Genomic DNA, 230,686 nt, shown 5'->3' with positions numbered 1-230,686 from the left:
ACCTAGTACCGAGTACCCAATCCCCGATACCCAGTACCCAGTCCCTAATCAATAAATTTAAAATCTAAAAGCTAAAGTCTAAAATTATCTAATGTTGTTAAAAAGGTCACGTTCCTGGCTTCCCCAGCTACGTTGGAAATACTGGTTAAAACCTTGGCAACAAGTAGACTGGTTGTTATTTTGTTTGCCAATCAGCTTAACCATATTTGGCGGTATCATGATCCGCAGTACGGAATTAAATCAAGGACTCACTGATTGGTGGTGGCACTGGCTGATTGGTGGAATTGGTTGTGCGATCGCGCTCATTTTAGCCCGCATCCGTTATGAAAATATGCTGCGATGGCACTGGGTTACCTACACTCTGATCAACATCAGCCTAATTGCAGTCATGCTGATCGGTCATAGTGCTAAAGGCGCACAAAGGTGGATTGGCTTCTTCGGTTTTAACGTTCAACCCTCAGAATTTGCCAAAATCGGGATAATTATCACCCTCGCAGCTTTATTACACAAGCGCACAGCTTCTAGCCTTGATAGTGTTTTCCGGGCTTTAGCAATCACTGCTGTTCCTTGGGGATTAGTCTTTTTGCAGCCAGACTTAGCAACTTCACTAGTATTTGGGGCGATCGTCTTGGGGATGTTGTATTGGGCAAATGCTAATCCCGGCTGGTTAATATTGCTGATTTCTCCAATTGTTGCTGCAATTTTATTTAGCATACCTTGGCCATTTGCGATCGCTTTCTCACAAGACCTAACTTTCGGTCCTTTGGGGTTAGTTTGGTCAATCGCTATGGGCATTGTTGGTTGGTGGACTCTCCCCTGGCGGCGATTTGGTCTTGGCACCATTGGGGCATGGGGTTTAAATATGTTGGGTGGAGAATTAGGACTTTTTGCTTGGAAGTATTTACTCAAAGATTATCAAAAAGACCGACTCACGTCATTTATCAACCCCAATGCCGATCCCCTCGGTTCTGCCTATCACCAAATCCAATCTCGGATTGCTATTGGTGCTGGTGAGTGGTGGGGATGGGGACTTTTTAAAGGCCCAATGACTCAGTTAAATTTTGTTCCTGAACAGCATACAGATTTTATTTTCTCTGCTGTCGGTGAAGAATTTGGTTTTATTGGGTGTTTACTCGTTTTACTGGTCTTTGGCTTACTTTGTCTGCGCCTATTGCATATTGCCCAAACTGCTAAAGACAACTTTGGCTCACTGTTAGCTATTGGTGTCTTATCTATGATTGTATTCCAGATGATAGTTAACATTGGTATGAATGTAGGTTTAGCCCCAGTAGCAGGCATTCCTCTTCCTTGGATGAGTTATGGGCGTTCTGCGATGTTGACAAATTTCATTGCCTTGGGAGTAGTAGAATCGGTGGCGAACTTTCGACAAAAACAGAAGTATTGGTCATAGTCAACAGTCATGATCATTGATAATTGACAAGCAACAAAGCACAAATTACCAATGACAAATCACTAGTCACAAGTATTAAGCTATTAACAGGAACGCTAGAAGGTACACATTATGATCCTGCCAGGAGCAACTGTTCGCGTCAAAAATCCGACAGATATCTATTATCGTTATGAAGGACTCGTGCAACGGGTTAGTGATGGCAAGGTTGCCGTACTGTTTGAAGGTGGTAACTGGGACAAACTAGTTTCCTTTCGCCTTTCGGAACTAGAAGTTGTAGAAACCACAGCAGGACGTAAAAAAGCAAAATAAATTAGTTCTTTGTCACTTGTCATTTGTCATTTGTTCTTTGCTAATGACTAATGACCAATGACTAGTGACTAATGATCCATAACTACTATGCGCCTCCCCCTACCACAATTTGATAGAGGCGATCGCCATCCTAACCACTTTGCAGAGGTGATCGAAACTTCTACTTGTGAATTTTTAGCCCAGTGCTTGGAACCAGAAGATTTAAGCTTTCCTCCCATGCCTCCCTTCGGTAGTTGGGTTTATTCTGTAGATGAAGAGTCTGGCAATCAAGTGTATGCTGTAGTGCATTATGCAACCACTATGCCCGTAGATTCCGTACACCGACCAGTCGCTCTGGGGTTATCTTTGCAGGAGTTGCGAGAGGAACAACCCCAAATTTTTGCTATGCTCAAAACTGAGTTTCGTGCAGTCATTGTGGGGTTTAAAACGGCTTCTGGGACTCAAGGTTTGAATAATAGGATGTACCAATATCTACCCCCTCGCCCTCCACAAATCCATCAACCAGTTTATCGCTGCGAACCAGAAGCGATCGTGAAATTCACTGAAGAGTTTGATTTTTTACGGACACTACTTTGTGTTAACAGTGCACCAGTAGAGTCTTTGACAGCAGCAGCTATTCGCGAGGTATATCAGTTGCGTAAAGCTGATCGACAATGGCTAACAAAAGCTGGAAGAACTCTAAGTGTGTTGCTCAAAGATGACTACGATCGCTTACGGTTTATTTTGAGTCAAATCCACCCATAGGTAGTTGCTTGCTCGTGGATGTTCGTTAGTGTAAGTAAAATTTTGGAATTAAACCAGCATTTAGAGAATCGCAGCCTCACTGTTAACCCTCCAAGCCCTACCTATGGAACTGATATCACAAGTTCTGATTATTGAACCTAGTACCCGTGTTTTTGTCCAAGAACCCATTATTCCCTTTGCCATTCTCTTATTGGTTATTTTAGTTGTACCAATTCTGTTTGAGCGGCTACGAATACCGGGATTAGTAGGTTTAGTGTTATCAGGGGTAGTTTTTGGCCCTTCTGGATGGCATATATTTCATATCAATTCACCAATATTAAACCTGTTAGCAAATATTGGATTAATCTACTTAATGTTTGTAGCAGGTTTAGAAATTAACCTAGAGCAATTTCGCCATCAGCAGAAATGGCAAGCTTTAGGTTTTAGTAGCTTGACTTTTGGTGTACCTTTGGTGGTAGGCATTTTAATTGGCCGGAGCTTTGAGTTTGACTGGATTGCTGCGACCATAATTGGCTCTACTCTAGCTTCCTACACTCTTTTGGCATATCCCTTAATTAATCGTCTTGGAGTAATCAACAACGAGGCAGTTAGTGTAGTCGTTAGAGCTACTGTTTTTACTAATCTAGGTGCATTACTGGTATTAGCTTTATGTTTAGCAGTTAATACCAAAAACCTGGACTTTTGGCAGATCATTCCTTCACTGAATTCATTAGCTATTTACACATTCATCGTTTTAGTTGGTTGTAATTGGGCAGGTAAAGAATTTTTGCGGCGATCGGGAGAAGATGAGGGCAATCAGTTTTTGTTCGTGCTGCTTTCTGTGTTTTTCGCAGTCATAAGTGCGCAATTATTTGGGGTAGAAAGAATTTTTGGAGCATTTTTAGCAGGTTTAGCTGTAAATGAAGTTGTCGGTGAAGGGCCGATTAAAGAAAAATTAGTCTTTGCTGGTAGCGTGCTGTTCATTCCTATTTTCTTTGTTTACCTTGGCTTGCTCATTCACCTGCCCAGCTTGATTAATAGCATCGCTACACTTGAGTTAACTGTTTTAGTTGTTGTGGGTTTAATAGCTAGTAAATTTATCGCGGCTTTACTGACAAAACTGATTTACCACTACAACTGGCAAGAAATGTTAACTATGTGGTCGCTGTCACTGCCTCAGGTTGGCGTGACATTGGCTGCAACTTTAGTAGGGTATCAGAGTGGGTTGCTATCAGAAATGGTCTTAGACAGCGCCATTATACTCATGGTGGTTACATCAACTTTAGGGCCATTCATGACTAGTCAGTTTGCTGTTAGTTTGCCTTCTTCACCAACTCAACAACAACCTGCACTAGTACTACCCGAAAATGATTCTGAAAAAATAGACAAAAACCCCTTTACTATTATCGTACCAGTTTACAATCCCCAGACACAGCAGTACTTAATTGAGATGGCGGCATTATTAGCATATCAAGCTAATGGCAGAATTATGCCTTTAGCTATTGCCACTGCCGCAGCTCACATGGATGCACCCCAATTAGAAACGTCTTTGCAAAAGAGTGAAAAATTACTCACAAAAGCTACAGCACTAAGTCGAGTCTTGGGTGTAAAAGCAGAGCCACTATTACGGATCGATGATGCTTTTGCACAAGGAATTAGCAGAGCAGCACGCGAACACAAGGCGAATTTAATTGTTATGGGTTGGGGTAAACGCACTGGGTTAAGAGCGCGGTTATTCGGTAACGTCATTGATGGCGTTCTTTGGGCATCTCACTGTCCAGTCGCAGTCACACGTCTGGTGGACTCACCAAAAAAAATACAGCGTATCTTAGTGCCAGTGGAAAATATCATCGCACCAACATTACAACCCGTACAATTTGCTCAAATTCTGGCAGAAGCAAATCAAGCACAAGTGACTGTGTTAAATGTGTGTGATCGCCGTACTAGTTCTAGCAAAATATCATGGAGGCGATCGCAACTGTCTTTACTGGTGTCAAAATTAACTTTGCCTAATCCACCAGAAATTCAAATCATCGCTCATGAAAATGTTGCCCAAGCAATTTTGCAAGCAGCACGATTATATGATTTAGTTGTACTGCCTTTTGTACGTAATCGTACTAGTCCGGGTGGATTAGCTATTAGTGATGTTACAACTCAGTTAGCTAGTCAACTGACCTGCTCTATTGTCATGCTTGGAGAACCACAACACAGTTCATCTACAGCTTTATTAACAGGTATATCTAACTCTACAGCAGTTGTTTAAAAGACGGTAGATAGATGGCTTTAGAGCTAATTTGTTAATTACTGAACTACGTCTCCACTAGCTTAAGCTTTTGAGTGATTTCACGAGAAAAGTATTAGGAATTTTCCTAGCCGCAAAGATTTCTAGAAATTTTAGAAATTTTTACTCGTACAAAATTTCGTCGATATGTGTGAAACTGTGATTGGTAAATTGATTAGTAGCAAAATGTTGAGAATTAACATTATTATTTATTCAAATTAAAAAGATTGATTGAAGAATTTTAATCTTTTTAAAGATTGAGTAAAAATTTATGTAAATCTTAATATTTGCAAAAGATATTTGATAACTTTCTTAAATAATTGTTTAATTATTGAAAAATTACGTATAAACAACAAAACTTGTCTAAGAAAAATTATTGACTAATATTGACTAATATCTAGTTATCTCAATAATAATACATATGCTGTTTTTTATACCTTTAGTGGTGAATCTAAGCACAAGTCCTAGTTCTGGCTAAAAATATCTGCAACTACCAAGGAAACTATGAGAATTTTGGTGACGGGCGGTGCCGGCTTTATTGGTTCCCATCTGATCGACCGACTAATCAATGACGGACATGAAATAATTTGCTTAGACAATTTTTATACGGGTCATAAGCGAAATATTTTGAAATGGTTGGATCATCCTTATTTTGAGTTAATCCGCCATGATATTACTGAACCAATTCGGTTAGAGGTCGATCAAATTTACCATTTAGCTTGTCCTGCATCTCCAGTACATTACCAGTACAACCCTGTTAAAACTGTCAAAACCAACGTGATGGGAACCTTAAATATGTTGGGGTTAGCAAAGCGTGTTAAGGCTCGCTTCCTGTTGGCTTCAACTAGTGAAGTTTATGGTGATCCAGAAGTTCATCCCCAAAGTGAAGAGTACAGAGGTAGTGTCAATCCCATTGGACTTCGTTCATGCTACGACGAAGGCAAACGTATTGCTGAGACATTGGCATTTGATTATTACAGGCAAAATAAAGTTGATATTAGAGTTGCTCGCATTTTTAACACTTACGGGCCTCGGATGCTAGAAAATGATGGTCGGGTAGTAAGCAACTTTGTCGTGCAAGCATTACGAGGTATTCCTCTGACAGTATATGGTGATGGATCGCAAACCCGTAGCTTTTGCTATGTATCAGACCTTGTGGATGGACTGATACGGCTGATGAATGGAGAATATATTGGGCCAGTAAATTTAGGAAATCCTGACGAATACACAATTCTCGAATTAGCTCAGGCTGTGCAAAACCTGATTAATCCAGATGCACAAATTAAGTATGAGCCACTGCCAGCAGACGATCCGCGCCGCCGTCGTCCCGATATTACTAAAGCGAAAACATGGTTAAATTGGAAACCTACCGTTCCTTTACAAGAGGGGTTAAAACTGACTGTAGAAGATTTCCGCGATCGCATAATGAACACTCAAACCTCAAAAATCAATAGTTAAAAATACTCATGCAACAGTTAAACTAACTCATAACTTTTAGCTGTAGACTGCTGGAAACTTCTTTTTAAAACTTAACCCCAACAAAGCAAGGAATTGAGAAAAATGCGTGTTTGCGTTATTGGTACTGGTTACGTGGGCTTGGTGACGGGTGCGTGCTTGGCTCACATCGGACATGATGTTATTTGTGTAGATAACAACGAAGAAAAAGTAAAGTTGATGAAGGCTGGGCAGTCACCGATTTTTGAACCGGGACTCTCGGAAATTATGCAAGCTGCTATTCAAGGTGGGAAAATCGAATTTACGACCGATCTCGGTGCAGGAGTTAGTCATGGTGATATTCTCTTTATTGCTGTAGGAACACCACCACTACCCACAGGTGAAAGTGATACCCGTTATGTCGAAGCGGTTGCCCGTGGAATTGGTGCCAATTTGAACGGTGGCTATAAAGTGATCGTCAATAAATCGACGGTACCAATTGGTTCAGGTGACTGGGTGCGGATGATTGTTCTAGATGGCATCGCCGAACGGCAAAAAACTTTAGTAGCCGTTGGCGGTGGGCGTACTGAAGAAAAACTGCCTGAAATTACAGCTCAGTTTGATGTAGTCAGCAACCCAGAGTTTTTACGTGAAGGTTCGGCAGTTTACGATACTTTCAATCCCGATCGCATTGTTTTAGGTGGTAATAGTTCTCGAGCTGTTGCCATGATGCAAGAACTATATGCTCCAATTGTCGAGCGTAAATATGCCCAAGACCAGTCTCTACCACCAGTACCCGTGTTGGTAACAGATCTGAGTTCGGCAGAAATGATTAAATATGCTGCTAACGCCTTTTTAGCAACCAAGATTAGCTTTATTAATGAAGTTGCCAACATTTGCGATCGCGTTGGTGCGGATGTTACTCAGGTAGCTAAAGGTATCGGTTTAGACTCTCGAATTGGCAACAAATTCTTAAACGCTGGGATCGGCTGGGGTGGTTCCTGCTTCCCCAAAGATGTGGCTGCACTGATTCACACTGCCGATGACTACGGTTATGAAGCACAGCTACTGAAATCTGCTGTCTGTGTTAACCAACGCCAACGCTTGATTGCTGTGGAAAAGCTCCAACAAGCATTGAAAATCCTCAAAGGAAAGACAGTTGGATTACTTGGTTTAACCTTCAAGCCTGACACCGATGATATGCGTGATGCTCCAGCACTCAATCTCATTGAGCAACTTAACAGACTAGGAGCCAAAGTTAAGGCATACGATCCGATTGTGTCCCAATCTGGTTTGCGTGATGGTTTGACAGGTGTATTAGTAGAAACCGATCCCGAAAGACTTGCTGATGGTTGTGATGCTTTGGTATTAGTTACCGAGTGGCAGCAGTTCAACAATCTTGACTATGCCCAGATGGCAAAATTGATGAGTCACCCTGTCATGATTGATGGTCGTAACTTCCTCGATCCTGAAAAAATGGTGAGAGCTGGCTTCCAATACATAGGCGTGGGTAGATAAAAATTCAAACTCCACAAACCCTCGTTACCAGGTTCAACCTGGTAACGAGAAATAGAGCCTCTGGCTCTCTCATCATTTTCAGGACAAATTAAAAACCGCCTGAATATGCTTTAAGCAAAAGCACAACAAGCGGTTGTCTACAACCTAATAAAATCAAAGAAATAAAAGAGTCTATTATTGAGATACACCAGAAGCAGCAAGTTCTGCTAAACGTTCCTGCTGATCTTGAGAGATACAAGCTTGAATAACTGACTCTAAATCCCCTTCTAGAATGGTATTGAGCGAATAGTTTTGACCAAGGCGGTGGTCGGTAACCCGGTTGTCTTTATAGTTGTAGGTGCGAATTTTTTCAGAACGCGCTCCTGTACCAACCTGCGATCGCCGCATGGAAGTTACTGCTTCTTGTTGTTCGCGTAACTTCATTTCATACAACTTTGCCCGCAAGATCTGCATCGCCCGTTCTTTGTTTTGCAACTGGCTGCGTTCTTCGGTACAGAAAATCCGAATTCCAGTGGGTTTGTGCATCAAGTCAACTGCTGTTTCCACCTTGTTGACGTTTTGTCCACCAGCACCACCAGAACGAGCTGTAGTCATTTCAATATCTTTAGGGTCAATATGAATTTCCACGTCATCTACTTCTGGCATAATCGCCACTGTAGCAGTAGAAGTGTGAACCCTTCCTCCAGCTTCTGTAACTGGTACGCGCTGTACGCGATGGACTCCCGCTTCAAATTTGAGCTTGCTGTAAACGTTGTCTCCCTGAATTTCCAAAATTGCTTCTTTGAAGCCACCCATTTCGGCGAGAGATTCACTCACCAGCTTAACTCGCCAACCTTGAGTATCGGCATAGCGGGAATACATTCGGACTAAATCGCCAGCCCAGATACTAGCTTCATCACCCCCAGTACCTGCACGAATTTCCAACATGATGTTTTTATCATCATTTGGATCGCGCGGTAATAATAAGATTTTCAGGCGAGTTTCCAGATTTTCGATTTTTTCTTCTAATTCCTGAACTTCCATCGCTGCCATTTCTTGCAGTTCTGGATCGCCTTGAGATTCTTTGAGGACTTGACGCGCCCCTACTAATTCTTCTTGAGCTGTTTTCCAAATTTCATAGGTGTTGACTACTTCTTCCAAAGAAGAACGTGACTTTGCCACTTTCTGATACTCATCTGGATTTTTGGCAGTATCGGGATCGGCAAGACGACGAGTCAATTCGTTAAAAGTTTGTTCAACAGATTTAAGTTTCTCCAGTAAATACTGTTCAGCCATAACGAGTGCGATCGCTCCTTAAAAAATAACAAGTTGGCTCAAGCCTTAATGACAAGCGACCCAGCAGATGCAGGGTCGTCGTAAAATGAGGCTGCCAACCCGCTACTTTTTGTTTTTGCCGCCAGAAGCTCGATCGTTCGTCATGCCGTATTTACGACGGAAGCGTTCAACGCGACCTTCGGTGTCAATTATCTTCTGAGTACCAGTGTAAAATGGGTGGTTTCCAGACCAAACATCTACGTGCAGTTCTGGCTTTGTTGAGCCTACGGTCATTACAACTTGACCGTTGCAGTAAACTTTAGCCTCTGGATACCATTCAGGATGAATTCCAGGTTTAGCCATTGTTTTTTTGTTTGTGATTTTATTACGATTATAACTTTTAGCCTTGAGCCTAATTAATGGCAACAAATAGTTAGCCACTAGCTAAACACAATCCAAAATTGCTTAACGCTTGGAGTACTGAGGTGCTTTGCGGGCTTTGTGCAAACCGTACTTTTTCCGTTCTTTTGCCCGTGGATCGCGGGTAAGATAGCCTTCGGTTTTCAAAGGCGAGCGGTTTTCTGGATCGAGTTGACAAAGAGCGCGAGCTACTCCCAGACGAATTGCATCTGATTGTCCGGTTAAGCCGCCACCTTCGGCTTTGACCAAAATATCATATTCATTTTCCAGCCCCAGAGTTTCTAGAGGAGCTTTAATAATTCCCAGGTAATTGGGATTGAACTGGAAATACAAATCACCAGGTTTACCATTGACGTTTAGCTGACCGCTACCTGGAATTAGGCGTACACGTGCTATGGCGGACTTACGACGACCAGTACCCCAGTACATGGCACGACCGCCAGTATTATCTATTGCTTGCATTAATCTTGTTCTCCTGGAATAGTACTAATTTTTAGTTCTTGAGGTTTTTGAGCTTGATGAGGGTGAGTTGGGCCAGCATAGACTTTAAGCTTGGTAAATAACTGGCGTCCTAGACTATTTTTGGGCAGCATACCTTTTACAGCATGCTCAATAATCCGTTCTGGTAAGCGAGCTTGTAGCTTGGCAAAAGTTTCTGTTTTCATGCCACCGGGACGACCGGAATGACGACGATACAGCTTTTGGCTACGTTTTTTGCCTGTTACAGCTACTTTTTCTGCATTGATGACAATTACAAAGTCGCCTGTATCCATATGGGGCGTATATTCAGGTTTATTTTTCCCCCGCAGCACCATCGCAATTTCGCTAGCCAAACGGCCAAGACGCTGATCGGTGGCATCTATAACGTACCAATCATGTTTGAGGGAATTACCAGGAGGAAGGTATGTTTTGTTCAGTGTCATTTGTCATTTGTCCTTTGTCATCTGTCTTTTATTATTGTCATTTGTCTAGTAGTCATTTGTCTTTTGTCATGACTAATGATGACTAATGACATAGAGAGGCTGTGTATCAAACCAGACCTCTTTTGGAAAGGGAAAATCTGGATAGCCTACTCGCAAAAGGCATAGACCGTGAGAAGGCGCAGCATATTTCACCTCTTCTCGACGTTCATATTTCCAGAGGTCGGTAAAGTTAGCTAGCGATCGCTGCCCAGAACCTACCTGTACTAGCATTCCCACCAACAGCCGCACCATACCATACAAAAATCCATCTGCCTGAATTTCAATATGAATAAATGGATCGCTACGATAACACTCTACTGCTTGCACCTCTACCCAAGAATGCTTGCGACTTGAGTTAGCTCGATGAAATGCTCCCAGGTGATGGCGTCCAACCAGGGGTTTCAATGCTGCTTGCATCAATAATTCATCTAAAGGTGCATGATAGTAATGCCAACAAAAGGCTTTAGTGAACAAGTTCGGTCGTTGGTCAGTGTATATGGTATAGCGATATCGGCGATATGCTGCACTAAAACGAGCGTGCCAACTTTGACTCACAGCTGCTGATGCCCGAATCAATATATCTTTAGGCAAGTAGCTGTTTAAAATTGTTGCCCATTTATGAGCTGGTATTACACTGTTGGTGTCAAAATGAGCCACTTGAGCGGCGGCGTGAACTCCAGCATCAGTACGTCCCGCACCATGTAAGGTCACTGGATAGCCAAGGATGTTCGCCAGTGCTGTTTCTATTTCTTCTTGCACCGTGCGGTGTTGTAGTTGTCGTTGCCAGCCATGAAAATGAGTGCCCAGGTATTGGATTACCAGGGCGACTCGCTGGGTTGGTGTAGGCTGGTAGCTCTCTAACATACAATCGGCTAAAGGTTAAAGTTTGAAGTAAAGAAGTAAAGAAGTATGAAAGATGATCCTTCTGCCTTCTGCCTTCTGCCTTCTGCCTTCTTAAACCAGTTCAATTATTGCCATTTCGGCGTTATCTCCGCGACGACGCACGGTATGCAAAATCCGAGTATAACCACCTTGACGGTTACCATAACGACTAGCAGCTTGATCAAACAGAGCATGAACTAGTTGTTTATCATACAAATAACCGATCGCCTGACGACGTGCTGCTAAGGAGCCGTCTTTTGCCAAGGTAATCATTTTGTCTACTTCTGCCCGTACCACCTTGGCTCTGGTTAGAGTCGTGGTGATCCGACCATGACGAATCAACTGTGTAGTCAGCGATCGCAATAAGGCACGACGCTGGTCGGCAGGTTTACTGAGTTTTTTGACTCGACAACGATGACGCATAACTATGAACCATTAACGATAATACTTACTTAAGATGGCTGCTAATTGTTAATTGTTAGTTACTATTAACCATTAGCTATTAACCTCCATGCTTAGAAGACCTTTCGGTTGGCAAAGTAATACCTAAGCGTCGCTGCAAGGCTTCAACTACTTCTTCAGCCGACTTCTGACCAAAGTTTTTAATTTCTAAAAGGTCTTCTTGGGTATAATCCAACAAGTCCGCTACAGAATTAACTTGTGCTCGCTTCAGACAGTTATAAGCACGTACTGAAAGCTGTAACTCTTCGATTGGAATTTGAGCAGTGGGGTCGTCTGGGATATCAGAATCTGTATCTGTCTGTCTGATATCGATGTCTTTTAAGGGGTTAAATAAGTCTACTAAGATTCCAGCTGCCGAGGAAAGAGCTTCTTGAGGGGTAATACTGCCATTTGTCCATATTTCTAACAACAGCCTATCTTTGGGCAACCCACTATCACTACGAGTTTCTTCAACACTGTAGTTAACTTTTCTGACTGGCATAAACACCGAGTCAATTTGGAGAAAGTCCAAAGATGTGGCTTCTTCACGACCTCGCTCTATAGTGCGATAACCCTTACCTTTCTCAATCCGAAATTCCATTTCCAGCTTTCCACCATCAGCCAGGGTAGCTATATACTGGGTCGGATCCATTACTTCTACTTCACTTGGCAAATCAAAATGTGCCGAAGTGACGGTGGCTGGCCCAGTCACAAGTAAGCGACCTATTTGTGGTTGAGCGGAATAGCTTTTGAGGATAACTTCCTTCATCCTCATCATAATTTCCAAAACATCTTCCCTCACGCCCGGAACAGTAGCAAACTCATGTGTAACACCCGCGATTCGTACTGCTGTTACTGCTGTCCCCTCTAAGTTTGACAATAAAATCCGTCTGAGGGCATTGCCGACGGTAGTTCCTTGTCCCCGCTCCAGAGGTTCCAAAATAAATTTGCTGTAGTGGCTCCGACTTTCTTCTGTATTAGACTCTACACATTCAATTTGAAATTGCGCCACGGAGTAGCCTCCCTTGTTGTAAGGTCTTGCTGGTAGGCAATATTATTGCCTACAGATAATTTTTGCCCTGTGCTTGAGGTCTATCAAACTGCAATTTTCCAATGACGGTAGAGTTTGAAGTCCTGAAGAACTTAATGGGCGCTACTATTATGTTTTAGGTTTTCCGAAGTTTAGCAGCCCTTCGTGCAATGGCAACTGGCGCACTTCGGACGGCCACTATACGTGTGAGGGAAACAGGCAAGTTTAACAGTCATCAATAAATTTTCAGTAATCATTTGCTGTAGCCTGCGGCAAGCCGCTCGCTGCACATCTACATTGTTTACTGTTAACTGTTCACTGATTGCCTCTATTGCCCAACAGTCTTATGTCTATACTCGACGGCGTTTGGGCGGGCGACAGCCATTGTGGGGAATTGGGGTAATATCCCGAATTAATGTTATCTCTAGTCCTGCTCCTTGTAGCGCCCGGATTGCGGTTTCTCGACCTGCTCCTGGACCGCTTACCATTACCTCTATTTGGCGCATTCCCTGATCGATTGCTCGACGTGCTGCACTTTCAGCAGCAGTTTGGGCTGCAAAAGGAGTTCCTTTTTTTGCACCCTTGAAGCCGCTAGAGCCAGCACTAGCCCAAGAGATCACATCTCCGTTTTGATCGGTAATGGTGACGATGCTATTGTTGAAAGTAGATTGAATGTAAGCAATACCGTTAGGTACATTGCGTTTCTGTTTTTTGCTCCCAGTTTTTTTACTCGGTTGTCGCGCCATAGTGGTGTAACTAAATGAAGGTAAAACTTGCCTTTAGCAAGCATGAAAGAAGAATTATTTCGTTGGTGCTTTTTTCTTACCAGCCACTGTCTGCCTTCTACCGCGTCTGGTTCTGGCGTTGGTGCGAGTCCTTTGTCCTCTTACTGGTAGGCCTAAGCGATGGCGACGTCCTCTGTAGGTGCCAATGTCAACTAGACGCTTGATGTTCATCCCTTCCAAGCGTCTTAAGTCGCCTTCCACTTGATAGTTACTTTCTATTTCTGCCCGCAGGGCTGCTACATCGGCATCGCTGAGATCTTTTACACGAGTGTCTGGATTCACACCTGTAGTTGCTAAAATCTCTTTCGACCTTGATAAACCAATTCCGTAAATGTAAGTTAGACCAATTTCAACACGCTTGTCGCGTGGAAGGTCTACTCCGGCAATACGTGCCACAACTATTTTCTCCCTATGTTCTCAAGCTTTTTTGTTGGTTTGAACAGTGATTTTGTGCTTCACTCAATACCAAGCGCTATAACTGTAGTATTGCTTTAGCCTTGACGTTGTTTGTGCTTCGGATTAACACAAATCACCATGACGCGACCCCGGCGTCGGATCACGTTACATTTTTCACACATTTTCTTGACTGAGGCTCTGACTTTCATACTTTCCTAATTGATTACAAATAGTGAATTATAGCATTTTTCAAGAAATTATTCAGTTAAATGGTAGAAGGGAAACTAACAGATTTGGTTGTATGGTATAGTATTCTACATACACTTACTTTTTCCGAAATCTATAGGAGATTAAACCTAACTCATTTACTGACTCTTTCACCCTATTTCCTTATGCTTGCCAGCTAACATTCTTAGGTAAGTTTCTTTACAAGCTATGGAAGCCAAGACATTAACACTTGTGTGAACTAAAGCCGTTGGAACTTGTGATTTAGTAACAATCGAGGCATCGTTTTGTTCAACTTGAAAGCTATCATTTGGTAAAATTTCGGTGATTATACCTTCAATCTGAACCTTGTGTTGTTTATTCAAGCATCTGTTAACCTCCGATAAAATTATTACTTCTAAATTATTTTTTGCGTAGTCGATAAGTGATTCGACCCTTTGTCAGGTCGTAGGGAGTCAGTTCAACTTTGACGCGATCGCCAGGTAAAATCTTGATATAGTTGCGACGGATTTTACCAGAAATGTGAGCGAGAACGTTAAAGCCATTGTCGAGATCAACGCGAAACATCGCATTGGGCAATGACTCAGTCACAGTGCCTTCCATTTCAATTAAATCTTGCTTAGACAATTTGTTTGTTCCTCAACTCAACTATTGTTGCCGCTTGCAGCTAATTTTAGTCTGCAATTGCACATAATACGGAAAATATATCAACAGTTTATTAATATATCTTATCTAAAATTCTTGACACTATCTGGAATGAGAGTGGGTGAGAGTAGGATAGGATACAGTTTCCTAATCCCACTCTATATAGGTGCTTGTAAAACTAGGAAGCGTTTACCTGCTTTTTAATTTCGGTAGAAACTTCTTCAAGGGACTGATTACCATTGACACTCAGGAGTTGATGACGGTTACGGTAAAAATCAATCAAGGGGGCTGTCTCAGAGCGGTAGACTTCTAGGCGGCGACGAATCACCTCTTCTGAATCATCTTTGCGTCCACGTTGCAGCAAACGACCGACTACAACCTCATCTGGAACATCCAAATTAACTACCTTTTCTCCACGTTGAGCTAACTTTTGCAGCAATTCTTCTAAAAAAGCTGCTTGTTTCACTGTGCGGGGAAAACCATCAAGAATCCAACCTGAATTAGTATCACCTTGCTGGAGACGTTCCTCCACCATATCTTGTACAAGTTGATCGGGAACTAATTCTCCTCTATCCATGTAGCTTTGAGCTTTAATCCCAAGAGGAGTTTGTTCTTTTAACGCTTGGCGCAAGATATCACCCGTAGAAATATGGGGGATGTTCCAGTACTCAGCTAATTTTTTAGCTTGAGTTCCTTTGCCGGCTCCAGGTGGCCCCAAGAAGATTAATCGCGTCACTATTGTTTCACCATTCCTTCATAGCGCTGAGAAATCACGTAAGTTTGGATTTGTTTTGCTGTATCAATTGCCACACCAACTAGAATTAGCAAAGAAGTAGCACCTAATCCTCTGAAGGTTGGTACTCCTAAAGCTCTTTCTACGGCGGTGGGGATAATAGCAACCAAACCCAAAAAGATAGCACCCAAAAAAGTTAGTCGATTTAAAACGCGCTCTATATATTCGCTCGTGGCTTTACCCGGACGAATACCAGGAATACTAGAACCCATTTTTTTGAGGTTTTGCGCTATGTCAACAGGGTTTACAATCAAAGATGAATAGAAATAACTAAAGAATACAATCGAAATGAGGTAAACTAGCGCGTAAGCCCAAGATTGAGAACCGCCAGGACTTAAATAAGTATTGATAATGTTGGCGATTTCTGGATTTCTAGTAAAGTTGGCAATCAACAGTGGCAAACTAAGAATTGCAGCAGCAAAAATAATTGGCATCACTCCACCTTGATTTAAACGTAAGGGGAGATAGCTACGCTGCTCGGCGAAAATACGCCGACCAACTTGACGGCGAGCAGAAATAATCGGAATACGGCGAATAGCTTCTTGAACAAATACAATACCGACAATTGTCGCTAGGAAGACAAGGACAAGTACAATCACTGGCCCAACTCTTTCCCTCACTATTTCTTGGCCGCTACCTTGAATGTAAGCAATGGTATCACTAAGAGACTTCGGTAGTGTTGCCACGATGTTGACAAAAATCAACAAAGATGCACCATTCCCAATTCCCCTCTCTGTAATTACTTCCGACGCCCACATTACGAACATCGAGCCAGCCACTAGAGCTACTGCTGTTTCAACTACAAAAAATGGACTGAAGTTATAGGCAAAAGGTCTGAGCCAGAATCCTGCCAAGAAAACACTTTGAAGAATCGCCCAACCCAAAGCTACATAGCGTGTAATTTGGGAAATTTTCCGCCTTCCTGCTTCACCTTCATTTTTCTGCAAATTTTCTAAAGATGGAATGGCAGCAGTAAGTAATTGGATAATAATAGAGGCATTAATGAAAGGCAAAATACCCAGGGCAAAGACTCCCAAAGCCGACAGTCCGCCTCCAGAAAAAATATCCAAAAAGCTGAAGATTTGGTTATTACTACTAACAGCAGCAGCAAACTGCTCCCGATTAATTCCTGGTATGGGTATGTGTATGCCCATACGAATCAAAATCAGAATACCAACGGTGACAAGCAGCCGACCTCTCAGCCCAGCTGCTTGTGCCATTTGCATAAAAGTTTCTTGAGCTGTTGGGGGTTTATCTCGACTGATCATAGAGGGCTACCTTAAGATAGTGAAGCAGGCGCTGGCTAGAGTAGGCGTACGCTTAGGTGTGCTCCCAGTTGGCTCACTCTAAAACTTCACAACTCCCACCAGCTGCCTCAATTTTGCTACGAGCTGTACCTGTGAAAGCTGCCGCCTTAACTTTGAGCGGAACGCTCAATTCCCCATCACCCAAAATTTTCAATGGACCTTTGACAGCAGTGAGAATACCTGCTTCTTTTAGAGAGGTCAATGTTACTTCTGCATTTGCTGGGAGGGAGGCTAGCTTCTCTACATTAATCGTAGTGTAATTTTTACGATTAACTAGAGGAAAGCCCTTCAACTTTGGGATGCGGCGGTATAATGGCTGTTGACCACCTTCAAAACCAGGCCTGGTGCCGCCACCAGATCTAGCTTTTTGACCACGCATACCTTTACCGGCACTAGCACCCTGACCAGCAGATACACCACGACCTAGACGACGAGGTCGTTTTTTTGAGCCTTTTTGAGGACGAACATCGTTTAATCTCATAATCAAAGCTTTTCGTAAGAGAATAATTTTAGTTTGCTAATAGCTAACAGCTAATGGCACATAACAATTAGCAATTAGCATTTAGCTATTAAATGTAAAGATTTTCTACAGAAACACCCCTGTCTTCAGCAACTTCTGAGAAAGTCCGCAGGGTGGTAAGGGCATTGATTGCAGCTCTTGCGTTGTTGAGAGGGTTATTAGAGCCGAGTTGTTTAGCTAAGATATTACGAATGCCTGCCAACTCCAGCACAGTACGAACAGCACCACCGGCAATTACACCAGTCCCAGGAGCGGCTGGACGCATCATTACCTTTGCACCGCCACCCATGCCATTAATGGGGTGGGGAATAGAGTTGGATTTAGTAATAGGGATGTCAATTAAGTGTTTTTTGCCGTCGGCTACACCTTTTTTCACGGCACCAATTACATCCGAGGCTTTACCTACTCCCACACCAACTTGACCGCGCTCATTACCGACGACCACGATCGCGCGGAAGCTAAGTTTCTTACCTCCTTTTACTACTTTACTGACTCGGCGGATCTGAATAACCCGCTCTTGCCAGTTAGTTTCTTCTTTTTTTGCGCGGTTAGCTTTACGACGATTTGTTGCCATGTTTCGATAGTCCTTTGTCCTTTGTCATTTGTCACTTGTCCTTTGCCATTCGTCATTTATTGCTAATGACTACTAACTAATGACCAATGACTAGTGTTTAGAAATCTAACCCAGCCTCACGTGCTGCTTCAGCTAGTGCTTTGACTCGACCATGATAAAGATTGCCACCGCGATCAAAGACTACTTTTGAGATGCCTTTTTCTAGTGATCGTTGAGCTATCAATTTACCAACTTCGGTAGAAGCTTGACAGTTTTTACCTGAGCCGAGTTTGGATTTCAATTCAGGTTCAACAGAAGAGGCTGCCACTAAAGTATGATGACTAGTATCATCAATTACTTGAGCATAAATATGCTGGTGTGAACGAAACACTGCTAACCGTGGACGTTCCGTAGAACCGTTTACTTTGCCGCGTATGCGCCGATGGCGACGCTGTCTTGATTCTATACGAGTAAGCTTCATATTTATTTCTTACCACCTTTACCAGTCTTACCAGCTTTGCGTCTAACTGCTTCGCCGGAGTAACGAATACCTTTGCCTTTGTAGGGTTCTGGTGGACGAACGGCACGAATTTTGGCTGCCGTGTTGCCTACCACTTCTTTGTCATAGCCGCTGACAATAACATTGGTGTTATTTTCAACTGCAAAGTTAACTCCTTCTGGTGGTGCAATCTGCACTTGATGGCTATAACCCATATTTAAAACGAGGGTACGACCTTGGACTTGAGCCCGGTAACCAACTCCTTGAATCTCCAAACGTCGTTCAAAGCCTTTGGAAACTCCTTCAACCATATTGGCAACCAAGGTACGGGACAATCCGTGCATTTGCCTTGAGGTGCGTGAATCATCTCGACGGCTAACCGTCAAGATTTCCCCTTCTTGGGAAACTATTACATGATTGGGAAGCTCGCGAGAAAGCTCACCTTTTGGCCCTTTGACACTAACTTTGGTGCCATCAACTGTCACTTGCACTTTTGCAGGGACTGTGATTGGGCGTTTACCAATTCGAGACATAACCTTTTGTCCTTTGTTGTTTGTCGTTTGTTATTTGTCTTTTGTCTTTAGCTAATTACAAATGACAAATGACTAAATGACTACCAGACGTAGCAAAGTACTTCGCCACCCAAATTCTGACGCCGTGCTTCCCGATCGGTCATGATGCCACTGGAAGTCGAAATAATGGCAATGCCAATACCACCTAATACCCGTGGTAATTCCTTTTTGTTGGAGTAAACACGCAAGCCTGGTTTGCTGATTCGCTTGAGGGCAGTAATAATTGGTTGGCGATTTTTACCCTTATACTTAAGGGAAATCACCAAGTTACGTTTTACTCCTTCGCCTGATTCTTCGTATTCACCAATGAATCCTTCTTCTCGAAGGACTTTGGCTATACTACGGGTCATTTTTGTGGATGGCACTTGTGTAGTTTGATGCCTCGCTAAATTAGCATTGCGGAGGCGCGTCAACATATCAGCAATAGTGTCGTTTGTTGCCATCGTTTCCTCTATAAATGAATTTATTGATCCCGAAAGGGCATTCCCATTTCTTTTAGTAAGGCGCGACCTTCTTCGTCAGTGTTAGCTGTAGTGATGATGGAAATATCCATCCCTCGGATTTGGTCAATACTGTCGTACTCGACTTCTGGAAAAATCAACTGCTCTCTGACGCCAAGAGTATAGTTACCACGACCGTCAAAGCTCTTGGGGCTGACACCACGAAAGTCACGAATTCTCGGTAAAGACAAGTTGATTAAACGGTCGAGAAAAGCATACATCCGATCGCCTCTAAGGGTGACCATGATCCCAACAGGCATACCTTGACGAATTTTAAAGCCTGCGATCGCTTTTTTTGCCCGCGTTACTACGGGTTTTTGACCGGTGATCAAGGCAATTTCACTTAAAGACGCTTCCAGAGCTTTAGCATTTTGCGCTGCTTCCCCCAAACCCCTGTTCACAGTCACTTTCACCAACTTTGGTACTTGATGAATATTGGTGAATTCAAACTGTTGCATCAGTTTAGGGACAATCGTTTCTTGGTATAAACTTTTTAGTCGTGTTGCCATAGTTTTTGTCCTAGTTACCCCTGGGCTTGGTCAGGGAAAAATTATTTGTTAGTTGTTAATTGTTAATTGCTAATTGTTAATTGTTCTATTAACTATTAACCATTAACCATTAACCACTTTCTATTTATCGACAATTTCTCCAGTTTTCTTGAGCATCCGAACCTTTTTGCCTTCAGCAGTGAAGGTATAACAGATGCGACTAGCAACGTTTTGCTTATTGGAGTAAAGCATGACGTTGGAACTGTGAATTGGATATTCTTGGGTGACAATTCGTCCCGATTCGCCTTCAGCTTGGGGTTTGACGTGCTTAGTCTTGATGTTGACACCTTTGACAACGACTTTACTTTCTTGGGGAAGTGCTTTGATGACTTCACCAACTTTGCCTTTGTCTTTACCGGCAATCACCTGCACAGTATCCCCAGTTTTGACGTGCATTTTGTAAAATTTGGGCTTCTCCTTCTTGCTTGGCATTAGAGCACCTCCGGAGCCAGAGAAACAATTTTAGTAAAGTTTTTGTCGCGCAATTCTCGTGCAACTGGCCCAAAGACCCTTGTTCCTCTGGGGTTGCCATCTTTGTTGATGATAACTGCGGCATTATCGTCAAAACGAATACTCATACCGCTATCCCGCTTGATATTGTGACGGGTGCGGACGATCACTGCTTCTACGACATCAGATTTTTTTACAGCCATGTTGGGCTGTGCGTCTTTGACAACAGCGATAATTCTATCGCCGACGTGACCGTAGCGACGGTTACCTGCCCCAAGGACGCGGATACACATAAGTTTACGAGCTCCGCTGTTGTCTGCAACATTAAGATAAGACTGGGGTTGAATCACAATTACTCTCCTTGGTTTTGTTAATTGCTAATTGTTAATTTTTCATTGTGATTAACCATTAGCTCTTAAGCTATTAGCTATTAACCTTTAGCTATTTTTTGTGGTGAGGATTTCTGTGACTTGCCAGCGCTTAGTCCTGCTCAGGGGTCTAGTTTCTTGAATGCGAACGCGATCGCCTATCTTGCAGCGATTCTCTTCGTCATGAGCTTTATAACGCCGGGTTTTCACCACAATTTTGCCGTACTTGGGATGGGGAGCGCGATTTTCAACGGCGACTACCACCGTTTTTTGCATTTTGTCGCTCACTACCAAGCCAACTCTTTCTTTTACTGCCATACTTTCTTACTCTTGTTCTTTAGCAGGTTGACTTGTTGCCCGCTTGCGCTCTGCTTCTACCGTCATTAATTGGGCAAGGCGGTGTCGGGCGTGTCGAAACTGATGAGGTTTTTCTAATTGTCTTGTCGCTTTTTGCAATCGCAACTGAAATAACTGCTTTTTGACAGCAAGAATTTCCTCTGCCAATTGTTCGTCAGTTAATTCTCTTGCTTCTGAAATTTTGGGAAGAGGCATAACCTACTCCTGCGTCTCCTGTTCAGAGCGTGAAATGAACTTAGTTTTAATCGGCAGCTTATAAGCAGCCAAGCGCATGGCTTCACGGGCAGTAGCTTCTGGTACACCCGCGATCTCAAATAATATTCGTCCTGGCTTTACTACTGCTACCCAGTATTCAGGCGAACCTTTACCGGAACCCATCCGGGTTTCAGCAGCACGCATTGTTACAGGCTTATCTGGAAAAATGCGAATCCAGATTTTACCACCTCTACGGATGTAACGGGTCATTGCCCGACGAGAGGCTTCTATTTGGCGGGCGGTGATCCAAGCAGGTTCTTGAGCTTGGAGGGCAAAATCACCAAAGTTCAGGGAGTTGCCTGCGGTGGCAAGACCTTTCATTCGTCCGCGTTGCTGTTTGCGGAATTTTGTTCTTCTAGGACTTAGCATGATTAGGTACTAGGGACTAGTGATTGGGGATTAGGGATTGGGGATTAGGAATGAATTTGGAGCAGGGATTGGAAACTTGCATTTTGCCCAGTCACCAGTACCTAATCCCCAGTTCCTTTTTTATCCTTCATTTGAGCGGTCTTCAAATTGCTGACGACGGCGCTGTTGTTGACGACGACGTGGTTCGCGCTCCCGTGTTGTTGCTGGAGGAGGCGTTTCTTCTTGTCCGGGAATAATTTCTCCCTTAAATACCCAAACCTTGATACCGAGAATACCGTAGACAGTTTTTGCCGTACAGTAAGCGTAATCAATATCGGCTCGTAAAGTATGTAGAGGTACTCTACCTTCACGAGTCCACTCAGTCCGAGCAATTTCTGCGCCGTTCAAACGACCACTAACTTGCACTTTGATGCCTTGTACTCCAGCCCGTTGAGCGCGCTGGATGGCTTGCCTTACTACTCGTCGGAAGGAAACCCGGCGTTCTAGCTGTTGAGCGATATACTCAGCAATTAAGTAGGCATCAGCATCAACGCGTTGCACTTCAACGACGTTGATCCGAATTTGACGATGGCTACCCAACAGTTGTTGAAGTCCATTTCGTAATGCTTCGATGCCTTGTCCACCTCGACCTACAACCACACCAGGTCGAGCTGTGCGTACTTCGAGATCGATTTGATCTGCTTTACGCTCAACCCGCACTTCAGAAATGCCAGCGTTGTTTTGAGCGTATCTGCCCAGCTTTTCTTCAATAAAATTACGAAGTTTGTGGTCTTCTTGTAAAAGTTCTGGATAACGGCTTGGGTCGGCAAACCAACGAGATTGGTGTTCTTGGGTAATTCCCAAGCGAAAACCAACTGGATGTATCTTCTGTCCCACGAATGCTTCCTCTAAAAATTTCTTTTTGTACGCAATTATCTTCGTGTAGATGTGTTTTGTTTGTTTATTGAGCTGCTGCTCCCGGAGCTACAGCCACAGTGATATGACACGTTGGTTTGCGGATTTGGTACGCACGTCCCTGTGCTCTTGGCTGGAAGCGTTTTAGGACTGGGCCTTGATCTGCATAAGCTTTAGTGATAACCAGTTCAGCACGATCTAGTCCGGCATTATGCTCGGCATTAGCAGCAGCACTTCTGATCAGCGTTAGGACTGGTTCACAGGCTCGATAGGGCATGAATTCCAGAATAATCAGTGCTTCTCGATATGAACGTCCGCGAATTTGGTCAAGTACTCGCCGTACTTTGTAGGGAGACATACGTACATAACGGGCGATCGCCTTTACTTCATTAGTAGTATCATTAGCCATAGTTTTCTCCTGTGTAGGGACTAGAGACTAGGGATTAGGGACTAGGAAAATTACTAGACTCTAGCCTAAGCCTCCCTAACTCCTTTTATCTCCCTGCTTTTTTATCCTTGGCGTGACCTCTAAAGGTGCGTGTAGGAGCAAACTCGCCCAGTTTGTGTCCTACCATTTGGTCGCTCACGAAAACGGGTACGTGCTGACGTCCGTTGTGAACTGCGATGGTGTGACCTACCATTTCAGGCAGAATTGTCGAAGCTCGCGACCAAGTTTTGATAACTTCTTTTTTGTTACTGGCGTTGAGCTTTTCTATTTTACTCAACAGGTGATCCGCAACGAAGGGACCTTTTTTAAGAGAACGACCCATAAGTGTAGGAATTGGTAATTAGTGATTGATAAAAGCTAGTTGCTAATAGCTGATAGCTATTAGCTATTAACATTAACTTTCACGACCGCCACGACCCCGTTTAGAAGATTTGCGGCGACGACGCACAATCAACTTGCTACTTGGTTTTTTGGGTTTGCGAGTCTTCATACCCAATGCTGGTTTACCCCAAGGTGTGACAGGGCCGGATCTACCAATAGGTGCTCGTCCTTCACCACCACCGTGGGGGTGGTCAACTGGGTTCATGACGCTACCTCTAACATGAGGACGGCGTCCTTTCCAACGAGTTCTACCTGCTTTACCCAAGCTCAAGTTTCTGGCATCTAGGTTACCCACTTGTCCAATGGTGGCATAACACTCCCGCCTTACCATCCGGACTTCTCCTGAAGGCAATTTCAAGCTCACGTAGTTACCTTCTTTGGCTACTACTTGAGCACTTGCTCCGGCAGAGCGAACGATTTGACCACCTTTGCCTGCAGTTAACTCCACATTGTGAACATTTGTACCCAAGGGGATGTTAGCCAGTGGTAAGGCATTCCCATTTTCAATGGGAGAATTTGGGCCAGCAATCACTGTTGTGCCAACTTTTAAGCCGTTGGGCTGAAGGATGTAACGCTTCTCGCCGTCTTGATAATGCAAAAGAGCAATGCGTGCGTTACGGTTGGGATCGTATTCAATTGCCGCGACTTTGGCGGGAATATTACGCTTATCGCGTTTAAAGTCGATGAGCCGGTAAAGTTTCTTGTGTCCGCCACCCCGGAAACGACTGGTAATACGCCCTTGGTTATTTCGACCTTTGCGACGATGTTTATATACAGTTAAAGATTTTTCCGGCTCGGTCTTGGTAATTTCTGCAAAGTCGGAAATTGTGACTTGGCGAGTACTGGGGGTATAAGGGCGATAAGAACGAGTACCCATCTTGTTTTAAACCTCTGGGAATAGAACTTGTCTAATCTTCTCTTCATCCCTAGCCGCCACTGTGACAATGGCTCGCTTGTATTGGGGTTTATAACCAATAAATCGACCAACGCGCTTTTTTTTACGAGGTAGATTTGTGGTATTCACCTGTGTGACTTTAACGTCAAACAGACTTTCTATTGCCGCTTTGATTTCTGGCTTTGTCGCTTTTGGAGTGACTTCAAAAGTATATTTGTTCTGCTCCATCAGCATGGTTGCCCGTTCGGTAACGATGGGGCGACGTATTAAATCAGGAAGTTTGCGGGGGTCAAACTTAGTCACTGTAGACCTCCTGAATTTTTTCTAGGGCTGATGCTGTAACTACGATCTTGTCAGCGTGCAGCAAATCGTAAACATTGAGCTGATCAGCAGCAATTAGCTTTAAATTCTCAATATTGCGGGCTGACAAGTATACGTTTTCGCTCCGCTCAGACATTATTAATAAAGTTTTTTGTTCTGGTTCGGAACCCCAACGAGCGATCGCCGACACTAATTCTTTTGTCTTAGGACGTGCTAGCTGTTCGCTAAAATCTTCTACCACAATCAAGTCATCAACACGACTGCTAAAAGCCGTTCGCAGTGCCAGACGCCGTTCTTTGCGGTTCATTTTCAGGTTATATTCCCTGGGTTTTGGCCCAAAGATGACACCACCACCACGCCACAATGGTGAGCGAATAGAACCCGCACGCGCCCGACCGGTACCTTTTTGCCGCCAAGGTTTACGACCGCCGCCTCTGACTTCAGAACGGGTTTTCGTACTAGCATTTCCTTGGCGAGCGTTGGTCAATTGTCTAACCAAGGCTCGATGCACAACATGAGCCGCTGTTTCTTCTTTGGCAACCCGCAACTCAAAGCTTTTCTGCCCGACTTGCTCTCCTTGCCAATTTTTGACTACACATTCAACCATTTTCGTGTCCTTTGTTCTTTGTCATTTGTCCTTGGTAGTTTTTCTCTACTAATGGCCAATGACTAAATGACTACTTACCAACTTTCTTCGCAGGCACAATATTTAGTAAGGTTCCTGGTTTGCCAGGAACGGCTCCCTTGATTAGTAATATGTTGCGTTCCGGGTCTACTCGCACCACAGTCAGTTTACGAACTGTGACACGGCTACCTCCCAAACGACCCGGCGCCCGCTTACCTGGATAGACACGACCGGGTGTTGTCCCAGCACCTGTAGAACCAGGTGCTCTGTGATTTTTAGAACCGTGCGACATAGGCCCACGACCGAAGTTGTTGCGTTTTTGATTACCAGCAAAACCACGACCAATACTATTGCCTATGACATCTACAATCTGACCTGCGCTAAAAATATCTGCCTTAATTTCTTGACCTAGTGAATAATCGCCAGAATTATCTATGCGATATTCGTGCAAGTGACGTAATGCTGGAGCAGATGATTTAGCTAAGTGACCTAATAGCGGTTTATTTAGCGCTTTTGGCTTTACTTCACCATAGCCGATTTGAATGGCAAAGTAACCGTCGGTCTGTTTTGTTTTGACTTGGGTAACTGTACATGGCCCTGCTTGGATAACGGTGACAGGAATAGCTACTCCTTCATCGCTAAAGACTTGGGTCATGCCCAGTTTCGTGCCGAGAATACCTACAGACACAGTTACTGGCTCCTTTTTACTTGTTTCCTTGGAAATTGGATTCTTCAGAAAGCTGGTATAGGCGTCTTTAAGACGATTTACCGCTTACTACGGTACCTCCTAACGAAGTCAGGAACAGCCTAGGTAATGGGCTTCCAACTTCTGGGTTTTTCACCAAGCGTCCGTACTATTTGGTGAATCCATAATTGAGTTTCACTCATTCCTCACCAGAACAGCCAAAAATTCCTTCTTATTCAGAAGGAGTCATTTTTGGATTTTGTGCAAGGCTTTAAGAGCTTTGCGCTTTGTGCAGCAATACTTTGTTACTTAAGCAATTGCTCTGGCACTTCTGGTTGTAGTAGGACTTAGGCAGCGACTTGCCCAGTATCCATTGACTAAGACTAATGCAATGCTATAAACCAACATTACTGCTTAGTTTCTACTTGTTTCCTTAAACTATACGCTTAAGGGCTTACCTGTTTTTCTCAGGGCTGAGAGAGTGAACGTTTTTGACTGCTCAGGGCTGGCTTGAGTTTATAACTCACTCTGCCCTCTTAAGTTAACCTTAAGGCTTATATAGTCTACCAGCCTATTGTCCACTATAGCTAGCCATTTTGGTTTGGAATTTAGCTAAGGACAACAGGATTGCACACTAAATAATTGGCCACAATCCAGTAGTATAGATCAAATATTTATTTTTGTCTAGAAAAATTTTACATTTATATTTTCAGTAGAGAAGCAGCAAGAGGGGAGTAGGGGAGGTGGGGACACGGAGACATGGGGAAGGGGAGAGTAATAAACCACTAACCAATTGACTAAATGACTAATGTGTTGATGAGGCTAATTTAGCTTATAAGTTAATTGTGTAACTTAATGTAACAGCAAACGGTAAATAATAGAAGTATCTAGGTGGGATAGGACAAAAATCTATGGCACTAATTACCACTGGTAACACTTTAATTCGCGATCTGGAAAAACATGGCGCTCTTGGTGTATACGTACCTCTAGAAGGAGGGTTTGAAGGTCGGTATAGACGGCGACTGCGTGCGGCTGGCTATGTCACTCTGCACATGACTGCTAAGGGACTGGGAGATGTTTCTGCCTATCTCACAGGGGTTCATGGTGTTAGACCTCCGCATCTTGGCAAAAAAAGTACTGCTAGTGGAGCGGCAGTAGGTTACGTATATTACGTACCCCCCATTGTCAATTATCAGCTCGAACAGCTACCACCTAAATCAAAGGGACTAGTGTTGTGGATCATTGAAGGGCATATTCTTTCTGATGAGGAAGTTGAGTATTTAGCTAATTTGCCCAAACTAGAACCACGAGTCAAAGTGGTGATTGAGAGGGGTGGCGATCGCGCTTTCCGGTGGATGCCACTGGAAAAGACTCTGTTAGCTAGTTAATCATTGGTCATTAGTCTTTTGTCATTGCTGTTTTCGTAATGACAAAGGACTATTGGCTTTAGTGCATTAGCTCTCCTACTAATCAAAATTGGTAGCGGATTTCTCCCCTAATTGTATTATCGATAACGTTTTCTAGCCCGATCACTGTCTCATAATCAATTGCACCTGTAAAATTTTCCGAAAACACTATCTGCGCTCCTGTAGCTAATTTAAAGTAATTGCGATCGGGTTCATTTGTTTTTGCACGCATGGGTATACCGGGTTGGGTAACGAGTTCCGTAGTGACATTGCGGCTGTTTTCAGCAAATTGATGTTCGTAACTGGCGCGAACATTGGGTATGACGGTGCCAATCCCAGTTCTTAATACTAATGCTGCTTGAGTACCGATGCTTAAGATAAATGACTCTGCTTGTTGATCGTCTACTTTCATATTTAAGCTGCCAGCTTCTTTTTCTGTGTAGCTGTCAATGCTGACGCGATCATATCGCAAACCAACAGTTGGTCCATAGGAAACACTGCCCGATTTAGCAATATAACCACTATTTAAATTAACGGAAAACTGCCTGCCTTCAGTGTTAGCAGTCGCTCTACGATTGTTGAAGTTGATTGTACGTTTTATATCAAATTCATTACCACCATAGCTAATTGCAGCGTTGCTGTAAAAGTTTTTTTGGGCATAGTTACTATACACAGATATGGCATAACTATTTACTTCAATATCACCCTTATTTTTACGCAATTCATTATCATTATTTACAACGCCTAATGCAGTTCCCACAGAAAGTTGATCTGTAATATAATAATCAAAGCCTGCTGTCACACCTGAAGTTGTAGAATTATAATCTATATTTTGATTATTAGAATTTTTATTAGCAAAATTAACGTCACCGTTGAGGAAAACAGCTAAACGGTTTGCTGATGGTTTGACAGAAGTATTTCGTAATGCCAGAAGACGAGCATCAATTAGCTGTACTTGTCTTTTAGCAACATTTAAGGCAATGTCTGCTTGGGGAAGAATATCTTGAGGCGCATTTAGCACCGCAACTGTATATTCTGCTATCAGTTGATGCCCGCGAGCTGTAGGATGAATCCCATCCCAAAACAAATATTGATCTGGATTTGAACAAAGTGTACCTACAGCTTGATTAAAACAACGCTCTGTGACATTTGTGTAACCATACTTCGCAGGTTCAGCTAATATTTCATTAACTAAGGCATTAACATCTAAAGGAATAATATTAACGTTACGGTTTTTTGCTATCTCTTGGAGGGCAAGATTTAAGTTGTTGTTATGACTGTTGGTTAGGGCGGTAGTAGTGGAAGCAGTTAAGAGCGATCGCTCTTGAGGAGTTTTACCCAAGTCTGGCAAGTTAGGCACGATAATATTGCGAGCGCCTTTATTAATGAGTGTTCTGACTGCATTAGATAAGTTGTTTACTACCACTTGCGTGTCGGTTGCTCTTTTTTCTGTTGGCTCAATTAAATAATCGTTAGCGCCTGCCCATAAGATAAAAAGAGCATCGGAACTAGGTTTTCCGGGTATGGAAGTAAAGCTGTCAAGTTGATCTGGCAAAGATGGCAGTGGTATTTTTAGTGTTTCACTCAGAGCATTATTATTACCTGATGTAGAACCACCGATCGCAAAGTTATTAGTAGCATTAGCATCTAATTTTAAATCAGAACTTAGTATTTCTACCCAAACTGGGCCGTTAGAGAAACGCCCCCGAAAGTAGGGAGGACTTAGTGGAAATATGCCTCCTGTTAATCTAAACAAGTTGCCATTATCGGATAGACTATCACCAAAGATAAAAAGCTGATTGTAATCATCTGCTAAGGCTTTAAAAGGGATAAGGGCTGGGATTAAAGAAAGTGCAATGCTTATATTTTTTACTGTAATTTTTGTCATATAGATTTGCATAATTTTGTCTGTAATTGTAATGAAGATAAAATCATAATGCCAAGTTTAATTTATGAAAGTTATGCAAAAAATCATGTTTTTTCTATAGAAATAGATGTGATTAATTTCATGACTTTAGCAGGTAGATATCATTTGCTACATTAGAATCTACCGCTTGATTTCTGTTAGAGAATTGAAAGATAACAACTTATCTGACTAAGACTTGATAAAATGAAAAGTTAAAATGTTAAAAATCAAACAAAGCTGATGTCATATTTGAATATGACATAGACTAATAAATATATATTCAGCTTGAGAAACTAGATAGGAAATTTATAAAGTAAACATAAACCATAGTTAGCGAATATTAGAGAGTTGAGATATATAGAACTCATACTTATTTTTGAAAAACACTTAGGGTGTGTGATCGCAGAGCGTAACGCACCGTTTTCAAGGGTTGGGTGCGTTAGTCTAAAGTCTTGACACGGCACTACAAATACTTAATTTTTTTCAGTCATCAAACTGGATTCCTATATCTGCGGTTTTGTTTGGCAGTTGGTAGTAGGAGTGTATTTATTTATAGATTCTTCACTTGAGAGGAGTTGCCCGGAAAACTTATGCATACAGCAGTTGTGTATTTAGATGTACATGGGTAAAAATATTGCTTCCAAAAAAAAATAGAGAAATGCTGACAGAGTGATTTGGAGAGCTACTGGGCTAATAGCGATCGCATACGTGGGGATTGTGACTCAATCCAGAGGATTTTCTACCCCCGCCACACCTGCCACGAGTGCGATCGCACTTTCTTCCCTATAATTACGTCTAATCCAGCAAAGACAGCATAATTTGCAGCAACTACACAAACAATGGTTAAAAAATAAAGTTGCAGGCAATTGCACCCAATAATAGGCATACTGAATATAAGGACAGCGATTAAACCCACTTGCTGTCTAGAGATAAAGTTGATGAAATAAAAATGAGACGTAAATCCACTGGTAGAACAGCTACTACTTCTAAATCTCCTATTTTTCAATCTCCAATGTTCAACCTCACCACACTCGCCATTTTGGGAGGGGTGTTTGTTTTAGGCATTGGCATTGGTATTGCTTTTAGCTCTACAGCTACATTTACACCATCCAATGTGGCTTCCCGCGAATTTATTGACACCAAAGCACCAAACCCCGAAACTTGCGTGCAATTTGGAGCTAGCGCTATGGTTATGGACACCAGATTGTTCGTAACACTTAACCCCTTCAATGTTTATGTTTCTCAACCTACAATGCGTCCAGGATGTGTTTTGCGTACTAATAACTGGGCGATTTTAGAGCAACGCAAGCTAGTGACAAATGAACAAGTGAGAGAATGCAAAAACCGTTTGAATACCTTTGGTTATACAGGCGATTTGGGTGAAAAACCAGATATTAACTGTATATACCAGAACGATGCTGCTAAAAACTTTTTTGTCAATGAACCAGGAGCCGTTGCCCCGTCGATAGAAACGGAAAGATTCTAATCATGAGTTATGAATCATGAGTCAATAGTCAATAATAGTTTATTTTGATTTTTGATTTATCTTCTTTGATAGAACAGTACAAGCCTCCAGATTTATCCGTAGAGCCAATCCAAAATCTAAATAAAATGAGTTTGAACTAACTGCTAACTTTACTTAGTTGGGCTAGGTAGAGGTTGCCCAAATTCAATAATTTTAGAACCAGGATCAATGTGCCGATTTTTAGGAGCGGTTGGCACTGGTAAATTAGGAGTTGGAAAAAAAGGAATATTGTTCAAATTACCGGGCTGATTTGGGAAAATCGGTGGCGGAAGAACAGAGTTAGGTGTTTGAGAAGAACTATTAGGAACTAGAGGTGGTACAGTAACCAAGGGTTGTTGTGAGGAGTTATTTGTCGGTGGTGGTGGATAGTATAAATTTGGGTTTGGTGTTGTGTTATTAGAAGGTGATAGTGGGTTATATTTACCTGAATTTGGTGTGGAGTTAGTCGAAGCTGGTGAGTTGTATAAACCCGGAGTGGGGGATGAGCTACTAGGTGGAGGTGGAGACTTTTCAGGTATTAAAGATGTACTATTTCCTACTGGAAATGGACGTAAAATCCAACGTGTAGGATTTTGGCGAGATAATGCTTTTAGTTGTATGTGGTTGGGATTGAAAATAGTACCGGGTGCTAAGTCGATTACAATACGAGTTATATCTGTGTCAAATTGAGAAACACGGATGCTTGTTATAGCTCCTGAGTAGTTTTTTTGAGTAGAAACATAACCTAATTTAGTAGTTGGTAAATCAACAACAATGCGAGGAGGCTGGGAGAGATAAAAGAAGTGTGGTTGTGAAGGTGCTGATAGGCTAATTTCCAACTGGGCTACTTTTGGATCAAAGCGCCAATCTTCCAATTTGGCAATTGATTCGGCAGTACTAATGCCAGCATCAAGGGTAAAGATTGTATAAAAGGCAAATAAGTTTATCTGAAATAAATACTTGCTCCAGCACTGACAAAATAATTTATTCTTGAATTGCTTTGCCATGAGATTATCCTTTACTGGTTAAGTCAATTGAGTTTGTTTTTAATGGCTGTTTGATTACTGAGATTTTTCCCGATATTGTTGTAATGTGGCAGTAAATTTGACTGCTTTAGGAAAATTACCAACAATGATTTGACCTGTGAAATTTTCTTGAGTAACTAGTTGCATATATAGACGAATTGGGCTACGAGAATTCTTCTTTTGCTTGGTATTTGCTTGTGTTTCTATATTTGCGTTATTACAAAGTACAGAATCAGAAACTTGCCCAGATAAACTTGCTGTTGAATTTTGATATTTGCCTGTGAGATATTGGTTAGCTTGACTTACAGCAGAAAGTTTTTCAGTACTAGTGTTTGCTGATGATAAAAACCCGTTTAAATAAATTCCCGATTGATAAAGATTCAATAATATTGGATTTGATTGGTTGCAAGGGGATAATTTTTCTGTCAACACTATACGATAATGACCGTTAATTTGGGGAGGAGCCTGAAGATTTTTTTCTCCATAGGTAGTTACAGTTTTAAATAAAAGCAAAACTGAACCGATCGCTATACTGTAAAAGCTTAAAGATTTAAAGTTGAAATGATGCATATAGTAATCCGATTTGATTACTGAATTACTCGTAGAGAGGCTTGGGGGAACAGGAATCGGGGATTGGGAATTGGGTATTTAATTTGGGCAAGCGTGAATCGGGAATTGGGTATTGCCCATTGCCCTAGCCCCTAAGCCCTTATCTAATTTGTAACTTCCGACTTTATTTCAGCAAGCACTGAGGCGAGATGAGAAGTAACTTGGCTATAACGGCGAGTGATGAGCAGGGAAGAGCGGCACTGAATTGCTAGTTCATCTGTGTATCTTCCTAGCGTTTGACGTTCTATACCCCAAGCACGACTTGTACCTGCAATGGTGAGACCGGCGTTTTGTGAGGCTGCAACGACGGCTTGGATTGGCTCTGTAGCTGCAACGGTGATAAAGTCAATGCGATCGCTAATCCTGCCAGGCATTTGCTCGATTAAAGAACGAAACTCATAACTCAATTCATCTTTGACTTGATGCTCTGATACTACCTGTAAAATTTGTAAGTGACTAGTATCACGATTTACTAATAATCTTAGAGCAAGTATCAAAGCTAAATCATCGTGAATATTGGCAGAATAAGGAACTAGCAAACTTTCTAACCGCTCTTCTCCTCTGTCTATAAACACCGCAACATCGACAGGTACACTGGTTAAAATTTGACCAACTCGTCCACCTAAACGATTGTTACTAAAAGCAGGGCGATGCCAGCCGACGATAATTAAATCAGCTTGTTCAAGTGCGGCAATTTGAGCAGTTTCCCGTGCAACGTTATTAGACACGCGAATGATGGGATGCACATAGGAACGAACTGTTGGTGGTTCTAAGCGTTGAATCAACTCTTCTAAATGTTGGCGACGCTGTTGAATTAATCTATCTGCTTCAACGGGGGTACTCTCAAAGGCATAATCTTCCTCTAGTTCGATCAAGCTGAGGGGGTTAACAGTGGCGGGATGTATATTGTTAATTGCGATCGCTGTTGCTAGTTGCACCAAACCTTTTTGAGTGTCAGGATTGGCGATTGGCACTAAAATTCGGTAAGGACGACTAAAATTATCTCCACTAACAGTAGTTTCTACAACTGTCTCTACTTCAGATTCTGCTTCTACTACATCTAATTTGATCAGCTTTTTCGGATAAGTCCACTCTAGTAGTGGCGATGTCATAAATGTCGTTACCAACGCCATAATTACCAACATGGTGAAGAGCAAGGGCGAAATTACTCCTAACTCCAAACCAATGTTAAGGACTATTAGCTCAGTCAAGCCACGAGTATTCATTAGCCAACCAAGGGCAGAAGCTTCTCGCTTTTCAATGCCACTAACTCTGGCTGCTACATAGGTGCCGATATATTTACCCGCGATCGCCACTGCAAGTACTAATACACACAAAATCCATAATTCAGGGCGATTGAGCAAGCCAATTTCTGTCCGCAACCCACTGTAAGCAAAAAATACTGGTAGCAGGAATATTAAGACAAAATCTTCGGTTTTTGTTGCCAATTCTCTCACCAAACCTGCATTCTTAGGCATAATTGCCCCTAGTAAAAATGCCCCAAAGATTAGGTGAATGCCAATTAGTTCGGTGATCAGCGCCGAAGCAATTACGCCAATATAAATTAAGGCGAGAACAAAATGATTGAGGCGTCCGGTGCGACGATAGTAGGTAGCCAGGCGAGACAGAAAAATTCGTCCTAGTGTCACCATTACGCCTATGTATACCAAACTCTCTGCAATTGTAGGAAAAGCACTAGCAATAGTTCCGGTACGTGCTACAGCGATCGCCACTGCTAATATGCACCAAGCAGTCAGATCATCCACAGCAGCACAAGTTAGCGCTAAAGTACCTAATCGCGTTCTCTGCAAGTTGTTCTCGGTAATAATTCGTGCCAGTACAGGAAAAGCAGTAATCGACATTGCTGCTCCCAAAAAAAGGGCGAAGGCTGTAAACGACACACTAGCATTAGAAAGTAAAGGATAAATTAGTACTGCTAGCAGAGTTCCTAAGGAAAACGGTACTAAAATACTGACATGGGAAGTCAAAATTGCTATTTCTAAATTGCCACTAATGTATTTAGGATTTAGTTCCAATCCAATCAAAAACATAAAAAAGATTAGCCCTACCTGAGATAAAACATTCAGGAAGGGGGCTGTTTGGGCTGGAAACAAAGTTGCTGCTAGCCCTGGAGCAATTAAGCCAAAAAAAGAAGGGCCAAGCATAATTCCAGCTACAATTTCACCAATGACGAGCGGTTGGTTAATCCACCGGAATGCCAATCCTACTAGCCGAGACAGCCCAATAACAATTAGCACCTCTATCAAAACGAGAACAACTGTGTGCATAGTTTCCTCACAAGCGACTATCCGGTGTTCCTAAGATGATTCTTTAAATCGCTTGAATATGTCAACTGTTGTAGCTCATTTAGCTTTTTTTCGCAGTTGATGAGAATATTAATTCTTGTTAAGCAGGAGACGGAAGGCAATAGGTAAAAGACTGTTTTCGTAAGCTGTCTACAAGTGGCATTTTACATTTAATTATGTCCACCTACTTAAGCAAACTATACTGACAAAGATATTTCATCTGCTGATACCAAATTGGTATAGAAAGTCTTTTAATCCAAAATCACGCCACTTGCTACAACGGAGGGAACCTCCGCAACGCAGTGGCTCCAAAATCTAAAATTAGTATTAATTGCCTGCAACTTTTTTGCCAAAATAATTTGTCACTAAAGGGCCAATCAAACAGGTAATTAAAATATAAAAAATGATGGCATTAAATAAACCCTCATTTAGCAATCCTACCTGTTTGCCATACAGAGCTACTACCAATACTAAAGCTGCGCGAGACATTGTTAAGCCTAAGATTGTCATTATCTCTGCAAAGGAGTAGCGAAAGAAAAGCCCAGCAATCCAAGCTGCGAGAAATTTACCGCCTACTGCTCCTGTTACCACAATCAGGGCAAGTCCTAAATTTTCTGGATGAGTAAATAAAATTCGTGGGTTAGATAAAATCCCTACGGAGATTAAAAATGCAGGAATAAATAGGCTGTTACCGACAAATTCAACCCGTTCCATTAAAGTTTTTTCATTCTTAATCAGAGGATTCAAAGATAATCCAGCTATAAAGGCTCCAACAATAGAATCAACACCTAGTAAGAGTGCAGCACTTGCTGTTAAAAATAGGCAACCGAGAATGAAGATAAATTGATTGCTCAGAGATGGTACTGATTGATTGAAAAGAAAACGCTGTCCAAATTTAGGTATACCCCAAAGACAGATTAGCACTAGTAACGGTAACAGAATTAGTAACTTAATCCACAAAAGAATTCCGACGCTACCACCTGCGATCGCTTGTACAATTGATAAACCACTGAGGGTGAGAATTGATGTAACGATTGTGCCGCCAATAGCAACTGCAACAGCTTCTTTTTGCACGATTCCTAAAACCGTCACGATTGGATAAGAAACCAAAGTATGAGGAGAATAGAGAATTCCTAAAAGTGCGCTGCCTAAAAAGCTCGTTGTCAGCCCATGACCGGATACAATGCCTATTGTTAAGGGTAGACCAAATGTGAGTAACCCAAAAATTAGCGATCGCACTCCCACTTGTCTAAATTTACTTAAATCCATTTGTAAGCCTGCTAACAACATAATATACAGCAGACCTATTTTTTCTAACAGAATTAATTGACTGTCTCGCGCTAAGATTCCTAGAACATTGGAACCTAAGATAGCACCTAATATAATTAGTACAACTAAAGGTGGCAGACGCAGTAGTTTGGCGATTAGGGGTGCTGTGGCGATCGCTAACAATAAAATACAAAAAATATAAACTGGATCAGTTAATGGTAATGGGGTGCCGGAAGCAGTATTAACAGCGAATAATGATGATAACAAAGTTAAACTCTCAAAAATAAAAGCTAAATTTAGACTTCACAAGTCATAATCGTTATTTCAACCTTGGGATTTGATTTTTCATGATTTTTTACAATATTCCGATACCCTACAAGGGTACGGCTATACAAACATAGACGCCGGAGGCAGGCTAATTAAACCAACTTTTTCTAGCCCCTTGCTCCCTCTCTGCCTGTCTTAATTTCCTTCTGACTTGAAAGAGCAGGGGGAGATGGGGAGGTTGAGGAAGTTGGGGGGAGAGAAACACTTTCATGCAAGCAAGGCTTATGAAACTTGTTTCATCGGGACTGCCTTCTTAACTAACGCTGAAGCAAGCTGATGCGTGTGAGAGCATTTTGATAATCTTTTGTTTTTCCTTGCTCCTGATACAGTTGGGCAGCTTTTTGATAATCTGCGATCGCGCTTTGTTTTTCTCCTAACTGAGAGCGAACGATACCCCTGTTGTAATAGGCATTGGCTTTATTGGGATTAATGCTGATTGCTTTGGTATAGTCGTCTATGGCTGCTTGTTTGTCTCCACTGTCTTGGTGAGCTAAACCTCTGTTGTAGTAGGCAGATTCATAGTTAGGATTAATACGTATTGCCTGCGTGTAATCTTCTATAGCTGCTTGTTTGTTTCCTCTTTCTTGATAAACTAGACCACGGTTGTAATAAGCAAGATAATAGTTAGGGTTAATACGTATTGCCTCATTGTAATCTTCTAGAGCTGCTTGTTTATTACCTAGCTCTGAGCGTGCATTACCTCGATTGTTATAGGCTGCGGCATACTTGGGATTGAGCCGAATTGCTTGATTGTAATCTTCAATTGCTGTACGTTGATTTCCTAAATCTTGGTAAGCAAAACCACGTTTGAAGTAAGCATCAACGAGACTAATGGTACCCCAATCACTATTGGCTTCAATGGCTCGTGTGTAATCTTCAATTGCTGCTTGTTTGTTGCCCAAGTCAAAGCGGACATTACCTCGACTGTAATAGGCTAGAGAATAGTTAGAATTGATACTAATTGCTTGATTGTAATCATCTATAGCTGCTTGTTTGTTGCCCAAGTCCAAGCGGACATGACCTCGATTAATATAGGCAGCAGTATAGTTTGGATTGAGCCGAATTGCTTGGTTATAGTCATCTATAGCTGCTTGTTTCTCGCTTAAGTCATAGTAACGAACATATCCACGGCTATAGTAAGCTTGATCGAAGTTAGAATCAGCTTGAATTGCCTGAGTATAATCTTCAACCGATGCCTGTTTATCTCCTAATTGATAGTGGGCATGACCTCGTTTGTGATAAGCTTCAGCATACTTGCGATTAACTATGTCGATTCGGTTGAACGTGAGCGTAAATTCACCGCCTTCACGTCCAATACGCAGTGTTACTGGAGTACCATTCTTGCCACTTTGAATTTGCTTAGTTGCTTCTTCTACAGTGATATTTTTGGTCGAATTGCCATCAATTGTCAGAATTTGATCGCCTGCTTTGATTCCTGCCTGTGCTGCTGGAGAGTTTTCTTGGACACTGAGAATAGTTAGTGCTTTGCTTTGTGGATCGATTTGCCACTGCACACCAATACCAGCAACTTTTTTAACTAAATAGCGTAGTGCTTGGGTGTAATCCTCAATCGCTTTTTTTGACTCCTTTAGCTGATAGTAAGCATTACCCCGATATAAATAAGCTTCGCCATTGCTGGGATTACTTTGAATAACTTTGTCGAAATCAGCGATCGCTGACTTCCAGTCTTGTTTTTCAACCTTTTCTACACCTTCCTTGAATAATTTTTCAGTTTGGCTGGAAACAGAGTTGAGATATGCAAGACTTCCTAATCCCCCTAACCCCAAAACTAAGATTGCACTACCGATTATTAACTTGAATTTTCGAGGTGGAGGCGGAGGTGGCAAAGTAGTTTGCCGTGCTGATAATTTTTGTAAGTCTTGCAGTACTTCATCTACAGATTGATAGCGATCCATCCAGTGCGATCGCACCATCTTGTCTAAAATTTTTCTCAATTCAGGATTTATCTTTACCAATCCATGCCAAATAACTTCACCTGTACGCGGATCTGAGAGTAATTCTGTTGGTGCTACTCCAGTCAATGCTTGAATTGCTGTTATTCCTACGGCGTATATATCACTATTAAACTGTGGTTGACCTCTGAGTTGTTCATCGGGCATATAACCAGGAGTACCAATTACCTGAGTGAAGCTTGTCTGCCCTTGAGCATTAACTACTTGAGTCCGAACTTGTTTAACTGCTCCAAAATCAATTAGAACTATCTTTCTATCTTTGTGCCGTCGCATCAAATTATTGGGTTTGATGTCACGGTGAATCACCTGGCATTTGTGTACATAGCTTAGTACCTCTAGAACATCCTTAACAATCAAGGTAACTTCGGTTTCTGATAATTTCTGATTAGACAGTATTTCTGTATTTAGAGGATAGCCTTCTACTAATTCCTGTACTAAATAAAATTCGTTATTCTCTTGAAAGTAATCCAGTAGATCGGGTATCTGATCGTGTTGACCCAATTTTTCTAGAGTTCTTGCCTCTGATTCAAAGAGCTTTTTTGCTTCTTGCAGTGTGTATGGGTCATTACTTCCTGGTTGTAAGTGCTTAACTACACACTGACGACCCATTCTTCGGATATCTTTAGCAAGGTAAGTTGCGCCAAAAAACCCCCGTCCCAAAGGCTGAATAATCTCGTAGCGCTTGTCTAATACACTTCCTTGCATTTGATTTACCTAGTATAATCGCGCTTTCTTCTCCCTCAATAATTTGATTTGATGGAGATATATTTACTACTTGAAGGACATAATACCTAAAGGAAATACTAGAAACTGTGTCTTTTTATTAAACTTTTAATTTATTTTTTGATTTCTGATTAAATCATGTTGTTGATGAAAATCAAACTATTTTTATTACTTTTTAAAATAATTACATTGGCTAGAGTTGGGTGCTATAAGAGGTTGTTGAACAGTAGTTGACTGTGAGTTTTGCCACTTATTGATCCCCCAACCCCCTTAAAAAGGGGGAACCAGAATCAAAGTTCCCGTTTGGGGGATTTAGGGAGAGCTAAAACTTTTTGTTACCGACAAGATAACTTTTAAAACATCCTCTAAACTTGCCACAATCAAGGTATTGCTCGACCACAGCATATGTTCATGAGCGCCAAATCTCTTTCAGTGGCGTTGCTTTTAAAATATAGAATGACAGCGATAAGAATCTCACAATCGCTCTATGAATCAGGAATTGCCCCAATTCATCAATCATATTGTTTCAAGTTTGGGTTCCATTGAGGGAATTACAGCGATCGCACTGGGTGGTTCACGGGCAAGGGGCAACTACACTCACAAGTCAGATGTGGATTTGGGGATTTATTACAATCCAGAAAACCCACCCGATTTAATTGCTCTCAATCGTCTTGCCTGTGAGCTTGATGATCAGCATCGGGAAAATTTGATTACTGCGATTGGTGAATGGGGAAAGTGGATTAACGGCGGCGGTTGGCTACAGGTAGAAGGTGTAGGTGTAGATTTTCTCTATCGTGATTTGGCAAAGGTCAATCGTGTTATTGATGATTGCCATATAGGACGCATTACTATTGATTATCAACCAGGACATCCTCATGGCTTTGTGTCCTCTATTTATATGGGGGAAATTGCTATTTGTCAGGCGCTTTACGATCCTGATGGAGTTTTAGAAGCTTTGAAGACAAAAACAAAGCCCTATCCAGTTGGGCTGAAAAAGGCAACTATTGATACTTTCGCCTGGGAAATAAGTTTCTCGCTGTTGGTTGCAAAAAAGGCGATCGCACGCAATGATGTTGTTTACGCAGCAGGTTGTTGTTTCCGTAGTGTGGCGTGTATTAATCAGGTTCTATTTGCACTTAATGAAGATTACCTGTTGAATGAAAAGGGGGCGACGGCTGTCGCAGGTAGGTTTGCTATTTGCCCGCAAGACTATCAAAAACGGGTTGAGCGAGCGTTTGCACTTTTAACTACCGATGCAAAATCAATAGCTGAGGCGATTGCGATGATTGAGGCGATCGAGGATGATTTGAGTCAATGGTATGGAAATCGGCGATTAGCGATGTAATTTTTATTGCCATTTTCTATTAGTTGCTATGGGAAGTCCCACTTAAATGTTAGTGGTAATTAAATTCTCATGCTCTCAACCTTTTACCTTCTATTTACAACCACTGTCCGCCACGAAAACGCCACTTGGGAAATATAATCCGCATTAGACTTTGCGAAGCAACAAAAACCGCTAACCACACAATGCTATAATGCACCACTACCCAGAAAATAGGTAGTTCTTCTTTGGGAAGAGGAATTGGCAAAAAGCCAAAAATTGCTACTCCACAAACTACAAATATAAATTCCCAAATCCCAGCTAATAGTTGATAAATTGCTGGCCAGTCTCTATCCCATCGATTCTTTTGCAACCGATCATAACATACATCCCAGACTATGCCAAAAATAGCGACATAGCCGAGTATCCAAAAATAAACACTGCCAGGAGGGGAACTAACTAAACCTAATGCAAAGGGTATGGATACTACTACACCTACAGTTATAAGCAGTAATAATCGAGTTTGCCAGCGACCAAATAATGTGGGTGTCATAGAGCAAGTCAAAAACAAAAAGTCAAAAGATGATGCTTAATGGGAATAGGACTTGTGTTGAAAAGTTTCCAGTGCTTCCCAATTGGTAACATCTTCTAACAAAGCTTGATAGCCTAGTGTATTCGGGTGAAGACCGTCATTACTCAAACGCCTTAACCGCCAATTTTCTCCTCGTTCCATCCATTTTTGAAAAATATCGAGATAGGGAATTCCGTGTTTTTGGCAAGCAAGTCGAGTCGCTTCTTTGTAACGAAACTGATCGGCGTGATTGTAATAGAAGCAATCGAGGAATGGCATTTTTGCTTCGTCAACTGGTACCATACCTACAAATAGCACTGGACACAGTTGCTGTGCTTGTTCTAGCAGAGAAGAGATTTCGACATCAAAAATGGCAAAGTCTGTGTAATTGCGTCCATTCTCACGACCTAGCCGCGCAGAGTCGTTCACACCGACTGAGAGAATTATTAAATCGGGAACTTGATTGCGGAGTTCGCCCCGATGGCGAAATTCAACTTCTAGTCTTTGGGCGACTTGCTGGACGCGATCGCCCCTGACACCCAAATTATAAAGGACATGACCGGCGCGATCGGGCGACATCCACTGCCGCCGCAGTCGCTCCACCCAGCCGCCCCCTTCCGGATCGCCAAATCCGTATATTAAACTGTCCCCCAGTGCGACAATCTTTAAAGGCTGAGTTTCGGTTGGTCTTGTAGACAGTTGCATTGAGGTAGGTACTGAAAATGTCTGCATATTAAACAAACAGTATTTTATTTATTTACAAAATTCTATACATTTCTACACCATAAACAAGTATATTTTCCAGCTCCATGCTACAGATATTGGGGAAATAGGGGATTGGGGATTGGGGATCGGGTACTGGGTACTGGGGATTGGGAAGAAGAGGACAAGGTGACAAGGTGACTTGGGGACAAGGAGATGAGGGAGGTGAGGAAGGTAAGGAAGTAATAAGAGTAAATTCTTCCCCATTTTCCCTATCTCCCCCATCTTTCCTCCCCCCTCTAGTCCCTAATCCCCGATCCATAGTCACCTCTTAAGGAGATTGATTCAATACCCACTTTAGCCACTGTCTGAAGGAATTTACAGGATCTAAGCGATGCAGTTTAGGCGCACGGGCAATAGCAAGACTATCCACAGCACAAAGAGCGGCATATTGCAAGCCCAAAAAGCTATCAACTGCTGCATAGGGGCCACCAAAGGTAATCGTTCCCGCAGCATACGTTTTAGCTTTGTCATTCCGCATTTCTACTAACTCAAAATCGTTTGCAACTGCTAAACGCTGCATGGGATTGAGTGGTAGATTGTAATGTTCAACTAAATCCTTTAGTAAAGGGCTTTCCTTTACTTTGGCATCTAAGCCTGTGGCATCAATAATAAAGTCAACAGCAGGAAGTTGAATTTCGCCAAAGTCTTTGTCTTGAATGTAAGTGATGATATGCTGCCTGGCATCCTGTTCTACTCTTGTCACCACGGCAAATTGAATTTTATACCAACCTTCTGCGATTCCAGTTTCCGTAATGCGTTGCCAGTCTAGGCGATCGGCGGTAGTAGTTCCTCCCCAGACTTTATTTGATATTAATTCTTTACGTACATCTGGAGGTGATTTTTCTAGCATTTCTCGCAATTCTCCACCCCAACAAGCTTTTGGCCAGTTAAATGGTTGCAATTCGATGTGATGCTTGACTGAACGTTGAGAACTGCCGTATTTGTTGCCTTGGGGTTTAGGCGATCGCATTAAGTGCAAAACAGAAATATTGGGATTCTTCTGTCGTACCTCATAAACGCGCTGCAAAATCCGAGAAGCAACTATTCCCCGTCCTTGTATCAAAATTCTGCCACCTTGGCGTTCTAATTGCTCGTAGACATGATTGTGTTCTTCGTAGGCATTTACAACCGACTTAAAGTCTTCGTATTTGTCCCGATAAACTTGCAAATGGGGAAGAAACTGAAGTGCTGGATAACCAGTAGCTAAGTGTAAATAACGACATACCAAAAAAGCATGATTGCCACGTCCGCGTGAATAGGCTAGACAATACCTGCCATCATCGGTTTTACGAATAGCCAATACTCGCCCGAAGCGATACATTTTATCCCAGCCGATGCGCTTTGCCTCCCGGTCTATAGAATCAAATACATTACCAGAACGGGGCGTATAAGTTTCGATAAAGGTAGGTTCAGCAAAAACTTGCCATAGATGCCTCACAGAATTATTGAGCCTGCCTTTAGTAAAGTCGTGCCAAGCTTCTCGCAAAGCATAACTAGGCCAGCCCCAAATATTATCAGGACAAGAGTCAGAATTAGAGCGTAATCTTTCGTGTAAAGGAATCTGGGAATTTTGACATAGAAGCTTATAACGGGCGTATGGCTCTTTATCTATACCTAATGCGATAATTTTGTCAATAGAGACACCACTTATTCTCAGTAAATCTATCCAAACAAAACTACCTAATCCAGCCCCAACTCCGAGATATTCTGTTTCCTCTACTGGTAAGCCTGTAGCATGAAGTGCTTGTACAGAAATTTGTTGTTGTTGAAACACCGGAGGCGGGAAATTGCTACTCACTGGTGTCACAGGTTGCTGTGGAGGTAAGGTGGGGTCTGGGAGGTTGGTATTGGGGTTGAATTGAATAGTAGAATTTCTGCTAGGAGCTTGTGGAGGTGGGCTGGGTGTAGTAGGAACTGCAAAGTTGACAGAAATTACATAAAGGCCTATTTGTAAAAGATCCCCACTATTCAGAATGGCTCGTGTTTGACGTTGACCATTCACGTAAATGCCATTAACACTACCTTGATCATTTGCCACTAATTGACCTTGTTCCCACTCAATTAAGGCATGAAAACGGGAAACTTGGTCATGGTTGAGCACCATCCGGGTAACTGGTTGCCCCCGATGTTCAGCTGGCATTCTGGCAAATTCTCTACCGAATGCAATTGGTGCTCTCAACCTTGGTTCTCGTTGTTCTCCGGTGACTGGTTCTTGCCAAAATAATTGAATTTCTATAGAACCACTATTCATAATTTTTTGAAATTATAAAAATTGTTATCCAGATCATAAATGAGAGACAAGAAGCTCAAAGAAAAAAGTCACGAAAATGCTTAAAAAATACCACAATAACAGCTTTGTGATTATATTTTGATGAATTATTTTCTTCCATAAGTAGGGGAACATAATTAAATTTAAAATGTAAATTTCTGGACAGTAGATGGAAACAGTCTTTTACCTTCTACCATCTGCCATCTGCCTTCTACTTATTACCTTATAATTAATAATTTGTTGGTGGAACTAAAACGCTTTGTGCATCTTGCAAAGAATGACCACAGTGGTGACAACCTAACAACAAGTCATTGTAGGAAGAAATTTTCTGGCATTTAGGACACTGCAACCCATAAATTCCTTGTGGTGGTGTTGGAGGTATGGGTAGATGATATCCCGGATTTACTTGGGGTTGTGGTTTTGCTATTGGCGTTACTGGTTGGGGTGGCGTCAAAATTGTCGGTGGAACGCTGCTAGCAGAGGGGATCGAAATAGCGATCACCTTGAGTTGTTGTTGCCCTAAATAGATTGTGCTACCTTCACCTAAAGGCATTTCACCTTGAGTCAATTTATGTCCATCTATTAAGGGGGGGTTTTGTTCTCGTAAATTTCTAATTAAGAAGCGTTGCTGCTGAGAATTGAAAAAGATTTCTATATGCAAACCTGAAACGGTAGGGTTGCTCAAAACAATATCGCACCTGAGTGGATCGCGACCTATACGGATGGTACCAAGATTTTTACTTGGCTGGTGTTCGTGAATTTTCTGAGTTTTGGCTTGTCCAGCATCATACCATTGTAAAGTGAGTGCATTCATCGTTCCAACCCCCTCATTCTTAATTTAGCTACAACTTCTCCCTGTGCGATTCCTAACATGATTAGGTAGGTGCAAGCAACTATTTACAAAATATTTAAATGAATCCACAGTAAATTGCTAACAAGCCTGTGGAAGAAGTTGAGCTAGCTATAAAGTTATTGTGCAGATTTGGGATGTTGGTACGCTAAATTTAACACCTTTTCTGTGTTTATATTAGATTTTTAAGTTGTATAGACAAATAGGTAGGGTTGTTGTGCAGCTAAAATCAATGTCAATTACATATTTTCTAACTCAATTCCTTTGGTTTCCCTAATAAAGAACCAAACGAAAAAGATTGAGATTGCCGCAGCAGTTGTATAAAGACCGTAAGCAGTACCTAGCCCGAAATATTGCAATATAGGAGGAAATGTAGTGGAAACAATGAAATTCGCAACCCATTGCATTGCCGCAGCAAGTGAAAGTGCAGCAGCTCGAATCTTATTATTAAACATTTCTCCCAACAGTACCCAAACCACTGGCCCCCAGGAAAAACCGAAGCAAAACACATAAAGGTTAGCTGCAATGAGAGCTACAATACCCGCACTTGTGGTGAGAGTGGGGTTGCCCGCAGCATCTAGTTGAGCGGTTCCAAAAATAGAAGCCATCGTTCCCAAGGTTACAGTCATGCCAATTGACCCTAATATGAGCAAGGGCTTGCGACCAAATTTATCTACGAAGGCGATCGCAATCAGCGTAGTAATAATGTTAACGGCTCCTGTAATTACCGTGATCGTCAAGGAATTTTTTTCTGAAAATCCGACTGCGCGCCACAAAATGCTGCTGTAGTAGAAGATTACATTAATACCAACAAATTGTTGGAATACAGATAAGCCGATGCCGATCCAAACAATAGGCAGAAGTCTACCACTTCTGCTTAAGAGATCGGAAAATTTAGGCTGGCGCTCTCGCAGCACTGTTTGACGAATTTCTTCGATTTTTGCCAGGACATTACCCCCTAGAATCTTGGTCAGAACGTTAGCAGCTTCTGGCTCTCGTCCTTGGGCAACCAAGTACCGGGGTGATTCAGGAATTGTCAAAGCTGCCATCCCGTAAAGCACGGCTGGAGGAATTTCTGTCCAAAACATCCAGCGCCAAGCAGCTATTCCGAACAAAAATGGCAACTCAGCTGAACCTGCTGATACAGCAATAAAGTAGTCAGATAGCAGGGCAATGAAAATACCCACTACAATTGCTAGTTGCTGGAGAGAACCTAACCTGCCTCGCAAATGACTGGGAGAGCACTCGGCAATGTAAGCTGGGGCAATTACGCTAGCAGCACCAACTCCTAACCCACCCAAGATCCGCCAAAAGATAAAATCCCAAATAGTAATGGCAATCCCGGAACCAATGGCACTAATGGTAAACAATACCGAAGCTACCACCATTGCTTTAACTCGACCATAGCGATCGGCAATTTTGCCTGCATAGAAGGCTCCGACAGCCGATCCTAGTAACGCCAGAGACACCGCAAGTCCAGTCTGTACACTACTGGCATTAAAAGCTTTGGAAAGAGCTGCAACCGCGCCGTTGATTACGGCAGTGTCAAAACCGAACAAAAAGCCGCCGAGAGCAGCAGCACCAGCTATCAAGATGACATAATACGTATTGGCTTTACGACGAGTAGTAGTGGAAGACATAGTTTGTATGTGTTACTAGAGTGTTTGTTAGACTGGGTTGAAAAGATGGCAGAAGGCAGAAAGGATAAAAATTGTCATGTCTTCGTTGTGTGATTTATTACATGACCGTCTAGCTTGCAAATAGACGCACCGGACGTGGGGAAGCAACTTTTTTCGTGAATGGCTGGGTGGAAACTGAGATCGGATTTGCGATCGCTCTGGATTTAGAAATCGAAGGTTGTGCGAACCAAGCCTACATATTGCGGATCGTTTCTGCTGTCGTTTTCTGGGTGAAGAATTACCCAAAAACCAGGAGTCACGGAAATATTGTCATTCAGTCGCCAGCGATAAAATGCTTCTATGTGGTAAGCATTGTCTCTTTCTGAACGCACCTCACTACTGGATACGCGCGGCGGTATACCAAAGAGAATTCCTGGTAGGTTGCCTCTACCTCCCACATCCGGAAACGACATACCAATCGCTCCATACCAAGCGTTGGCATTGTCACCATTATTTACAAACAGTGCATCTGTTCCATTTCTGCCATTAGAAATATCGCTCAAGCCAGAGTTTTCGGCATTTGCCCAGATATATCCACCCCAGGCGTGGATTTGGAAGTTTTCAGAGAAACGATAGTATCCTTGTGCGCCCACGATGTTGCTAGAAGTAGCAATGTTGTTGCCAAAGGGAGAAATTGACAAGTTGCTACCCGTTCCACCTGTGAGATCGACTTTGCCACCAGGGCTATAGCCATGAGAATAGGCGATACCAACTGCTCCTTGCTTGCCGTAATACACCAAGTGCGCTAAGGCGTTGTAGCCACCATCAAATAACCCATTTTTTTCAGATGGAAAATTGGGATTAATTACCAAATAGCCCAGGGTGAGAACTAGTTCATCAGCAAGCTTCCAGTTAACGGCTGCACCGCCACCGCCTCGTCGAAATAGGGGACTGTATTCTCCAAATAGTGAGGGAACGCCGTTACCGTCATCAGCAATAGTGGCAGGAGTTACGGTATCCGTAATGTCTGTGTAGCCAATACCTGTGGGGCCGACGACAAAGGAAACGGAATCACTAACCGGAAAGTAGTAACGGATGTGGGGAATACTGAGGTTGTTATCAATGTTGGTGTCAAAGTTTAGCCGCGTCATTCCGGTACCCGTTACCGATGCAATTTGGCTTCTACCATCGGAATTCAAGAAATTGCCGAATTCTAGACGGACTCGCAATAAATCTTTGCCTGTGAAGCTACTCTCTAAGTTGAGACGACCTCGATTAGCAAAGTAGGTTGCGGAGCGATCATGATCGTCAGCCACGGCATTACCAAAGGTGTCGCTAATCGCAGTAATAATTTGAGCGTTCAGCTTAGTAGTAGTAGAAAATTGTTGTGCTTCTAGAGTTGATGCGCGTGCTTCCAGGCTATCTACTTGCCCGCGCAAGGTTTCCAGTTCTGCTGCAAACTCTTCTTGCAACCTTTGCAGTACTGCCAAGTCTTCTTGATTAAGCAGTTCGCTGGTACGTGCAGCAATTAACTCATTGATCCTGTTAAGGCAAGCATTTAAACCAGCCGCAAACTCATAACGGCTGAGAGCACGGTTGCCGCGATAGGTAGAGTTAGGATAACCCGCAATACAACCGTAGCGTTCGACAAGCGATTGCAGTGCCTGAAATGACCAATCGGTTGGTTTGACATCACTAAGCTCGGAAACAGAGGTTACCTGTCCCTGCAAGCTGCTCAGGTTAACATCTGCATCCTCCAAAGGTGCAGCCGAAACTGCTGGACATATTAATAAAAGGAGCGGAAAACTGTATAAAAATTTTTTAAACATAGGGTTTAGCAGGGGTGTTGCTAAATTTTGGATATGAAATACAAAAATTTAGCATTCTCATACTACTTCTCAAAAAATGGCTGCAAATGTCATTTGCTTGTAGTAAACACAAAGCGTGCTTACTACAAAATGATTTTTCAACGTCTGGTACGTCTGCGGAGCCGATCAATCATTACCGCCACAATAATTACTAGTCCTTTGACGACTAGTTGCCAGAAGTAAGACATATTCAAGAGGGTTAAACCATTGTTGAGAACAGCAATGATTAATGCACCCAGAAGGGTTCCCCCGATAGTACCAATCCCACCTGTGAAGCTGGTTCCACCCAGAATTACAGCAGCGATCGCATCCAATTCATAGCCTTGACCTAACATTCCAGTGGCACTATAAAGACGGCTGGCACTCATAATTCCTGCCAAACCTGCCAGCAAGCCACTGACGCCATAGACAAATAGCAACACGCGATCAACTTTGATGCCAGTCAGTCGTGCTGCCCGCTCGTTACCACCAACAGCGTAGATTTGTACTCCCAAGACTGTCTGCCGGAGGACAAACCAACTCGCTGCAACAGTCAGAAGTGCAATGATTACTAACCACGGCAAAGGGCCTAAATAACTATTGCCTATCCAAGCAAAGTTCAAGTTACGGTTGATGACCGTTGTACCATTGGCAACTAAAAAGGCAACACCCCTTAAGGCAGTCAATGAACCCAATGTGACAATAAAAGGCGGTACATCTAAAAAGGTGATAAGAGCGCCGTTAACTAACCCCAAAGCTAATCCTGTTAGCAACCCAGCAAGTACAGCCGCCCAACCTAAACCAGGCAGAAGCGACACCAGCACTGCAACTACGGCAGAAACAGCTAATATCGACCCCACTGAAAGGTCTATACCTCCGGTCAGAATTACAAATGTCATCCCTGTTGCTAGCACAATATTAATTGATGCCTGCCGCAATATATTGATGGCATTACCTGGTGTCAGGAAGTTGGGGCTAAGTAACGCAAACATGATGCAAATTAGCACCAGGATTGGCAGAATTCCTGCAATCTGAAGTAAATTGTTAATTGATTGACGCTGACGTGACTTGGGATGCTCTCCTGGTCTATTGTTGACAGGTCTTAAGGTTTGACTCATGATGCTAGTACCTCCGATGCTCCTGTGGCATAGTGCATGATGTTTTCTTGGGTAATTTCTTTGTCAGGGCTGCCGTCAAGTTCGCCCACCAGTTGCCCTTCTCGCATCACCAAGACGCGATCGCTCATCCCTACAACTTCCGGTAGTTCGCTGGAAACCATGAGAATAGCCACACCTTGTGCTGCTAAATCACTCATGATTCGGTAAATTTCGCTTTTGGCACCGATATCTACACCGCGTGTCGGCTCATCTAACATCAATACTCTTGGCTTAATGGCTAGCCAACGTGCTAGCAGTAGCTTCTGCTGATTGCCACCAGAAAGATCCACTGCTCTAATTTCCAAATTCGCAAGCCTGATATTAAAGTTTTCGACTGCTTCCGTTGCCGTCCGATTAACGGAACCCCAATTAACAATGCCAGCCTTTGCCTCCTGCTTGAGTCTGTTGAGGGCAATATTCTTACGAGAACTCATCTCCAAGAATAAACCCTGATCTTTGCGGTCTTCTGGAACGTAGCCAATACCGGCAGCAATGGCATCACTAGGCGAATTAATCTCCAGTTTTTTACCATTCAGGAATACCTCACCGCTTATCTTAGGATCGGCACCAAAAATCAGTCGAGATACCTCTGTGCGTCCTGCACCAACTAGCCCTGCCAGTCCGAGAATTTCTCCAGCATGAAGCTGAAAACTAGTAGGCTGAACTTTGCGTTCGTCACTGATATTTCTGACTTCCAGCACTACCGGGCCGAGATGCGTTTGCCGTTGATGTTCATAAAAGTCCTGCATCGAGCGACCAACCATCATTCGCACTAATCGATGGGGAGAAATTTCATCACGGGTGAGACTGCCAATGTATTGACCATCCCGCAGCACGCTAATTCTGTCAGCCAGAGCATATATTTCTTCCATGCGGTGACTGATATAGATGATGGCAATGCCGTCATTACGCAGTTTGTGAATTACTTGAAACAAACGCTCAGTTTCACGGTCAGACAGTGCTGCTGTTGGCTCATCCATCACTAAAACGCGGCTTTTGTCCTTCAGCGCCCGCGCAATTTCTACTTGCTGCTGTTCGGCGATCGACAAGTTACCAACAATGTCATGGGCGGAAAAACTGGCTCCTAAGCTTGCCAGCACTTGCTGTGCTTCATGCTCCATTCCTTTGCGGTCTAAAAACTGACCCCGCCGTAACTCGCTACCCATAAAAATATTTTCAGCAACGGTTAAATTGGGCGCGACGTTCAGTTCTTGATAAATGAGATTAATACCCGCCCTGCGTGCTGTACCCGGATCGGTAATTTTCACGGGTTGACCGTTGATGCGAATCTCACCTTCATCGGCAATGTAAGCCCCAGCCAGAATCTTCATCAATGTACTTTTGCCTGCCCCGTTTTCGCCCATGAGGGCGTGAACCTCTCCCGGATAAATTGTGAGATTGACATTTTGAAGAGCAGGCACACCATGAAATCTTTTTGTAATCCCTCGCATCTCTAATACAGGGGTGGCGATTGATGCATTCGCCAAGAAGGTTTCATTATCTGTTGTCATAAGTGGCTTTTGCAAAAACAATTCGGAATTGGTGATTGGGTACTGAGGATTAGGGACAGGGGGAAATAGAGGCTAGAGGAGAGATTGGGGAGATAGGGAAGATGGGGAAGAATTTACTCTTATTACTTCCTCACCTCTCTTATCTCCTTGTCCCCCACCCTCTTTCTTTGCGTCCCCGCGTCTTCCTTACCCTCCTAGTCCCTAGCCCCTATTACTTACCAGCCTTGAAAGGTACTGACGTTATCTCGCGTAATCAGCTTGACTGGAATCAGAATGGTGGGTGACTTAGGTTTTTTGCCATGCAGGATATCGTTGCCAACCTGAACTGCTGTTTGAGTCATGCCTCTAGGATTTTGAGTAGCTGTTGCAGCATAGAGACTATCTTGGGATGCGATCGCCTCAATTGCTTCTGGCGCCCCATCGACCCCAACAATGAAAAATTCCTTGCGTTTTGCTTGGCTGGCGGCAAGATCTACTCCCACACCGCTTGGATCGTTGATGGCAAAGACTGCATCAATTTTGGGAAAGGTTGTCAGTAGATCGCTCATGACTCTGAGTCCTCCATCCCGACTACCTTCTGCGTTCTGGTCTTTAGAGAGTATTTTGATATCGGGATACTTGGATAATACTTTTTGGCAACCATCAACTCGCTGGATGACTGAGTTTACAGGCGGCCCGTTCACAATTACTACACTACCTTTGCCCTTGAGGCGATCAGCAATATATTGGCAAGCAACCTCTCCGGCTTGCAGATTATTGGTGGTAACTGTAGCATCTACCTCTGCATCAACGGCTGTATCTACCGCAATCACTACCGTACCTGCACGTCTTGCTTTCTCAACTGCTGGCTGAATTCCTCTACTGTCAGCAGCATTAAGAATAATGACGTCAGTATTAGCAGCAACAAAATTTTCGATTTGGTTGAATTGCTGGTTCAGGTCATAGCCACTAGAAACCACAGTAACTCTGACATCACTACCCCCGATTTTCTTTGCTTCTTTCTCGGCTCCTTGCCCCATCAAAACGAAGAAGGGGTTACCTAAATCGCCAACGGTGACACCAACCGATCGCAATTTTACCTCTCGCTCCTGTGTAGCTGTGTTAGTAGCAGTGTAAGTATTAACGCTATTAGTAGTACTGTCATTTGGAGAGGTATTTGTGCAGCTTACCAGAGTACCACCGACGATACTTAATACGCTAGCTACAATCGCAATCTTTTTCACATTCAGCTATTCCTTAAATTATTTTTGTTTTATTGTCAACAGCATTAAGGTTGATTAATTTAATATTGTCAGAATGAAATTTTCGATTTATGTTGAATTGCTGCTTCAAGTCAAAGCCACCGAAAATAAAATCATCTGAGAATTATTCATCTCATTCTTCTTGTGAATGTAAGTGAAGATTTGGAGTGTTGTTGATGCAATTATTTAGGTTGGAGACATATCCTGTTACTTTTGGATATTGAGTTATTAAATTGTGGTTTTGTACTTTCATTTGCACACATATGTCATAGATATATCTGAAATTATTTTTATTTTTGCACACGTGTGCATTAAACGTGTATTAAGTTTATTTGCGAGGTATATACAGTTCTACTTAAAATATCTAAATATTCATATAGACAGAGCAAATGCTTTACTTTGAATCAGAATTTTACCTCAATTGGCAGTACTTAGTTTTCCATACTAAATAATCACCTCAAAATTGAATTGAATGCCTTAATCTAATTTTCTCTACGACCGAAATTATGCGATCAATTCGATCAGCTATTAAATTGATATCTGATGCAATTTAGTTTTCAGGTTAGATTTTAATAATTTTTTAAATATTTTTGCCAATTACAAAAATATCTGTAACAAAAATAGTGGTTTGACAATTAACCAAATTTTCCTGATAATTGATATTATTATGCACACGTGTGCATAAATATTGTAAAATAATGTAAAAATATCAATGAGGAAACGAAAAACTTCTATAGAAGATATTGCTCGAAGAGCAGGAGTTTCTCATACCACGGTTTCACGTGCTTTACGAGATAGTCCTCTAATTAGCCTGAAGGTGCGAGAGGAAATTAAGCAACTGGCACGGGATATGAGCTATGTGCCAAATGGTATTGCTCAAAGTTTACAAAATCAACGTACTAATACTATTGGGGTAGTAGTAACTTCAATAGCAGATCCCTTTTTTGCTGAGGTAGTAGAAGGAATAGAACAGATAGCTAGAACAGCAGGTTTAAGTGTTTTGTTAAGTGCTTCACATCGAGATTTAGAGCAAGAAATAGCAGCTATTAATAGTTTTGAACGTCGTAGAGTGGACGGTATCTTAGTAGCCGATTCGCGAATTAGTAAACACCATACGAAGCAAATAGCACAAATTGCTGTACCAACAGTTTTTATGAATAGCCAAACTAAAGATCAACCCGAAATGATTCACTCAGTGTCAATAGACGACTGCTTAGGTGCTCGATTGGCTGTAGAGCATCTTATCAGTCTTAAGCACACCTCTATTGGTTATCTGGGTGTAGGCGATCACAGTAGATCAAATCAGCAGCGTCTAGAAGGATATCGAATGGCTCTGAGTGAAGCAGGTTTACCACAAAAGACAGATTGGGTTGCAATTAATGATGAAGATAATAAAAGAAGCAGTGATGTTGCAACTGGTCAACAGATGTTGTCTAAATTAGTTACTGCTGGCGTAACTGCCATATTTTGTTATAACGATATGGTTGCAGTTGGCGCTCTTTTAGCTTGCCAAGAATTAAGTATTTCGGTACCACAAGATTTAAGTTTAGTTGGATTTGATGGTATTGCTCTGTCTGGTTATGTTACGCCACCCTTGACAACAGTCAGTCAGCCAATGTTAGAAATTGGTCGCCTTGCTATGCAAATGTTACTAGATTTATTAGAAGAAAAAAGTGTAGAAAACCGCGTTTTGTCGCCTATTTTAGTAAAACGGGGTAGTAGTGCGCCATTAAAGAATGACTGCAACTAGTTTTGTTTGCAAAAGACGCGATCTATCGCGTCTCTACTTATTAGACGCCAATTTATCAGCAATGCGTGTAGTTTCTGGCAATCGATATTTGGTTGTGCAGCGCAAGACGTAATCAATAGCTGTAGGCAAACTGATGCGATGACCACTAGAAATATACACAGGCTTGACACTTGGGCGTGTTCTTAGTGCTGCTCCAACAGCTTCACCTTTATATATTAATGGTTGCCAGCTTCCTCGTGTATCTGACAAGTCTTGGTGCTTACCGACTAGCAATGATTTAGCTACTCCAATAGTCGGTATATCTACGATAACTCCAAGATGGCATGCTATTCCAAATCTGCGTGGATGAGCTATTCCCTGACCATCACACAAAATTATATCTGGTGTTAATTTTATCTTTTCTAAAGCATCAAGAACTGCGGGCATTTCGCGAAATGAGAGGAAACCGGGAATGTAAGGAAACGACGTCGGGCGGCGTGCTATGCTTGTTTCCTGTAGTTGCAACTCAGGAAAACTCAGTACTGCAACGGCGGCACGGCTAATTGTACCATCGGCTTCAAAACCCATATCTACCCCAGCCACGTACTGCACGGGTTCTTTGAATTGATCTACGGTAATGACTTCTGCTTGTAGTTGCTCTTGGATAGCGATCGCTTCCTCTACTGTTAAAGTCCAACTGTGGCGTTGATTAATTTTCAAATTACACCCCTTGGATTAGTTCGACTAGAATACCTGCTACTCCACCATATTGATTTTGACAACTCGCAGGTGTTCAGATCCCCGAATTTTTTAAAAAATTCGGGGATCTATAACGAAAAGCTTTTTACGAAAACGCAGATTGTAAGTCGTGGTTGGCGCAATTTGTAGGAAGTGATCGCGCTTTATAGATCTTTATATTTAAACTTGAAGCGATTACCTCCTTACAGCAACACTAGAAGCATAGGAGACACTAATTACTTTTATTTGTTAGAGTTAGCAAGCGCTGATAGTAGGATGGTGTTACGGTTATGTAAGGATATGAGCATTTGAGAAAGTAAGAATTAGCCGTAACGCACACAATCATGCAATGCGTTACACGTTGCTTTAACTTTATAAATCATCTCTAACCCTCCTTTTTGAGGAGGGAATTTTATTGTGACGAAACTAGTGTTAGTCCAGAGATATTACTTGACAATAAAAAATCCAATAAATTATTGATACTACTATCAGATAAATCTGGTATAGATAGCACTCGTTTAACTTTGCTAAAGTCACGTTGGATCGACTTAGTGTAGGTTGGATCGTAATGGCACTCTAGAATATCTCGTACAAATTCTCTCAGATTGCCATTATCAATGAACTGATACCATTCATTTAATTTCTTCCAGCCACAGCAAGGTTTTAGTTTTTCTAGCTTTGCTTTTAAAACTTCAGGATACTTTTCTAAATGCTGATATTCCTGTAAGAGAAATTGAACTCTTGCAGTGATAGGAAGGTAAATTTCTACACAGCTACTCTGTTTCATTTTCTTCCATAAAGACTGCGGCAAATAGAGTTTACCAATTTTGAAGCTTTCTGATTCTACCCACACTGGCTGATGAAGATTAAAGCTTTGTAGTTGTTGCAGTAGCAGTGTTTCAAAATATTTTTGTGATGGTTGAGGTGTAAGTTTGCCTTGCCACTCTTCACCCAACAGAGAACCGCGATGGTTAGCCAAAGCTTCTAAATCTAAAATTTGAGCGCCGCGATCGCGCATTTGGTGTAATACATGAGTCTTGCCACTACCAGTTAAACCGCACAATACTTGATAGGTAAATGTTTCTGGCAATTGTTCGATTTGTTGGCGTACATAAGCGCGATAAGTTCTATAGCCACCTTCGAGTAGAGTGACTCGCCAGCCAATTTGATTTAGTACCGAAGCCATACTCAAAGAACGCTGTCCGCCCCGCCAACAATATACAAGGGGATGATAGTTCTTTGGTTTGTCAGCGAAGTGTTCGTTGAGATGGAGAGAGATATTTTTTGCTACCAAAGCCGCGCCGATTTTTCTGGCTTCAAAGGGGTTAACTTGTTTGTATATTGTTCCTACTTGGGCGCGTTCGGCATCATTTAGAACTGGTAAATTTATTGCACCAGGAATATGGTCTTCCGCAAATTCACTGGAGGAGCGAACGTCAATAATTTCACTGTAGGTTTCTTTCCAAGGCTGTTGGGTGTATGTAATTACAGGCGGCATGCTAATCAACTACTCTCTTGCTCCATTGTGACACTCTGACGATTTGGTTGATGGCATCCTTTAAACATCTGGTGAAAAAGCAAAGACGCGTACACTCCTAGCATTACTGGAGGGTAATTTCGCGTCTCTACTTTGGTTTGACATTTGCAGTAGGTTAAGAATCTACGCAGAGTAAAAAAGACGTTAATTAGCCTTTACTTACAAAAAAGGATTATTGGGGTTGAATATGCCGACGAGGAGCGACACCGGGATTGACAATTTCTGCCACTTCTTCTTCGGACATTTCATTGAGTTGAGATTGTAATTCTTCGGCTGTGAAGTCATAACCACTGTCTTGAGCAACTTTAATGCAGCCATGAACAGTCATTGCGGATTTGAGTTGTTGCCTGATGGCGTCGTCTTGTTTAGCGGTTGCTAAAAATTCTTTCACACTTGCTTGAGACATAAGTATAAAATTCCTCTGAAATTTAGTTTCTTGAATTTGAGATTAAAAGGAAGCCGACACCCTTAAGGGTGCGGGCTTGTTCGGACTGTATTACGTCCACCTCGAATAATCGATAGATTAATAGTTTTGGAGCTACTATCACTTCTCCTTACGGGTAGATTCGTCTCTACCTCAAGCTAATCCACCATTAACGAGAGATTAACCCAAATCGAACAGCAAGAGTTCTGCACCCACATCTGCGCTAATTTCAAGTTGCTCTTCTCCATTCATTTGCACTCCATCTCCGGCTTTGAGTTCTTCACCATTAAGCTTGACTTCGCCTTGAGCAATTTGCAGCCAACCGTAGCGATCGCTCAAAAGATGATAATTAACAACATCACCAGCTTCCAAAACAGATGTGTACAAATCAACATCCTGGAAAACTTTCACTGCACCATCGCGTCCATCTTTGGAAGCAATTAAGCGTAAATTACCACGCCTTTCTTCGATTGGAAAAGCTTTTTGATCGTACCTTGGTTGCAGTCTTTGTTCGTTAGGAAGAATCCAAACTTGTAGAAAATGGACGGGTTCGATTTGAGAATGATTAAATTCGCTGTGTAAAATACCAGTACCAGCACTCATGATTTGTGCTTCTCCTGGACGAATTACCGAACCGTTACCCAAGCTGTCTTTATGCTCTAGAGCGCCTTCAAGCACGTAGGTAAAAATTTCCATGTCTTTATGTCCGTGAGTTGCAAAACCAGCGCCAGGAGCAACACGGTCATCATTTATTACACGCAAGGAACGAAATCCCATCCGGCTTGGATCGTAAAAACCACCGAAGGAAAAAGTGTGGTAACTATCGAGCCAACCTATTTGAGTACGACCGCGTGCATTTCGGTTGTGAATTACGTGAGTTGCGGTATTGAAAGTCATACATCCACCTTTGTCGTAATATACAGTTGTAGAAATTGTTAGTCAATCTTGTTTAATAGCAATAATGCTTGTTTTTCAGTCATTTTTTATTGTGGTAATTAATTAAATTGTGACTTGATTAGCTCAACTTTATCCAGGAGATGTATCCGCAATATTATTTTGGTGTCAAAACATGGTATGATGAGGTATTAGTCATATACCAAAATGAATAATCTACTCATATCAATTCGTAATTCGTAATACTTTACGGGAAGCTGCGCTGCATCGTGTCTATGTAATTAAGAAAGTCAGATCTGGTGTAGGTTTCAAGGTTTGAATGTGTTGCCAGATTTTCGCTGTTGTTGTTATTTAGAATTTAATTAAGACATCAAATGCCGTTATCAACATCAAAGATGAAGGTTTACGACTTTTGGCGAGAGGGCATCTCGCTACTGCTTTTGGACAACCTGTAAGACCATCTAAAGGCACTGCTTTTAGAGGCAATGCTGGATAAAGGAAGAATCTCTGCCGTTCTACGGCAGAGAGTTGTCAAAGAAAACTATTCAACTACTTCATTGACTGGGAACCTGTCAATTAACTGTGTAGCACGGTAAGCGTTGCGCTGCAAAGCTTCTGACAAGTAAGGTACGTGGGGAATTTGCGATAGTAAATCTAAAGTTCGACGTAAAATTCGCACTACATCGCCATCATCCAAACTAGTATTTTCACAGAGTTCGTTCCAATCCATTCCTAACGCCCATTTTTCTACTAGAGCAATTAGTTCAAATTCCAACCAAATAGGTAAAGCCACATCATATCGACGTTGCAGTTGAAACATTTTGCGGCGAATTCCTCGCAATTTTGCTAAGGCTTCTGCTACTTCATTACTGACATCGAAACGTACTTTGCTGTCTGGACGTGGGGTTTCTATGACTAAAGCCGCAACAGATGCTGCTAAGTGATGCGGATCGAGATTGTCAAATTCCCCGCTTGCCAATGCTAAACCCAGCCACAATTCATTTTCACCCCGAATTGCAGCTGCAACTTGCCCTAATTGTGTTGGCACAAGATTGTCAAGACCTTCAAAGTACTGCAAAATTTCAATTAAACTGAGAAATTCTTCCCAATGACGTTGAGATTGTTGCTCTACTTGCGCTTGCAACTCTTCGATTTCAGATACTAGTTCAACAGCCCGTGCTTTGCGTTTGAATACTGTAGCAGCATTACCCGCTTGGTGTAGAGGATGAGCCTCTAATTGTTCTTGCAAAGCGACAACGCGATGAAGTTGTTCTGCTACTTCCGCAGGCATATGTAAAGACTCGCCTGGTTCGGGAATTTGTTTAGCGATCGCTGCCGTTTCTTCGTTACCGCGACGCGATTGTCCCGGTTTCAAGGGCATTTCGGCAGGTGGTAGCAAGTTAGCAGGTACATCAATTCGCGGCAATTGTCCATACAAATCTACTACATCTGCCGTTGTCGCTACATACCAACGATTATCTGTTCCCAAACATACTAAGTAGGGAAATTGACCGGAACCTTGGGTTTTTCCGACTATAACTGCGGTTACAGGCTTAGATACTGTAATATTTTTACCTTTGAGACTCAGCAATGTTCCCGAAACGGCAAAACTCAACATCATTGCCAATTCTTCTTGTCGGCCTTGTTGAGCTTGTTCTTGCAATGTTTTTAGTAATTTTTGTTCGACCTTCAGGCGTTGTCGCAATTTCTCATAGCTAGTAATTTCACTTTCTTCAATGGCAGCGATTTGCTCCTGAATTTGGCTAAATTCTGCTTTTCGTTCCTCTATGTATTGTAGTTTTGGTTTTAAGTGCAAATTGGCTAAATACTGTCCAAAACTGCGCTCTACTAGTTCTCTGGCTTCATCAAGTGTATGAATTTGCAATAAATTCAGCACCATACCATAACTTGGTGTAAAGTGGCTCACCAAAGGATCTGGTTTCTTGAGCGCCAAAGCTGCTGCGTGTTCTGCTCCTTCAAAGGGTGTTTGCAATGTCACCACATGACCCACTGTATCCATACCCCGACGCCCGGCTCTTCCTGCCATTTGCAAGAACTCGGAAGCGGTCAACATCCGGTGTCCGGTGTCAGTGCGCTTGGAGATGCTAGAAATCACTGTCGTACGAGCAGGCATATTAATTCCTGCCGCCAGTGTCTCAGTAGCAAATACTACTTTAATTAGTCCCTGTTGAAATAGTTCTTCTACCAACACTTTCCAGGCAGGCAAAATTCCGGCATGGTGTGCTGCAATCCCTCTGTACAAGGGAGCGATGTGTCCTGAGCGTCCTGCTTCTGGGTTGCGGGTTAAAAATTCATCAATTTGCCGCCGCAACTGCTGGGCTTCATGCTCATTCACCAACCACATTTCACCCACTTCCGCCACCGCTTTATCGCATCCCCGGCGACTAAAAATAAAGTAAATTGCCGGAAGCATATCCCGTTCTTGGAGATGACTGAGGATGAAATTTATACTAGGTGCTTCTGGTCTCCGATTACCTTTACCTTTTTCAAACTCTTTCTTTTTTCCCCTCTTGAGGAGGCGGGGGTTAATTTGGGTTTTTTCGTGATTTAAAAGCGGAAATAGTCCTTTGAGATTACCAAAATGAAACTCTAGCGGAACAGGGCGAAAATCTGAGTAAATGAGATCGGTAGGGCCGTGAACTTGATTGAGCCAATCGGTAAGTTGCTCACTGTTGGCAACTGTGGCTGATAAGGCTACCAGTTGTACTTCGCGAGGACAATAAATAATAGATTCTTCCCAAACCGTTCCTCGTTGGCGATCATTCATGTAGTGGCACTCATCTAGCACCACTGCCTCCACATCTACCAAGGAGATCCCAACTTGCCCGATGGGGGTGCCGTAGAGCATATTCCGGAAAATTTCCGTAGTCATCACCAAAATCGGCGCATCTCGGTTAATGGAGGCATCTCCTGTTAACAATCCGACTGCATCAAACCCAAATTGTTCGCGAAAGTCGCGTAATTTTTGATTGGAAAGGGCTTTGAGAGGAGTAGTGTAAAAAACTCGTTTTCCTCGCGCAAGGGCGCGATAGATGGCGTATTCTCCCACTAAAGTTTTGCCCGAACCTGTAGGCGCACAAACCACTACAGAGCGTCCAGCATTCAGGGAAGCGATCGCATCTTGTTGGAATTTATCCAGTTCAAAAGGAAATATAGAACTGGGATCAACTTCTGGAGACAGCGCAGAATAATTCACTCAATCACAATTGCAACCAGACTGTTTACTATATATTATTTCAATCCCCGATCGGGATTCATCCACTATCACCTTCTACATATCAAGCCAGAAAGTATTAGTAAATATTTGATTTTACCATGAAATGAGAAATAGTCACTATTAAAAGGGACTGGGTACTGGTGATTGGGGATTGGGAATTGGGAATTGGGAATTGAATTTTTTCTATGCCCTTTGCCCCTTGCCCTATGCCCGTGTCTTTGCGTCACCGTGTCTCCTTGTCCCCGCGTCCTCGTCTCCTCTACTTCCCCAATTCGTGCGATCGCATTGTGGCAGCTTTGACTGCTTCAATTAAAGCTGAACGGAATGCTGCTTTTTCTAATTGAGCAATGCCGGCAATTGTTGTACCACCAGGGCTGGTAACGCGATCTTTAAGTTCTGCGGGATGGAGTTTGGTTTCATGTAGTAACTGGGCTGTGCCGAGTACGGTTTGTAGAGCAAGTTGATTGGCGATCGCTCTGGGCAAACCTGCTGCAACTCCACCATCAGCAAGAGCTTCTACCATTAGTGCTACATAGGCGGGGCCACTTCCCGATAATCCTGTCACTGCATCCATCAGTGTTTCGGGAACTTCTACAACTTCGCCTACTGCTGAAAACAATTGCCATGCTGTTTGTAAATGATTGGCATGGGTATAAGCACCTGGTGTAATAGCAGTCATGCCCGCCCCTACCGTTGCTGGGGTATTAGGCATGGCTCGAATCACTGGCATTTGAGGAAAAGCTGCTTCGAGATGACTTAAAGGTACACCCGCCAAAATGGAAACTACTAAGGGCTTATGTCTTTTGTCGATCACGTCTGCTAATTCTTGGGCGATCGCGCTGAATACTTGAGGCTTGACTGCCAAACAAACAACTTCCGTTGCTTGCATAAAAGCTTGGCAGTTATCAGCTGTTACCGCCACATTGTACTGCTGGGCTAAAAAGTTCGCTCGCGCGGGCTGTGGTTCGCTGACTATAACCTCTGATGCTTGATAAATTCCTCGATCAATAAGGCGGGATAAGAGCGCTTCTCCCATTACCCCGCCACCAATTAAGCCAAACTTAGTAGTCATTAGTAAATTCATCATTGGTCATTGGTCATTGATCATTAGGTTTGGACTAATGACTAATGACTAATGACTAAATTTTAATTTATTGTGCCATGCGATTAGGTTCATTTCCCCAAGCAGCATTGCCACTGCCACTTCCACTGGCTGGACGCGGAGTACGTAGTGGAGGTTGAGGCACTTCGTGTAGAACACCTGACTGGGTGCTGACTTGTACGCAACTAGGCGTGAATAAAAATATACTTTCACCGATGCGCTCTTGGTGTCCGTCGAGAGCGTAGGTACCACCTGCGACAAAATCGACTGCCCGTTGCGCTTGATCTGGATCCATGATTGTCAAATTTAAGACAACTGATTTGCGCTCTCGTAAAGCTTGAATTGCTTGAGGCATTTCTTCAAATGTACGTGGTTCTAGTACTAATACTTCTGAAATACCGTTAAGAGCGCCTGGCATACCAATAACATTGCTGATTGTTTTTGAAGAAGCTGTTGCTACATCAGGATTCATAGTAGCCATAGGTTCGCGCCAACGACGATTTGGAGTGGTAGCTTCTGGGGGTACTTGTTGCGGATTTTGTTCTTGATACAGATTTTGATAAGTTTCTGCATCAGGTTCTTCTTCATAATACTCATATTCTACTGGTTCGTTTAAACCTACGAAGTCTCTTAATTTGGAAAAGATATTGTTCATTTTGTTTACGCTCCTGGTGCAAATCACCTTTTTTGATATGGCAACAATTGATGCAACCACCTTAAGCCCATAAACAGGGCGGATAGTCAAGCAATTTTATGGTTGTCTGTAGCATATTTTACGGCTATTGCTCATGATACAGATGCCCCCTATAACGTCTGCACATAGCCTGCACGCAACAATTGAGTCCAGATTATAGCCTAACTATTTTTGTATGCAAAGTTGCTGGCACCCCTAAATTTTTTTAGTGTTTACTTTTGTCAATACTATAATCATTTGTTTACGGATCAACCAGTATGTTTTAGATTTTTTTGCTTCAATTAGTAAAGACCTTCAATTCCCGATAAACTTGCATATTTTTACGTAAATAAAATATAAAAATTTGCACTTGTCTAGGTATTTGCCCATAACGAAATAATGAAAATTCTGACTCTATTTTTCATGCTATTTAACAGTAGTTATTCGTTAAGACATAGATGGTAGATTCAAATACCCAATTAAATGACCTATGCTCAAGTCGGGCTAGAAGCCTTTTCTGGAGATAGGTTTCAACAAGAGCAATTTTTTTTAATATGAAATGACAAGCGATCGCTTGTCATTGACTAGATTTTTATGGGAGTATATTTAATGTCCATCTACTTACGTAGGGCGTTCTCCAAACAAGATCGTTCCCAAACGTACCATTGTTGCGCCTGCTTGTACTGCTAGCTGGTAGTCACCTGACATTCCCATAGAAAGTTGATCGATGTGAATGTGAGAACATTTCTGTTCGTTAATTTCTTGTGCTAATTCGTGGGTGCGGTTAAATACATCTAAAATCTCCACATCCTTCAACCCTAATGGCGGAATCGTCATTAACCCTTGGATCTGTAAATTTTTGTATTGATTTAGCGTTAGTAAGTCAGCAAAAAGTTCAGGTACGCTCCAACCCGATTTGTTGGGATCGGGAAGAATTTTTACTTGCAAGCACACATGAGGAGACACACCTAGCTGTTGTGCTAGTTCGTTTAAGCGCCCCGCCAACTTCAAGTTGTCCACTGAGTGAAGCCAGCTAAAATTTTCTAAGGCTTTTTTGGCTTTGTTGCTTTGTAAATGCCCGATAAAGTGCCAAGTAACATCAGACAAGTCTTGTAACTCAGCTTGTTTGGCGATCGCTTCTTGAATGCGATTTTCACCAAAATCTCGAATTCCTCCTGCATAGGCAGCACGAATTGCATCAGTTGGTACTTGCTTAGTAACTGCAATTAATCGAACTGATGGTGGTAAGTGTGCTTTAACATTAGCAATACGTTCGCTAATCGAACTACTCATTGGAAGGTGCGTTGAAAAATACTCTGAAGCTGATCGTACTCGTGGCTTTGTCCGGTGCGGCGTAAATTCCGTAAGCGGTTTTCCAACAACATCCTTGCCTCAGTACGTCCTATGGGCTGAAACTTTAACCCTTTAGCATCATTTGCTACCAAAAAAAATAGGCGTTGAGCATACAGTGTAGTGAATAATTCCTGTCGATCATCCACCATACAGATTCTATAGAGTAAACCCCAAGTTGGATGATTTATGTAAGTTTCTGAGCTTTCTGGATTCATTTAATACTTGAAGGTAATAATAGATATATGTTTTCGCAGTTGAATGCCAAAATTGGTGAGGCTAATAAATTTGATTGAGCTAGAATATTTGCTCAAAATGCATAAAAGCCAACTTCTGCCAAAATAGCATTGGTGAAAATGTTGATGCAGTTGGCAATTAGGTTTTGAAGATGGCAGTAGCTCAGGCATAATTGCCGACACAGCTAAATTTAAACTGTGATGATGGGGCAAGTAACAACGGGAAAACTAGGGAGGTAGAGATACGGAAGTAGAATTTGTCAACTCTTGCTCTGCTTCACTCTCATCTTTTCTTTGTCTTCCCTCTACCAATGCTGCCATAATTGCCGCCGTTTTGTTGCACAAATTGACAAACAACTTACCCATTCAGATTTTTCCATCACTCCTGTTGTCTATACTTATTCATACTCAATAGTTAACAGCTAACAGTCAACAGTCAAGAGTTAGTTTGTAAAAGGCAGCTATGCTGACGGCACAGAGAACTCAGAGTGCACAGTTCCCAGGGCGCGGGAAACCCGCGCCGTAGGGACTGATTCACCGTCGCACGGCAATCTGAAGTTCGGTGGGCAGAAGGGAAACGATTTATTATATTTACCGCGTTTAATTCTGTTTATCTACTTAAAACCTTTGCTAGAGCCTTGAGTTGTGCTTGGGCTTTGTGCAGAGATTCATGCCATTCTCTGGTGGGATCGCTGTCTGCGACAATTCCCGCTCCCACTTGCCCCCATACAGTGTTGAAAGTAGAAGTAGGAGCAAGTAGCAAAGTCCGGATCAAGATATTCAAGTCTAAGTTACCTTGCCAATCTAAATAACCACAGGAACCGTAGAACAAGCTACGGCGCACTGGTTCTAATTCTTCAATAATTTCCATGCACCGGACTTTTGGGCAACCTGTAATTGTGCCGCCAGGAAACATCGCGCGAATTAAATCAACAGCATTGAGGTCACTTTTTAAAGTACCTTTGATGTTACTGACAAGATGCATAACGTGGCTATATCGCTCAATTGTCAGCAATTCATCAACGCTTACACTTCCCCATTCACATACCCTTCCTAGATCATTACGCTCTAAGTCTACGAGCATGATGTGTTCGGCACGTTCTTTGGTATTGCTAAGTAATTCTGCTGCGAGTAGTTGATCTTCTTCTGGTGTTATCCCGCGCGATCGCGTCCCAGCGATCGGCCTTGTAGAGACGCTAAATCTTTTATCTCTATATTTTTCCGATTGTACCAATCTCTCAGGTGAACAGCTAATTATATCTCCCCAAGGCGTCTTGAAATAACAAGCAAAAGGAGAAGGATTAATCTGCTGTAGCGCGCGATAAATTTCCCATCCGGAAGCATTTGTTTGTGCTTCAAACCTGAGCGAAAGATTAGCCTGAAAGATATCGCCAGCTTGAATGTATTTTTTCGCACAGTTAACTGCTGCTTTGTATTCCGCTTGAGAAGTTTGGAAACTTGAAAAAGATGGGAAGAAATTATTAATCACATCCCCCTGTTTCCTGTCCCCTATTCCCTGTCCCCTATCCCCTATCCCTTTCTCCAACCTCATCTCCAACTCATCCAGCCCAGCTTCATCACTGGCAGCTAGCCATAAAACTTGATCCCAGTGATCTAAAACGGCAAAATGCTCCGGCTCATACCAAAAAGCGACTGGAAATGGCAAGAAATCAGATTTGGTGTAAGGTAGCTGTTCTATTTCCCAAGCAACGTCATAGCCTAGCCAACCCAGCCAACCACCAGTGAAGGGAAGAGGAGAGGAGGGGGGGAGTGGGGGAGTGGGAGAGGGGGGGAAAAATAATCTTCCTGTTCCCTGTCCCCTTTTTTCCAGCAATTGATTTAAGAAGGGTAAAATTTCACCTAGTGGTGGTGTCCACATTTGGAGGTGTCCTTTCACACATCTGGGATTACCTGCACATATTGAATATCTCCCTATATGGGGATTATCTGTGGGTGTAAGGTAAGGACTTTCTAGTAAAGTTGCTATTTTAGATGTATCAATATTACAAAATAGAGAGGCGAAAATATCAGAACCAGTACGATGTTTAAGTGGTAGCGATCGCCAATACCAAGCCATTGTCATGATTATTATGGTGTAATATTTGTAAATTTGTTTCTGATTTCGCAAGAGTAAATACTTAAAAATTTAGATTGCTTATTTAGATTGCTTATTTTATGTGGTTTTCCGGAAATACAGTATTCTTTGGAACTAGACACATACGGTAATTTTCAAAAAATAAATAGAAATCTTATATTTAGCCTATATTTAGTTTATTAATGACCAGCAATATATTGATATACAAACCAGTTAGGCATTTACCAGTGGTATGAATGTTATCTCTACAAAAATTCCCGACGTACTCATTATTGAATCTAAAATCTTTCAAGATGAGCGGGGTTTTTTCTTTGAAAGTTATAATCGTCAAAAGTTTAGTGATGTAACTGGTCATATAGTTAACTTTGTTCAAGACAATCATTCCCGCTCTCAACAAAATGTTTTGCGAGGATTACACTACCAAATTGAACAAGCACAAGGCAAATTAGTTAGAGTCATTATTGGTAGTATATTTGACGTAGCGGTAGATATTAGGAAAAGCTCTCCTACCTTTGGTCAATGGGTGGGTTGCGAACTTAACGCCCAGAACAAACGCCAACTTTGGGTACCACCAGGCTTTGCCCACGGCTTTGTTGTCCTTTCAGAAGTTGCCGAAGTCCTTTACAAAACCACAGACTACTACGCTCCCCACTATGAAAGGTGCATTCTTTGGGATGATCCCCACTTAGCCATAGACTGGCATCTTAGCGCAGAACCAATCTTATCTGCAAAAGATAAAGCAGGTAAGTCTTTCAAAGAAGCTGAGGTATTTACTTAGATTTTGTATAGTATATAGTTATTTTTTGCAATTATTCTTAAGTTCGCCACTGCTAAATTTTAAAGTTAACAGTATGAGTAAATTGATCCTGCTTATCGGCAGCAACGGTCAAGTAGGTAAAGAACTACAACAAACTCTCGAACCATATGGAAATATATTAGCGATCGCACGACCTGCGATAGACTTCAGTCAGCCCGATACACTGCGTCAGGTAATTAGAGAAAAACAACCCCAAATTATCATCAATGCTGCCGCTTATACAGCTGTTGATCAAGCCGAAAGCGAACCTGCACTAGCTCAAGTTATTAATGCGACAGCATCGGGGATTCTTGCAGAAGAAGCCCAAAAACAAGGGGCTTTCCTTATTCATATATCTACCGATTATGTTTTTGATGGCAATAATTGCCGTCCTTATCAAGAAACTGATGCAACTAATCCTTTAAGTGTGTACGGAAAAACCAAACTGGCGGGAGAACAAGCTATTGTCCAGGCTAATAGTCATTATCTCATCCTGCGCACAGCTTGGGTTTACGGGTCTTTTGGCAAAAGCAATTTTGTCAAAACCATGTTGCGGTTAGGAGCACAAAGGGAAGAAATTCGCGTTGTTGCCGATCAAATTGGCAGCCCCACTTGGGCAAGAGATATTGCAGAAACTATAACCCAGTTAATTCCCAAGTTGAATTCAGAAATTGTCGGCGTCTATCACTATACAAATAGTGGTGTTGCTAGTTGGTACGACTTTGCTGTTGCCATTTTTGAAGAAGCTCAACAACTTGGTTTTCCCTTGAAAGTTCAGCGTATTATTCCGATCACAACTTTGGAATATCCCACTCCGGCTTGTCGCCCTGCCTATTCCGTTCTTGCTTGTACTAAAATAGCTGCAATTTTAGGAACTCATGCGCCACATTGGCGACAAAGACTTAGAAAGATGCTAAAAGATTGGGGACTGGGGACTAGTGACTAGGGACTAGGAATTCTATGGAAGGGAGAGGTTTTGAATCTTTAGATTTCTACCAAGACAGTTTAAAGTTGCTCAAAGCAGCTTACCGACTTGCGGATAGTTTGCCGGACTATGAAAGATATAATCTCAGCAACCAATTACGAAGATCTGCCTGTAGTCTTGTATTAAACATAGCTGAAGGCTATGGACACTACCACTATCTAGATAGGTTGCGTTTTATGTACATTGCTCGTGGTTCTCTAGCTGAAACAACCAGTGCTTTCGCCATAGCTGAAAGTGTCGGATATTGTACAGCAGAACAATTAACTTGGGTAAGCCAGTTAAAAACACAAATTGAAAAGGCTCTCAACGGTTATTGTCGTTTTATTCGTTCTCAAAAACAAGGTAGTGATGAATACGGACAAGAATATATTAGAGAGTTACACGTTGGAGAATTTTTAGTACCTAGTCCTTACGAGCAAAATCCCAGTACCCAGTCCCAAGTACTTAATCACTAATACCTATGAAAGCACTTATTCTTTCTGGCGGTAAAGGCACTCGTCTTCGCCCCCTTACCTATACCGGGGCAAAACAACTTGTACCTGTTGCCAACAAGCCTATTTTGTGGTATGGCATTGAAGAGATGGTAAGCGCAGGAATTACTGATATTGGTATCATTATTAGTCCGGAAACAGGTGCAGAAGTACAAGCCAAAACTGGAAATGGCGATCGCTTCGGAGCAAAAATCACTTATATTTTGCAAGATCAACCAGCCGGGCTTGCCCACGCTGTCAAAGTCGCTCTTCCTTTTTTAGGAGATTCGCCTTTTGTGATGTACTTGGGTGATAACTTGATTCAACAAGGCGATCTCAGTTATTTTCTCAAACAATTTACTACTCAACAACAGGATGCCTTGATTCTCTTACGTGAAGTTAGTAATCCTAGTGCTTTTGGTGTTGCTAAAGTAGATGAAACAGGGCGAGTTTTACAGCTAATTGAAAAACCTAAAATTCCCCCCTCTAACTTGGCGTTGGTAGGGGTTTATTTCTTTTCGCATATCATTCATGATGCGATCGCCTGTATCCAACCTTCTGCCAGAGGCGAACTAGAAATTACTGATGCTATTCAATGCCTGATAGACAACCAAAAACAAGTCGCAGCCTGCCAACTAGATGGATGGTGGTTAGATACCGGGAAAAAAGATGATCTGTTAGAGGCAAATCGTTTGATTCTTGATACCTACTTAACTACAGAAATTTTTGGGGAAATCGATAGCCAAAGTCAAGCGATCGGGCGCGTTCAAATTGGTGCTGGATCTAAAGTAATTAATAGCACAGTTCGTGGCCCAGCAGTAATCGGTAAAAATTGTTATTTAGAAAACTGCTTTATCGGCCCATATACTAGCATTGCTGATAATAGTAAACTTATCGATACCGACATTGAGCATAGTGTGGTTTTAGAAGGTGCTAAAATTGTCGGAATTCATCAACGCATTATTGATAGCGTAATTGGACAAAGGGCGCAATTAACAATTGCACCTCGTCGTCCTAAAGCCTTGCGGTTTATGATTGGTGATGATTGTCAAATCGAGCTAACGTGATTTATTTGTTAACAGTCAATTACTATTCCACAAATCTAGTTGCTAAATTAGTCAGTTCTTTATCAACCAACACAAATATAGAATACAAAATCGTTATCATCAATAATTCTCCTGATGATGATTCTATCTATCATCTAAAATCTGACTCAGCACTTGTTTTCAACGCAACTGATAATTTAGGTTTTGGTAGTGCTTGCAATCTTGGTTTAAAATTTATTTTTGCTCAAGAACCACGGGCAATTGTTTGGATAGTAAATCCAGATGCTTATTTATTAAAAAATGCGTTAGACAAAGTTTATCCATTTTTCGATTCTCATCCCGAAATTTCCATTCTCGGCACTATTATTTATACCCTTACGAATGAAGTTTGGTTTGCGGGTGGTAAATTTATTTCTCAAACAGGAACCATATTAACTCAAGATTTAATCACAAATATAAATGCAGAGTATATACCCTGTGATTGGGTTTCCGGTTGTAGCATGATAATTAATCTGCAAAAATTTTGTGAGTGTCCTTTATTTGATCCTGCCTATTTTCTTTACTATGAAGATTTTGATTTTTGTCAACGATATGTCCAGCAAGGACATTTAATCGCAGTTACTAAGCAATTTGGTGTATTGCATGAACCCTCTTCAATTACTAATAGGTATGTTTTTAGAAAAATTAGACATAGCACTTATAGTTATTTATTAACTTTGGAAAGGTATACAAATAAGTTGATTTTTAATATTAGATTAATTAGGCTCGTGTTTTATGCTCTTGTTTTAATATTTTTCAAACCTCAAATTGGACTAGGTAAAATTCATGGTTTATTAAATTATTGGCAATCTAAGTTTTAATAAATGAGTGAATTATTAATTAATTTATCAATTATTTTTTCCCAGCCTACAGGCATAAGTAACTATGCCAAAAATCTTTTTCCCTATTTTAAATCTCTTCATCCCACTCTCTTATCTGCTCAAGATTATCCTGGCTTTAACTGCTACTCAATTCCAGATAATCTTACTCCTGCCCAAGGAACTAAAGGACATTTTGACAGAATTTTGTGGACGCAGTTTCAACTACCAAAAATCTATCAAAAGCTCAAATCTAAGCTAATATTTTCTCCAGTGCCAGAAGCTCCCCTCTCTTCCAACTGCCGTTTTGTCGTCATGGTTCACGACTTAATCGCCTTGCGCTTTCCTAAACGCTTCTCACCACTGACTAATTACCAACGCTACTATATTCCTGAAGTTCTCCGACAAGCACAACATATTATCTGTAATTCCCAAGCTACTGCCAAAGACATTACTGACTTTTACAAAATTCCTGCCCAGAAAATCACACCGATTTTGCTAGCTTATGATGCTAGCCATTTTCGCCCGTTTGGAGAAGAGGGACAAGGAGAAGGATTTTTTCTACAGATCCACTCTCCCACTCCCACTCTCCCACTCTCCCACTCTCCCACTATTCCCCTCTCTACCTCATCGCAGCGCCCCTATTTTCTCTACATTGGTAGACACGATCCTTACAAGAACCTACACAGACTGATTTCTGCCTTTGCCGCATTACCGAGTCATCGCGATCGCGAGTTATGGCTTGCGGGGCCAACAGATCAACGCTATACTCCCTTATTGCAAGTGCAAGTTGAAGAATTAGGCATCACCGAGCAAGTAAAATTTTTGAATTACGTTCCTGATGACGAATTACCCAAAATCATTAGCGGCGCGATCGCTCTTGTTTTCCCCAGTCTTTGGGAAGGCTTCGGTTTACCTGTATTAGAAGCAATGGCTTGCGGTACTCCCGTTATTACCTCAAATCTTTCTTCTCTACCAGAAGTTGCTGGCGATGCTGGAATTCTTATCAATCCCTACAAGCTAGAGGAAATTACAGAGGCGATGAATACATTGGCAACTGATGCACAATTACGTGATCGCCTTTCTGCCGCAGCCATCAGCAGGGCAAGTAATTTTAGTTGGGAGAAGACTGGAATGGCGACGGTTGAAGTTTTAAAACAGTATCTTTAAAAGGGATTGGAGAATAGTGACTGGGGATTGGGAAGAGATTTTTTCCAATCATCAAAAAATCAGCCAAAGGAGACAAGCCGATAATAATGTAATTTTTTACATTAGCTGATAAAATCTACCTGTGATTGCAGCATATTGATTGCTACTTTAATTCCAACGCTTTGCTTTTACCCGGATTCATCAATCCATGAGGATCAACCATCTCCTTAAACTTTAACTGCTCCGGATCTATAACTTTTCTTCCACCATCTTCAATAATGTAAGTGTGGGGATTGGCAATAAACACGCCTTTTTCTTCATGATCGCGGATAATCTCATTCAGGCGTTCTTCACAAGTGTAGCGCACAAGTTGCAAAGCCGCAGGTATAGCTGTACCATTTACCCGGATAAATTCCAAATGCATCATCACTTCATTCCCATAATGATGATACATATGTTCTACTAATTTCAAGCTTTGATCTGCGGGAAAAATACTTTGTAAGTAAGTAATCGAAGTATCAACCGTGCGAGCATGCAAAGTGGTATGGTTCCAGGTAAATTCTAATAAGTTCGCAACTTTCCCTGCTTCCTGTGCTTGTTTTTGATACGTAATTTTGCCACCATATTGCTCCACTAAACCAGGCAAGAACTCTAAACTCTGTTCTGCAATTAACAATAAAGCTGCATGAGTGTCATTGGGAATGTACTGCCGCAGAGGGGTAAAGTATTGAGGAATTGGGGATGCAAAGATACTAATTTCTTTTTTGATCATGCCATCGGCATCAGCTAAAGCTTGCCCAAATTTTGCTGCTGCCATAAATTCTGGGAAGGTGAGAATAACCTCTACCCAAGGATAAGCTGGCGCAAGCGGTATTTCTACTTCAGTGATAATACCGTTGATACCCCAGGCATGGTTTACCTTTTGCACATCATCGCCACGCAACTCAATTACACGTGGTTCATCTTCTAAAGTCACGACTCTTAGGGCGATCAAATTACCGCGATCGCCTAACAACCCATATTGGATCGAGCCAATTCCTCCACTACCCCCAGCCACAAATCCAGCAATTGTTGCTGTACGGTAGGTAGAGGGAGCCATCCGCGTTTCCCAGCCACTTTCCCGTGCTTTTTTATCCAGGGCTGCTAATTTCACCCCAGCTTCAACTCGCGCTACTCCCGGCTTTACCCAACAGATTTCATGCATCCGCGTCATATCGATAATTACGCCACCACGCAACGGTACACACTGCCCATAATTTCCCGTTCCTGCACCTCGAATAGTTACCGGAATTCGATACTTCACGCAAGCTGCTGCTACTTTTAATACTTCTTGTTCGTTAGCAGGACGTACGACTACATCCCCGACTTTTCCTTCTAATTTAGGAACTAGAACCGGACTAAAGGTATGGTAATCTTGAGATAATTTTGCTACTTGAGTAGAATCAGTTATAATTTCAATTCCTTGTAGAGAATTAATCAAAGCTTCTATATCAAATGATTTTACAGGTGTTGTTGTCATAGTTGCGATAGTTGTTGGTTATTGGTGATTAGGGCATTGCTGAAAGTATAATGATTTGTGCCGCGCTTTGCGTAGATTTCAGTTTGCTTGACTTCATGACGTTGATGAATAGGTTCACTGCGGTTTCTCAAAAAGCCACCACAACGATTTGTCAACACTGCTTGTATCTCAGCAATAATAGATAAAGCTATCGCTTCTGGTGTATCTGCTCCAATATCTATGCCCATAGGAGCATACAATCTTTGTAGTTGCTCTATGCTGTAATTTATTCCTTGAATACGTAAATCTTGAAGTAATTTTTCAGTACGATGCTTTGGCCCCAAAACACCCAAATATTCTATATTTGATGGCAGAAGAATTTTCAAAATTTCTAAATCGTCGAGATAATTATGAGTCATCACTACGGCGATTGTGTGTTCATCTACACATATTTGTTTCTGTAAAATTTCTCGGTGGGTAAGAAACACCTCATCAGCCATTAAAAAACGCTCTCTTGTTGCCTCACTAGCTCGACAATCAATAATGATTACTTGCCAACCCAAAGCCTTAGCAAACTGTGCTACAGGTACAGCGTCATGCCCTGCACCAAAAATTATTAGGCGTGTGGGTGGCTGAATAACTTCGAGTAAGACATCAACACTACCTGATAAAAGTTGGTATTTGATGACGCTCGAACGTTGACTTTGCAGAGCAACTTGAGCATCTTTGATTAAAGCAACTTTTAAAAAAGATTCTTCAATATTAGTAGTTACACTATGATCTGGATTTAAAATTAAGCGTGTTCCAACCTTAATATTTACCTCACCCTCTACCCCAAAAACGGTTGCAATCATGCCTTGTTGCTGATTACAGAAACATTGATTAATAAAACTCAAGGGGTTAAGTGGATCATCTTGCTCTAGGCGTTCAATCAAGACTTGCACCACTCCATTACAGCCAAGCCCAAATCCCCAAACAATATCCTCATCAGCATTATTGTCGTATGTAACAACTATTGGTTGCCTATCTGCCATAGAAGAGCGAGTGTGCTGAAATACATCATTTTCTAGGCAACCACCGCTAATCGTTCCTACGATTTGACTTTGTGTTATCAGCATCCGCGCCCCTGGTTGGCGATAGCTAGAACCTTTCACATTTACAACCGTGGCAAGGAATACTGGTTCAGTATTTTGTTGACTTTCTGCAAATGCTTGCAAAATTGCCTGTAGCTCTTTCATTATCAGTTACTCTCAACTCATCGTTTGTGCGATCGCCTTTAACTAAGAGGAATTATCTACCAATTTTCGCTTAAATCCCACTTATAAAAGCTTAAGCATCGAGTCCAACAAAATATTTAGCACAATAGTGTCAAGCGATCGCCCACAGTTGTGCAATATCAGAGAGTGGGAGCGAAGTTTACCTAGATGCGAGGAAAGTCGGTGAACAATACTCTGGTTGTAAAAAAGCTAGAGCGATCGCGGTAAAATTATTGAGATTTATTAGCATTAAATATTTACCAATCGCTAACTATGACAATTACCCTAACTTTGAAAGAAGAGTGGGAACTGTGGGCAGAAGCTAACCACAACACCCTACAAAAACCGAAACCAGAGCCATTTGAAATTCTATGTGAAATACCCAAGCGACTCGGCAAAGGCTATACACGGAAGATGGAATTGTATCCTGGGCTTTGGCTTTTGATTTTAGACTATGAATATCACGATGATGTGCTGATTAAAATCCCTGAATGGGATCATCCTGTGCAATTTTGCGTTCTCCTTAGTGGAAGATGTATAGACGAATACGGAGGGCAATCAGGGGAAGGATATACGTGTATCTCTGGCAGCGGTGTTCAACGCAAAATGCTTCTTAAGCTTCCGAAATCTCGATGTGTAGGTATTGATATTCATATGCTCCCTAATTTGTTGGGAACTTTTTTCCCCGATGAAGAAGGAGAAATTCCCTCTCGCTTGCGCCTACTGACAAAGGGTAACGATTGGCAGACATTACTTTACCCAGAAACTACAATTGCTATTCAGGGAATAGCACAACAAATTATCAATTGTCCTTACCAAGGTTTGACGAAGCGGATGTATTTGCAGGCGAAAGTCTTGGAACTGATGTCGTTGCAATTAGCTCCCATTGTGGCGGCTCAGGTTGGAATGCAACCATCCCCGCGACTGAAACCAAAAACTATTACCCAGATTCAGCACGCTAGGGAAATTCTACGCTCTCGCTTGGAGAACCCGCCGTCATTATTAGAGTTGGCGCAGATGGTGGAAGTGAGCGATCGCACTCTCCGACGTGGATTTCGGGAACTGTTTGGCACGACAGTATTTCAATTCTTGATTAATGAACGCATGAAACTAGCCGAGCAACTACTACGCGAGGGTAACCGGAGTGTCGCTGAAGTCGCTAATTTTGTTGGCTATTCTCATCTAGGGCAATTTGCAGCTCTATTCAAGCGCAAGTTTGGGATTACGCCCAGCAAATGTTTATTGGGTAAAAAGTCCATATTGGGATAGTGATGCCATATTTAGATAGACTTTATTGCTAACTCTTCTCTATACTCAGCTTCAATAAATTAAAAATCATTTGCAAGAATCCAGATTTATCCAAAATTCTGGATTGATCTCACCTTAGCCCTCAGCTTAAACAAGAGGATTTTTGTCCCCTTGAGCAAGTGGTGGGGAATAAGAGGTTGTTTGTAAAGGTATTCCCCCTAACCCCCCTTAAAAAAGGGGGGGAAAATCAAAGTCCCCCTTATGAAGGGGGATTTAGGGGGATCGATTTTCGCAAGCTGGTGTTTCAGGAGTTGTGATGAAGCGTTGGTGTTTGTCTGATAGTGTGCGACTGTGGTGTTTAGTAAGTATATTAGGATGCTTGAGTGCTGTTGCCATTCAACCTGTATGGGCAGGAATTAAACCAATTGGTGAGAAGCACGAAGTTCAAAGTCAGGAAAACTTCCAGCCTCTGCTGGCTCGAAAAATTCGACAATTGAGTGAAATTGAACGTCCCAGCACTAGCGCCCAAATGCTAGTGCAGTCGCCAGCACCCCAAACAGCACCCTCATCAGAAGTTGTGCAGGTTACGGGAGTTAAAGCTAATCCCACCGATAAAGGTGTAGAGGTGATTTTACAGACGACTGTTGGAGAACAGTTGCAAATTACAAATCGCAGTACTGGCAATAGCTTTATTGCTGATATTCCCAACGCTCAACTTAGTTTACCTAGTGGTGAGGCGTTTACATTCCGTTCTGACAAGCCAGTTGCGGGAATTACTGAGATAACGGTAATTAACTTTGATGCCAATACTATCCGGGTCACAGTGACAGGTGAAGCAGGTGTGCCAACTGTTGAGTTATTTGACAGCCCAGACGAGGGCTTGATTTTTGGGATTACAACTGCTACAACTTCTGCACAACAGCCGCAGCAACAAAACCCTACCCCGCCTGCGGCACCCCTCCCCTTGCCAAGGGGAGGGGAAGGATCACCACAACCAGAGACACCTTCAGCAGAAGGTGATGAGCCGATTGAGTTGGTCGTAACAGGAGAGCAAGATGGTTATCGTGTAAGAGATTCGTCAACTGCAACCAAAACGGACACTCCCCTTCGCGATATTCCTCAATCGATTCAGGTGGTGCCACAACAGGTGCTACGCGATCAACAAGTCAACCGTCTAGAAGATGCCCTGAGAAACGTTAGTGGTATAACTCCAGCAACTGGGATCTATGGATTACTCAATACTTTCAACATTCGTGGCTTTTCTACTGCTGAAGGTAACATTCTCAGAGATGGACTGCGAGATTCAAACTCTGGAGGAATAATCGAACTCCCCAATATCGAAAGAGTCGAAGTACTGAGAGGCCCAGCTTCCGTACTATATGGTTACGGCAATCCGGGCGGAACCATTAATTTGGTGACGAAACAACCTCTACGTGAGCCGTTTTACTTCATAGATGCCACGATTGGGAATTATGACTTTTACCGGGGCGCGATCGATTTGTCTGGGCCATTAAACAACTCCAAAAATGTGTTGTATCGCCTGAATGCAGCCTATACAAGCTCAGGTAGTTTTATTGACTTTTTTGATAGCGACTACCTGGGGATTTCGCCCATCCTGAATTTTGCGATTGGTAAGAGAACCAACTTGACTTTGGAGGGGGAATACGTTGACACGAATAATGAATGGTATGCCGGGGTGCCTGCCATTGGCACAGTCCTGCCTAACTCAAATGGCGAAATACCACGCACTCGCAACTATGGTGAGCCTTCTGACTACATTGACCAATCTGTTAGCAGGATTGGATATAGACTGGAACACCAATTCAGCGACAACTGGTCGTTACGCAATGCCTTTCGAGTGACGTTTATTCGTTACACTGATAACATTACTATTCCCATAAGTTTGCGGTCTGACAATCGAACCCTAAATCGTTTGTATCGAGAGTATGATACTGGGAACTTCGACGACTATGTTCTCACAACTGACCTGGTTGGCAAGTTTTCCACTGGCTCAATAGAGCACCAGTTGCTAGTTGGAGTCGATTTGGGTAGGTATAGCACCAGAATTGCAATAAATTCTGCGGCTGCTGCACCGCTTGATTTGTTTGACCCTGTGTATAATCGGCCATTGCTCAATCCTCTCACTCGCTCTTCTGATTTAAATAACATAAGAGATTCACTTGGAATTTATGTTCAAGATCAGGTGACGCTGGCAGAAAATCTAAAGTTATTGTTGGGCTTACGATTCGATGCCTTTGAACAACGGAATGAGAATTTACTCAGGGATACTAAAATTAATCAATCCGGTGATGCATTTAGTCCCCGTCTGGGAATTGTTTATCAACCCCTACCACCAATTTCGCTTTACGCCAGCTATGCCAGATCATTTACTCCAACCATCGGAAATGCCTTTGATGGTAGTGTCTTCCAACCAGAGCGGGGTACTCAATATGAAGTTGGGGTTAAGGCGGATTTGAACGACCAACTTTCTGCAACGCTTGCATTCTACAATCTAACCCGCTCTAACGTTTTGACGACCGATCCACTTAATCCAGGCTTTTCTATACAAAGGGGTGAACAGCGTAGCCGAGGAATTGAACTGAATGTAGGAGGGGAAATCTTGCCAGGATGGAATATTTTTGCGGGCTATGCATACACTGATGCACAAATTACTAAAGATGAAGACGATAGACTTGCTGATAATCTTTTGAATAATGTACCAGAACACGCCTTTAATCTGTGGACAACCTATCAAATTCAGAAAGGTGATTTGCAAGGCTTGGGGTTTGGTTTGGGCTTCTTCTTTGTGGGAGAAAGGCAGGGAGATTTAGCCAATACCTTTGAGGTGCCGAGCTATCTTCGCACTGATGTCGCGATTTTTTACACGCGAGAACAATTCCGTGTGGCGCTGAATTTCAAGAATCTATTCGACGTGGAGTATTTTGAAAATGCTTTTAATAATGTACGTCTTTTTTCCGGGCAGCCATTCACGTTACAGGGAACGCTTTCGTGGCAGTTTTGACGCACTTCAGTAAAGCCACGCTGAGAAAGGCAATTGAAGTAGTAGCGTCAGAGCATCCGCTATGAAGTCACGCAATCTTGTATTGTTTTTATTTTGTTTATTTCTAGTCGGAATTTTGGCAGTCATGTTAATCGGTGCTTGCAGCAATTACACTGCCCGTCAGCCTATATCTCAACTAACTAATCCATCAACATCCTTATGCCGAGCGGTGCAGCACACAAGGGGAGAAACTTGTATTCCCCTCAATCCTCAACGAATAATGACATTGGATACGTTTATTCTTGGTGATGTCCTCACCTTATTGGATGTCAAACCAATTGGGACAGCAGGAACTGAGGAAAACTATAATGCTTCTTATCTAAAAGGTAAAACAGAGGGGATTGAGCTTATTCGCAGCATTGATGGGCAGCCTAGTTTAGAAAAAATTTTATTGCTTCATCCCGACTTAATTATTGGTCTTTCTACATCGAGAAATCAAGCAATTTATCAGCAATTGTCACAAATTGCTCCTACAGTACTAGTGCCTTGGCAAGAGATTTCATACGATTGGAAGCAACGTTTCCAAGATTTTGCAGCCATTTTTGGTAAAACAGAGACAGCCAAGCAGGTTCTGGATGACTATAACCGCAGAGTTAAGGGGTTAAAGCAGGCATTGAGCGATCGCCAACAGCAAATTCGAGCTTTATTAAGCTTTGCCTATCCTAATGGATTTCACATTGCTCTGAAAAACTCTTTTCCTGGAAGCATTCTGGATGATGTTGGCTTGCTATCCCCTTCATACCAAATACGTGATGAAATGTATCTCTCGATTTCTGAAGAAACCTTATCAGAAATCGATGGTGATATTCTGTTTATTGCATCACCTCACAGAAATATGTATAAGCTAGAACAACTTCAGCGAAAACCCTTATGGTTTAAGCTCAAAGCAGTTCAGCAACATCAGGTGTACTTGGTTGATCATTCAGTGTGGCGTGGGTATAACATCCTTGCGGCTCATGCAGTGATTGATGACCTATTTCAGTATCTAGTCAACACACCCTAAATATACCCAAACATATACTATTTACCCACAAATCCTGCATCGTTAAGCGATCGCCTACACTTGGGCAATATCGAAAAGTGGAAGCGATCGCTTTGTTGTTACAACAACTTCTCTGGTGTAATCGGTAAATCGCGGATGCGTTTACCTGTGGCATGGTAAACTGCGTTGGCGATCGCTGCTGAGACACCTGTAATTCCAATCTCACCTACACCACGCGCACCAACTGGGTTAAAGTTGAGATCGGGTTCGCCGACAAAGGCTACCTCAATGCGAGGAATGTCGGCATGGGCTGGAAAGTGATAGGTGGCGAGGTCATAAACTACAGGATAGCCAATATTAGGATCGAAATGGCATTCTTCCATTAAGGCTTGCCCAATACCCATAATTACCCCACCCCGCACCTGAGAAGCTGCTGTTTTGGCATTGATCACTCGCCCGATATCCATCACCGATACCCAGCGCGTCACCCGCAGACGCCCGATTTCTTCATCGACGCTGACTTCACAAAAATGTGCGCCCCAGGATTGAAACGCCCATTTCTTCGCTTCAGCACCGGGAGCGGAGGATGCTGTGGCTTCAAAAGCTGCCCGCCCAGACTGACGCAGATTTGCAAATGCCTCCTGAGCAGTCTTGGTTTTCGCAGTTTTCAGGACTTCCTGGCAGGCTGACATCACTGCCGGGGCAAGGGATGCTGTCATCATGGAACCACCTGCCATGCCACCATCCGGTAGCAACGAATCACCCATCTCTACCCGTACTTGTTCAATTGGCAGCCCCAATGCTTCTGCGGCAGTGGCAGCTACAACTGTGTATGCGCCAGTACCCATGTCGTTCCCGGAAGTGAGGATGTGGGCAGTACCATTTGGTAACAACCGCACTTTAACGGATGCTTTCCCCCGCAAGCCAGGAAAAGTTGCCGCCGCCATTCCCCAACCAACCAGTTTGCCATCACGTGTCAGCGATCGCGGTTGTTTGGCTCTGTCTTTCCAGCCAAATTCCTTGGCACCCACCCGCAAACACTCAGCAAAGTGCTTGGCTGAAAATGGCAACCCTTTACGTTGGTGTTGCTTGGCTTCGTTTTTCAAACGCAGTTCCACTGGATCTATCTTTAGCGCCCATGCCAGTTCATCCATTGCCGATTCCAGCGCCCACATCCCAGGATTCTCTCCTGGTGCGCGCATGAAGGTGGGCGTGCCAACGTTCATCACTGCCAATTCCTGATTGAGTCGCAGATTTGGCGCAGCATACATAACTGGTGTAATGCTTGTACAAGGTTCTGTGAACACATCTACAGGTGAAGTGTAAGATTTAACTTCGTGAGCGATCGCCTGAAGGTTGCCATCTGCGGTTGCTGCCAAACGGAGAGTTTGCTCAGTTTCAGAACGATGTCCTGTATTTGCTGTCATTTGCCGTCGGCTGACAACGACTCTGAGCGGACGTTGGAGTTGACGGGCTGCTGCTGCACAAAGAATGCCATGCGGCCAAGGAAAGGCTTTGGAACCGAAGGCTCCACCCAGGAATGGTGTAACAATGCGCACTCGCTCTGCCGGAAGCCCAAAAAGTTCTGCATAGGTGCGTTGAGTTCCTAACACCCACTGAGACGGCTCGTAAACAGTAAGTGAGTTAGCATCTTGCCAATGGGCAATGGTGGCATGAGGTTCCATTGGCGCGTGCAGTTCGGTGGAAGTCTTGTAAGTGGCTTCAACCTTGGCTGCTGCACTTGCTATCTCTGCGGCAGCATTCCCGGTTGCAAAACTGCCCTTCTCAAATTTCATTTCCTCCCCAAACATACCCGGAGCCTCTTTGAAAGAAGCCCCTTTCCCATCCACGAGTGGCTTTTGGGTGGTATACTCCACTTTTACCAAATGTGCAGCATCCCGCGCTCGTTCAAAGGTATCTGCCACTACCAAACCAATAATTTGCCCTGCGTAGTGAACTTTATCATCCGCCAACGGCAATCGCGCTTCGTAGATTTTTGAATTCATGAAGTCGTTGCTGGGCTTAAATATCTTGGGCGCATTTTTGTGCGTAAAAACAGCAATTACTCCCGGTGCCTTTTCTGCGGCGCGGGTATCGATACTTTTAATTTGTCCGTTGGCGATCGTGGCTGTGACAAGATAACCGTGAACCAAATCTGGAATTTTATGTTCAGCAGCATAAATTGCTGTACCAATAACCTTGGCTCGTCCATCCTTGCGGTTGACGCCAGTGCCAATTACCTTGTTCATACTACCCCTCCTCCCTTAGCTGAAACTGTCAGTGCGCGGCGAATTGCCCGCTTTGTCAATTCAACTTTGAAACCGTTGTGTGTTAGCGGTTTGGCTCCCCGTAGCGCTATTTCTGCCGCTTGTTGAAATGTTTCTGTTTTGGCTGGCTTGCCAATCAAAAACTTCTCTGCTTCTATCGCTCGCCAGGGTTTGTGAGCTACACCGCCCATTGCCAAGCGCACATCTTTGATCCGCTCTCCTTCCAAGTCAACGGCAGCTGCTATAGAAATCAAAGCAAAGGCATAGGAAGCGCGATCGCGTAACTTCAGGTAAACTCCTGATTTGGCAAACTGTATTGGTGGCAAAACTACGGCAGTAATTAACTCACCTGGCTCCAGGTTTGTGTCTCGCTGCGGCGTGTTTCCTGGTAAGCGATGAAAGTCTGTGAATGGTATCTGCCGTTTACCTTTTGTTCCTTCCACCTCCACCACAGCATCCAAAGCCGCCAGTGCAACACACATATCCGACGGGTGAACCGCCAAACACTGCTCACTGGCTCCCAGGATGGCGTGCATCCGGTTGATGCCCGTTAGTGCCGGGCAACCACTGCCGGGCTGACGTTTGTTACAAGGAAAAGCGGTATCGTAGTAGTAGGGACAGCGAGTGCGTTGGAGGAGGTTGCCGCCCACAGTGGCCATGTTGCGAATTTGTTGTGATGCTCCAGATAAAATCGCACGAGACAGCATCGGGTAGTCGCGACGAACATCGGCATAGTCGGCTACTGCCGTGTTTGTCACCAATGCTCCCAGCCGCAAACCACCATTTGCTGTGCGTTCAATGCGCTGCATTTGCAGTCGAGAGATGTCAATCAGTTGTGATGGCTCGTCCAGAAATACTTTGAGGCGATCAACCAAATTCGTACCACCTGCAATAAAGATTGCATTTTGATCGGCAGTTGCCCTTTGAGCCGCATCTTTCACTGAGGTGGCACGGGTATAGGTAAAGTTATTCATGCGGTTATCTCCGTAGGTTCACTGAGCATCACCTCTGCAACCGGAGAGGGTGGTTTTTGTCCGGCTGCTTGTTGTACTGCTGCCACAATACCGTTATAAGCGCTGCACCGACAGAGATTGCCACTTAGTCGCTCCTTGATTTCAGCCTCAGAAAGTTCAGCTAACTGGGGAGGGCGAGTTAGATCCGGCGTGACAGCACTGGCACAGCCCCGTTTGATTTCATCGATAAGAGCAACAGAGGCACAAATTTGTCCTGGTGTGCAATAACCACACTGAAAGGCATCGTTCTCAATAAATGCAGCCTGTACTGAGTGAAGAGTATCGCCCTGTGCCAATCCTTCAATAGTGACAATCTCTTTACCTTCTTGCATGACTGCTAACGTCAAGCAAGAATAAACTCGCTGCCCATTGATCAGAACCGTGCAAGCCCCACATTGCCCATGATCGCAGCCCTTTTTGCTACCTACCAGTGCCAGGCGATCGCGCAGAGCATCCAGGAGTGTCACGCGCGGCTCAATCGTTAGGTTTTTCTGTTCTCCGTTAACCTTAAGTGTAATATTCATCTCACCTTCAGAACCTAGAGCAGTGTCCTTTGCTACAGTTGCTTGATTCAGCAATGAAGGAGCGGCTATGGCAGTTCCGGCTGTAGTTAACGCCTTGCCCAAAAAATTACGTCGAGAGGTTTTCCCCGCCCCTTCTTGAGGGTGTTGCATGATTTTGTACCTTTAGCACTAAATAAATGCACTCTAATTTTGAAATCTCGGATCGGCTTGCAAAAAATGTATCAGATAAACAAGCTCCAGAAGTAGTATTTACCCTTATCAACTCAAAAAATATGTCTTAAGTCTGATGAGATTGGGTATCGGGGTGGGAAGAAGCGGACACACCAAACACGGGAACAAGGAGACACACCAGACACGGAGAGTCGTGAATTACGTTCTTGCCCCTTGTCTTCTTCTTTGTTCCTAATCCCCAAATATAAATCTCGCAATTTTATTTATCTATATACAAATTCAATAAGTATCTTAACTAAAGTAATTGCACATCCTCTATGCTGTTCCCCATTTCCTACGTTTCTTTGTGAGATTCCATACACTTAAACTGTCAATAGTTGTATTCCTTTGGTTGTATTCATATCTTATAATTGCAGCTTTAAGTGTAGGTTAAGCAGGACAAATATACTAAACAACAGTCTTATAGTATAACCTTAAAGTATTATTTTTTGCTAATGCTATCAAAAATCTAAATAGGTTATATAATATATACCAGATAATCTGGATGCATAAAGACTTTTGAGCATAAGCCCCTGAAACCTCATAGCTCTGCCGACTAGTTATTAATGGTCTCAGAACACTGTTTACTGATACCAAGATTTTTGATTTGCTTAATCATTAGAACCTATAGTAAAAGTAAAGGCGTAAAAGCTTAAATAAAGCTAATAAAGGCTTTAGTTACTGTGGTCAAATAGCTTTACTTGGCATCAGAAAATAGATTTTTCAATCAGAATAAATTCAGTTGTAAATCTCTAACTGAGTGTTGAGACCTTAGTAATAACAATACACTTGGGGAGAATTAATAATGACACATATTGAAGGAACTTTTGAAGGAGCAGGAGGTCTATACCTTTACTATCAAGGTTGGCTACCAGAGGGGCAGGTAAAGGCAATCATTGCAATAGTCCATGGGTTAGGAGCGCATAGCGGATTATTCGATACTGCCGTGCAGTACTTAATCCCACACGGCTATGCCATATATGCCTTTGACCTGCGGGGGCATGGACGTTCCCCTGGACAGAGGGGACATATCAATGCTTGGACAGAGTTTAGAGAAGATTTGCATACCTTTTTAACGCGAATACAAGAACGAGCAATCAATTGTGCTTGCTTTGTGTGGGGGCATAGCTTGGGAGCAGTGATCGCCTTAGACTACGCCTTGCACTTTCCGGAAAGTTTGCAGGGATTGATATTGACGGCACCAGCATTAGGTAAAGTCAGGGTACCAGCTTTTAAAGTTGCTCTAGGACTGATGCTCTCACAAATTTGGCCGCGCTTTAGCCTCAAAGTTGGCATTAAGCGTGGTTCGAGTTCGCGAGATCCTAAGGTGCTAACTGCCTATGCCCAAGATCCATTACGGCATGAGTACGGAAGCGCTCGACTGGCTACGGAATTTTTCGCAGCTAAAAATTGGGTGGAAAGCCATGCGTCTGATTTAAAAGTTCCTTTGTTAATTCTGCATGGCTGTGAGGACTTAATCACACCAACTGAGGGTAGTTTAGCTTTGTTTGAACAAGTGAGCTTTCCAGACAAAGAATGTCATGTTTATCCGGGAGACTATCATGATCTCCATTTAGACCTCAACTATCAAGATGTGTTGGTGGACTTAGGGAATTGGCTCGAACGACATTTGAATGGAGGAACAAACCATCAGCCAGCAGCTTGTCAAATAAAAGTTGCCTCTTTGCAACCAGAAAATATGAATATACAACTTTATTTTTGCGAAAAAGATACAAAAGTTGATCTTGATCCCCGCCATGATCTAAATTAATATTATGTACTTTGTACAGACTTGTAAAACATTTAGGTGTGATATAACCGAAGTCTCAAAAAATTCTAGTCCTGTCATCGGATAGATACCATATTTAAAGAAAAGGCTGGGCGAGAATCAGAACTTAGGTATCAAAGGGCAGCATCCAGATTAAATACCTAATATTTGTGTGTGAATTTGACAAAACATCGTTGGATAATTTTATCTAGCTAAAATTGAGAGCCTTTGAAATCCGATAACTGAGGTAAATTTCTACCTTTCAATGTATGAATTTACTTTAGCAAATACATTACTCTTGGAATAACGGCTGATTTTTGGCTGTTAATTATTTTTCTTGAATTATTAACAACCAAAATGGAAAATTTCAGGAAATAACTGACTGATAATTAAAAAAACACTATTAGCAAGGGAAAGAGTTTCAAGCTCTTTTAAGGCAAAATGTTATGGTCAGATCAAACTTATAAAGCTCCTCCCAACTCTGGAGAAATATTGTTGGGGCGGACATTGCCTTCGTTACTGGATGAGGCGTGCGATCGCTACCCCAATCCTCAAGCCTTGAACGAATGGACGGAAAAAGGTTGGCAACCCCTATCCAATCAGGAATTTCAAAGCGCTGCGGAAGAAGTAGCACTGTCATTGTTGGATCTGGTGGGAGAGAAAGGCAATACCATCGCCCTATTGATGCATAGCGATGTTAACTTCTGCATAGTTGACATGGGTTGTTTGTTGGCTAGTTTGGTAGATGTGCCGATTGACCTTACCCAGACACTCGAAAACATCATTTTCATTTTGCGACACTCTCAAGCCAAGGCGCTGGTTGTTGCTAATTTAGACTTGCTCTATCAAGTTACACCTTATCTGGGAGATACACCCCTGAAGGCAGTGATAGTTGCTGATGTTCCTGATGATTGGCAGCAGAATCAAAATCTAGAGCAAATATGCCCTGAATCTCCCCAACACATTCCAGTATTTTCCCTCTGGGAACTTCGTGCCAAAGGACGGGCTTTAAATTCACAAAGCAAACTGCAACTGCGCTCCCAACTAGCAGCAAATGACCTAGCCACTATCATTTATATTCCTGGAGTTAGAGGAGAAGCCCAGGGAGTAATGCTGACCCATGAAAACCTTTCTGGCGATGCACTCTCGATGTTTACCGGCATTCCCGATCTAGAATTTGGTGCAAAGGAGGTTACACTTTCGTATTTGCCCTTGACGCATGTTTTTGCTCGCGTCTTTTTATACGGTCATATGAGCTATGGGCATAGCATTTACCTGACTGCTCCTAACCGGGTAATCAAGCATCTCAAAGAAGTGCAACCGACGTTATTCGCCACGGTGCCACTGTTATTGGAGAGAGTCTACAACAAGATTCTCGAAGAAGCGAAGAAGCGAACCAAGCTGGCAACACAAACAGAAGTTAAGCATAACGTGCTGTCGCGCATCCTCACTTTTGCAACTCAGATGTTGCGTACAGAACAGCCAAAAATGCAGAGATTTCGTTTATCTTCCCTGGGTTGGAAGTTCCCACCTTTACGCATCTCTGTCTCTGGATCTAGATTGCGTGAGATGGCATTTCAAGAGCGCATCTACAATTGGGCGCTAAACCTTGCCAAACAGTACGAACTAGGAAATCCACCAAAAGGAAGATATGCTTTGATGCTGAAGTTGGCAGATAAGCTCGTGTTCTGGCAATGGCGAGCAGTATTTGGAGGTCGGATCAAATACTTGATTTGTGGAGGTGCTGCCTTAAAAGCAGAGATAGCAAACTTTTTTGCCGCAGCAGGAGTGACGATTCTGCAAGGTTATGGTTTAACCGAGACAAGTTCTGCGCTTACCTGCAACCGGGGACAATTCAATCGTGCCGGAACAGTGGGTGTGCCTTTAGCGGGAGTGGAGATAGCGATCGCCGACGATGGAGAAATTCTTACCAGAAGTCCTTACATCACTCAAGGCTACTACAACAACCCTGAAGCCACCCAACAATTGATAGATGTAAACGGCTGGTTGCACACAGGCGACTTAGGAGAGTTTACAGCCGATGGTTTTCTCAAGATTACAGGACTCAAGAAAAGCCGATTCAAACTCTCCACAGGTAAGTATGTCACACCACAACCAATTGAAACCAAGCTAGAACAATCTCCTCTAGTTGCCAAGGCAGTTGCTGTTGGTTCAGAGCGTAAATTCTGTGCCATGCTAATTTTTCCTAATCTAGATAACCTGAATTCCTACGCTCTCACCATTGGCATAGATTTACCAGCAGATGCCTTGCTCAAGCATCCATGTATTATCGCCATCTATAAGGCATTAGTTGATGAAGCTAATTGTCATTTACCTTACTGGTCAACTGTAAAGCGGTTCCAGCTCATTAATGCTACCCTCACAGTTGAAAATGGGTTGCTCGCACCCAATCGTCAAGTACAACGCGCAAAAGTCGTGGAAGCTTTTGCCAAAGAAATTGATGCCATCTATGAAGACGCGCCAGCGACTTCCCAGAGGGTAGACACGGGGATGCAAAGACACGAGGATACCAAAACAGGGAATACAGACGAACAGGATACTCTTTTATCTTCCTGTCCTTCTATTCCTCAGCCTTCATGTCCCGCATTCGCGCAATCTCTAAATATTTGAAGGCAGAGGGTACAGAGCAGCGCCGTGCGGAGGTTCCCCTCCGTTAAGGCTACTGCCCAGAGGCAGAAGGAAAGAGAGTTTTCATTCCCTTGTTGTGTGATTTAATTACATCACCGTCTAGTTTCTTCTAAATCACGTTCTTTCCCCTTGTCTTTTTTTCTCCTTGTCCAAGTCTTACCTTCTGCCGTCTGCCATCTTACTTCTGCCTTATTTAAGGAGGGTTTAGGAACTATGTTTAAGCCGTTCCGCACAGCTGCCGTTCTCGGTGCGGGAATAATGGGAACCCAAATTGCCGCTCATCTCGCTAATGCAGGATTGACTGTACATTTATTAGATATTCCTGCCAAAACCAGCAATAAAAACGAAATAGTCGAAACAGCATTCAAAAAAGCTTTAAAACAGTCTCCACCAATCTTCTTTACAGAAAAAACTGCCCGTCGGGTCATTCTGGGCAATTTTGACGAGCATTTTCACAGGATTGCTGATGTTGATTGGGTAATTGAAGCGGTAGTAGAAAATCTGGCTATCAAGCAGCAGTTGATGGCACGGGTTGAAGAAGTGATTCGGGATGATACAGTTGTGTCTACAAATACTAGTGGATTGCCTATCAACGCAATTGCTCAAGGACGCTCTGAATCTTTCCACAAAAGGTTTTTAGGAACTCACTTTTTTAACCCTCCACGCTATCTGAAATTACTGGAACTAATTCCTACAAAAAATACTTCAACTGAAGTAATAAATAGGATGCAGTGGTTTGGCAGCCTCTATCTAGGTAAAGGGGTAGTAGTAGCAAAAGACACTCCTAATTTTATTGCCAATCGCATCGGTATGTATGTAACAATGCTGGGTTTGCGGGCATTGACCGAGCAGGGATACACCATTGAAGAAATTGATACTCTCACGGGAACACTGGTGGGACGACCAAAGTCAGCAACATTTCGGACTGCGGACTTAGTGGGATTAGATACACTGTTGTATGTAGCAGAAAACCTCTATCCAGCGATTCCCGAAGATGAAAGCCGTGAGATTTTTCGCGTTCCCCAGCTACTGCGCAAGCTCGTAGAAACAGGCTCATTAGGTGTAAAAACAGGTCAAGGATTTTACAAGAAACAAGGCAAAGAAATTCTCTCTATCAATCCAGGAACATTGGCTTATGAACCAGCTAAACCTATGAACTTAGGGGATATTGAGGCGCTCAGTCAAATTCACGATTTAAAGAAACGCCTACACATTCTCTATCAACATCCTGGTCGCGCAGGTGATTTCTTCCGGCAATTAACCTTAAATATTTTGGCATACAGTGCTCGTCGCATTCCCGAAATTGCTGACAGTCCTGCCGATATTGATAAGGCTATGCGCTGGGGATTTGGCTGGGAACTTGGCCCGTTTGAAATTTGGGATGCGCTTGGATTTGAAACTGTGCTGGCAGATATGAAAGCTGCTAGTATTCCGGTGCCGGAGTGGGTGGAGGAGGAAGGCAGAGGGCAGAAGGCAGAGGGCAGTAGGCAGTCTGTTTTCTATTCGGAGACAATGGCGTTATCTTCTTTGGAAGATGAAATTAACTTGACGGCGTTAAAAGCAGATCCAGAAAGGACACTGTGGCAAAATTCAGAGGCGGCGTTGCTGGATTTGGGAGATGGGGTAGTTTTGTACGAGTTTCGCTCTAAAGGTAATACCTTAAGCTTGCAGGTGGTAAATGGCTTAAATGAGGTGCTAGATCTCCTTGAAAATAGCGAATTTCGAGGATTGGTAATTGGCAACGACAGCGCGAATTTCTCCGCTGGGGCAAATTTGGCAGAAATGGGAATGCTGGCACAGACGGGAAATTTCCAAGCGATCGCCAACCTTATCGTCAAGTATCAGTCACTGCTACAACGGATTCAATATTTCCCCAAACCCATTGTTGCCGCGGTTGTTGGACGCGCTTTGGGAGGTGGCTGTGAATTAGTCATGGCTTGTCCGCACGTTGTTGCAGCAGCCGAATCCTATATTGGGTTAGTAGAACTCAGCGTCGGTCTGATTCCGGGCGCAGGTGGTATTATGCGGATGGTGACTTGGGCAGCCGAGCGGGCAGCAAGCGAATCACCCCAACATATTCAGCCTTTCTTACGCCAAGCTTTTGAAACCATTGGCATGGCAAAAGTTTCTAATAGTGCTTACGAAGCTCAGGAATTGGGTTTCCTCTCACCCAAAACCAAAATTGTGATGAATGCAGATCGGCGGTTGGATGTTGCCAAACAAGAAGTGTTGTGTCTGGAAAAAACAGGCTACACGCCACCCCCAAATCGCAACACAATTATGGTGCTAGGGCGTCCGGCGCAGGCAATGCTGGAACAAGCTGCCTACATCATGCAGCAGGGAGGTTTCATCAGTGAATATGATCGCTATCTGGCTGAAAACCTAGCCTATGTGATGACTGGTGGGGAATTAACCGCACCTGCTTTAGTTGATGAAGATTACCTATTGCAGCTAGAGCGAGAGAGGTTTTTACCACTATTGCAGCAACCCAAGACTCAAGAGCGGATGATGCATTTGCTTAAGACGAAGAAACCGCTACGGAATTGACGCGGAGACAGAGGGACGCGGGGACGCGGGGACTCAAGAGCGAGAAGCAGAAGAGTTGGAATTAATAGTCCATTTTTCTGGGTGTGATGCCATAGCCACTAATTGACTAAGTACTTCTTCACATCGGTAGTCCAATTCTAAGGCTGTATCTTTCTTCAAATAACCGCATCTTAAGGCAATCTCTATCCAGGTTTGAGTTTCAGCTGCTTCGCTTTCAGCATCATTCAGTTTACTGATAAATGCCGCCGGATATCTTCTTTTTCTCCAAGCTTCTGAAAGATTAGCAGCTACAGAACGGGAAGAGCGGCGTATCTGATCAGTTAAGGAATAGCATTCTTCTACTGGGAAAGATTTAGTTAGCTCAAAAATGGTCATAGCTATGTCTATCGAATTTTGCCAGACCCTCAACTCTTTAAACGAGCGAATATTTGCCACAGCCAAATCTCCAAAGCAACTGTCTACTTCCTTAGTCTTCCCTTCTTTCTCTTCTCATATTCATATCAACTCCTCCCCGCGTCCCTGTTTCTCCGCGTCCCCGCGTCTTTCCCTCCCCGCGTCCCTGTTTCTCCGCGTCCCCGCGTCTTTCCCTCCCCGCGTCATTGTCCACATCAAAACCCAAAATTGGTGAATACTTATGAAAGAAGCCTATATTGTAAGTAGTGTCCGGACTGCTGTTGGCAAAGCTCCACGCGGCACGCTACGTAATATGCGCTCTGATGATATGGGAGCAGTTGCAACTAAAGCCGCTATTGAACAAGTCAAAGGTCTCGATCCAGATCGCATTGATGATGTCATCTTTGGCTGTGCTTTTCCGGAAGCTGAACAAGGATTTAATTTGGGGCGAGTTATAGCCCAGCGAGCAGGCTTACCGGATTCTGTACCAGGTAGCACGGTTAACCGCTTCTGCGCCTCCGGACTCCAAACCATTGCGATGGCAAACCAGGCGATTATGACAGGGCAAGCAGACGTGATGGTTGCGGGTGGAGCCGAATCCATGAGCTTGATTCCGATGGGAGGCCATTATTTAGCTCCTAACCCAGAGATGATGGCAGAAAATCCCCAAGCCTACTCGACGATGGGCATTACGGCGGAGAACGTGGCACAGCAGTACCACATTTCCCGTGAGGATCAAGATGCCTTTGCCTTGCGATCGCATCAAAAAGCCTTAGCTGCAATTGGGCAAAATCGGTTTGCTGAAGAAATTGTGCCTCTACAAGTACGAGAAACTTTATACATAGATGGCAAACCCCAGTTGGTAGAGAAGGTTTTCCAGATCGATGAAGGCCCGCGTCCCGATACCAGCTTGGCAGCTCTAGCTAAGTTGCAACCTGCGTTTCGTATTGGTGGCACAGTCACGGCTGGTACTTCTTCGCAAATGTCAGATGGTGCAGCGGCAACGGTGCTGATGAGCGATCGCATGGTCAAGGAACTCGGCATCGAGCCTCTGGGAAGAATGCTAGGGTATGCGGTGGCTGGTGTCGCTCCAGAAATCATGGGTATCGGCCCTGTAGAGGCAGTGCCAAAGGTGCTGAAGCAGGTGGGTTTAACTTTAGATGATATCGGATTGATTGAACTCAATGAAGCCTTTGCCGCCCAAAGTTTAGCCGTAATTCACAAACTTGGTTTGAATCAGGAAATTGTCAATGTAAATGGTGGCGCGATCGCTCTCGGTCATCCCTTGGGTTGCACGGGTGCGAAGCTGACAGCTACTATTCTCCACGAAATGAAACGGCGCGGTGTTCATTACGGACTCGTGACGATGTGCGTTGGTGGCGGAATGGGAGCAGCAGCAGTGTTTGAGAATTTGTCATCTCACTGAATTTACAGGGTTTTGGAAGACGCGGAGACAGTCAGACGCGGGGACGCGGAGAGGAAACAATTACCGCATCCCTGTGTACTTTATTAAACTCACCGTGTCAGCCTTAATCACTGTATTTACCTGCTTACGAAACGAGTTGAGATAAAGCTATGACTCTTCTTTTACTTGTACAAGATTACCTACAACCCTTCCCCGCGTCTTTGTTTCTCCGCGTCACCGCGTCTATTTTATTACTTTTACTAGGCTACGTTGGCGTTCAATTGTGGATGTGGTCGCTCTATTTTGCGGTAGTGTTGGCAGTATGGCAAGCACCTGTTTGGGTTTGGGTATTGTTTGGCATAGTGGCTGTAGTTTTAAATGTGCCAAATTTGCGGCGATCGCTCCTCACATCTCCTTTAATTAAAGGTATAAAAGCATTCAATATATTACCGAAAATTTCTGATACTGAGCGGGCAGCAATTGAAGCGGGAAATGTTTGGGTAGATGGCGAGTTCTTTTCGGGTAAACCTAATTTCCAAAGGATGAGAAGCGAACCCTATCCTCAAGTTACACCAGAATTACAGGCATTTCTGGATGGGCCGGTTGAACAAGTTTGCCGGATGGTAAGCGATTGGGAAATTTATCGCCGCAAGGACTTACCACCTGAAGTTTGGGACTATCTCAAACAAGAGCGCTTCTTGGGAATGATGATTCCCAAAGAGTACGGTGGTTTGGGCTTTTCCAACTTCGCCTACAGTAATGTGATGACAAAGTTGGCATCCCGTTCTTTTACTCATATCGCTACTGTTGGTGTAACAAACTCTTTGGGGCCTGCTAAATTATTACTGCGTTACGGTACACCCGAACAGAAAAATCATTATTTACCACGCCTAGCTAGGGGAGAAGAAATTCCCTGTTTTGCCTTGACAGAACCGAATGCTGGTTCTGATGCGGCAAGTATCAAGTCTGAAGGGGTGGTGTTCAAAGGTGAAGATGGCAAGCTTTATCTGCGATTGAACTGGAAAAAAAGATACATTACCTTGGGTGCGATCGCTACTCTGTTGGGACTGGCTTTTAGACTGCGAGATCCAGAAAATCTTTTAGGCAAGGGGGAAGATGTAGGTATTACCTGTGCCTTAATTCATACCGATACACCTGGCGTTATGCTCGGAAAGCGTCACGATCCGATGGGTGTGCCTTTTTACAATTCTCCTACAGAAGGACATGATGTAGTCATCCCCATAGGCCAGATTATTGGCGGTGCGGAACAAGCAGGACAGGGCTGGAAGATGCTCATGCAATCTTTGGCAGCAGGTCGAGGCATCAGCTTCCCGGCTAGCTGTGCAGGAGTTGCCAAACTAGTAGCAAGGGTGACAGGTGCTCATTCGATAGTGCGGCAGCAGTTTGGTTTACCGATTGGTCGTTTTGAAGGTGTTGAAGAACCTTTGGCGCGGATTGGCGGGCTGACATATCTGATGGAAGCGGCTCGCACATACACCTGTGGTGCGGTAGACAAAGGCGAACAACCAGCAGTAATTTCGGCGATCGCCAAGTACAACCTGACAGAACTGTCTCGCAAAATTATCAATGACGGCATGGACATTCAAGGAGGGGCAGGAATTTGTCGCGGGCCGAGAAATCTCTTGGCAAATATTTATACAGCTACACCCATTTCTATTACCGTCGAAGGAGCAAATATTCTTACCCGAACGATGATGATTTTCGGTCAGGGAGCGATTCGCTGTCATCCCTATGTCTATTCAGAAATTGCCGCTCTCAATCAATCGGATGTAAATGCTTTTGACCAAGTATTCTGGAATCACATCGGGCTGACAATACGTAATGCTTTTCGAGCTACACTTCTCAGTATTTCCCGTGGGTATTTGGCTAGTTCTCCCGTCAAAGGAGCGACAGCTAAATATTACCGCAAACTAGAGTGGGCATCTGCTACCTTTGCTTTCCTCACTGATGTTGCCTTGTTCTGTTTTGGTGGCACACTGAAGCGACGAGAAAAGCTGACGGGAAGGTTTGCTGATATTCTGTCTTGGATGTATCTAGGAACTGCAACCCTGCGTCGGTTCGAGGCGGAAGGTTCGTTATCAGAAGACTTGCCTTTTGTTGACTGGGCAATGCAATATACTTTTGCTCAAATTCAGCAGGGATTCGAGGGTATTTTCAATAATATGCCGATTCCTGTACTCGGTAGCCTGTTCCAAGGGCCGATTAGTTGGTGGTGGCGACTCAATCCCATTGGTACCATGCCCTCCGATCAACTTGGCAGTGAAGTAGCCCGCAGCCTTCAAATCCCAGGGCAGCGCCGCGACAGGCTCACCGCAGGTATATATGTTCCTACTACTGTAGATGAAGCATTGGGACGCTTGGAACACGCTTTTATGTTGTCATCCCAAGCCGAATCAATTCTCAAAACCATTAAAGCAGCCAGCCATGCTGGTAAGCTACCGCAGCAAAAACCCGAACGCCTAATTGCAGCAGCACTAGAGGCGGGAGTAATTAGCTCCCAAGAGGCTGAACTTTTGCGTGAGGCAGAGATTGCTCGTAATGATGCTATTCAGGTAGATGCGTTTACGCTGGAGGAATATCAGCAAGGAAAATCGGGTATTTCTACACAAGAGATGCTCAAACCTGTGTTGGTTTAGAGAGTTGTGTGATTTACGAACATAGTTTCAATACTTACATTTTGTACCTCACCCCTAAAACGCCTGGAACTGAAGTTCCAGGCTTATAGTTCAAGTCAGTTTTAACTGACTTTAGTTTTTAGCCAAGAAATTTATTTCTTGGCGGACAAGAGCATGGGTGCAAGATATGGGAATAGACATCTGTTGAAAAAGAATGTGGAGACACGTACACCCCAGGCGTTCCCGTAGGGTAATTTCGCGTTTCTACAAGAATTTCAGGTAAAGCATAATTGTATTGCTCCAATTCTAATTGAGCGATCGCTTGGTTATCGGGTAAGCTCCTTGCAGTTGTGTCATGATTATATAGACCTCGCAAGAAGTTAACGTTAGCCGTTGCGATTCTTCCTGAAAAAGTAACGGACAAAAAGAAACAGGAAGGTAAAGACGCGATGACACAGGCAGCAGCAATTACAGAAGCGATCGCCAGTTTAACGGATGCCGAAACCCGATTTGGTTTATTTCGGATTGAAGACGAGCAATTTTTTACAGAATGGTTTGGAGAATTACCGGAAATTACGGAAGCTGAAAAAGCTTCTTTAGATGTTCTGCGGCGCAGGTATCTCTATCACCGTGGCGAAGGTGATTTATTAGAAGGGACAGTGATGTTGTTAGTAGTCTCTCCCTTACTGGCGCTGGCAGGATTTTACGATCCTCCTTTTAGAATCAAGGCGGAATCATCCGTAGAACTGGTGCTGAATGATGGAGAGGAGGTACTGCGCGGACGGATTGACGTATTGGTGCTGCAAAATCAGTTTTGGGTTATGGTGTTAGAATCCAAAAAAACTACGCTTTCAGTTTGGACGGCTTTACCACAAGCACTGGCTTATTTAATGGCTAATCCTAACCCCAATAAACCTGTGTTTGGCATGGTGACTAATGGCGATGATGTTTTATTTATTAAATTGACACAAGCAGAAACTCCTCAATACGACTTGTCAAGGGTGTTTGCATTGTTTACATCAAAAAGAGAACTATACGAAATTTTACAAATTCTGAAGCGTATTGGTCAGGTGATCGCACCTACTAATTAAACTACTTTTCTGCAACCAAGCTACGCAATACTAAGAAATTGTATCTGCATCATTTCCCGCTCCAAAAGGGCAAATAATAAAGCATCTCGCCATTGACCTTTAATTAATTCATACTCTCGCAGATATCCTTCTTGACGCATACAAATTTTTATCAAAACTCGCATCGAGGCTTTGTTTTGCGGATCGCAGATTGCAAAAATTCGATGTAAATTTAATTGCTTAAAACCAAATTCTAGGAGTTTGCTTCCCAATTCGGTTGCATATCCTTTTCCCCAGAATTCCTTAGCCAAGCAGAATCCGATCGAGGCTTCTCGCTTGTCTGGGTTGGTGATGGAAATGCGACAAGAGCCAATGACTTGTTTATTTGCTTTTAAAGTAACTGCAAAAGCAAAATGCTGACGCAATTTTTTTCGCCGCATTTTCACCTCTGCTTGCAAAAAATTTTTGGTATCTTCTTCAGTATTGGGGCCAAATGGTAGATAACGCACAACAGCTGGATCGGAGGCGTAGGTATGCACTGCCTGCCAATCTGACTCTGCAAACTCTCGGAGAATGAGACGTTCGGTTTCTAAGGGTGGACAAATACTGCTCATAAATTTAGTTTAAAAGTTAGGAGTTACAAGTTACAAATAAAACCCATCACTTCTAACTGATACCCCAAAATTTTCTTTTATTATTAAAATTCGCATATAAATGGCTGATAGCTCAATATCCTTTTGGCGATCGCCCGTTTGGAGAAATGGTTGCTATGACAAGGGCATACATGGGGCAGTCTGAATCAGCTGAATCAGATGCGATCGCATTTGCTCATCTGAAACGGTGTCTGCTTGGTAATTGATGACAATAGATGCAGATCTGGGGTTAACGCGGACATTTGTGATGTTAGGAGTGGATTCAAGCATCAATTTGAGTTTATCGGCATACTCAGAATCTCTAGTCAGTCGAGGAATACGAAAGCGGATGCGCCCAGGAGTTGCATGGACAATGCTATAGGATATCTTTTCGCGTGGGGATGCGTTATTTGCTGGAGTTGGAGTTGTTTGTGTGGAGCGCTGATGCTGTTTCAAAGTATTACTTTTGTTAACATCAGACCGTTTTTTACTATTCATACTACAGGCTTCAGTTCTACAAAGATTTATAAATTTTTATTTATATGGCTTTAATTAGTATTGTGGATCTAGCTATATCCACCTTTAACTTATTTAAGGTAATTTTATGTTGGAATAAGGAATAATACTTAAGTCTGTAGGTTAGGAGAATTACTAGAAAAAGATTATTCAAATATTCTATCCATCAATATTAAAATATTTTCAACTAAAATATATCTAGCTCAGGATATAGCTAATTTCTTTTGAAAAGCAAAGCTAGATAGTAGATTGAATATTTATTAGCGCTGATACTAAACTCTAAATGTGTGTCATAAGTAATAGAGATATAGCAGTTCAATACCTGTGTGGGCAACATATGATGATTCTCTAGCACTTACTAGTGATTGAAAAAAGTAGTTTTTGATGTTATTTAATATTTTAGTCAGTGAAGTAAAGTCATTAACTCAGTGACTATAATCTCATCAAAAATTTTTAGAGAACCGAACTACATTATTGTGAATCTTCTTGACTGAAATATATTAAAAATTATAAAATGTAAAGAATTTTAAGATTAATGGGAAAAATCAAATCCATTGAAATTAAAGATAATCATCTTATTATTAAAACATAGCGCGATCACACTTTTTTATTATCTTCGTCTCTTTCACAGTAGCTACAGTTTGTTAAGAATTTACGCTCTACGTTAACGAACCAATACCCCACAATTGTTTCCACAGCAGTTACCCTCTTAGCTACATCCTATAGTGGCTGCGATCGCAGCCACCATAAAGATATTTTGGGCAGGGGTAAACCGTTCCAACTTCTAAGAATTGGCAAATTCCGCACGCAACTGACTGACAACCCGATCGAGTCCCACGGAATGGGCTGCTTTGAAAAGAATACGATCGCCTTCTCTCATGAAACTTTTCAACCTCGCAGCTAAATCTGCATGAGTCGTAAAACACTCTGAGGGGATACCTTTGGCGCTTTCTACTATTACTTCGGCGTCTTGTCCGTCTACCAAAACCAACAAAGCATCCAAATTCAATTTTCGTACTGTTTCACCAACTCGCTGATGTAACTGGTGCGATCGCTCTCCCAATTCTCTCATAGCGCCTAATACGGCAATTCGTCGTTTACCTGGTGTTTCTGCCAACAAATTTAGCGCTGCCAGCATAGCTTCTGGTGCAGCATTGTATGTCTCATCTAAGATTACTACATCATTGGGCAATTCCAATCGCTGCGATCGCCCTTTTGGCATATCCACTTCGATTCCAGATTTCAAAACTGACCAATCAATGCCCAAAACCTGCGCCACTGCCAAAGCTGCCATGTAATTAGCACCAATGTGACGCCCTGGCATGGGTAGGGGTAATTGTATACCTGCTACTTCTAAAGTTTCGCTATCTATCAACTCTCCCTGAATATCCCCACCATCAAAGCCGAAAGATATTACTTTGCCTTGCCAAACCTTCGCTGCCATCTCCATTAATAAGGGATTGTCGTGATTGAGAATCGCCACACCATCCTTGGGCATCTCTGCTAATAACTCACATTTAGCAGAGGCGATCGCTGCTTCAGAACCAAGTAACTCAATATGTGCTGTCCCCACATTGGTAATAACGCCAATTGTCGGACGGGCAATGTATGTGAGTTCGGCAATTTGTCCCTTACCCCGCATCGCCATTTCAATCACAGCAAAGTTATGTTCTGCGCCTAGTTCTAGGAGAGTTTTCGGAACGCCTATTTCGTTATTAAAGTTGGCATGAGTTTTATGAACGCTTCCCTGGGTTGCCAAAACGGCGGCGATTAATTCTTTGGTAGTGGTTTTACCCACAGAACCAGTTACTCCGATGACTGGGATCTCAAAGCGATCGCGCCACCATCTGGCGATTTTTTGATACGCCTTGAGAGTGTCTTCTACCTGCAACACGGCAAATTGAGAACTCTGATATTCAAAATCCACAATTGCTGCTAAGGCTCCTTTGGCGATCGCGGTTTGTACAAAGTCATGTCCATCAAACTTTTCGCCACGTAAAGCCAAAAATACTTCACCTGGTTTGAGGATACGCGTGTCAGTTTGGATACCGCTACTTAATTGTGCTAATGCTGCACCTGATAAATTTGCAGGTTTGGCAACAAGAATGTCAATCAGTTGATTTAGGGTGGCAGAACAAGCCATAATTCGAGATTTAGGATTCTAAAAAAGTTGTTTGTGAAAAGCAAAAGCTGCGAGGACAAAAGCCTTTAAATCCTATAATTATTTTGTGGATACTATAAAGTATCGAAGCTAACATTTTTACAAATACCTGTCAAAAAAGAGGCAGAGGGGCAGGGGGGATGGGGAGCAGAGGAGAACATGAGGAGCGATCTCTCCCCTATTCTAGCGATCGGCAATTGCGAGTTTCACTATCATCGGTGTTAACCTGGATACCACAGCTTGGAGCAATGTTAGCGATCACTTCAGCTTGCTCTACTAAAATCATCTAAAATTTGTTGTGCTTGATGTGGAAACTGTGGGGCTTATTGCGATGTAGAATTAGCTTCATGAGCGCACTTGTACAACAACCAAAAGCTCAGGGCAAAAGAGGTTAAGTGCTATAAGGAATTTTAAACTATGGTAGCTAGTGGATTTTCTCCTGAAAACGTCTCTGAGTTAAGCCGAGAAGATTCGCTACGTTCAGCCAGAGAAATTATTCCTCTACTTTTAGAGTTAATCCAGCCGCAGAGCGTGGTTGATGTGGGTTGTGGTGTAGGAACTTGGCTGTCTGTTTTTAAAGAATTTGGAATTGAAGATTGCTTAGGAATAGATGGTGATTATATAGACACAAAAACTTTACAAATTTCTCCAACAGAATTTTTGCCGTTTGACCTCCAAAAACCGCTGCAAATAAATAGAAAATTCGATTTAGTTGTATCTCTGGAATTTGCTCAAAATCTCCCTATTGACTGTGCCAAGATATTTATCGATTCCCTCACAAATCTTGGATCTGTTATTCTTTTTTCGGCGGCTATACCCTCTCAAAGAGAAACAAGTAGTTTAAACGAGCAATGGCCAAATTATTGGGCGCAACACTTTCAAAAAAATGGATATTTAGTAATTGACTATCTAAGAAAAAAAATATGGAATAATGAAAATGTAGAGCCTTGCTATGCTCAAAATCTAATACTTTTTGTGGATTCTAATAGTATAGAAAAATATCCTTCCTTCTACCGAGAATTCCAAAATACAGACACCTCTCAATTGGCGATCATTCATCCGCAGATTTATTTAAAAAGCTTTTCTATAATAGAAAATAAGTTTAGAAGCATCAATTTTGACTCTTTAATTTCATTAATTCCTAAAAAGATTGTTGAACAAACTCCATCAGTAGTTCCTACTATTCGCGAAATCAGACAACAACTAGCCGATTTTTTACTTAATATACCACCAGAGAATATAGAAAATACCTACTCAAGTAGTGTGGGTAAGGTGCATAAAATGATTTTAGATAGTGGCATCAAAGGTGAACTACTAACAAATACAGAGCAGCATTTTGTAGATTTGCTGGCGGCAAACATTGCTAGAGGATTTGATGATCCAAAGGCGATCCAATATCTACTAGTGGCTATGCTCTATTGCCAGGCTTATCATTTACCATTGACGTATGATTTTACCTGTACTCCCCTTTGGTTTCTAAAAGAATATCTAAAATTTATCCTTTACTATCCGGGTTATTTTCAGGAGGTGGAAGAGGTCGATAAATACTACCGCCACATCCAAAAACTAGTAAATTATGTCAACCTTAACATTTTCAACAATCAGAACTCAGAATTATGGCATAATATTGCTTCGTTTGTGATCAAAAGTATTAATATTACATCTCTATATTTTATTACTGAAAATCTACGGGATATTTTTACAAAAAGTGCTGATATTGCAGAGTTAGTATTAAAACGTAGGGACTATAAGATTGATTATACTTTTCCTGAAAGACCTGCAAATCGAAAAAAAATTCGTCTAGGAGTGCTGAAAAATCACTTCTTCCCACATCCAGAAACTTACAATACACTTCCTGTTTTTGAGTATTTGGATAGAGATAAATTTGAAATTATTTTATATGCCATTGAAGTAAACAATCACCCTTTGGAGCAGTATTGTCAAAGCCGTGCAGATCGGTTAATTAAACTACCTAATGATACCCCTAACCAAGTGCAGACTATACGTGCTGATGATTTAGATATCTTATTTATTGCCACAACCTTCTTAATTTCATTAGTTTTGCATCGACTAGCACGTATACAGACTACCTATTTTGTTTCTCCTGTAACAACAGGAGCGCGAAATGTTGACTACTACATTTCTGGTAACTTATTAGAACCTTTGGGATCACAAGCCCACTATCGCGAGCAATTAGTAACTATTGATGGTACTGGGTTTTGTTTCAATTTCACTAGTGAACCAGATGCTCCTACAATTCAACTGAACAGAAAAATACTAGGGGTGCCAGACGAATCTGTTGTGTTCATTTCTGGTGCTAGCTTTTTTAAGATTATTCCGGAGTTAAGGGTAACTTGGGCAAAAATTATGGCAGCTGTGCCTAAAGCTGTCCTATTACTATATCCATTCAGCCCTATTTGGGATACACAGTACGCTAAACAATTCCTTTTTGGTAAACTAACTGCTTTTTTTACCAAATATGGCATCGAAAAAAACCGTCTGATTATTTTAGATATTCAAGGTCGCTCTAATGTGAAAGAATGTTTAAAACTAGGCGATATTTATCTGGATTCTTGCCCTTACTCCGGAGCAACTACAACTGTTGAGGCATTAGAGGTAGGGCTACCCACTGTTGTTATGGAAGGTAACGCTCTACGCTCTAGAACAGCAGCATCTCTGCTACGAGAACTCCAGATGCCCGATCTAATTGCTAACAGTGAAGAGGCTTACGTGCAGTTAGCGATCGCACTTGCTCAGGATGCAAATCTGCGCCAACAAAAGAGTGCCCAAATCAAGCAAAAAATGCAGCAACCCCCCAGATTTATGGATAGTCGTTCCTACTCCAAGCAAATGGAATCGCTATTTCAAGAACTTTACAGGCAGAAGTTTAACTCAGGGAAATGAGATTATAGATCCCCGACTTTTTAAAAAATTCAGGGATCTGAACACCTAAGACTTGTCAAAATCTATAGGGTGAAGTACTAGCTGACTTTAAAATATCCTACAACTTTTTCTACTTGTTTTGTTGCCTTCATTTCAATAAAAAGCCGAATAGCTTGCTCAAAATTAACTTTACTTTTTATGGGTTTTTCCATCTCTTGATAAGTTAAAGCCAAATTAAAATAAGCAATAGCTAAGTCACATTTAGCGCCTATTTTATCTAAAAGTTTAATTGCTTCTGAATGATTGGCAAGAGCTAATTCAAAAATTTTTTGCTGCCGATATATTTCTGCTAATCCGTTCAGTGTTTTTGCTTTGACTTGCATATAGTGACTTTCTTCAGCAAAGGCTAAAGCTTTTTGGAACATTTCTTGAGCTTTAGCAAAATCTCTTAAATTCACGTATGTTTGTCCTAGTATTTGAATGAAATAAGCAAATCTCCCTGTTTGTTCTACGATTTGCTCTGTAATAATATTTTGATATACTACATCTGCTAATGAGAAAGATGCCTCACGCAAACCTAAATAGGAATTGACTAATGCTAAACACACAGAAGCTTTTTCTGCCCAGCGATGGTGTTCGGTATTTTGAGCCAGGTAAATAACTTGCTGAAATAATTGAGCAGCTGCTTCTAATTCCCACAAATCAATTTTGTAAAGTCCAATACTTAAAAGAGAATCTACCTCCAGCATTCGCAAATAATATACTTTATGTTTATTTTCCTGTTTGGGAATGAGTGATTTAAGTGCTTGAGTAGAAAGATTAATTGTTTTTTCTTGGCATTCAATTGCTAGATGAATTTTGCCTGTAATCCAGTATAAATCGCCTAAAATATTATACAGTTCGCTGAGATTTTGATTATAATTAACATTGCTAATCACTTGAGTAATAGCAGCTATTAAAGGCTGAAGCCAACCCATCCGATACAATGTACTGCCCAATGGTAAAAACTGCCGCCATTGATTATCTCTACTTTTAAGTATGACTTTTCCTGCTAACTCAAACTCATTTATTTCTATGTAATGATAATAGGCTTCCAGGGCTTGCAAAGCATCTTTAAAGGTGGCAATCTGTTGTATACTAGCTGTCCAGAATTCTGCAACTTTGTGGTTGGTAGTTTCCCATTCATCGCTATGACGCAAACGAGCGATCGCTTCGGTACGAATTACCGGATGCAGCCAGTATTCGCCCTGATGACACTCCACTAAAGAGCGATTTCTCAAAGAGACTATAATTTGGCGATGTTGTGAAGCCGGGACATCCCACAGTAAATTTAATAACCCTTGAGTTGGAATTCGGGATACATCTTGATAGCGATAACAACCCAGACGGCAAAGCAGGCGATAAGCTTGAGGATCGAGGGCTTGCAGGCGATTAATTTGACTAACTGCCAAATTTTTTAAATCTGTTGCAGACAAAGGATCGGCATGATTTTCTTGCCAATAAACAGCCATATCACCGTCAAAATCCTCCTGAATTGAACCGCACAAAATCCCCATTGCTTTGGCATTACCTCCGTAGGCGCGGTGCATATTTTGCAGGGTGATTAAATCAATTGCTAATCCTCGATTGATAAAAAACTGCTGCCATGTAGTTATATCTAAACCAGGAAGACGATAGTGGGATGCATTTATACCAGGTTCACAGAGGCGATCGCGACTCGTAATTAGAGTCACAGACTGCACCCTTGCATCAGCCAAAACGCGCAATAGTTCTACATAATTGCGGTGGGGAGTAATAAATCTGCCTTGCCCATCGAGTGCAGGTTCTAGGTTATCAATCAAAATACCAATTCTGCGAGTGTGCAGTTGTCGCTTCAACCGCCCCAGCGTTACTCCAAATTCCACCCCAGGTTCTTCATCAAAATCCTGTTTCAACCACTCTTCCACCACGTGTTCCACAGCAGTGATATTTTGAGTTTCCTTCGCCATCAACAGTTCCAAGACTAAATCGAATCCCTGATGCAGATATTGTTGAGCCAGAGTGGTTTTACCTACGCCGCCTTCACCTTGGATGACGATAACTTTGATACCTTGATTTACTAAATTGTTGAGGTGGGCGATCGCTTCTGTTCGTCCCAGAAAATTGGCATTTAATGCCTCATTTGTTCCATCTGTATTTGCAAGCGAGATAGTATGAGGTGAAAATTGAGAGTTACATATCAAACTTGAAATAACAGTAGTTTTTCTGAGAATACGCTCTAAAGTGGCACGGCAATTATTTTTGTTAATCTTCTCTTTCAATACTTTAGAAAGCAGTTTCCACAACTGAGAGCCTACATCTTTAGCGTGTCCTTCTGTACAACCATAATAATTAGCAATTTCTAAATATCTTCGACCGTGCCAAACTTGCTGAAGAATAACTTTTTGCAGATCGCTCAACCGTTCTCCGGTATGAGTAGGAATTACGGTGTCTAACCATGCCAATACTGCTTCAGCGTCCATTGTATAACGACGAGAATATTTAATTGCAAGCTTGAGGGCCAGTTATTGATAGTTTACAGTTCCCATGCTGTCTTTTCGGATAAGTTTCTGTAAATCCGACTTTTTTGCCGACTTTTCCTACAAAGAGCTTAAAAGCTAAACAATTCAATCAAGCGAAGTCTCCATAGACTAAATTTAATATAGTGGACAAGTACGTAGACACGCAGTAATAAATTTTGTAGGTTGGATCAAATTAATTCGACCCAACCTACACTCTTAAAACAGGAAAGAACTTACATTACAAATATTTTCTTCGTAAACAAGAACTTATTCTTCCGATAGCCATTTACATAAATGGTAAACACCGAGTCCCAACCCAGCAGCAGCAGCCACTGGAGCAGCGGCAGCAATAACCACACCTGCTGCCATACCACCTCCAACTACACCACCAATTGCAGCTAATCCAGAAGTTATTCCAGCAGCGCTTACACCTGCAACACTTCCAGCAGCGGCAACTGTTCCAACAACTCCTGCCGTGCCAGCAATAGCACCCACTGTTGTTGCATTCCTACCGATTTCACGAGCCTGACGTTCCTCGTCAGTCAAATATTCGTCATCTTTTAATACTTGATCCATAGCCATTTTGGCAGCAACGGCTGGTGCTGCACCGATTACACCAATACCTGCTAAAGCACCACCACCAACAGCTGCACCTACTGTAGCCAAACCTGACATAATTCCAGCACCACTGGTAATTGCAACTCCTGCTGGTACAGCGGCTGCACCAGCGGCGGCAATAGCTGTTGCTGTACCCGTACTTCCTGCTGCACCTCCAGCGTAGGCTCCTGCACGCTCCACTTGCTCACTCATGTGAATGCCAGTCTTGCACCACCTAGCAAAGTGTTCACAGTTGTTACTAAATAAGTTGTAAGCATTTTCCCCTAAGCGACTTTTAGCGCGTTGAATTACAATATCTGGTGCATCACACCTGCCGTAATCTATCACCTTTAAGCTTCTTCCTGATGTAAAAGAAGTCCATGAAGTGCTAGCAATAATGCCTTTATGCTCCTCTCTCTTTGTGTAATGTATGACTGTACCATCACCACAATCGATACCATGATGGGAATAAGTACCGCAGTCAACGTAAATGTGATCACCTTTCATAACTGTGTCTCAAATGTTCTTTGTCCAAATATCTTCTTTTCAAAAAAGAAATTGGCAAAGAAGTCTTAAAAAACAGGAGAAAATTGACTTAAAAAAGTAAATTAATTCCTTAAAGCTTTCAGTGTTTTTACTCTCATCTGACGCTGCTCACAAGTTGCATGAGGTATAAGTTGGGTTGATCAACGCGAAACCCAACATGAATCGGGATGTTGGGTCTAATGTCTTCTGTCCACTTAGAATATAGTTGGCAGCATTGAGCTTGAAGGCATCCAATAGAATCTAGCACCCATCCGACATTTTTCCCGACTACCCTACTGAGTATTGCAGTAAAATTTCCTACTTCGCCCTACTGACAAACTATTCTGGGATAGCTTAAATTATTTGGCAAGGAGATAAAAATATAAGTAAAAAATTATGCTTGTTGCCCCTAGCCCAACCCCAGAAGATTTAGCAGAGCAAATAGATTTCAATCCCCATTACTTCCAGATTCAGCGCCGCATCCGTTCTTTGATAGAGCGTTATCTTGCTAACGAAAAATTGTGCGATCGCCTACTCGATTTACCAATTCAATTCCAAAATCCTCAACCACGTCCTTGGAAATCGATTGAATGGCAAACTATAAATCGTGAGCAGATTATCGGTGTAAAACCAGAAGTATTTTTGTCTATTCTTGTGGGGGCAATGGATACAGAAGCACCCATCAGAGGCTATACCCAAACTAGCCGACAATATTTGGAAAAGTTACATCCTCAGATGGCTCGTTTTGTCGGCGGAACAGTTAATGACAATGGAGAGTTAATAGAACCTGGTTTGTGGGAAAAAGAAGAACGTCAGCACACCCCGGCTTTGCTCAAGATTTATTACCAATTAACAGGTGAAAAAATTACCCCTAAGCTTCGCACTGTCAGAGGTTATCTTCCTACTAACGATACCTATGAAGACTTGTATCGCCACGGCTTACACCGTGTTGCTACCGAATACGGCGCAACCTGTCTTTATATCTGGCTGATGGCTCATTCCACAGGAGTACTTCAGGATGTTTTAGAAGAACTAGTACAGGACGAAATTAACCACATGACCAAATTTTGGGGCTTTGGGGTATGGGCTTTTCCTGATACATCTCTTGTACGGGTGGGACGAACACTGATGAAAACGCGCCATCAGAACTACAAGCGCAACAACCTATTCCGCACCTTAAAGCGTATGATGGGGACACTGAAATGGAATGATTGGTCTTTGAGCAATCAGGCAAGCCTCATTTTCACATTCATCTATGCAATGCATCGTCTGTGGATTTGGCATAGTAGTCTGACACCAGAGTATTTGCAAGAGTTATTTGGAGAGAGTTGTTAGTAGTGAAGCAATATCAACTAACAATTCTCACATCTTACACCTCGCCCCTAAAACGCCTAGAACTAAAGTTCCAGGCTTATAGTTCAAGTCAGTTTTAACTGACTGAAAATCTTACCTAGTCAGTTTCAACTGACTTTAGCTTTTAGCCAAGAAATTTATTTCTTGGCAGACAAGAGCATAGATGCAAGATATGAGAATTAACTATTAGCCATTAGCAATCCAAAATCTTATGACTTCTAAACTTTTCTCTAACTTACCCACAGATTTAGATCCGCATCGTTTACCCCAGCACGTAGCTGTAATCATGGATGGTAACGGTCGATGGGCAACTAGTAAAGGACTGCCGCGTATTGCTGGACATCGTCAAGGAGCAAAAACGCTCAAAGAACTATTGCGATGCTGTAAGGATTGGGGAATTAAAGCACTGACAGTATACGCTTTCTCTACGGAAAATTGGCGGCGTCCCATTCAAGAAGTGGATTTTCTGATGCGTTTGTTTGAACAAATGTTGAAGCGAGAGTTAGCCCAAATGCACCGAGAAGGAGTGCGGATCTCATTTATTGGGGATTTATCGATTCTACCCAAGTCTTTACAAGTGGAAATGCAGCATTCGATGACACAGACGTTGCAGAATCAGGCAATTCATTTTACCGTGGCAGTCAACTATGGCAGCCGTAATGAAATTACCAAAGCCTGTCTTCAGATAGCGGAATTGGTGGAACGAGGAGAACTCAATTCCCAAGAGGTAAATGAAAATTTAGTTGCACAATACCTTGACACAGCAGGCACTTCTGAACCAGATCTGCTGATTCGTACTAGTGGAGAGGTGCGATTGAGCAATTTTCTTTTGTGGCAACTTGCGTATACAGAGATGTACTTTACTGATATTCTCTGGCCGGATTTTGACCGTATGGCGTTTTATCAGGCTTTATTGAGCTACCAAAAACGCGATCGCCGCTTTGGTAAACTTAATACTTCCCTTTCTGCTTAGTTGCAGGATTCCTTCTGCCCTCTGCCTTTAACCACTAATACCGCTCCAGTAAAACTTTCACCTCTGCTTCTAATTCCCAATCTTTCATTGCTTCCCACTCAGCTTCACGCACAGCTAAAAAGGCTGTTGACAACTGCGAATTTAGAGCATTGAGAAGAATATTGTCTTGTTTAAGTTGAGCGATCGCTTCCCCTAAAGTTTTCGGTAAAGGCTCAATCTTTCCGGCTGTACGCTCATCCTCTGATAAATATCCAGGATCTACAGCTACTGGCTGTTCTATTTCTAAACCTTGTTGCACGCCGTCTAAGCCAGCTGCTATTACCGCACCTAAAGCTAAGTAAGGATTGGCTGTGGCATCTACGGTTTTCAATTCAAAGTGTGTAGGTTTATCAAAGGCAACAGCACTAGGTACTCTCACTGCTGCCTCGCGGTTATCTAACCCCCAACAACGGAAAGCACCACTCCAAGAATGAGGGCGAATGCGACGGTAAGAATTAATACTAGGAGTCGTCAATGCCATCAGTGCTGGTAGATGATGCAATATGCCAGCAATAAATGCTCTTGCCACTTGCGATAGACCATTGATACCTTGCGCATCAGGTAGAAGATTTTGCCCATCTCGCCACAAACTCATATGGATGTGACAACCGCTACCAGCAGCTTCCGGGAAAATTTTAGGTAAGAAAGAAGCTTTGAGATTGTAGTGTCCTGCGACAGCCCGCACTGTTTCTCTAAAGGCAATTTGTCTGTCAGCAGCGCCTAAAGCGTCGGTATATCGCATAGAAATTTCATGCTGACCGGGGCCTGATTCTGGATAATATTGCTCTACAGGAATACCTTGGGTAATCAGCGCTTCAGCAATGTCATTAATGACTTCACAATTGATATCCATCGCTTGGGTAGAGGCGAAGAGTGTAGAGTCTGCGGGTAGAATACCATCAGCAGTTTGTCGCAGCAGATAAAATTCATTCTCAAATGCTGCTTGAATTTCCAAGCCCTGACTTCTTGCCGCCTCGATCATTCGTACCAAGAAATGACGCGGACACAGCCCCCACGGCTTTCCATAAAGCATCATATTCCCCATAACACGAGCATTTTTGGGAGAATAAGGCAAAGCTGTAAGGCTAGTCCAATCAGGTACCAGGCTCACTTCACCAACTGGCCCTAGACCTGTCTGAAGGACAACACCATCATACATTACCGGGACTCCCTGTTGTCCTGCGGATATGCCAACACCATGCTCAAAGTAGTGGCGCAGCATTTCTACGTGCACAGCCTTACCACGAATAATGTTAGCGTTATCACACCAAAGAATACGAACAAACCTAGTATCAGCTTCTTTTAAAGCTTTTTTTACCTTCTTAAATAGGATATTTTCAGCCATCGCAGTTGGGGAGGGGAGGTATTGGGTACTAGTGATAGGGGACTGGGGATTGGGAAGAAGACATGGGGACACGGGGACACCCAGAAGGAGTGAGGGTATGAAAGAGGGAAGGTACGAGGGTATTTACTCTTATTCTCTCGCTCCCTCGCTCCCTCACTCTCCCCTGTTGCCCCTCTGCACCTGGTGCTTCTTTCCTAGCCCCTAGAGAGTGTTTTCAAACTCTTTGATCCCCCCAACCCCCTTAAAAAGGGGGATTTAGGGGAATCTAAAAAATTAGGAGGCTAAACGAAATAGTTTGAAAACGCGCCCTAGTCCCTTTTAACAACAAAATTGCGCGAGAACCTGAAATTTTTGACTCTTGATGGGAACTATAAATATACATCTTATGTTATGTTGAAAGCTTCTTATTACCATGCTATTTAAGCCTATAATTCATGCGGTTTCTAAAGTATCTGATAAAGTTCCCCTACGAATTGTTTTAGTTGTTCCGTTCATTCTACAAATCTTTGCAGCAGTAGGACTGACTGGATACCTTTCTCTACGAAACGGGCAAAAAGCAGTCAACGAAATGGTTGTAAACTTGCAGACTGAAGTAGGCGATCGCATCGATCAACATCTTGACAGTTATGCAGCAGCTACTCGTTATCTAACTCAAATTAATGGAGAGCAAATCGATTTAGGATTGCTGAATCCAGAAAATCCAGATCGTTTAGCTCAGTTCTTATTTAAGCAAGTCAAAACCTATAATGTTGGCTATATCCTTTACGGTTCTAAAACAGGAAACTTTATTGCTTCTGGATACTACCGCGAGTCTACAATTCCAAATCACGGCAACCCAGATATCAGTTTGGTGTTGCTTAATCGTTATGGCAATCGTGATTTGTACAACTACACAACTGATACTCAAGGCAAGCCAGTAAAATTATTTGAAATTACCAAAAATTACCAATTTCAGAAGGAAGGCTGGTATACCAAGAGCGTTGAAACTGGCAAACCAGGATGGAGCGAAATTTATCAATGGGAAACTAATAACTATCCCTTGGCACTTGCCACTAGCCGACCTATTTATGATAAGCAAGGAAATCTGATCGGTAGTATTGGTGTAGAACAGCGCCTTTCACAAATCAGTGATTTTCTACGTCAAATTAAAGTTAGCCAATCAAGTAAGATTTTCATCCTAGAACGCACTGGCTTTTTGGTGGCTAGCTCCAGCGATACTCCAGTGTTTTCAGTGGTTGATCAAAAACCACAGCGATTACAAGGCACTCAAATTAAAGATACTTTAATTCAAGCGACATCGAATTATCTGACTGAGAAATTTGGTGACCTTAAAACTATTAAAAATAGCCAGCAGCTAGATTTTATAGTGAATGGACAGCGCCAGTTTGTCCAAGTTTCTCCCTGGCAAGACGAATGGGGACTAGATTGGTTAGTTGTTGTCGCCATGCCCGAATCAGACTTCATGGGACAAATTAATGCAAACACTCTCAACACCATTTGGTTGTGTATCATTGCACTGGTACTAGCAACTGTTTTGGGCATTTATACCTCTCGCTGGATTGCTCGACCTATTTTACGGTTAAGTCGGGCTTCGGAGGCGATCGCACAAGGAGAGTTAGATCAAGAAGTTGAAACTTCAGGCGTGAAAGAACTGGGTGTGCTTGCTCAATCTTTTAACCGCATGGCACAACAGTTACGAGATTCTTTCACTGCTCTGGAAAAAACCAATCAAGAACTTGAACTGCGGGTAGAACAACGCACCGCAGAATTGAAATACGCCAAAGAAGCGGCAGACAATGCCAGTAAAGCCAAAAGCGACTTCCTCGCTAATATGAGCCATGAGTTACGCACGCCCCTAAACGGCATTCTTGGTTACGCTCAAATTCTCCTGCGCTCAGAACCAATGACTGATAAGGGGCGCAAAGGTATCAACATTATTCACCAATGCGGCTCTCACCTGTTGATGCTAATCAACGATATTCTTGACTTAGCTAAAATTGAGGCACAGAAAATGGAACTTAGTCCCAGTGATTTCCATTTTCCGTCGTTTATACAGGGTATTGCCGAAATTTGTCGGATTCGTGCCGAGCAAAAAGGAATTGCTTTCGTTTATCAACCGGATGCAGACTTGCCCACGGGTGTTCGAGGTGATGAGAAGCGTTTACGCCAAGTGATTATTAATTTATTAGGAAATGCAATCAAATTCACCGAGCAAGGTAGTGTCACGTTCAAGGTAGGCACGATAGAAAAATCACCTCAAAACTCTTACAAAATTCGCTTCCAGATTCAGGATACTGGTGTTGGCATGAAACCAGAGGAATTAGAGAAAATTTTTATGCCGTTTGAGCAAGTGGGAAATACTAAAACACAAGCCGAAGGAACTGGGCTTGGCTTGGCAATTAGTCAAAAAATTGCTTTGCTGATGGGCAGTATGCTGGAGGTGCAAAGCGAATTAGGTCAAGGCAGCACGTTCTGGTTTGATGTAGAATTGCCCGAAGCCCAAAACTGGGCACATTCCTCTAGATCTGTTCGCCAGGGCATGATCGTCGGCTATCAAGGAGTAATCCGTAAGGTGCTGGTTGTTGACGATCGCTGGGAGAACCGCTCTGTTTTAAATAGTTTACTGGAACCAATCGGTTTTGAAGTAGTAGAAGCCATCAACGGGCAAGAAGGGTTAGACAAAGCTGTGACGGAGAATCCTGACTTGATCGTTACTGATTTAGTAATGCCAAGCATGGATGGCTTTGAGATGCTTAGACATCTGCGTCAGTTATCTCAGTTCAAAGATACGCCTGTGATTGCTTCTTCCGCGAGTGTGTTTGAAGCGGATCAGTTCAAAAGTGTGGATGCAGGTGCGAATGAATTTTTACCAAAACCAATCGAGGCTGAGAGTCTACTTCAGTTGATTCAACGTTACCTCAAATTAGAGTGGGTTTATGACACCAAAACTGAACCTGTCGCTACAGCAGCCAACATTGCTGATGACATGACTTCAGAAACTATCAAAGCACCTTCAATAGAAGATTTGCAGCATCTGAATCAGTTAATCGAAATGGGAGACTTGGATGAACTTGTAGAGGCTGTTGAAAAACTTAAAGCAGCAGATCCTCAATTGGCAGCCTTTGCTCAAAAAATCTCAAACCTTGCAGAAGACTGTGAATTGAATACACTCACAACGTTTCTTCAATCTTTAGTCAACAACTTTTGACAAATTATGCATCACTCAGCGACCGGATTTATTTTAATTGTGGATGATAACTCAACTAACTTGTCTGTGCTGTCTCAAGCGCTCAAACAAGTGGGGTTAAAAATTCGTATGGCGATGGATGGAGCCAGTGCCATCAATATTGTCCAGCAGCAATCTCCTGAATTGATTTTGTTAGATGTGCAAATGCCGGGGATGGATGGTTTTGAAACTTGTACCCGTTTAAAAGCAAATCCAGCAACTCAAACCATTCCAATTATTTTTACAACGGCGCTGGCAGATACAGATAGCAAAGTAAAGGGGCTGTCGTTGGGTGCAGTAGATTACATTACCAAACCCTTTGAAGAACAAGAAGTTCTTGCTAGAGTCAATGTTCACTTACAACTGCGACATTTGACTAAAACGCTGGAGGAGAAGAACGCACAATTACAGCAAGGGAATGAAATTCTTGAACAGCGCGTAAGTGAGCGAACTGCTGAACTCTCTCAAGCCTTGCAGGAGTTACAGCGATCGCAGCTGCATTTGGTTCAAAGTGAGAAGATGTCGGCTTTGGGGCAACTAGTGGCTGGTATCGCCCATGAACTCAATAATCCAATTGGATGTCTTGTAAGCAACCTCGCGCCAGCGTTTGAGTATGTGTCCGATTTAACGCAGATAATTGAGTTTTATCAGCAGTATTTTCCCGAAGCAACACTAAAGCTAGAGCAAACGCTAGGAGAAGTTGATATTGAATTTATACTACAAGATTTGCTCAAACTACTGAAGTCTATGAAATTAAGTACAGAGAGAATTAAAGACATCTCGATTTCTCTGCGAAATTTCTCGCGTTCTGATGCCACAGCCAAAGTGCAGGTAAATGTTCATGATGGATTGGAGATTACACTAACTATTTTGGGACATCGCTTGAAAGCTGTAGGCGATCGCCCAGCAATTGAAGTGATTAAGAGCTACGGGGAATTACCTAAATTGGAGTGTTATCCAGGACTGCTCAATCAGGTGTTTATGAACATTCTGGCGAATGCGATCGATGCTTTAGAAGAGGGACTAGGGACTAGGGAGTGGGGACTAGGAAGAGCTTTTCCCGATACCCAATCACCAGTACCCAATCACCAGTACCCAACCCCACAAATTCAGATTCAAACAGCTGTGGCAGATGAGTATGTTGTAATTCGGATTGCAGATAACGGTATTGGTATACCGCCAGAAGTTCAACAGAAGATGTTTGATTACCTTTTCACAACCAAAGCGGTTGGTAAGGGCACAGGAATGGGATTATCGATTTCTCGTCAAATTGTAGAGGAAAAACACGGGGGACAACTCAGTTTTATGTCTCAAGCAGGGCAAGGAACTGAATTTGCGATCGCTTTGCCGATTCGGTGACATTCTCCCCAAAACTACTCTGAGGGATTCCTGCTTCTGGTCATCAAACTGCTTATACTTCATTTATTCCTGTTTTTTGACCTGAATCTTTACAAGAGAAAATTTTGGTGATGAAATCACAAATTCCCAACTTACCCTTGCCAGCACCCCTTGTCGGATCAGAACGCGGCACTTTCACTGAGTTTACAGTCACTCAAAGAATGCCTGGAATTGCTCGCCGAGTTATTGCTGAAAACAATTTTTCACCTAACATTAATGAAAGTTTAGAAAACCTAGCCAATGAACTGCCATCGGGTTATTTATTACCTTTGGTAAATGATACTAATATAGATTTTGCAGCTTGGGATAAATATCTAGAACCATACAAGGGGCAACGTTGGGTAGATATTCCCTGGTTCTTTGCCGAAACTTATTTTTATCGGCTCATTCTCAACATTACTAATTATTTTCTTCCCGGTGAATGGCAAGGTGTAGATCCGTTCCAATTGCAAAAATCTCAAGGTTTAAACACATCTCTAGATGCAATTATCGCTCTAGGCACTCAAGTAACAAATTGGTTAGAAGAATCCCAAAAACCTAGTCAGATTCACCAGACTGCTTTGACTGCACTAATATATTTTGCACTTTGGGGTAATCGAGTTGACTTGAGTTTGTGGTCAGCCTTTGAGGCAAATCGCAGTCGTTTTGACATCGAAAGCCAAGAAGCTCATATTTTAGTAAATGATGTGTATAAAGTAACGAAGTTATTACTTAATCATCCAGGTAAGCGAATTGATTTTATCGTCGATAATGCTGGGTTTGAACTTGTTTGCGACTTATGTTTAGTAGATTTTCTATTAGGTAGTGGTATTGCTAGTCAAGTTAAGCTGCACTTGAAACCTCACCCTACTTTTGTTTCTGATGCCATGATTAAAGATGTAAACGATACAACAGAGTTTTTAGCAACATCTGGCTATGAAAAAGTTTCAGTTGTTGGTGAAAGGTTGCAAGCATATATGACAGCAGGGCAATTAGTTCTAGGCGATGATTATTTTTGGACATCGCCTTTAGCATTTTGGGAAATACCAGATTCACTCAAAAATGAGTTAGCAAATGCAAGTTTGCTGATTATCAAAGGTGACGCAAATTATCGCAGATTGTTGGGAGATAGGCACTGGGATTATACGACTAATTTTGCAGATATAGTGTCATATTTACCTGTTCCAATAGTAGCTCTACGTACTCTCAAATCAGAAGTAGCAGCAGGCATTCCACCTGAAGTTGTTGAGCAAGTGCCAAAATCCGATCCTGATTGGTTAACGAATGGACAATGGGGTGTGGTGCAATTTGTCTAAAAAAGTAGCGATCGCCTCTGGCGATCGCTCTAATTTTAGATGCCCTATGTGTCTAATCCGCGATATGCAATATCGCCTTTCCAGGAAAACTTCTGTCGAGCAGTTTTTGTGCTACATCAGCAACTTCTGTCCAAGAAGCTTCTAAATCGATATGTGGATGCAACTTACCTGCTGCTACCAAATTCACAAGCCTTGTTAATCCAATTGCTGCTGATTCTCGTTGTAGTTCGTGAAACAATATTAAGCCGTATAAACTCGCACCACCTGTTGCAAAAAAACGTTGTGCATCGAATGTTACCTCTGCTCCCCCAGAAACACCAAGTAGCACTGTCACTCCATTTTCTGCCAACAAGCCCAAAGCCGTTCCTAAAGTCTTGCCACCTACTGATTCGACAATCAAATGATAAGGGCCGTATTCACTAGCTGGTGAGAGTTCTTCACCAATGACAACATAATCCGCTCCGGCATTTTTAACAAAAGACTCATATTCTGGAGTGCGAATATGTGCTACTACTTGGGCACCACTAAGACGTGCTAGTTGAATGGCGAAGTTACCAACACCACCAGATGCACCTGTGACTAATACGGGGCGAGCCAAAAGCAAACCACCTTTGAGTAGAGCATGGTAAGCTGTTAAACCAGCTACAGGCAAAGTAGCAGCCTGAGCAAAGGATACTGATGGTGGTAATTCTGCTAGCGAGTGGGTTGGTACTGCTACTAATTCTGCCCAAGCTCCAGAACGAAGTAAACCGACAACCCGCGTTCCTTTAGCGAACCCAGAACCATCAGCAGCAGGGGTTTCTACTGTTCCCGCCAAATCCCACCCCGGATGCCAACCAGCCTCAGCAGTGGTGGAACGCTTCACCTCACCTCGGTTGAGAGAAATTGCCGCTACCCGGATCGTTGCTTCGTTAGCAGCAGGCGTGGGTGCATCTACATCACGCAGTACTAAACGCCCCTGCACATTAGGATCGACAACGACAGCACGTATTTTACTCATATTGAAGATGTCCTCAATTATGATACCTCTTGAGACATTATGGTAAGAATTTTCCTTAGGGGGCGATCGCTTTTTTGACTAAGCCTTGAACTTGGCTAATCGTTCCAAATTGCTCAAAAATATTAGGTAGATGGACATAATTAAACGTAAAATGCTTATGTCCAGCAGACAGAAGAGGACATGGGGATACGGTGAAATCGGATGACGTTCTTGCCCCTTGTCTCCCCTTCTCCTTGTCCCAGTCTTCCCTTCTGCCCTCTGCCTTATTTATGAAAGAAATCACGCGCCGCCAATTTATTGCCACTGCCACCCTGGCAACGGGTTTCGCTCTAGCAGTGCAACCAATTTCTGCCAAAGTCATCACCACCGATGCCAAAGGATTAATCGCAGGTGAAGTGAAAATTCCTGTCAAAGATGGCAAAATTCCTGCCTATAGAGCTATGCCTGCTACAGGCAAGAATTTTCCGATTGTGTTGGTGATTCAGGAAATATTTGGTGTACATGAGCACATTCAAGATATCTGCCGTCGCTTTGCTAAACTGGGATACTTGGCGATCGCTCCGGAAATGTTTGTACGCCAGGGCGATGTTTCCAACTTAGGCAGCATAGCAGAAATTCGCCCAATAGTAGCGAAAGTCCCTGATGCTCAAGTAATGTCCGATCTCGATGCCACGGTGGCTTGGGCTGTGAAGTCTGCTCAAGGTAATGGCGATCGCTTAGGAATCACGGGTTTCTGTTGGGGTGGACGTATTACGTGGCTGTACGCCGCTCACAATCCTAAAGTTAAGGCTGGTGTAGCATGGTACGGGCGATTGGTGGGCGATACAACCAAACTGACACCAAGGCATCCTGTTGATATTGCGTCTGAGTTAAAAGTTCCTGTTCTCGGACTTTACGGTGGCAAGGATACAGGCATTCCCCTTGATACGGTAGAAAAAATGCGCGATCGCCTCAAATCAAGCAGCAGTAAATCAGAAATTGTTGTCTATCCGGATGCACCTCATGCCTTTTTTGCCGATTATCGCCCCTCCTACCGCGAAAAAGAAGCTAAAGACGGATGGAAACGCTTACAAGCATGGTTTAAGCAGCATGGTGTATGAGTAGATAAGGGAATAGAGAACGGGGGACAGGGAACAGAGAATGGGGAATATTTATGCGTATGTACTTAACAGCAACTAGACGATTTCCAATCCAAAATCCAAAATTCAAAATCCAAAATCGTATTAGGGCTGCCATTGATACTGATGCAAATTAACCCTTCCTTTAGAGCTAAATATTATTCCTTCTTGTTCAAGAAGATATCGCTGTCTATGATCTCCGCCCTGTCGCAAAGGTGAATAAGATATTTCTCCCTTAGAATTAATAACTCGATGCCACGGTATATCTGATGAGCGTTCATCAACTTGATAAAGAGCGTATCCTACTAAACGTGCCTTGCCATAAAAGTGAGCTAAATCCGCTACCTGCCCGTATGTTGCTACTCGACCTTTTGGTATCTGGCGCACGATCGCATATATATTGTCATAAGTAGACATAAGAGTCCCGCTTGACTTTTACAATTGAAAACACGCTGTTAAAGCTACTGCCAAACCATCTGCTGCGTCATCTGGACGAGGAATTTGATCTAATTTCAACTCTCGTGCCACAGCTTGTTGAACTTCGTATTTTTCTGCATTGCCATAGCCCGTTAAAGCTTGTTTAATTTGGGCGGGAGTAAATTCCACATACGGCAAATTGTGTTGCGCTAAAACTAGCATAATTACACCCCGTGCTTGAGCAACTAAGATAGTATTTCCCATACGATAGAAGAATAGTTTCTCAATCGCTACCAAGTCGGGTTGCAACTCCTCAATCAAGGTGTGTAAATCTTCGTACAAAGTACGAAGCCGTTGTCCCATTTCCGTATCTGCTGATGTACTAATAACACCGTAATCTAGCATATTTATTGAGGTATCTCGTAACTGAGCTTGATTTTGATTACAGATAATTGCTCCAAATCCTAAGGTGGCTAGCCCAGGGTCTAATCCTAAAATTTGCTTTTCCATTAACTTTCAGATCCACGCTCGCCAGGTGTTATGTTACAGGGCAGTTTGACAAGTTTAACTCGACGCTTTTGGTTTCATGAAAGTGAAAAATGTAGTAATTTCACACTTGGACATGAAACCAGGTAGTGTAAATTCTCTGTTAACCATTGTTTGTAGTACTGCTCTTTTTTAGGTATGTCAATTGGTTTTTTCAGGCAAGCCCTTAACACTTTGCAACAGCAGTCGCGCCGTCGCACTCGCTATCGAGTTAACCAGTGGTTCAAGTGGTTATCCCCAGGACTATCTGTAAAACGTTGGTTATTAATTAGCGTTGGGGGTGTATTGCTAGCGTCTCTGGGGTTGGCGATTTGGGTTAAGCTAACGCCAATTTTTTGGACTTTGGAGCTACTTAGGGATTTTTTGACAGTTATTACTAACATCTTACCCAACTATATTAGCGGGCCTCTAGTTCTGCTATTCGGACTGTTGTTGCTTCTTTGGGGACAAACCCGCACGGTAGGTTCAATTACTAAAGTACTAAGACCAGAAGGCGATGAAGAACTGGTGGATGTGTTGCTTGCACACCGTCGGTTGTACCGAGGGCCAAAAATCGTCGTCATTGGTGGTGGTACAGGACTTTCTACGTTATTAAGAGGACTAAAACGCTATAGCGCTAATATTACTGCTATTGTTACCGTTGCTGATGATGGTGGCTCTTCGGGACGTTTGCGGCGGGAATTTGGTGTTTTGCCGCCAGGAGATATTCGCAACTGTTTGGCTGCATTGGCAGATGAAGAAAAGTTATTAACAGAATTATTTCAATATCGTTTTCGTGTTGGTGATGGTTTAACAGGCCACAGTTTTGGCAACTTATTCTTAACGGCAATGAGTGAAATTACCGGGGATTTGGAGCGAGCAGTTGCTGCTAGTTCCAAAGTACTAGCAGTGCGGGGACAAGTTTTGCCAGCAACCCTTAGTGATGTTCGCCTGTGGGCGGAGCTATCCGATGGACGCCGTATAGAAGGCGAATCAAAAATTACCGAGGCAGGAGGTAATATTGTCAAAATAGGCTGTACTCCCGCTAATCCTCCGGCATTACCCGCAGCTATTAAGGTAATAAAAGAAGCTGACTATATTATCATGGGGCCTGGTAGTTTATATACAAGTGTAATTCCCAATCTGTTGGTACCAGAAATTGCTGATGCGATCGCCGCTTCTACGTCACCCCGGATCTATGTCTGCAACATCATGACTCAGCCAGGTGAAACTCAGGGATACACTGTTAGTGAACACATTCGAGCAATTGATGCAGCTTGTGGTGGCAGACGCTTATTTAATGCTGTACTGGTACATAAAAGATCTCCTTCTGCCCGCGCCCTTATTCGTTATGCTCAACAACGCTCTCATCCCGTCTTTTTAGATCGTGAAGAGGTAACCAAAATGGAACGAAGGATCGTTTTGGCTAATGTTATGCATGAAGATGAAACGGGTTGTGTACGTCACGATCCCCAACGACTAGCACGGGTTTTGTTGCGATGGTACGGTGGAGTTCATCATGGAAAATGGGGAGATTGGGGGAAAAAGGACAAGGGACAAGGAGACAAGGGGAGAATGATTAATGACCAATGACCAATGACTAATGACCAATATGAAAATTTTGCTGCCAAATACAGAGGCTACGCGATCGCTTGGTATTACTCTCGGTCAATTACTTAATGCTGGTAGTGTCATTTTACTAGAAGGTGATTTAGGTGCTGGCAAAACAACTCTGGTGCAAGGCATTGGCGAAGGTTTGGGTATTACCGAAGCGATTGTCAGTCCAACTTTCACACTCATTAACGAATATACTCAGGGACGCCTTCCCCTTTATCACCTAGATCTATACCGCTTAGAGCCCGAAGAAGTTGCAGCATTAAACTTAGAAACTTACTGGGAAGGTGTAGAGGTATATCCTGGTATTGTGGCAATTGAATGGGCAGATAGAATGCCTTACAAACCACATACTTATATAAGTTTATGTTTGAAATATGGAGATGAAGGGACTCGTCAAGCCGAAATAACACCATGTAACTGTAGCATTAGCAAAGAAATTTCGGCTTTTGGTAAACATTGACATTACTAATGTGGCTATTTTTTTACATTTAAATATTTATATCGACCACTACCACGTTCTCCATAACAATTACATTCCATTGTTATTACCCTTACCAAAATATTGTTTCGATTGTTGCCAAAATAGATAATTCAGTATTAACATCTGCAAAAATCATGAGATTTATCTAATTTTTTGACTAATATTGCAGATGATTTGAGTATCAAGAAGCGAATCCAATTAATCCCAATAATAGCAGTTTTCAGAAGCGGGAACACAAATTTAAAAGTTAGCATAATACAATTAACACTAGGGTTTCATACACTGTAATCATGGTCGTTTTGTTCTTTTGCAGTGAGTGATTCCGTATTCATTCTCTACAAACTTTAGATAAGAGATCCGGATTCTCAAACACTGAAATTTATGAATACTAGTTAAGTGTGACTATTTCATTCCAATTCTTAAATCATTTGCTAAAGTTTATTCTCAGCTTTACTAGAACACCTTATTTCTACGTCCTAGAGAAAAATCAAAGCAAACTTGTATAAAATTGAAATTTTTTTCTAATTTATTTTCATACTTAGGGTTTTCAAATTAAGTTCGCTATTCACACATGAATAATATTTTTTGTCTTATAGCGTTTCCCAAGCAAATAAAGTACACCCCACCGCGCTATCGCGCACCCTCCCTCTAGCAAGGGGAGGGTTGGGGAAGGGTCATTTCGTACCTCACCAGAGTGGGAAAGGCTATAGTATAATTAAAAATAATATTAAAAAAAGAATACAAAATTTAGAATACTTTCCGAATAGACATGAAGAGTATTGATTTTTCCAGATAAATAAACTAAAAGCACAGCTATCCAACTTCTTATTAGAAGTCAGAAATCTTACAGCGCACTTTTTAGATTTAATTTGCTTTTTCTACTTCAAAAAGAATTACTGGTTATTTAAAATAATGGCTCGCTTCAGTAACAGGCGATGGGCTCCAGAATTATCAACATACAGAGAACTTTCTTCCTGATTCTGATTGATAACAGGAACTAAGAATTGAAGCAGCAATGGTGTCCAAATCCCAATGCATCCTAAAGTCAAAATTACTTTTAATACATTTATGTTACTTATACGAGCAATCTTTGGATTTGGCTTTGGTAATGCTTTTTTGCTACAAACCGTCTGGGCAGACCAGAAGTGTTCATCAAAATTGTAGTAACTCACCGAAAAATCCCCCTTGATTTGCTTACCTGCACATAAAATGCATTCGGCTTGATGCCTTATCCCTGGTATTGTATAAATTGAAGCTGTTCTGCGCTAGTGTCAGACGTAACAAATACAACTGTAACTTTAGTATGAAGATTTCGTATGACTAATGTCATGGACTATACATATTTATTATGAGTAAAGATTTGAAAATTCTTGTAACCGACCATCTTCCATTTGAATAATGCGATCGGCTATATCTAGAATGCGGGTGTCATACGTTATAAGTAAAACCGCGCAGCCTTCTTCTTTGGCTAGACTTTGAATGATATCAACTACATCTCGCCCTGAGAGCTTATCTGGGTAGTGATCTACGCGATAGCGATCGCAGCTCCCAACAAGGCATTGGAGGTGGAATCAGAAATATATACTGACTATGCTTTGAAGCGTTTAGGAGTTAAAAAATGAGTATTTTTGGAGATAAATCTGCTTCGACTCTGCTAGGGTATAGTTGGAGTAGTTCACGAATTTGATGTTGGTGTATCCAAAGCCTTTTTATTTTCTAATAAAATCGTAGTAGCATTGACAACAGCCTGTGCTGCTCCTGTAAAAAAATTACGGTTTATTGTCTTTGGTGTATCGCTGGGTTGGTGGTAGTGTGGACTGCGTAGATTGGCGGTATCTGTCACCAGTACTGCGCCTACTCCTTGAAACCAGAATGGAGCATGATCGCTACGTAGGGTATCTGGTGTTAGCAAGCCTTTGAGCGGAACTGGCAAGGTAAATATAGGTGGTAGAGAGACTGAAGGTTTGCCCCGCTCTGCTTTGGCGATCGCTACTTCTTGGTCTATTTTTTGAAAGGAATTGAGCAGTGGTAAGTGTTCTGTATCACCAACTACTGCTAAAAAATCACCTTTATCGCTGAGTGGTGTGATAGGCAAACCCGCAGGATACTGCTGACAGCCTGCTGTGTGGCAAGCGTAGCCAACCATATCCATAACAATGACGCCGCGCAGATTCTTCAACAAGTGTGCGGTTTTGGTAACAAAAGCTCTGCTACCCAACAATCCTGCTTCTTCTTTGTCAAAAAACACTACTTGTAAAGTTTTTGGTGTCGGACGAGAACCAAAAAGCCGGGCAATTTCCAAAAGCACAGCAACACCACTAGCATTGTCATCAGCACCGGGAGAGATTGCAACGGTATCGTAATGTGCTCCAACAAGAATAGCTCCTGCTTCTTTATCAGTGCCTTTTCGTTCTGCAAAAACATTTACACCGTCAGAGAACTTTTGCAATTGGGATTTCCAGCCTAATTTTTTTAGTTCCCCGGTAATGTAAGCACGGGTACGCGATCGCTCTGCATCTGTATAACGTTTAAAGTTTAAATTCTGAACATGGACAAACAGCTTGCTAGCTGAGACTTGGGGAGGGGAAGAAACGGAGAGGTTGAGACGCGGTGACGCGGAGAAACTATCAAAAACTTTCCCCGTGTCCCCACCTCCCCGTGTCCCCGTGTCCTCTTCCACCAAGTGCGGATTTTCAACTTTAATAGTTTCAATGACCGATGGTTGCTCACCTTGCCTGAGAAATCCGCTGCCAACAACTGCCGCACACGCTACTAGTATCGCCAGCACCAGCCAAATCCACTTTTTCATTTGATTTATCCGTGCCTTCCTGATTTAGGATAGCCTTTTAGTCAAGTTTGACAAGTTGTCTTTTGACAGAGTTAAAAATTTACTTTAAAGTTCCTCATGATTGGCTATGCCCAAGAAATTTTTCGCAACAACTGGGCTAGCTTAATTACATAATTTAGGAATTGCTAATCGTAAATCTTGTCGATTAGCCATTAGCCGCCAATATGCTAGATTATTTACTCATCATATCTTTGGGGTTTCTGGGAAGTTTTGGACACTGTTTGGGAATGTGTGGCCCTTTGGCTGTAGCATTTTCTCTATCCCATCAACAAAAAACTCCCAATTGGCAGCAGCAATTAACATTTCATACTTTGCTGAACTTTGGCAGACTCCTAAGCTACACCCTTGTTGGTGCTGGAATTGGTGCGTTAGGTTCGATATTACTCAAGAGTGGACAACTTGCAGGAATTGGTAGTGAATTACGCCAGTGGATTGCAATTGTCACAGGCATGATGTTGATTTGGTTTGGGCTAGGACAAATTAAACCGAACTTTTTGCCCCGCATACCAGTGTTGCACCCCCTGTTAAAAGGAAGTTTACACAACCGCTTGAGCGCGGGTATGGTTAAACTTTCCCTCAAAAGCAGATGGTGGACACCAGCAGTTTTAGGAATGACTTGGGGTTTAATGCCTTGTGGTTTCCTTTATGCTGCCCAAATTAAAGCCGCAGAAACTGGTAATTTGGAGATGGGTGCAGCAACTATGCTGGCTTTTGGCATAGGAACCTTACCTACGATGTTAGGTGTTGGTGTTTCTACATCGTTGGTAAGTAAAGACAGGCGCAGTCAATTGTTTCGGTTGGGTGGTTGGTTAACTCTTGCCATTGGTGTACTCACACTGCTGCGAACGGGCGACACAATGGTAGATTACACTGGACACGCCGCGCTGATATTGTTAATGCTGGCGCTGATTGCTCGTCCTGTGAGCGGTTTGTGGGCTGCACCCTTGCGTTATCGTCGTGCTTTGGGAGTAGGGGCTTTTGTGCTTTCTGTTGCTCACACTACCCACATGATAGAGCACTCACTGCAATGGAATTTTGCTGCTTTCTGGTTTTTGCCGCCAGATTTTCAGTGGGGAATGGCTGCGGGTGTAGTGGCACTGGTGTTGATGACTCCCGCCGCATTAACGAGTTTTGATTCTTTACAAAAGTTTTTCGGTAAGCGTTGGCGGCAAATTCATCTTTTGAGTATACCGGCTTTAATCTTGGCTGCCATTCATACAATTATGATTGGCTCACATTACCTTGGTTCTTTGCGATTAAATGATTTCAACAAATTAGCGTCAGTATTGTTGGTAATAATTACTTTTGGTGTATTAGTAGTGAGAAATCGCTTTTTTTGGTCGATACTATCTTTAGAAAAATTTTATGTACCCTTGAGTAAGTCACGTTAAATTTATACAATCTTGATTTAAATTAAAATAAAAAAAGGCGTCTATATATTGATGAAAAATATACAAGCACCTGGGCAAATTTAATTTGGAAAATGGTCAAGTCTTACGCACAAGTCATGGAATAATAAACCGCAGAGGACAGAGAGAACAGGGAGTAAAGAGAATTTTAGAGTAATTTTCCGTAAGTCTTAATGGTGATAATCTGACAATAACAAATGTTTAAATAATAAAATACAAAAAATAATTTTAAGAATCCTTGTTCGACTAAAAATTTGCTTGTATGGCAAGAATTTTGTAATGATATTCTCATGCTTAAAAATCAGTGTTTCACAATCAGGGAGAATTTGATTTGCCGTTTTCAAAAGCAGTCGTATTTTCACTCTCACTAGAGACTACTGCCTCCACAATGCTCAGACAAAGTTCGTTACAAAACACTTCTCGACGCTGCCATGTAACGGCAAAGTATATATTATTGCTAGTCTTGTTTGTTGATTTTCTTTCTCATACTTCTGCCGCATTTGCCCATCAGGTGAAAACGACAGGGGATGTGGGTGCAATTCTCCACATAGAACCAAATGACAATCCTCGCGCTGGAGAACGGACAAAAGCATGGTTTGCCTTGACTCGCAAAGGCGGTAGGGTGATTCGACTAGCAGAGTGTAATTGTCAGTTAAAGGTTTATGCGGAACCTCACGCATCTGGAGAACCTCCTTTGTTGGAACCAGCTTTGCAAGCATTGACGGCGGAGCGCTATCAAGGAGTACCTGGAACAGAACTCACCTTCCCTCGGCAAGGAACTTACCAACTACAACTGCGTGGTAAACCCAAAACAGGGGCAAGTTTTAAACCTTTTGAGTTAAAGTTCAATGTCACTGTGGCAGCTGGTAATGAGGTGTCAGAAAATTCGCGAGGTACACAGGATGGAAATCAGAATTTTACACAGGCACGAACTTCTGGTTTGCCACTTTGGGCGATCGCTTCTTTTGGTTTGATTGTAGTTGGCGTTTTTCTTGCGGTAGTACAACAATTAAATAGAGAGTAGGTATAAATAGAAGGCAGATGGTGAGCCACTGCGGTGGTGAACCAGCACTCTTGGCGGGTTTCCCTCCGCAGGTGATACCATTTCACTTTTTGAGTGATTCATATTCAACCCCTCCCAACCTCCCCTTAGTAAGGGGAGGTGCCGTAGGCGGTGGGGTACATCCATATCAGCCTTTTCGTGAAATAGTATGACTGGCGAAAGGGTTTCCCGGCATAAAGGAGCCAGCGCGTTGGGCGGCTTTGCCGACTTGTAGACGCCCGTCAGGGCGGCTTCCCGGAGGGTAGCGACTGGCGTGAACTGGCGAACCCGAAGGGCTTCAAGGTAGAGTACCTGTAGGGCAGAAGGGAAAAGGTTATTTCCGTCTGCTTTTTAGAAGTTGGCATTTTATATTTAATTATGTCCACCTACTTATGGCTTTGGCGTGGAATAATCAAGCACCAATAAAAAGGCATCCACAAGGGATGCCCCTACCATTTAAGTACTCAGGCAGAATTAATTACACACATTGTTTTGCTGTTCCCTGTTCCCTATCTGTTATTGATGTCTTTTTTGATGCCACTGCCATGCATGAGTGATAATTTCTGGCAGGGCTGAGTACTGGGGTTGCCAACCTAAAATTTTTCGGGCTTTATCGCCACTACCAATCAAAGCTGGTGGATCTCCAGGGCGGCGATCGCACTCCACTACTTTAATATCCTTGCCTGTAACCTGCTTGGCGGCTTCAATCACTTCTTTGACTGAGAAGCCGTTGCCATTTCCTAAGTTAAAAATTTCGCTGTCGCCGCCTTTTAATAAATATTCCAAGCCCAAAACGTGAGCATCTGCTAAATCGCTGACGTGTATATAATCTCGAACACAAGTACCGTCAGTTGTGGGGTAGTCTGTACCAAAAACTGAAATAGATTCGCGTTTACCTAAAGCCGCTAACAACACCAAGGGAATCAAATGAGTTTCTGGATTGTGATCTTCTCCTAACAAACCATTTGGATCTGCGCCGGCGGCATTGAAATAGCGGAAGCGCACTGATTTGAAATCATAGGCGACATCAAAATCAGAAAGAATCTGCTCTACCATCAGCTTGGTAGCGCCATAGGGATTGATCGGATTTTGAGGATGATCTTCTGGGATGGGTACAATGTTGGGAACCCCATAGGTTGCACAAGTGGAAGAAAAGACAAATTTCTTGATAGAAGCAGCTAACATTGCCTCTAACAATGTCAGGGTGCCTACGACATTATTGCGGTAGTACTTGGCTGGATCGACAACTGATTCTCCCACATAGGCATAAGCAGAAAAGTGCATTACGGCTGCAATCTCGTGGCTTTGAAATAAGTTATCCAACAGGGTGCGATCGCCTGTATCTCCCACTATCAGCTCTACATCTAAAGCTTTTTCTACCAAGTCACGGTGTCCGTACACTAAATTATCAAGAATTACCACCTCGTAACCAGCTCGCTTTAGAGCAAGCACTGTATGGGAGCCGATATATCCAGCCCCGCCTGTAACCAAAATTGTGGGCTTTCCAGGCGACATAGTTTTTCCTTGTAATTAAACAACTTCTCAATTAAATTAATTTACCTGAACAGGATTACTGATCTTGAAAATTACAAATATTGCAGTCACTTGACAAAAATTGCTCTAAAATCACTACGACGGTAGTCTTGATGTGAAGGATAGTCATCCCCCTGCGGAAATATCCTTTCATAGGAGTGGCGTTGTGGGGTATTTGCAGTTAGTGACAGTGCGATTACAATTTGACGGTAAAATAACTCAATTTTCCAAAACAACTAGGCTGACCGCAAAAAAAGATTTGAGAGTTAATCTATGTTTATATTGTTAAGCCGGGTACTTCTGTGGCTACTGCTCATAGCTATCTTAGTCACTTTGTTTCAAAGATTTTATCCTTCAGGGACTTTTGTTGGACGATTGCTGTTAGTCGTTCTTTTCCTGATTATCTTACTGTCGTTTATTAACCCCAACGAACCAGCTGTAGCCTCTTTATGGAGGGTAGTCTCTTTTCCACTCAAGCCTTTGGGAGCTTCACTGTTGCTGTTAATTCTTGCGGCTCAGAAGATGAAGGCAGGAGCGATAGATAAGCCAGGAGGTATATATCTAGCTTGGGCATTAACAATTATGCTACTGGCCAGTACGCCAGCTGTTGCTTACTTTTTAGTGCGATCGCCTGTAGCGACGGCAAGTAATTTTAACCCAGCCCTGAATTCAACTTTATCTCCAACACTAGTGGCATTCAAACCAGACTCTACTATCGCTAGCGTGTCAGATGTAGGAAGCAGCATCCTACCGCCTGTGGCAGTTTCACCTTATTTTTTGCAAACTCCTAATGACATTCCCAGAAGAGGTTTGCGGTTAGAAGATTTTGTCCCCAATGCCGAAACACTATCGCTGACGACGCGAGTCTGGGAAAGTTATCTCAATCAGGTTTATTTTTTCTTGCGCGGACGCCAGTCGTAAGTTTAAAAAGACTGGCTTTAAAAAAGGTCATAATGTTACTTTTGTAGCTGAGTGACCTTTTTTTAATTTTATAGCAGTTTATGGATGGGTAATTTATTAAACTTTAGTCTCAAAGCTTGTTTAAATACCTGTCTTTAGTTTTGCTATATATTTCCGTCGGCAGCTACAAAATGCCAGATTTTGGCATACTCTACGATTAAAAAGTGCAAAATAGCTGGAATGGCAAAAACACGACGCCTTGCTAAACTTGGTGCCTACCTACGTCCCCATTGGCGGGATGCGACATTAGGTATTTTTGCTTTGTTCACTGTCAATGCATTGGGTGTTTACATTCCTTTATTAATTCGTTCGGCTGTTGACAAACTTTCGGCAGCTTTTAGCTTTAACCAATTATTAAACTATGTAGTACCCATTGTCTTGCTCACTTCGGCAATGTGGCTAATTCGCATGGCTTCCCGCATTTGGATTTTTGGCGTGGGGCGTCAGGTAGAATTTGAACTTAAACAAACAATTTTTGAACACTTATTAAAGCTGGAACCAGCTTACTTTGTAACTAATACTGCCGGTGATTTGATTAGTCGTGCCACTAGCGATGTAGATAATATCCGGCGGTTGTTGGGTTTTGCAGTCTTAAGTTTGGCAAATACTTTGTTTGCCTATAGTCTGACACTACCAGTCATGCTCTCTATCAGTGTTGATTTAACTGTCTTTTCCTTGGCAGTTTATCCGTTCATGTTTCTGGTGGTACATTTATTTAGTGATCGCCTCCGCAATGAACAACTAGAAGTGCAGGATCGACTCTCTGATACCAGCGACTTGATTCAAGAAGATATCAGTGGCATTGCCTTAATTAAAATCTATGCCCAAGAGGAAAATGAGCGTCGTGCCTTCGCTAGGAGAAATCAACAACTGTTGCAAGCGAATCTCAAACTAGCAAAAAGTCGAAATACGCTGTTTCCTTTGATTGGCGGACTAGCTAATATTAGTTCGCTGGTAATAATCCTATTAGGAGCGACGAGGATTGCCTCTGGAGTACTCGATATTGGAGACTTCGTGGCATTGCTACTATATGTGGAGCGCTTGGTTTTCCCCACTGCTTTATTAGGATTTACAATCACCGCCTACCAACGAGGTGAAGTGAGTATAGATCGGATTGAGGCAATTTTAAGTGTTACACCCAAAATCAAAGATGCATCAGATGCAGTTGATCTGCCAACAGAGCAAGTAAAAGGAGAACTAACAGCCAAAAATCTCAGTTACACTTACCCTGGTTCTGATACTCCCGCTTTAAATCAAGTCAGCTTTAAAATTACACCTGGAGAAACGGTGGCAATTGTGGGAGCTATTGGCTCAGGAAAATCTACTTTGGCTAATACTTTACCTAGATTATTAGATATTGGCAAAGGACAACTGTTTCTAGATGGAATCGACATTACTAAAATCAAGTTGCCAGACTTAAGAAGTGCGATCGCCTACGTACCTCAAGATAGTTTTCTCTTTAGCACCACGATTAAAAACAACATTCGCTATAGTGATCCAGTTGCCGAACAACAAGAAGTAGAATCTGCCGCTACAGTTGCGCAGATTTCCACAGAAATCAGCATTTTTCCGCACCAATACGAAACTATCGTAGGTGAGCGTGGTATCACTCTTTCTGGGGGGCAACGGCAACGTACTGCCCTAGCACGGGCAATTTTGGTGGATGCTCCCGTGTTAATATTGGATGATGCCCTCTCCAGTGTCGATAATCAAACTGCAACAGCAATCCTCAAAAATCTCTCTGGCGGCACTAAACGCAAAACTGTAGTTTTTATCACGCACCAACTGTCTGCGGCGGCGACTGCTGATAGGATTTTTGTGATGGATAAAGGTCAAATTGTGCAAGTAGGAAGACATTTAGATCTAATCCAAGAACCAGGGCTGTACAGAACTTTATGGAGCCAGCATCAAGTCGAGGAATTACTGCATTAAATCTTCACTTGCCTTGGGTGAGTTTCGATTTTTGTACAGACGTGCCATGGCACGTCTGTACAGATTTGTCTTAGGGTAAGCCGCGATCGCATAACTAAAAACAAAGAACCCCGGTTTCTTCAGATCAGCCGGAGTTCTTACAAGGCGCGTTTTAAGCGTAATCTAGTTGTTCCACTTAGTTCTTTCGGTGTTACACTCACGTGAGGATGTAATGGATGATTACTTGGTAGCTCTTTTAAAAAGCTCCAATTCTACCAAAAATTACATAGAAGGTTTTGGCAACCACTAGAATGTCATATAATGGATACCACTTTTTTTGGTACTGCAAGTCTAAGTCAACTATTTGCTCAAAATCCTTCACACGGGAACGTCCGCTCACTTGCCATTCACCTGTTAACCCAGGTTTGACGTTTAAACGCTGCCAGTGACGCTGGTTGTAGTGAATCACTTCATCTGCTGTCGGTGGGCGTGTTCCTACTAAACTCATTTCACCGACTAGAACGTTCCAAAACTGAGGCAGTTCGTCTAAACTCGTACTCCGCAAAAACCGCCCTACTTTTGTAACACGAAAGTCATTCTTGTTCTTGAAAATCAGTCCGTTTGCTTCGTTGCTTACTAGAGACTTCAACCGTTCGGCATCAGTTACCATAGAACGGAATTTACGAATACGAAATGGACGCCCTTGCAGTCCGTAACGCTCTTGTGTGAAAAATATAGGGCCTGGACTATCAATTTTAATAGCGATCGCGATCGGTATAAATAAGATTGCTAGAACTATAAGTCCTATTAAGCTTCCTACTATATCTAAATAACGTTTAAATTTGGAGTTAACCGAGGGATGAACTGCTAATTCTAATTTTCTAGTATTGCTAGCATTGGAAGTTGCATTTTCAACAACGGTTGTGAATGGTAATTGGTACATTGTCAAGCCGAATGTTGAGCTAATAATTTATTTTTACAAAGCTTCACCTAAGAATATAAACTCGTTAATTGCTAAAACACACAATTACCACCGTATATTCACTGAATCTTCATCAAAGTTCAGTAAATTCATCATTTTTCATAAAATTCGGATAAAGTAACGGAATATCCCTTAAGGATGATGAAAATTTATTCTCTATATGGATACTTGGGTTAGTTGTGTTATATTTTGCCACTAAAACATTGCGTATTTGAAGATTTAACGATTATCTTAGTTATTTATTAATAGCAGATCATTTCCTAATTACCAGGAGTGATCGCAAGGACATACTTTGCTCAAGCGACTTTTTTGTTTACTGGGCTTAATTTTAGTCGATGTATATAATTCAGTAGTTTTCTTTTGTTAAAGGAAACTATCGTAACTAAATATCTTCCACCTTAGTCAGTAATTTTTATACTACGAAGACTACTATGTAGAAGTACCACTGAATCTAAACTAATACCGTCACAAATTTAAAATAAATTCAAAAATTTTGTATACAGTACTGTCTGTATTCAATAGTTCAAAATATATAAAAACTAAGTGAAAACTTTGCTGGCATTCTATCTCAACATTGAGGAGTTAAAAAATGGTTGTAGCAGATGTGGAAGTAAAATTAAATCGCCTAGAATCAATCGTTGAGCAGATTGGAGAAGCAGTGCTCTCAACGACTGAGACGATTGAGCGTCTGGCGTATAGAGTGGATAATCTCAGCACTCAAGTTGAAGAACAGGGAAAACAAGTACAGCAACAAGGCTACCAAATTTTGGCATTGTGCGATGCAGTACAAACTCTTGCTGAAATCCAAGATAATTCACTGCAAAAACTCAGCCAACTGACACAATCTTTAGAACGTTTGATGACATTAGTTGAAGAGTCATGATGAATTACATTTGGATAACTCCCTATAGGAACACTCAAAATGAACCTATCTTATACATTAAGGTAGTAAAATTCTACCAATTCAAAAATGTTTGCAACACATCCTGATGTAGAGATTTACCATGGCACGTCTCTACAATGTCTATTTGTCGCATTCTTTTTTCAAATTGGTATTAAAATCATCAAAATAAAATTTAGTATAGGTTTATTGTTAGTTGTTCTCTTGAAATTTTTATTAATAAACTGAACTGTAGTTTTTGCTGTGATTTGTGTGAATGTCTGCTCGCCATTGGTGGTGAGATTAACATAATTCTCCGACAGAAACGCAGCTTAAATAAAAAAGCGATCGCATCCACGCAATCGCTCTCATAAATATTTACCCAATCTCTAGACAAACAAATTAAATATTCACCAAAGAGTAGAAAAACAAATGCTTAAATCTTGGCTTCTTCTTTAACCAATTTTTCCCAACCCAAATCTTTTAAATTATGATTACGACGCAGAGGACGAGTTACTAATTCTAAAATGTCACGGGCATTGGTAAAGCCGTGAATTTGAGCAAAGGTGAATTCTACAGACCATTTTGTATTTATACCACGTGCTTCCAATGGATTAGCATGAGCCATACCAGTAATTACCAAATCAGGCTGCAACTCATAGATACGTTGGATTTGGTTATAGTTGTCTGGCTTTTCGATAATTTTTGGTATTGGTGCGCCCATTTCTTGGCAAGTCTTCTCTAACAAAGCTAACTCAGCAGCTTGGTAGCGTTTATCCATGTAGGGAATACCAATTTCTTGAACTATCATGCCGCAGCGAATCAAGAAACGCGCTAGAGAAACTTCTAACAAGTTATCGCCCATAAAAAAGACTGACTTGCCGCGAATTAATTTAATATACTCTTCCAGATTTTGCCAAATTTGAGCCTCGCGTTCTTCAAGCCCTTTGGGAGTAATACCAAATACCGAACAGATTTTCTCAATCCAAGCACGAGTACCATCAGGCCCGATCGGGAAGGGTGCACCAATCAGTTTACACTTACGACGGCGCATTAGAGTAGTAGCAGTACGGCTGAGGAAGGGATTAACACCAGCAACATAATACCCTTCTTCAATCACAGGTAGTTCTGTAAAGCGCTTGGCGGGTAGCCAGCCAGAAACTTTAATGCCTTGTTTCTTCAGTTCTAAGGTTAACTGAGTAACCACAGGATCGGGGAGAGAACCAAATAAAACCAGAGGCGGGTGATTAACATATTCAGCCTCTTCTTCAGCAACTTCTTCTTTTTTCTTACCAAAGTTGAGCAGCTTTTGAATAGCGTTACGCTCATTCTTTTCAGTTTCTACCACAGGAGCCTGATTAGGACAACGGGCAGCCATCGCGGCTAACACCGTGTCTTCTCCTTGAGTGAAGGCGTAGTCTAAGCCGTTGGCACGAGCTACAACAATGGGAATACCAATTTCAGATTCTAGCTTTGGTGCCAAGCCTTCCAAATCCATTTTGATAATTTCGGTAGTGCAGGTGCCAATCCAAACAATAACGCTGGGATTGCGATCGCGTTTTATCTGCAAGCACAGCCGCTTTAGTTCTTCATAATCGTTGAGCTGTGCTGAAATATCTCCTTCTTCTAACTCTGCCATTGCATAACGCGGTTCCGCAAAAATCATTACCCCCATCGCATTTTGCAGGAAGTAGCCACAAGTCTTGGTACCAATCACTAAAAAGAAACTATCTTCTATTTTTTGGTATAACCACGCTACACAGCTGATTGGGCAAAAAGTATGATAATTACCGGTTTCACATTCAAAATTTAAAGCTTCTGGTTGAGCTACAGTCATTTTTTTATATTCTCCCCTTGATTTTTAAGGCATAGCTAATAGCTAATAGCTATTAGCTACTAGCCAACTCACGCTTTGGGGAAGAGACGGGCAATTTCCGAGTCATCAAAAGTGCTATTTGTCAGTTCTTCCCCTACAAAAATATCAGTATTGCTTTCACCCTGAAGTTGTGCTGTTTCGTCACCCCAAACATCTGACAAAACTTCGGTAAAATCATCCTTTTCTGGTGCAACGGTAGCCGAAATTTGGTTGCCTATTTCATTTAATTCATCAAAAGAAATATCACCAAATTCATCTTCCTCATCGCTTTGCATTAGCTCTGGGGACTCATTTTTAGGTTGCTGCTCTGGAAATGAGAAATTTTCGTCTAATCCATTCAAGGTTGCAACTGCCACGGCTCTGAGTTGATCTCGCACAGTTTCATCGCTACCCATCTGGTTTTGTTCATGGTTATCAGTTATTCCCATCTCTTGAGCGATCGCACCGTTGCCAAAACCATTAATCTGAGGAATCGTCAGTGTTTCATCATGGAGTTTTTCTTCCAAACATACTGCTGACTCATCCCCATCTTCCGAGCTTTGTGATTTGGGTATCAGGCAGTTACCGAGGGCATAGTCTGGATCGAAATTTAAACCCAGCACCTCAATGAGAGTATCAGCATCAGGATTCAGTCTGGAAAAGGGTAGCATTAATTGCGCTAGTTTTGGTTCTAGGGCGTTAGCTACTCCCAAGATGAGGTAAGAAGGTGGTCGCTTTCCGCCATCCGGTGTATAAACTGATTCAACCTCCATGTGAAGCTTGATCCAATCACGATTGACCTGAAAAAAATGCAACCACTTCTGCTTTAATGACTCTGTAAAGCTGTAAAAAAAGGCCATGTTGTCCCTCATCCTGAGAAAAAAAATGATTCATACAATCATCAAGTCTAATTCCTCTTCCGGATTAGGAACCTGTGGTTTATTCGGATTTAAGTAAAAATCAGATAACAAAGAGAACAATTCCCGATCCTGGGCGTCTTTCGGAACGACACCCTCTGGCATTGCCAGTAGTTGATCAGCAATATTTAAGTAATAATCGCAAACGTAATTTAAAGATGGTTCATGCTCTGCCATTTCAAATAAAGTTTTACCTTTGACACGAGAAACACGAATATCTTCAATCAAAGGCAAGACTTCTAATACTGGCATTGGTACTGATTCCACATACTTGTCAATCAAATCGCGCTTAGAAGTACGATTGCCAATTAAGCCAGCCAAACGCAAAGGGTGAGTCCGTGCTTTTTCGCGTACAGAAGCGGCAATCCGATTAGCAGCGAATAAAGCATCAAAGCCGTTGTCAGTAACAATCATGCAGTAGTCAGCATAGTTGAGAGGAGCGGCAAAACCACCGCAAACCACATCGCCCAAAACGTCAAATAAAATTACATCGTACTCATCAAAAGCATTAAGCTCTTTAAGTAATTTTACCGTCTCGCCTACTACGTAGCCACCGCATCCCGCACCAGCAGGAGGCCCACCAGCTTCTACGCAATCTACTCCACCATAACCTTTATAGATTACATCTTCTGGCCAGATATCTTCGTAATGGTAATCCTTTTCCTGAAGGGTATCGATAATAGTCGGAATCAAAAAGCCAGTCAGGGTGAAGGTGCTGTCGTGTTTTGGATCGCAACCAATTTGCAGCACTTTCTTGCCGCGCTTGGCTAGAGCCACAGATATATTACAGCTTGTTGTAGATTTACCGATACCGCCCTTTCCGTAAACTGCTAATTTCACTGTTTTTGCCTCTTATCGTTTTTTTATCAAACTCTTGGCTCAAACACTTGCAGCACCGCCTTGGATGACGATGTGTGAGGTCTTCGAGTGCCATTATTGTCCAAATAAAACTGAAAATAAAGGGGTGGTTAAAGTCTATTAGGTCGCTATCAAGCTAAATATTTTGAAATTAATTGATTTTTTAATTATAGGAATTCCAAATGCTTCCAGTGCTCTTTAAAATCTAAATTAATAAATTTATATAATTAAATAATGTAAATTAGTTACAAAATACAAATAACTGAAAACCTTATGAAATATATGCTTAGAATCAAAAGAATTATGGTAAAAGTCACAAAAAACAGATCCCCGACTTCTCTAAGAAGTCGGGGATCTTGCAGGGCAAAGGCGCACTAGCTCCCTGTAGCCTTTTCAAGCTACTCCCCCAGGGGCAACAGCCTAAAAGCTCGTCATCAAATTACCCCTTCTGCCTTGAAAGTTACCTCACCCCGTCGTGTCGGACACCCCTCTCCTTACCAAGGAGAGGGGCAGGGGTGAGGTTTTTCATGTCTGGCGGTGAAACTTGTTTCATCGGGGCTACCGTCTGCCGTCTGCCTTATTTTCAAAAAGATATAAAAAATTATTACATTTAAAAAAACTGACTTAATTTTCGCAAAATTAGCTTGATGACGAGCAGGGCGATCGCGAAACCTCTCCTTCTATTGCCTCGATTTCTTGCAATGATTGCCAGCCGGGGTGCCATTGGGAACTATCTTGCAATAATTTAGCGTTGATCCAAAAGCGGACATTGGAGTCACAAGAAGCTACCATTTCGGCATATACCCATTTACCCTGATTTTTACGGTTGACAACTTGGAAGTGTCGCCAACCATCGACTTTTTTTTGGGCTGTCCATTTAGAACCAACTAAGTAAGGAAATTTTGGTTTTTTAGTCATTTGTAGTCAAAGTTTTATACTGTCTATCATTTCGCATTTGCTACTTTACCTAAAATCATCGTAACTCGCTGTGCAATAGGTAAAACAATGCCTTGGAATGATTACATAGTTAAAAATTTCAGAATTAAGTGATTACACTAGAAGATGAAATAGTGGGATTTACTGAATCAAGCCATTTAATTTATGTGAGCAAAATTACTATCAGCAAAAAAGCGATCGCCCATCCGCACTCATCCAATTAGGACAACACCTTTACCACTGGTTGGATAGCAAACATGAATTACTGCTATGTGTGTCTCTGCGTCCCCGCATCCCCTTGTCCTCTTCTCAGACGGTAATACTACTTTAGAAAGACGTGAAGACCGATCCAGCTAGATGCTCGCTTCTTTTTACAATGACTTTATAAGAACAAAACTTATTTTGTGCGCGTTTTGTTGTTCGTTCCTCGAAAAGCCTATGCAACCAACCAATCCAAACCAATTTACAGAAAAAGCTTGGGAAGCGATCGCGCATACTCCTGAAATTGCCAAACAATATCAACAGCAGCAGATCGAAAGCGAACACCTGATGAAGGCGTTGCTAGATCAAGAAGGTTTAGCCAGCCCGATTTTTAACAAAGCAGGTGTCAACGTTCAAAAGCTGCGTGATCGCACCGATCAATTTATCCAACGTCAACCAAAAGTATCTGGTAGCAGCAGTTCTGTATACTTAGGACGGAGTTTAGATACACTTTTAGATCGATCTGATACCTATCGCAAAGAGTTTGGTGACGAGTATATCTCAATAGAACACTTATTACTTGCTTACGCCAAAGACGATCGCTTTGGCAAAAGTCTATTTCAAGAATTTGGATTAGACGAAAGAAAACTAAAAGATATTATTAAACAAGTTCGGGGGAGCCAGAAAGTGACCGATCAAAATCCAGAAGGCAAATACCAAGCACTGGAGAAATATGGGCGCGATCTCACCGAGGCAGCACGTCAAGGTAAACTCGATCCGGTGATCGGACGCGATGATGAAATTCGCCGTACTATTCAAATTCTCTCTCGCCGTACCAAGAATAACCCCGTATTGATCGGGGAACCGGGCGTGGGTAAGACTGCGATCGTGGAAGGTTTAGCACAGCGCATCGTTGCTGGTGATGTACCCCAGTCGCTCAAAGATCGCAAGCTGATGGCTTTGGATATGGGTGCTTTGATTGCGGGGGCAAAATTCCGAGGTGAATTTGAAGAACGTCTCAAAGCCGTCCTCAAAGAAGTCACCGAATCTGGTGGCAATATAATTTTGTTTATTGATGAAATTCACACAGTTGTTGGTGCAGGTGCTACCCAAGGGGCAATGGATGCCAGCAACTTGCTCAAACCAATGTTGGCGCGGGGTGAATTGCGCTGTATTGGTGCGACAACGTTAGATGAATATCGCAAGTATATTGAAAAAGATGCTGCTTTAGAGCGACGCTTTCAACAAGTTTATGTAGATCAACCTACTGTAGAAGATACAATTTCGATTCTGCGCGGGTTGAAAGAGCGCTACGAACTTCACCACGGGGTGAAAATTTCTGATAGTGCCTTGGTTGCAGCCGCGACATTGTCGAGTCGATATATTAGCGATCGCTTCTTGCCAGACAAAGCCATTGACTTGGTAGACGAAGCCGCAGCCAGACTGAAAATGGAGATTACTTCTAAACCAGAAGAACTTGACGAAATTGATCGCAAGATTCTGCAATTAGAAATGGAAAGGCTGTCGCTGCAAAAAGAAAGCAATGCTGCCTCCAGGGAACGTTTGGAAAAATTAGAAAAAGAACTGGCAGACTTAAAAGAAGAACAAAGGGCGTTAAATGCTCAATGGCAGTCTGAAAAAGACATTATCACCAAAATTCAGTCTGTAAAAGAAGAAATTGATCGTGTGAATTTAGAGATTCAGCAAGCGGAACGCAACTACGATCTCAACCGTGCGGCTGAGTTGAAATACGGTAAGTTAACCGATTTGCACCGTAAATTAGAAGCAGCAGAAAGTGAATTAACACAAACTCAACGTAGTGGCAAATCACTGTTGCGCGAAGAAGTCACCGAATCTGACATTGCGGAAGTAATTTCTAAGTGGACGGGTATTCCCATCAGTAAGCTAGTCGAATCTGAGAAAGAAAAACTGTTGCACTTAGAAGATGAACTGCACCAACGCGTGATTGGGCAAGATGAAGCAGTCACAGCCGTTGCCGATGCCATTCAGCGCTCTCGTGCTGGTTTAGCAGATCCCAATCGTCCCATCGCTAGCTTTATTTTCCTCGGCCCCACGGGTGTTGGTAAAACTGAGTTAGGAAAAGCGTTGGCTGCCTATCTATTTGACACCGAAGAGGCAATGGTGCGGATTGATATGTCCGAGTATATGGAGAAACACGCAGTCTCCAGGCTGATTGGTGCGCCTCCAGGATACGTAGGTTACGAAGAAGGCGGACAATTAACCGAAGCGATTCGCCGTCGTCCCTACGCAGTAGTTCTCTTCGACGAAATCGAAAAAGCACATCCGGATGTCTTCAATATCTTGTTGCAAATTCTCGATGACGGACGCGTTACCGATGCTCAAGGTCATACCGTAGACTTTAAGAATACGATCATTATTATGACTAGCAATATCGGTTCGCAGTTCATCCTCGATTTAGCAGGAGATGACTCCCGCTACGATGAAATGCGCCATCGGGTGATGGAAGCCATGCGAAATAGTTTCCGTCCAGAGTTTCTCAACCGCGTTGATGAAATCATTATCTTCCACGGTTTGCAGAAACAGGAATTGCGCAAAATTGTCCAACTGCAAGTCAACCGATTGCAGCAAAGATTGGGCGATCGCAAAATGTCTCTCAAGCTCTCGGATACTGCACTTGACTTTTTATCCGAAGTAGGATACGACCCTGTATTTGGAGCACGTCCCTTGAAGCGAGCGATTCAAAGGGAATTAGAAACTCCGATCGCTAAAGCTATATTACGTGGCGAATTCAACGACGGCGACACCATCTTTGTCGATGTCGAAAACGAACGCCTTGCTTTCAAGCGTTTACCCGTTGAGTTGTTAACCACTTAATAAAAGGGTACTGAGTATCGGGGATTGGTGATTGGGAAGAAGAGGATACGGGAGGTGGGGACACGGAGAATCGATCAGCACGTTCTTGTGCCTTGTCTCCTTGTCTCACCACGCCAGGTGCTATAACGGAGGAAACCGCAAGGGCGCACTGGCTCCTGTCCCCCTCACGCCAGTCGCCAGCCTACCTTCGGAACCCCTCCGGGGAACGGGAAGCCGCGCAAAGCGCGTCTACAAGTTGGGGAACCCTTACTTTCGCTTATCCGCCTTCGGCGTCTACGCCAGTCGCCTGTGGAGGAGGACAGTCCGTTGCAGGGGTCTCCCCCCAACCCCAACGCCAGTCGCTACCCTCCGGGAAGCCGCCCTGACGGGCGTCTACAAGTCGGGAAACCCGCCCACGGCGAGCTCCTCCGTGGGGGCCCCAAAGCCTCCCGTTGTAGGAACTGTCCGTTGGAAACCCTACCAAGAGCGCTGGCTCCTCTTCAAGCGTCCCTAGCCCCTATTTATTCCTCCTGCTACTTACATCCATTGAGTCTCAAATGCATCTTGTCCTGTCCCGTAAATCAAGTTGCCGTATGCTTGCCAATAGTCAATTTCTTCAGGAGTGAGTGGTGGAGCATTGAGGACAGACAGGTTTGCCTCTAATTGTTGTAAATTTTGTGGGGCTGTAAGTGCTAAATTTACTGCTTTTTGATGTAGTACGTAGCGATAGCAATCCGCCGCAGTAGGAGGTTCTTGTTGCCAACGGGGATGCCCTTGTAAAAGAGTTTTCCAACGTGTACAGGTGAAAGCAACCACAGGAATCCCAGCCTTGTAAGCAGATGGTAAAACATCCTCTTCTACTTTGCGATGAGCCATATTGTAACGATGCATCAATACCTGAAACTTACCTAGATTAATTAGTTTCAAGGCAAGGGTTCGGTTGTGGGTACTAACTCCCACATAACGTACAAGTCTTTTTTCTTGCCAAGAATATAATTCATCCAGCATTGCCTCAACTTGAGTCATATCATCATCAGGACAGACATACTCAGCAAAAAAGACATCCACTTCATCGACATTTAGACAACGACGCACAGAGTCGAAATAACTACGCAACCCGCTAATATCCCGTTCTTGATATCCTGTTGCAACCAAAACTTGTTTGCGTTTGCTCGCTAAAAGAGATTTTAGTCCCCCCAACAAGCTCTCAAACTTTAGGTTGTAAAAGAAGAAGTAATTGACTCCTGCCTCGAATGCTACTGTCACTGCCGTACTATCTAACCCTGAATGCCCCGCCAAACCGATTATGCTTGTTGGCTGTCCGTTTTGGGTTACTAACTCCATACTCGACTGCCCCGATTCAAAAAGCTTGCATCAAAACAATTAAAACCAGTTAAGTTAAATCTTTAAATCCTGATTTTCACTTGTAAAATTAGTTTGATTAGACGATAATCATTTTCACAACAATCTAAGCTCTACATTTTAATTAAGAATTACTATCATATAGTTTTAAAATCACCAAGATAGTTCGTAGTTAAATGGAACAAGAAAAACACCTCCAACCTGATTTTGTATTGAAATCAATTGAGATAAACAGGCTGATAGGTGTCAATTAAAATATATCCATTCACTTAGTGAACTCACCTCGAAGGTGAATTTTTGCATTTTGATTGTCACTAGAATATTATGTCAGATTTTATTCACCTATTAGAAAAGATTAAATAAATTTAAGCTAATTAAGAAGCTATTTTCGCAATTATTAAGGATAAAAGTCAGATTAATACTGTTAGTAAAACGTGATTAGATATACATTATAAATTGATTTGGTAATTCATTTGTAATTACATTTAAATTTTTGAGCAAAAAACTTAGTGAAAGTCTGAAGGCTGAGGGTTAGTCACTGGAGGGTGTAGATTGTGAGGAAGAGGCAAAAACTTCTTTGCTGCTCCCTTCTATCTTGCTTTTTTTTGCCTAGTCTATCCTCAGAAAATTGATAGGGAGAAGTTAATCCATATCATCGTTAGAAATAGATAGTGCAAGATGTTGATATTTACAAAGGCAAGTTAAACTACTGTCCAAGTTAAGCTAGGCTAAAAGTATATCTTTACAAAAAGATTTAGTCATTTTCATTGAATTAATGAGGATTTTGCGGTTATGAGCCGCTATGAGAATTTTATTAATTGAAGATGATGAAGTCATAGCCCAATCACTTGCCAAATCCCTGAGAAATCAGCATTATGCTGTTGATATTGCCAAGGATGGGCAGGAAGGTTGGGATTTTGCCGATTTATTTACTTATGACTTGATTTTGCTAGATGTATTGCTGCCTAAACTAGATGGAATTAGTCTCTGTCGGCGCTTAAGAGCAAGCGGTAATCAAACACCTATTCTTCTATTAACAGCTCAAGATACCAGCAAAACTAAGGTGATAGGTTTAGATGCTGGTGCAGATGATTATGTTGCTAAACCTTTTGATTTTCAAGAGTTATTAGCTCGCATCCGTGCTTTATTGCGTCGGAGTGGTTCAGCATTACCTCCTGTGTTGCATTGGAAAAACCTGCAACTCGATCCTAGTACTTGCGAAGTTAGCTGTAATGGCAAGCTTCTGCATTTGACTCCCAAGGAGTACGGTTTACTAGAACTTTTTCTACGTAACAATCACCGGATTTTTAGCTGTAGTGCCTTAATAGATCATTTGTGGTCATTTGAAGAACCACCTACAGAAGACACAGTTAGATCCCATATGAAAAGTTTACGGCAGAAACTCAAAGCAGTGGGACTTGGAGAAGATCCAGTTGAGACTGTTTATGGCATTGGATATCGACTCAAGCCAGCCGAGAAAGAGGACGCGGCGACACGGGGAGGTGGAGACACGGGGAATGTAAATAAAAGTTTCTCCGCGTCAGAGCGTCTCAACCTCTCTGAGTCTGTTTCCACCAACCAAAATCCAGTTTCAACTGGAATTTCTAAAGTTTGGGAGGAGGTAGTACACAAACTTGAAGAGCGAGTGGTTGCGATTGGACAAGCTTCTACCATACTGTTACAGGGAAAACTAAGTGAGGAAATGCAGTCACAAGCAAAGCTAGAGGCTCACAAGTTAGTTGGTTCTCTAGGTATGTTTGGCTCTGATGAAGGATCTCGTCTAGCCCAAGAAATAGAGTCTCTATTAGAAAAAGGCAATCAACTCAAACCAGCAACAAAACAGCATCTGATGCAATTAGTTTTGGCATTGCGCCAAGAGTTGCAACTGTTGAACTTCAGGTATAAGCCGGGATTGTTATCAGTCAATCAACTAGCGAATGAACGTCCATCGCTGTTGATTGTCGAGCACGATAGGGAATTCGCCCAGATGTTGGTGAGGGAGACAAAGAATTGGGATACACGAGTGCGTTTAGCGCACGCTACGCGAACGCAAATTGCCCCAAATGCGATCGCTGCGAAGGAGTTGCTAACTCAAGATTGCCCTGATGTTGTATTGCTTGAGCTTCCCTCTGACGAGAATGCAGAAAATGCTCTGGCTTTATTAGCAGAACTGAGTAACCGTATTCCAGCAGTACCAGTAATAATTATGACAGAGCAAAACAGTCTCCTAGACCGGGTAAAAGTTGCCCGTTTGGGTGGACGTGCGGTCTTACAGAAGCCGATTTCTCCAACTACAGTACTGGAAACAGTACATCAAATATTACAATATTCTCTTCCCACTGAAGCAAAGGTAATGGTTGTAGACGACGATCCTCAGATCTTAGCTGCTGTCCAGACTTTACTGGTTCCTTGGGGAGTTAAAGTTTACACCCTAGATAATCCACTTCGATTTTTGGAAGCCATAGCAGTTGCTGAACCGGAACTGCTGATTTTAGATGTGGAAATGCCTGGAATAAGTGGTATAGAGTTATGCCAAGTTGTACGTAATGAGCCTCGGTGGAGTGGATTACCTATCTTATTTCTCACAGGTCATAGCGATACTATAACTAAACAGCAGATATTTGCGGCGGGTGCTGACGACTACATTAGCAAACCGATTGTTGAACCAGAACTGATTACTCGAATTCTCAATCGTTTAGAGCGATCGCTTGCTCAACGGCATCTAGCAGAAATCGACGCCCTAACGTTTGTGTCCAATCGTCGCAAGTCCACCCAAGACATAGAACGTCAGCTAGCATGGAGTGATCGCCACCATCAATCCTTTTGCTTCGCTATTGTGGATTTAGACAATCTCAAGCAAATTAATCATCAGCATGGTCATATGATCGGCGATCGCGTATTATCCCGTTTAGGGCAATTGTTGCGACAAGTATTCCACACTCAGGATGTAGTCGGTCGTTGGGGTGGTACGGAATTTGTTGTGGGGATGGCGGGAATGAACAAAAGTGATGGAGTGCGAAGGCTTTTAGAAGTTCTCAAGAGTTTTCGTCAGATTGAGTTTACAACTGCTAATGCTCAAAAATTTCATGCCACCTTCAGTGCAGCAGTTATAGAGTATCCTCAAGCTGGTAACAATCTTCAAGCCCTCTACCAGTCTGCTGACACAGTTCTTGAGCAGGCAAAAATAACGGGAAGAAATAAAGTATTGAGTAATTATAAATACTAGGTTACAGGTGACAGGGTACAGTTCTTCCCTATCCTCAACTAATTCCAGTCAATATAAAAATATACATTAGAATTATTACAACAATTTAGAAAATGATTGCGACAGATGCATTCACCAAATCCAGACACAGAAGGCTATTTCCAATCCAAAATCCAAAATTTGTACTGAGCTTATTGAAGTATCCAAAATGGTATTACATACCTTTTTCACCTCCAGCCCCTTTATCCCTCACGGACATTGTTATCTGTGGAATCCAGGGTTGGTGTGGTTGCATTTGTTATCAGATTCCTTAATTGCTCTAGCATATTATTCGATTCCCTTCACATTGTTCTATTTCATCCAGAAGCGACAAGATGTTCCTTTCAAAAGGATTTTTTTGTTGTTTGGAGTGTTTATCGTCGCTTGCGGTACAACTCATGTCATGGAGGTTTGGACACTTTGGCATCCGATTTACTGGCTATCTGGCTCGATTAAAGCCATTACGGCACTAGTTTCACTTTATACAGCCATCATATTAGTGGAATTAGTACCTAAGGCACTGGAAATACCTAGTACAGCCCAACTAGAAGCAGCTAACCAAAAACTGCAACAGCAGATTGCAGAACGTCAAAAAGCGGAAGCAGCATTACGCAAAGCCCATGATGAGTTAGAAATCCGAGTTCAAGAACGAACAAAAGAGCTAGTAAAAGCCAATGAAGCACTGCAAGAAAGCGAACAACAGCTAAGGTTAGCATTACAGGCAGCTAAACTTGGGGCTTGGCAACTTGATCTGAAAACAGGAGAATTATCTGCATCTGCTCAGTGCAAGGCAAACTTTGGTTTGTCAAGTGAAGTAGAGCTTTCCTACAGTATGCTATTTGAACGCATCCATCCTGAAGATCGTGCTTACGTGCGCGAATCTGTCAGTCGAGCGTTGGAACAAAAAATTGATTATGAAGCGGAGTACCGCAACATTTGGCCCGATCATAGCGTTCATTGGGTATTGGCACGGGGAAGCGCTATTTGTGAGGCTGATGGTAGCCCTACCCGCATGATTGGCGTCACCCTAGATATTAGCGATCGCAAGCGAGCCGAGGAAGCTCTCCAACAGACAACGATGCTCCAGCGAGCAATTTTGGATAGTGCCAACTACACAATTATTTCCACAACGGTAGATGGTACTATCCTCACCTTTAATCGTGCCGCAGAGCGATTATTAGGATATACAGCAGCAGAAGTAGTTGGGAAAACAACCCCAGTTATCATCCACGATCAAGACGAAATTGTACAGAGGGCGCAACAGTTATCGCAAGAATTAGGATTCACTATTGAAGCAGGGTTTGAGGTTTTTGTTGCCCATGCGATCCTTGGGGAGGTAGACGAACGCGAATGGACTTACATCCGCAAGGATGGTTCGCGTTTCCCAGTACTGCTCTCAATCACAGCTTTGCGTGATACTCATAACAATATTACAGGGTTTCTCGGCATTGGTAGTGACATTACTGATCGCAAGCGAGCAGAGGAAGCACTGCGCGAAAGCGAACAACGTTTTCATGCCTTCATGAATAATAGTCCCACAGTTAGCTTTATGAAGGATGCCCACGGACGTTATGTTTATGTTAATCAAACATTTGAACATATCTTCCAAGTCAAGCTCGCAGATATACGAGGGAAAACAGACTTTGACAGGTTTCCCATAGAGGTAGCACAGGAACTTCATCAGCACGATCAAGTTGTTGTGTCTACAGGACAAACAGCTGAGTTAGAGGAAACAGTACCAACACCCGATGGCACTCTCCACAATTGGTTAGTTTTTAAGTTTCCTATTTGGGATAGCGCTGGAAAATTATTTCTTGGTGGTGTCGCAATTGACATTAGCGATCGCAAGCGAGCCGAAGAAGAACTGCGCCACCTCAGTAAGGCGCTGGAAAGTGCAGTAGAAGGTATCTCGCTGTTGGATAAACAGGGACGTTATCTCAAGGTAAACCCAGCATATGCCAATATGGTTGGTTACCAAAGCGAGGAAATGATTGGCATGGAGTGGGTTTTGACTGTTCATACAGACGATTGGGAAAAATTGAGTGCAGCCTACCAACAAATGCTTACCAACGGCAAAGCAGAAATAGAAGCTAGGGCTGTACGCAAAGACGGCTCAGTTTTTGATAAACAAGTAGTGATGGTCAAAGCTTACGATCAACAGCAATTCATTGGACATTATTGCTTCATGAAGGATATTAGCGATCGCCGCGAAGTCGAGCGCCTCAAAGATGAGTTTGTTTCGGTAGTTAACCACGAATTGCGCACACCCCTGACTTCTATATCTGGAGCCTTGGATTTGCTAGCCAGTGGCATTTTGCAAACACAGCCCGAAGATGCTCAACGGATGTTAAATATTGCTGCCAGCAACACGGATCGGCTGGTACGTCTGATCAACGACATCCTAGATATCGAACGCATCGAGTCAGGAAAGATACAGATGACAAAGCAAAGCTGTGATTCTGCTGACTTAATCAGGCAGTCAGTTGAATTGATGGAAGAGATGGCAGCACAGGCAGGGGTAACAATATCAGTTTCTCCCTTATCAGTTCGTCTCTGGGCCGATCCCGATCGCATTATTCAAGTACTTACCAACTTACTCAGTAACGCAATTAAATTTTCACCACCAGGTTCTACGATTTGGTTGAGCGCAGAAGAGGGAACAGGGGACAGGGAGATTATTTTCTCATCTCCCAGTATATTATTTAAAGTCCGCGATCAAGGGCGCGGGATTCCGGCAGAGAAATTGGAAACTGTTTTTGAGCGTTTTGGACAAGTTGATGCCTCAGACTCTCGCCAAAAAGGGGGAACCGGTTTGGGTTTAGCTATTTGTCGCAGTATATTGCAACATCATGGCGGGCAAATCTGGGCTGAAAGTACCTTAGGAGAAGGTAGTACTTTCTTTTTTACCCTACCAATCCTCCCAGAAGAGGACACGGAGACAAGGGGACACGGGGACACGGAGAATTATTCTCCCCCCCTCTCCCTCTCCCCCCCTCTCCCACTCTCCCCCTCCCCCACTCCTCCTCTAGTTCTGCAGTGTGACGACGATCCTTCAGTTCGCGTTGTTGTGCAAACCATGCTAGAACAAAAAGGCTATCGAGTTTTGGCAGTTGGATCGGGACAAGAGGCTGTAGAGGAAGCAACAGCGAACCATCCTGATGCAATTATTCTTAACTTAATGATGCCTGGTATGGACGGTTGGGAAACTTTAGCCATTCTCAAACAACAGCCACATACCCAAAACATCCCTGTAATTATTCTCAGTGGTTTATTACCCGATGCGAGTAAAGGTCTGCCGGAAGGGGTGAGTGACTGGATTGTCAAACCTCCAAACATCAAGTTGTTGTGCCAAGCTTTAGACAAAGCTACTACTCGACAAAATCAAACTCTCAAAGTACTGATTATAGAAGACGATCAAGATTTGGCACAGGTACTCATTGCCATGTTTAATAGCCACAACATTACCACTTTTTATGCCCAAACCGGGCGAGAAGCTATACAAGTAAGCCAAAACATTATCCCTGACTTATTAGTACTGGATTTGGGATTACCAGAATGTGACGGTTTTACTGTAGTAGATTGGCTGCGGCAGCATAACCGCCTCTGCCAAGTACCGTTAGTTGTATATACAGCACGCGATTTGGATGAGGGCGATCGCAAACGATTAAGGCTAGGACAAACCCTATTTCTCACCAAAGGACGCATAACCCCGCAGGAATTTGAACAACGAGTAATTAATTTACTCAATCGAATGATTGGCGATCAGGGTGAAGAAAGGTAGAAGCCTGGAAAGTTTATATAGTAGGGTTTTTAGTTTATTTTACTGCTTAGTTATTTTCACCGTATTCTACTAGTGTAAAAGTAGAGTTTATTATGACTACGAAACACATTCTCATTATTGATGATGAATATGATATTCGGGCAGTGGCTGAACTCTCCTTAAAAGCAGTAGGAGCTTGGCAAGTTACGACTGCCGCCTCAGGCAGTGAAGGAGTAAAAAAGGCAGTTGCCGAACAGCCAGATGTAATTCTTTTAGATGTCATGATGCCCGACATGGACGGAATCGCTACTTTTAAGGCATTACAAGCACATCCCGCCACTAATAAAATTCCAGTGATTTTACTAACAGCCAAGACGCAAGCTGCCGAGCAGCGCCGATTTGCCGAACTGGGAGTGCGAGCAATTATTACCAAGCCCTTCAAAGCTATGAAGTTGCCTACTCAAATTGCAGCCGCTCTCAACTGGGAGAGTTAAAAAATTTTTTCTAATTTTCTTTCATCTCCACAATTTCTGCATTTTTCAGTTTTAAAGTTAAAAGCATCCAAAAGACCAACAACTCAATCATGCTTTACCTAAGAGTGGAGTCAACACCAATCATTAGGAAACTTGATATTTTAGTTAGGTTCTATCCACATATTTTATATCTAAAATTTATGAACAACTTAGAACTATTTCACTTTCACCTCGAAAGAGCTATATACGTCTTAAAGTTTCAAGATAAACAGCTAGTTGAATATTGGATAGAGCATTTACATCTGAACCTAGACTATCAATATACAGACTCGCTTTTAACAGCAGCTGTATTTGAATTATCTGCCACAGATACTGATACTTGTCATTGGATATTAGATAACTTTTCTGATTGTCAACCTTATACTGATTTACTTGACAACGTTATTAGATTTGCTATTGGTAAGCTCATTCAGCAAGGATTTATTCTCGGTCAAGACTTCAGCTTCACTGCTGAGGGAAAAATTCTTCTCAATGAAAACACAAAAATAGCATTAATGGCAGATACTTCTGTATCAGATAATTTATTACTTGAGAAAGTCTTAATAATTCCTCAACAAACTCCTTCACTAACGATATGATGTCAACTAATACATTCACTTCAAACTCTATTGTCAATATCTTTTTGCAACCAATTCGCCAACAGCTTAAATCTCTAAAAATAGAAGACTATAGATTTGCACGCTTACTCTGTAAAATCATTCCTGCTAGTTGTCCATTTGAACGAGAAATAAAACTTTGCAAGCGTACTATTCTCTATATTCCTCCTCTATGTAAACTTAATCCTTTCTACGAACAGTTAGTTGAATTACGTTTTCGAGCTTTAACTTATTTAGCGGATCGTCATGGTGAAGATGTAACAATATATTGTTAACAGTAAACACAATCACTATTATTTTCTGAAATAAAATTGCTTATTTTCGATTGATTTGACTAAAAAAATTCTCAAAACTTTGAAGTTTTTGTTGTAATTCCTCAGGCATAGAGTAGGAACGCACATCAACATTAGAGAGGGTATAATCATAGACTTTAGGCGAATTGAAGTTTGGTTCTATCCACTGTCCGTTGTCACCCGTATAGGATTTCCACTTTTCTATATCAGTTGCTGGAGAGCCAGGAACAGAGGGATAATCTGGCTCTAAGAGAAAAGACTTAGTTTTTGGTGACCAATAAGTGTTATTAGATGATTCATAGTTATTCTGAAATACTGAAGTATACATCCTATTATTTCCAGTGTTGGCAAAGAATAACATCTGGTTTGATGCTTCTGAAGAAATCAGTGAATTTCGGATAGCGAGTGGCCCCACTCCAACGGGAATATCGCTAATTTCTTGTACCTCTCCTATATGATAAGCAGTGGAATTAGAGTAATATCGGGATGCTCCCACAAGGGAAATTTGATTTGGATTATTGGTAATAACTGAGTCTAAAATTGTTATATTTTGGGCATTGCTGATATCAATTCCTGCCCTATGCATAGAGTCAGAGATGAAAGAGTTCTTGATCAGAAAAGGCCCTGGTGAAGCCTCTAAAAATAATCCTGCTGAGTTTTTCACCGCAACGAAGTTATCTATGACTACATTCTTATTTTCGTGATCGAACCACATTCCATTGGTAAAGTTGCCGATCGCCTGCTGATCTTTGAACAACACATTTCTAGCGAAGTGATGTTTTGCCCCACTGATTGCCCAGCCTCTCCAACCTGAAAGATTGCCACGCCAGTTATTGAAGTTTGTACTATTTCCAATCCACAGCCCATTTACCATATTGTCTGTTGATGCACCCATGAAGCCGTTGTAGTTAAAGACACTGTTTTTTACAGTTACATCTTGGGTTTTGAACAAATAAAGTCCTTGGTAATTATTCCATTCAAAGCGGCATTGGTCGATTAAAATATTTCGGTTAATCAAAGACTGTTGATTATTCCACTCTTCACCAAATATCACAGCAGCAGTTCCACCCAACGTACCTACTGAATGCCGAAATGAAATATTTCGTAAGACTACATTACGCACTTGGTAAAACCGCATTAAGAATGGATGCACTCCTACTTCGATGGTCGCATTTTTAAAGTTGACATTGCTATTCGGGAGAAGATAAAGAAAATCTCCATTTTCACTCTTTTCTGCAATACCAAAACTTCCAGGGTGAAGCAGTGCTTCTTGAGGCTCTACAAATCCCAAGTACTCATAACTACCACTTCCTCGGAAGGCGTTAGGGAATGTATAGTTATATTTTTCAAGTAATACTTGTCTTTGTTGTCTGCCATTTACAAATACAAGTTCCCTTCTATGTGCAAGTATGTTCTTCGGCCCATATTTGCCGTATGGCCCACCATTATTACCAAAATCATAATTCCAAGGCATACGATATATTAAGCCTTTGTCAGTTTTAATCGCTGGTGTCCATGCAGACAGTGGTACCAGATCAGAACCCTTGATGACTGTAGGTGTACTTCCTTGTCCTTCAATTACTAGCACCACTCCATCTGGAACTTTTGGAAAGCGGTAATCTATTTTGAGTGAACCTTCACGATAAACATCGGGACTCAATGCTATTTTCGTTGAGATACCCTGTGACAAATATCCTCTAGCCTTTTCTAATGCTGTACCTATTGTTAAAAGTGGATTTTGTTGGCTGCCATCGTTAGTGTCAGATGCTCCTATACTCTTTGATACATAGATAATCTGAGACACCTTTGATTCATCTACGTTAGCGCCAGTTATCTTAGTAGCATCGGTACTTTTGAGAGATTGAGATCCTAGCTCGATAAAATCTTGAATAGTAAGATTTGAACTATTTGTTTGACCTTCACTTTGAGCTATGCCTTTGATTGGATAAACTATAGTTCCAATCAATACTAAAAATATTAAATATACCCTATGTATCATTACAACCTCCACTCTTTATTTAGCTAATATTTCATTTTTATTTTCAAAAAAATCGTTCCCATGAATAAAACATGAGTAAAGTTGCCCTTGCACAAATTTATATCTGCAAGAATCTGTTCAAAAAATATCAAAATTAGTGAAATTAGCTAATTTTTATTCAAAATATGCTGATTAAAATTGTTCTCAAAATCAAATCAAATTTAATCTATTGCTAGTCAAGTTTGATTTTTAAAGTATTTTGATTAAATTAGTTTTTAATTAACCAAAATTGGTTGTCAAAATAAATTTATGACTCCATAGCCATAGTAAAACTAAATTTCAAGTGCTAATAAACTACTAGATAATGGAGAGTAAGACACAGATTTTTACTATTGCATATCTTATGCTAATAAGTAAGCTGCATATTATGTACTGCTTCTATTTTTATTGCTTTTGTTTACAATTTAGCTTTACTTACAGCTAAAGTCTTCCGTGATTATTACAGCCTATTTTTTTATGCAAAATTACCTATATATAGATTTAAGTCAGATTTTGTGGAAATTAGCTTGTCAAGATAAACTATTCTATCTTTAGCTTGGCTTTTCTCGTATCCCAGCCATTTCATTTTGGATAACTGAGTTTAGCACTTAAAATTCTTGTTATAAGAGGTAATTTAACCTTATCTACAAGGGTTTGAGAGAGATAGTTTATTTATATAGTGATGAAAATTTGAACTTCACTCGCTCCATCTTTTTCTCTGGTTTAGTTTGCTGAATTACCCAACTTCTGTATTGCATATATCAGGATAAACCACTAATTGACAAAGTAAAGACGTAACAACACAATATCTGAAGTGGGAACTATCTCATATGTTAAGGTAATTTAATATACTGGCTACTACGAAATATTACTTAAATAGTAGAAAAATATCATAAGAAAACACGATCGCACGCTTGCGATCGCGAATTTTTTTGGCAGCTAGCTTGGGTTCAAGAGTTGGAACTATGTACAATCAATGATTACAAGAACCCTGCTTTGGCTCGTGTTCATTGTGGTGATGTCCATGTCCGTGCTTGTGAGAACAGCCTTGTAAGTCCTGTTCGATTAGCTTTTCTGTGATTTCCTTCAAAGTTGCATCTTTAGGATTTAAGCCAATCCAAGCATCAATCTTCTCGGTATCGAAGCCTACCTCGTAGCGATCGCCTACTTGCATCAAAGGACGGCGAATTAACAATGGATCTTGGAGCATTAACATTAAAGCGGTTTGGGCATCAACTTGTTCGGGTACTAACTCGCCTGATTGTACTCTTGGAGCAGTGCGATTAAACCATTCTGATACAGGGCGATCGCCAAAAAATGAGCGCAAACGCTCAATAGTCCAAGGTTCTGCGAGTAGGTTGTAGGCAATCACTTCATGACCAGCAGCTGTAAGCAGAGTTTTTTGTTTAGTATTGTTCTTACAACCTGGTTTTTCATAAAAAATTACCCTTGCCATTACAGTAACTCCTACTGGTTTTAAGATATCAAAGGGATCGGGTACTGGTGATTGGGGATTGGGTATCAGGTATTAAGGTTTCTTTATTCCTAATCCCTAGTACCTAGTCCCTAGTCTCACATCTTGTACCAGCTTTTCATACCGCCAAGAAATAAATTTCTTGGCTCATAGCTCAAGTCAGATAAATCTGACTGTAATAAGATTTGAGTCCGTTTTAACGGACTTATGCTCTGAGACAGAGAATTTATTCTCTGGCGGAAAACCGGGCAGATGCAAGATATAAGTAGTCACTTATTCCTAGTCCCTAATTCCCAGTCCCCAATTCGTACTATTAGAATTACTCGCCTAATTAAATTTTAATTAAAAAACTAAATTATTTTGCTAATAAAAATAATTACCATTTAGCGACTAGAAATTTTTAGCAGTATGAGTTATCAAATTATACTCAAATCGCTGTTTGGGGTCAGTTTCCCCATACAAATTAAAAGTAACAGTTGGTTCATTACCTACCGCTTCTACACTATGAATTGCATTAGGTGTAAAGCTAATAATATCACCCGGATATAAAATTAATTCTCCCGTTTTTTCTATTTTATTCGGGGATTCTGAGTGAGGATTACGTCGCCAAAAGGTGTTTTTTTCTTGTCCTTTTAATACTGCAACTACTCCCCAGGTACCGTGATTATGAATATTAGAAGTTGTTTCTGGTGCAAATGTTACTGTTTGTACTGTAAAAGGGAAACCTAATTCATCATAAAGGAGTACAACCGAGGTGCCAGTTTGAGGACAAGGTTCTAAATATTGGCTTTGTACCCAGTAAGAATTAACAATTAATCGTCTTACTAGTATTTGAATCTCTGGTAGCCGACTGGCTTCGTCTTCTACATTTTGCAGAACATCTTCTAACTCAGTTAAAAATCTATAAAGGCGATAATTGTCCCTTAGTAAATCCCACGCTCTCATAGATTTACAGATTTGATAATTTCCATCTCCAGTGACAAGCCAATTTTTTCCTTGCATATTTTTGAAGCTATTAATATAGCTTAAATTTACTCATCATCATCTTCTGGTGGACGTGTCAAAATATCAAATAATAGTCCAGCACCAAAGTCATGTTTATCATCAATTTCTTTGACTTGAGTACATATTTTTTTTGCTTTCTCTATTTCTCCTAATTTTGCTAACACTAATCCAGAAGCGGCACAAGCATTTAAATACATACGAATTTCTGAGTCTTCTTTCCGCCTAAATAATATTGGCTTTAACTGCTCCCAATTATCTGGTAGATTTTCTGACTCTTTAATTTTATTAATTACCTTAATTGCTATTTTTAACGCCATAGCATAATTATTTTTGTAATAAAAGTATCTATATGCTGCTACCAAAACATCTATTTGTTCTCCAGTTTTGGCTAAAGCTTGATTTATATATTTTTCAGATGCAGGGGAATTTTCCCAGTTTTCTGCTGCTAATATTAATAAATTTTTGATATCCTCTGGCACTTTAAACCATGAAAACTTTTCTGCATCCACTTGATATAAATCTCCTTTGTATGGGTATAGGGGTGTGGGGGTTTAGGGGATGCATAATTTAATATTCCAAAATAATTATTTTTCACCTTATACCCTTACCCCCTTACACCCTTACACCCCTAAAATTTTGTGAGAACGTACAACAGAGTAAAGAGAATAATCCAAATGATGTCTACGAAGTGCCAGTAAATTTCTGCCATTTCGATGCCAGTATGTTTAGTGGCAGAATAATGACCAGGACGACGCGATCGCCACAACACACCCAAAATTAACAACAGTCCCACGAAAACGTGTAACCCGTGGAACCCTGTCATTAAGTAAAAACAGTTGGAAAATATATTAGTAGTTAGACCGTATCCTAAGGTCATGTACTCATAAGCTTGTCCGAGTAGGAAAATTGCGCCCATAATTGCGGTGATGATATACCACTTGCGCATCCCTCGAACATCATTCCTTTTAATTGCCGTATCACCGAAGTGAATCACAAAACTGCTGGAAACCAGAATGATGGTGTTAATTGTCGGCAATAATAATTCTACTTCCGTGCCTTCTGGAGGCCAAACTTCATTACTTCCTTTAAAAAACAAATAAGTGGCAAAAAACCCCCCGAACATTAACGACTCAGAAATCAGGAACGCCAATAGTCCCTTGACTCGTAAATCTTGATGTTCTTCGTGATGAGATGGACTTGTCGTTGCGATCGCCATATTGTTTGTACTACAAATTCTTTCTATCTCTTTCTTTGCGTTCTCTGCGTCCTTTGTGGTTCGTTTAAAAAACCACAAAGGCACAAAGACACTAAGACTCTAATGATTAAGCGCTAGCTTCCGTTACAGTAGCAGTCTGAACTTCAGCATTATGAACACCGTAATCGTAAGGGCCGTGAGTTACTACGGGCAAGACTTCCCAATTTTCAATTAGAGGCGGAGAACTGGTTGTCCACTCTAAAGTCATAGCATTCCAAGGATTATCCCCGGCTTTTTTGCCAGCAACCCAACTCCAGAGAATGTTAATCGTGAAGGGAATTACCGATATGCCTAAAACATAAGCACCAATCGTACAAATCTCGTTGATGGAGGTAAATTGTGGATCGTACATTGCTACTCTTCGGGGCATACCTTGTAAACCCAATTCATGCATGGGTAGGAAAGTCAGATTTGTACCGATAAAGGTAAGGATAAAGTGAATGCGACCTAAGGTTTCATTCATCATCCGTCCGGTGATTTTGGGAAACCAGTGGTAAATGCCTGCGTAGATACCAAATACGGAACCACCAAACAATACGTAGTGGAAGTGTCCTACTACATAGTAGGTATCATGAACGTGAACATCAAAGGGTGCTGTTCCCAGGGTGACACCACCAATCCCACCGAGAACAAACATCATCAATAAGCCAACCGCAAACAGCATGGCACTAGTGAAGCGGATTTTGCCACCCCAGAGGGTAGCAACCCAACCAAATATCTTTACACCAGTGGGAACGGCAACGATCAGGGTAGAGATGGTGAAGAACATCCGCATCCAACCGGGTGTGCCACTGGTAAACATATGGTGTACCCAGACGAACAAACCCACAAGGCAGATAGCCAAACTAGAATAGGCGATCGCTTTATAGCCAAAGATAGGTTTGCGCGCATGCACGGGTATGACTTCGGACATGATGCCGAAGATGGGCAGAATCATCAGATAAACTGCCGGGTGGGAATAGAACCAGAACAAGTGTTGGTAAAGGACTACGTTACCGCCTGCATCTGGTTTAAAGAAAGATGTACCAAAATGGAGGTCGAATAACAGTAGTATTAATCCTGCTGCTAATACTGGTGTAGATACCAGTGCTAAGACGGAAGTTGCCAAAATCGCCCAACAAAATAGGGGAACTTGATCCCATTTCATGCTGGGGACTTTCATGAACAAGATGGTAATGACAAAGTTCAGCGAACCTAAAATTGAGGAGGTTCCTACCAAGACAATGGCTAGTACCCACAACGTTTGGGCTGTGGGGGCAGTTACCAGGCTTAAAGGTGGATAAGCTGTCCAACCAGATTGGGAACCACCACCGAAGAAGAAACTGGCTAATAGTAGTAAACCTGCAGGTGGGTTCAACCAAAAAGCGATCGCATTCAACTTCGGAAAAGCCATATCCCTAGCACCCACCATCAACGGCACCAGGAAATTGCCAAATCCTCCAATCGCACTAGGGACGATCCAAAAGAAAATCATGATCGTCCCGTGGTTCGTCATGAAAGCATTGTAAAGGTTGGGTTCTAGCAAATCAGCATCGGGTGTTGCCAACTCAGCACGCATGGCAACTGCCATCAGCCCACCGATAAGGTAGAACAAAAACGCCGTTACTAAGTATTGGATGCCGATGACCTTGTGGTCAACATTAAATGTGAAGTAGTGGTACCATTTCCACGCTTGGGGATGATGAGTGGTTCCGGCAACCACAACAGTAGAGGCTTCATTTCCCGGTGGATGATTCCGTGGAATTTCGAGCGTCATAAGCAATTTCCGCGATAATTTGTCTGTTGGTGGTTACAGCGTTTCTCAAGTTCGTAGCACCTTGAAACGTAGAGGGACGCAAAGAGTTGATTAACCACCAAATTAATGACTATGGACTATTGACTCTATCCCCATTTTTTGGGTGTAGGGAGCGAGAAAATCTGATGTTGATAATTCAGCAGGGTTAACTGCAACTGCTTGTTTCAGTTCTTGTTGTGCGATGCGGTTTTCTGCCAACCAGCTTTCAAACTCGGCGGGAGTATGAACAACTACCTGCGATCGCATTGAACCGTGATAGCCACCACACAATTCTGTACAAACGATGGGATAGTTACCAACTTTAGTGGCGACAAACCGCAGTTTAGTTGGGATACCAGGAATTGCATCTTGCTTTAAACGAAATTGCGGCACCCAAAGAGAGTGAATTACGTCTGTGGCAGCCAGGTTTAGCTGTACGTCAGCACCAACAGGAACGTGTAATTCACTACTCATCACACCGCTATCTGGATAATTGAAAATCCAAGCAAACTGCATTCCCGTGACATCGACTGCTAAATCAGCAGGTTTTTGTGGGCGATCGCTAGCTGCACCAATGCCAATTTCCGGTTCATTAACTGGTGCTGCCATTTCCATCCCAGATGCATCATTCCATGTTGCAGCTAAGGCAGTTCCGGGCATTTGAGCAACATGAGATGGAGCATGATTATGAGTATCTAACCCCCCCATGCGCCCGTATACATCTACACTGTAAATTCCCAAGACAATGACAATAATGGTTGGGATTGCCGTCCAAAAAACTTCTAGAGGCAAGTTACCCTCAACGGGCGCACCATCTGTATCATCACCTTGACGGTGACGAAATTTCCACAAAAAAATCAGAATGGTTCCTTCTACCACTACAAATAGTGCGGTGGCAATTGTCACCATAATATTAAAAAAACCGTCTACTAAAGGCGCTTGTTGCGATGCTTGTTCCGGTAGTAGACTGTGGTGTTGACCAACCCAAAGACTGAAGAGTGTGATTACTACTCCAGCAACTAAGGTTAACAGCGAAACAGGAATTTGTTGCATATATACCTGCTCTTTAACACGGTGTTCAAGGTGTGATTCTCGCCTGTTGTAAAGTAGTACATTGCATCCTGTGCTTTCGATGCATACGTCACACCAAAGAAGAGAATTTTTAGGTTTGTGTCTAGATAAGTAGCTGTTACAATTTTCGTACTTATTTTGGTTTACACCTTTATCAGGCAACTTTGTCTAACTATTTTATTTTCTATGTTTCTAATAAATAATAGGGGGAATTTAATCATGTTTTAATTTATGTTCCCCCAGCAATTCTGAGACTATATATTTATTCCTATTTTCCAGGATAGTTCCGCGTGTAGAGAAGTTTGATTGTTGATGGTTAACTGTTTGCCTAAAAAATGATGAGGCTATCTTAGCAGCAAGCTTTAAGTTGTTAACTACTAACAATTTGCGATTTACGGATTTGTTTACCGTGAACTTTTTGTAGAGTTACTGTAAATAACTAATCTTCCCCTCTGGTATTCTTGCTACGTTGATTACATTTTGAGATAAACAGTATTTCCTCTCACAAACATACCTCTCTTCTATCCAAATACCTAGTTATTTAATGCGGCATGGGTGTAGCAGTTCTTAGAACAAATTTTTGCACATGCTTCACAACCAATACAGTTTTCTGGATGAGCAACTGTCATTACTTTCTTTTCAATTTCATCATCGTCTTCATCTTCTACAAATTCTCCTTCTTCATTCATCGCCTTTAGTTCCAGCACATTATGTCCACAGATTTTGAAGCATCTGCCACAACCAATACATTTATCTTGGTCGATTGATTCAATAAATTTTGGTGTCCAAGTTTTTCCACCAAATGTCAATCCTGTTAATACTGCCATGTACGTACCTTCTGCAATTTTGTTGACGAATATATTTGCGCTTTACGCTCATCCTAATATAACTTTTATTTTATTTTTTTAATGTTCTACTTTAACCTTTTACTTCGTCAAAATTCTATAACTTATACAAAATTCAGCTTGTTTTTTGTAATCAAAATAATAGATGAAATTAATTACCAATAATATTTTTTTAGACATGATTAGCAAAATACAATCAGACAAGAGGTGTACTGATAATACATCCAAATTAAAAGGGAATGGAGTTAGGGAAAATAGGGTTAGGGAGGTTTTCTTGTAACTCTCAAAAATGATGATACTTGTTTGCATTAAAAGGGAACAAGGTTCCTCATGCAGCAGATCACAAATCCTCGTTAACGAGAATTCGTGGGGATAGCTTCTGCCTCCTGCCCTCTTAAGCCTTTTTCAGCCATTTGTCATACAAATTATGGTAAAAATTTCATCCAAAATATGAGTGAGAAATAAAAAAGTGTAAACTAATTGACAGAATAATAAGAATTGTTAAAGATTAATATTATTAATAATCCAATTTAAATTTCCTAACTTCTATTTTGAAATGTTAGTGATAACAGATAATTTCAGTAAGAGTTTTTATTAAGTGAAAGAAATTCGGTAATTACCGTACAAAAAAACAAAGAAATGGTATGAACGCTCATGATGAACACATTTCTGGAAAAAATTATGAAATTTATAGATAATCAAGATTTGATGGCTCGGTCGGGTTAAAAGCTGTAAATAGCTTGTAATTGGATGGTCTGTCTGAGTATGGATGTGGGTGGTTAGTACAGCAATCATGTATTGCTGGTAAAAGTAAGAATGTGGTGGTGAGTAGTGCATAGAAAGGACGCATCCAGGGGAGACTAGAGCCAAACATCTCAACGAATATAGTGGCAATAGCCTTATGCCTTATACAATTCCTAATAACAGTTGCGTTGGATGTGATAATTGCCGTCCTCAATGTCCTACAGGTGCTATCAAAATCGAAAACGATGAATACTGGATTGATCCGAGTCTTTGTAACAATTGCGAGGGTTATTATCCAGAACCTCAATGTGTGGTAGCCTGTCCTACCAACTCTCCCATACCTTGGCAAGCAAAAAGGGGAAGGTGTAGAGTTGAACCAAGAGAGGTGACTAATCCAGACTTGTTTTCTAATGGCAAGAGCAACCCCTTTGCTTCGGCAATTGTCATTTGGGAAGCTTGCAATGTGCTGGCACAACGCACGTCACTGCCTTGGGAAATAGACGAACAAGGAAATTTGTGTTATCGTCGCCAAGTCTACCAAGGTAAGGGAGCGATCGCCTTTCATGTTCTTGCATCAGCAGAGCCAAGCACATCTATTACTGGGATGCCGCAAAAACTAGTAACAGATTTAGGAGCAATTGAGGCACTCGATATTAGAAATGCTTGTATCCATTTGATTTTTGCAGCTTATGCTACAAGTTTGGATCGGCCTTGGGAGCAAGAGTTTGCAATTGATGAACGCCAACTAGAGAAATATTTGGGTTTAGAGAAACGCAAAGATTTGAGCAAAGCTGTCAAGCTGGCTTTAATGAAAAACTTAGTACAGCAAGCTTGCTCACTCATTATTTCTATTGACTGGCCTCAACAAGGGCAAGTCAAGGGGTTTTCTGTAACAAAAAGTCGTTTGTGGGAGTTAGTGTCAATTCAGCACCACTTTCAAGAAGACGAACTTGGTTGTAAATATCTGGTTGGCTTAACCTTTAAAGTTAGAGCAGGTATCTGGACACAACACTTCTTAAATAAACAGGGATGCAAGGAAAGAAGCGCGTTTTATCAATATGGGAGTCTGCCAAAATCCTTGTTAACTACAGTCATGAGTATTTGGCAGCAACACGAAGGTGCAGCACGATTGATGCTGTGGTTGCTGTTTAAAACCAAAATGGGTAAAGAGCAACGCATTACCGTTCCTACCTTAATGCGGGTTGCCTACGGTGAAGAAAAAATTACCTTAGCATTTAGGCAAAGAGAGGAACGCAAACGATTGCTACGGACTTTTGAGCATGATTTAGAAGTCCTCAATCATTATGGAATGAAACCCTGTTTTGACCCAGTTACTTACCCAGCTGCCATACAACCTTTGTGGGCTAAGTTAGTCGATATTCCCGAAGATCCAGATGAGGCACTGGAATTTTGGATGAATGACGGTGGCAACACCTCGCGGCTTACAGATATAGGCCCTCGTGGCAAGTGGAATCTCCTGATGAATGCCCGCATTTTGGCTTTCGATCTGCCTCCAGACTGGGAACAGCACATTGCAGACTCAGAAAAAAAGCAACAGCGAACCGCAAAAAACAAAAGAAAGTCAAAAACCACAAGTGATTTGATTGGCGAACAGATTTTGCGAGCGCGAAAAAATCTTAATCTCTCCCAAAGAGAACTGGCAAAGCTAGCAGGTAAAAGTCAAAGCTGGATTCGTGATATTGAAAAAGGTCGCCTGAAAGTCAAATTAGAAGACCAAGTTGTATTGCGTAAAGTTTTGGGTATTGCTTAATTGGATTTTCAAAACAAAGCAACTATATTTTGGTTGCTTACCTCCAGGGTCATCACCGTGATTTTTTTCTTAACTTACACTTTCAATGCGATCGCTGCCCAATATAAATTCACTTCCAAAAGAATATGCAGCTTGCCCAAAACTTATCTATATTGATAGTGATGGTGATTGTGCCGATGCGATCGCGTATTTATTTCACAGAACATTAATGAGCGAATATTTCTATCAAAAGTATTATTAATAATATTCAATCATAATTATTTAGATATCAGAATAATTTCTACAAATGTATACATTTATCTGCGATCGCGAAGTATGGGGTGTATGTATAGATGTATAGTGCAAGAAATACTAAGTTCTGATTACATTTGTTGATAGGTTTTCCTCTACACCCGTTTTTCTAACTCTAGAACTTAGCACAGAGGTTGGTAGCGGAGGATAATATGCAGCATATATATGATGAATCTTTTGAAAGTATAGTCCGAGACGTTCATGTCGGTGAACAGCAAGAAGAATATTACCCAGTTAAATTGATAACGAGTAAAGGTGGCATACACTGCCGTTACTACCCAGTCAAAGATACCGAACAGGCGGTGATTTGGGTTGGTGGTGTGGGTGGTGACTGGGATACACCTGCTCGTGGGGTTTACCCGTTGCTTTGTCAGCAGCTAACTAAAGAAGGGATAGCTTCTTTGAGAGTACGCTATCGCTATCCAGCAGAACTCGAAGAGTCAGTTTTAGATGTTTTAGCTGGTATTAACTATTTACATGACGAGGGGATACAAAATTTTGCCTTAGTGGGACACTCTTTTGGTGGTGCAGTGGTAATTAAAGCTGCTGTTCAAGCTCCAGATGTTCGTACTGTAGTTACTATTGCTACCCAAGTCTATGGCACAGAAACAGTTGCCGATCTAGCTACGCGATGTTCGCTCCTGCTGTTACATGGTACAGATGATCGGGTACTGCCTCCTGATTGTTCGCAACGTGTCTATCAACTTGCTCTGCAACCCAAGCGTATTATTTTATATCCCAATGCCGATCATTGCTTAGATCAAGTGGCTGATGAAGTTACTCAAGTTATTCGGGATTGGATTGTTGAACAGTTAAATCGTTCTTCAACAAAGGTACTTTAGTTTTAATTACCAAAGAAAACGCTCAAGGCGATCGCACAGCCCGGCGATGCAGTAGTCTGATACTTCAAGGTTTAACCTCTAAGTCTCCTACCCACATCAGCAAACCAGGGGTGTTTTTGTCGTTAGCATAGGCTGGACGAACCTGATCGTACACATCAGGGTGCTGCTGGGCTAGTTCATCTTCGCTTAAATTGGCACTGAGCATAGTGCCATCCTTCATTTTGACTGAGTATTTTAGCCCGTCTTTGCCATTAGTGATGACAACTATGCGATCGCGCATAACCAAACTAGTTATAGTGGCAGGTTCCTCAGCCCTGATTGCAGTTGAGAAAAGGAGATTTCCTAAAAGCATGAGGAGAGCAACTACAGGATAGTAACGCATATTCATCCTCCATCAGTACTAACTGCTTCTATTAGTGTAAGTAGAACGACTTGAAAAAACCAAACTATGTGAATTAATGTAAAAACGTTGGCATCCAGTTCGTAGTGAGGACTTTAGTCACTATTGGAGGACTAAAGTCCTTACTACAAACCTTTAATTATTTACCTTGTTCTACTTATCGCTTTAGTAAATCAGCACAATATAGGACTTATATTTGATTTTTTAAAAAAATGTAGGGTGTGTGATTGCGGAGTGTAACGCACCGTTTTCAAGGGTTGGGTGCTTATAAATGAAAAAACATTTGTTATTAACTGATATCAAAATTTCTGAAATACGAAATATTGCATTCATATTTATGAAATTTAGATTACGTAATTAACCTGGAAATATATATTTAGTGGAATTAAATTTTAATTAGGGTGATCGGATTTAGAATCGGAAGCTATAACCGATCCCATCAATACTGCAATTTCAGATTAATCTAAAATTTTAGGAGCCAATTATGAGTCATTTATTTGACCTAGAAATTGCGAAACTGGAATCTCTTGGTCTGTGTAAAGAAATTAGCAATGATGAGAGCGAGATAGTTGCAGGTGGAATGTTTGGGCCATTTTTTGTCGCACCCCCGATAGGTTGGTTTGGTATATATCCAACTCCGGGTATTACTAAGCCGAATGAAAATACCAAAACTACTGTAAAAGAGGGTGATGGCTGGGTGAGTTATACAATTGAAAGCCACGAAAAAGAGGAACATACCTATACCTTCCCATAACTTACTCACTGCTAGAAGGCAGTCTCTATGAACCAAGTTTCACAAGCCTTGCATGAAAATCCTCTTCTATATTCCCCCAACCCCATTTTCAAGCTAGATGGCAGATGACAGAAGGAAATAGGGTTCTGTTTGAGAGTTAATTTTTAAGATCCAAAGGTGTGTTAACTTAAGCACACCTTTTTCTGGTAACAAAATTTTTACAAGTCAAAGTTGACATTTAAGCAATTGCTTATATATTATTAGAGGTATAGTTAAGTAAATACTTAAATATTTGGTTTACCTCAATGAGTAGACCTGCTGCCAGTGCCGATGTCTTTGTTGCGATCGCAGATCCAACTCGACGAGCGCTATTGGATCGGTTGCGTCTTGGAGAGCAACCAGTGAAAGAGTTAGCAGAACCATTTGCTATGAGCTTGCCAGCTATTTCTCAGCATTTGCAAGTTCTCTGTGAAGCAGGTTTAGTAGAAATGCGGAAATCAGGGCGACAGCGTCTGTATCGATTAAATCCAGAACCACTGAAGCAGATATCCAACTGGATTGTTCATTACGAGCAGTTCTGGCAAGAAAAACTAGATGCCCTTGGCGACTATTTGGAGGAAAATCAATGCTCCGAAACTTGAAGAAGGAAATTTTCTATCCCTATCCTCCTCAAAGAGTTTGGCAGGTACTTACTAACAGCCAAGTACTAGCGACATGGCTGATGGAAAACGACTTTGAGCCGCGTATCGGACATAAATTTCGGTTTTTATGCCCGCCACTGCCGGGGCTAGACGGAAGCATTAGTTGTGAGGTGATTGAACTAGACGAGCCAAAGCGGCTTTCTTACACTTGGCAGGATAGTATGATGTGCCAACCTTCAATTGTGACTTGGACGCTCAAACCTGTAGATGGAGGTACACGAGTGCAACTTGAGCATAAAGGTTTAAGGCAAGAATTTATTGGTGTAGGTGAGCCAATGCGCTATTCTCAAGCATGGCAGGGTCAATTTATGCATGAATCTACAGCAGTAACTCAGACTCTAGCACCAAATGCTCGCAGTATAGTGTTACCGTCAATACCCGTTGGTATGTATGTGGCGCTAGATAGTGTAATTCTTAATTCCTTTATTAATGGAGGGTGGGACTACAAACTTAGTGAGAAAATGCCACAAGTTCTAGTTAGTCTTGCTATTAACAATTAATAACAGATGAATAGGATAAAAAATGAATGACGCCAGCGAAAGACTACTTGCCTTGGCGCAAAAAAATGCGGCTAGCTACCTAGTTAATCCAAAAGCTAAAGCAATTGGAATCGCTGGTTCTGTTGCTCGTGGACAAGCCGATGTCTACTCAGATATTGATATGAGTATTTATTATGATGAACTACCAACAGATGAAGAATTGAAAGCAACTTATGAACAAAATCAAGGATCAGATTATAGACTTCATGCTAGCGATTACCAAGCAGGATACATAGTCGAACAATACTTTGTTCAAGGCGTTAAATGTGATTTTGGTCATATCACCATTGAGTGTTGTGAGCGTGACATAGACAAGTTGCTGGAGGAGTGTAACCCTGACGAGCTTTTGCTAAATATGCTAGCTGGCATCGTTGATATGGTGCCATTACATAATGGTGAACTACTTGCACAATGGCAGAGAAAGGTAGCCAATTATCCCGATAAATTAGCTCAAGCAATGGTGAAAAAGCATTTGCATTTTCGTGCTTTGTGGGTGCTACAACTTTACGGAATAGAAAGAAATGACGTGCTTTTTCTGACTGATGAATTATTGAATGGAGTAAAGAATATTATTGGTGTACTGTTAGGATTAAATCGCTTGTATCATCCTGTCAATGCTGTTCCATTTAAAGGGATGAATAAGTTTATTAATAAAATGGCGATCGCTCCCCATCAACTTTCATTTCGTCTCCAGCAGATTTTTCTTGAAGAACCACAAATAGCGGTTATATATCTTGGTGAATTGATAGAGGAAATATTTGTTTTAGTGGAAAAGCATATGCCAGAGGTGGATACAACAGAAGCTCGATACAATTACAAACTCTGGTCAGAGAAATTTCATCTATAAGCAATTAAATATATATGGTTGAACAAACTTTTATTAATACAAACACTCAACAATGGCTAGAACTTAAGCAATTTCCAGGAACACAAATTCTGCCACTAGCTGAACCTGTAGCGGAAGGTTCTATTCATAGATTACGTATGCTTGCCGACACAGTAATTCCATCTCATTACCATCCCTGTGATGAATATGTCTATGTCTTGGATGGAATTATTGAAACAGGTGGACGTGAATGTAAAAAAGGAACATTCTGGTTTATACCTGCTAATACTAGAAATGGCCCTCATAAAGCAATTACAGACGTAGAAATCATCACCATTCGCCTCGGAGCAATGGGAAGATTTGAACAGCTATAAAATTGACAAACTTTCTAGGAAAATTCCCAGTTAAAAATATTTAATTTTTGGAAACTAAAAATATGAATTCTCCTACTCATTCCAATATACCAATTATTATTCAGCCTTCAGAAAGAGGAGAGCGAGCTTTAGACATTTATTCTCGCTTACTTGCAGAACGAATTGTTTTTTTGAGAGGAGAAGTGACAGAGGAAACAGCTAATTTAATTGTTGCACAATTACTGTTTTTGGATGCTGAAGATGCAGAGCAAGATATTTCATTATTTATCAACAGCCCTGGCGGAGCAATAACGGCTGGTATGGCTATTTACGATACTATGAATCAAATTCGCGCTCAAGTATCTACTGTCTGTGTTGGTGTGGCTGCATCAATGGGAGCATTTTTACTTTCTTCTGGAGTTAAAGGTAAAAGATATGCTTTACCAAATGCTCGAATTATGATTCATCAACCTTCAGGAGGCGCTGAAGGGAAGGCAACAGATATTGAGATAGCAGCTAAAGAAATTTTGTATTTCCGAGAATTAATTAATAGAATCCTAGCAGCTAATACTGGGCAATCAATAGAAAAGATTGAAATGGATTCAGAACGTGACTTTTTTATGAGTGCGGAACAAGCTAAAGATTACGGCTTAATTGACAACATCATTTTGAAAACACCAAGGTATGCTCATTAGTCATTAGTCATTGGTCATTGGTCATTAGTCATTAGTAGGGGTGGGTTTTGTTGATAATCTTGCCGTTCAAACTGATAATTTATCTTCTAAACCCGCCCGTGCAATTCAGTAGGGGAGCTAGTGCGTTGGGGAGGCAGCGCGCCCTTGGGGTTCCCCCGGTTGTAGCACCTGGCGTCGGGTTAAGCGCGTCGAGTGCGACTGGCGTCACCTGGCGTTGTGTTACGGCTATGCAAGGATTTGAGAGTTTAAGAGAATGAGAATTAGCCGTAACGCACCGCATGATTGTAGTTGTTTATAATATCATGTCCAGCTAATCAAACTGAATAAAAATGTTTGCTCGTAGTGAGGATTAAAGTCCTCAAGCCAGGACTGAAGTCCTGACTACAAACTATCTATTATGGGTAATTTGGCGGACATCATATAAAGCATCTTTTGGAGGAATAATTATGAAAATTTTAATAATTGGCGGCACCAATTTTATTGGCCCGTCTGTAGTTTCTCAACTTGTGAAAATGGGGCATGAGATAACAGTATTTCACCGAGGGAAAACAACAGCTAAATTGCCATCAAATGTGCATGAAATTTTGGGCGATCGCTCCCAATTTCTCAACACGAAAAGTGAGTTGGAGCGGCTTTCGCCCGATGTCGTATTAGATATGGTTGCATATACCGAGCAAGATGCACAAATCCTAGTAAATACATTTGAGGGGATTACTCAACGTGTAGTTGTAATTAGCAGTATGGATGTGTACCGTGCCTATGGGGTGATTTTAGGTAGAGAATCTGATATCGTACCAGTACCGCTAACCGAAGATTCGCCTTTACGTTCTTCACTATATCCATTTCGGGAAATGCCCAATAGGCCTCTTAATGCACCGATAGATTACGAAAAAATTTTGGTGGAACGAGTGGTGATGGGCAACTCTAACTTACCAGGGACAATTGTACGATTGCCAATGGTTTACGGCGCTAAAGATCCACTACATCGTTTGTTTCCTTACTTACAACGCATGGATGAAAATCGCCCTGTTATTGTCGTACCAGAGACGATTGCTAGATGGCGCGGTTCTTATGGATATGTAGAGAATGTGGCATATGCGATCGCCTTAGCAGCCACACAGGAAACGGCGGCAGGACATATTTATCATGTTGCTGATGCAGAAGTACTGAGTGAGACGGAACGCATTGCTAAAGTCAAGGAATTAGCAGGATGGCAAGGCAGAGTTGTTGTTGTGCCTCTAGAGCATTTGCCCGCAGATTGGCAATTGCCTTTGAATCCAGAGCAAGACTGGTTTGTAGACACAACTCGTATTCGTCAAGAACTGGGATACAGCGAAATTGTGCCACTTGCTCAGGCACTGCGACAAACTATTGACTGGCAAAGAAGCCATCCACCGGAACAAGCAAAGCAATTCGCTGCACCTTGGCTGCTGGATTATGAAACGGAAGATAAAATTTTGAGCAAGGAGTTGGTATGAGTCTTTTTTGTCTAGTTCACGCCGCTTGTCAAGGAGCGTGGGCTTGGGATCTAGTTATTCCCTATTTGCAGGCGCAAGGGCATAAGGCGGTGGCAATGGATTTACCTATTGAAAATCCTTCCGCTACTCTATCAGATTTTGCAGAAGCTGTGATGCGATCGCTTCCACCAGATGAAAACGATGTGATACTTGTGGGAACCTCGATGGCTGGTACTGTGATTCCCCTTGTTGCCAACCAGTGTTCAGTCCGTAAGCTGGTATTTCTTGCTGCACTAATCCCATACCCAGGTATGAATATAATTGAACAAACTTATGAAGATATTCCTCCTGAGATGGTAAAGGCAGCAGGTTATGAGCTACCAGAAGCCAGTAAACTTGAGCAGGTGCGTGACGAGCCTGATATATTTAATCCGGCTTCGCTAGGGAAAAACTTTGAAGATGAAGCAGTAGCGATGGAATTTTTCTTTCATGACTGCAATCCTGATGTAGCGAGTTGGGCAATATCTAAGATGCGAAATCATCTATCATCTGCATCTATAACAGAGGTTTTTCCCTTGCCAGCTTTACCTGATGTAGAATCTATCTATATTGTCTGTACTGAAGATAGAATAATTTCCCCTACATGGTCTAGATATGCTGCACGTAAACGTCTAGGAGTGGATGCGATAGAATTACCCGCAGGACATTGCCCTTACTTGTCTCGTCCTACTCAACTTGCTGATATTCTACTGACTTTGTGTTAATCCTTTGTGTAAACAAATCCCCCTGCAATACCACGCTCGCGATCGCGTAGTCTGACATCTGGCTCAATCTCAAATCCACAGGGTAACTCTGTTGCCCAACAAAGTTCTTTATTTTGGGGATAAAAGTAAACAATATCGTTAACTCGTCTTTGGATCACCGGAACTCTTTGCATTGCTGGAGGCAACAACCACTGAGATGTTGCATGAGTTTGAGTGAAGATGGTAAGAACAGCAGCTATGAAGACAAGTGAAAAAGCGATCGCACTTCGCTGAGAATATCTAAACACAATTGATACGATCTGCGACAACAACGACTGAGCATACATGGCAATTAATAGGGATGGAATCAAAAGAAGATAAGGCAGAGCAAATCGAAAGAAGGGAGCAGTCATCATTAAAAACAGGAAACCAACGACTTCGATTGCCACAATCCAGTACTTGCCTTTAATTGGAATTTTGCGAAATGATTTGAAGGTCATAATCATCCCTACGATAGTTGCAATTATCAGTGCTACCATTGCCTGATTGGGGCGCTCAGAGTTTAGCCAAGTTAACAGTAGCCATAGCCAACGATTTCTTCCCTCTGGAGGCTTACCGTACCAGTTGCTCCAACCGTGGGTTCCCTGCGCGACTTGATCGATATTTTCTGCATCAGGCAACCAAGGTAAATCCAGACATAAGATAGAAGAAGGATACAATGGACAGCCAGATGTTTTGATTCCCGCAGCTAACATGGGAGCAAGTAACACCAAAGCGATCGCGCCACCAATGCAAAGTTTTTGGATTGAGCGCCGATGGTGAACTGCATAAAATAAACTCGTCACAAGCATGAGGGGCATGGCTGTTAGCTTGATTGTTAAAGCTCCTACCGATAGAATTAGCGGTACTGCTTGAGCGTTATAATTGTGTAAACTTTGTGAATCCGGTAAGATTGGTGACTGAAGATTTGTTACTACCAAAATTGCCCAACAGACAATGCCTATTAACAATCCCGTAGGCAAATCTGGAGATGGAGAAATCAAGATTTCTCGAAAAAGGGTATATAACAGTGTAAAGGGTAACATCAACCCCAGAAAGACGATCACAAACCAATCGCTAAACAATGCTTTTCCTGCGATGCTGTGCCTTAGACAAACTAAAAAATGTAATATTGCTAGCAAGAAAACAAATCCATTGGTGACAGCGCTTACCCGTGCCTCCAAACTAGCTGGATTGAACGGAGCTGCCAGTGCAAACCACGATGAGGTAAAGCCCAAATTACTGAAAATTAATGCGACACCCGTGACTGTTCCGTAATTATGTAGCCATTGAATTACTGAATAGTGGTAAAGCCCTGTATCAATCCAAGTAACTTGCTGATTTGTGAAAGCAGCCACAGCGATCGCTAATCCGATGTAGCTCAGAACTAGTTGCCAGGATGACACCTTCAACAAAGCTCCTACTTCAGTACGGGTGCGTTTGGATATAAATGATATGCCACAAAGAGTGACTACAACTAGTATGCCAATCAGAGAAGATAATGGTAAAACTAGAGAAACTGCTAGCAAACAAATAGAGAGTGCAATCATGCCTAACCATTCAGCAGCCATTAGGCGATCGCCAACTCTGACAAAAAAATTTTCCCCTAAGCAATTTAACAACGCAATTCCAATTACACTACAACTGATGAGCAAAACAGTCCAACTAGCAATGAAATACAGCATAGGCAAAAACTGTTAGTTTAAAGTCAAGGAGTCTGAATCCAGAAGTAGAGAAACCGTTTACCGTAACCACTCTTCTAGAATTTAAGCTTGACTTTATAAGTCATTTCTAAAGGAATTAAAACTCAAGCAGTCCAAATCCCCTTTTTCTCTTTCCCTGGCTGGCAGCCCAGGAAAGCATTTATTGAGGCTCTGCCTGGTGAAGAGGAGGTGGAGCCTAACAGTTTTCATCACCATGCAGAGCTTGGTAATGAGAACAAAATTAATTACATATTCTCTGTACTGTTCCCTGTCCCCTCAAGCTTGTTTCCTTGCCTCTACCCGTAAATTTAATTTTGCCTAAGCACCTATCAAATAGAGTCTTAATATACTGCTATGGAAAATAGTCAAACTGATAGTAAGAATAGATTTTTAAATCTATGTCTAAAAAGTCAAACTAATTTTACAATTTTACTGGTTTCCATTTTCTTTATTTTAAGTTTTATTGGTTTATTTCATCATGAAATGTGGCGAGATGAGCTACAAGCGTGGCTGATAGCTAGAGATAGTTCATCTCTGATTGATGTATACAACAATTTAAAATATGAAGGGCATCCAGGATTATGGCACAGTCTTTTATATATAATCACTCGCTTCACAAATAACCCAATAGGAATGCAGTTTTTGCATTTACTGATTGCTACGCTTGTTATTTATATTTTTGTACAATACTCACCTTTTACTCGTATACAAAAAATATTATTTACGTTCGGATATTTTCCTTTTTTTGAATATAACTTAATCAGTAGAAACTATAACTTAGGAATTCTTTTTCTTGTTCTGTTTTGTTATTTGTTCCCTAAACGTTACCATAGTTATTTATGGTTAGCAATTTTGATGGCGTTAATGTTAAATACAAATGTTTATATAATGATTATTGCTTTGTCTTTAGCATTAACATTAGTAATTGAATATATCTTTGATCAGAATCTAAGGAATGCTTATTTTCATAACAAGAGAAATATAATTTTTAGCATAACTATATTTTTTCTAGGACTAATAATTTCTCTGAGTCAACTAATAAGAACAACTACAATCACAAGTCAATCACCAGCAAGCAATACAATTGTCCTTACACAATTTGATTTATTAATTAACAGTATCAAAAAACTCGCTGGAATAGTTGCATTAATTGCAAAAAGCTACATCCCCATACCACAATTTTTTAATTTTCAATTTTGGAATACTAGTATCTTCCCATCTGGGATATCTCTAATATTGTCAATAATTTTGTTATGCTTGGCTATATGTATTTTTATCCGAAAACCACTTATACTTTTGCTTTATCTTTCTGGAACATTTGGCATTCTTTTGTTTGCTTATCTGAAAATTAGAGGAGTATTAAGGCATCATGGACATCTATTTATATTATTTATAGCTTGTTTATGGCTTTGCAATTATTACAGTAATTCTAATTGGTTATATTCAAGGTTTCAAAGATTTATTAACTTTTGGTATAAACAAAAAGATAAATTGATAACTAGTATCTTGTTACTGCATCTTTTTGCAGGAATATTTGCATTCAGCATGGATTTGGTTTATCCATTTTCTGCCAGCAAAGAAGCAGCTAACTTTATTATTAGTAACCAGTTAAATAATAATGTAATTGTTGGCAGTAAAGATTACATAATGTCTCCTCTTGCTGCTCTCCTAAATAGAAAAATTTATTACCCTCAAATGAATGGCTTTAGTAGTTTTGTTGATTGGGGTAAAAGAAAAGATGTCAAGTCGCAAAGAGTAATTGAAGAAGTTAATAACTTTGTCGCTCAAACAAACAATCAGATTCTATTAATTCTAGATTCTCCATTGAACACCGAACCGCCTACCCTTCGGATATCTCAACTCAAAAGCTTTAGTAAAAACCTTGTTGGCGATGAAAAATATTATTTGTATTTAGTGCAAAAAAAGTAAACTCTATATGGCAAACTTAGAACACACGCATGGGAGCCTGATCAAAAGCTCGTGCCATAGCATACCATGCTAGTTTACGCTCCATTTGAGCATCAAGTGGCAAAGGACGAACTGTTTCACCATCTTTGCGAAATTTTTGATCCCGCAGCCAGGTATAGCGATCGCTTAATCCCCAAGTCAAGACAGCAATGACTGCTGTTTCATCCAAAACTACCGACAGATAATCTTCATAGATTTTGGCAACCAGGCGATCGCGTACCAAAATATTTTTAGGTAGCATATTTTCTGCTACATCTAGTTCGGTAATTATGATTTTTAAACCAAGATCAGCAACATTTTTCAAAAAAGCCTTTAGCTTTTTAGCGTTAAAGGGAGCTTCTCCTTCTAAGTGAGCTTGAATACCAAGAGCCTGCACTGGTGTTCCTTGAGACTTCAAGCGCTCTAGCAACTTTAAAACAGCAGTTCTCTTTGCTTCATCACCAGGAGTGTCGTATTCCAATCCATAATCGTTATAAACTAACAACGCCTTTGGATCTGCTTGTGCTGCCATACGAAAGGCAAAGTCGATATAATTTAGCCCTAAAAACTTCAGCCACGGCGTATTTCGCAAGCCATCAGCTCGCCCGTGTTCAGGAAAAACTGCCTCGTTAACCACATCCCATGAGTGAATTTTCCCAGCATAATGCCCAACAACTGTTGTAATATGTTTCAGCATTATCTGCTCGGCGTTTCGGTTATTGACTATAGCCTTGAACCATTGCGGTAAACTTTCGTGCCATACCAAAGTGTGTCCACGCAAAAGCATCTTATTAGTACTGGCAAAGTGAGCTAGCCAATCACTGCGAGTAAAATCAAAACTGTTAAAGCTAGGGCGAAGTGCTTTCCACTTCAGCTCATTTTCTGGCACCAGCATGGCGCATTCTTGAGCAAACTTCGTTGCAAACTTTGTATCTAAGCAGAGTGTAGATGTTTGAGTAGCTGCCCCATAAATTAATCCTTTTGCTGCCGCTCGTTTACGCAAGGGAGTATTCTCCACTACTGAAAAATCTTTATTCTTTTGAGCAGTCACTTGAATCGGATTGTTTTGGTGCCTATATCCACTAGCGATCGCCAAGGCATCTGTTCCGGCAAAAGTACTCATGCCCAATAGAAAGTGGCGCCGCTTGAGCGAAACTCGTTTTTTTGTCACTGCAATTCCTACCGACTACGACTTTTCAATCTTAGAGAATATTTAACTTGATCATGACAAAAAGAATTCTAGATATCTATATTTCTCGATATTCCGTATTACTAAACCTTGCTTTTGTTTAACCTAAACATAATCTTTGTTAACCTAAATATAACCAAAAAATGTAAATTAATAATATTGAGGTAGCATTAAAACCTAAAATACTTGCTAGGCAAGGATATTTTCTAAAATCAACACTGACAACTCTCTTGGCAACTTCTATATCTGTACAATGTAGCTTGTAAGATGTTTAAAAAATTCTAATATTGCTGTTGTATTTTTTTGTACAATTATTTTTAAATTATTAAATATTTATACTTAAGAAAATGGCAAAAATTGCTATAAACGGTAAATTTTATACTATTGATTATCAATAAAATTGATACTTAATTTTTAAGCTATAAAAAATATTGAGATCACAATTAAATATAAATTTTCTATAAAGAAGTTAATTATATTATTTGTTAGATTTAGTCATATTTACATAAACAATTTTGCTCATAGATTATAGAATTCATAGTAGTTTCTCTACCAAAAAATACTTCTATTACTTTTAAATGAGCGACAAAGTAATGCTGAGGCTCAAGAACGAAGTTGGTATAAATCATTGTTTTCATCGTTCGTTTGCACGCTCAATTAGACCTTACACAACTAAGTAGTAAAAATGACTTTACCTGCTACAAAATTGGTAATCTCAGTCATTATTCCTGTTCACAATGGAGGTGCTAGCTTTCACCACTGCCTGTCCAGTTTGGCTAATGCCATGCCTGCTCCGGCTGAAATCATAGTTGTAGCTGATGGAGATACAGATGGTTCATGGCTTGTAGCTGAAGAATTTGGCGCCAAGGTGCTGAGAATACCTACATCTGGTGGTCCAGCGAAAGCGCGTAACTTAGGGGCGCGTGCTGCAACAGGTGACATTCTCTTCTTTATAGATGCTGATGTAACCATCACTCCAGATGCTATTGGCAAAGTAGAAAAAGCTTTTATCGATGAGCCAGAATTGGCTGCTTTGATTGGCTCCTATGACGATGCACCTGGTGCGAGCAACTTTTTGTCGCAGTATAAAAACTTGTTCCACCACTACACCCATCAGACAGCAAAAGAGGAAGCATTTACCTTCTGGGGTGCTTGCGGAGCTATTCGGCGTCAAATATTCCTCAACTTAGGAGGCTTCGATGAAAGTTATCGCAGACCTAGCATTGAAGATATAGAGTTAGGCTATCGTTTGAAACAGGCTGGCCACAAAATTCGGCTTTGCAAGGATTTGCAAGTCAAGCATTTAAAGTATTGGGGTGTAATGTCTTTATTAAAAGCTGAATTTTTTTACCGTGCTCTGCCTTGGACGGAATTAATTTGGCGCGATCGCCAGTTGAGTAACGATCTAAATCTAGGGCTAAAAAGTCGCCTAAGTGTAATTTTGACTTATGGGCTTGTAATTTCTCTGCTTGCCGCCTTTTGGTTTCCAGGATTTTTAGCAGCAGCCTTGATACTAGGCTTTTTACTTTTAGCCTTTAATCTCCAAGTTTATCGTTTCTTCCATTGCAAGCGCGGTTTTTGGTTTGCGCTTCGCGTCATTCCGTGGCATTGGCTTTACTACCTATATGGCGGTCTAGCATTTGCAATCGGGACAGCCCGCTACATTTTTTCTGTCAAGTTTGCATAGACCTAGTGTATTGAAAAATACATACTAATTTTAGAAATAATACATTCACAACTGCACCAATAGGAAAATATCAATGGAAAAATATCCTGTTGTCATTATTGGAGCTGGCCCAGCTGGTTTGACTGCTGCCTACCAACTAGTTAAGCAAGGTATTAAATCTATCGTTGTTGAACAAGCTGACAAAGTGGGTGGGATTTCCCGTACAGAGACGTATAAAGGCTATCGCTTTGACATCGGTGGTCATCGCTTTTTCACCAAAGTCACAGAAGTACAACAACTATGGCAGGAAGTTTTAAAAGATGATTTCATCAAAGTCCCTCGTCTGTCGCGGATCTACTATCAGGGTAATTTTTTCAACTATCCCCTTTCTCTTTTCAATACACTATCCAATCTAGGCATCAAACAAAGCTTCTTGATTTTATTGAGCTACCTGAAGGCAAAACTTAAAGCAAGACTACAACCCAAAGCAGAACCTGAAAATTTTGAAGAATGGGTAAGCGATCGCTTTGGTGGTCGTCTCTACGAAATATTCTTTAAAACATATACCGAGAAGGTATGGGGAATTCCTTGCAACCAAATTCGTGCAGATTGGGCAGCACAAAGAATTCAAGGAATGTCGCTCAAAAGAGCAGTTATCAATGCTCTATTCGGAAGTCAAAATGCCAAAAGCTTAATCAAGGAATTTGACTACCCGATTTTAGGGCCGGGAATGATGTGGGAGCGATTTCAAGAAGAAGTAGAAAAAAAAGGTACTCCAGTACTTCTCAACACTCAAGTAACCCGTGTAGAACACCAAGACAATCGCATCAAGAGTATTACAGTTCGGCAAGGAGAGAACACAATCCAATGTTCTGGCGACCACTTCATCTCTAGTATGCCGGTAAGCGCACTCATTCATCGACTTGATCCTCCAGCACCTGACTATGTATTGGAAGCTTCTCGTGGTCTGAAATATCGAGATTTCTTGATTGTGTCGCTGATTATTGATGAAGAAAGCCTATTCCCCGACAACTGGCTTTACATCCACAGCCCAGAATTCAAAGTTGGACGCATTCAGAATTTTAAAAATTGGAGTCCGGCAATGGTACCTGACCAAAGCAAGACTTGCCTGGGGATGGAATACTTCTGTAGCCAGGGTGATGAGATTTGGGAAATGTCTGACAAAGAACTGATTGATTTAGCTAGTCATGAAATTGTTGAATTAGGTTTAGTAAATAAGTTAGGCAATATAGAAGATGGAGTGGTTATCCGACAGCACAAAGCCTATCCAGTATATGACGGAGAATATCGCCAACATCTTCAAGTGATTCAGAATTATTTAGAAACATTTGAAAATTTACAAACTGTTGGTCGTAATGGAATGCACCGATACAATAATCAAGACCATTCGATGCTAACAGGAATGCTTGCTGTCAAAAACATCTTAGGAGAAAACCACGATTTGTGGAATGTTAATACAGAACGTTCTTACTACGAAGAGTTTACCAAACAGGAATGGCAGTCAAAAAACCCTTCTATAGACAATAAAAACTACCTAACTGTATTAGAGGTCAATAGCCAGAGTCAAAATCAGGATAATAACACTCCAGAACAAGAGCTTGTCAGCCAGTCTCCAAAGAAGTAATTGCTTCAAAAAAATACTCTAATCGGTTGCTGGTTTGAAATATTCTTTAAAAGAACCAGCACTCGATTACAGAGTAAGCAAAAGTTTAAAGTAGAATTATTTCTTAACTAAAAAGCTTATTTACAGAAATATGAGCAGTCTAAATTCTCACAACAAAGATAGACTGATAAATGATAAATATAGTCCACTGGTTTCTGTTATCATTCCAGTTTTCAATGATGCTCAACGTCTGCAAATTTGTTTAGAGGCATTAGAAAATCAAACTTACCCAAAACACCTTTACAAGGTCATTGTTGTTGATAACGGTTCAGATCCAGACGAAGATATTGAGGGTGTGGTTGCTAAGTTTGGACAAGCGATCGCTACTTCAGAAAGCCTTCCTGGATCCTATGCAGCTCGCAATAAAGGAATATCTTTAGTACAAGGAGATGTAATTGCTTTTACTGATGCCGATTGCATACCTGCTCAAGATTGGATTGAAAAGGGTGTGAAACACTTATTAGAAACACCGAACTGTGGATTAGTAGCAGGTAAGATTGAAACTATATTCAAAGATAAAGAGCAAGCAACGCCTGTAGAACTTTTTGAAAGTATTACAGCTTTTCCTCAAAAGCAACTTTTAGAAGAGCGTCACTATGGAGCAACAGCAAATGTTTTTACATTTAAAAGTGTTCTAGATCGGGTAGGAATTTTTGATGCTCGCTTGAAATCACATGGAGATGTTAATTGGGGTCGCCGGGTTTTTGCCTATGGTTACAAACAAGTTTATGCAGATGATACTTGTGTAGCTCATCCCGCAAGATATTCTTTTACTGAGTTATATAAAAGAACCATTAGACTGGCTGGAGGATTTTATGATTTACAAATTAGGAGTGAACCTTCAGTTTTTAAGCAAAATTTGATATTTTGCAAGAATTTAATTAAGCACTTAATACCACCTTTAATGTGGGTTTACACTGCTTTAATTGACAAAAGACTCAACACAATAGAAGATAAAATGAAGGTTTCTTTAGTTATGTTTTTTGTAAGATATGTATATGCAAAAGAAATAATAATGTTAAAACTAGGAAGTAACTCAGCTAGAGAATAATAATAAAGATAAATCTGCTAATTAAAAAAATATATTAGTTATAAATGTACAAGTTAAGTTGAACATCTTAAAATATGAAAATAGCTTTTATTGTCTGGGAGTTTCCAATTCTATCAGAAACATTTATATTGAATCAAATTGTTGGTTTAATCAAACGGGGACATGAAGTTGATATCTATGCCTGCCAACAGGGTGATATCTCGAAAGTCCATCCAGACGTGAAAAAATATCAATTACTTGAGCGTACTTACTATTTAAATCAAATACCAAAAAATCTTCTGTGGCGGATTATAAAAGGTATTGAATTGTTGTGCGTCAATTCCTACAAAGATCCCTTACTGTATCTGCGATCGCTAAACTTTTTTAAGTATGGCAAAGAAGCGATTTCATTGTGGTTGCTATATACAGCCATACCTTCATTTCAAAAGTCATACGATATCATTCATTGCCAATTTGGAACACAAAGTTTCAGTGGCATGGCATTTCGTCACATGAATGCTCCCAACGCAAAGTTAATTACCACATTTCGCGGACATGATATTAGCAGCTATGTTCAACAGCGTGGCGATCGCATTTACAGCCAACTATTCCGTAGCGGAGACTTTTTTCTTGCCAACTGCGAATTTTTCAGACAGAGGGCGATCGCCCTTGGCTGCCACCCAAATAAAATTGTCGTACATGGTTCGGGAATTGATTGCAGTCGTTTTCGCTTTGCCCCTCGTTATCCCCACCCCGATGGTAAAGTGCGAATTGCCACAACTGGTCGCCTTGTAGAAAAAAAAGGTATAGAGTACAGCATTAGGGCAGTGGCGAAACTAGCAAAAACTAACCCAAATATTGAGTACAACATAATTGGTGATGGCCCTTTAAAACAAGAATTACAGGAATTAATACAGGAATTAGGCGTTAGTCATATAGTCAAGTTACTAGGTCAGAAAAACCAACAAGAACTGATTGAAATTCTCGACAACTCCCATATTTTTATAGCACCTTGTGTCACAGCTAAAGATGGCAACCAAGATGCTCCTGTGAATGTTTTAAAAGAAGCAATGGCAATGGGTTTGCCAGTTGTAAGCACTTTACATGGCGGTGTACCTGAACTAGTAGAAGATGGTGTTTCCGGCTTCTTAGTTCCAGAACGCAACGTAGATGCTTTGGCTGAGAAATTAGATTACCTAATTAACCATTCAGAAATTTGGCCGCAAATGGGCAAATCTGGTCGCACATATGTAGAAAAAAACTATGATATCGAAAAGCTTAACGACGAGCTAGTCAAAATTTATCAGCAACTATTTTACTCAGAAGATTCTCAAAAAAAGTTGTCAGTTCAACCCGCAACTATTTGAATGAGAAGGCAGATGGCAGTTTTGTAGGGTGCTTTATGGACGGTAGTTCTAACACACCGAAACTTCAGGAGCGTGCGCTACGCGACAACACACCCTACCAAAAATTTACATATGGAGTTGCCAATTATGAACGACCCATTAGTTACAATTGTTGTTGTCCCGCGAGAGCGTTTTAGCTGCGCTCGTGAATCACTTGAGAGCATTTACGAACACACAGATTTTCCCTTCCAATTAGTTTACGTAGATGGTAATTCACCTGCTAAGGTTCGGCGTTATTTAGAAGCACAAGCACAGGCTAAGGGATTTCAACTAATTCGGACTAATTATTATCTTTGGCCAAATCATGCCAGAAACTTGGGTTTGCATCAGGTGAAAACCAAGTATGTTGTCTTCATTGATAACGATGTAATTGTTTCTCCAGGTTGGCTGAAAGCTTTGATTGAGTGTGCTGAGGAAACAGAAGCCACAGTTGTCGGGCCTTTAATGTGCCAAAACCTACCCCTACACGAAATTGTACATTTTGCCGGGGGAGAATCGCATATTTGGCTAGATAAAACTGGGGAGCAAGCCAGGCAGCGTCTGCGAGAGAAAATGTACAAACAAGGGCAGTCAGTCAAGGATGTGCGCGAACAACTGCAACGCATCCAAACCGAACTAGCGGAGTTCCACTGCGTACTAGTTCGCACAGCAATATTTGAGCGAATTGGCTTTTTAGATGAAGCGATGCTCAATACCAAAGAGCATCTGGATTTTTGCATGAGTGTCAGGCAAGCAGGTGGTACAGTCTACTTTGAACCTGCTTCTATAGTGACCTATGTTCCAGGGCCACCTTTAGAGTGGACAGACTTACATTACTATATGCTGCGTTGGAGTGATGCTTGGCAGCTTTGTAGCTTACATCGCTTGCGTGACAAATGGAATCTAGCTGAGGATGGATATTTCCAAGCAAAATACAAAAAATTGGGATGGCGGCGACAAATGTCAATTCTGAGTCCTTTAAACCGTCTCCTTAGCTTTGGGTTAAGCAATCACTTGGGCGATCGCATCTTAATTCCTTTAGACAAGATGTTAAATCGCTATCTTACAAATCGTTATGCTAAACAACAAGCTCAAAGGATGCAACAGCAAGCATCTGAGCAGGCACCCCAATCAGTAGCCAGAGCATTATCGCGGACTTGAAATAGAAGTAAAGATTATGGATAATGCCGTGAAAAAGATAAATAAAAGGCATAAGGACAGATTGCAGACGCTGCCTGAGATAATTTACACGCCAGAAAGTTTGCTCAGGCGTCCTTTGCAATTATTTAGACTAATGTGGCTAGACTTGCTAGCTTCTAGAGAATTGGCTTGGCGACTGATGATCCGAGATATTAGCGCTCAGTATCGTCAGTCAATTCTGGGTTTTGCTTGGGCTTTTTTACCGCCAATTGTGATGGCAGCAGGATTTACTCTGGCAAATGATGCAAAAGTGATTAATGTTGGGGCAACAGATTTTCCTTATCCAGCTTATGTAATGTTTAGCACAGCCTTGTGGCAGACTTTTGTAGAAGCATTAAATGGCCCTGTGCAAGCGGTGACTGTAGCAAAACCAATGTTAGCCAGAGTTAATTTTCCGCGAGAGGCAATTATCTTAGCAAAGCTGGGTGAGGTATTTTTCAATTTTGCGATCAAACTTATTTTGATTGTGGCTTTTTTTATTTGGTTTCGGGTGCCTGTCGGTTGGACAGTTATTTTAGCTCCCGTGGCTTTAATTCATCTGATTCTGCTAGGAACATTAATTGGTACTTTATTATCTCCATTGGGGATACTATATCAGGATGTGTCAAAGGGACTAACAATGGTGACAAGTTTCTGGATTTTCCTAACTCCAGTCATTTATCCTTTACCAGAAAGTGGAACCTTTGGTTTGTTGGTAAAACTCAATCCTGTCACCCCTTTATTGGTAACAACACGGGAATTAGCAACCACTGGCGTGATATCAAATCCTTATGGCTTTTGGATTGTTAGTTTGATTACCTTGGTTGGCTTACTATTAACGTGGGTGGCGTTTCGTTTAGCAATGCCTTTTGTGATTGAGAGGGTAAGTTCATGATCGTAAGTGGAATGAATGATACAGAAACTGCTATTCAATCTACAGATGATGATTTACTTATCTCAGTGGAGAATATTTCTAAAAAGTTTTGTCGGGATTTAAAGCAGTCCTTGTTTTACGGAGTCCAAGATATCGCTACAGAATTGATAGGCGGACGCCGCAAGAGTGATGTACTTAGAGCGGGAGAGTTTTGGGCGCTTAAGGATGTTAGTTTTCAAATCCGGCGGGGAGAGGCGCTAGGCTTGGTAGGAGCGAATGGGGCTGGTAAAAGTACGCTGCTACGAATTATTAGTGGTTTGATTAAGCCGGATACTGGCTCTGTCAAGGTTAGGGGTAGGTTGGCTCCTCTAATTGCCTTAGGAGCTGGATTTAACCCAATCCTTACTGGCAGAGAAAATATTTATGCAAATATGTCAATTTTAGGTTTATCAACAAAAGAAATTAAGGATAAATTTGATGATGTCGTAGAGTTTGCGGAAATTGCGGATGCTATTGATGCACCCGTGCAAACTTATAGTTCTGGCATGGCGGCAAGATTAGGATTTGCTTGTGCTGTTCATATCGAGCCAGAAATTTTGTTAATTGATGAAGTACTTTCTGTCGGAGATATAAAATTTAAAGTCAAGTGTCATAATAAGTTAGCAAAACTCCGAGAAAAAGGCACAGCTTTCGTACTAGTTTCTCATAATTCGCACAGTGTATTAAATATATGTAATCATTCACTTTATCTTTCAAAAGGTAAATTAATTTTAGCCGGAGAAACAGAATCAGTCATTCGGAAATATGAAGAAGACCTTTATTTAAATGGAACGAAAAATGTTTTAGGGGCAATGGTATTGCCAGAAAAACCCGAAACAGAAAGTTTAGGCATAGACATTATCGCCATATATTTTAAGGATGACCAAGGGAATGTGATTGCAGAACCAATGACCGGTGAGTCTGTGACTCTCTGTGTAAAATGCAAATCTTATAAAAAAGTTGATAATGCAAATTTAGGAATTTTAATTAAAGCTTTAGCTGGAGAGAATGAGAAGGTATTATATCTGACTTCAGCTAGTGATAATGAGCTTTTAAAAATATCTCCAGGCATAGTGGAGATTCAAATGCGAATGCCCCACTGTGGTTTAATTCCTGGTGTTTATACTGCCAAAATTTACATCAGAGAAGGGGTACGCTCCTTCGATATAGTTGAATCTTTTAGATTTATTGTGAGAGCTGGTAAAAATATCAGTAAATGTTTGTTTTATCAACCAAGAAACTGGAATGTGATCAGTAATGCCGTCACGGAAACAATACTTGACTAAACAAAGTTAATTAGATCGCATAATTCAAAAAACAAATACCTGCAAAATGAGCAATCCTTTACTGAGCATCATTATCCCAACGCGCGATCGCCCTCACCTACTAACCCGCGCTGTCAAAAGTGCTCTGGAACAAACTGTGGACGATTTAGAAGTTATTGTCGTAGACGATGGTTCAGTACAGCCAGTTAACTTACCACAGGAACCACGGCTACGGCTTTTACGCCTTAATAACTCTCGCGGTGGCGCAGGAGCGCGCAATGTTGGAACCCAAGCGGCACGAAGTCGTTGGATTACATACCTCGACGACGATGATCGCCTCCTTCCCCACATGGCAGAAGTGTCTCTTAAGGCGCTGGCTGAGACAATGCTACCATCGCCTGTAGCTGTTATCTCCGGTATAGAGGTAGTGAATGCCGAAGGACAAGTCATTAACAAACGCCTTCCACCTCCAGTTAGAACAAGAGGCGCTCACTTTTCTCTGGAGGAGCTAGAGCCTGGTAGTTCTTACAACACGAAGCAAACTCTGGTTGTAGAGCGTGAGGTTATTCATCAAATCGGTGGTTGGGATGAGTTATTTCGCTCTCGTGTTCATTCTGAATTATTTTTACGGCTCAACCCAGCCTGTTCAATTATTGGTGTACCTGTAATTACTTACCAACTGTACACTTATGAGGGAAACCGCGTATCTAGCAACCCGTCTCTGCGTCAGGAAAGCTTTCACAGATTGATTGCCAAACATCAAGAGTTATTTCAAGCACATCCCAAGATGTTCGCCAACTTTGTATATGAACACGCCCGGATGTCATACAAACTTGGTCAAAAAGAAGCAGCTTTGTCTAGCTTATTTTGGGCGATGCGGCTAGATCCGCTTCATACCCTCGCCCAAGTTGCTGTACCTTTCAAGGAAAGACTGCACAGATATATTTCCCCTGAACGTATAAGTACATTTAACAAATACAAGTTCTAATGGCACAAGAACTACCCCTGTTTTCAATTATTATCCCCACCTACAATCGCCCAGAGCGACTTGCCACCTGTCTTGAGTCTCTAGTACGCTTGGAATCTCCCCGTAATGGCTTTGAGGTAATTGTAGTTGATGATGGTAGTAAAGTAGCTCTGGAACCTGTAGCTGCTCGTTTCCAAGCACAGCTGAATCTAAAGTTACTAAAGCAAGTTAATGCTGGTCCAGCAAAAGCACGTAATACAGGTGCAGTACAAGCACAAGGTAAATTCTTAGCTTTCACTGACGACGACTGTATGCCTGCACCTGATTGGTTGACAAATTTAGCTGCTCGTTTTGCTATGGCAGAAGATAGCATGATTGGCGGTCAGACTCTCAACGCCCTCCCCGAAAATCTCTATTCCACCGCCAGCCAGGTACTTATTGATTATCTTTATAAATACTACAACACTAGCTCTCATCCGGTCAGCTTCTTTGCCTCCAACAACCTAGCATTGCCAGCAGTTCTCTTCCACGCTCTGGGCGGCTTTGACACTACCTTTCCTTTAGCTGCAGGAGAAGATCGGGAATTTTGCGATCGCTGGTTGCATCACGGTTATCAGATGATTTACGCCCCAGAAGTTCATGTCTATCATGCCCATAAGCTCACACTATCTACATTCTGGCGTCAGCATTTTAACTATGGTCGTGGTGCTTTCTGTTTTCACACTCGCAGATCTCAACGTACCGAAGGACGTATTAAAGTTGAACCATTAAAATTCTATTTTAATTTGTTGGCTCATCCCTTGTTGCAAAAATCAAGCCAGCCAGGAATCTTAGTTTCAGTATTATTTGTAGTATCCCAGGTGGCAAATGTAGCAGGTTTTTTCTGGGAACGATTGACTCAGCCTACACAGCAGTTCAATTGATACCAAGTTGCGTGTAAAGAAATCATCTTTTAATTAAAAGTTAAAGCTTGTCCACGCACGTGTGTATTTAAATTGCCTTTTTCATAAACAATCTGTCCGCCTACAATGGTATAAACAGGCCAACCAGTCAGATCCCAACCTTCAAAAGGACTCCAACCACACTTAGTCAAAAGTTCTTCGCGTACAACAGGACGGTAAGTATTCAAATCTACAAGCACTAAATCCGCATCATAACCGGAAGCGATCGCCCCCTTGTTGGGAATGCCATAAGCTTGAGCTACCGTAGTTGACATCCATTTCACAACTTGGGCAACACTACATCGCCCTTGCATTGCCGCCGTCAACATTAGTGGAAGTGAAGTTTCCACCCCAGGCATTCCTGAAGGACTATTGGGGTAAGGTTGTGTTTTTTCTTCTAGTGTATGGGGTGCATGATCCGTGGCAATAAAATCTATTACTCCATCATGCAGAGCTTGCCAAAGGACTTCGTTATCGTGGGGCGATCGCAAAGGCGGATTCATTTGTGCTAAGGAGCCAATCTTTTCATAGGCACTGGTATTTAAAAGCAAATGCTGGGGTGTTACCTCTGCTGTTACCCAACTAGGTTTTTGTTGACGTAGTAAATCAGCTTCCTCTGCTGTAGACATATGTAAAATGTGCAGACGGCGCTGGTATTTTTGTGAAAGCTTTAATGCTTGTTTAGTCGCTAACAGTGCTGCTTGATTATCTTGGATTTGGGAATGAACTGCGACATCATGGATACCAGCAAATTCCTGTCGCCGTTGATTTATTCTCGCTTGATCTTCGGCATGAACGGCAATTAAACGATTGCCCTGAGCAAATATTGCCTCTAGTTTTTCTTCGCTATCGACGAGCAACGGGCCATGCATCGACCCCATAAAAATTTTAATCCCAGGAGTCGGATTAGCTGCTAGTAAATCTGGCAGATTCTCCCCTGTTGCCCCAATAAAAAAGCCATAATTGACAAGGCATTTATTTTGAGCACGCTGCAACTTATCATCAAGAGCTTGCTGATTGCTAGTAAGAGGACGTGTATTTGGCATTTCCAGAAAAGAAGTCACTCCTCCTTTGGCACAGGCACAAGTAGCAGTAAATAAGTCTTCTTTATGCTCTAATCCTGGTTCTCGGAAATGCACCTGTGGGTCGATAACTCCCGGCAACAAAGTTAATCCTTGTGCGTCAATTTCTCTATTGGGCGTTGCTGTGGAGATTTCGGGTGCAACTTCGACAATGAGGCGATCGCGCGTTAGCACATCCCCTGTTATTAAATCTCCATTTGTTAAAACAATCTGAGCACGGCGAATTAGCAAACTGGTGGAAGATGACATGGATAATAGAGTATTAGGGCAACAAGGATTTGTGACAAATAACTATTTGTTTGGGTTAAACTTAGTTGGACTGTTAGCAATCAATAAACTTATTATGTGGTGTGTCACCAATTTAAGTTTATCGTCTTTAATGTATAAATTAGCTTGCTAGAATCACAACATAACCCAAAAAGCCAATTGATAAAGCTAAAATTAACAAATATATAGTTATATAGTATCCCTAGACAGAGAAGTTTATCACCTGCACATGGTGCCTTTAGTTAAGTAATTTCATGCAAAATCAAGTGTCTGATAACAACTCTAGCCAAAAACCTGATAACTCCTGGATTGCAGAACTAGGTAGAACAATTGTATTAAGCATTGTACTCGCTTTGGGTATTCGTACTTTTGTCGCCGAAGCTCGTTGGATTCCTTCTGGTTCAATGGAGCCAACACTACACGGCTCACCTAACCAGTGGGAGGCTGACAAAATTATTGTCGATAAGTTGAGCTACAAATTTTCTAATCCCCAAAGAGGAGATATTGTAGTTTTTTCTCCTACAAAAGAACTACAAGAAGAACAATATCAAGATGCTTTTATTAAACGTATTGTTGGTTTGCCAGGAGAAAGGATAGAAATCAGGAATGGTAAAGTTTATATTAACAATCAACCCTTGCAAGAAAACCAATATCTGGGTTCCTCACAACGTACAGTAACTGATGTTTGTACCTCAGGGCCACAACCACCCTTTTTATCTAAACCTGTAACTATACCCCCTGATTCCTACTTAGTATTAGGTGATAACCGTGGTAGCAGTTACGATAGCCGCTGTTGGGGTGTTGTTCCACGTGAGAACATTATCGGTCGTGCCGTCCTCCGCTTTTGGCCGCTAAATCATATCGGTGGAATAGATAAATCACCACTGTATACACAGGAAAATTAACTATCCTTGCAGGAAGTCCCCTGGTGTAGAAGACTTATGAGAATCGGGAGATTCACCGAACTTATAAACAATTGGAACTTGAAGCCAGACTACCAAATAGATAGGATCGTGTAAGCAATCGCTCCCTTGAAAAGGCTACGGTATACGCACAAGTCTATTTTTTCTCATTACTATGCTCTGCATAGTAATGAAAACTACGAGGCTCTGCCTGATGATTGGAGGCAGAGCCTCAATTAATGCTTTCCCAGGCTGGAACCTGGGAAAGAGAAATACATATAAATTTTGTACAGACGCGCTGTTTGAAGCGTCTCTACACTTTTGCCGCAATTGTTTTGATGTTTTTTAAGTAATATTAAATACTACTTGAAAAATCTGTTATTTGATCCGCACAAATGGGATTAATAAAGTAGTAAATATTACTTTGCTATTACACGTATGCAGTATCCTCTTGAACTTACATTTAAGTTATGGGCATTTGCACCACAAATATCAGTAATTGATAATCAAGGAAATTTCGTATTCTACGTCAAACAGAAACTTTTTAAGCTCAAAGAAGCAATTACCGTCTTTGCTGATGCAGAGCGAAACAATCCACTCCACTACATTAAAGCCGATCGCATAATTGACTTTTCAGCTAGCTACGATTTTACCGACAGCAACGGAACTTATATCGGTGCGGTGAAAAGACGAGGACTAAAATCTCTGTGGCGAGCACGTTATGACATCTTTGATGGCGAGACATCCACTTTATACATCCAAGAAAAAAACCCTTGGGTTAAAGTTATGGATGCTCTGTTTGCGGAAATTCCCATTGTGGGGATATTCAGTGGTTATGTGTTCAACCCTGTCTACTTAGTCAGCCGTACAGATGGTACTGTGGTGATGCGTCTAGAAAAAATTTCCTCATTTCTTTCTAGAAAATTTACCATCAAAGCTGTCGATCAATTAAGCGATCGCGAAGAAAAACAAGTGTTGTTAAGTTTGATCATGATGCTTCTGCTTGAGAAGACTCGCGGCTAGGAATAGTTAATGAAACACATCCAGTATCCTGCATCTATTTTTACAGCAGTGCCAATATGACTCACTTAGCATACAGCATGATGGCTGTGATAATATGAGAGACTGCTGCATAAATTTTAGATAATTCATTGAATCATGGCTCTAACGCAACAGCGCAAACAGGAGATAATTTCTCAATACCAAGTCCACGAAACCGATACTGGCTCTGCTGATGTTCAAATAGCTATGTTGACAGAGCGGATTAACCGCCTCAGCGAACATCTCCAAGCCAACAAAAAAGATTTTTCTTCTCGTCGGGGATTGTTGAAGCTGATCGGTCAGCGCAAACGTCTTCTATCCTATATTCAGAAGGAAAACCGGGAACACTATCAAGCTTTGATTGCTCGTCTCGGTATACGTGGTTAAAACTACCGCCTATGTCTGCTGAAACTGAAGGTAATCGCTTGCCCTTTGAACCGAAGAAAAAGCGCCAAAAACCTGCCAAAGCTCCAAGTAACTCGACTGCTGTTAAGCAAGAATCTGGAAATAAAGAAAAGAAGAAACCAAAGTATACCAAAGAAGAAACTGCAATTCCTCAGGTAGTTAGCCAACGAATGATACGTCGCGTTGCTAGCTTCTGTGGAGTACCAACAGCTTTGGGTATTGCTTCTCTAATATGCAGTTATCTGCTACTAATCTACGCCGGAATTAAACTACCTGCTGTTGCCGTATTGCTCGTAAACATGGGCTTTTTTGGTTTGGGGGTATTAGGAATCACTTACGGTGTCCTCTCTGCTTCTTGGGATGAAGACAGAGTGGGTACTCTGTTGGGATGGAGTGAGTTTACCACCAATTGGGGGCGGATGCTCGCAGCTTGGCGTGAAACTCGGCAAAAGAACATATGATTTTTGGCGCTCAGGTGTTCAAACAATTGCTACCTGGAAATTTTAATTTTTAGGGAATTGGGTCGATTAAAAAATGTTGAAGTGATTAAATTTAATATTTAAACTTCAACATTATTAACTAATTTATCTTGCTTTTTTGTACCCGATTTTTAGTAGCATAAAAACTGAGCGCTATATTTATTTAATTTTTAGCTATTACCTATTAAGTAGGTGGACATAATTAAATATAAAATGGCAACTTCTAGAAACAGATGGAAAAGCCTTTTTTCTAAGTGCGGAAGTTGCTAGCTAATGCAAAGCCTTATGGCAAAAGAGTCTCATGCTCTCTGTCTTCTACCTTCTACTTATTTAGTAGCTAATAATTAGCAAACAATTTTAAAAATCAAAACAACCTATTAGGGAACATAACATGATTGTAGTTATGAAGGTTGGTTCTCCTGAAGCGGAAATCAACCGCGTCAGCGAGGAACTTAACACCTGGGGGCTAACACCAGAAAAAATTGTTGGTAAGCACAAAGTAGTAATTGGTTTGGTGGGCGAAACTGCCGACTTAGATCCGCTACAAATTCAGGAAGTTAGCCCCTGGATTGAGCAAGTACTACGGGTAGAACAGCCTTACAAACGAGCTAGCCGTCAATACCGCCACGGAGAAGCTTCTGAGGTAGTAGTGAATACCCCCGACGGGTCTGTAGTTATTGGTGAATACCATCCATTGGTAGTAGTTGCCGGGCCTTGTTCCGTCGAAAATGAGGAAATGATTGTTGAGACAGCGCAGCGCGTTAAGGCAGCCGGAGCCAAGTTTTTAAGGGGCGGTGCATACAAACCTCGGACTTCGCCTTATGCATTCCAAGGACATGGCGAGAGTGCTTTAGGATTACTAGCAGCAGCGCGAGAAGCTAGTGGACTGGGGATTATTACAGAAGTAATGGACACCGCCGACTTAGACAAAATCGTGGAAGTTGCCGATGTCATTCAGGTAGGCGCAAGAAATATGCAAAATTTCTCCCTACTAAAGAAAGTGGGGGCGCAACCAAAACCAGTTCTTCTCAAGCGAGGAATGTCAGCAACAATTGAAGAATGGTTAATGGCTGCCGAATATATCCTAGCAGCGGGAAATCCGAATGTGATTTTGTGCGAACGGGGAATTCGCAATTTTGATCGCCAGTACACCCGCAATACCTTGGATATATCTGTAGTACCAGTACTGCGAAACTTAACTCACCTGCCGATTATGATTGATCCCAGCCATGGTACTGGTTGGGCTGCTTATGTACCTTCTATGTCTATGGCATCGATCGCCGCCGGATGTGATTCTCTAATGATTGAGGTTCACCCTAATCCCAAGAAAGCTTTATCAGACGGTCCTCAATCTCTAACACCAGAAGCATTTGATCAATTAATGCAAGAACTAGCAGTGATTGGTAAAGCTGTTGGACGCTGGCCACAACCTGCTGTGGCTTTAGCATAGAAATTATGTCTTTCCAATAACTAAAGACGCGGAGAAATCCCTATTTCCCCGCGTCTCATATTCTCCGCGTCTCCGCGTCAATTACCTACCGCCTTCTGCTTCTGCTACCAAAACCTGTTGTTCGGCGGCTGGAGCTGCCTCCACTACCAAAACTAGGACTGCGTCTAGTGGTGTTAGTTCTACCAGAAGGTCTGAGTGTGCTACCGCCGTAGCCCGAACCAGTAGCGCGGCTATTTGTACCAGTACGTGGTGTGGTACGTACTGTTGAACCGTTAGGATATGTTCTTCTGATGTTACCTGTAGTACGGAAAGCTGTGCGATTTCTCACTGCTGCTGGCGGCTGATTGTAACGACGCTGATAACTTGTAATTGCATCGTTATAGCTTCTGCCATAGCCACCGTAACCAGTTATTACTCCCGGCTGATACACAGGCGGTACATAGTAATGAGGTCTAAACAACGCATTACCAATAGCCTGTCCTGCCACTGCCCCAGCTAGAGAGCCGGCAAAGGGAGCCCAAAAACCATTTTCTCGACGGACTACGACAGTTTCTTGTTGTCCGGTTTGAGGATCAGTGCGAGTTTCAGTGACGTTGTGGACGTACTCAATTTTGAAATCTTCCGTTAGGTAGAGGACAGGCTGTCCATTCTCTACTTTTAAGTAGGATTTTTTACCCTCCTTAATTTCCTCATCAGTCAACCGCGCCATCTGTAAATTTTCGGTTCTGACAGTTGGGGGTGTGGCACCTAATAAAAACAGGGTATATTCCCCATCTGCATCGTTGTAGCTAGCTTGCTGCACCTGATACTGTCCATCACTCAACTTAGTAACCTCAGATGTTCGGCTAGCATCTGTTGCTTGCGGTGTACTTTGGTTTGCCCCCCCACCACAAGCAACCGTAGTCAAGCATAAACTTAGCGTTAAAACAATTACTGTAAATTTCCGCAAAATGTTCATCAGCATTTTACTATTGTCCCATCTCCGAGCTTAACAATTTCTCCTTGCCTGTGCTAAGTACAGACGACCGTACAAATTACAGGGGAATCAACTCTGGATAGTGTTGCAAAAGTTGATCATTGGAGAGTTCATCACCCAACTGCGCTGGTGAGAAATGCACCTGAATAGCCCGCAGTTTATGTTTATAATGTAAACTGATTAGTGCTTTCAAGCCTTCCTTAAGCGCGGTAATATTGGCTAAGTCAGTTTCTAATTCTGGTACTTCTCCCTCAAAAGCCACCGTAATCATGACAATGACATTGCGCGTTACAGGTACAGAAAAAGATTCATCAAAATCAGAGGTGGAATGAAAATCGAGTTCGGTGCCATATCTTTGAGCAGAATCAGTAAATAATTCATTGACATAGTCACCGGCTTCACCTTCGCTCCAAAATACATCTCCTTCATTCGCAGCAGAAAGCCAGTCTTCTTCGTACCGCATTAAAGTTTCGCATAGTTCTACTAATCCTTCTCCTAAAACTTCCATGTCGCCTTCGGCGTCGATCGCTTCCCGTGCGGCACGATTTAATACTCCCAAAATTGGCGCTACCTCAGATCCACTTAAATGCAGCATGATCCGACAAACCACATAGCGAGTCTTACCTATCATTCGATTAAAGGAATCACGCATTTTTACCCTCCTGTTATGTGTCGGCCGTTGATAGTTGGTTTTTAGTTTATCTATAAATGTGCTTGACTCTGCTTCCTCCTATCGGGCAGGGCTGTTTCATTCGAGATGGAGGTGGAATTTGTCAATATCATTATCATTGGCGATGTTTTTTAGGACATAAGTGATGGGAAACCTATATTTAGAGCCAAAAATTAAAAGAATAATCAGCTGACAGTTAAGCATTTGCATTCCATATTTGTTTGCCTCCTGAATCCTGTTTGGGTGATAAAGGGATCGACAAGCTTGATCACCTGATAATAAATATGAGATTATTTCTCAATAAACTTAAACTTGACAATAAACTTAATTAACTAAAATGGCAAAAGTTTATACAAGTGTCCAGTGGGAGGAAATGTGGAAAGAGGGTGTACACACTGGAGAAATTACCTATGATTATGACGATGTTGAATGCGTTTCGATCTGGCAGCATCCACTTAAAAAAGGTCTATTTAGTGAGACTTCACTGTGTCCGGGACTCCGAATAGAAATTTTTAATTTTGAGAATCCAGAGATTCATGGTTGTGATTCGGTCGATAGCAATTATCGCACTGTGTCGTTGGTTTTTCGGAGTTCAGGGATATGGAGAGAGCAAATCTTTGGTGTGAATGAAGATGCTTGCGAACAACCTGGAGAAAGTTATTTATTTTCTTTTGAAACAGGAACACGAGAAATTGAAAAATTTATGGCGGGAAGAGATATCAATATCAGAATCCGCCTGGAACCGCAGCTGTTGAGATTATTGAGTAAGGGTCAGGAAGCATATTTACCGAACCTACTCAAACCATTCTTGGAAACTGACAAACCGCCTTCATTTTATCAATCACTTGGCAAAATGACCCCGGCAATGCAAGTAGCATTACAGCAAATACTTCAGTGTCCGTTTCAAGGAATCATGCGACGCACCTATTTAGAAGCTAAAACACTGGAATTAATCACCTTACAGTTCGCTCAACTGTTTCAGGATGGTACACCTTACAAGCAGTCGGTTAACCTAAAGAAGGGCGATATTGAGCGCATCTATCAAGCGAGAGATATTTTACTCCAAGATATTACTAATCCACCTTCATTAATTGAATTAGCACGACAAGTACATTTAAACGATCGCAAACTCAAACGAGGATTTCATCAACTCTTCGGTACGACAGTGTTTGGATATCTGCATGAGCATCGTTTAGAGAAAGCTTCTCAACTACTTCTGGAAGGTCGAATGAATGTAGCCGAGGTATCTTACGCAGTAGGATTTGCCAATAGAAGCTACTTTGCGGTTGCATTCCGCAAGAAGTTTGGCATAAATCCCAGCGACTATCAAACAATGTGCCAAAAAAAGTCCGCCTAGCGTTCAAAAATGACCCTGTAGAAATCACCTGAAATTACAAAATGACCTATTCTACCTAACAGTTATTGAAATTCATTAGCAACTGTTGTGGGAACTTCGTGATGATGGTGTGTGCGGCTATGGGTCAAAAATCTCACGTTCTTTTCGCTGTAGGTGCGATCGCAATTCTAACAATTCAACCTGCTCAAGCAGATTCAAATAGTTCTCGCATTCAAGATATTATTCATCCTCAAAGAAGTGCTGCACTACTGGCTCAAGACCCTGGTGTAACGGTAGTACAGGTGACGGGAGTTAAAGCCAATGCCACCGACAAAGGTGTGGACGTGGTTTTACAAACAACTCTTGGACAACAGTTGCAAGTGGTGAATCGCAGTGCTGGCAATAGCTTTATTGTTGACATTCCCAATGCACAATTGCGTAACAAGAGTGGTGATGCATTTACATTCCGTTCGGAAAAACCAGTTGAGGGTATTACCCAGATAACGGCGACTAATCTAGATGCCAATACTATCCGGGTGACAGTAACGGGTGAAGCGGGTCTACCAATCGTAGAGTTGTTTGACAGTCCAGACGAGGGTCTAATCTTTGGGGTGGCGAGTGTAGCTTCTTCCACACCACTACAGCAGCAACCTCAAACGTCACAAACCCCAGAACAAGAGCAGCCAACTAGTGAAACCCAACCGGAGCAAGAAGCATCAGCAGAAGATGATGAGCCAATTGAGTTGGTGGTGACAGGAGAACAAGATAGGTACCGCGTAAGAGATTCCTCAACAGCTACTAAAATCGACACCCCTTTGCGTGACATTCCTCAGTCAATTCAGGTGATACCTCAACAAGTAATCCGCGATCAAAATATCACCCAACTGCAAGATGCCATTAGAAATGTTCCCGGTGTGAACGTGTTTACTCCTCCATCCTTTCCAACCGCTAATGTGTCCATCCGGGGCTTCACTGTTGGTGCTTTCTCCGGAAATTATCTTAGGGATGGTTTGAGAGAACCTTCACAAACCACATTTGACTTCTCCAATATTGAGCGAGTGGAAGTCCTCAAAGGCCCGGCTTCAGTTCTATTTGGTCGAGGACTTCCTGGTGGCACAGTCAACTTGATTACCAAACAGCCCCTAAGCGACCCCTTTTATACTGTTGATGCCACGATTGGCAGCTATGACTTCTACCGTAGCGCAGTCGATCTGTCTGGGCTATTGAATGACTCTGGAAGCGTTTTGTATCGACTAAACGCTGCTTACAAAAATGTAGGCAGTTTTGTAGATTTTCTCGAAAACAAATATCTACTCGTTGCTCCCGTTGTGAGTTTGGCAATCGGCGAGAAGACAAAGTTGACTCTGGAAGGAGAGTACATCGATTCTACGACTAACTCAACTAACTTGGGTATTCCAGCCGATGGTACTGTGCTTCCTAATCCGAATGGGAAAATACCGCGCAACCGCAATATCAATGAACCTTCCGCTTTCAATGAGCTAACACTTGGTAGAGTTGGATACAGATTTGAGCATCAATTTAGTGACAACTGGTCATTACAAAACGCCTTTCGAGCAGTGTTTGAGCGTACTGAACAAGAACTCTATCTCCCCACTAGCCTCGCGTCCAATAATCAAATCGTCAATCGTCTAGCCATTAAAGACCGAAGATTGGAGTCCGATTCTTATGACTTGGCTGCTGATTTGGTTGGTAAATTTTCAACTGGCTCAATTGAACATCAGTTACTAATCGGCACTACCCTCAGTTTTGACAGAACGACAGACCGAAGTTTTCGGGGTACTGCTGCGCCACTCGATCTGTTTAATCCTGTATATAACAGCACGGTTGGTTCTCTGAGTAGGGCAAGTGATGCCATTAAAACAGATTCACTGGGTATCTATATACAAGATCAAATCAAGCTGGTGGAAAATCTCAAAGTGCTGTTGGGTGTTCGGTTTGATACCTTTAAACAAACTACAGAGAATCTTGTCGCTAATACAGAACTAGAACAATCTGATAATGCCTTCAGTCCCCGTTTTGGTATTGTCTATCAACCTATTACGCCAATTTCGCTTTATGCCAGCTATACTCGCTCGTTCAGTCCAGTGACAGGAATTGCTTTCGGTGGCAACTCATTTCAACCAGAACGCGGCACGCAGTATGAAGTCGGAGTTAAAGCAGATTTAAATAATCAGCTATCTGCAACTCTTGCCTTCTACGACATCATTCGCTCCAATGTCACAACGGCTGACAATAGACCAGGCGTACCACCAGGCTTTTCCATCCAAACGGGCGAACAACGCAGCCGAGGCATTGAACTGAGTCTGGCAGGCGAAATCTTACCGGGATGGGGCATCTTTGCGGGCTATGCTTATAATGATGCTCGTATTACTAAAGACAACACGTTTGCGGTAGATAACCGGGTGAATAACGCGCCAGAACATACCTTTAACCTGTGGACAACCTACGAAATTCAGCAAGGTTCATTGCAAGGCTTTGGGGTTGGTGCGGGATTCTTTTTTGTGGGCGATCGCCAGGGAGATTTAGGCAACACATTTACTGTGCCGAGCTATTTTCGTACGGATGCTGCTCTGTTCTACAGGCGAGATAGATTCCGAGCGCAGATCAATTTCAGAAATATATTTGACGTGGACTATTTTGAGTCTGCCGCAAATAGGGCGCGGCTTTTTGCGGGCGAACCGTTCACGGTACAGGGAACAATTTCGTGGGAGTTTTAGGATATCTTCTTGTTATTAATTAAGATTTTCTTGTTTTTGCATAAAGACTTCCAATAACTTAGCTGCAATGAAAAAGTTTCTTAAAAAGATTTATGCTCAATTTATGTGGTTAACATTATCAATATTAATGGTTATTGCAATTGCAGCTTGCAGTAATACTTTTGTTGATAAAAGTGAAAACCTAGCTTTAATAAAATTAGCATCATGCCGAGTGATTCAGCATTCAGTAGGTAAAACCTGTATTCCTCATCACCCCAAACGTCTCGCCACCCTTTCTCAGTTTACTTTGGCTAATGCAATTGTCCTTGGTGTGAAACCAATTGGTAGTGCTTCAGCATTAAATTACGAACAAGATGATTTTCCTGCTTATTTAAAAGATCGAGCAGAAGGAATCGAGCTATTAGGCGAGCAAAGCAATCCTAATTTAGAAAAAATAGTGCGACTTAAGCCTGATTTAATTCTAGGTTGGGAACCTCTTCGCAAAATTTATCCTCTTTTGTCTCAAATTTCTCCTACAGCACTAGATAAGTGGCGAGGCCCGCAATTTTGGCGAGAACATTTTAATTTTGTAGCTGAGGCATTAGGAAAAGAAGAGGCGGCAAAGAAAGCTTGGAGTCATTATTACCAGCGCATCGAACAATTGAAAATAGCCTTGGGTAATCGATATAAGGATAAGACAATATCTATTATTTCTGTTAATGATGGACGGGGCATTGTAGTTGACACAAAAAATTCATTTGCTGGTTCTGTTATTGATGATATTGGATTACAACGCTCTAAATCACAAAACATTATTACACCACGAGGTCGATTTAGTATTTCCGAGGAAAAACTAGGAGAAATAGATGGTGATATTTTATTCATTTCAATTTTTGACAGTCGTGGCAGAAAAATTTTTGAAAAACTGCAAGAAAAACCACTTTGGCAAACACTCAAAGCCGTTCAGCAAAAGAACGTATACCTTGTTGAACAGCTAACTTGGGGTGGGGCAAATTTACTTGCTGCCGATGCTGTAATTGATGACTTATTCAAATACTTAATCAACACACCATAAACATATGTCCAAACACGTTTTATTCGTCTGTCAATCCTGCCACCATTCATCCCAAGAACGAGCAGAAAATCAGCTTGCCGATGGTACTCTTTTACTTAATCAACTAAACACTTTATACGCCGAACAATTCCCAGCCAATGAACTTGAAATTCAACCTGTTGGTTGCTTGGGAACGTGCGATCGCCCTTGTGCCGTCGCGTTCTCTGCACTTCACAAACCCACCTTCTTATTTACTAACCTCCCGCTTACCGAAAGCACCGTAGCCCTGCTCCAGTTTGGCGAAGTCTATTTGGCTAACAAGACTGGCGATATATCGGGGAAATATTTTCCTCAAATGCTGCGATCGGCAAGCATTGCCAAGATTCCACCCGTCGAATAATTACTAATTAGTAATTCGTGAGTAAGTTGCCATCTTGAACGGCACTTCCTTTGGCATCCTTAAACCCCAAAGTAATACCAATTTGAACAAAGAATGCGACAGATACCAACTCCCAAATCCTTGTGATGTATAGCTTTCTTCATTTTGAATTTTGCGGAAAGTTGCGTGCGGTGAATCCAGCCCTGTAGGCGGTGAGTGCAGCCACACGTGCGGCTCTGCCGCCGAGTGGACTGCCGAACCCGGAGGGGTTTCCCGCCGTAGGGGACTGGTGAACCCGGAGGGGGGTTCCCCCCGTTGAGCAACGCCAGTTTGCTCAAGTCGGGAAACCCGCCCACGCAACTGGCTCAACTTTTCAAGACAAATTTTGAATTGGTATAAGACTTTCCACTTGTGCATACCTTCATCATCATTTGGTTCGGTCAACTGATCTCCACCATCGGCAGTAGCATGAGTGGGTTTGCCCTTGCCGTCTGGGCATGGGAAGAAACAGGACAAGCAACCACCCTCACCCTCTGGGGCTTTTTCGACTTGTTGCCTCGTATTATTATCACCCCCTTCGCAGGCGTGATTGTTGATCGCTTTCACCGCAAATACCTAATGATGGTTGGCGATACTGTTGCCGTGCTGACAACCATTGCCCTGCTCTGGCTCTTCGTCACTAATAACTTACAAATTTGGCACTTATACTTGACAGCAGTAATTGCTGGAGCCTTTGTCCAAATCCAAGAACTTGCCTACTCAGCGTCAATTTCGCTGATGGTACAAGAGCAGCAATATGTGCGGGTAAGCAGCATGAGAGCCTTATCAGGACGCATCGCTCAAATTTTAGCTCCCCCATTAGCAGGCTTTCTCTACTACATCATTGGGTTTGCCGGACTAGCCCTGATTGACATTATCTCTTTTGCCGTAGCGATCGCCACCTTGACATTGGTCTTCATTCCCCAACCAGAACTGGATTTTCCATCTTCTCATCTTCTAAGGAACTTCTGGCAAGATTTGCAATTTGGCTGGCGCTATATCCTTAGGGATTTTCAGATGCTAGCATTGCTGATCGTCACGACCTTATTTTGGTTGTCCCACGATATTGGTAATTACTTATATACACCGATGATTTTGTCTCGCACCAACAATGATGCTCAGGTACTGGGTACGCTGGCAGCAGCTGCCGGATTAGGTGGAACGACCGGAGCTATTATTATGAGTTTATGGGGTGGCCCTAAACGGCGAATTGATGGAGTTTTGCGCGGTATGCTCGGAGCAGGAGTTAGCAAAGTTGTATTTGGACTGGGGCGAGTTCCCCAGGTTTGGATTCCGGCTCAGTTTTGCTCCTCCCTTAACTTTCCATTTTTGGGTAGTTGTGATACCGCAATCTGGATGAGTCAAGTAGAACCGAGTATGCAAGGGCGAGTATTTGCCACCCAATCACTAATGTTCCAGATTGTAGGCGCAGTTGCCACCCTCATTGCCGGGCCTCTCGCTGATCGCATTTTTGAACCCTTAATGATGTCTCAAAGCAGGATAGCAAATGTCTTGAGCCACGTTGTTGGTAGCGCTCCAGGCGCAGGGATCGCTATCCTCTACATCATCAGTTCAGTTGGCTTGATTGCGATTGGTTTAGCTGGCTATGTGCTTCCCGGTTTGCAAGCGGTTCTTGTAAGGAGCAACACTAAAAAATGAGATCGAATCAAAAAGGGACGATCACCAAAAGACGACGGGGAAGCCCATTCCTTTAAGGGGCGCTCAGAACCGTCGTCCGTCGTCTTGGGGCAAGGGGCAAAGGGCATTCATGCATTGGCCAATGCCCAATTCCCGATGCCCGCTTTCATCCCCCAGACTTCAATCGGGGGATGAGCTTAAAAATTTAATCCCAAGATAAGTTGAGAAAGCAGGGCGAAAAACAGCAGTTGAAGTAAAAAGTTTTCTAAACAGTTCGGTAATTACTGACTTTCACGTAGCATTGGGATAATTTCTCAACTATCGGCTTGCCCCACAAATGAAAGAACCAGATCGGACACTTTATCTGGCAGTACCTTTTGATACTTTTAAAACATTCTTCTAAGAACTGTTTGTTCAAGAAGCCGTTAGGTTTTATCAACTGAAGCTCGTTGTCTATGACCCAATTAAAGAGGTTATAGAATGGAGAGAGTAGAATACTACCGCCAATGCATCCGTATAGTTACAGTATTTGCTTGTAAAAGAGGACTAATGGAATCCCTTGATAAAATCAATAACTAAACTTGTAGAAAGTAGACTTTGATTAGCTATTTCTTGAGCAGTTTCGTCATAAATAGAAGTATTGACATCAGAACTTTCAATAAATTTTTTACCAAAATTATGGTGGTAATGTATAATCAGGCTTTGAGCACTAGAATTAGTTAAAATTGTCTGAGTTGGTGCTTGGAAAAAGTTCAGTTTAGCTGTAATTTGCCAGATATTTTTGAGTTGTTTAATAGTCTTAGCATTTGCCCTTGCTGTTTCAATTAGTGCTGTCAATTGCTGCAATTTTTGATGATTTGCCGCAGTTGTAACAGGCGTATCTTCACCATGTATTCTTGCTAAGATTTGATGAATATTGTCTTGAGTAATTTCAGCGTCTTGAAAGGGAAGAATAGCTAAATAAGCAGTGGAAAATAAATTGACATCGCTATCTACGCGGAAAGTAAAAACTGTACGGCGACGTCCAATTTCCATACTAGGGGGTTGCTGCCATTGCTGATATTGTTGAGCAATTTGGTAATAAGCACCAGCGATCGCAAAATTAGCTTCTGGATCTAAAGGTTTATCGACAATAATCCGAATTGTGGGTAGGGTTTCGTTAAAAAAGTCACGTGTTTCTTCGGCATTGAAATTTTGGATGATCGAGCGATCGCCTCCGGGGCTAAGGTCTACCCATTCACAAATTATACCTTCGGTTTTTAAACCAAATCTGGAGGTGGCATAAAGTTTGGAGCCTGTCAGAGTTGCTCCTGATAAGTCTGCACCTATCCACTCCACCTTAATTAATTTAGCCTGAGTTAAATCGGCATGAACCAAACTCGTATTTGTTAAATTGGCATTACTTAAATCTGCCCCAATTAAATTTGCACCACTTAATTTAGCTCCACTTAAATCTGCCCAACGTAGATTAGCCCCACTTAAATCTGCCCAGCGAAGATTTGTACCACTTAAATTCGCACCAGTCAAGTCGGCATGGCTAAGAATTGCTTGTCTCATTTCCGCATCTCGAAAATTGGCACCACTAAGCTCGGCTTTACTTAAATCAGTGTTGCTTAAGTTGGCTCCTTCTAAATTGGCTCCTGTCAGGAAAGCATCTTTCAAATTAGCCTCGTTTAAATTAGCCTGTTTCATTACAGCGTGCCGAAGTGCAGCACCTCGCAAATCGGCTTTACTGAGATTTGCTTGCATGAGATCGGCACGACTGAGATCGGCACGTATTAACTCAGCACGAATTAACGAGGCTGACTGAAGTTGAGCGCGACTTAGATCTGCCCGAATTAAATTGGCTACGTTGAGACTGGCGTGATTAAGATTAGCTTGGGTAAGATGAGCACCACGCAGTCTTGCCACATTTAGTTGGGCATGGCTTAAATTGGAGCCACCAAGATTTGCACCACTCATGTTTACGATACTAAAATTAGCATGACTAAAATTAGCCTCGCTGAGTTTTACACCTCTGAGGTTAGCTTCTGAGAGGTTAATACTATTAAAGTCTCTCATTCCCGCTTCATATTTGGCCAGTAATTCCTCTACAGTCATTAGGCTACCTCACCGGATGCCGACTTGAATAATCGGTCAATAACGTCAAAATTATCTGAAAGATGCAACTTCAAAATCACAATGAAAATTGGTATTTTAGGACTCGGACTAATTGGCGGCTCTTTAGGTTTAGATTTGCGATCGCACGGACATTATGTCTTGGGAGTCAGTCGCCGGGAATCAACCTGTACTAAAGCGATCGCTCTAGGCAGTGTAGATGAGGCATCAGTAGACACGAACCTATTAGTTACCGCAGAAGTAGTATTCATTTGTACACCAATTGGACTTATTATTCCCACAGTCGAACAGCTAATTGCTTATCTACCTTCTAATGTAATCATTACTGATGTTGGTTCAGTGAAAACACCGATAGTACAAGCAATTTCTTCATTATGGGAAAATTTCGTCGGCGGGCATCCTATGGCAGGCACAGCAGAAAGTGGTATTGAAGCGGCACAGCAGCATTTATTTGTAGATAGACCTTATGTATTAACACCAACAACTGTAACTCCAAAGACAGCAGTCACGGTTGTAGAACAAATTGTCCGACAGCTACGAGCAACTATTTACCATTGTGTTCCAGAAGACCATGATAAAGCAGTGAGTTGGATTTCTCATTTACCTGTGATGGTGAGTGCCTCTTTAATAGCTGCTTGTATGAGTGAAACTGACTCGAAAGTATTGCAATTAGCTCAGAAACTTGCCAGTTCCGGGTTTCGAGATACCAGTCGTGTTGGGGGTGGAAATCCAGAGTTAGGAGTGATGATGGCGCAGTATAATCGGCAGGAATTGCTGAAGTCTTTACGAGAATATCGCCATAATCTTGATGAGTTAATTAGCTTAATTGAACAGGAAAATTGGAAACTTTTGGAGGAAAAATTGCAATCAACTCAACAAGCAAGAATTGCATTTGTTGATGATTAAATGGAAATTAGGTAACTAAAAGCAGTGTGATCGCTTTTTGGTTGTGGGTGTACAAGTAAATGCGATCGCTACCAAATCACATCAACAGAATATTGAACAATTTGACTATCAAGCGTCAAAATTGGCATATTCTCAACTTGGCTTTGAGCAATAATTATTCTATCAAAAGGATCGCGATGTAAATCTGGGCAAATTTATAACTTGCAAAGCATGATTCAATGTAATCGGTAGACTTTCAAATCTGTTCATAGCTAACCGACTTGGAATATAGCTTTCAGGTGGTTCGGGTAAAGTGAGTTTTCCCAGACGTACCTTAATAACAATTTCTCATGCACTTGCAGCACTTAAAAACAATAAATTACTAGGGTCTGTAATTATATTTTTAGCCGTGGATGAAAGTCGTGAATCATCAGTAACCCACCAAATAAAAGCATGGGTATCAAGTAATCCTCTCATTCTTTAACATCTGCTGGGCTGAGAAAATCGTTCAGAATGTCATCTGGTAAAGGTGTGTCAAAATCAGGAGAAATTACAACTTTGCCTTTATCCAACCCTGCTATTCGGGGTAAAGACTGTTCTGCGATTGGTACTATACGCGCAACTGGAGTCCCAGCGTTTGAAATAATTACTTCCTCTCCTGACAAAACTCGATTGAGTAATTCTGCAATTTCAGCCTGTGTTTCCGTAAGCTCAATGTTATACATATACAGTCACTCCAAAAGGTTGCGACTATAAATAGATGATATCAGTTACCCTGTAAATAAGCTTTTTTTGGTTGGGGTGAATACAAGTATTTGCACGCAGCAACTACGCCTGATCTCAAATTAAATGCAGCCGAAGCAGAGATTTTTCAAGCCGTGCGATCGCTTATATTTTTCTAGAGTAAAAATTGCGATCGCATTCAATCACTTTGATTTTGCCATTGTTGGGGATCGCGTTTAATGTGGAAACAGGCAATAACTACAATTTTATCCTCTTCGAGAAAGTAAAAAACTCCGTAAGGAAATCGACGAATCAAAGCTCGTCGCACCTCCTGATTTACTACAGGATACGGCAAAGGATTGCGTCCAACTGAGGCTAGACAGGTATCAACAGCACGTATAAATTCATAACCTAAGCCAGGATTGCCTTCTTCGTACCACTCATAAGCTTCTTCGATATCTAACTCCGCTTCTGGGCGAATCAGTAATTTATAATTCATTTAAAAAAGCCCAGTTTTTGCTTAATTTCTTGCCAGCTTGAACCCTGAGTTGGGTTTTGACGGAAGAGTTCCAAACGTCTGTCCAATTCTCGTTTTTGTGTTTGACTTACTGGAATCGCCTCTGGTATTGCGAGGATGCTATCCCACAAATCTTCTGCCAGTTGTATTCGCTCGGCCACAGTTAATTGAGAAATGTCAACCTTTAATAAGGGATGCATGCTCATCGTACTAAGGTTTAACTTGCAAATATTCTAACCCACGCGGGCTACAAGCCTAAACAAAGATTTTACCTAGTTCCAAATAATCTATCTCCAGCATCTCCCATTCCAGGAAGAATATAGCCGTGTTCATCTAATTTTTCATCAATAGCTGCTGTGTAAATAGGCACATCTGGGTGAACCTGAGTGAAATGTTCAATGCCTTCTGGTGCGGCAAGCAAACAAACAAACTTAATTGACAGAGGATTTGTTGATTTGACTCTTTCTACTGCTGCAACAGCCGAGTTCCCGGTTGCTAACATCGGATCAACAACCAGCACATCTCGCTTTTCTATGTCATGGGGAACTTTGAAATAATACTCTATAGGAATCAAAGTTTTGGGATCGCGATATAAGCCAATATGTCCTACTCGTGCTGATGGCATCAACTCTAGCATCCCATCCAAAATTCCCTGCCCCGCCCTTTGAATAGAAACTATGACTAATTTTTTTTCTGGAGCAAGGATAGGAGCATTCATCGAGGCTAGCGGTGTTTGAATTTTTTCATGTTTTAGTGGTAAATCTCGCGTTACCTCATACCCCAGCAACATACCAATTTCTTTCAGGAGGACACGAAATTTCACCGTACTAGTTTCGGCTTTACGCATCAGCGTGAGTTTGTGCTGAATCAATGGATGCTCAATGAGTATTACTTGATTTCCCATGTTTTGTTATTAGTCATTAGTCATTGGTTATTAGTCATTAGGTCATGAGAGCATTTCTCAAACTTTCTCTATATAATGCCAGCAAAATAATGCCAGCAAAACTAATCAAGACGGTTGATTATGTTGGGTTACCCTTCACCGAAGCTATATCAATGTATACGTCGGCTGTTGCGTCACCGCGTCTACGTTCCTCAACTCAACTTACAACAGAGGGCGATCGCACTTCTCAGAAGTCTCTGGGATCAATATCTCTGAAATTCAATGGTTGCAATCCCCAGGTGGGATCGCCGACAAACGAGCCACCAATCCAAGTAGTGTTGTGAATAAAGGCGAAGCCCTCACCACTGCCAGCGCCAATTCCCTCGGCTCCTTGAAAGTTATTACCAATGAATTTAGAACCACACCATTCAAACCATCTCAACTTAGCTCGTCGCAAGTCGCTACAAATCAACTTTGGAGCCTTTCCCCTATAGTCAACATCTGGGCAAATCAACTCACTATTCCTCATATCACAACAGATGAAGTGAGCCGACAAATCGTCGCCCTCCAAGATGGCACCTTGCAAGTTGACATAACTCAAATGGGCGCCACACAAGTTAATCGATCGCAGATTGACCCCACTCAAGTCAACTCGATGCAAGATAATATCTCGGAAATCTCTTTCCCCATCAGCATAACGCTTGAGCAACTCCTGGGCATCAAGAACTTTGGGAGAGTTGGTTTCAATTCTTCCATGTGGCATAATAGTGTCGCAGAAAATAGTCCCTTCCGTGGTTCTAATACCAGTAAATTGGCATCCCTCAAGTTACAACCAATCAATTTAGTTTCCCTCAAATCAGCACCAGTAAGGTTAGTACCAGTCAAATCAGCATACCTAAAACTGGCCTCCCGGAGATTGGTGTTACTCAAGTTACAATTAATTAGAGAAGCACTGAAACCAGTTCCTTCCAAGTTGGCATAACTAAAGCTGGCATTAACCAGATAGGCGACTTGGAGCAAACACTCCTGCAAATTGACTCTGCTGAAATCAACGTCCATAAAACAGGTGGCGTCAATAACAGTATGCTTCAATTCGATACCAGTAAAGTTTCGCTCCCCAGTTTCATAACGTTTAATAATTTCCTCAGCCAAAGCACGTCCCCTAATAAATTCTTCAAATTCATCCATAACATAGCTTCTACACCCATTAATACTCTTAAATCTTCCGTATTCCCTTCCTGGGACACCCTAACATCACCTTCCAAATACCGATCGCAACTAGCCAAAGCCCAAATCACCTCCCATAATTCATATCTTGCATCTAAGCCCTTGTCCGCCAAGAAATAAATTTCTTGGCTCAAAGCTAAAGTCAGCTAAAGCTGACTCAATCACTTCTTGAGTCCGTTTTAACGGACTTAAGTTATAAGCCTGGAACTGAAGTTCCAGGTATTTTTAACCTAAAATACCGTTCCATCGCTTTCTATTTGTATTGGCGGGATGCCACCTGTTCGGAGTTGAGCAGCAATTTTTCGCCCTGCTGCCCAAGTTCCGCCTTGGAGAATTTTTACGAGCGGTAATTCTTGCGCACTCATGCCCAATTTTTCTCGCACTGTGGCGGCGATGTAATCTAAGAGAATTACGGTCAAAGCACGCCACTCAACTATTATTTCCGATGCCACTGAATGAGATTGGGAAAAAATATTGGGATTTTTGACGTTGATTAGTCCCAAGTCGAGGCATAATCCACCGTTGCGGTATTCTGGCAATCCAGTTAAGGCATCTAATCCCGTAATTTCTACACCTAGCTCTTGTAGCGGTTCTAGCAGAGAGTAGGTAAGCCATTGAGATAGTTTGTGAAATGGTACCAAGCCATCATTGCTAACTGCTGGATGATACCAGACATCTCCCAAGTTTACTCCAGCAATTTCGATGCGTCCTGGCCAAATGTTACTTAGTCCTTCCAGAATACCACTTAAGACAGTTTGGGCTGCTAGTTGGTTGTTTTTCACTTGTGCCAAAAGGAAATTTACCAAATTGCCCGGACGAGGATTTTGTTCCCCAAACATCTGAGGTGAAGTAAGTATAACTTGACCTAATTTTTGTAATAAATTTAATCGCCCGGACATTCCCAGCAATGAATTTTCTAAATTTACCTGAAAACCATCTGCCAATTCTTGTTCAGTTAGTGCTTGCAATCTTTGAGCATCTACTTGCAGGGGCTGATGCCGATCGCTCGAAAAAACCCCTTGAAAAAACATCTGGAAACTAGCTACTGCCAAGCCTTCGGAACGTTGAAAAATTAGTTTCGTATCCTGTTCGTAATATTGCCAGCGATCGCCAGCACCAGCATCCAATAAAACGCTAATTATTGCCAAATCAAACTTGGCAGCAGCTTTTTGGGTTGGCGTTAGTTCCGCTAACTTCTCATCCAACTTCGCTAAACGCGGTATACCCCCTGCCTCAAAATGTCGCCAACGACTGTGAAAAGGGATTTGCAAATCTGGGTATTGTTCGTGCATCACCTCAATTACATAGTCTGCCACCCACTCCAACTGGGACAGATTGCAAGTAAAATGAGGCGAACGCTCTGCCACTGCCATCTCAAACAATTCTTGGCAACGTTCCCGAATAGCAACAGGCGATCGTAAATAAGCTATAATCTCCCCTTCTCCCCTTAGTGCTTGTGGGGCGGGCATCTTGCCCGCGATCTGCTTGGCGGTTCGCATTTCCATTCTTATTTATCCTTTACAAAATCTAGAGTAGTCAAAAGCCAACAGCCATAGTCCAAGCTTTTTTAACCAATGACTAATGACTAATCTGTTAAACTCCGCCCTTTCACACTTCCTAAACCATTAGAATCCAACACCTCTCCTGTAGTGTAATAACCAGCTGCTTTTTTGGCTTCAATTTCTACTCTCGCATCCTGGGGTATCAACTCCTCTGGAATTGGTATGCGTTCGACAATTTCAATTCCCGCTTCCGTAATGGCGTTGTACTTCATGTTACTCATCGATACCATCCGATCAATGCGAGTAATACCCAACCAATGCAAGACATCCGGCATCAGTTCTTGGAAGCGCATATCCTGTATGCCTGCCACACATTCTGTTCGTTCAAAGTAGGCATCAGCGCGATCGCCTCCTTCTTGTCGCTTTCGGGCATTGTAAACTAAGAATTTTGTCACTTCTCCTAAAGCGCGTCCTTCTTTGCGACAATAGATGATTACACCAGCACCGCCTTCCTGGGCTGTTTGGACGCAAACTTCGATACCATGCACCAAGTACGGGCGGCACGTACAAATATCTGAGCCAAACACATCGGAACCGTTACATTCATCGTGTACCCGTACCGCTAGGGGTTTATTGGGGTCAGTAATTGCAGTTATATCACCCAAGATATAAACAGTCACGCCTCCAATTGGCGGTAAAAACACCTCTAAATCAGAACGCGTCACAAGCTCTGGGAACATTCCTCCAGTTTGTTCAAATAGAGCACGGCGCAAATCCCCTTCTGTAATTTGGAAGCGTTTGGCAATTCCCGGCAAATACCAAACTGGCTCAATCGCAGCTTTGGTGACTACCAAATCACCCCCAGATTTCATAATTTTGCCATCTATTACTAAACGCCCCTTTGCCACCGCTTCTTGCAGTTCGGGCATATTAATGTGCGCTTTGGTAATGGCGATCGTGGGGCGAATATCATATCCCTGTTCGTAATAGGATGTAAACACCTCGCCGACAATTGCTCCAAAGGGATCGAGGGAGACAATCTTGTCAGGATCAAACCAACTTGGATGCGGCCCAATATGCTCTACTGGTGAGGTATTGGTGAGATCTGCCCTGTGATCAGACTGTAGTACACCCCTTGCCACGGCTAAGGCACGGTAAACTGCATAACTACCAGAATGGGTGCCAATTACATTACGATGTGCTTGCTTTGTCAACGTGGCGATGACGGGGCCTCTTTCCATTGGCTCCCTTGCACCCCATTTGATAGGTATTGGTTTGGGGCCAACGCTACTGGGATGGGAAGTGAGAACAATATGCCTGGAAACGCTGTTTTGCTTTGGCATAGTCACCTGTTTGTTTCGGGATATTCTTATTAGTCAACAGTTAACACTGAATCGTCAATAGTCAACGCAACACTGAGTGGTCAATGCTCAAGAGTCAAAAAACTTTAAACTGTGGACTGTAGGCATCTGACTTTAAAGATTGAGTCACCCATTAATCGTATTCCAGGCTACAACAATTAACATATTTTTTGCTTACCTTGCAATTTAAACCGAATTTTAAAAGCTCAGTTAAGAAGTAAATTTTGAGAACATTTTGTGAGAATCTAAAGATACTATCACTAACCTCAAATTCATGGATTCTTTATTTGTCAGTTCCTTACTTGAAGCATTGAAAAATCCCGACGAAACAGTACGCGATCAAGCAACAAAAAAACTTTGGCGTCTGTGGTACCAACAAAAGGGAATATATGGCTTGGAGATGATTGAACGCAGCCAAAAACTGATGGATTCAGGGTATATAGACGAGGCAGAAGCGTTGCTAACCCAACTAACCCACGAGCAACGAGACTTTGCTGAAGCCTGGAATCGACGTGCTTACCTTTACTATAGCATCGGTAAATATGAAAAATCTTTAGCAGATTGTTTAGTAACAATTCAGATTAATCCATTCCATTTCGGCGCACTTCATGGGTTAGGCTTGTGTTATGCTGCACTCGGAGAATATTCTAAAGCGGTTGCGGCTTTTCGTCGTGCCTTAGCAATTCAACCATACTCCTTAGTCAATCAAAAATTAATTCTCGAATGTCTGCTCCGATTGAGTTAAGATACAAAATAATTTAAAGATAATGTTTTGTATTAATTGTAACTAAAGACTATGAAAAACATTCATAGTCTCAATCGACGCAAATTTATTCAGCATAAAGCATAATTTTACTTGTTATTGGCACTAGTTATGATTACCGCTTGTGTTAATAACAAGCAAATTTCTTTTGGGCAAAACCAAGATGAAAAGCTAGACAAAGTTACACTAATTTAAAAAATGATTAAGGGCAGATGGATTCACGAAATCCCAACACAGAAGGAACTTTTCAATCCAAAATCTAAAATGGTATTACCTTCGGTACAAACTGGGTAGCACAAGCAGATCACGGGGGATTTTATCAAGCAATTGCTACTCGTATCTATAAAAAATACGGGCTAGATGTCACTATCAAAATGGGTGAGTTGCTAATCAATCTTTTCTGACGGAATGTTTTTGGAATATTTCATTGTTTTAACATACTTAATTCCCCAATTTTCAAGAGACAGTAAAGTTGGCTCTAGCAGTTTACCTAAGTCTGTGAGTGAGTATTCAACTTTTGGTGGTATTTCTGGATAAATTTTTCGACTAATTATTCCATCATCTTCTAATTGTCTCAACTGCCTCGTCAAAATCCGCTGCGACAATTCAGGAAACGTACGCTTAAGTTCATTAAATCGCTTTGGTCCATTAAGCAAATGATAAAGAATCACACCTTTCCATTTATCTGCAATTACATCTAAAGCAGCTTCTATATAACAACCTTGTGCTCCATCATAAGATGGGTGTCTCATTACAGGCTCCTCCCTAGATTGGCGGCTGGTAACACACCTGTTACTGACGCACAGAAATATCCGTTCTTACGTAATCCTAAGCAATTTTGCATAATCAAGTTGCAGATAACATAGTATAGACGAAAAGATGAAGATTTTTCTGACAGGAGCATCGGGTTATATTGGTGGCTCAATTGCTACTGCATTAGTTGCTACCGGACATACAGTAGTGGGATTGTGTCGCTCGATAAAAAAGGCTGAATTACTCCAACTAAAGGGAATTGAGCCTATTATTGGGACTTTGAGCGATGAACAGGTACTATTTCAAACAGCTCAATCGGCAGATGCTGTTATTAATGCCGCAGATGCGGACGATCCCTTTGCTGCTGAGGTACTGCTCCGAGCACTTGAAGGTTCAGGTAAAAAACTGATTCACACAAGTGGATCGAGTATTGTTGGCGATCGCGCTGCTGGTGAATACAGTTCTCGTATTTTTCATGAAGATATTCCACGTCCAATTCGCTTTGAAAAAATTGGGCGAGTGGCGATCGATACTCATGTGATTGAAAGTGTGATTCAAGGAGTACATTCTGTGGTTATGTGTCCCTGCTTAATCTATGGTAAGGGAACGGGATTGCATACCGAAAGCATTCAAATTCCTTGGATGATCGAAGTTGCTAAGAAATACCAAGCAGCCAGATATATTGGCAAAGGAGAAAACATTTGGTCAACTGTCTACATTGACGATCTTGTGAGTGCCTACTTGCTTGCACTTGAAGAAGCGCCAGCTGGCTCGTTTTTTTTCTTGGAAAACGGCGAAGCTAGCTTCAAAGACATTGCTGAAGCAATCCATCGTGAACTTGGCTTTGACGGTACTGCACAAACTTGGACAATCGAACAAGCGGTTCAAGAATGGGGGCAACAGGCGGCTCACTTTGCTTTTGGTTCCAATAGCCGTATCCGTTCAGATAAAGCTAGAAAACTTCTTGGATGGGTACCTAAACATTTATCAGTGCTTGATTGGTTGGAAAAGGCATCAAACTCATAGATTTTGTGACTAAAGAAATATACGGATTCACACAACAATTTGCCTATGATCGGGATACGGAAATTCTATTGGTTTCTTGTCAAGCCTCTCACGCTCTACTTAGGAGTTATCTATGACAGATGTAATTCCTTATGTTTCCAGATTGTTCATCTATCCCATTAAAGCTCTCGATAGAGTTAGTGTTGAGCGTGTAACTGTTCTTAAAACTGGTGCGCTCAAGGGCGATCGCGAGTTTGCTATCTTCGATGAATCAGGGCATTTCGTCAACGGGAAACGCAATCAGCGTGTTCATGCTTTGCGCTCGCAGTTTAATCTCGAAACCAAGAGCATCTCTTTGTTTGTGCAAGGGACAAAGGATACAGCCACGTTTCACATCGAAAAAGAACGCAAAGCACTGGAAAATTGGTTAGGTGAGTATTTTGGTTTTCCGGTGCAGATTAGGCAAAATCTCGACATGGGATTTCCGGATGATACTATTTCATCAGGCCCCACCATTATCAGTACAGATACACTCTTAACTATCGCTTCATGGTATCCTGGCATAGATGTGGAAGAGGTGCGTTTACGTTTCCGCGCTAATATCGAAATTTCTGGTGTGCCTGCCTTTTGGGAAGATTGTCTATTTGCAAAAGCAGAACAGAGTGTTGATTTCCAAATTGGAAACGTAAAATTCATGGGTGTCAACCCCTGTCAACGCTGTGTTGTCATCACTCGCGATTCGCAAACAGGAGAAACTTACCCGAATTTCCAAAAAACCTTTGTCGTAAAACGGCAACAGACTTTACCTGAATGGGCAGAGCGATCGCGCTTCAATCACTTTTATCGCCTCGCAATCAACACACGGCTACCTGCTTCCGAGGAGGGGAAAGCGATCGCCATTGGTGATAAGCTTCAAATTTTCACTCGATAAGTAAGTAGTAAGACACCATTTTTGTAAATCTTGCTATCGGTGAGTTCTAAATCGGTTTGCTTGATAGCTCCTGAAAAGAGCGGAGTCTTAAAATAGCTATAGGAATTCTTCTTTGTGCTCTTTGTGTCCTTTGTGGTTCGTACTCAAAATCATTCTTAAAACTAAAATGAAATTTCTATAGAATACACGAGTAACTAGGCTTATTTTTGACTTAAATAAGTACAGTTTTGCATGGATTAGTAGCTTTTTTAAACGCAGAGGTACGCAGAGTCAGCGCGGAGGGGCGCAGAGCCGTTATGAACTTGTGAAATCCTGTACTAAGTTAAACATTAAATTTTTTCTTTAAAATCTCTCTAATTACGCTGCTTGCTCGTTCTATAAATTCTTGTTCGGTTTCGTTTTCTCTCGGTTCACCTATCTGTTTGCTAAGAGATGAGATCACCTCATCACTAGTAGCATAATTTGCAACCTCTCTACTAAATTTCTCTGCTTTTTGTGCATTATTGAGTTCAAATAATCATTGCCGGGCTTGGGGTATGAGTTCTGGTAGGATTGACTGGGGTTTAAGTCCGCAAGTGCGAAAACTGGCATTTGTCTTTCAAGATGCTGCACTTATGCCTTGGGCAAATGTCAGGGAAAATGTCCGCTTACCCTTGGAGTTAGCGGGAATGCCTAAGAAAGATTCCCTGGTGTTGGTAAAGCAGGCGATCGCACAAGTAGGATTGCAAGATTTTGAGCAAAGCTATTCCCGCAAGTTATCAGGCGGGATGAAAATGCGAGTATCAATCTGATTTAGGAATTGTAAAAATGACAATCACCGATCCACAAGTAGAAACTGCTAAACCAAATGTTGCTATTATTCTCTTAGCAGCAGGTGCTTCAACTCGTATGGGTGTACCTAAGCAACTCCTACCCTATCAGGGACGCAGCTTACTTAACCGCACAATTGAGAGTGCGATCGCTTCAGTTTGCAAGCCTGTAGTAGTGGTTTTGGGAGCAAATTGCCAACATATACGTTCTCAAGTTAATCAAACTGGTGTTGAGGTGATTGAAAACCCGGAATGGAAATTGGGAATGAGTACTTCAATCAAGAGCGGAATTCTATCGCTTTCCAAGTGTTCTGAAAGTATAGATGCAGCAATTATTGCTGTTTGCGATCAACCATTTGTTTCTGCTGAAATTATTAATAACTTAGTTGCAACATATTGTTCGACAGGAAAACCTATTATAGCTTCTCGTTATGCAGAGACATTAGGTGTACCAGCTTTATTTAGCCATAAATTTTTCTCAGAACTAGCAGCCTTAAGAGAAACTATTGGTGCCAAATATTTGATTGAAAAACACCTAAGCGAAGTGTTTTGCGTTCCCTTTCCTTTAGGGGTAATTGATATTGATACGCCACAAGACTACGAGCAATTGCAGATGCGGGATTCCATAGCTCCGTTAGAAAAGTAAATAATATTTTGGCAATAAAAATCTACTATAAGGTTTTATGATGAAGGAATTGTTCCTCAATTAACGTCTAATATATAAAGGCATAGAAGATAAATCCTCTGTACTGCTTAAATCCGCTTGCTCAGATTATACAAATTAAACCCACGAGTATTTGTGGAAGTTGGTGATGAAGAAATTAATTAAAGGTCTGCGTGAATTCAAAGCTAGCTACTTTTCAACGCATCAAGAACTGTTTGAGCAACTTTCTCACGGTCAAAAACCCAGGGTGCTGTTTATTACTTGTTCTGACTCGCGTGTAGATCCAAATCTGATTACACAAGCCCAGATTGGTGAATTATTTGTCATCCGCAATGCTGGTAATATTATTCCGCCATTTGGAGCAACTAATGGTGGTGAGGGTGCCACAATTGAATATGCTGTTCAAGCCTTAGATATTCAGCAAATTATTATCTGCGGACACTCTCATTGCGGTGCAATGAAAGGGCTAATGAAGTTAAACCGTTTGCGAGAGGAAATGCCGCTCGTGCATGATTGGCTCAAATATGCAGAAGCAACCCGAAGACTGGTTCTAGATCACTATGGTCATTATCAGGGGGAAGAACTGCTAGAAATCATGATCGCCGAAAATGTACTTACGCAAATTGAAAATTTACGAACCTATCCAGTCATTCATTCTAAGCTTTATCAGGGACAACTTAGCATTTATGCTTGGATTTATCACATTGAGACAGGAGAAGTTTTAGCATACGATCCGCATCGGCATGCCTACGTCTTACCCCAAAGCCAACTTTCAGAATTAGAAACAGATGAGAAACTGCTCAACCAGTTTCCAACTTGTGATGTAGCAATTCGTTCTGAGCAAACCCAGCAAAGCGAGATTGAACCTCCTCAGGAACTAACCATTTCTGCCCATGAGCGGTTTCCAATGACACGGCTTTCTCCAGAGCAGATGGAGCGAATTTATCGAGGATCTAATCAGGCAAATTGAGAGCTTAAATTAAGGGATGTAGGTAAGACGTTTGAATCGCCTCGATGACAGTGGCGATCGCATGATTTGCCAATGTTTTACACGTTGATTTCTCGTTTCATATTTTTCCTTAAAGAACGGGGATAAGTGCGATCGCCTATATAGCTAAGATACCAAAGCAACTCCTCCATCCAACTCAAGCGGCGATACAAAATGCACTTTATCTAGTTAATTCACCTGACTAGATAGCTTTAGACAACTTGTGGACAAACTTGATTATGCGGCGTCTTGTACTCGCTCCCAGGTGGTTGCAGATTCTAGTTATTGTGGTGTTGGTGGTTGGTATATTTTTTCGCTTTGTAAATTTGAATGGCAAAGTTTACTCCCATAACGAAATTTATACTTCATTGCGAATTGCTGGTTACACAAATGCACAAGTAAAACAGCAACTTTTTAATGGACGAGTAATTTCTAAAGAAACTTTTGCTAAATTCTTGTATCTTAATCCTCAAAAAGGCTTCAACGACACGATTAAGGCATTGGCTGAAGATGCTCCTCAGTATCCACCAATGTATTACTTAATCGCTCGATTTTGGGCGCAAATTTTTGGTAATTCAGTAACGGCAATCAGAAGTTTATCTGCTCTTATTAGCTTACTTGTTTTTCCTAGCATTTATTGGCTCTGCCGAGAATTATTTAAGGTACCTTTGTCACTACCTGGTATAGCGATCGCACTCATAGCTATCTCTCCTATTCACCTCATCTATGCCCAGGAAGGACAAGTATATATTTTTTGGATTGTCAGTATTTTATTATCCAGTGCTGCCCTACTGCGAGCTTTACGATTAGAATCACCACGGCAAACAGAAGAATCTCGTATCTATAATTGGGGAATTTATACAGTTACTTTGGCTTTCAGTCTTTATACTTTTTTGTTAAGTGGATTTGTCGCAGTCGCTCATGGTATTTACGTAATTGCAGCTACAAAATTTTTTCGGCATCAGACAGCCAGAGCCTATCTACTATCTTCGGGTATAGCGTTTTTATTATTTATGCCTTGGTTGATAGTTATCCTTGGCAATTTCTTCCAATTCCAATCTTCCTCCCAGATAAATAATTCTCTCTCACCTATAAATTTAATAGTATCTTGGCTAATCCAAGTAAGCCGGGTTTTCTTTGACTTAAATCTCAACTGGGATAATCCATTTACCTACTTATTTATATTAATATTTTTAGTGATAGCTGGATATGCTATTTATTTTATTTGGCGTACAACACATGATAAAACTTCATTGTTTATTATTAGCCTAATAGCAATTCCAATATTGCCTTTGCTGCTGCCAGCTTTAATTTTTGGAGGAATAAGTTCAATAGAGCAATCGTATTTAATACCTTCTTTATTAGGAATTCAAATAAGTACTGCTTACCTGTTTTCTGTACAATTATATAATGGTTGTGTCTCACGACGACAAATCTGGCAAATCCTTCTGGTGTTAGTGATTAGTGCTGGAGTAATTTCTTTTGCTATTAGTTCTCAAGCAGAGACTTGGTGGAGTAAATTTGTTAGCTACGGTAATCCACAAGTTGCCAAAATCATCAATCAATATTCTCCCTCACTGTTGATTAGCGATGATTTTGAAAATAACTATGGAAATTTATTTTCTCTTAGCTATCTTGTCGAACCACAAGTTCGCTTTCAGTTAGTAAAAGATAAAAATATTCCCAAAATTCCTCAAGGTTTCAGCAATATATTTTTATTTAATCCTTCCCCAGGTTTGAGAAAGGGAATAGAAAAAAAATATAAGTTAAAGACTCAAATTGTTTACAAAGATAAATATTCTTCACTTTTGAGATTAGCAAGGCTGAGAATCTAGAAATTACAAAGTGATTCTTTTGAAAATACGTTAGACGACAAGAATTAAAATATCTTAGAAAAATTGTAGAAACTTTCATCCAATTCTCAGCTTAAATTAATTTTGAGAATACCTAGAAGATTTAAATTGTAATTGTAGTTTAATACGGTTCAGTTAACGGTAGCTTTCACACCTTAAGGGTGCGACTACACATAAACGCGCTGTAAGGCGGCTACTAGCAGAAGCAAAACCACCTTGTGTCTGTTCACAGTGTACCATGCCTGCCAAAATAAGGCTTTAGCCTGTGGGCTTATCACCAAGCATATTAAATAGCTTTCTTTTATTACTTAAAACTTATGAAGTTCAAACATTTTGCAATTTTTAGTATCGCTACTCTTTTAATAGTAGGCTGTACAAAACAGGTAAGCTCTAATCAGACAAATCCTGAAACTACTCCAGCAGTTGTAACCGCACAAAGTACAACATCTGCTGCCAAGACTGGTGTATTTAAATCTGCGGAACAACCAACTCAGGGGATGATTAAATTTGTCACAGAAAAAGGACAGCGTTATCTAGAGTTTGATCAGAACTTTAAGACTAACCGAGGCCCTGACTTATTTGTTATTCTTTATCGAAATAGTACGGTGCCAGTATCTGGTATCAAAGAAAAAGATTACATGAGAATTGCTCGTTTGCAAAAAATAAGTGGCACTCAGCGCTATGCTATTCCTAGTAATGTGAAATTGGAGGAATTTAAATCAGTGGCGGTTTGGTGCCGTGCGTTTAATGCTACTTTTGGCTATGCACCTTATACCTTATAAATAGCTATAATTTTTTCTTGTGCATCGGCATAGTGGATAATTTTGTTAAGGCAATTAACTTGTGCCGATCGCATTACTAACCCTACCAAAGCAAATAGTGAATGAGATTATCAAAATTTGGAGCAAAATTAACGCCTTTTCGTTAAGATTACGCTTAACAATTGGGATTGCTGTAGTTTCAGCTTTAGGCATTGGTAGCATTGCTATCTGGGCTAGCTGGGAAATGCAGAAAATATTAATTAACAGTAATAAGCAAAATATAGAACACATAGCTGTAAGATTTCCGCGTGATGTGGAAATATATAGTGAAATGATGCCGCCAGAAATTGGTGTGCAAAAAGCAATTAATAATTTAACTTCTACAAATATCTTTTTGTGGGTAAAAAGCTCTGATCAGAAAATTTTGGCAACCTCAACAACTGCCGATAATTTTTCTCGCGCAAGACTAACTCAGTTAATGTCTCTAGCCGAGATGCCCCTTAATCCACAAATTCATCAAATTAACCAGCGCTACTTTATTTTGTGTGGCAACTCTTTACAAGTGCAGGCTAAGGATTTGGGGAAGTTATTTGTAGTGCAGGATATCACCAGCGAACAGATGATGTTTTTGGCGATAACGCGGAATATGAGGATTGCTAGTTTCTTGGTAATTGTAGTGATTTCAGGAGCGATCGCATTTTATGTTCAGCGTTCTTTGCATCCTCTACGCCAGCTTAGTCAGATGACAGCTGTGATTTCTGCCCAAGATTTACCACAAACACAACTGCATTTAGATCATGCGCCTAAGGAAGTTAAAGAATTAGCTCAAACTTTTAACATGATGCTATCTCGTCTTGCCCAATCTTGGGAGCAAGAGCGACAATTTGTGAGTAATGTTTCCCACGAGTTACGTACGCCGTTGACGATAGTACATGGCTACTTGCAAAGTGTTTTACGACGGCAGCATAATTTAACAGAAATGCAAAAAGAAGCCTTGGCAACTGCGGCATCGGAAACAGAACATACTATTCGCCTGCTACGGGATTTACTTGATTTGGCGCGAGCAGATAGCGGTTATCTGCATTTTCACATTCAGCCATGTATGCTGAATGACTTGGTAACAGAAATAGTAGGAATGGCAAAACAGTATAGTGAAAGAGTTATCAATATCGAAGCAAGCAATCTTATTCAAGTGAAAGCAGATCGCAACCGCCTCAAACAAGTACTATTGAATTTAATTGATAACGCTGTTAAGTATTCTGCACCTGGTACGCCCATTCTCATAAAGTTAAGTCAGGAAGGGCAAGAGGCAATAATTCAAGTCTGCGATCAAGGTGATGGTATTCCTTTGCAACATCAAGCGCGGATTTTTGAGAGATTTTATCGGGTAGATGAATCTCGCAATCATGCTACTGGTGGTACCGGTTTAGGCTTATCAATTGTCAAGACATTGGTAGAGGGTATGGGTGGGAGCGTATCAGTACGATCGCGCTTGGGTGAAGGCAGCATATTTACAGTGACTTTACAGCTTCTTTGACTTTGCGCTTCTTTAAGAAATTAGACATCAACGGTCGCTCAAAAACCAAATAAAATAGGTAGGCAAAGAGTAACGACATTACTACACCAAGTAGGTACGATGCCACTCCAAACACAGTAGGAGATAAATTTAGGCTCAAAAGCAAGCGACTTATAAGTGTGATGATTGGGCCGTGAATGAGATATAAACTATAGGAAAATGCCCCCAACGCGATCGCCAAAGGATGCTCAAATAGACGCAGAATTCGAGGTGGTTTTTTGCCTTCGGTTACTAACTTGGTAAAGTAAATAAATAGACAAGCGGTTGCGAAACCAAAAAAATACTCGCTAATCCATATATGTAAACCTAGTCGTCTCCACTCAGTTAAGAATGCAATTACTACAAATATAGTTGCTAGCTTACCCCACGGTAGAGAATTTCTTAAGGCAATCAGCCGGGGTTTTTGCGAAAATCCAATATCAGCTGCTGCCATTCCCATCACAAATATGCCCAGAAACCAAGGGCTAGCAGATTCAAAAAATCCATTTAAAACATACAATGGTGCTAATCCAATTAAAGAGGCGGTGATGAATAAGAAGAATAAGTTAAAACGCCGCCATAAAGGTAGCAATAATAGTGGAAATAAAAAGTATAAATGCCACTCGGTAGCAACAGTCCATAATGGTGGATTAATGGACATAAAGATATCAGGACTAAGATTGTGAATTAATAGTAGGTGATAGACAACATCAATCATAGAAAAATAAGGAGAAAAATGATATTCTCCACGCTGTAAATCCCAGCTAAAACTTGTAAATTTTTCTAGTGCTAATATACCAGCAGCTAAAATTATACAGAAAACAAGAGCAGCATAATAAGCAGGTAAAATTCGCTGCGATCGCCTTTTAATATAACCCAGAAAACCTCCAGAGATAGAATTACTTGGCGAACGAATTACCGACAGCATCAATCCATAACCAGAAAGTATAATAAAAACTACAACACTCACACGACCATATTTCATCGTTGCTTGAAAAATGTTCAACCATATCGGTAATGGCTCTCCCATTAATGGCTGAATATGAACAATTAACACATATAAAGCAGCCAGTCCACGTAAACCATCTAAGTAATACAGATGTGGTTTTTTGTCATTAGGCTTATGAACTATGTGAGTCATACAATTTATTTCCTATTTACTACTAACAGAAATTGAATTCATATAGATAAACTGGTCTTTCCCTTTCGATTTGTTCCCAGTATATCTGTGATTAATTGTTTTATTTTTGAACACGATTTAGTCTAATCACTTCTCAACTTATTTGAATATTGCCTTATTTGTTACTTTTAACTGTGCTAATTATCTAATCCATACTTTTGTTCTTTAAAAAATAAACAATAAAACTAAAGTAGGAGACTTTACGATTTAATTAGGTAGAAAACTAGAGAATTCATCTAACTTCATCAGCTAGAGCCGAAGGCTTTAGTTCTCATTACTAGGGTTAACTTGGTAACAAGGGCGGTGGGCTTGCCTAATGGCTGTTGGTAGAATATTGATGTGAATTTAAAAGCTATTATCTAATTTTGAGATTGACAAATATGCACTAGTAATTTGGTCTGCCTTGCTACATGACAATTGAAAAGGCTGCTTATTTCGATGTGCAGCGTTAGAAATCAAAATGATAAATTTAATTCAAATAGAGAGATTAACTACACTTAGATCTAAGTGTAATTTTTAAATTATTCACAGTTAATTAAATTAATTTAAGGCGGAGTTTCTCCAGCTTCCGCAATCACATTGAATTTAAACGACAATAAATAAATACTGCCTCGATGACTATAACGGGATACGTGTAGATAGTTTGTATATGCTGCTTTAATCATGAGGTATTAAATCATGTACTAATAATTTATCTGTTTTCCACAGCGCCATGATTTAGACGCAGCTATTGACTAAGTCTGATTTCTAATTTACAAAAATTTTTTATCTTGTGTATGAATATTATTTGATTTTTTGTAAAAATTGTATAAAGTCATTATTGAATTTACAATTAAGCAATACAATCCAGAATCCTTAGATAAAAATTATAGTAAATCATGTAGGTTAATATAATCAAAGACAAAATGTTAATTACTAAATAGCAGAACTAAACAGTCTTCTAACTTCTGCCCTCTGCCTTCTACAAAATCTTATGACTCTAATTCTGACTAATGATGATGGTATAGACGCCCCAGGCATTAGGGCGCTGATGAAAGCAATCAATAATCTCAGCACTAGCAACCAGGAACAAGTAACTAAGGGTTACCCAGTAATTATTGCTGCTCCCAAAGATCATTTATCAGGCTGTGCTCATCAAGTTACCACAACTAGTCCTATTTACGTCCACCGTCGCTCAGATTCTGAATATGCAATTGCAGGCACTCCCGCCGATTGCGTCAGAATCGCACTCACACATATTTGCGAGAATATTCAATTTGTAGTTTCAGGCATAAATGCGGGTGGCAACTTGGGAGTAGATGCTTACATCTCTGGTACTGTCGCCGCCGTGCGAGAAGCAGCTATGCATGGTATTCCGGGAATTGCAGTTTCTCACTATTGTAAGGGTAAGCTGAATGTAGATTGGGATGTGGCTGCACGGTGGACAACAAATATTTTAACTGACTTGCTTAACCGTCCTTTAGAACCAGGAACATTCTGGAATGTGAATTTACCCCATCTACTACCAGGAGAACCCGATCCAGAAGTCGTGTTTTGCCAGCCTTGTACCAAACCATTACCTGTTAATTACCGGATTGAGGGTGATGAATTTTATTACGTTGGCATTTATCAAGAGCGCGATCGCACTCCTGGCAGCGATGTTGATGTCTGTTTTGCAGGTAAAATTGCAGTCACTCAGTTAAGGGTTTAAATTAAGTAGCCTGGTTAGGCAATAGACTTCATGCGATCGCAAATGTGGACTGGGTTTGACCATACGAATATAAAATAGTCTTTGCCTTTTCATAAAAAACTGCTGTAGTTAAATAATATGGAGTTAATAGAAACATTTACTACTCCTCGGCTGACGGCTGAACGACTGCAATTGCAACATTTAAATGAACTTCATCGTATGCACCGAGATAAACAAGTTATGGCAACTTTAGGCGGTGTTCGCTCTGATGAAGAAACACGGCTTTTTATTTTAAATAACTTGTATCATTGGCAGCTTTATGGATTCGGATTATGGGTGTTTCGGAATAAAGTTAATAATCAGTTTGTTGGTCGTGCTGGGCTTCGCAATATCGATATAGAAGGGAAGAAAGAAGTAGAATTAGCTTATGCTTTAATAACTAAATTTTGGGGAAAAGGATTAGCTACAGAAATGGGTAAAGAAATCTTAAAAATTGGTTTTGAAGTGCTAAATTTACAGGAAGTTATTTGCTTGACTCTCACAACTAATCTAGCTTCCCAAAGAGTTATGGAAAAGTTAGGATTCCAATATAATTGTGAGATTATCCACGCAGATTTACCGCATTTATTGTACCGTTTAACAGTTTCATCTATTTTCTCTCACACTTATAACTAAAATTTCTGCGGGAACGAAGCTGCTTAAAATTTGATGTTTAATTAGTAGCCGCTTTCAATATTAATTATTGCATATCTTTGCTTCATGAAAAATCTTATATTAATTGCTGTATTTAAAACTATCAGACATCTAGTTTTTGCTCTAACAAAGTATATTCCCATTATTAAATCACTGTTTTGGCATTGTAATTCAGAATTTTCTTAACTCTCTACTATGCCTTCACAAGTTCCTCAAATTGTTTTCTTATAAATATAAGTGAAAGCGATTAACAATAAGTAAATACAGAGTCATCAAAGAGAGCCACAATGCGATTGGTTGTTGACTCAACGCCTTAAAAGCTTAGGTAAAAAAGTTTGGAGGCAAACTAATATGTTTCACAAAATACTAGTTGCATTAGATACATCTATCATCGGTAGGAGTGTTTTTGAAGAAGCATTAGCCTTAGCGAAGGCTGTACAAGCTAACCTGACGTTATTGCACGTACTGTCGTCAGAAGAAGAGGGAAGCCCAGATATTTCTTTACTATCTAGCCCTGAATACTACCTGGGGCTAGGAATGAGTACCGAAATTTTGGAAATGCAGCAAAAGCAGTGAGAAAAGTTCGCTAACCAAGGACTAGAGATGTTGCGATCGCTTGCAGAGGAAGCAACCAATAGTGGTGTCAGTACTGAATTTGATCAACAACCAGGTAGCCCTGGGCGCACCATCTGTGAATTTGCCCGTAATGGCAAATATGACTTAATTGTAATAGGGCATAGAGGTCGTTCTGATCTTCTTGAGTTATTTTTAGGTAGTGTCAGTAATTACGTCCTACACCATGCCTCTTGTTCAGTCTTGACTGTACGGCGCCCTGTTAATGCAAGTAAAACCGAAGCTACACAGTTAGGGAAAGTAGCGCCATCCATCTAAATCTTACTAATTTTCCAGACTATTGCAGATATGGTATTGGCAATTTGGTCAAAAGTTAAGTTTATTTTCCCTGAACCAAACAAACACCATAAAATCAAGAATTATACCAATCAATTCTTGTTAAAATATAATTAAAGGAAAGCTTGTTCATAACTACTGTAAACAAGCTTAGGTGGACGATACAAACATAATTTCAGAGGCGAAAGTTATGTTAAAGAATATATCTAGAAATCCACCCCAAAAATCTAGCTTACCTGTAGAACTCATTCCCGATCCCTGGGAAACTCCAAGTCTGACAGTTGAGACTAAATTTATTCCAGATACTTGGCAAATACCAACACAAAACCATCCTTTAGTTCCTCCTCTGGGAATTCCAGAAGCCAGAAGATTACCTCCAGCATTCAACAGTATCAAAGTGTTATTACAAGATGAGCTCAAATTAAAAGTCACTGGTGGCAAACTTAAAACCCAAATGGAGCAAGCTCTAGGATTATTGTGCTGGATGGAACATTAAGGGGAATAAGTATCTAACTTAACAAATGGTGTCACATTAAGCATGAGATGCAGGCGAAAAGCGAACTTTTATTGGGCAACCCAAGCAAATCAAAGATGCTGTCTTGGAGATTCAATGGGATTGCCCAAATATGTCTATAAATTGTGAATTTGGGTTAAAACACCTATCAATTTACTTGTGATACAAAGGCAGAGGCAGTTGCACGAGCATTTGCCATTCGCTTTACAAACAGACGAAATTAATGAGCTAAAAATCATCTCGCTTCACTAACTGCTCAAACTTGGTCATAGAATTCTTTTGATACAGTATTTCAGTTTTTGGGTAATTAAATCACCTCATATTGCATCGAGCTATTTTTAGTGCGAGTGTTAAGAAATATAACAAAAAATATAATTTTGAAGAAAATTGGCAGACCGCAAGTGATTACTCAATTAGCCAAATAATATCAGACTCCAATATCGGAATTTCCATGAGCAAGGCTTTGTCCCGCCAGCCCAGCAAAAAATATGTATTGAAATATTTACTTGGAAAAACCAACAAAGCGCTCAAACGGGAGCCATTGGAGTTTGTCCCTCACCTGTATCCGAAAAGTGCATAAATTGAACCATCGTTAATTTAAATGTGCCGACAAAGTTAATAAATAATGTGCAGGGCAAATAATTTGGTTAAAAGCAAGCATTTATCAACTTTGAATGTCTCAGGGTGACTGTTTCACTAGACACAAGTAAGATGACTAACTCCTTACATAATCTGAAAGTTTCCACTTTTGTAGACCTGCTACGCTACAGAACATTACACCAGCCAGATCAACTGGCTTTTACCTTTCTAGTGAATGGAGAAACAGAAGTAAGTAGCTTTACTTATCAAGAATTGGATCGAAAGGCAAGACAAATCGCTGCTTACCTGCAATCAATAGATGCCACTGGTGGTAGAGCATTGTTACTGTACTCTCCTGGTTTGGAGTTTGTCGCAGCGTTTTTTGGTTGTCTGTATGCGGGAGTTGTTGCTGTTCCAGCTTATCCACCCCGCGCTAACCAGTCTCTGTCGCGATTGCAAGCAATAGTGACAGACGCACAAGCAGCGATCGCACTCACAAATACCGACGTTTTATCAAATATCGAACGTAAAAGTATCGATTTTCCGGCTCTTAAGACTCTGCGCTGGATAGCAACTAACAACCTAGAAATTAGCTGGGAACAAAAATGGGAAAAACCAGTTATTACTAGTGACACACTGGCATTTCTTCAGTACACCTCTGGTTCTACAGGAATTCCCAAAGGAGTGATGCTCAGTCACACTCACTTGCTACATAACTCAGCTCAAATTCAGCAGTGTTTCGAGCATACACCCAACAGTAGGGGTGTAATCTGGTTGCCACCATACCATGATATGGGTTTGATTGGTGGAATTCTTCAGCCAGTTTACAGTGGTTTTCCGACAACACTGATGTCGCCAGTAGACTTTTTACAACGACCTGTACGCTGGTTGCAAGCAATTACTCGCTACAAAGCCACGACTAGTGGCGGCCCCAATTTTGCTTATGACCTATGCATTCGCAAGATTACTCCCGAAGAACGGCAGACTCTTGACCTCAGCAGCTGGAACGTAGCCTTTAATGGCGCTGAACCGATTCGTCGCGAAACTTTGGAACAGTTTGCTAGCACTTTTGCTGATTGTGGCTTTCACTATGAAGCATTTTACCCCTGCTATGGACTCGCTGAGGCTACTTTACTAGTTGCTGGTGGTAAAAAGGCAGCACCCCCGACAGTGAAAACATTTCAGGCTTCTAGTTTGGAACAAAACCAAGTTGTAGCAACCAGGGAAGATAATGGCAATGCCCGTACTTTGATTGGCTGTGGTCAAAGCCAGTTGCAACAAAAAATTATTGTCGTAGATCCTAAAACTTTAACTCCCTGTTTAGCTGATCAAGTCGGAGAAATTTGGGTGTCGGGTGCAAGTATTGCTGGTGGTTATTGGAACCGAACTGAAGAAACAAAGCGTACTTTTGCAGCGCAAATTAAAGATACAGGTGAGGATACATTTCTACGCACGGGAGACTTAGGATTTTTCCATGCAGGGGAAATGTTTATTACTGGTCGTCTCAAAGACTTAATTATTATTCGCGGTCGCAATCATTACCCCCAGGACATTGAAATCACAGTCGAAAAAAGCCATCCGACACTGCAATCTGCGGCAGGTGCGGCGTGTGCAATTGATGTTGCAGGCGAAGAACGGCTAGTGATTGTGCAAGAAGTGAAGCGGAGTTACCTGCGGCATTTGGATGTCAACGAAGTTATTGCAGCTATTCGGCAAGCGATCGCAGAAAATCATGAATTGCAAGTATATGGTGTGCTGCTACTCAAACCGGGAAGCATCCCCAAAACTTCCAGTGGCAAGATTCAGCGTCATGCCTGCTGTGCTGGCTTTTTGAATCAAAGTCTGGATGTGGTAGGTAGTAGTATTCTGGCAGATACCTATGAGATCAACAGCAAAGATAATCTGACTCAGGAAACTCTTTTGGCATTAGCAGCCAAAGACCGTCAGCCTCGCTTAGAGTTTTATCTTCAAGAATGCATAGCCCAAGTGCTGAAGATACCTCCTTCCCAGTTGGACTTACAGCAGCCGTTGACTAGTTTAGGTCTAGACTCGTTGATGGCTGTCGAACTGCAACACAGTATTGAAACTGATTTAGGCATAGTTTTGCCCATCTCCAGATTTCTGCAAGGTGATAGTATCGCTCAACTAGCGATCGCTATCCTGACTGAATTAACAGCACCCAGCTTTACCCAAGCAACTCCTCTCATCTCCACCGAGAAAGTTAATCTCCAACACCCTCTCTCCTATGGTCAACGGGCAATGTGGCTCCTGCACCAACTGGCACCCAAAAGTGCAGCTTACAATATTGTCAATGCTGTGCGCTTGCGAGGAGAACTGGACATTGACGCGTTGCAATATGCATTTGCAAAACTGGTAGAGCGTCATCCGGCTTTAAGGACTACCTTCACTATTGTTGACAGGGAACCTGTGCAAATAGTTCACGAACAGATGCAGATTGGCTTCCAACTCCAAGACATTTCTACCTGGAGCGAAGAATTTCTCAATCAACATCTACAGCAAACAGCTCGCCTTCCCTTTAACTTGGAGCAAGGGCCGCTCATGCGTGTACATCTGTTCGCACAGTCGGAGGTAGAACACATTCTCTTGCTGGCTGTACATCATATCGTCGTAGATTTCTGGTCTTTAGCAGTCCTCGCCCAGGAGCTAGGAATATTCTACCAAGCAAAAACAAATGGTATCTCCGTATCTCTAGCTAGACTGCCACTAGATTACACAGACTATACTCACGCTACAGCACAAATGCTAGCTAGTCCAAAAGGAGAGAAACTTTGGGCTTATTGGCAAAGACAACTAGCTGGTGATTTACCAATATTAAATTTATCTACAGACAAACCACGACCAGCAATTCAAACTGATCGAGGTGCAACAGTACCTTGGAAGTTAAATGCTGATCTAACCCAGAAACTTCAGACTTTGAGTCGCAGTCAAGGAGCGACTCTCTACATGACCTTGCTGGCTGCTTTTCAGGTACTTCTTTACCGCTATACAGGTCAAGAAGATATTTTGGTAGGCTCCCCCACAGCAGGACGAAGTCGCTCAGATTTGTCTGGATTGGTAGGTTACTTTGTTAATCCCGTGGTACTGCGAGGGAATCTTTCTGGAAATCCTAACTTCAAGGCATTTTTGGATCAAATGCGGCAAACTGTTCTTGATGCCTTTGAACACCAAGACTATCCCTTTGCCCTTTTGGTAGAACGACTACAAGCAGTCAGGGACTCCAGGCGATCGCCCATATTCCAAACTATGTTCGTTTTGGAAAAAGCCCATCTGCAAAATCAAGAAAGCTTGGCAGGCTTTGCTTTAGGCGAGACAGGGGCGCGGATGCATCTGGGTGAACTGGAAATGGAGTCTTTAGGATTGGAACAACGGGTAGCTCTGTTCGATTTAACACTGACAATGGCAGAAGTGAATGGAGAACTAGCAGCATCCTGGGAATACAATACAGACTTGTTTGCAGCCGAAACTATCTCCCGCATGGCAGGTCATTACCAAACCTTACTAGAAAGTATCGTTGCCAATCCAGCCCAGTGTATTTCAACTTTGCCGTTATTGACATCAACCGAAAGCCATCAGTTGTTAAGAGAGTGGAACCGCACTCAGACAGACTATCCCCAAAAATGCCTCCACGAGTTGTTTGCGGCTCAGGTGGAGCGTACCCCTCAGGCGATCGCGGTGATGTTTGAAAAGCAACAATTAACTTACCGCGAATTGGACAGTCGGGCTAATCAACTAGCCCATTACTTAAAGTCGCTAGGTGTAGACGCTGACACGCTGGTAGGAATCTGCATGAAGCGCTCTTTAGAGATGATAATTGGGGTGCTGGGTATTCTCAAAGCTGGCGGTGCCTATGTACCTCTCGATCCCAGCTATCCTCAAGCACGACTAGCCTTTATGCTGGAGGACAGTCAGACAACTATTTTGTTGACTCAACAAAAGCTTGTCACCAATCTGCCAGAACATACAGCCAAGGTGATTTACCTGGATACTGGCTGGGAAATTATTGCCCAAGAAAGTGCAGACTACCCAACTACAAATATTACCCCTGCTCACCTGGCATATGTCATCTACACTTCTGGTTCGACAGGGCAACCAAAAGGAGTGATGATTCCTCATCAGGGAATTGTGAATCGCTTGCTTTGGGGTATAGAGCATTATCAACTCACCTCATCTGACAGGATTTTACAGAAAACCTCCTTTAGTTTTGACGTTGCGGTTTGGGAAATTTTCGGGGCATTGCTGTCTGGGGCGCGTCTAGTCATCGCACGACCAGGTGGTCATCAGGAACCCAATTATCTGGTTCGGGTGATGGCACAAGAGCAAATTACACTTGTGGACTTTGTTCCTGCCATGCTGCAACTAGTTTTAGAAGAACCGGGCTTAGAAGCTTGTACCACACTGCGCTACGTTACCTGTGGCGGCGAAGCCTTACCCATGCAAGTGCGCGATCGCTTCTTTGCTCGTCTCAATGGTGTGGAACTCCACAACTGCTACGGCCCCACAGAAGTATCTATTGATGCTACAACCTGGAAAGTAGAACCGCACTCATCAGTAATTGCCATCGGTAAGGCGATCGCTAACCAGCAAGTGTATATCCTAGACAAGCATTTGCAACCAGTTCCGATTGGTGTACCGGGTGAATTATATGTTGGTGGTGCTGGCTTGGCGCGTGGTTATTTGAACAACCCAGATCTAACTGCTGAGAAATTTATACCCAATCCTTTTATATCTTGTAGAGAGGCAATTAATCGCGTCTCTAGAATTTACAAAACTGGTGACTTAGCTCGTTATTTAGCCAACGGTAACATCGAATTTCTTGGTCGCCTTGACGAACAAGTCAAAATTCGTGGCTTCCGTCTGGAACTTGGAGAAATTGAAACTCTGTTGCGTCGCCATCCAAGTATTGCGGAAGCTGCTGTATGTGTACGCAATCACCTAAGTGATAAATTATCCGCCCAGTATTTAGTCGTCTATGTAGTACATAAACTAGGTGCAATTAATCTGCACCAAAATGAAAGCCTGCGCATATATTTGTCTCGTTATTTGCCAGACTATATGCTTCCCAGTGCTTTCGTCACCATGCCGCAACTACCACGGTCACCAAATGGTAAATTAGACTACAGCGCACTGCCGACACCGGATGCTACCAGCCTTGAGCAAAGTGAAAGTTTTGTTCCCCCCCGTACTGCACTTGAAGAAATATTAGCTGCGATTTGGTGCGGAATTCTTCCAGTTGAACGTGTAGGTATTTACAATACTTTCTTTGAGTTGGGAGGAAACTCTTTATTAGCTATTCAAATCATCTCCCGACTAAGAGACATTTTCCGGGTAGAACTACCCCTGCAAAGCCTTTTTGAAGCAAATACCGTAGCGAAGCTGGCACAACTTTTAATTGCTCAGGAAACAAAGCCAGGACAGATGGAAAAAATTGCTCAGGTTTTCCAGAAAATCAATGCTATGTCAGCCAATGATGTAAGAGCAAGGCTTCAGCAAAAGAAACAGGAAACAGGCAACACATGAAAGACTTTCAAAACTTCTCAGAGCAAAATCCGTCATTAAAAGACAAACTAGAACTTCTCGCCTACTTTTTAGAAGAGGAGGGGGTTGAACTAGACAAAACACAAACAATTTCCCCACGAGAAAACTCAGATACAGCGCTTCTTTCATTTGCTCAACAAAGACTGTGGTTTCTCCAGCAATTACAGCCCCAAAGTTCGGCATACAACATTCCAGCTGCTATCCGTCTCAATGGTCAGTTGAATGTGGCGGCACTAGAGCATAGCATCCACGAAATCGTGCGGCGTCATGAAGTCTTGCGAACTACATTTATGATCGTAGACCAGCAACCAGTGCAAGTGGTTCACTCGGCTCTTACTTTAGTGTTGCCGACGATAGATCTCCAGGATTTACCTGAAAGCGAGCGAGAAACAAAAACTTTGCAATTGGCGACTGAAGAAGCCCAAAAACCTTTTGATTTGACACAGGGGCCGCTGTTGCGTGCTAAACTTTTGTGCGTATCGCCACAGGAACATATACTTCTGTTGACAATGCATCATATTGTCTCCGATGGCTGGTCTCTAGGAGTGTTGCTGCGGGAGTTAGCAGCGCTTTATGATGCTTTTTCTCACCACAAGTCTGTACCACTTCCTCCACTCTCCATTCAATATGCAGACTTTGCTGTTTGGCAGCGAGATTGGTTGCAAGGCGAGGTATTATCAGAGCTACTTGCCTACTGGAAGCAACAGCTGAG

The 230,686-nt window shown here is 41.8% G+C and carries 207 protein-coding genes and 2 pseudogenes (1 of these 209 running past the window's edge); 97 read left to right on the top strand and 112 right to left on the bottom strand.

What is annotated here, in order from left to right; genetic code table 11:
- The first annotated feature begins 91 nt into the window (after nt 1–91).
- From rodA to QUB80_RS16090, 6 genes are all read left to right on the top strand, one after another.
- A complete protein-coding gene (rodA, locus tag QUB80_RS16115) occupies nt 92–1,411 on the top strand; it encodes a rod shape-determining protein RodA (protein ID WP_289790523.1) in 1,320 nt (439 codons plus the stop codon).
- A 111-nt stretch (nt 1,412–1,522) separates the two neighbouring features.
- Complete coding sequence (locus tag QUB80_RS16110; protein WP_289790522.1) at nt 1,523–1,720, top strand: NAD(P)H dehydrogenase subunit NdhS; 198 nt, start codon at nt 1,523–1,525, stop codon at nt 1,718–1,720.
- Between the two features lie 87 nt (nt 1,721–1,807).
- The gene (locus QUB80_RS16105) at nt 1,808–2,464 is read left to right on the top strand and encodes an HAS-barrel domain-containing protein (RefSeq protein WP_289790521.1); all 657 of its coding nucleotides are present in this window, start codon (nt 1,808–1,810) and stop codon (nt 2,462–2,464) included.
- A 103-nt stretch (nt 2,465–2,567) separates the two neighbouring features.
- A complete protein-coding gene (locus QUB80_RS16100) occupies nt 2,568–4,706 on the top strand; it encodes a cation:proton antiporter domain-containing protein (RefSeq protein WP_289790520.1) in 2,139 nt (712 codons plus the stop codon).
- Between the two features lie 522 nt (nt 4,707–5,228).
- Complete coding sequence (locus tag QUB80_RS16095) at nt 5,229–6,182, top strand: UDP-glucuronic acid decarboxylase family protein (RefSeq protein WP_289790519.1); 954 nt, start codon at nt 5,229–5,231, stop codon at nt 6,180–6,182.
- Between the two features lie 102 nt (nt 6,183–6,284).
- Nucleotides 6,285–7,676 (top strand): UDP-glucose dehydrogenase family protein, encoded by a 1,392-nt coding sequence (locus QUB80_RS16090; protein WP_289790518.1) that lies wholly within the window; start codon nt 6,285–6,287, stop codon nt 7,674–7,676.
- A 174-nt stretch (nt 7,677–7,850) separates the two neighbouring features.
- Here QUB80_RS16090 and prfA read toward each other — a convergent pair whose 3' ends face one another.
- The 32 genes from prfA to rplC form a co-directional block, all read right to left on the bottom strand.
- Nucleotides 7,851–8,951 (bottom strand): peptide chain release factor 1, encoded by a 1,101-nt coding sequence (gene prfA / locus QUB80_RS16085; RefSeq protein ID WP_289790517.1) that lies wholly within the window; start codon nt 8,949–8,951, stop codon nt 7,851–7,853.
- 102 nt (nt 8,952–9,053) lie between these two features.
- A complete protein-coding gene (gene rpmE, locus QUB80_RS16080) occupies nt 9,054–9,293 on the bottom strand; it encodes a 50S ribosomal protein L31 (RefSeq protein WP_016877833.1) in 240 nt (79 codons plus the stop codon).
- Nucleotides 9,294–9,395: 102 nt separating this feature from the next.
- A complete protein-coding gene (gene rpsI / locus QUB80_RS16075; protein ID WP_289790516.1) occupies nt 9,396–9,812 on the bottom strand; it encodes a 30S ribosomal protein S9 in 417 nt (138 codons plus the stop codon).
- Entirely contained in the window at nt 9,812–10,267 is a 456-nt protein-coding gene (gene rplM / locus QUB80_RS16070; RefSeq protein ID WP_289790663.1) for a 50S ribosomal protein L13, read from the bottom strand. The genes rpsI and rplM overlap by 1 nt, the downstream gene beginning before the upstream one ends.
- Before the next feature lie 78 nt (nt 10,268–10,345).
- Complete coding sequence (truA, locus tag QUB80_RS16065) at nt 10,346–11,176, bottom strand: tRNA pseudouridine(38-40) synthase TruA (protein ID WP_289790515.1); 831 nt, start codon at nt 11,174–11,176, stop codon at nt 10,346–10,348.
- A 90-nt stretch (nt 11,177–11,266) separates the two neighbouring features.
- The gene (gene rplQ, locus QUB80_RS16060; RefSeq protein WP_289790514.1) at nt 11,267–11,617 is read right to left on the bottom strand and encodes a 50S ribosomal protein L17; all 351 of its coding nucleotides are present in this window, start codon (nt 11,615–11,617) and stop codon (nt 11,267–11,269) included.
- 79 nt (nt 11,618–11,696) lie between these two features.
- Nucleotides 11,697–12,647 carry a DNA-directed RNA polymerase subunit alpha gene (locus QUB80_RS16055; protein ID WP_289790513.1) on the bottom strand — a complete coding sequence of 317 codons (951 nt, stop codon included), beginning with the start codon at nt 12,645–12,647 and terminating at the stop codon, nt 11,697–11,699.
- 368 nt (nt 12,648–13,015) lie between these two features.
- Nucleotides 13,016–13,411: a 30S ribosomal protein S11 gene (gene rpsK / locus QUB80_RS16050; RefSeq protein ID WP_016877827.1), complete on the bottom strand. Its 396-nt coding sequence runs from the start codon at nt 13,409–13,411 to the stop codon at nt 13,016–13,018.
- A gap of 54 nt (nt 13,412–13,465) precedes the next feature.
- On the bottom strand, nt 13,466–13,846 hold the full coding sequence (rpsM, locus tag QUB80_RS16045) for a 30S ribosomal protein S13 (RefSeq protein WP_289790512.1): 381 nt from the start codon (nt 13,844–13,846) through the stop codon (nt 13,466–13,468).
- Between the two features lie 95 nt (nt 13,847–13,941).
- A complete protein-coding gene (gene rpmJ / locus QUB80_RS16040; RefSeq protein ID WP_006196723.1) occupies nt 13,942–14,055 on the bottom strand; it encodes a 50S ribosomal protein L36 in 114 nt (37 codons plus the stop codon).
- A 168-nt stretch (nt 14,056–14,223) separates the two neighbouring features.
- On the bottom strand, nt 14,224–14,436 hold the full coding sequence (locus QUB80_RS16035) for a S1 domain-containing protein (RefSeq protein WP_289790511.1): 213 nt from the start codon (nt 14,434–14,436) through the stop codon (nt 14,224–14,226).
- Nucleotides 14,437–14,473: 37 nt separating this feature from the next.
- Entirely contained in the window at nt 14,474–14,698 is a 225-nt protein-coding gene (gene infA / locus QUB80_RS16030; protein WP_006276978.1) for a translation initiation factor IF-1, read from the bottom strand.
- Nucleotides 14,699–14,894: 196 nt separating this feature from the next.
- On the bottom strand, nt 14,895–15,452 hold the full coding sequence (locus QUB80_RS16025) for an adenylate kinase (protein ID WP_289790510.1): 558 nt from the start codon (nt 15,450–15,452) through the stop codon (nt 14,895–14,897).
- Nucleotides 15,452–16,777, bottom strand: a complete 1,326-nt coding sequence (gene secY / locus QUB80_RS16020; RefSeq protein WP_289790509.1) for a preprotein translocase subunit SecY — start codon at nt 16,775–16,777, stop codon at nt 15,452–15,454. The genes QUB80_RS16025 and secY overlap by 1 nt, the downstream gene beginning before the upstream one ends.
- 73 nt (nt 16,778–16,850) lie before the next feature.
- Nucleotides 16,851–17,297 carry a 50S ribosomal protein L15 gene (rplO, locus tag QUB80_RS16015; RefSeq protein WP_289790508.1) on the bottom strand — a complete coding sequence of 149 codons (447 nt, stop codon included), beginning with the start codon at nt 17,295–17,297 and terminating at the stop codon, nt 16,851–16,853.
- A gap of 88 nt (nt 17,298–17,385) precedes the next feature.
- Nucleotides 17,386–17,910, bottom strand: coding sequence for a 30S ribosomal protein S5 (gene rpsE, locus QUB80_RS16010; protein ID WP_289790507.1), 525 nt, complete (start codon nt 17,908–17,910; stop codon nt 17,386–17,388).
- 97 nt (nt 17,911–18,007) lie between these two features.
- Complete coding sequence (gene rplR / locus QUB80_RS16005; RefSeq protein WP_289790506.1) at nt 18,008–18,370, bottom strand: 50S ribosomal protein L18; 363 nt, start codon at nt 18,368–18,370, stop codon at nt 18,008–18,010.
- A 2-nt stretch (nt 18,371–18,372) separates the two neighbouring features.
- Nucleotides 18,373–18,921, bottom strand: a complete 549-nt coding sequence (gene rplF, locus QUB80_RS16000; RefSeq protein WP_289790505.1) for a 50S ribosomal protein L6 — start codon at nt 18,919–18,921, stop codon at nt 18,373–18,375.
- Nucleotides 18,922–19,001: 80 nt separating this feature from the next.
- Nucleotides 19,002–19,403, bottom strand: a complete 402-nt coding sequence (gene rpsH, locus QUB80_RS15995; protein ID WP_289790504.1) for a 30S ribosomal protein S8 — start codon at nt 19,401–19,403, stop codon at nt 19,002–19,004.
- 20 nt (nt 19,404–19,423) lie between these two features.
- Entirely contained in the window at nt 19,424–19,969 is a 546-nt protein-coding gene (gene rplE / locus QUB80_RS15990) for a 50S ribosomal protein L5 (protein WP_289790503.1), read from the bottom strand.
- 120 nt (nt 19,970–20,089) lie between these two features.
- Nucleotides 20,090–20,440 carry a 50S ribosomal protein L24 gene (gene rplX / locus QUB80_RS15985; protein ID WP_289790502.1) on the bottom strand — a complete coding sequence of 117 codons (351 nt, stop codon included), beginning with the start codon at nt 20,438–20,440 and terminating at the stop codon, nt 20,090–20,092.
- Nucleotides 20,440–20,808, bottom strand: coding sequence for a 50S ribosomal protein L14 (gene rplN / locus QUB80_RS15980; protein WP_289790501.1), 369 nt, complete (start codon nt 20,806–20,808; stop codon nt 20,440–20,442). Before rplN ends, rplX begins: the two co-directional genes overlap by 1 nt.
- 87 nt (nt 20,809–20,895) lie before the next feature.
- Nucleotides 20,896–21,144 (bottom strand): 30S ribosomal protein S17, encoded by a 249-nt coding sequence (rpsQ, locus tag QUB80_RS15975; protein ID WP_289790500.1) that lies wholly within the window; start codon nt 21,142–21,144, stop codon nt 20,896–20,898.
- 6 nt (nt 21,145–21,150) lie between these two features.
- Nucleotides 21,151–21,378 (bottom strand): 50S ribosomal protein L29, encoded by a 228-nt coding sequence (rpmC, locus tag QUB80_RS15970; RefSeq protein ID WP_289790499.1) that lies wholly within the window; start codon nt 21,376–21,378, stop codon nt 21,151–21,153.
- A 3-nt stretch (nt 21,379–21,381) separates the two neighbouring features.
- On the bottom strand, nt 21,382–21,807 hold the full coding sequence (gene rplP, locus QUB80_RS15965; protein WP_289790498.1) for a 50S ribosomal protein L16: 426 nt from the start codon (nt 21,805–21,807) through the stop codon (nt 21,382–21,384).
- Nucleotides 21,808–21,927: 120 nt separating this feature from the next.
- Entirely contained in the window at nt 21,928–22,683 is a 756-nt protein-coding gene (gene rpsC / locus QUB80_RS15960; protein WP_289790497.1) for a 30S ribosomal protein S3, read from the bottom strand.
- 64 nt (nt 22,684–22,747) lie between these two features.
- On the bottom strand, nt 22,748–23,110 hold the full coding sequence (gene rplV / locus QUB80_RS15955; protein WP_289790496.1) for a 50S ribosomal protein L22: 363 nt from the start codon (nt 23,108–23,110) through the stop codon (nt 22,748–22,750).
- 85 nt (nt 23,111–23,195) lie between these two features.
- Nucleotides 23,196–23,471 (bottom strand): 30S ribosomal protein S19, encoded by a 276-nt coding sequence (gene rpsS, locus QUB80_RS15950; RefSeq protein ID WP_289790495.1) that lies wholly within the window; start codon nt 23,469–23,471, stop codon nt 23,196–23,198.
- 72 nt (nt 23,472–23,543) lie between these two features.
- Nucleotides 23,544–24,407: a 50S ribosomal protein L2 gene (rplB, locus tag QUB80_RS15945; protein ID WP_289790494.1), complete on the bottom strand. Its 864-nt coding sequence runs from the start codon at nt 24,405–24,407 to the stop codon at nt 23,544–23,546.
- A 6-nt stretch (nt 24,408–24,413) separates the two neighbouring features.
- Entirely contained in the window at nt 24,414–24,728 is a 315-nt protein-coding gene (locus tag QUB80_RS15940) for a 50S ribosomal protein L23 (protein ID WP_289790493.1), read from the bottom strand.
- Nucleotides 24,721–25,353 carry a 50S ribosomal protein L4 gene (gene rplD / locus QUB80_RS15935; protein ID WP_289790492.1) on the bottom strand — a complete coding sequence of 211 codons (633 nt, stop codon included), beginning with the start codon at nt 25,351–25,353 and terminating at the stop codon, nt 24,721–24,723. Before rplD ends, QUB80_RS15940 begins: the two co-directional genes overlap by 8 nt.
- A gap of 70 nt (nt 25,354–25,423) precedes the next feature.
- Entirely contained in the window at nt 25,424–26,059 is a 636-nt protein-coding gene (rplC, locus tag QUB80_RS15930; protein WP_289790491.1) for a 50S ribosomal protein L3, read from the bottom strand.
- Nucleotides 26,060–26,967: 908 nt separating this feature from the next.
- On the opposite strand from rplC, the gene QUB80_RS15925 reads away from it, so the two are divergent.
- On the top strand, nt 26,968–27,444 hold the full coding sequence (locus QUB80_RS15925) for an NAD(P)H-quinone oxidoreductase subunit N (protein ID WP_289790490.1): 477 nt from the start codon (nt 26,968–26,970) through the stop codon (nt 27,442–27,444).
- 82 nt (nt 27,445–27,526) lie between these two features.
- Here the strand turns inward: QUB80_RS15925 and QUB80_RS15920 are convergent, their stop codons facing one another.
- Nucleotides 27,527–29,350, bottom strand: a complete 1,824-nt coding sequence (locus tag QUB80_RS15920) for an autotransporter domain-containing protein (protein ID WP_289790489.1) — start codon at nt 29,348–29,350, stop codon at nt 27,527–27,529.
- 967 nt (nt 29,351–30,317) lie between these two features.
- On the opposite strand from QUB80_RS15920, the gene QUB80_RS15915 reads away from it, so the two are divergent.
- Nucleotides 30,318–30,854 carry a DUF3172 domain-containing protein gene (locus QUB80_RS15915; protein WP_289790488.1) on the top strand — a complete coding sequence of 179 codons (537 nt, stop codon included), beginning with the start codon at nt 30,318–30,320 and terminating at the stop codon, nt 30,852–30,854.
- A gap of 149 nt (nt 30,855–31,003) precedes the next feature.
- On the opposite strand, the gene QUB80_RS15910 is transcribed toward QUB80_RS15915, so the two are convergent.
- From QUB80_RS15910 to QUB80_RS15890, 5 genes are all read right to left on the bottom strand, one after another.
- A complete protein-coding gene (locus QUB80_RS15910) occupies nt 31,004–31,879 on the bottom strand; it encodes an AMIN domain-containing protein (RefSeq protein WP_289790487.1) in 876 nt (291 codons plus the stop codon).
- 54 nt (nt 31,880–31,933) lie between these two features.
- The gene (locus QUB80_RS15905) at nt 31,934–32,467 is read right to left on the bottom strand and encodes a hypothetical protein (protein ID WP_289790486.1); all 534 of its coding nucleotides are present in this window, start codon (nt 32,465–32,467) and stop codon (nt 31,934–31,936) included.
- Between the two features lie 143 nt (nt 32,468–32,610).
- Nucleotides 32,611–34,794, bottom strand: coding sequence for a cation:proton antiporter (locus QUB80_RS15900; protein WP_289790485.1), 2,184 nt, complete (start codon nt 34,792–34,794; stop codon nt 32,611–32,613).
- A gap of 345 nt (nt 34,795–35,139) precedes the next feature.
- The gene (locus QUB80_RS15895) at nt 35,140–36,348 is read right to left on the bottom strand and encodes a cation:proton antiporter (protein WP_289790484.1); all 1,209 of its coding nucleotides are present in this window, start codon (nt 36,346–36,348) and stop codon (nt 35,140–35,142) included.
- A gap of 317 nt (nt 36,349–36,665) precedes the next feature.
- Complete coding sequence (locus tag QUB80_RS15890) at nt 36,666–39,086, bottom strand: tetratricopeptide repeat protein (RefSeq protein WP_289790483.1); 2,421 nt, start codon at nt 39,084–39,086, stop codon at nt 36,666–36,668.
- A 505-nt stretch (nt 39,087–39,591) separates the two neighbouring features.
- Between QUB80_RS15890 and QUB80_RS15885 the strand changes: the two genes are divergently transcribed.
- On the top strand, nt 39,592–40,449 hold the full coding sequence (locus QUB80_RS15885) for a nucleotidyltransferase domain-containing protein (RefSeq protein WP_289790482.1): 858 nt from the start codon (nt 39,592–39,594) through the stop codon (nt 40,447–40,449).
- A 94-nt stretch (nt 40,450–40,543) separates the two neighbouring features.
- Here the strand turns inward: QUB80_RS15885 and QUB80_RS15880 are convergent, their stop codons facing one another.
- The 10 genes from QUB80_RS15880 to QUB80_RS15835 all read right to left on the bottom strand — a co-directional run bounded on the left by QUB80_RS15880 (nt 40,544) and on the right by QUB80_RS15835 (nt 52,243).
- Nucleotides 40,544–40,978, bottom strand: coding sequence for a hypothetical protein (locus QUB80_RS15880; RefSeq protein WP_289790481.1), 435 nt, complete (start codon nt 40,976–40,978; stop codon nt 40,544–40,546).
- 36 nt (nt 40,979–41,014) lie between these two features.
- Nucleotides 41,015–41,701 (bottom strand): GDSL-type esterase/lipase family protein, encoded by a 687-nt coding sequence (locus QUB80_RS15875; protein WP_289790480.1) that lies wholly within the window; start codon nt 41,699–41,701, stop codon nt 41,015–41,017.
- A 52-nt stretch (nt 41,702–41,753) separates the two neighbouring features.
- Nucleotides 41,754–42,020 carry a hypothetical protein gene (locus QUB80_RS15870; protein ID WP_502875300.1) on the bottom strand — a complete coding sequence of 89 codons (267 nt, stop codon included), beginning with the start codon at nt 42,018–42,020 and terminating at the stop codon, nt 41,754–41,756.
- A gap of 9 nt (nt 42,021–42,029) precedes the next feature.
- Complete coding sequence (locus QUB80_RS15865) at nt 42,030–44,012, bottom strand: FHA domain-containing protein (RefSeq protein WP_289790478.1); 1,983 nt, start codon at nt 44,010–44,012, stop codon at nt 42,030–42,032.
- Between the two features lie 247 nt (nt 44,013–44,259).
- Nucleotides 44,260–44,844: an FHA domain-containing protein gene (locus QUB80_RS15860; RefSeq protein ID WP_289790477.1), complete on the bottom strand. Its 585-nt coding sequence runs from the start codon at nt 44,842–44,844 to the stop codon at nt 44,260–44,262.
- A 275-nt stretch (nt 44,845–45,119) separates the two neighbouring features.
- Entirely contained in the window at nt 45,120–46,520 is a 1,401-nt protein-coding gene (locus QUB80_RS15855; protein ID WP_289790476.1) for a sugar porter family MFS transporter, read from the bottom strand.
- A 203-nt stretch (nt 46,521–46,723) separates the two neighbouring features.
- A complete protein-coding gene (locus QUB80_RS15850) occupies nt 46,724–48,328 on the bottom strand; it encodes an iron uptake porin (RefSeq protein WP_289790475.1) in 1,605 nt (534 codons plus the stop codon).
- Nucleotides 48,329–48,465: 137 nt separating this feature from the next.
- Nucleotides 48,466–49,464: an ABC transporter permease subunit gene (locus QUB80_RS15845; protein ID WP_289790474.1), complete on the bottom strand. Its 999-nt coding sequence runs from the start codon at nt 49,462–49,464 to the stop codon at nt 48,466–48,468.
- Nucleotides 49,461–51,014, bottom strand: a complete 1,554-nt coding sequence (locus tag QUB80_RS15840) for a sugar ABC transporter ATP-binding protein (protein WP_289790473.1) — start codon at nt 51,012–51,014, stop codon at nt 49,461–49,463. The genes QUB80_RS15845 and QUB80_RS15840 overlap by 4 nt, the downstream gene beginning before the upstream one ends.
- Before the next feature lie 215 nt (nt 51,015–51,229).
- Nucleotides 51,230–52,243, bottom strand: a complete 1,014-nt coding sequence (locus QUB80_RS15835; protein WP_289790662.1) for an ABC transporter substrate-binding protein — start codon at nt 52,241–52,243, stop codon at nt 51,230–51,232.
- Between the two features lie 724 nt (nt 52,244–52,967).
- On the opposite strand from QUB80_RS15835, the gene QUB80_RS15830 reads away from it, so the two are divergent.
- Nucleotides 52,968–54,005 (top strand): LacI family DNA-binding transcriptional regulator, encoded by a 1,038-nt coding sequence (locus QUB80_RS15830; protein ID WP_289790472.1) that lies wholly within the window; start codon nt 52,968–52,970, stop codon nt 54,003–54,005.
- Nucleotides 54,006–54,038: 33 nt separating this feature from the next.
- Here QUB80_RS15830 and nfi read toward each other — a convergent pair whose 3' ends face one another.
- The 11 genes from nfi to QUB80_RS15775 form a co-directional block, all read right to left on the bottom strand.
- Nucleotides 54,039–54,704 carry a deoxyribonuclease V gene (gene nfi / locus QUB80_RS15825; protein ID WP_289790471.1) on the bottom strand — a complete coding sequence of 222 codons (666 nt, stop codon included), beginning with the start codon at nt 54,702–54,704 and terminating at the stop codon, nt 54,039–54,041.
- Between the two features lie 430 nt (nt 54,705–55,134).
- Entirely contained in the window at nt 55,135–56,220 is a 1,086-nt protein-coding gene (mnmH, locus tag QUB80_RS15820; RefSeq protein ID WP_289790470.1) for a tRNA 2-selenouridine(34) synthase MnmH, read from the bottom strand.
- A gap of 211 nt (nt 56,221–56,431) precedes the next feature.
- Nucleotides 56,432–56,665, bottom strand: a complete 234-nt coding sequence (locus tag QUB80_RS15815; protein WP_289790469.1) for a Nif11-like leader peptide family natural product precursor — start codon at nt 56,663–56,665, stop codon at nt 56,432–56,434.
- A 198-nt stretch (nt 56,666–56,863) separates the two neighbouring features.
- Complete coding sequence (locus QUB80_RS15810; RefSeq protein ID WP_289790468.1) at nt 56,864–57,580, bottom strand: pirin family protein; 717 nt, start codon at nt 57,578–57,580, stop codon at nt 56,864–56,866.
- A 538-nt stretch (nt 57,581–58,118) separates the two neighbouring features.
- Nucleotides 58,119–60,794: a DEAD/DEAH box helicase gene (locus QUB80_RS15805; RefSeq protein WP_289790467.1), complete on the bottom strand. Its 2,676-nt coding sequence runs from the start codon at nt 60,792–60,794 to the stop codon at nt 58,119–58,121.
- Between the two features lie 280 nt (nt 60,795–61,074).
- Nucleotides 61,075–61,887, bottom strand: coding sequence for a pyrroline-5-carboxylate reductase (gene proC, locus QUB80_RS15800; protein ID WP_289790661.1), 813 nt, complete (start codon nt 61,885–61,887; stop codon nt 61,075–61,077).
- Between the two features lie 79 nt (nt 61,888–61,966).
- Complete coding sequence (locus tag QUB80_RS15795) at nt 61,967–62,572, bottom strand: cell division protein SepF (RefSeq protein ID WP_289790466.1); 606 nt, start codon at nt 62,570–62,572, stop codon at nt 61,967–61,969.
- Nucleotides 62,573–63,211: 639 nt separating this feature from the next.
- The gene (locus QUB80_RS15790; RefSeq protein WP_289790465.1) at nt 63,212–63,883 is read right to left on the bottom strand and encodes a YggS family pyridoxal phosphate-dependent enzyme; all 672 of its coding nucleotides are present in this window, start codon (nt 63,881–63,883) and stop codon (nt 63,212–63,214) included.
- On the bottom strand, nt 63,880–64,158 hold the full coding sequence (gene pipX / locus QUB80_RS15785; RefSeq protein WP_289790464.1) for a transcriptional coactivator PipX: 279 nt from the start codon (nt 64,156–64,158) through the stop codon (nt 63,880–63,882). Before pipX ends, QUB80_RS15790 begins: the two co-directional genes overlap by 4 nt.
- A 246-nt stretch (nt 64,159–64,404) precedes the next feature.
- The gene (locus QUB80_RS15780; protein ID WP_289790463.1) at nt 64,405–64,542 is read right to left on the bottom strand and encodes a hypothetical protein; all 138 of its coding nucleotides are present in this window, start codon (nt 64,540–64,542) and stop codon (nt 64,405–64,407) included.
- Between the two features lie 244 nt (nt 64,543–64,786).
- The gene (locus QUB80_RS15775; RefSeq protein ID WP_289790462.1) at nt 64,787–66,259 is read right to left on the bottom strand and encodes an anthranilate synthase component I; all 1,473 of its coding nucleotides are present in this window, start codon (nt 66,257–66,259) and stop codon (nt 64,787–64,789) included.
- Between the two features lie 244 nt (nt 66,260–66,503).
- Here QUB80_RS15775 and rfbC point away from each other — a divergent pair, with 244 nt between their 5' ends.
- The 6 genes from rfbC to QUB80_RS15745 all read left to right on the top strand — a co-directional run bounded on the left by rfbC (nt 66,504) and on the right by QUB80_RS15745 (nt 71,595).
- Entirely contained in the window at nt 66,504–67,049 is a 546-nt protein-coding gene (gene rfbC / locus QUB80_RS15770; protein ID WP_289790461.1) for a dTDP-4-dehydrorhamnose 3,5-epimerase, read from the top strand.
- A 73-nt stretch (nt 67,050–67,122) separates the two neighbouring features.
- On the top strand, nt 67,123–68,013 hold the full coding sequence (gene rfbD, locus QUB80_RS15765; protein WP_289790460.1) for a dTDP-4-dehydrorhamnose reductase: 891 nt from the start codon (nt 67,123–67,125) through the stop codon (nt 68,011–68,013).
- Nucleotides 68,014–68,027: 14 nt separating this feature from the next.
- On the top strand, nt 68,028–68,507 hold the full coding sequence (locus tag QUB80_RS15760; RefSeq protein ID WP_289790459.1) for a four helix bundle protein: 480 nt from the start codon (nt 68,028–68,030) through the stop codon (nt 68,505–68,507).
- Between the two features lie 5 nt (nt 68,508–68,512).
- The gene (locus QUB80_RS15755) at nt 68,513–69,589 is read left to right on the top strand and encodes a glucose-1-phosphate thymidylyltransferase (protein WP_289790458.1); all 1,077 of its coding nucleotides are present in this window, start codon (nt 68,513–68,515) and stop codon (nt 69,587–69,589) included.
- Nucleotides 69,586–70,428 carry a glycosyltransferase gene (locus QUB80_RS15750; protein ID WP_289790457.1) on the top strand — a complete coding sequence of 281 codons (843 nt, stop codon included), beginning with the start codon at nt 69,586–69,588 and terminating at the stop codon, nt 70,426–70,428. Before QUB80_RS15755 ends, QUB80_RS15750 begins: the two co-directional genes overlap by 4 nt.
- Nucleotides 70,429–70,431: 3 nt before the next feature.
- Nucleotides 70,432–71,595: a glycosyltransferase family 4 protein gene (locus QUB80_RS15745; RefSeq protein WP_289790456.1), complete on the top strand. Its 1,164-nt coding sequence runs from the start codon at nt 70,432–70,434 to the stop codon at nt 71,593–71,595.
- A gap of 142 nt (nt 71,596–71,737) precedes the next feature.
- Here QUB80_RS15745 and QUB80_RS15740 read toward each other — a convergent pair whose 3' ends face one another.
- The gene (locus QUB80_RS15740) at nt 71,738–73,093 is read right to left on the bottom strand and encodes an FAD-binding oxidoreductase (protein ID WP_289790455.1); all 1,356 of its coding nucleotides are present in this window, start codon (nt 73,091–73,093) and stop codon (nt 71,738–71,740) included.
- Nucleotides 73,090–74,310 (bottom strand): XdhC family protein, encoded by a 1,221-nt coding sequence (locus QUB80_RS15735; protein WP_289790454.1) that lies wholly within the window; start codon nt 74,308–74,310, stop codon nt 73,090–73,092. The genes QUB80_RS15740 and QUB80_RS15735 overlap by 4 nt, the downstream gene beginning before the upstream one ends.
- Before the next feature lie 291 nt (nt 74,311–74,601).
- On the opposite strand from QUB80_RS15735, the gene QUB80_RS15730 reads away from it, so the two are divergent.
- The 3 genes from QUB80_RS15730 (at nt 74,602) to QUB80_RS15720 (ending at nt 79,640) form a co-directional block, all read left to right on the top strand.
- Nucleotides 74,602–75,597: an AraC family transcriptional regulator gene (locus QUB80_RS15730; protein ID WP_289790453.1), complete on the top strand. Its 996-nt coding sequence runs from the start codon at nt 74,602–74,604 to the stop codon at nt 75,595–75,597.
- A 295-nt stretch (nt 75,598–75,892) separates the two neighbouring features.
- A complete protein-coding gene (locus QUB80_RS15725) occupies nt 75,893–78,598 on the top strand; it encodes a TonB-dependent siderophore receptor (RefSeq protein WP_289790452.1) in 2,706 nt (901 codons plus the stop codon).
- Nucleotides 78,599–78,659: 61 nt separating this feature from the next.
- Nucleotides 78,660–79,640 carry an iron-siderophore ABC transporter substrate-binding protein gene (locus QUB80_RS15720; protein ID WP_289790451.1) on the top strand — a complete coding sequence of 327 codons (981 nt, stop codon included), beginning with the start codon at nt 78,660–78,662 and terminating at the stop codon, nt 79,638–79,640.
- Nucleotides 79,641–79,738: 98 nt separating this feature from the next.
- Here the strand turns inward: QUB80_RS15720 and QUB80_RS15715 are convergent, their stop codons facing one another.
- The 3 genes from QUB80_RS15715 to QUB80_RS15705 are packed head-to-tail and all read right to left on the bottom strand — an operon-like array spanning nt 79,739 to nt 83,573.
- Nucleotides 79,739–81,868: a xanthine dehydrogenase family protein molybdopterin-binding subunit gene (locus tag QUB80_RS15715; protein WP_289790450.1), complete on the bottom strand. Its 2,130-nt coding sequence runs from the start codon at nt 81,866–81,868 to the stop codon at nt 79,739–79,741.
- The gene (locus QUB80_RS15710) at nt 81,865–82,860 is read right to left on the bottom strand and encodes an FAD binding domain-containing protein (protein ID WP_289790449.1); all 996 of its coding nucleotides are present in this window, start codon (nt 82,858–82,860) and stop codon (nt 81,865–81,867) included. The genes QUB80_RS15715 and QUB80_RS15710 overlap by 4 nt, the downstream gene beginning before the upstream one ends.
- Nucleotides 82,857–83,573, bottom strand: a complete 717-nt coding sequence (locus tag QUB80_RS15705) for a 2Fe-2S iron-sulfur cluster-binding protein (RefSeq protein ID WP_289790448.1) — start codon at nt 83,571–83,573, stop codon at nt 82,857–82,859. The genes QUB80_RS15710 and QUB80_RS15705 overlap by 4 nt, the downstream gene beginning before the upstream one ends.
- An 865-nt stretch (nt 83,574–84,438) precedes the next feature.
- Between QUB80_RS15705 and QUB80_RS15700 the strand changes: the two genes are divergently transcribed.
- From QUB80_RS15700 to QUB80_RS15690, 3 genes are all read left to right on the top strand, one after another.
- Nucleotides 84,439–85,404, top strand: coding sequence for an alpha/beta hydrolase (locus QUB80_RS15700; protein WP_289790447.1), 966 nt, complete (start codon nt 84,439–84,441; stop codon nt 85,402–85,404).
- Between the two features lie 438 nt (nt 85,405–85,842).
- Complete coding sequence (locus QUB80_RS15695) at nt 85,843–88,032, top strand: AMP-dependent synthetase/ligase (protein WP_289790446.1); 2,190 nt, start codon at nt 85,843–85,845, stop codon at nt 88,030–88,032.
- A gap of 231 nt (nt 88,033–88,263) precedes the next feature.
- Nucleotides 88,264–90,597, top strand: coding sequence for a 3-hydroxyacyl-CoA dehydrogenase/enoyl-CoA hydratase family protein (locus tag QUB80_RS15690; protein ID WP_289790445.1), 2,334 nt, complete (start codon nt 88,264–88,266; stop codon nt 90,595–90,597).
- Between the two features lie 33 nt (nt 90,598–90,630).
- Here QUB80_RS15690 and QUB80_RS15685 read toward each other — a convergent pair whose 3' ends face one another.
- The gene (locus tag QUB80_RS15685; RefSeq protein ID WP_289790444.1) at nt 90,631–90,972 is read right to left on the bottom strand and encodes a four helix bundle protein; all 342 of its coding nucleotides are present in this window, start codon (nt 90,970–90,972) and stop codon (nt 90,631–90,633) included.
- 4 nt (nt 90,973–90,976) lie between these two features.
- Between QUB80_RS15685 and QUB80_RS15680 the strand changes: the two genes are divergently transcribed.
- From QUB80_RS15680 to QUB80_RS15670, 3 genes are all read left to right on the top strand, one after another.
- Nucleotides 90,977–91,225 carry a hypothetical protein gene (locus QUB80_RS15680; RefSeq protein ID WP_289790443.1) on the top strand — a complete coding sequence of 83 codons (249 nt, stop codon included), beginning with the start codon at nt 90,977–90,979 and terminating at the stop codon, nt 91,223–91,225.
- A 6-nt stretch (nt 91,226–91,231) separates the two neighbouring features.
- A complete protein-coding gene (locus QUB80_RS15675; protein WP_289790442.1) occupies nt 91,232–92,416 on the top strand; it encodes a thiolase family protein in 1,185 nt (394 codons plus the stop codon).
- A gap of 266 nt (nt 92,417–92,682) precedes the next feature.
- Nucleotides 92,683–95,052, top strand: a complete 2,370-nt coding sequence (locus QUB80_RS15670; protein ID WP_289790660.1) for an acyl-CoA dehydrogenase — start codon at nt 92,683–92,685, stop codon at nt 95,050–95,052.
- 118 nt (nt 95,053–95,170) lie between these two features.
- Here QUB80_RS15670 and QUB80_RS15665 read toward each other — a convergent pair whose 3' ends face one another.
- On the bottom strand, nt 95,171–95,407 hold the full coding sequence (locus QUB80_RS15665; protein ID WP_289790441.1) for a hypothetical protein: 237 nt from the start codon (nt 95,405–95,407) through the stop codon (nt 95,171–95,173).
- 73 nt (nt 95,408–95,480) lie between these two features.
- Here QUB80_RS15665 and QUB80_RS15660 point away from each other — a divergent pair, with 73 nt between their 5' ends.
- Nucleotides 95,481–96,122 carry a type I restriction endonuclease gene (locus QUB80_RS15660; RefSeq protein ID WP_289790440.1) on the top strand — a complete coding sequence of 214 codons (642 nt, stop codon included), beginning with the start codon at nt 95,481–95,483 and terminating at the stop codon, nt 96,120–96,122.
- Nucleotides 96,123–96,142: 20 nt separating this feature from the next.
- Here QUB80_RS15660 and QUB80_RS15655 read toward each other — a convergent pair whose 3' ends face one another.
- From QUB80_RS15655 to QUB80_RS15645, 3 genes are all read right to left on the bottom strand, one after another.
- Nucleotides 96,143–96,715: a GNAT family N-acetyltransferase gene (locus tag QUB80_RS15655; RefSeq protein ID WP_289790439.1), complete on the bottom strand. Its 573-nt coding sequence runs from the start codon at nt 96,713–96,715 to the stop codon at nt 96,143–96,145.
- Between the two features lie 153 nt (nt 96,716–96,868).
- The gene (locus QUB80_RS15650) at nt 96,869–97,231 is read right to left on the bottom strand and encodes an HMA2 domain-containing protein (RefSeq protein ID WP_289790438.1); all 363 of its coding nucleotides are present in this window, start codon (nt 97,229–97,231) and stop codon (nt 96,869–96,871) included.
- An 802-nt stretch (nt 97,232–98,033) separates the two neighbouring features.
- Nucleotides 98,034–99,392: a UDP-N-acetylmuramoyl-tripeptide--D-alanyl-D-alanine ligase gene (locus QUB80_RS15645; RefSeq protein ID WP_289790436.1), complete on the bottom strand. Its 1,359-nt coding sequence runs from the start codon at nt 99,390–99,392 to the stop codon at nt 98,034–98,036.
- 435 nt (nt 99,393–99,827) lie between these two features.
- On the opposite strand from QUB80_RS15645, the gene QUB80_RS15640 reads away from it, so the two are divergent.
- Nucleotides 99,828–102,314, top strand: coding sequence for an O-linked N-acetylglucosamine transferase family protein (locus tag QUB80_RS15640; RefSeq protein ID WP_289790435.1), 2,487 nt, complete (start codon nt 99,828–99,830; stop codon nt 102,312–102,314).
- Between the two features lie 77 nt (nt 102,315–102,391).
- On the opposite strand, the gene QUB80_RS15635 is transcribed toward QUB80_RS15640, so the two are convergent.
- On the bottom strand, nt 102,392–104,794 hold the full coding sequence (locus QUB80_RS15635; protein ID WP_289790434.1) for a helix-turn-helix domain-containing protein: 2,403 nt from the start codon (nt 104,792–104,794) through the stop codon (nt 102,392–102,394).
- A 306-nt stretch (nt 104,795–105,100) separates the two neighbouring features.
- On the bottom strand, nt 105,101–105,937 hold the full coding sequence (locus QUB80_RS15630) for a lecithin retinol acyltransferase family protein (protein WP_289790433.1): 837 nt from the start codon (nt 105,935–105,937) through the stop codon (nt 105,101–105,103).
- A gap of 414 nt (nt 105,938–106,351) precedes the next feature.
- Here QUB80_RS15630 and QUB80_RS15625 point away from each other — a divergent pair, with 414 nt between their 5' ends.
- Both QUB80_RS15625 and uppS read left to right on the top strand, forming a co-directional pair.
- Complete coding sequence (locus QUB80_RS15625; RefSeq protein WP_289790432.1) at nt 106,352–107,290, top strand: ferritin-like domain-containing protein; 939 nt, start codon at nt 106,352–106,354, stop codon at nt 107,288–107,290.
- Nucleotides 107,291–107,519: 229 nt separating this feature from the next.
- The gene (gene uppS, locus QUB80_RS15620; RefSeq protein WP_289790431.1) at nt 107,520–108,281 is read left to right on the top strand and encodes an undecaprenyl pyrophosphate synthase; all 762 of its coding nucleotides are present in this window, start codon (nt 107,520–107,522) and stop codon (nt 108,279–108,281) included.
- Between the two features lie 34 nt (nt 108,282–108,315).
- Here the strand turns inward: uppS and QUB80_RS15615 are convergent, their stop codons facing one another.
- Nucleotides 108,316–109,665 (bottom strand): glutamine synthetase family protein, encoded by a 1,350-nt coding sequence (locus QUB80_RS15615; RefSeq protein ID WP_289790430.1) that lies wholly within the window; start codon nt 109,663–109,665, stop codon nt 108,316–108,318.
- A gap of 412 nt (nt 109,666–110,077) precedes the next feature.
- Between QUB80_RS15615 and QUB80_RS15610 the strand changes: the two genes are divergently transcribed.
- The 3 genes from QUB80_RS15610 to QUB80_RS15600 all read left to right on the top strand — a co-directional run bounded on the left by QUB80_RS15610 (nt 110,078) and on the right by QUB80_RS15600 (nt 115,584).
- Nucleotides 110,078–112,873 carry a hybrid sensor histidine kinase/response regulator gene (locus tag QUB80_RS15610; protein WP_289790429.1) on the top strand — a complete coding sequence of 932 codons (2,796 nt, stop codon included), beginning with the start codon at nt 110,078–110,080 and terminating at the stop codon, nt 112,871–112,873.
- Nucleotides 112,874–112,879: 6 nt separating this feature from the next.
- Nucleotides 112,880–114,250, top strand: coding sequence for a hybrid sensor histidine kinase/response regulator (locus QUB80_RS15605; RefSeq protein ID WP_289790428.1), 1,371 nt, complete (start codon nt 112,880–112,882; stop codon nt 114,248–114,250).
- Between the two features lie 110 nt (nt 114,251–114,360).
- Nucleotides 114,361–115,584: a damage-control phosphatase ARMT1 family protein gene (locus QUB80_RS15600; RefSeq protein WP_289790427.1), complete on the top strand. Its 1,224-nt coding sequence runs from the start codon at nt 114,361–114,363 to the stop codon at nt 115,582–115,584.
- A gap of 52 nt (nt 115,585–115,636) precedes the next feature.
- On the opposite strand, the gene QUB80_RS15595 is transcribed toward QUB80_RS15600, so the two are convergent.
- Together QUB80_RS15595 and QUB80_RS15590 are read right to left on the bottom strand one after the other, a co-directional pair.
- Nucleotides 115,637–116,584 carry a zinc-binding dehydrogenase gene (locus QUB80_RS15595; protein WP_289790426.1) on the bottom strand — a complete coding sequence of 316 codons (948 nt, stop codon included), beginning with the start codon at nt 116,582–116,584 and terminating at the stop codon, nt 115,637–115,639.
- 55 nt (nt 116,585–116,639) lie between these two features.
- Entirely contained in the window at nt 116,640–116,867 is a 228-nt protein-coding gene (locus tag QUB80_RS15590; protein WP_289790425.1) for a hypothetical protein, read from the bottom strand.
- Here QUB80_RS15590 and QUB80_RS15585 point away from each other — a divergent pair.
- Nucleotides 116,854–117,684 carry a dienelactone hydrolase family protein gene (locus QUB80_RS15585; RefSeq protein ID WP_289790424.1) on the top strand — a complete coding sequence of 277 codons (831 nt, stop codon included), beginning with the start codon at nt 116,854–116,856 and terminating at the stop codon, nt 117,682–117,684. The genes QUB80_RS15590 and QUB80_RS15585 overlap by 14 nt on opposite strands.
- A 123-nt stretch (nt 117,685–117,807) precedes the next feature.
- Here QUB80_RS15585 and QUB80_RS15580 read toward each other — a convergent pair whose 3' ends face one another.
- Together QUB80_RS15580 and ruvC are read right to left on the bottom strand one after the other, a co-directional pair.
- Nucleotides 117,808–118,119 carry an MGMT family protein gene (locus QUB80_RS15580; RefSeq protein WP_289790423.1) on the bottom strand — a complete coding sequence of 104 codons (312 nt, stop codon included), beginning with the start codon at nt 118,117–118,119 and terminating at the stop codon, nt 117,808–117,810.
- A gap of 18 nt (nt 118,120–118,137) precedes the next feature.
- Nucleotides 118,138–118,629: a crossover junction endodeoxyribonuclease RuvC gene (gene ruvC, locus QUB80_RS15575; protein ID WP_289790422.1), complete on the bottom strand. Its 492-nt coding sequence runs from the start codon at nt 118,627–118,629 to the stop codon at nt 118,138–118,140.
- A gap of 174 nt (nt 118,630–118,803) precedes the next feature.
- On the opposite strand from ruvC, the gene QUB80_RS15570 reads away from it, so the two are divergent.
- Nucleotides 118,804–120,237, top strand: a complete 1,434-nt coding sequence (locus tag QUB80_RS15570; RefSeq protein ID WP_289790421.1) for a gluconeogenesis factor YvcK family protein — start codon at nt 118,804–118,806, stop codon at nt 120,235–120,237.
- Nucleotides 120,238–120,256: 19 nt separating this feature from the next.
- Complete coding sequence (tsaE, locus tag QUB80_RS15565; RefSeq protein ID WP_289790659.1) at nt 120,257–120,721, top strand: tRNA (adenosine(37)-N6)-threonylcarbamoyltransferase complex ATPase subunit type 1 TsaE; 465 nt, start codon at nt 120,257–120,259, stop codon at nt 120,719–120,721.
- 914 nt (nt 120,722–121,635) lie between these two features.
- Here tsaE and QUB80_RS15560 read toward each other — a convergent pair.
- Both QUB80_RS15560 and QUB80_RS15555 read right to left on the bottom strand, forming a co-directional pair.
- On the bottom strand, nt 121,636–121,914 hold the full coding sequence (locus tag QUB80_RS15560; protein ID WP_289790420.1) for a hypothetical protein: 279 nt from the start codon (nt 121,912–121,914) through the stop codon (nt 121,636–121,638).
- A 503-nt stretch (nt 121,915–122,417) separates the two neighbouring features.
- Nucleotides 122,418–123,551 (bottom strand): M28 family peptidase, encoded by a 1,134-nt coding sequence (locus QUB80_RS15555; RefSeq protein ID WP_289790419.1) that lies wholly within the window; start codon nt 123,549–123,551, stop codon nt 122,418–122,420.
- A 203-nt stretch (nt 123,552–123,754) separates the two neighbouring features.
- Between QUB80_RS15555 and QUB80_RS15550 the strand changes: the two genes are divergently transcribed.
- The 3 genes from QUB80_RS15550 (at nt 123,755) to QUB80_RS15540 (ending at nt 126,214) form a co-directional block, all read left to right on the top strand.
- Nucleotides 123,755–124,981 (top strand): urease accessory protein UreH domain-containing protein, encoded by a 1,227-nt coding sequence (locus QUB80_RS15550; protein ID WP_289790418.1) that lies wholly within the window; start codon nt 123,755–123,757, stop codon nt 124,979–124,981.
- A 406-nt stretch (nt 124,982–125,387) separates the two neighbouring features.
- Nucleotides 125,388–126,023, top strand: a complete 636-nt coding sequence (locus tag QUB80_RS15545) for a hypothetical protein (RefSeq protein WP_289790658.1) — start codon at nt 125,388–125,390, stop codon at nt 126,021–126,023.
- A gap of 17 nt (nt 126,024–126,040) precedes the next feature.
- Complete coding sequence (locus tag QUB80_RS15540) at nt 126,041–126,214, top strand: hypothetical protein (protein ID WP_289790417.1); 174 nt, start codon at nt 126,041–126,043, stop codon at nt 126,212–126,214.
- 343 nt (nt 126,215–126,557) lie between these two features.
- Here QUB80_RS15540 and galE read toward each other — a convergent pair whose 3' ends face one another.
- Nucleotides 126,558–127,556, bottom strand: a complete 999-nt coding sequence (galE, locus tag QUB80_RS15535) for a UDP-glucose 4-epimerase GalE (RefSeq protein WP_289790416.1) — start codon at nt 127,554–127,556, stop codon at nt 126,558–126,560.
- A 291-nt stretch (nt 127,557–127,847) separates the two neighbouring features.
- Between galE and fraI the strand changes: the two genes are divergently transcribed.
- Nucleotides 127,848–128,495 (top strand): septal nanopore formation protein FraI, encoded by a 648-nt coding sequence (gene fraI / locus QUB80_RS15530; RefSeq protein WP_289790415.1) that lies wholly within the window; start codon nt 127,848–127,850, stop codon nt 128,493–128,495.
- Nucleotides 128,496–128,714: 219 nt separating this feature from the next.
- Nucleotides 128,715–130,466 carry an ABC transporter ATP-binding protein gene (locus QUB80_RS15525; protein WP_289790414.1) on the top strand — a complete coding sequence of 584 codons (1,752 nt, stop codon included), beginning with the start codon at nt 128,715–128,717 and terminating at the stop codon, nt 130,464–130,466.
- A gap of 235 nt (nt 130,467–130,701) precedes the next feature.
- On the opposite strand, the gene QUB80_RS15520 is transcribed toward QUB80_RS15525, so the two are convergent.
- On the bottom strand, nt 130,702–131,388 hold the full coding sequence (locus QUB80_RS15520; protein WP_289790413.1) for a sugar transferase: 687 nt from the start codon (nt 131,386–131,388) through the stop codon (nt 130,702–130,704).
- 628 nt (nt 131,389–132,016) lie between these two features.
- On the opposite strand from QUB80_RS15520, the gene QUB80_RS15515 reads away from it, so the two are divergent.
- Nucleotides 132,017–132,310: a hypothetical protein gene (locus QUB80_RS15515; RefSeq protein WP_289790412.1), complete on the top strand. Its 294-nt coding sequence runs from the start codon at nt 132,017–132,019 to the stop codon at nt 132,308–132,310.
- 433 nt (nt 132,311–132,743) lie between these two features.
- Here QUB80_RS15515 and QUB80_RS15510 read toward each other — a convergent pair whose 3' ends face one another.
- The 4 genes from QUB80_RS15510 to QUB80_RS15495 all read right to left on the bottom strand — a co-directional run bounded on the left by QUB80_RS15510 (nt 132,744) and on the right by QUB80_RS15495 (nt 136,855).
- Nucleotides 132,744–134,144 (bottom strand): ferredoxin:protochlorophyllide reductase (ATP-dependent) subunit N, encoded by a 1,401-nt coding sequence (locus QUB80_RS15510; RefSeq protein WP_289790411.1) that lies wholly within the window; start codon nt 134,142–134,144, stop codon nt 132,744–132,746.
- 68 nt (nt 134,145–134,212) lie between these two features.
- Nucleotides 134,213–135,022 (bottom strand): DUF5331 domain-containing protein, encoded by an 810-nt coding sequence (locus tag QUB80_RS15505; protein WP_289790410.1) that lies wholly within the window; start codon nt 135,020–135,022, stop codon nt 134,213–134,215.
- Between the two features lie 30 nt (nt 135,023–135,052).
- On the bottom strand, nt 135,053–135,919 hold the full coding sequence (gene bchL, locus QUB80_RS15500; RefSeq protein ID WP_289790409.1) for a ferredoxin:protochlorophyllide reductase (ATP-dependent) iron-sulfur ATP-binding protein: 867 nt from the start codon (nt 135,917–135,919) through the stop codon (nt 135,053–135,055).
- A gap of 657 nt (nt 135,920–136,576) precedes the next feature.
- Entirely contained in the window at nt 136,577–136,855 is a 279-nt protein-coding gene (locus tag QUB80_RS15495) for a TIGR02450 family Trp-rich protein (RefSeq protein WP_289790408.1), read from the bottom strand.
- 456 nt (nt 136,856–137,311) lie between these two features.
- Here QUB80_RS15495 and clpB point away from each other — a divergent pair, with 456 nt between their 5' ends.
- Nucleotides 137,312–139,930, top strand: coding sequence for an ATP-dependent chaperone ClpB (clpB, locus tag QUB80_RS15490; protein ID WP_289790407.1), 2,619 nt, complete (start codon nt 137,312–137,314; stop codon nt 139,928–139,930).
- A gap of 516 nt (nt 139,931–140,446) precedes the next feature.
- Here clpB and QUB80_RS15485 read toward each other — a convergent pair.
- Nucleotides 140,447–141,253, bottom strand: a complete 807-nt coding sequence (locus QUB80_RS15485; RefSeq protein WP_289790406.1) for an aldo/keto reductase — start codon at nt 141,251–141,253, stop codon at nt 140,447–140,449.
- A gap of 820 nt (nt 141,254–142,073) precedes the next feature.
- Between QUB80_RS15485 and QUB80_RS15480 the strand changes: the two genes are divergently transcribed.
- The 5 genes from QUB80_RS15480 to QUB80_RS15460 all read left to right on the top strand — a co-directional run bounded on the left by QUB80_RS15480 (nt 142,074) and on the right by QUB80_RS15460 (nt 149,679).
- Nucleotides 142,074–144,497 (top strand): response regulator, encoded by a 2,424-nt coding sequence (locus QUB80_RS15480; protein WP_289790405.1) that lies wholly within the window; start codon nt 142,074–142,076, stop codon nt 144,495–144,497.
- 187 nt (nt 144,498–144,684) lie between these two features.
- Complete coding sequence (locus QUB80_RS15475) at nt 144,685–148,296, top strand: PAS domain S-box protein (protein ID WP_502875299.1); 3,612 nt, start codon at nt 144,685–144,687, stop codon at nt 148,294–148,296.
- A gap of 92 nt (nt 148,297–148,388) precedes the next feature.
- Nucleotides 148,389–148,769: a response regulator gene (locus QUB80_RS15470; protein WP_289790404.1), complete on the top strand. Its 381-nt coding sequence runs from the start codon at nt 148,389–148,391 to the stop codon at nt 148,767–148,769.
- A 179-nt stretch (nt 148,770–148,948) separates the two neighbouring features.
- Nucleotides 148,949–149,386 carry a hypothetical protein gene (locus QUB80_RS15465; RefSeq protein WP_289790403.1) on the top strand — a complete coding sequence of 146 codons (438 nt, stop codon included), beginning with the start codon at nt 148,949–148,951 and terminating at the stop codon, nt 149,384–149,386.
- The gene (locus tag QUB80_RS15460; RefSeq protein ID WP_289790656.1) at nt 149,386–149,679 is read left to right on the top strand and encodes a Mo-dependent nitrogenase C-terminal domain-containing protein; all 294 of its coding nucleotides are present in this window, start codon (nt 149,386–149,388) and stop codon (nt 149,677–149,679) included. Before QUB80_RS15465 ends, QUB80_RS15460 begins: the two co-directional genes overlap by 1 nt.
- A 40-nt stretch (nt 149,680–149,719) precedes the next feature.
- On the opposite strand, the gene QUB80_RS15455 is transcribed toward QUB80_RS15460, so the two are convergent.
- The 8 genes from QUB80_RS15455 to fdxB form a co-directional block, all read right to left on the bottom strand.
- Nucleotides 149,720–151,696 carry a right-handed parallel beta-helix repeat-containing protein gene (locus tag QUB80_RS15455; protein WP_289790402.1) on the bottom strand — a complete coding sequence of 659 codons (1,977 nt, stop codon included), beginning with the start codon at nt 151,694–151,696 and terminating at the stop codon, nt 149,720–149,722.
- Between the two features lie 991 nt (nt 151,697–152,687).
- Entirely contained in the window at nt 152,688–153,170 is a 483-nt protein-coding gene (locus tag QUB80_RS15450; RefSeq protein WP_289790401.1) for an ArsC/Spx/MgsR family protein, read from the bottom strand.
- A gap of 408 nt (nt 153,171–153,578) precedes the next feature.
- A complete protein-coding gene (locus QUB80_RS15445) occupies nt 153,579–154,190 on the bottom strand; it encodes a cysteine dioxygenase family protein (RefSeq protein ID WP_289790400.1) in 612 nt (203 codons plus the stop codon).
- A 29-nt stretch (nt 154,191–154,219) separates the two neighbouring features.
- Nucleotides 154,220–154,702: a hypothetical protein gene (locus QUB80_RS15440; RefSeq protein ID WP_289790399.1), complete on the bottom strand. Its 483-nt coding sequence runs from the start codon at nt 154,700–154,702 to the stop codon at nt 154,220–154,222.
- 119 nt (nt 154,703–154,821) lie between these two features.
- Nucleotides 154,822–155,409, bottom strand: a complete 588-nt coding sequence (locus QUB80_RS15435; RefSeq protein WP_289790398.1) for a cytochrome c oxidase subunit 3 — start codon at nt 155,407–155,409, stop codon at nt 154,822–154,824.
- 106 nt (nt 155,410–155,515) lie between these two features.
- On the bottom strand, nt 155,516–157,204 hold the full coding sequence (ctaD, locus tag QUB80_RS15430; RefSeq protein WP_289790397.1) for a cytochrome c oxidase subunit I: 1,689 nt from the start codon (nt 157,202–157,204) through the stop codon (nt 155,516–155,518).
- A 102-nt stretch (nt 157,205–157,306) separates the two neighbouring features.
- Nucleotides 157,307–158,275 carry a cytochrome c oxidase subunit II gene (locus QUB80_RS15425; RefSeq protein WP_289790396.1) on the bottom strand — a complete coding sequence of 323 codons (969 nt, stop codon included), beginning with the start codon at nt 158,273–158,275 and terminating at the stop codon, nt 157,307–157,309.
- A 551-nt stretch (nt 158,276–158,826) separates the two neighbouring features.
- Nucleotides 158,827–159,120 (bottom strand): ferredoxin III, nif-specific, encoded by a 294-nt coding sequence (fdxB, locus tag QUB80_RS15420; RefSeq protein ID WP_289790395.1) that lies wholly within the window; start codon nt 159,118–159,120, stop codon nt 158,827–158,829.
- Nucleotides 159,121–160,039: 919 nt separating this feature from the next.
- Between fdxB and QUB80_RS15415 the strand changes: the two genes are divergently transcribed.
- The 3 genes from QUB80_RS15415 to QUB80_RS15405 all read left to right on the top strand — a co-directional run bounded on the left by QUB80_RS15415 (nt 160,040) and on the right by QUB80_RS15405 (nt 162,786).
- Nucleotides 160,040–161,653 carry a helix-turn-helix domain-containing protein gene (locus QUB80_RS15415; RefSeq protein ID WP_289790394.1) on the top strand — a complete coding sequence of 538 codons (1,614 nt, stop codon included), beginning with the start codon at nt 160,040–160,042 and terminating at the stop codon, nt 161,651–161,653.
- Between the two features lie 85 nt (nt 161,654–161,738).
- Entirely contained in the window at nt 161,739–161,894 is a 156-nt protein-coding gene (locus QUB80_RS15410) for a hypothetical protein (RefSeq protein ID WP_289790393.1), read from the top strand.
- Nucleotides 161,895–162,096: 202 nt separating this feature from the next.
- Nucleotides 162,097–162,786, top strand: a complete 690-nt coding sequence (locus QUB80_RS15405; RefSeq protein WP_289790392.1) for an alpha/beta hydrolase — start codon at nt 162,097–162,099, stop codon at nt 162,784–162,786.
- Between the two features lie 64 nt (nt 162,787–162,850).
- Here the strand turns inward: QUB80_RS15405 and QUB80_RS15400 are convergent, their stop codons facing one another.
- Nucleotides 162,851–163,168, bottom strand: a complete 318-nt coding sequence (locus QUB80_RS15400; protein ID WP_289790391.1) for a hypothetical protein — start codon at nt 163,166–163,168, stop codon at nt 162,851–162,853.
- A gap of 502 nt (nt 163,169–163,670) precedes the next feature.
- Here QUB80_RS15400 and QUB80_RS15395 point away from each other — a divergent pair.
- The 9 genes from QUB80_RS15395 (at nt 163,671) to QUB80_RS15355 (ending at nt 169,254) form a co-directional block, all read left to right on the top strand.
- On the top strand, nt 163,671–163,940 hold the full coding sequence (locus tag QUB80_RS15395; RefSeq protein WP_289790390.1) for a hypothetical protein: 270 nt from the start codon (nt 163,671–163,673) through the stop codon (nt 163,938–163,940).
- 284 nt (nt 163,941–164,224) lie between these two features.
- A complete protein-coding gene (locus tag QUB80_RS15390; protein WP_289790389.1) occupies nt 164,225–164,560 on the top strand; it encodes an ArsR/SmtB family transcription factor in 336 nt (111 codons plus the stop codon).
- On the top strand, nt 164,545–165,120 hold the full coding sequence (locus QUB80_RS15385; protein ID WP_289790388.1) for an SRPBCC family protein: 576 nt from the start codon (nt 164,545–164,547) through the stop codon (nt 165,118–165,120). Before QUB80_RS15390 ends, QUB80_RS15385 begins: the two co-directional genes overlap by 16 nt.
- A 22-nt stretch (nt 165,121–165,142) precedes the next feature.
- Entirely contained in the window at nt 165,143–166,006 is an 864-nt protein-coding gene (locus QUB80_RS15380) for a nucleotidyltransferase domain-containing protein (RefSeq protein ID WP_289790387.1), read from the top strand.
- A gap of 14 nt (nt 166,007–166,020) precedes the next feature.
- Entirely contained in the window at nt 166,021–166,359 is a 339-nt protein-coding gene (locus tag QUB80_RS15375) for a cupin domain-containing protein (protein ID WP_289790386.1), read from the top strand.
- A 62-nt stretch (nt 166,360–166,421) separates the two neighbouring features.
- Nucleotides 166,422–167,033 carry an ATP-dependent Clp endopeptidase proteolytic subunit ClpP gene (clpP, locus tag QUB80_RS15370; protein WP_289790385.1) on the top strand — a complete coding sequence of 204 codons (612 nt, stop codon included), beginning with the start codon at nt 166,422–166,424 and terminating at the stop codon, nt 167,031–167,033.
- 125 nt (nt 167,034–167,158) lie between these two features.
- Complete coding sequence (locus QUB80_RS15365) at nt 167,159–167,290, top strand: hypothetical protein (protein ID WP_289790384.1); 132 nt, start codon at nt 167,159–167,161, stop codon at nt 167,288–167,290.
- 189 nt (nt 167,291–167,479) lie between these two features.
- Nucleotides 167,480–168,511: an NAD-dependent epimerase/dehydratase family protein gene (locus tag QUB80_RS15360; RefSeq protein WP_289790383.1), complete on the top strand. Its 1,032-nt coding sequence runs from the start codon at nt 167,480–167,482 to the stop codon at nt 168,509–168,511.
- A complete protein-coding gene (locus QUB80_RS15355) occupies nt 168,508–169,254 on the top strand; it encodes an alpha/beta fold hydrolase (RefSeq protein WP_289790382.1) in 747 nt (248 codons plus the stop codon). The genes QUB80_RS15360 and QUB80_RS15355 overlap by 4 nt, the downstream gene beginning before the upstream one ends.
- On the opposite strand, the gene QUB80_RS15350 is transcribed toward QUB80_RS15355, so the two are convergent.
- Nucleotides 169,251–170,957, bottom strand: a complete 1,707-nt coding sequence (locus QUB80_RS15350; protein ID WP_289790381.1) for an LIC_10190 family membrane protein — start codon at nt 170,955–170,957, stop codon at nt 169,251–169,253. The two genes, QUB80_RS15355 and QUB80_RS15350, sit on opposite strands and share 4 nt — an antisense overlap.
- Before the next feature lie 372 nt (nt 170,958–171,329).
- Here QUB80_RS15350 and QUB80_RS15345 point away from each other — a divergent pair, with 372 nt between their 5' ends.
- Complete coding sequence (locus QUB80_RS15345; RefSeq protein WP_289790380.1) at nt 171,330–172,904, top strand: hypothetical protein; 1,575 nt, start codon at nt 171,330–171,332, stop codon at nt 172,902–172,904.
- 16 nt (nt 172,905–172,920) lie between these two features.
- Here QUB80_RS15345 and QUB80_RS15340 read toward each other — a convergent pair whose 3' ends face one another.
- Entirely contained in the window at nt 172,921–174,045 is a 1,125-nt protein-coding gene (locus QUB80_RS15340; protein WP_289790655.1) for an endo-1,4-beta-xylanase, read from the bottom strand.
- 751 nt (nt 174,046–174,796) lie between these two features.
- On the opposite strand from QUB80_RS15340, the gene QUB80_RS15335 reads away from it, so the two are divergent.
- From QUB80_RS15335 to QUB80_RS15295, 9 genes are all read left to right on the top strand, one after another.
- Nucleotides 174,797–175,798 (top strand): glycosyltransferase family 2 protein, encoded by a 1,002-nt coding sequence (locus QUB80_RS15335; RefSeq protein ID WP_289790379.1) that lies wholly within the window; start codon nt 174,797–174,799, stop codon nt 175,796–175,798.
- Between the two features lie 73 nt (nt 175,799–175,871).
- Nucleotides 175,872–177,422 (top strand): NAD(P)/FAD-dependent oxidoreductase, encoded by a 1,551-nt coding sequence (locus QUB80_RS15330; RefSeq protein ID WP_289790378.1) that lies wholly within the window; start codon nt 175,872–175,874, stop codon nt 177,420–177,422.
- Nucleotides 177,423–177,552: 130 nt separating this feature from the next.
- On the top strand, nt 177,553–178,512 hold the full coding sequence (locus QUB80_RS15325) for a glycosyltransferase family 2 protein (RefSeq protein WP_289790377.1): 960 nt from the start codon (nt 177,553–177,555) through the stop codon (nt 178,510–178,512).
- Nucleotides 178,513–178,586: 74 nt separating this feature from the next.
- A complete protein-coding gene (locus QUB80_RS15320; protein ID WP_289790376.1) occupies nt 178,587–179,858 on the top strand; it encodes a glycosyltransferase in 1,272 nt (423 codons plus the stop codon).
- Between the two features lie 126 nt (nt 179,859–179,984).
- A complete protein-coding gene (locus QUB80_RS15315) occupies nt 179,985–181,037 on the top strand; it encodes a glycosyltransferase family 2 protein (protein WP_289790375.1) in 1,053 nt (350 codons plus the stop codon).
- 16 nt (nt 181,038–181,053) lie between these two features.
- The gene (locus tag QUB80_RS15310) at nt 181,054–181,950 is read left to right on the top strand and encodes an ABC transporter permease (protein ID WP_289790374.1); all 897 of its coding nucleotides are present in this window, start codon (nt 181,054–181,056) and stop codon (nt 181,948–181,950) included.
- Nucleotides 181,947–183,254: an ABC transporter ATP-binding protein gene (locus QUB80_RS15305; RefSeq protein ID WP_289790373.1), complete on the top strand. Its 1,308-nt coding sequence runs from the start codon at nt 181,947–181,949 to the stop codon at nt 183,252–183,254. Before QUB80_RS15310 ends, QUB80_RS15305 begins: the two co-directional genes overlap by 4 nt.
- A 46-nt stretch (nt 183,255–183,300) precedes the next feature.
- The gene (locus QUB80_RS15300) at nt 183,301–184,221 is read left to right on the top strand and encodes a glycosyltransferase family 2 protein (protein WP_289790372.1); all 921 of its coding nucleotides are present in this window, start codon (nt 183,301–183,303) and stop codon (nt 184,219–184,221) included.
- Nucleotides 184,221–185,123 (top strand): glycosyltransferase family 2 protein, encoded by a 903-nt coding sequence (locus tag QUB80_RS15295; RefSeq protein WP_289790371.1) that lies wholly within the window; start codon nt 184,221–184,223, stop codon nt 185,121–185,123. Before QUB80_RS15300 ends, QUB80_RS15295 begins: the two co-directional genes overlap by 1 nt.
- Before the next feature lie 29 nt (nt 185,124–185,152).
- On the opposite strand, the gene QUB80_RS15290 is transcribed toward QUB80_RS15295, so the two are convergent.
- Complete coding sequence (locus QUB80_RS15290; RefSeq protein ID WP_289790370.1) at nt 185,153–186,472, bottom strand: dihydroorotase; 1,320 nt, start codon at nt 186,470–186,472, stop codon at nt 185,153–185,155.
- A 272-nt stretch (nt 186,473–186,744) separates the two neighbouring features.
- Here QUB80_RS15290 and lepB point away from each other — a divergent pair, with 272 nt between their 5' ends.
- The 5 genes from lepB (at nt 186,745) to aroF (ending at nt 190,767) form a co-directional block, all read left to right on the top strand.
- Complete coding sequence (gene lepB / locus QUB80_RS15285) at nt 186,745–187,395, top strand: signal peptidase I (protein ID WP_289790369.1); 651 nt, start codon at nt 186,745–186,747, stop codon at nt 187,393–187,395.
- Between the two features lie 435 nt (nt 187,396–187,830).
- The gene (locus tag QUB80_RS15280) at nt 187,831–188,415 is read left to right on the top strand and encodes an LURP-one-related family protein (protein ID WP_289790368.1); all 585 of its coding nucleotides are present in this window, start codon (nt 187,831–187,833) and stop codon (nt 188,413–188,415) included.
- Between the two features lie 135 nt (nt 188,416–188,550).
- Nucleotides 188,551–188,820, top strand: a complete 270-nt coding sequence (gene rpsO / locus QUB80_RS15275) for a 30S ribosomal protein S15 (protein WP_289790367.1) — start codon at nt 188,551–188,553, stop codon at nt 188,818–188,820.
- Between the two features lie 11 nt (nt 188,821–188,831).
- On the top strand, nt 188,832–189,299 hold the full coding sequence (locus tag QUB80_RS15270; RefSeq protein WP_289790366.1) for a PAM68 family protein: 468 nt from the start codon (nt 188,832–188,834) through the stop codon (nt 189,297–189,299).
- 409 nt (nt 189,300–189,708) lie between these two features.
- Nucleotides 189,709–190,767 (top strand): 3-deoxy-7-phosphoheptulonate synthase, encoded by a 1,059-nt coding sequence (gene aroF, locus QUB80_RS15265; protein WP_289790365.1) that lies wholly within the window; start codon nt 189,709–189,711, stop codon nt 190,765–190,767.
- A gap of 85 nt (nt 190,768–190,852) precedes the next feature.
- Here aroF and QUB80_RS15260 read toward each other — a convergent pair whose 3' ends face one another.
- Nucleotides 190,853–191,731 carry a hypothetical protein gene (locus QUB80_RS15260; RefSeq protein WP_289790364.1) on the bottom strand — a complete coding sequence of 293 codons (879 nt, stop codon included), beginning with the start codon at nt 191,729–191,731 and terminating at the stop codon, nt 190,853–190,855.
- Nucleotides 191,732–191,801: 70 nt separating this feature from the next.
- Nucleotides 191,802–192,395, bottom strand: a complete 594-nt coding sequence (locus QUB80_RS15255; RefSeq protein WP_289790363.1) for a DUF1517 domain-containing protein — start codon at nt 192,393–192,395, stop codon at nt 191,802–191,804.
- A gap of 355 nt (nt 192,396–192,750) precedes the next feature.
- Here QUB80_RS15255 and QUB80_RS15250 point away from each other — a divergent pair, with 355 nt between their 5' ends.
- The 4 genes from QUB80_RS15250 to QUB80_RS15235 all read left to right on the top strand — a co-directional run bounded on the left by QUB80_RS15250 (nt 192,751) and on the right by QUB80_RS15235 (nt 197,920).
- Entirely contained in the window at nt 192,751–193,770 is a 1,020-nt protein-coding gene (locus QUB80_RS15250; RefSeq protein ID WP_289790362.1) for a helix-turn-helix transcriptional regulator, read from the top strand.
- Between the two features lie 119 nt (nt 193,771–193,889).
- Nucleotides 193,890–196,487, top strand: a complete 2,598-nt coding sequence (locus QUB80_RS15245; protein ID WP_289790361.1) for a TonB-dependent siderophore receptor — start codon at nt 193,890–193,892, stop codon at nt 196,485–196,487.
- A 67-nt stretch (nt 196,488–196,554) separates the two neighbouring features.
- Nucleotides 196,555–197,541, top strand: a complete 987-nt coding sequence (locus QUB80_RS15240) for an iron-siderophore ABC transporter substrate-binding protein (protein ID WP_289790360.1) — start codon at nt 196,555–196,557, stop codon at nt 197,539–197,541.
- Between the two features lie 4 nt (nt 197,542–197,545).
- Complete coding sequence (locus QUB80_RS15235) at nt 197,546–197,920, top strand: DUF1636 family protein (protein WP_289790359.1); 375 nt, start codon at nt 197,546–197,548, stop codon at nt 197,918–197,920.
- A 3-nt stretch (nt 197,921–197,923) separates the two neighbouring features.
- Here QUB80_RS15235 and QUB80_RS15230 read toward each other — a convergent pair whose 3' ends face one another.
- A complete protein-coding gene (locus QUB80_RS15230) occupies nt 197,924–198,343 on the bottom strand; it encodes a hypothetical protein (protein ID WP_289790358.1) in 420 nt (139 codons plus the stop codon).
- Nucleotides 198,344–198,367: 24 nt separating this feature from the next.
- On the opposite strand from QUB80_RS15230, the gene QUB80_RS15225 reads away from it, so the two are divergent.
- Entirely contained in the window at nt 198,368–199,597 is a 1,230-nt protein-coding gene (locus QUB80_RS15225; RefSeq protein WP_289790357.1) for an MFS transporter, read from the top strand.
- A gap of 214 nt (nt 199,598–199,811) precedes the next feature.
- A pseudogene (locus QUB80_RS15220) lies at nt 199,812–199,979 on the top strand (element excision factor XisH family protein); the annotation flags it as partial.
- 143 nt (nt 199,980–200,122) lie between these two features.
- On the opposite strand, the gene QUB80_RS15215 reads toward QUB80_RS15220, so the two are convergent.
- Nucleotides 200,123–201,676, bottom strand: a complete 1,554-nt coding sequence (locus QUB80_RS15215) for a pentapeptide repeat-containing protein (RefSeq protein ID WP_289790356.1) — start codon at nt 201,674–201,676, stop codon at nt 200,123–200,125.
- An 81-nt stretch (nt 201,677–201,757) separates the two neighbouring features.
- On the opposite strand from QUB80_RS15215, the gene QUB80_RS15210 reads away from it, so the two are divergent.
- Complete coding sequence (locus QUB80_RS15210) at nt 201,758–202,600, top strand: prephenate/arogenate dehydrogenase (protein WP_289790355.1); 843 nt, start codon at nt 201,758–201,760, stop codon at nt 202,598–202,600.
- A 452-nt stretch (nt 202,601–203,052) separates the two neighbouring features.
- On the opposite strand, the gene QUB80_RS15205 is transcribed toward QUB80_RS15210, so the two are convergent.
- From QUB80_RS15205 to upp, 4 genes are all read right to left on the bottom strand, one after another.
- Nucleotides 203,053–203,304 (bottom strand): type II toxin-antitoxin system Phd/YefM family antitoxin, encoded by a 252-nt coding sequence (locus QUB80_RS15205; RefSeq protein ID WP_289790354.1) that lies wholly within the window; start codon nt 203,302–203,304, stop codon nt 203,053–203,055.
- Between the two features lie 197 nt (nt 203,305–203,501).
- On the bottom strand, nt 203,502–203,801 hold the full coding sequence (locus QUB80_RS15200; RefSeq protein WP_289790353.1) for a type II toxin-antitoxin system RelE/ParE family toxin: 300 nt from the start codon (nt 203,799–203,801) through the stop codon (nt 203,502–203,504).
- Complete coding sequence (locus tag QUB80_RS15195) at nt 203,798–204,019, bottom strand: addiction module protein (protein WP_289790352.1); 222 nt, start codon at nt 204,017–204,019, stop codon at nt 203,798–203,800. Before QUB80_RS15195 ends, QUB80_RS15200 begins: the two co-directional genes overlap by 4 nt.
- 68 nt (nt 204,020–204,087) lie before the next feature.
- The gene (gene upp, locus QUB80_RS15190) at nt 204,088–204,723 is read right to left on the bottom strand and encodes a uracil phosphoribosyltransferase (RefSeq protein ID WP_289790351.1); all 636 of its coding nucleotides are present in this window, start codon (nt 204,721–204,723) and stop codon (nt 204,088–204,090) included.
- 89 nt (nt 204,724–204,812) lie between these two features.
- Between upp and QUB80_RS15185 the strand changes: the two genes are divergently transcribed.
- Nucleotides 204,813–205,046, top strand: coding sequence for a hypothetical protein (locus QUB80_RS15185; protein WP_289790350.1), 234 nt, complete (start codon nt 204,813–204,815; stop codon nt 205,044–205,046).
- Here QUB80_RS15185 and QUB80_RS35055 read toward each other — a convergent pair.
- From QUB80_RS35055 to QUB80_RS15165, 5 genes are all read right to left on the bottom strand, one after another.
- On the bottom strand, nt 204,950–205,318 hold the full coding sequence (locus QUB80_RS35055; protein WP_353962232.1) for a pentapeptide repeat-containing protein: 369 nt from the start codon (nt 205,316–205,318) through the stop codon (nt 204,950–204,952). The two genes, QUB80_RS15185 and QUB80_RS35055, sit on opposite strands and share 97 nt — an antisense overlap.
- Before the next feature lie 26 nt (nt 205,319–205,344).
- Nucleotides 205,345–205,761, bottom strand: a complete 417-nt coding sequence (locus QUB80_RS35050; RefSeq protein ID WP_353962231.1) for a pentapeptide repeat-containing protein — start codon at nt 205,759–205,761, stop codon at nt 205,345–205,347.
- A 29-nt stretch (nt 205,762–205,790) separates the two neighbouring features.
- Nucleotides 205,791–206,063: a hypothetical protein gene (locus QUB80_RS15175; protein ID WP_289790348.1), complete on the bottom strand. Its 273-nt coding sequence runs from the start codon at nt 206,061–206,063 to the stop codon at nt 205,791–205,793.
- A gap of 96 nt (nt 206,064–206,159) precedes the next feature.
- Entirely contained in the window at nt 206,160–207,434 is a 1,275-nt protein-coding gene (locus tag QUB80_RS15170; protein WP_289790347.1) for a URC4/urg3 family protein, read from the bottom strand.
- An 80-nt stretch (nt 207,435–207,514) separates the two neighbouring features.
- A complete protein-coding gene (locus QUB80_RS15165; RefSeq protein ID WP_289790346.1) occupies nt 207,515–208,774 on the bottom strand; it encodes a GTP cyclohydrolase II in 1,260 nt (419 codons plus the stop codon).
- Between the two features lie 292 nt (nt 208,775–209,066).
- On the opposite strand from QUB80_RS15165, the gene QUB80_RS15160 reads away from it, so the two are divergent.
- The gene (locus tag QUB80_RS15160; protein WP_289790345.1) at nt 209,067–209,537 is read left to right on the top strand and encodes a tetratricopeptide repeat protein; all 471 of its coding nucleotides are present in this window, start codon (nt 209,067–209,069) and stop codon (nt 209,535–209,537) included.
- Between the two features lie 404 nt (nt 209,538–209,941).
- On the opposite strand, the gene QUB80_RS15155 is transcribed toward QUB80_RS15160, so the two are convergent.
- Complete coding sequence (locus QUB80_RS15155; protein WP_289790344.1) at nt 209,942–210,307, bottom strand: winged helix-turn-helix transcriptional regulator; 366 nt, start codon at nt 210,305–210,307, stop codon at nt 209,942–209,944.
- A gap of 127 nt (nt 210,308–210,434) precedes the next feature.
- On the opposite strand from QUB80_RS15155, the gene QUB80_RS15150 reads away from it, so the two are divergent.
- The 8 genes from QUB80_RS15150 to QUB80_RS15115 all read left to right on the top strand — a co-directional run bounded on the left by QUB80_RS15150 (nt 210,435) and on the right by QUB80_RS15115 (nt 218,856).
- Nucleotides 210,435–211,334, top strand: coding sequence for an NAD-dependent epimerase/dehydratase family protein (locus QUB80_RS15150; protein WP_289790343.1), 900 nt, complete (start codon nt 210,435–210,437; stop codon nt 211,332–211,334).
- A 112-nt stretch (nt 211,335–211,446) separates the two neighbouring features.
- The gene (locus QUB80_RS15145) at nt 211,447–212,244 is read left to right on the top strand and encodes an MOSC domain-containing protein (RefSeq protein ID WP_289790342.1); all 798 of its coding nucleotides are present in this window, start codon (nt 211,447–211,449) and stop codon (nt 212,242–212,244) included.
- 536 nt (nt 212,245–212,780) lie between these two features.
- Complete coding sequence (locus QUB80_RS15140) at nt 212,781–213,035, top strand: ATP-binding cassette domain-containing protein (RefSeq protein ID WP_289790341.1); 255 nt, start codon at nt 212,781–212,783, stop codon at nt 213,033–213,035.
- A gap of 16 nt (nt 213,036–213,051) precedes the next feature.
- Nucleotides 213,052–213,699, top strand: a complete 648-nt coding sequence (locus QUB80_RS15135; RefSeq protein ID WP_289790340.1) for a nucleotidyltransferase family protein — start codon at nt 213,052–213,054, stop codon at nt 213,697–213,699.
- Nucleotides 213,700–213,865: 166 nt separating this feature from the next.
- Nucleotides 213,866–214,687, top strand: coding sequence for a carbonic anhydrase (locus QUB80_RS15130; protein WP_289790339.1), 822 nt, complete (start codon nt 213,866–213,868; stop codon nt 214,685–214,687).
- 257 nt (nt 214,688–214,944) lie between these two features.
- Entirely contained in the window at nt 214,945–216,540 is a 1,596-nt protein-coding gene (locus tag QUB80_RS15125) for a glycosyltransferase family 39 protein (protein ID WP_289790338.1), read from the top strand.
- Nucleotides 216,541–216,875: 335 nt separating this feature from the next.
- The gene (locus QUB80_RS15120; protein WP_289790337.1) at nt 216,876–217,340 is read left to right on the top strand and encodes a DM13 domain-containing protein; all 465 of its coding nucleotides are present in this window, start codon (nt 216,876–216,878) and stop codon (nt 217,338–217,340) included.
- Between the two features lie 97 nt (nt 217,341–217,437).
- Nucleotides 217,438–218,856 carry a sensor histidine kinase gene (locus tag QUB80_RS15115; RefSeq protein ID WP_289790654.1) on the top strand — a complete coding sequence of 473 codons (1,419 nt, stop codon included), beginning with the start codon at nt 217,438–217,440 and terminating at the stop codon, nt 218,854–218,856.
- Here QUB80_RS15115 and QUB80_RS15110 read toward each other — a convergent pair.
- Complete coding sequence (locus QUB80_RS15110; protein WP_289790336.1) at nt 218,831–220,015, bottom strand: acyltransferase family protein; 1,185 nt, start codon at nt 220,013–220,015, stop codon at nt 218,831–218,833. The two genes, QUB80_RS15115 and QUB80_RS15110, sit on opposite strands and share 26 nt — an antisense overlap.
- 1,012 nt (nt 220,016–221,027) lie before the next feature.
- Between QUB80_RS15110 and surE the strand changes: the two genes are divergently transcribed.
- From surE to QUB80_RS15080, 6 genes and pseudogenes are all read left to right on the top strand, one after another.
- Nucleotides 221,028–221,744, top strand: a complete 717-nt coding sequence (gene surE, locus QUB80_RS15105; protein ID WP_289790335.1) for a 5'/3'-nucleotidase SurE — start codon at nt 221,028–221,030, stop codon at nt 221,742–221,744.
- A 117-nt stretch (nt 221,745–221,861) separates the two neighbouring features.
- On the top strand, nt 221,862–222,398 hold the full coding sequence (locus QUB80_RS15100; protein ID WP_289790334.1) for a GNAT family N-acetyltransferase: 537 nt from the start codon (nt 221,862–221,864) through the stop codon (nt 222,396–222,398).
- Nucleotides 222,399–222,767: 369 nt separating this feature from the next.
- A pseudogene (locus QUB80_RS15095) lies at nt 222,768–223,307 on the top strand (universal stress protein).
- Between the two features lie 208 nt (nt 223,308–223,515).
- Nucleotides 223,516–223,821, top strand: a complete 306-nt coding sequence (locus tag QUB80_RS15090; RefSeq protein WP_289790333.1) for a hypothetical protein — start codon at nt 223,516–223,518, stop codon at nt 223,819–223,821.
- A 729-nt stretch (nt 223,822–224,550) separates the two neighbouring features.
- Nucleotides 224,551–229,956 carry a non-ribosomal peptide synthetase gene (locus tag QUB80_RS15085; protein WP_289790332.1) on the top strand — a complete coding sequence of 1,802 codons (5,406 nt, stop codon included), beginning with the start codon at nt 224,551–224,553 and terminating at the stop codon, nt 229,954–229,956.
- A protein-coding gene (locus QUB80_RS15080) for a non-ribosomal peptide synthetase (protein WP_289790331.1) crosses the window boundary here: on the top strand, nt 229,953–230,686 show its beginning. 3,898 nt of this gene lie beyond the right edge of the window; 734 of the gene's 4,632 nt are visible here — the first part of the coding sequence; the start codon lies at nt 229,953–229,955; its stop codon lies off the right edge, out of view. The genes QUB80_RS15085 and QUB80_RS15080 overlap by 4 nt, the downstream gene beginning before the upstream one ends.

It is taken from the genome of Chlorogloeopsis sp. ULAP01, assembly GCF_030381805.1.
In the GTDB taxonomy this organism is placed as follows: Bacteria; Cyanobacteriota; Cyanobacteriia; order Cyanobacteriales; family Nostocaceae; genus Chlorogloeopsis.
The sequence above is the reverse complement of the archived record's forward strand: the minus strand, read 5'-3'. Positions and strand labels throughout refer to the sequence as shown.

Coding starts and splice junctions, on each gene's coding strand:
- rodA (WP_289790523.1), top strand. CDS start 92: ATGTTGTTAAAAAGGTCACGTTCCTGGCTTCCCCAGCTACGTTGGAAA.
- QUB80_RS16110 (WP_289790522.1), top strand. CDS start 1,523: ATGATCCTGCCAGGAGCAACTGTTCGCGTCAAAAATCCGACAGATATC.
- QUB80_RS16105 (WP_289790521.1), top strand. CDS start 1,808: ATGCGCCTCCCCCTACCACAATTTGATAGAGGCGATCGCCATCCTAAC.
- QUB80_RS16100 (WP_289790520.1), top strand. CDS start 2,568: ATGGAACTGATATCACAAGTTCTGATTATTGAACCTAGTACCCGTGTT.
- QUB80_RS16095 (WP_289790519.1), top strand. CDS start 5,229: ATGAGAATTTTGGTGACGGGCGGTGCCGGCTTTATTGGTTCCCATCTG.
- QUB80_RS16090 (WP_289790518.1), top strand. CDS start 6,285: ATGCGTGTTTGCGTTATTGGTACTGGTTACGTGGGCTTGGTGACGGGT.
- prfA (WP_289790517.1), bottom strand. CDS start 8,951: ATGGCTGAACAGTATTTACTGGAGAAACTTAAATCTGTTGAACAAACT.
- rpmE (WP_016877833.1), bottom strand. CDS start 9,293: ATGGCTAAACCTGGAATTCATCCTGAATGGTATCCAGAGGCTAAAGTT.
- rpsI (WP_289790516.1), bottom strand. CDS start 9,812: ATGCAAGCAATAGATAATACTGGCGGTCGTGCCATGTACTGGGGTACT.
- truA (WP_289790515.1), bottom strand. CDS start 11,176: ATGTTAGAGAGCTACCAGCCTACACCAACCCAGCGAGTCGCCCTGGTA.
- rplQ (WP_289790514.1), bottom strand. CDS start 11,617: ATGCGTCATCGTTGTCGAGTCAAAAAACTCAGTAAACCTGCCGACCAG.
- rpsK (WP_016877827.1), bottom strand. CDS start 13,411: ATGGCGCGACAACCGAGTAAAAAAACTGGGAGCAAAAAACAGAAACGC.
- rpmJ (WP_006196723.1), bottom strand. CDS start 14,055: ATGAAAGTCAGAGCCTCAGTCAAGAAAATGTGTGAAAAATGTAACGTG.
- secY (WP_289790509.1), bottom strand. CDS start 16,777: ATGATCAGTCGAGATAAACCCCCAACAGCTCAAGAAACTTTTATGCAA.
- rplO (WP_289790508.1), bottom strand. CDS start 17,297: ATGAGATTAAACGATGTTCGTCCTCAAAAAGGCTCAAAAAAACGACCT.
- rpsE (WP_289790507.1), bottom strand. CDS start 17,910: ATGGCAACAAATCGTCGTAAAGCTAACCGCGCAAAAAAAGAAGAAACT.
- rplR (WP_289790506.1), bottom strand. CDS start 18,370: ATGAAGCTTACTCGTATAGAATCAAGACAGCGTCGCCATCGGCGCATA.
- rplF (WP_289790505.1), bottom strand. CDS start 18,921: ATGTCTCGAATTGGTAAACGCCCAATCACAGTCCCTGCAAAAGTGCAA.
- rpsH (WP_289790504.1), bottom strand. CDS start 19,403: ATGGCAACAAACGACACTATTGCTGATATGTTGACGCGCCTCCGCAAT.
- rplE (WP_289790503.1), bottom strand. CDS start 19,969: ATGGCAACACGACTAAAAAGTTTATACCAAGAAACGATTGTCCCTAAA.
- rplX (WP_289790502.1), bottom strand. CDS start 20,440: ATGCCAAGCAAGAAGGAGAAGCCCAAATTTTACAAAATGCACGTCAAA.
- rpsQ (WP_289790500.1), bottom strand. CDS start 21,144: ATGGCAGTAAAAGAAAGAGTTGGCTTGGTAGTGAGCGACAAAATGCAA.
- rpmC (WP_289790499.1), bottom strand. CDS start 21,378: ATGCCTCTTCCCAAAATTTCAGAAGCAAGAGAATTAACTGACGAACAA.
- rplP (WP_289790498.1), bottom strand. CDS start 21,807: ATGCTAAGTCCTAGAAGAACAAAATTCCGCAAACAGCAACGCGGACGA.
- rplV (WP_289790496.1), bottom strand. CDS start 23,110: ATGGCTAATGATACTACTAATGAAGTAAAGGCGATCGCCCGTTATGTA.
- rpsS (WP_289790495.1), bottom strand. CDS start 23,471: ATGGGTCGTTCTCTTAAAAAAGGTCCCTTCGTTGCGGATCACCTGTTG.
- rplB (WP_289790494.1), bottom strand. CDS start 24,407: ATGGGTACTCGTTCTTATCGCCCTTATACCCCCAGTACTCGCCAAGTC.
- rplD (WP_289790492.1), bottom strand. CDS start 25,353: ATGGTTGAATGTGTAGTCAAAAATTGGCAAGGAGAGCAAGTCGGGCAG.
- QUB80_RS15925 (WP_289790490.1), top strand. CDS start 26,968: ATGGCACTAATTACCACTGGTAACACTTTAATTCGCGATCTGGAAAAA.
- QUB80_RS15920 (WP_289790489.1), bottom strand. CDS start 29,350: ATGACAAAAATTACAGTAAAAAATATAAGCATTGCACTTTCTTTAATC.
- QUB80_RS15915 (WP_289790488.1), top strand. CDS start 30,318: ATGAGACGTAAATCCACTGGTAGAACAGCTACTACTTCTAAATCTCCT.
- QUB80_RS15910 (WP_289790487.1), bottom strand. CDS start 31,879: ATGGCAAAGCAATTCAAGAATAAATTATTTTGTCAGTGCTGGAGCAAG.
- QUB80_RS15905 (WP_289790486.1), bottom strand. CDS start 32,467: ATGCATCATTTCAACTTTAAATCTTTAAGCTTTTACAGTATAGCGATC.
- QUB80_RS15900 (WP_289790485.1), bottom strand. CDS start 34,794: ATGCACACAGTTGTTCTCGTTTTGATAGAGGTGCTAATTGTTATTGGG.
- QUB80_RS15890 (WP_289790483.1), bottom strand. CDS start 39,086: ATGCAAGGAAGTGTATTAGACAAGCGCTACGAGATTATTCAGCCTTTG.
- QUB80_RS15885 (WP_289790482.1), top strand. CDS start 39,592: ATGAATCAGGAATTGCCCCAATTCATCAATCATATTGTTTCAAGTTTG.
- QUB80_RS15880 (WP_289790481.1), bottom strand. CDS start 40,978: ATGACACCCACATTATTTGGTCGCTGGCAAACTCGATTATTACTGCTT.
- QUB80_RS15875 (WP_289790480.1), bottom strand. CDS start 41,701: ATGCAACTGTCTACAAGACCAACCGAAACTCAGCCTTTAAAGATTGTC.
- QUB80_RS15870 (WP_502875300.1), bottom strand. CDS start 42,020: ATGGATCGGGGATTAGGGACTAGAGGGGGGAGGAAAGATGGGGGAGAT.
- QUB80_RS15865 (WP_289790478.1), bottom strand. CDS start 44,012: ATGAATAGTGGTTCTATAGAAATTCAATTATTTTGGCAAGAACCAGTC.
- QUB80_RS15860 (WP_289790477.1), bottom strand. CDS start 44,844: ATGAATGCACTCACTTTACAATGGTATGATGCTGGACAAGCCAAAACT.
- QUB80_RS15855 (WP_289790476.1), bottom strand. CDS start 46,520: ATGTCTTCCACTACTACTCGTCGTAAAGCCAATACGTATTATGTCATC.
- QUB80_RS15850 (WP_289790475.1), bottom strand. CDS start 48,328: ATGTTTAAAAAATTTTTATACAGTTTTCCGCTCCTTTTATTAATATGT.
- QUB80_RS15845 (WP_289790474.1), bottom strand. CDS start 49,464: ATGAGTCAAACCTTAAGACCTGTCAACAATAGACCAGGAGAGCATCCC.
- QUB80_RS15840 (WP_289790473.1), bottom strand. CDS start 51,014: ATGACAACAGATAATGAAACCTTCTTGGCGAATGCATCAATCGCCACC.
- QUB80_RS15830 (WP_289790472.1), top strand. CDS start 52,968: ATGAGGAAACGAAAAACTTCTATAGAAGATATTGCTCGAAGAGCAGGA.
- mnmH (WP_289790470.1), bottom strand. CDS start 56,220: ATGCCGCCTGTAATTACATACACCCAACAGCCTTGGAAAGAAACCTAC.
- QUB80_RS15815 (WP_289790469.1), bottom strand. CDS start 56,665: ATGTCTCAAGCAAGTGTGAAAGAATTTTTAGCAACCGCTAAACAAGAC.
- QUB80_RS15810 (WP_289790468.1), bottom strand. CDS start 57,580: ATGACTTTCAATACCGCAACTCACGTAATTCACAACCGAAATGCACGC.
- proC (WP_289790661.1), bottom strand. CDS start 61,887: ATGACTACTAAGTTTGGCTTAATTGGTGGCGGGGTAATGGGAGAAGCG.
- QUB80_RS15795 (WP_289790466.1), bottom strand. CDS start 62,572: ATGAACAATATCTTTTCCAAATTAAGAGACTTCGTAGGTTTAAACGAA.
- QUB80_RS15790 (WP_289790465.1), bottom strand. CDS start 63,883: ATGAGTAGTTCGATTAGCGAACGTATTGCTAATGTTAAAGCACACTTA.
- pipX (WP_289790464.1), bottom strand. CDS start 64,158: ATGAATCCAGAAAGCTCAGAAACTTACATAAATCATCCAACTTGGGGT.
- QUB80_RS15780 (WP_289790463.1), bottom strand. CDS start 64,542: ATGGGTAAGTTGTTTGTCAATTTGTGCAACAAAACGGCGGCAATTATG.
- QUB80_RS15775 (WP_289790462.1), bottom strand. CDS start 66,259: ATGACAATGGCTTGGTATTGGCGATCGCTACCACTTAAACATCGTACT.
- rfbC (WP_289790461.1), top strand. CDS start 66,504: ATGAATGTTATCTCTACAAAAATTCCCGACGTACTCATTATTGAATCT.
- rfbD (WP_289790460.1), top strand. CDS start 67,123: ATGAGTAAATTGATCCTGCTTATCGGCAGCAACGGTCAAGTAGGTAAA.
- QUB80_RS15760 (WP_289790459.1), top strand. CDS start 68,028: ATGGAAGGGAGAGGTTTTGAATCTTTAGATTTCTACCAAGACAGTTTA.
- QUB80_RS15755 (WP_289790458.1), top strand. CDS start 68,513: ATGAAAGCACTTATTCTTTCTGGCGGTAAAGGCACTCGTCTTCGCCCC.
- QUB80_RS15745 (WP_289790456.1), top strand. CDS start 70,432: ATGAGTGAATTATTAATTAATTTATCAATTATTTTTTCCCAGCCTACA.
- QUB80_RS15740 (WP_289790455.1), bottom strand. CDS start 73,093: ATGACAACAACACCTGTAAAATCATTTGATATAGAAGCTTTGATTAAT.
- QUB80_RS15735 (WP_289790454.1), bottom strand. CDS start 74,310: ATGAAAGAGCTACAGGCAATTTTGCAAGCATTTGCAGAAAGTCAACAA.
- QUB80_RS15730 (WP_289790453.1), top strand. CDS start 74,602: ATGACAATTACCCTAACTTTGAAAGAAGAGTGGGAACTGTGGGCAGAA.
- QUB80_RS15725 (WP_289790452.1), top strand. CDS start 75,893: ATGAAGCGTTGGTGTTTGTCTGATAGTGTGCGACTGTGGTGTTTAGTA.
- QUB80_RS15720 (WP_289790451.1), top strand. CDS start 78,660: ATGAAGTCACGCAATCTTGTATTGTTTTTATTTTGTTTATTTCTAGTC.
- QUB80_RS15715 (WP_289790450.1), bottom strand. CDS start 81,868: ATGAACAAGGTAATTGGCACTGGCGTCAACCGCAAGGATGGACGAGCC.
- QUB80_RS15710 (WP_289790449.1), bottom strand. CDS start 82,860: ATGAATAACTTTACCTATACCCGTGCCACCTCAGTGAAAGATGCGGCT.
- QUB80_RS15705 (WP_289790448.1), bottom strand. CDS start 83,573: ATGCAACACCCTCAAGAAGGGGCGGGGAAAACCTCTCGACGTAATTTT.
- QUB80_RS15700 (WP_289790447.1), top strand. CDS start 84,439: ATGACACATATTGAAGGAACTTTTGAAGGAGCAGGAGGTCTATACCTT.
- QUB80_RS15695 (WP_289790446.1), top strand. CDS start 85,843: ATGTTATGGTCAGATCAAACTTATAAAGCTCCTCCCAACTCTGGAGAA.
- QUB80_RS15690 (WP_289790445.1), top strand. CDS start 88,264: ATGTTTAAGCCGTTCCGCACAGCTGCCGTTCTCGGTGCGGGAATAATG.
- QUB80_RS15685 (WP_289790444.1), bottom strand. CDS start 90,972: ATGACCATTTTTGAGCTAACTAAATCTTTCCCAGTAGAAGAATGCTAT.
- QUB80_RS15680 (WP_289790443.1), top strand. CDS start 90,977: ATGTCTATCGAATTTTGCCAGACCCTCAACTCTTTAAACGAGCGAATA.
- QUB80_RS15675 (WP_289790442.1), top strand. CDS start 91,232: ATGAAAGAAGCCTATATTGTAAGTAGTGTCCGGACTGCTGTTGGCAAA.
- QUB80_RS15670 (WP_289790660.1), top strand. CDS start 92,683: ATGTGGTCGCTCTATTTTGCGGTAGTGTTGGCAGTATGGCAAGCACCT.
- QUB80_RS15660 (WP_289790440.1), top strand. CDS start 95,481: ATGACACAGGCAGCAGCAATTACAGAAGCGATCGCCAGTTTAACGGAT.
- QUB80_RS15655 (WP_289790439.1), bottom strand. CDS start 96,715: ATGAGCAGTATTTGTCCACCCTTAGAAACCGAACGTCTCATTCTCCGA.
- QUB80_RS15650 (WP_289790438.1), bottom strand. CDS start 97,231: ATGAATAGTAAAAAACGGTCTGATGTTAACAAAAGTAATACTTTGAAA.
- QUB80_RS15645 (WP_289790436.1), bottom strand. CDS start 99,392: ATGGCTTGTTCTGCCACCCTAAATCAACTGATTGACATTCTTGTTGCC.
- QUB80_RS15640 (WP_289790435.1), top strand. CDS start 99,828: ATGGTAGCTAGTGGATTTTCTCCTGAAAACGTCTCTGAGTTAAGCCGA.
- QUB80_RS15635 (WP_289790434.1), bottom strand. CDS start 104,794: ATGGACGCTGAAGCAGTATTGGCATGGTTAGACACCGTAATTCCTACT.
- QUB80_RS15630 (WP_289790433.1), bottom strand. CDS start 105,937: ATGAAAGGTGATCACATTTACGTTGACTGCGGTACTTATTCCCATCAT.
- QUB80_RS15625 (WP_289790432.1), top strand. CDS start 106,352: ATGCTTGTTGCCCCTAGCCCAACCCCAGAAGATTTAGCAGAGCAAATA.
- uppS (WP_289790431.1), top strand. CDS start 107,520: ATGACTTCTAAACTTTTCTCTAACTTACCCACAGATTTAGATCCGCAT.
- QUB80_RS15615 (WP_289790430.1), bottom strand. CDS start 109,665: ATGGCTGAAAATATCCTATTTAAGAAGGTAAAAAAAGCTTTAAAAGAA.
- QUB80_RS15610 (WP_289790429.1), top strand. CDS start 110,078: ATGCTATTTAAGCCTATAATTCATGCGGTTTCTAAAGTATCTGATAAA.
- QUB80_RS15605 (WP_289790428.1), top strand. CDS start 112,880: ATGCATCACTCAGCGACCGGATTTATTTTAATTGTGGATGATAACTCA.
- QUB80_RS15600 (WP_289790427.1), top strand. CDS start 114,361: ATGAAATCACAAATTCCCAACTTACCCTTGCCAGCACCCCTTGTCGGA.
- QUB80_RS15595 (WP_289790426.1), bottom strand. CDS start 116,584: ATGAGTAAAATACGTGCTGTCGTTGTCGATCCTAATGTGCAGGGGCGT.
- QUB80_RS15585 (WP_289790424.1), top strand. CDS start 116,854: ATGAAAGAAATCACGCGCCGCCAATTTATTGCCACTGCCACCCTGGCA.
- QUB80_RS15580 (WP_289790423.1), bottom strand. CDS start 118,119: ATGTCTACTTATGACAATATATATGCGATCGTGCGCCAGATACCAAAA.
- ruvC (WP_289790422.1), bottom strand. CDS start 118,629: ATGGAAAAGCAAATTTTAGGATTAGACCCTGGGCTAGCCACCTTAGGA.
- QUB80_RS15570 (WP_289790421.1), top strand. CDS start 118,804: ATGTCAATTGGTTTTTTCAGGCAAGCCCTTAACACTTTGCAACAGCAG.
- tsaE (WP_289790659.1), top strand. CDS start 120,257: ATGAAAATTTTGCTGCCAAATACAGAGGCTACGCGATCGCTTGGTATT.
- QUB80_RS15555 (WP_289790419.1), bottom strand. CDS start 123,551: ATGAAAAAGTGGATTTGGCTGGTGCTGGCGATACTAGTAGCGTGTGCG.
- QUB80_RS15550 (WP_289790418.1), top strand. CDS start 123,755: ATGCTAGATTATTTACTCATCATATCTTTGGGGTTTCTGGGAAGTTTT.
- QUB80_RS15545 (WP_289790658.1), top strand. CDS start 125,388: ATGCTCAGACAAAGTTCGTTACAAAACACTTCTCGACGCTGCCATGTA.
- QUB80_RS15540 (WP_289790417.1), top strand. CDS start 126,041: ATGGTGAGCCACTGCGGTGGTGAACCAGCACTCTTGGCGGGTTTCCCT.
- galE (WP_289790416.1), bottom strand. CDS start 127,556: ATGTCGCCTGGAAAGCCCACAATTTTGGTTACAGGCGGGGCTGGATAT.
- fraI (WP_289790415.1), top strand. CDS start 127,848: ATGTTTATATTGTTAAGCCGGGTACTTCTGTGGCTACTGCTCATAGCT.
- QUB80_RS15525 (WP_289790414.1), top strand. CDS start 128,715: ATGGCAAAAACACGACGCCTTGCTAAACTTGGTGCCTACCTACGTCCC.
- QUB80_RS15520 (WP_289790413.1), bottom strand. CDS start 131,388: ATGTACCAATTACCATTCACAACCGTTGTTGAAAATGCAACTTCCAAT.
- QUB80_RS15515 (WP_289790412.1), top strand. CDS start 132,017: ATGGTTGTAGCAGATGTGGAAGTAAAATTAAATCGCCTAGAATCAATC.
- QUB80_RS15510 (WP_289790411.1), bottom strand. CDS start 134,144: ATGACTGTAGCTCAACCAGAAGCTTTAAATTTTGAATGTGAAACCGGT.
- QUB80_RS15505 (WP_289790410.1), bottom strand. CDS start 135,022: ATGGCCTTTTTTTACAGCTTTACAGAGTCATTAAAGCAGAAGTGGTTG.
- QUB80_RS15495 (WP_289790408.1), bottom strand. CDS start 136,855: ATGACTAAAAAACCAAAATTTCCTTACTTAGTTGGTTCTAAATGGACA.
- clpB (WP_289790407.1), top strand. CDS start 137,312: ATGCAACCAACCAATCCAAACCAATTTACAGAAAAAGCTTGGGAAGCG.
- QUB80_RS15485 (WP_289790406.1), bottom strand. CDS start 141,253: ATGGAGTTAGTAACCCAAAACGGACAGCCAACAAGCATAATCGGTTTG.
- QUB80_RS15480 (WP_289790405.1), top strand. CDS start 142,074: ATGAGAATTTTATTAATTGAAGATGATGAAGTCATAGCCCAATCACTT.
- QUB80_RS15475 (WP_502875299.1), top strand. CDS start 144,685: ATGGTATTACATACCTTTTTCACCTCCAGCCCCTTTATCCCTCACGGA.
- QUB80_RS15470 (WP_289790404.1), top strand. CDS start 148,389: ATGACTACGAAACACATTCTCATTATTGATGATGAATATGATATTCGG.
- QUB80_RS15465 (WP_289790403.1), top strand. CDS start 148,949: ATGAACAACTTAGAACTATTTCACTTTCACCTCGAAAGAGCTATATAC.
- QUB80_RS15460 (WP_289790656.1), top strand. CDS start 149,386: ATGTCAACTAATACATTCACTTCAAACTCTATTGTCAATATCTTTTTG.
- QUB80_RS15455 (WP_289790402.1), bottom strand. CDS start 151,696: ATGATACATAGGGTATATTTAATATTTTTAGTATTGATTGGAACTATA.
- QUB80_RS15450 (WP_289790401.1), bottom strand. CDS start 153,170: ATGGCAAGGGTAATTTTTTATGAAAAACCAGGTTGTAAGAACAATACT.
- QUB80_RS15445 (WP_289790400.1), bottom strand. CDS start 154,190: ATGCAAGGAAAAAATTGGCTTGTCACTGGAGATGGAAATTATCAAATC.
- QUB80_RS15435 (WP_289790398.1), bottom strand. CDS start 155,409: ATGGCGATCGCAACGACAAGTCCATCTCATCACGAAGAACATCAAGAT.
- ctaD (WP_289790397.1), bottom strand. CDS start 157,204: ATGACGCTCGAAATTCCACGGAATCATCCACCGGGAAATGAAGCCTCT.
- QUB80_RS15425 (WP_289790396.1), bottom strand. CDS start 158,275: ATGCAACAAATTCCTGTTTCGCTGTTAACCTTAGTTGCTGGAGTAGTA.
- fdxB (WP_289790395.1), bottom strand. CDS start 159,120: ATGGCAGTATTAACAGGATTGACATTTGGTGGAAAAACTTGGACACCA.
- QUB80_RS15415 (WP_289790394.1), top strand. CDS start 160,040: ATGCCTTATACAATTCCTAATAACAGTTGCGTTGGATGTGATAATTGC.
- QUB80_RS15410 (WP_289790393.1), top strand. CDS start 161,739: ATGCGATCGCTGCCCAATATAAATTCACTTCCAAAAGAATATGCAGCT.
- QUB80_RS15405 (WP_289790392.1), top strand. CDS start 162,097: ATGCAGCATATATATGATGAATCTTTTGAAAGTATAGTCCGAGACGTT.
- QUB80_RS15400 (WP_289790391.1), bottom strand. CDS start 163,168: ATGCGTTACTATCCTGTAGTTGCTCTCCTCATGCTTTTAGGAAATCTC.
- QUB80_RS15395 (WP_289790390.1), top strand. CDS start 163,671: ATGAGTCATTTATTTGACCTAGAAATTGCGAAACTGGAATCTCTTGGT.
- QUB80_RS15390 (WP_289790389.1), top strand. CDS start 164,225: ATGAGTAGACCTGCTGCCAGTGCCGATGTCTTTGTTGCGATCGCAGAT.
- QUB80_RS15385 (WP_289790388.1), top strand. CDS start 164,545: ATGCTCCGAAACTTGAAGAAGGAAATTTTCTATCCCTATCCTCCTCAA.
- QUB80_RS15380 (WP_289790387.1), top strand. CDS start 165,143: ATGAATGACGCCAGCGAAAGACTACTTGCCTTGGCGCAAAAAAATGCG.
- QUB80_RS15375 (WP_289790386.1), top strand. CDS start 166,021: ATGGTTGAACAAACTTTTATTAATACAAACACTCAACAATGGCTAGAA.
- clpP (WP_289790385.1), top strand. CDS start 166,422: ATGAATTCTCCTACTCATTCCAATATACCAATTATTATTCAGCCTTCA.
- QUB80_RS15360 (WP_289790383.1), top strand. CDS start 167,480: ATGAAAATTTTAATAATTGGCGGCACCAATTTTATTGGCCCGTCTGTA.
- QUB80_RS15355 (WP_289790382.1), top strand. CDS start 168,508: ATGAGTCTTTTTTGTCTAGTTCACGCCGCTTGTCAAGGAGCGTGGGCT.
- QUB80_RS15350 (WP_289790381.1), bottom strand. CDS start 170,957: ATGCTGTATTTCATTGCTAGTTGGACTGTTTTGCTCATCAGTTGTAGT.
- QUB80_RS15345 (WP_289790380.1), top strand. CDS start 171,330: ATGGAAAATAGTCAAACTGATAGTAAGAATAGATTTTTAAATCTATGT.
- QUB80_RS15340 (WP_289790655.1), bottom strand. CDS start 174,045: ATGAGTACTTTTGCCGGAACAGATGCCTTGGCGATCGCTAGTGGATAT.
- QUB80_RS15335 (WP_289790379.1), top strand. CDS start 174,797: ATGACTTTACCTGCTACAAAATTGGTAATCTCAGTCATTATTCCTGTT.
- QUB80_RS15330 (WP_289790378.1), top strand. CDS start 175,872: ATGGAAAAATATCCTGTTGTCATTATTGGAGCTGGCCCAGCTGGTTTG.
- QUB80_RS15325 (WP_289790377.1), top strand. CDS start 177,553: ATGAGCAGTCTAAATTCTCACAACAAAGATAGACTGATAAATGATAAA.
- QUB80_RS15320 (WP_289790376.1), top strand. CDS start 178,587: ATGAAAATAGCTTTTATTGTCTGGGAGTTTCCAATTCTATCAGAAACA.
- QUB80_RS15315 (WP_289790375.1), top strand. CDS start 179,985: ATGAACGACCCATTAGTTACAATTGTTGTTGTCCCGCGAGAGCGTTTT.
- QUB80_RS15310 (WP_289790374.1), top strand. CDS start 181,054: ATGGATAATGCCGTGAAAAAGATAAATAAAAGGCATAAGGACAGATTG.
- QUB80_RS15305 (WP_289790373.1), top strand. CDS start 181,947: ATGATCGTAAGTGGAATGAATGATACAGAAACTGCTATTCAATCTACA.
- QUB80_RS15300 (WP_289790372.1), top strand. CDS start 183,301: ATGAGCAATCCTTTACTGAGCATCATTATCCCAACGCGCGATCGCCCT.
- QUB80_RS15295 (WP_289790371.1), top strand. CDS start 184,221: ATGGCACAAGAACTACCCCTGTTTTCAATTATTATCCCCACCTACAAT.
- QUB80_RS15290 (WP_289790370.1), bottom strand. CDS start 186,472: ATGTCATCTTCCACCAGTTTGCTAATTCGCCGTGCTCAGATTGTTTTA.
- lepB (WP_289790369.1), top strand. CDS start 186,745: ATGCAAAATCAAGTGTCTGATAACAACTCTAGCCAAAAACCTGATAAC.
- QUB80_RS15280 (WP_289790368.1), top strand. CDS start 187,831: ATGCAGTATCCTCTTGAACTTACATTTAAGTTATGGGCATTTGCACCA.
- rpsO (WP_289790367.1), top strand. CDS start 188,551: ATGGCTCTAACGCAACAGCGCAAACAGGAGATAATTTCTCAATACCAA.
- QUB80_RS15270 (WP_289790366.1), top strand. CDS start 188,832: ATGTCTGCTGAAACTGAAGGTAATCGCTTGCCCTTTGAACCGAAGAAA.
- aroF (WP_289790365.1), top strand. CDS start 189,709: ATGATTGTAGTTATGAAGGTTGGTTCTCCTGAAGCGGAAATCAACCGC.
- QUB80_RS15260 (WP_289790364.1), bottom strand. CDS start 191,731: ATGCTGATGAACATTTTGCGGAAATTTACAGTAATTGTTTTAACGCTA.
- QUB80_RS15255 (WP_289790363.1), bottom strand. CDS start 192,395: ATGCGTGATTCCTTTAATCGAATGATAGGTAAGACTCGCTATGTGGTT.
- QUB80_RS15250 (WP_289790362.1), top strand. CDS start 192,751: ATGGCAAAAGTTTATACAAGTGTCCAGTGGGAGGAAATGTGGAAAGAG.
- QUB80_RS15245 (WP_289790361.1), top strand. CDS start 193,890: ATGGGTCAAAAATCTCACGTTCTTTTCGCTGTAGGTGCGATCGCAATT.
- QUB80_RS15240 (WP_289790360.1), top strand. CDS start 196,555: ATGAAAAAGTTTCTTAAAAAGATTTATGCTCAATTTATGTGGTTAACA.
- QUB80_RS15235 (WP_289790359.1), top strand. CDS start 197,546: ATGTCCAAACACGTTTTATTCGTCTGTCAATCCTGCCACCATTCATCC.
- QUB80_RS15225 (WP_289790357.1), top strand. CDS start 198,368: ATGAGTGGGTTTGCCCTTGCCGTCTGGGCATGGGAAGAAACAGGACAA.
- QUB80_RS15215 (WP_289790356.1), bottom strand. CDS start 201,676: ATGACTGTAGAGGAATTACTGGCCAAATATGAAGCGGGAATGAGAGAC.
- QUB80_RS15210 (WP_289790355.1), top strand. CDS start 201,758: ATGAAAATTGGTATTTTAGGACTCGGACTAATTGGCGGCTCTTTAGGT.
- QUB80_RS15205 (WP_289790354.1), bottom strand. CDS start 203,304: ATGTATAACATTGAGCTTACGGAAACACAGGCTGAAATTGCAGAATTA.
- QUB80_RS15200 (WP_289790353.1), bottom strand. CDS start 203,801: ATGAATTATAAATTACTGATTCGCCCAGAAGCGGAGTTAGATATCGAA.
- QUB80_RS15195 (WP_289790352.1), bottom strand. CDS start 204,019: ATGCATCCCTTATTAAAGGTTGACATTTCTCAATTAACTGTGGCCGAG.
- upp (WP_289790351.1), bottom strand. CDS start 204,723: ATGGGAAATCAAGTAATACTCATTGAGCATCCATTGATTCAGCACAAA.
- QUB80_RS15185 (WP_289790350.1), top strand. CDS start 204,813: ATGCCAGCAAAACTAATCAAGACGGTTGATTATGTTGGGTTACCCTTC.
- QUB80_RS35050 (WP_353962231.1), bottom strand. CDS start 205,761: ATGGACGTTGATTTCAGCAGAGTCAATTTGCAGGAGTGTTTGCTCCAA.
- QUB80_RS15170 (WP_289790347.1), bottom strand. CDS start 207,434: ATGGAAATGCGAACCGCCAAGCAGATCGCGGGCAAGATGCCCGCCCCA.
- QUB80_RS15165 (WP_289790346.1), bottom strand. CDS start 208,774: ATGCCAAAGCAAAACAGCGTTTCCAGGCATATTGTTCTCACTTCCCAT.
- QUB80_RS15160 (WP_289790345.1), top strand. CDS start 209,067: ATGGATTCTTTATTTGTCAGTTCCTTACTTGAAGCATTGAAAAATCCC.
- QUB80_RS15155 (WP_289790344.1), bottom strand. CDS start 210,307: ATGAGACACCCATCTTATGATGGAGCACAAGGTTGTTATATAGAAGCT.
- QUB80_RS15150 (WP_289790343.1), top strand. CDS start 210,435: ATGAAGATTTTTCTGACAGGAGCATCGGGTTATATTGGTGGCTCAATT.
- QUB80_RS15145 (WP_289790342.1), top strand. CDS start 211,447: ATGACAGATGTAATTCCTTATGTTTCCAGATTGTTCATCTATCCCATT.
- QUB80_RS15140 (WP_289790341.1), top strand. CDS start 212,781: ATGAGTTCTGGTAGGATTGACTGGGGTTTAAGTCCGCAAGTGCGAAAA.
- QUB80_RS15135 (WP_289790340.1), top strand. CDS start 213,052: ATGACAATCACCGATCCACAAGTAGAAACTGCTAAACCAAATGTTGCT.
- QUB80_RS15130 (WP_289790339.1), top strand. CDS start 213,866: ATGAAGAAATTAATTAAAGGTCTGCGTGAATTCAAAGCTAGCTACTTT.
- QUB80_RS15125 (WP_289790338.1), top strand. CDS start 214,945: ATGCGGCGTCTTGTACTCGCTCCCAGGTGGTTGCAGATTCTAGTTATT.
- QUB80_RS15120 (WP_289790337.1), top strand. CDS start 216,876: ATGAAGTTCAAACATTTTGCAATTTTTAGTATCGCTACTCTTTTAATA.
- QUB80_RS15110 (WP_289790336.1), bottom strand. CDS start 220,015: ATGACTCACATAGTTCATAAGCCTAATGACAAAAAACCACATCTGTAT.
- surE (WP_289790335.1), top strand. CDS start 221,028: ATGACTCTAATTCTGACTAATGATGATGGTATAGACGCCCCAGGCATT.
- QUB80_RS15100 (WP_289790334.1), top strand. CDS start 221,862: ATGGAGTTAATAGAAACATTTACTACTCCTCGGCTGACGGCTGAACGA.
- QUB80_RS15090 (WP_289790333.1), top strand. CDS start 223,516: ATGTTAAAGAATATATCTAGAAATCCACCCCAAAAATCTAGCTTACCT.
- QUB80_RS15085 (WP_289790332.1), top strand. CDS start 224,551: ATGACTAACTCCTTACATAATCTGAAAGTTTCCACTTTTGTAGACCTG.